Genomic DNA, 230,686 nt, shown 5'->3' on the forward strand with positions numbered 1-230,686 from the left:
GTCCGCAACTGCAGCCGCCTGGGCCGGAGCGCAAATCCGCCCGGTCTGCCGCGCCCCACGTGGTGGTGGCGCCGCCGGCGCTGACGACCCGGTCAGCCGCGGGCCCGGCGCACGACGATCACCACCGTCAGCACCCCCACCCCGGCCAGGGTCAGGGCCACCGCCGGTTTGGTGACGAACCCGATCAGCCGCGCTTTCAGATCGTCGGCGAGCCGCTGCGGGTTGGCGCGTTCGGCGAGTGCGTCGACCGTCGCCGCGAGCCGATCGCGCGCTTCATCGATCTCCTTCTTGATGGCTTCGGGATCTCGATCCGCCACTGTCACCCTCCATGCCGTCCACGTCGCGGTGTGGTGCGCTTCCCCGGCATGGTGCCGAGACGCGATCCTGCCGAACTACCCTAGATCAGCCGGTGCCCGCCGGAGGCATCGGTCGGACGAGAAGGGATTCTCCGTGGCCCAGACCCAGCGCCTCGAGGTCGGCGATCCAGCGCCCCCGTTCAGCCTGCCCGACGCCGACGGAAACACCGTGTCACTGGCCGACTATCGCGGCCGCAAGCTCATCGTCTACTTCTACCCGGCCGCATCCACACCCGGCTGCACCAAGCAGGCCTGCGATTTCCGGGACAATCTCGCCGAACTCAACGAGGCGGGGCTGGACGTGGTCGGTATCTCGCCGGACAAACCGGAGAAACTGGCGAAGTTCCGCGACGCCCAGGGGCTGACGTTCCCGCTGCTGTCCGATCCCGATCGCGAGGTGCTCACCGCGTGGGGCGCCTTCGGGGAGAAGAAGATGTACGGCAAGACCGTGCAGGGGGTGATCCGGTCGACGTTCGTCGTCGACGAGGACGGCAAGATCGCCCTGGCCCAGTACAACGTGCGGGCCACCGGCCACGTCGCCAAACTACGGCGCGACCTGGGGGTCTAACCGCCCAGGCGGGCCAACAGCAGCGCCTCGGCGGTCGCGGCCCGCTGCAGCACCCCGAGGTGCAGACTCTCGTTCACGCTGTGTGCCTGGGTGCCGGGGTCTTCCACCCCGGTCACCAGGATGGTCGCGTCCGGGAACGCCGCGGCGAACTCGGCGATGAACGGGATCGAGCCACCCATCCCCATGTCGACCGGTTCGCGGCCCCAGGCCTCCCGGAAGGCCGCGCGGGCGGCGTCGTAGACCGGACCGTCGGCGTCGATCGCGTACGGCTCCCCGATCTCGCCGGGGGTGACCGTGACATGGGCACCCCACGGCGTGTGCTCGTGCAGATGCCGGGTCAACGCGTCGAGGTGGGCGCGGGCGTCCCCGCCGGGCGCCACCCGCATGCTGATCTTGGCGCGGGCCCGCGGGATCAGGGTGTTGGAGGCGGCGGCGATCGGGGTGGTGTCGATGCCGATGACGGTGATCGCCGGTTTGGCCCAGAGGCGTTGCGCCACAGTCCCGGTCCCGATCTGTCGCACCCCGTCGAGCAGCCCGGCCTCGGCACGCACCCAGTCCGGGCCCCGGTCGACGTCGGCGACGGTTGCCTCGTGCAGCCCGGCGACCGCGACGTTGCCGTCATCGTCGTGCAGGCTGGCCAGCAGGCGCACCAGCACACTCAGTGCATCGGGCACCACTCCACCCCACAGCCCGGAGTGCAGCCCGTGGTCGAGGGTGGCGACTTCGACGACACAGTCGACCAATCCGCGCAGCGAGACGGTCAACGCGGGCACCTCGGTGCTCCAGTTGTCCGAGTCGGCGATGATGATGACGTCGGCGGCCAGCGCGTCGCGGTGCGCGGCGAGCAACCGCCCCAGCGACGGTGAGCCGGACTCCTCCTCACCCTCGACGAAGACCGTCACACCGACCGGCGGGTTTCCGCCGAACGCCCGGAACGCCGCCAGATGCGTTGCGATGCCGGCCTTGTCGTCCGCGGTGCCGCGACCGTAAAGGCGGCCGTCGCGTTCGGTGGGTTCGAACGGCGGGGACAGCCACTGGCCCGGATCGCCCTCGGGTTGCACGTCGTGGTGGGCGTAGAGCAGCACCGTCGGCGCACCGGGCGGCGCCGGATGGCGGGCGATCACCGCCGGGGCGCCGCCTTCGCTGACGATCCGCACCTCGTCGAACCCGGCCTCACGCAGCAGCCTCGCCACCGCGTCGGCGCTGCGGCGCACCTCGTCGCGGCGGGCCGGGTCGGCCCACACCGATTGGATGCGCACCAGGTCCTCCAGATCCCGACGGACCGACGGCAGCAGGTCCCGGACGCGTTCGGCGATGTCGCTCATGCCGATGAGGCTAGTCACTCCGCCTCGGCGTCGCGGCGCTCCTCCTGCAGGCGTTCCTTGCTGCGCAGCAGCCGCAACATCGTCACCAGCCCGAGCCCGCCGGCGACATTGCCGACCACGGTGTAGCCGAACCACCGCAGCCAGTCCAGGTAGCCGAACGGGGCGTCGCCGGCGATGAGCGCGCCGAAGATGAGCAGCGAATCGAGGATGGAGTGGAACATCTGCAACCCGGCCAGCAGAAAGCCGCCGGCGACCGCGGCGGCGATCTTGCCGATCATCGCGTCGGTGCCGTGCTGCATCCGGGTCATCAGCGTGATCACCATGCCGCCGAGCAGTGCCAGGCACATCGTCTCCGCCGACAGCGGGGCGGTGGCGTAGTGCGCGGCCGACTCGGTGGTCTGGGCGTGCAACCTCGGAAACGCGGTCATGATCAGCCACATCAACACCCAGCCGCCGACCAGGTTGGCCGCCAGCGTTCCGCCCCACAGCTTCATCAGCTGCGCGACGCTGGCCCGTTTGGCGGCGACCGTGGTGACGGGGATCAGGAAGCCCTCGGTGAACAGCTCGCTGCGGCCCAGCAGCAGCGCCAGGAAACCGATGGAGAACGCCAGGCCGGCGAGCAGGTGGTTGTGGGTGACGTGCAGCACGGCCAGGTAGGCCAGCACGCCGACGGCGATCTCGGTGCCGCCGAAGAACCCGGTGACGAGCACCTCCCGCCAGCGGCGGTGCAGCCGTTGGGTGCCCTCGTCGACCATGCGGCGGAACGCCTCCTCGAGGGCGTCCTCGATGGGGCTGTCGGAGTCGCCGAGGTCACGCTGGCTGGTATCGCTCACCGCGGTCGGATACCCGCGAGCGTGCGCGAAATGCACACATTCTCGGCAGCGAGTGCGGCTACGGCGCCTCGAGCACGGCGACGGCGGCGGCGGTGTCACCGTCATGTGTCAGCGACAGATGGATGGTGACGTCGGCGAGGTGCTCGGCGATCGCGCCGCTCAACCGCACCCGCGGACGGCCCCACATGTCGGTGACGATCTCGATGTCGCGGTGAATCCCCTCCGGCAGTACCGGGCGCTGGGCGAACCGCGATCCGGACCACGCCTTGATCACGGCCTCCTTGGCCGCCCAGCGGGCCGCGAGATGCCGCGCCGCCGACGAACTCTTGTCCGCGGCGTCGCGGCGCTCCCCCGGCGTGAACGTCTGCGCGAAGGTGGTTCCCGGCTGATCGACCTGCTCGGCGAAGTCGGAGATGGAGACCAGGTCGATCCCCACTCCGACTACCGCCATGTGCCGAAGGCCATCTCAGGCCCCAACGTCGCCGCCGAGGACGTACACCCCGTCTTCGCCGAGCCGGGCGTCGGTGCTCAGCAGCATCGCCGCCTCCTGCCGCTTCTCCGGCACATCCTGGTCGAAGCGCCGGCCCGACGGCTTCTCGTACATCGGCGGGCCGCCGGCGATCGCCGAGGCCAGCCGCCGCTGACCGGCCAGCAGCCGCTGTTCGGCCCGCTTCGTGTAGGCCTCCCGCTCCTCGGGGCTCAGCGCCGCGAGGAACGCCTGCGGATGCACCAGCGCGATCAACCCGGACACGTGGCCGAACCCGAGGCTGGTGACCAGACCCGCCTTGAGCGGGAACTTCTCACCCAGCCGCAGCGTCTCGCGCGGCCACACGAAGTGCTCGGAGCCGGCCAGCTCGTCGTCGACGCAGTCCAGGCTGCGGTTCGGCGGGACCACCCCGTCACGCAGGATCTGGCACAGACCCATCAGCTGGAAGACCGCCGCACCGCCCTTGGCGTGGCCGGTCAGCGTCTTCTGGCTGACGACGAACATCGGGTTGCCCGGTGACCGGCCGAGCGAATCGGCCAACCGCTCATGCAGTTCGGTCTCGTTCGGGTCGTTGGCCAGCGTCGAGGTGTCGTGCTTGGACACCACCGCGATGTCGTCGGGGCCCACGCCGAGCCTGGCCAGCGACCTGGCCAGCGCCGAATCCCTGCCGCCGCGGCCGGCGCCGAGCGCGCCGAGCCCGGGAGCCGGGATCGAGGTGTGCACCCCGTCGCCGAAGCTCTGCGCGTAGGCCACCACGGCCAGCACCGGCAGCCCCATCTTGAGCGCGAGGTCGCCGCGGGCCAACAGGATGGTGCCGCCGCCCTGAGCCTCGACGAAGCCCAGCCGGCGCCGGTCGTTGGCGCGGGAGAACTTCGAGTCGCTGATGCCCTTGGCCCGCATCATCGCGGTCTCGGCGGTGGCCGCCATGTCACCGAACCCGATGATGGCCTCCAGAGTCAGATCGTCGAAGCCGCCGGTGACGACCAGTTCGGCCTTGCCGAGCCGGATCTTGTCGACACCCTCCTCGACCGACACCGCCGCGGTGGCACACGCCGCCACCGGGTGGATCATCGCGCCGTAGCTGCCGATGTAGGACTGCACCACGTGGGCCGCCACGACGTTGGGCAGCACCTCCTGCAGGATGTCGTTCGGTTTGTTCCGGCCCAGCAGGTTGCCGTGATACATGGTCTGCATCGACGTCATCCCGCCCATACCGGTGCCCTGGGTGCTGGCCACCTGGGTGGGATGTACCCACCGCATCAGCTCGGCGGGGGTGAAGCCGGCCGACAGGAACGCGTCGACGGTCGCGACGATGTTCCACAGCGCCACCCGGTCGATCGAGTTGGCCATGTCCTGGCTGATGCCCCACACCGTCGGATCCCAGCCGGTGGGGATCTGCGCCCCCACCGTCCGCGACAGCTTCGTCTTGCGCGGAACCCGGATCTCGGTGCCCGCCTTGCGGGTCACCTGCCAGTCGGTGGAATCCGGCACCGGGCGGATCACCGTGTGCTCGGGATCGAACTCCACGAAGGCGCGGGCGTCGGCCTCGCTGGACACCACGAACGTGAAGTCCTTGTCCAGGAACACGCTGACCAGCAACGGCGACGCGTGATCCGGGTCGATCGCCCCGTCGTCGACGAACTCCCGGATGCCGCAACGCTCCACGACCGCGTCGTGATAGCGCTCGACCAGTTCCTCCTCCGGCACCAGCTCACCGGTTTCGGTGTCGTACCAACCGGGCTGGGGATCGTTCTCCCACGTGATCATGCCGGTCGTCCACGCCAACTCGAGCACACCGGCCGCCGACAGCTCGTTGTCGACCTCCATCTCGTAGCGGGTGCGCGACGAGCCGTACGGGCCGAGTTCGGCACCGCCGACGATGACGACCATGTCGGCCGGGTCGATGTCGAGGTCGGCCCATTGCGGGGCCGGCGCCGGGACGGGCACCCGCGGCGGCGACGGCAGCGCGGCGATGGTGGCCGCGGCCGGTTCCTCGTCGTCCTGCTGCGTCGACGCCGCATGCTCCTCGCGGGCCTTGGCGGCCAACTCGGCCATGTCGATGTCGATGTCGCCGAGTCCGCCGGTGAAGTCGGCCTCGATCGGCTCCCGGGCCGCGGCGGCCTTGGCCTCGGCATCGCACAGCGACAGCAGCTTCGACGCCATCTCGCTGGTGGTGTAGGTGGTCAGACCGGCCGCCTCCACCGCGTCGACGATCGCGTCGTTGTGGCCCATCAGCCCGGTGCCCTTGGTCCAGCCGATCAGCGCGTGCGCCAGGCTGACCCGCTGCGCCCACGACGACTCGGCCTTCCACCGCGTCACCACCGCATCCAGGGCGGCCTTGGCCTCGCCGTAGGCGCCGTCCCCGCCGAACATGCCGCGGTTGGGCGAACCCGGCAGCACCACGTGCAGCCGCGATGCGATGTCGCGTTCGGCGCCGATCGTGGCCAGGCCGGTGATCAGCCGCTCCACCGCCCACAGCAGGACCTTCATCTCCATCTCGGCGCGCGATCCGGCCTCGGACATGTCCCCGGCGACCCGCGGTGCGGCGAACGGGAACAGCAGCGTCGGCGTCTGCGCATCCTTGAGGTGAATCGATTGCGGCCCGAGGTTCTCCACCTGCTCCGAACCGATCCACTCGACCAGCGCGTCGATGTCGGAGTAGGAGGCCATGTTGGCCGGGACCACCCACAGCTTGGCGTCGAACCGGGCATTGTCGCGGTACAGCGACTTGTAGAACTCCAGCCGGTCGTCGTCGAGCCGCGACGTGGTCGCGATGACCGTCGCACCACCGTCGAGCAGCTGTGCCACCACCGCCGCGGCGATGGATCCCTTCGAGGCGCCGGTGACCACCGCGACCTCGTCGCTGTAACGGCCCGAGCCGGGATTCTCCGCGCCGGCGGCGATCCGCCCGAACAGCGACGCGTGCACGTTGCGGCCGGCGGCCAGCGCCTTGCCCTGCCACCAGTTGGCCTGGGTGGCGACGACGTGGCCGGTGCCTTCGAACCGTTCGGCCAGCCGCGGCCAGTCCGCGTCGATGTCGTCCTCGTCGGCCAGCCAGATCTTGACCAGATCCTCGCGGGCGCTGGCCCACCGGTCGTCGAGCAGCACCGCCTTGCGGGCGTCGAACGCCGGCGCCACCAGCCGCGGCCAGTCCGAGCCGAGTTCGGCGGTCACCAGGTCGATCAGCTCACTGTCGGTGGCCTGCTCCGGCACGCTGACCGTGTCGTCGAAGCCGAGCTGGTTGAGCACCAGCCGCGCCGCCGAGGCGAGCACACCGTCGCGGCCGGTCACCTGCTCGGCGAACTCGCCGAGCGCGGCCGAATCCACCATGCCGCCACCGGCCCCGCCGGACGACGGCAGCGAGACGGCCACACCGTGCCGTGCGGCCACGGCGCCGACCGCGGCGTCGATGACCTTGTCCACCGCCGCGGCGTCCGCCAACGCACCGTCGTGCAGACCGCCGAGGTCACCGCCCCGGACGCTGGAGCCCTCGCGGGTGCCCAGCGCCACCTCGACGGTGACGTGCTTGGCCCAGCCCTCGCCCAGTTCCCAGGTCTTGGCGACCCGTTCGGCGATGTAGGCCGGCCGCTTTCCGGACGGGCCGAGCACCGTGCGCAGCTGATCGTTGATCGCGTCGGACAGCACCGGGCCGAACGGCTTGTAGGTGCGGGCCAGCTTGGTGACCTGCCCCTTGAGCGAACCGAGATCCGCCTCGGCGGCGCCGTCGATCGCCCCGAGGTTCAGCTCGGAGCCCAGATCCACCAGCAGCTGGTTGCGCCGTGAGGACGCGCCGTCGGTGATGGACTCGATGGAGTCCAGCGGCTCGATCTGATCCAGCCGCATCTTCGCCGACAACGCGATCAGCGCCATGGTGGCGTCCGCGGCGTCGAACGGGATGTCGTCGGGGCGCGGGGCGCCGGGCGCCGCAGTCGGCGCCGGGGCCGCGGGGGCCGCCTCCACGGCGGCGGGTGCGGTCGCCGCGGCGGACTCCGCCGGGGCCGATCCGGTCGCGGTGTCGGCCGGTTCCTCGTCGACCGGCTCCGGATCGGTGTCGGTGGCGAACAGCACCGCCGCGTCCCGCTCGGCGTTCAGCACCTCGACCTTGCTGTGGTTGTACTCGGGCAGCTTGAGGGTGTTGGCCGCCAGACCGGCCACCGTCGGCGCCGACTTCACGCCGATCTCGACGAACCGCTCCACCCCGAGACCGCCGGCGGCCTCCTCGGTGAACAGCAGGTCCTGCGTCTCGATCCAGCGGACCGGGCTGGCGAACTGCCAGGCCAGCAACTCGATGACGATCTTGCGGCACAGCTCGCGCGGCCGCTCGTTGCGCCAGGTGTCGTAGTCGGCGAGGACCTCGTCGAGCGGCTCGGCCGGAACCAGGTCGCGAATCTCCTGGATGAAGTCGCGGTCCAGGCTGAACGGGCGCGGCACCAGGTTCGGGATGTAGCGCCCGATGATCAGCTCCGGATCCTTGTCACGCGGCATGACCCGCTCCAGCGAGCGGCGGAAGTCGTCGACCCCGACCCGCAGCACCGAGGAGTGGAACGGCACGTCGATGCCGGGCACCAGGATGAACGACCGCTTGCCGCCGGTGATCTGGCGGCGCCGCTCGATCTCCTCCTCCAGCGCCTGCAGTCCGGCCACCGTGCCGGCGACCGCGTACTGCGAGCCACGCAGGTTGAAGTTGACGATCTCCAGGAATTCACCTGTGCGTTCGGAGATCTCGGCGACGAAGTCCTTGACGTCAGCGTCGTCGAGGTCGATCTGCGACGGCCGGATGGCGGCCAGCCGGTAGTTGGACCGGCCCTGCTCGTCCCGCGGCACGATGTCGTGCATCTTGCTGCCGCGGTGGAACACCACCTCCAGCAGCGCCTCGAGTTCGTACACGCCGCTGACGCACGCCAGCGCGGTGTACTCACCGACGGAGTGGCCGCAGGCGATGGCGTCCTCGACGAAGGCGCCCTGTTCGCGCATCTCGGCGACCTGTGCGGCCGCCACGGTCGCCATGGCGACCTGGGTGAACTGGGTCAGGTACAGCACACCGTCCGGATGGTGATAGTGCACCCCGGACGCCACCAGCGACGTCGGGTTGTCGCGCACCACGTGCAGCACCGAGAAGCCCAGGGTCTCCCGGGTGAACTTGTCCGCGGAGTCCCACACCTTGCGGGCGGCCTTGGACCGGGCACGGACCTCCATGCCCATGCCCTTGTGCTGGATGCCCTGGCCGGGGAACGCGTAGACGGTCTTGGGCGCGGCCAGCCGGGCGGTCGCCGACATCTTCAGGTCGGAGCCGACGCGGGCGGCGACCTCCAGAACCTCTGCGCCCTGGTCGATTCCGACCCGGTCGACCCGGATCTCGATCTCGTCGCCGGGCTTGACCATGCCGAGGAAGCGCGCGGTCCAGCCGATCAGCCGGGCGGGCGGAACGGCGCTGCCGTCGGTGGCGGTGACGACGTGCTGCGCCGCGGCCGACAGCCACATCCCATGCACGATCGGAGATTCCAGACCGGCCAGCAGCGCGGCGGCACGGTCGGTGTGGATCGGGTTGTGGTCGCCGGAGACCACCGCGAACGGACGCATGTCGACCGGCGCGGTGAGCGTGACGTCACGGCGCCGCCGCCGCGGTGTGTCGGTGGCGTTCTCCGAGACCGCCCCGCCGGCCCGCGGCGGATCGTTGAGTTCGGCGGATCCGGTGCGGCCGCGGATCGCGAACCGCTCGAAGAGGGTGGCGATCACTGTGCCGTCGGCGTCGGTCACCACGACCGAGATCGGCACCACCCGGCCGACCTCGGTGTCGAAGGCGGTGGAAGCCTTTGCCGTCACGGTGAATTCGGCGGGCTGCTTCGGCAGCGGCGCCAGCAGGTGGGCGGCGTGGTCGAGGTGGACCAGGCTCAGCAGACCCTCGATGACCGGGAATCCGGCTTCGGTGACCGCCGAGCCGATCGCCGCGAACACCGCCGGCCAGCACTGGCCGACCAGCGCGTCGGGCACGGTGGTCAGCGTCGGGGCCAGCGGGGCGCCGAACGTCGCCGTGACACCGGTGTGGTCGGCGACCAGATCGGGGTCCCAGGTCGCGGTGATCGTCGCGGTGCCGTCGTCGACCGGGGGTAGATCGGCCGGGCCACCTGGGCTCTTGACGCCGGCGGCGATCGCGAGCACCGCCCGCATGGCGGCGGCCGCATCCTCGGTGGACACCACCGGGGCGCCGCCGTCGCGGACCACCTCGGTGAGCGTGAACCGGATGTCGATCCAGGTGCCCGACAGCGGAACGCTCAGCACCACGTGCTGGTCGTCGACGACCTCCAACCGAGCACCGGTGGAGGGGTGGGTGGCCGAACGGTTCTCGTTGACCTGCCAGTCGGCCGGTCCGGCGATGCGGTGCACCGGGTTGGTGGCGATGCGGCCGGCCCACAACACGTCGGGCGCATCCAGCAGCACGGCCAGCGGCCCGGTGACGTCGGAGCGGAGCCGACGCCGGGAGGTCACCGGCTGCGGCTGGGCGCCGGCGTTCAGTAGTTCGTCGACGGCGGCCTTCTCGAAGCGGTCGAGCAGTTCACCCACCGGTTCGTCGACCCGGGTGATGCCGGCCACCGCGGCCGTGCCCGGGATGATGCAGACCTGGTCGGCGTCGTAGCGGGCGTCGTGGGCCTGCCACAGCGAGTCGCTGCGCCACCAGCGTCGCACGTCCTGGTCGATGACCGGGACGAAGTTCACCGGTTTGCCCGGGGTCTTGCACAGCTGGATGAAGAACGGCACGTCGGCCGGATGCAGCTGCACCGTCTCGGCGTCCGGGTAACGCTGCAGCAGCGCGTTGATCGCCTCGTCGGGATTCTCCAGCAGATGTTCACCGATGGCCGGGTCGAACAGCGTCTCGATGGGGCCGTGGTCCTGCGGGTGCAGCCGGGCCTCGGCCCGCTTGAGCATCTGCTCGAACCGGTCCCGCCAGGTGATGTCCAGCCAGGGCGTGTCCGGTGACAACGAGTCGGCGGTGCTGTCGCCGTCGCCGATGGTCAGCTCGACGTAGCGACGCAACCACTGCAGATAGGTCATCTCGCCGACATCGCCGAAGTACGGCTTGGCCGTCTTGGCCATCGCCTCGATGATCTCGTCGCGGCGCGCGGCCACCGCCTCGGCGTCACCGGCCACCTCGTCGAGCAGGCGGCCGCAGCGGGAGGCGGAGTTGTCGATCTCGTGGATGTCGGCACCGAGCTGGCTGCGCCCGGAGGCCATACCGTTCACGGCCTTCCCGGCGCCCACCCACTGATCGGTGCCGGTGGTCTCCACCAGCAGCTTCTTGACCTGCGGGGAGGTGGTGGCCTCCTTGGTGGCCATCGCCGCGGTGCCGACCAGGATGCCGTCGACGGGCATCCGTGGGAACCCGTGCGCCTCGGCCCACCGGCCGGACAAATATTCGGCCGCCCGCTCCGGGGTGCCGATGCCACCGCCGACACAGACGGTGATGTTGGGCCGCGACCTCAGCTCGGAGTAGGTGGCCAGCAGCAGGTCGTCGAGGTCCTCCCAGGAGTGGTGGCCACCGGCGCGGCCGCCCTCGATGTGGGCGATCACCGGTTTGGTGGGCACCTCGGCGGCGATCCGGATGACCGAGCGGATCTGCTCCACGGTGCCCGGCTTGAACACGACGTGGCTGATCCCGATGCCGTTGAGCTCGTCGATCAGATCGACGGCCTCTTCGAGTTCCGGAATGCCCGCCGAGATCACCACACCGTCGATCGGGGCACCGGACTGGCGGGCCTTCTGCACCAGGCGCTTGCCGCCGAGCTGCAGTTTCCACAGATACGGGTCGAGGAACAGCGAGTTGAACTGGATGGCCCGGCCCGGCTCGAGCAGCGTGGTCAGCTCCTCGATGCGGTCGGCGAAGATCTGCTCGGTGACCTGCCCGCCACCGGCCAGCTCGGCCCAGTGGCCGGCGTTGGCCGCCGCGGCGACGATCTCGGCGTCCACGGTCGTCGGGGTCATTCCGGCGAGCAGGATCGGTGACCGACCGGTCAGCCGGGTGAACTTGGTCTCGAGCTTGACCGAGCCGTCCGGCAGCTGCACCACCTCGGGCGCATAGCTGGACCACGGCCGGGCCACCTCGGGCACCGCCCCGGCGGTGAACAGGTTGCGCTGGCCGCCGCGGGTGGCCGCCGGAACGATGCCCACCCCCAGGCCGCGGATCACCGGGGCGGTGAGCCGGGTCAGGATGTCGCCGGGGCCCAGGTCCAGAATCCAGCGGGCACCGGCCTCGTGCAGTTCGGTGACCTCCTCGACCCAGTCGACCTGGCGGACCAGGATGGCCTCGGTCATCTCCCGGGCCAGCTCCACGTCGAGCCCGGCGGCCTCGGCCCACCGGCCGACGATGTCGATGCCGTCGGCCAGCCGCGGGCTGTGGAAGCCGACCTCGACCTGGACCGGGTCGAAGACCGGCGCGAACACCGCACCGCCGCGCAGCTTGTTCTTCCGTTCGGCTTCTTCCTTCTCGGCGATCTGCCGGCAGTACAGCTCGAACCGGGACAGCTGTTCGGGCGTTCCGGTGATGACCACCGACCGGCGGCCGTTGCGGATGGACAGCACCGGCGGGAGCACGGTCCGGACGTCGGAGGAGAACTCTTCGAGCAGCTCGTAGATCCGTTCGGGATCGGCGTTGGTGACCGACACCATCGGCGGGCGGTCGCCGAGCACGGTGATGCCGCGGCGACGGGCCACCAGCGTGCCGGCCGCTCCGATCAACTGCGCCATGGCCAGCAGTTCGACGTCCCGGGCGCCGCGGGCGGCCAGCGCCTCGGCGGCGAGCACACCCTGCGAATGTCCGGCCACCGCGACCGGCGGGATGGCGACCAGGTCCATGCCTTGCCGGGCCAATGCGCGCATGGCCGCGATCTGGGTCAGCAGCACACCGGGAACCGAGACGGCGGCCGAGGTGAGCTGTTTGGCGGTGGGCACCTGCTCTTCGGCGGCCAGCGCCCGTGCCCACTGCATCGGCTGGAAGCCCATCGGCCGCACCACCACGAGTTCGGAGGCGACGGGTTCCAGCAGCATGTCCGCCTCACCGGCGAGTGTGGCGAGTTCCGTCTCGATGCCGGCCGAGGACACCAGCTCTTCGAGGGTCTCCAGCCAGGCACTGCCCTGGCCTCCGAAGGCAACGGCGTACGGCTCTCCGGCGGTCAGACGATCGACCAGGGCCTGGGCGGGCTGGGCGTGGGGCCCGTCATCCCAGGTGGACACCCGGTCGTGTTCATAGATCGTCACTGGTGGTCTACTCCCTCGACGCTGCTCTTGACTCTCGGCTCTATGTCTCGGCTCTGTACTCGGGGGCGCACGCGGAGCTGCGGCTCGCGTGGTGGTCCACCCGCGTCGGCGGCCTGCGCGCACGTCGAGTGCGGGACCGCCTGCGATTCCTCATCGAATCCAGCCGGTGGCGGTCCGTCCGGACCGGATCCCATCCAGGTCCGATTCGGGTCCGGTTCCGGTCCCGGCCAGCCCTCCGGCGCACTTCAGCCGTAGTAAGAGTCTCATAAGAACGACACCGGATTTTCGGCCCAAAATGGTTACTGCTGAGTCTACGAGCGGGTAACCGTGTGTTGGGTAACACCACCGCAGGGCACATTTTTCGACTCCTGCGACAAACGTGCTGCATGCAGGCGGTTACGGTCGAGTAGGGACAACTGCGCAGATCACAGCGCGATTGTTATCAAATCGTTATCTATGATTTTTGACACGGACGGGTGTCAAGTTCGCCTTTACCCCCGGCGCGCCGACCCGGCCGGAAAACGGCCAGACACGGTATGGCGAACTAAAAAAGTTTGCTGGAAAATATTACCGATCGGTAAGGTCGATGGCTACTTTTCAGTAAGTTATTTCCTACTTTCAAGTAGGTTCTGTCCCACTGCCCGAATTCTGCTTTCGAATACGCCCAGGAAGTGTCGCGGCGACATCGATCACGGACGCGGCCGAGACACCGGCAGCCGGGCGGACACCTCGTCGAGGTAACGGCTCACCACCCTGCCGACCAGCCTCCGATAGTCCGCCAACACCCGCTCGACCCGGCTCGCCCCCGGTGCCACCGTGGCCCCGCCGTTGCGGCCGGCATCGACCGTTGCGGCGGGTGCGGCGCCGGCGGCAGCGGCCAACCGGTCGACGCCTTCCCGGACCGCCTCGAACACCCGCAACAGAACGTGCACATAGCCGAGGTGGGATACCGGGGAGTGCCGGACCACATCGGCGAGCACCGGATCGGTGAGCACGATCCCTTCCCGCCGGCCGTCCTGCACCCGCCGGGCCAGGCCGTACTCGACGAGCCGGTGGGCCTCGGCGCCCATCGGATCGAGGTCCAGAATCGCGGCAGCAGCGTCTTGAGAGGCGAGTCGGGGCGACTCGAGGACACTGCGATCCAGTTCGAGCACGTCCGCGAGGTCCTTGCCCTCACGCACCGCCGCGAAGAACTCCGCGATGTGGACGGAGTTGAAGCCGCGGCGAAGCAGACGGTCGATCATCCGCAACTGAGCGAGGTGGGCGTCGTTGTAGAACGCCGAGCGCCCCTGCCGTCGCGGCGCGCCGAGCAACCCGCGCTCGCGGTAGGCGCGGATGTTGCGGGGGCTCACTCCGGAGATCTCGGCCAGCTCCTCAAGCCGGTACTCGGTCAACGCAACACTCCTCGAGCCCCCGTGGGGCCGAGCGAACGCAACGCGCGGGACCGCATGAGGACCACTGTAGCCACCGGCATCATGCCGAGCGAATATTCGTCGAATTACCGAATCCGGCCCAGATCACCGATTCCGGCGGCTGCCATCTGCGGCGATTCCGATGAACTCAACAGAGACCGTACGCGCTCCTGCAGATTCAGCCAACGCACCACCGGGCATCCGGGCACGCCGGTGTGCCCCCGGTCGCGCCCACGTTGCGTAACGCTGTGGCGGCTCCAGCGCCGGAATACCGCCACAGCGTTACGCAGATCACGTGATCGGCCCGCCCGTGATCACCACGTCGGCGGATCCGTACCGGGCGAGTTGGAGTTGAGCCCACCGGGTACGCGACGATGAACCCCGGACGCCGCGCCCGAACCGCGGCCGGTGACGACGACGAAAGGTTGGCAGTGCGTCCCTGGATCGTCTGGGCGACCGGACTGCTCGCCTACATCGTCGCGGTGCTGGACCGCACCACGCTGGGGGTGTCCGGCCTCGCGGCGGCCGACCGGTTCAACGCCGCCCCCGCCGCGCTGTCGACGTTCGTCGTGCTGCAGGTGATCGTCTACGCGCTGGCGCAGGTTCCGGCGGGGCTGCTCCTCGACCGGTTCGGGTCCAAGGCGCTGATCGTGGCCGGCGCGGCGGTGATGGCGACCGGTCAGCTCATCCTCGCCTTCACCGAATCGCTGACGCTGGCGATCCTCGCCCGCGCGATCGTCGGCCTCGGCGATGCGGTGACCTTCATCTCGGTGCTACGCCTGGTGCCGCACTGGTTCCGGCCGCGTCAGGTGCCGTTGGTCACCCAGTTGACCGGGATCTGCGGACAACTCGGTCAGGTCCTGTCGGCGGTGCTGTTCCTGGCCCTGCTCACCGCCCGGGGCTGGACCCCCGCCTATCTGTCGGTGGTGGCACTGGGCGTGCTGACCATCGCGCTGACGCTGGCGCTGGTGCAGAACACCCCCGACGGCCGCGCGGCGCCCGCCACCATGGGAACGGTCCGTGAGATCGCGGCGAGCCTCAAGACGGTGTGGCTGCGGGCGGGCACCCGGCTCGGGTTCTTCACCCACATGGGCACCCAGTTCTCCGTGACGGTCTTCGCGTTGATGTGGGGTGTGCCCTATCTGACCGTCGGCCAGGGGCTGTCGACCCAGATGGCCGGTGCGATGCTCACCCTGTCGGTGGCGGTCGCCATCGTCGCCGGCGTGTTGATCGGGATCTTCACCGGCCGTCATCCGCACCGGCGGTCCCGGCTGGTGTTGGCGATCATCGCCAGTAACGCGGCGGCCTGGACGGCCGTGCTCGCGCTCCCCGACCGCGCGCCGTTATGGCTGCTCATCACGTTGATCGTGGTGATCTCGGTGGGCGGCCCGGGCTCGATGGTCGGATTCGACTTCGCCCGCACGTTCAATCCGAGCGCGACCCTGGGAACCGCCCAGGGCATGGTCAACATGGGCGGCTTCCTGGCCTCGCTGCTCGTGATGCAGGCGATGGGCCAGATCCTCGACGCCGCCGGCGGGTACTCGTTCGACTCGTTCCGGCTGGCGTGGACCGTCCAGTACGTGGTGTGGGTGGTCGCAGCGGTGGGCATCCTCATCACCCGCAAGAAGGCACGACGCCAGATGGCGCTCGAACAGGAGCGCATGCTGCTGGAGAGCTTCGAGCCCGGTCCCCGACGCCACACCGGACCCGACCGGACGAACCGGCCCCACGGCTGATCCGGACCTCCCTATCGAGGCGCCGGCGCCCGGACGGTGCGCCCGTACGTCAGCGGCTGCGCGCCGACTCGCGGCGGTTGGCCTTCTTGATCGCCGACACCAGCTCGCTCTTGTTCATCGTCGACCGGCCCCGGATGTCGAGCCGGCGGGCCACCTGCACCAGATGCTTCTTGGTCGCGTTGGCGTTGACGCCCTCGGCGGAAGCGCCCCTGGGGTTCGGTCCACCGCTCTGCGCGCGGCGATCCGACGGACCCTTCTTCGACTTGGGCTCCCAGTGGTCGCCCACCTTCTCGAAACTGTGCTTGAGGGCGCTGTAGGCGACCCGGTGGGCCCGCTCCCCCTCGCCGTACTCCTTGACGGCCGCGTCGTGCGCCTTGGCGAAAGTGCGCTGCGCCTTGGCATCGGACTTCTGCAACGTGCTGGGCAGCTCGCTCTTCTTGGCGCTGCCGCTCTTGGTGGTCTTCGGCATCGTGTCCTCGCTCCGTCTCGACAACCACAAGGGTCGATCGAAAAGGGCTACCCGAACACCCGGGCGCCAAACCCGCGCGGCAGACCGCGGCGCCCCCGGCTCCCCGACGGGCCGGATCCCGCTCACGCTAGCGTGAGTTCATGTCCGCAGCAGTCGGTGTGGTTCTCGCCGCCGGGATGGGCACCCGTGTCGGCGCCGACGGCAACAAGGCATATCTGCCGTTGGCCGGCCGCAGCATGGTGAGCTGGTCGGTGGCCGCGGTGGCGGCCGCACCGTCGATCGACCGCACCGTGCTGGTGTTCCGCCGTGGCGAGCGGGATGTGGCCGAACGCACCATCGCCGAGGAGTTGCCCGGTACCGCAGTCGAATTCGTCGAAGGGGGCGATTCACGGCACGGCTCGGAGTCCAACGCGCTGCGGCACCTGTCCGGCGACATCGAGGCCGGGGCGGTGGATGTGGTGGCGGTTCACGATGCGGCCCGCCCGCTGGCCGGGGCGGACCTGGTGGACGCCGCGGTGACGGTCGCCCGCAGGCACGGTGGCGCGGTGCCCGCGTTGGCGGCTCCCGACGTGCTGCGCGTCGACCCGTCCGGGACCGCCGAGTATCTGGCCCCACAGCTCCCGGACGGTGCCGGGGTGGTGCGGGTGCAGACACCGCAGGCCTTCCGGGCGCTACCGCTGCTGCAGGCCTACCGTGCGGCCGAACGCACCGGGTTCGAGGGCACCGACACCTCGTCCTGTGTCGAACGCTTCACCGAGTTGGACATCCGCACCTTCCCCGGCGCCGAACACAATCTGAAGGTGACATTCCCGGCGGACCTCGACATCGCCGACCGGCTGCTGCGCGCGCGGGTCAGATCCGTCCCGCGCGGGCGGTGATGACCGCCTCGACGAGAGATGCGGCGTCCGGCAGCCGCACCACGAATCCGTCCGGGTCGCCGTCGACGAGGGTCAGGGTCAGGCCGACCCGCTGAGCCTCGAGGAGTTCATCGGCTGCCGAATCGGCCCCGTCCAGCAACTGCGCCAGCCGGTCGACCGGGAAGCCGCGCGGGTGCTGGGCGGTGCGCAAGGTGGCGCGATCGAGCGTGGCGGTGATCGACCCGCTCGCGTCGACGGTCTTGGCGCTGTCGGTGAACGGCAGGGCGGGGATCACCGCCTCGGCTCCGTCGGCCAGTGCCGCGCGCACCCGCCGGACGACCGCCGGCGGGGTCAACGGTCGCCGGCAGTCGTGGACCAGCACGTGGTGCGGCGGTGTGGAGCGGTTGCGCACGGCGTCCAGACCGGCGTGCAGACAGTCCAGCCGTCGGCCCGCACCGTCGACGGACACCACCTCGGTGCCCGCCACACCGGACAAGGCGGCACGGGCCTCGTCGGCCAGCGCGGCGGCCACCGCGACCAGCACCACGTCGGCTCCCGCCTCCTCGGCGAGCATCCGCACCGCTCGGACCAGCGCCGGCATCCCGGCCAACGGCGTGAACACGTCGGTCCGGGGCACCGTGGCGGCCAGCGGGACGATCGCGGCGTACGTCATCGCCGGTCACGGTAGCCGTGGGCCGAAACAGCGGTCAGACCGGGTCGAACGCTTCGATCAGCCAGCGGCCGTCGACCTTCTTCAGACCCACCTTGACACTGCTCGCCGCGAACGCGCCGTCGGGGTTCTCCTTGCTGGTGGTCATCTGGTTGAGGAACACCAGCACCACCGCGGAATCCGGGTGGATCTCCGAGATCGCGGCCTTCACCACGTTCGCGGAGGTGGAGACCTGCTTCTCCATCGCCGCCGGGGTCACCACCGTGTCGGTGAACTCGGTGTAGTAGTCGAGGAACTCGCCGGTCAGGTGTTCCTTGGCGGCCGCGAAGTCCTCCTGCAGGGTCTCGGGAGCGTAGGACAGCAGCGCGATCGTGCCCTCGGTGGCGGCATCGACGGCGACCTGCGCCGCGTCGGTGTTGGTCTGCACATCGAGGCGGTACTGGAACTTCCACAGCGATGCGGTGACCGCCGCGGCCGCCACCAGGGCGACGATCAGCAGGATCAGCCCGGATGGCTCCTTGAGCACCGCACGCCACGCGGTCCGGTCCCTCCCGTTGTCCCCGGGGGTGTCCGGTGCGGCGGCCACCGCTTCATCGGCGACCCCGACGGCGACCCCGCCGGCTTTCTCGGTGGTGTCGGCGGTGTGCTTCACTTCGTCGGTCACGGTACGAACTCGACTTTCGACATCTTGAGCTGGCCGTCGTCTCGGGTGACGCTGACGAACAGCCGCCATGATCGTGGATCCTGGTTCGCGCCGGCCTCGTTGGTGATGCTCGACGTCGCCGCGACCAGCACCTCGGCGGAGTCCTCGGTCATCGATTGCACGGCGGTGGCGTTCACCGAGACATCGGTGATCACCTTCGATTCCTTCGCCACCGTGGCGAAGTCCTCGGCCGCGCTCTCGAACTCCTCCCGGAACTCGCCGGTGGAGTTGTCGATGATCCGTTGCACGTCTTCTTCGGCGCGGTTGAAGTCCAGCGACATCAGGGACACGATCCCCTGCCGGGCGGCCGCCGCGAACTCCGCGGCACGCTGCTTCTCGGCCTCGACCTGCTGGTGGTACCAGACCATGTATCCGCTGGCCGCCAGCAACAGGCAGATCGCCACGATGGCCGCGGCACGGGCCACGATCCCCCACCGCAGCCGGAACCGGCGGCGGGCCCCGGCGGCCGGGGTGGTGTCTGAGGAATCCGGGGCCGCCAGCTCGATCGGCGGAGCCTCGACCGCAGCCGAACCGCTCTCCTCGGGCGGGCCGGATTCACCCCCGTCGGCCCCGGTTCCGTCGGCCCCGGTTTTGTCGGCTCCGGATCCGGCGGCGCGATCGGCCGTCATCGCGCGGGCCGCCTCCCGGCGCAGTCGGGCCGCTTCCGCACGGGCGCGAGCGGCAGCGGCGGCGGCTTCGGCAGCGGCGGCCTCGGCCTCCGCCTGCTCCGCGAGCGCCAGCGCCTCCTCGGGATCTATGCCCTGATCTTCCTCATCAGCCAGGGCAGACGGGGTCGCAGAGCCCGCGCCCTCGGCATCGTCGTTCGATGCCCTCGACGCCGGGGACGGCTTGCCGAATGCCATACGACCTCCTGTCATTCAGCACGATGCTTAATTGAGAATGATGTTATTAGTTTTCGATATCGCGGCGACGATACCCGATCGACAGGTAACCAAAAAGACCATGCTGCCTGCGAAAACGCTGTTTACATACAGTTTGGGTCAGCGCAGCTGCTCTTTGACCACCTTGCCGGTGGCGTTCAACGGTAACGCGTCGCGGAATTCCACGTGACGCGGCACCTTGTAACCGGCCATGCGCTGCCGGCTCCATTCGATGATGTCCTCGGCCGATACGGTGGGCCCGTCGGCACGCCGGGCCGAGGCATCGAGCACGATGAAGGCCTTGCCCACCTGGCCGAGCCGTTCGTCGGGCACCCCGATGACGGCCGCCTGCGCGACGGCCGGATGCTCCATCAGGAAGCCCTCGATCTCGGCCGGATAGGCGTTGAACCCGCCGACGATGAACATGTCCTTCTTGCGGCCGACGATGCGCAGCCGACCGGTGTCGTCGAAGCTGCCGAGGTCGCCGGTGTGCAGCCAGCCGTCCGGATCGATGGCCTGTGCGGTGCCCGCCGGGTCGTCGAGGTAACCCTGCATGACGCCGTATCCGCGTACCAGCACCTCGCCGTCGGCGGCGATGCGCACCTCCACGTCTTCGCAGGGCAGGCCCGCGGTGGTGGCCACCTGTTCCGGGGTGTCGCCGGGCCGCGACAGCGTGACATTGCCGGCCTCGGTGAGGCCGTATCCGGTCATCAGGCTCCGGAACGGAAGCTCGTCGCGGATCCGCCGGATCAGTTCGACCGGGATGTCGGCCGCCCCGGTGACCGCGGCCCGCAGGGTCGCCAGCTTGTCCTTGTCACGGACCGCCAACAGCGAGTGGTACAGCGTCGGCGGCCCGGGCAGCATCGTGATCCGCTCCCGCTCGACCAGGTCCACCACCTGCTCGGCGTCGAACACCGCCACCGGCACCATGGTCGCCCCGCGCAGGAACGAGGCGATCAGCCCGGCCTTGAGCCCGAAGGTGTGGAAGTACGGGTTGATCATCAGATAGCGGTCGCCTTCGCGCAGATCCGCCAGTGTCGCCCACTCCTCGTACATCCGCAGACTCTGCAGATGGTTCATCATCGCGCCTTTGGGGCGCCCGGTGGTGCCCGAGGTGAAGATGATGTCGGAGATGTCGGTGCCGGCGATGTCGTCACGCTCGAATGGCGCACCGCCGGAGAGGAAGTCGGATTTGATGTCGATCACCGGTGGGCCGCCGGCGAGGTCGGTGTCCGACAGCGTGTAATCCTGGCTCAGGAAGTCCTTCTGCACCAGGACCGCCCGGGCGTTGCTGCGGCCGATGATGTCGGCGGCCTCGTCGGGCCGGAACCGGGTGTTGACCGGAACCAGCACACCGCCGGCGGTGAGCAGTCCGAACGCGGCGATGATCCACTCAGCGGAGTTGGGCGCCCAGATCGCGGCCCGGTCCCCCTTGCCGATGCCGAGATCTCTGAAAGCGCCTGCAGCGCAACGGATCCGGTGCACAACCTCGGTGAAGGTGAGGCGCAGCGGACCGTCGACGACCGCTTCCGCGTCGCCGAAGCGGTCCGCTGCGCTCAGGACCATCTCAGGGATGGTCCGCCAGGTGTCGCGGGGACTCACACCGTGACGAGACGGCTGAGGTTGCCGCCCATGATCTTGGCCTGGTCCTCCAGGGAGAGGTGCTCCAGCGCGGTGACGTAGTGGGTCGGTTCGGCCAGCCCCTCCGGATGCGGCCAGTCCGAACCGTAGAGCACCTGGTCCACACCGACCAGGTTGATCAGCTCGTCGATGCCCTCCTCGTAGAACGGGCTGACGTAGATGCGGTTCTTGATCTCTTCGATCGGGTTGCCCAGGAACGCCTCCGGCGCCTTCTTGTACACCTCCGCCATCGAATCCAGCAGCGGGAACATCCACTTGGAGCCGGCCTCGACGATGCCGACCTTCAGCTTCGGGTGCCGGAACAGCGCGCCGTGGATCACCCAGGACGCCACCGCATCCTGAATCGGCCGCCACTCGTTGAGGATCGCCATGGCGTTGGTCTGGAACGGCAGCATCTCCTGCTGCGAGCCGTCCCACTCGGAGGTGTAGCGCGAGTAGCCGCTGTCCGACGAGTGCATACCGACGAACACGTCGTACTCCACGACCCGCTCCCAGAACGGGTCGAACTCGGGCAGCGCGAACGACCGCGGCCCGCGGAAACCGGGCACCGGAGCGGGACGGATGAGGATGGCGCGGGCACCGCGCTTGACGCACCACTCCAGTTCCTCGATGGCCTTCTCGACGATCGGCAGGGTGATCACCGGGGTGGTGAAGATGCGGTTCTTGTAGTTGAAGCCCCACACCTCGTCGAGCCACTGGTTGAGCGCATGGATCAGCACGTGGATCGCCACCGGATCGTCGCGCAGCCGCTCCTCGATCAGGCTGGCCAGCGTCGGGAACATCAGGGTGCGGTCGACACCGAGTTCGTCCATCAGCTCCAGGCGCGGACCGGGTTCGAAGAACGCCGGGATCGACCGCATCGGCTCACCGAACAGCTCGCGCTTGCTCTTACCCTCCGGATTGCCGAACTTGAAGTACTCCTCCCAGGCACCCGGCCGGGCGACCACCTCGAAGGTCGGGTTCGGGATGTAGTTGGAGATCTGACCCCGGATCGCGATCTTGGTCCGCCCGTTGACCTGGACGTACTGGACGACGTCCTTGTAGTCCTTGGGCAGGTACTTCGTCATCGCCTCCGGCGGCTCATAGAGGTGGTTGTCGGCGTCGAACAGCGGGAACGGCAGCTCGACCCGGTGCGACAGTTGCCCCATGGAACACTCCTTTTCTTTTCACGAGAATCCTATTCTCATTGCTGCGCGGCTGCAATCTCCGCGATGCTCTGCCGAACCCGGTACTTCTGCACCTTGCCGCTGGCGGTGCGCGGATAGTCGCTGACCTCGTGCAACTCCTCCGGCCACTTCTGGCGGGCCACCCCGGTCCGTTCGAAGTGGTCCCGCACCTCGTCCAGCGTGGGCATGGCGTGGCCGGGTTTGACCCGTACCACGGCGGCGGTGCGTTCGCCGAGGCGCGGATCGGGCGCGGCGACCACGACGGCCTCGGCGACGGCGGGCATGCCGAGCAGCACCTCCTCCACCTCCAGCGCGCTGATGTTCTCGCCGCCGCGGATGATCAGGTCGGCCTTGCGGTCGGTGATGGTCAGGTAGCCGTCGTCGTCGAGCACACCGATGTCGCCGGTGTGGTACCAGCCGTCGTCATCGAAGGCCCGGGCGGTCAACGCGTCGTCGGTGTAACCCAGGCAGAGGTCCGGTCCGCGGGAGAGGATCTCACCGTCCTCGGCGATGCGGATCTCCACGCCGGGGCGAGGATTGCCGTCGGTGTAGAGCCGTTTCTCCTCCGGCGCAGCCGGCCCCGAGCCGGTGATCGACGGATGTTCGGTGCTGCCGTAGGACCGGAACACGAACATGCCCAGCTCGGCCAACCGCCGGGTGACCGTCGTCGGCACCGTCGATCCGCCGAGTCCGACCGTCTTGAACCGGGCCAGATGTTCGGGAGTGCAGTCGGGGTGGTCCAGCAGGCTGGTCACGAAATACGGCGGCCCGCCACCGATGGAGATGTCCTCGGCCTCCATCAGCCGAAGCACCCTGCCCGGATCCCAGACGTCGGCGAGATCGATCGGCGCGCCTTCGAGAACCGGGATCAGAAACGCCCCCACCATGCCGATGAAGTGGCCGACCGGTGTGGCGGTCAGCTGCCGTCCCCGGTCCGGTGGGTAGTTCGCCAGCAGCTGCCGGGTCTCGAAGGTGAGGGTCTGATGGCTGTGGATCACCCCCTTGGGATCCCGGGTGGTGCCGGAGGTGAACGCGATCAGCGCCGGCCCGGCCGGATCGGTGGCGAGCGTGCCGGTCATCGGCTCGTCGGCCACCAAATCGTCGAAACCGTGTTGGCCGACCACCCCGACGATCGGCACGTCCGCGCACAGATCGGGCTGATACCGCATCCGCCCGAACTCGGCGGCGGTGATGAAGACCTTCGGCCGGGCGGTGCGGAGGATGTGGCCGAGTTCCTTGCGGCCGTAGAAGTGCACGACGGGAACCACCACCGCGCCCAGAAACGCCGAGGCCCAGAACGTCATCGCGGCCTCGACCCAGTTCGGGAGCTGGAACGCGATGACGTCGCCCGGCCCGACACCCCGTGCGCGCAACCCGGCGGCCAACCGGCGCGCCCGCTCCTCCACGTCGGCGAAGGTGCCGGTGTACGGCCGCACATCCGAGTGCACGCGGAACCCGGCGTCGGGGGCGGCCCGCAGCCCCTCGGCGAGTAGATCGCCGAGCGATTCCTGCGTCCACCAGCCGTTCTCTTCGTAGCGTCGCCTCAGCTCCGCCGGGATGGATCGCATGAAGAACGCAGCACCTCCGCACCAACTCGTCGAATGCTGGTGATGCTATTCTCCGACCGCGAGAATGCCAATACCGGCAGCAGAGAACGCCTGATGGGGAGAACGCCTGATGGGGAGAACGCTCTGATGGTCGACCTTGAACTCACCGACGGGCTGGCCGTCATCACCATCGACCGGCCACAGGCCCGCAACGCGATCGCGCCGGCGACCATGGAGCAGCTGGAGAAGGCGCTGGACTCGCTCGCCGGCAACCCGGACGCGCAGGCGCTGGTGATCAGGGGTGCCGGCGACCGGGCGTTCGTGTCGGGTGGCGATCTCAAGGAATTGGCCGCCCTGCGCACCGAACTCGAGGCGTCGGCGATGGCGTGGCGGATGCGCTCGATCTGCGATCGGCTGGCCCGCTTTCCCGGTCCGGTGATCGCCGCACTCAACGGGCATGCGCTCGGCGGCGGGGCCGAGGTGGCGGTGGCCGCCGACATCCGGATCGCAGCCGACGACATCCGGATCGGTTTCAATCAGGTGGCCCTGGCGATCATGCCGGCGTGGGGCGGCGCCGAACGGCTGGCGGAACTGGTCGGCAGGAGCAAAGCGCTGCTGCTGGCGGGCACCGGGACCGTCCTCACCGCCGCCGAGGCCGAACGGGTCGGCCTGGTGGACAAGGTCGTTCCGCGGGCCTCCTTCGACACCGAGTGGCGCGCCATCGCCCGGTCGCTGGCGACGCGGCCGGCCGCGGAGATCAAGCGGGTGATCGGCGGCGTGCCCACCACTGAAGCGGTGACAGCCTTTGCGCGGCTGTGGGTTTCCGACGAGCACTGGCAGGCCGCCGACAGCCTGATGAACCGGACGAAGTAGCCGTCGGGTTCAGCCCCGGCTCCCGGATCGCCCGATCGGATCGGCGACCACACAACCGATCTGCCGGATCGGCCCGGGAAGTACCGTCACTGCGCGCGCAGTTGCGCGGCCAGGTCCCCACCGGTGAGCAGCCGCGCGGTCGTGGACACCCGGCGCCGGATCCGCCACCCGTCGCCGGTGCGTACCAGCTCATCGTCGTAGTGACCGACCGCGTCGATCCAGTTCTCCCCGTCGTCCGGGCGCAGCATCAGCACCGCGTGCACATACGAGCGCGCGGTGGCCCGGTCGCCGTCGACGTCGATGACGACGTTGCCCATGCGGTGGTAGGTCGGTCCCATCGGTCCGTGCACCTGCGCCATCACCTCGGTGAAGGCGTCCGGATCGGTGAAGGTGCCGAGTTGGTGGTAGTCGACGTCGATCCGGTCGGTCCAGCAGCTGCGGAACAGCGTCCAGTCCTTCTGGTCGATACCCGTTGCGTAGCGGATCAATACGTCGGCGATCTGCGCCCTGTCGGAGTCCACCTGTCGCACGGTAACCGCCGCGGCGGATCCCGTCGAGACCACCACCGGCCGTGCAACAGGTTCTCCCTAGACGAGAACGTCGTTTCCGGATATTGTCACCGGCGACGCCACCGTGCTCGTCCGCCGGGGCCCGGCCGACGGGGCCCGGCCGGCGGGGTGAACGCGGTGGTGCAGACGCCTGGATGAACGAAGGACGGTTGATGGCGAGAGCGCTGGCCCCCGAGATTTCCACCTGGCCCGAGGAGAACCCCCAGCTGATCGGCAGTCGATGCGGATCATGTTCGGCCGTGACGTTCCCGCGCCAGGACCGCTGCCCGAAGTGCAGTGCGGCCGAGATGAGCGAGCTCCTGCTGCCGAGGGAGGGCACCCTGGTGGCCTGGACCACCCAGGGATTCCCGCCCGGACCGCCCTATGCGGGTCCGACCGGCGACGACTTCGTGCCGTTCGGCGTCGGTCTCGTCCAACTCGGCGACACCGTGCGGGTGGAGGGCAGGCTGACCGAGAACGACCCGGCCGAACTCGAATTCGGGATGCCCGTCGAGTTGACGATGGTGCCGCTCACCACCGATGAGAACGGCGAGGACATCATGACGTTCGCATTCCGGCCGACCGGACGCACCGAGGAGGGCACCACCGCATGAGCAACGAGAACTCCGTCGCGATCATCGGGGTGGGCCTGCACCCGTTCGGCCGGTTCGACAAGACCGCCATGGAGATGGGCGCCGAGGCCATCGCCGCCGCACTCGCCGACGCCGGCCTGGAATGGAAGGACATCCAGTTCGGCTACGGCGGCAGCTATGAGATCTCCAACCCGGACGCGGTCACCCGCCTGGTCGGTCTCACCGGTATCACGTTCACCAACGTGTTCAATGCCTGCGCCACCGCGGCCAGCGCCATCCAGGAGACGGCCGACACCATCCGGTTGGGCAAGTACGACATCGGCATCGCGATCGGGATGGACAAGCACCCCCGCGGCGCGTTCACCGACGACCCGGCCAAACTCGCGCTCCCCCAGTGGTACGCGCAGAACGGCCAGTTCGTCACCACCAAGTTCTTCGGCATGAAGGCGAACCGGTACCTGCACGATCACGGCATCTCCCAGGAGACGCTGGCCCGGGTCGCGAACAAGAACTTCCGCAACGGATCATTGAACCCGAATGCGTTCCGCCGCAAGGAGATCTCGGTCGAGGACATCCTGAACTCGCCGGTGTTGAACTATCCGCTGACCCAGTACATGTTCTGCGCCCCCGACGAGGGTGCTGCGGCGGTGATCATGTGCCGTGGCGACATCGCTCACCGCTTCACCGACAAGCCGGTGTACGTGCGGGCCAGCGAGATCCGCACCCGCCGCTACGGCGCCTACGAGGTGCATGCCACCTCGGCGCCCCTGGAGGAGGATGTGGCGCCGACGGTGTACGCCGCGCGCGCCGCCTACGAGGCCGCCGGAATCGGCCCGGAGGATGTCGACATCGCGCAGTTGCAGGACACCGACGCCGGCGCCGAGGTGATCCACATGGCCGAGACCGGGTTGTGCGCCGACGGTGAGCAGGAGAAGCTGCTGGCCGAGGGCGCCACCGAGATCGGCGGGTCGCTGCCGATCAACACCGACGGCGGCCTGATCGCCAACGGCGAGCCGATCGGGGCGTCGGGTCTGCGCCAAGTGCACGAATTGGTGCGGCAGCTGCGGGGTGAGGCCGGGGAGCGCCAGGTGCCGAACAATCCGCGGGTGGGCCTCGCGCAGGTCTACGGGGCTCCCGGGACCGCGTCGGCCACGATCCTGTCGCTGTAGACCCCGGCGGTGGATTCGAACACCGCGGGACTCAGGCCGAAGCGACCGAGTCCGGGTCCGACGCGGGCAACGGCTCACCCTCCAGCCGGCGCAGCCAGTCCTCGCAGAACTCGAGGATCTCCTTGTGCCCCACAGACATCCCGATCGCCTTCTCCATCACCAGCATTCGGGACACGGCGGCTGCGAACACCGCCCACACCACCGGGGGCACGTCGGAGGCGTCGATGCCGTACCGCTCCAGGATCGCGGCGATCGCGTCGCGTTCCTTCTCCCGGAACCGTTCGGCGTAGCGGGCCATCTCGGCCCGCAGCGCCGGCCGGTGGTTGGCCAGCCCCATGAGTTCCATGGTCAACCTGGTCCCGGCCGGGTCGGTGCCGAACCGCCACAGCGCCCACAACGGCTGCGGTGAGGCGAACGCCTCCTCCTGTGCGCGCAGTCCCTCCTCGGCCCGGCGGCGGAACACCTCCAGAAACAGGTCGTCCATGGTCCGGAAGTAGTAATGGACCAGCTGTGGCTTCAAACCGGCCTTTTCCGCGACCCGGCGCGACGTCACCGCGACGTAGCCCTCCTCGAGCATCAACCGCTCTGCGGCGTCGAGCAGAACGCCGCGGTTCTTCGCGTCGGGCGTACCGATCCGCCGACCCGATGCCATACCGAATCCACCTCTTCGTCACTGGTCTGGATACACCACGGTGATGGTAAGCGCCGCACCGCAGACCGTTCTTGACCCCGACTCTAGCTCCGTGCTAAGCAAGTGCTCAGCAGATTGCCCAAACGTACGGCGATCCAGGGCCCCCCGGTTCCGCGTCCCGCCCGGGAGAAAGCGACAATCATGACCACTGATTTCGATTCCATCGACTACTTCACCGATCCCTCGCTGGTTCCCGATCCGCATCCGTATTTCGACCACATGCGGTCCAAATGCCCGATCGCCCGGGAGCCGCATCACGGCGTCATCGCGGTGACCGGCTGGGAGGAAGCCAACGACGTGTACCGCGATTCGGAGAACCTCTCCTCGTGCATCGCGGTGATGGGGCCGTTCACGCCGCTGCCGTTCCAGCCCGAGGGTGACGACATCACCGAGCAGATCGCCCGGCACCGGACCCAGATCCCCATGTACGAGCACATGGTGACGATGGATCCGCCGGAGCACACCAACGCCCGGTCGATCCTGGCCCGCCTGCTGACCCCCAAGCGGCTCAAGGAGAACGAGGACTTCATGTGGCGTCTGGCCGACCGCCACATCGACGAGTTCATCGCCGACGGCAAGTGCGAGTTCCTGGCCGCCTATGCCAAGCCGTTCTCATTGCTGGTGGTAGCCGACCTGCTCGGCGTGCCGGAGGAGGACCACGACGCGTTCCGGGAGGCGTTCGGTGCGGAGCGGCCGGGCACCCGGATCGGTTCGCTGGACCACGAGACGATCGCCACCAACCCCCTGGAGTGGGCCGACGACAAGTTCACCCAGTACATCGAGGATCGGCGGCGCGAGCCGCGCGACGACGTGCTGACCGCGATCGCCACGGCGAAGTACCCGGACGGCTCGACGCCGGAGGTGATCGACGTGGTCCGCACCGCCACCTTCCTGTTCGCCGCCGGGCAGGAGACCACCGCCAAACTGCTCGGCGCAGCGCTGCAGATCCTCGGCGACCGGCCCGACATCCAGCAGACCCTGCGCGAGGACCGCAGCCGCATCCCGGTGTTCATCGAGGAGTGTCTGCGGATGGAGAGCCCGGTCAAGACGGTCTTCCGGATGGTGCGCAAGTCGACCACCGTCGGTGACCTCGACGCCCCGGCCGGCACCACGGTCATGGTGGCCCCCGGTGCCGCCAACCGGGACCCGCGCCGGTTCGAGAACCCGCACGAGTTCGACATCGACCGCAAGAACGTGCGTGAGCACCTGGCGTTCAGCCGCGGCATCCACTCCTGCCCCGGCGCGCCGCTGGCCCGGGTCGAGGGCCGGGTGTCCATCGAGCGCCTCCTGGATCGGTTGGCCGACATCGAGATCGACGCCGACAAACACGGCGGACCGGGTGAGCGCAACTACACCTACGAGCCGACGTTCATCCTGCGTGGGCTGACGGAACTGAACATCACGTTCAAGCCGATCGGCTGAGTCGGCCGAACGGGCCGGACGCGGGGCTCTCAGTTCCGGGCGAGGGTCTGGTCCGCAATCACCGGGACGGGCATTCCGGGCCGCCCATTCGGCCCTTTCCCCGCGAACGGAATTGTTATTCTTTGGCGCGAACAGCGATCCGGGTACTCGAGACCGATGTTCTCGATCGACTTTCGACACAGCCGGCGAAACGGCGGCCGGTCCGCACAGTGGAGGAACATGTGAAGTCGGTGGTGTTGTGCGCCGCCCTCATGGTGGCGGCGCTCATCGCGCCGCCACCGGCATCGGCTGCGATGCCGTTCGGCAATTATCTGCTGCACATGCCCGACCGCCGGGATTTCCACACCTACATCTGGGTGCTCAACGCGCCGTGCCGTAATCCGGACAACTCCAAACGCACCGACTGTGTGGAGGTGTGGACGGAGCCCCAGCCGATCGCCAAGGCGATCTACGGCCACACCCAGGCCTGGCTCGCCGACGGCCGCTACACCATGGTGCTGGATGATCCGTTCGGATTGCGCTGTGGGGACATCTATTACGGGCCCACCATCCCGACGCACGATGTGTACACCTGGGACGCCGAGACGTTGGCCGGCGAGTTGGTGTCATCATTCGAGGTGGGATGCGACGGCGCACCGGGCGGCCAGCACGTCTACCCGTTCTTCCTGACCAGGATGTGAGATGAAGACTTCCGCGACCTGCCTCGCTGTGCTGTCCCTCGGACTGGCGTCGGTGGCATCGGCAGCGCCTGCGGCGGCCGAGGAGCCCGTCCTGCACCACGTCCGGTACACCGTGACCGCCGACGCGCCGTTCCACGCCCGGATCTACTACCGCGAGCGCGAACCCGCGGTGTTCTCCGACTACAGCCACAACCCGTACATCTTCAGCCCGAAGGCGGAGGCCACCGTCGGGCCGGATCAGCCATGGGTGTTCGAGACCCATCTGGCCGATCCCGCGATGTGGGCGATGGTGGTCGTGCAGAGTGGTGAGGCTCCGAATCTGGAGCCGCCGGGCTTCAACTGCGAGCTCGCGGTGGATGGTGTGGTGGTGAAACGGCACAGCGGACCGAAGGGCGCGCTGTGCTCGATCCGTAACTGGTGACGCCCGGATCAGGCGTCACCGCGGCGCCAGCGGTTCTCGCCGTTCATCGACACACACGCCAGGAACAGACCGTCCGGCGCCTGGGCCACCATGTTCTCCTCGCCGGTGCAGTCGCTGTGCAGATCGCGGATGCCGGCCATCGGCGGTGACCGGAACCAACGCGGCTCATACCGCCGCGGCGAACCGCAGAACACCAGCCTGCCCTCCCGGATCGAGGGGCCCGCGACCGCGGTTCCGAACACGTAATAGGTCGTGTTCTCGCAATAGGACCCGAGCACCACATTGGGGGTGATACCCGGCACGCAATACGGGTCGTTGCAGGTTTGGGGTTCGGCACCGGCCTGAGGTGCGGTCAACAACCCGGCAGCGATCATCGCAGCTGCGGCTATCCCGGTCAGACGCACGGCATCACTCTTCCATACCCGGAAACGGAATTCTCTATTTTGGCAAGCATATCTCCCATCAATCAATAGCGGTGCGCCGCAACTGATATTCTCCGGACTGGATATCCGGTCTCCCACAGCGGAGGAGTTCTTTCATGTCGGTCAACAGCATCAGAACCGGTGCTGCGGTCATCGCGGCCACGGCCACCCTGGGATTGACCTTCGCCGGACCCGCCACGGCCGATTCCGAGGAGTGGGGCATCAACGGCACGTTCGCCGTGTCCTCCAACGGCGAATTCGCCAGGGTCAACGAGCGTTATCAGAACCAGCCCGGTGAGCGCGCCACCTGGACGATCGAGACCGAGTGCATCGCCCCGAACGAATGTGCGGGCACCGTCACCAGCGATGAGGGCTGGAGCGCCCCGATCTACACCACCAACGGACTGTGGTACGTCAAGCGGGTGGTCCCCGAATGGCGGTTCTGCGCCGACGGTCAGCCCGTCGAGGGGCTGCGCGTCTACAAGATCTATCCGGTCGGCTTCGACGGACACTACAAGATGGGCTCAGACGAATTCGCCGGGGAGAACCAGACTCTGGGCGCCAGCGGATCCTGTGGCCGCAACCAGTGGCCGCAGATCAGGATGCCGTTCTACATGAAGAAGATCTGAACCGCCGCCTCCCCGACATACCTCCGTGACACAGCTCGGCCCGGGCATCTCCGCCCGGGGCCGACTGTCGTTCGAGGTTTTCCCGATCAGGTCGGCATCAGCTCCTGCCACGACTTCGGGGTGCTGCTCAAATCGGACTGGCGATACAGCCGCCCGTCGCTCGCCATGTACTCACCGGTCCGCGGGTTGTACCGGGCGAACGCGACGGTCGGTCCGCCGTCTCGCGCACTGCTCGACGAACTCGGCGAGATCACCGTCCCCGACCCGGGTCCCGGCACCGGGACGGCACCGGGCGGCAGGTGCAGATCGTCGGGGTTCACCCCCGGCGGTACCGGCACCTCGGTGGCCGACGGAAGCTGCGCCGGCGGCGCCGGAACGATGTCCGGTTCGGTCACCTGGGCCGGCCCGGGCGGACTCACCGGCGGTTCGGTGTACAACGGCTGTCCGGGCAGCAGTGCACCCGGCCCGGTCCCGGCGAAGTTCGGCGGGGGTGACGGCGCCTGCGGGATACGCGGCGGCGGTGCGGTCACGCCCGGCGGCAGCGGGGTGCCCTCCACCGGGCCGAATGTGTTGTCGTCCAGTCTGGCCCGCGCGTCGATCGGCACCCCCTGCGACACCAGGTTCGGGTCGAACGGGTACGGGCCGAGCGCATGCTGGCGTGTCGCCACCGGCTTGTAACCCTCGGGGTCGTTGCACAACTCCACGGTCGGCGCACGCTTACCCGGGTGTTCCATACAGGGGTAGTTGCGGGCGCCCCGCACCGCGACCGGAGAGTCCTGCGGCAACTTGCAGTACAACCCCTCCGGGGTGTCGACCACGGTGGTGTCGGCCGGGCTGCGCCATGCCGACGGTGGCAGGAAGCCCACCGTGCAGGCCGCGGGATCGCCCAGCCCCAAGGAGAACTCGCCGTTCGGCAGGCCGTTCGGGCTGGTGGTCGGCGCGTAGGTCTGAATCTGCGCGACGAAGGGCGGCACCAGCACCAGCAACTGCTCGATCGACGGGTTGTAGGACACCCCGATCTTGCCGAACGTGGTCATGTTCGCCAGCAGCACCGGCAGGGTGGGCCTGGCTTGTTCGAGCAGTTGCGCTGTCTCCTGCGCGAATCCGGGCCCCTCCCGCAGCACGGTGCGGATCTGTGGGTCGTTCTTGTCCAGTTGGTCGGTGATTCCGGCCAGGCTCGCCGCCCAGACCCGGATCGAGTCGGTGGTCTGTGCCTGGGCGTCGAGGAACGGCTCCGCATCCTCGGCCAGCAGGCGGGTCTGATCGGCGACCGCGTTGGCGTCGCGGGTCACCGTCGCCGACGAGTCCAGCAACGAACCGAACTCGTATCCGGTGTCGTTGAACGCCTCGAACGACTCGTCGAGCAGCCGGCTCAGGCTGTCCTTCGGGATGGTGTTCACCAGGGTGCTGAGCTGTTCCAGCATCGGCCCGACGGCCTGCGGCACCGACGTGTCCGAGCGGGGGATCACCGATCCGTTCTCCAGGTACGGCGGGGAATCGGTGCGCGGCAACAGTTCGATGTACTGCTCGCCGACCGCGGACATGCTGCGCACCTCGGCGCGCAGATCGGCAGGGATCTTCGCCGACCCGACAAGTGACATCGTCGCCTCGACGCCGTCGTCGGTGAGGGTCACCGACTGCACCTTGCCGACCTGGGTGCCGCGGTAGGTGACGTTGCTGAACCGGTACAGCCCACCGGCCTCCGGCAATTCGATCTTCACCGTCATCCGGCCGATCCCCAGCAGCATCGGGACCTGCATGTAGGCGAACACCATCACCGAGACCCCCACGATCGCGGCGATCGTGAAGAGGATCAGCTGGGTTCGGATGAACCGGGTCAGCATCAGCCACCACCTCCGGAGCTGGGAGCGGTCTCAGGCGACGGCGGTTGCGCCGGATGTCCCGCGAATATCGGGGTCGAGCCGTCCGGTGCCGGCGGCGTGGGCCGGACGGTGACCGGCCCGCCCGGGAAATTCACCACTGCCGGAGGCGCGGCCGGCAGCAACGGCCCGACGTCCTCGGTGATCGGCGGCAGCGGCAACGCCTCCTGTTCGGCCGTCGCCGCCTGCGGTGGTTCGGGCGGCACCGCTGGCGGGAACACCTCGTCTCCGAGTGGCGGCACGAACTGTGGCGGCGGCGGGTCGACACCCAATCGGAGCGGATCGTAGGTGTATTGCAGATACTGCGGGTCCCCCGGCGCCGGCACCAGTTGGGCGCCCTCCTGAGCCCACCGGGTGCCGAGGAACAGGGTGCGCTTCAACCGCGGAATGGTGAAGTCCACGATCGCGAAGAGGTTGTAGTAGTCGCCGCGGATCGCGCGGTCGATGAAGTTCTGCGTGAACGGGAAGTGCACCGCGAATTCGAGGACGCTGTTGAGGCTGGGACCCACATCGGCGAGCGCTTTCAGTGCGGGTTCCAGGTTCTCGAGGTTGCGCACCAAATCCGCCTGGGAATCGTTGACGAAGCGGGTCGTGGTGTCGCTGAAGGTGCCGAGCCGCTCCAGCGCGGCGGTCAGCCGTGGCCGTTCCCGGACCAGAACCTCGATGGCCGGTGGGACCCGCTCCAACGCGCGGGTGATGTCGTCCCGTTCCCCGGCGAACCTCGCGGCCAGCCGGTTCAGCGACTCGATCGAGGACACGATGTTGTCCCGCTGGGCGTCCAGCGTGCCGACGAACGTGTCCAGCCGGTTCAGCAGATCCCGGATCTGCTGTTCCCGGCCGTTGAGCGCTCCGCTCATGTTGTGGATCACGTCGCCGATCTGGCCGAGCCCGCCGCCGTTGACCACCGCGGCGAGTGAGGCCAGGGTCTGTTCGGTTGTCGGATAGGTCGACGAATCATCAAGCCGGATCACCGATCCCGGCGCCAACCGGCCCTGGGGCCGCTCCCCGGGCGGCGGGTCCAGCGCGAGGTGCATCGAACCCAGCAGGCTGGTCTGGCCGACGCTGGCGACGGCGTTGGCCGGTACCTCGACGCCGGGCTCCACCGAGATCTCGACCTTGGCGTGCCAGTCCTGCACCGTCATGCTCCGCACGCTGCCCACCACCACATCGCCGATCATCACCGGCGAATTCGGTTCCAGCGTCGCGACGTTCTCGATCTCGACGGTGTATGTCTCGGCACCCGGTCCGCGGCCCACCGCACCGGGCAGCGGCAGGGAGTTCACGCCCTGGAATCCGCACCCACTCACGGTCAGCGCGACACAGGCACCCACGGCCACGACTCCGCGCATCATCGTTGTGTGCCTCTTGAGTCTCATGCCGGCGGTGTCCCTTCTGCCGGTGCCGGCGCCTCGGCCGGCAGCGGCGGCCCGTCGGGCGCCGGTCCGTGCGGTGTGCCCGCCGGGTTGAGCATGCCCTGCAGCGTCGACCGCACATTGGGTGGCACCACCGGAGGTGCGCCCGGCAGCATCTGCTGCGCGCCCGGGGGCGGCGTTCCGGGCGGCCGCCCGGTGAACGGCGGCGGACCCGGAGGGACGCCTTCGTAGGCCGACACGGTCGGCGGCAGTTCGGGTTCGAACTCCAGGTTGGCCCCGCCGCCGGGCGCGAGTCTGGGTTCGGAGTAGATGATGTTCTCCGGCTTCGCCGAGGGCATCAGGAACGGGTCGATGCCGATCGGCAGATAGTTGAAGTTCAGCAGCCGCAGCCCCGGCCCCAGGTACTGGGCGCACAGCTTCGCGGTCTCCGGCGCGGTGGTGTTCTCGATCGCACCGATGGCGCCGCAGATGAACTGGACGGGATCGGAGAAGTTGTTGAGCACGAACTGTCCCACCGGGCTTCCGGTGTCGGGGTTGTAGATGTTGTAGGCGTTGGCCAGCGCGTTGGGGGCGATGTGCAACACGTTCTCGATCTCGAGCTTGTTGTCGAGCAGGTTGCGGGTGACGTTGGCCAGCCGCTCCAGCTGTTCGGAGGTCTGGTCACGGCTGCCCGCCACGAACCGCTGGACCTCGCCCACCGCCACGGAGAGGTTCTGCAACGCCGCGTCGAGATCGGTTCGGCTGCCGTTGATCACGCTGGTCAGTGTCGCCAGCCGGTTCTGGAACACCATCACCTGCTCATTGCTGTCGCGCAGCGTGGTGACGAACGTCTGCAGATTCCTGATGATGTCGACGACGTTCCCGCTGCCCTCGGCGAGAACCCGGGCCACCCCGGAGAGTTGGGTGATGGTCTCCCGGAGCTTGGCTCCGTTGCCCTCCATCGCGTCGGCGGCGGTTTCGATGAACCGGGACACCGACGTGTCGTCGACACCGCGCTGCGGCCCGAGGTCGGTGGCCAACCGCATGAGTTGTTCCTTGACCTCGTCCCACTCCACCGGCACGGCGGTGCGGTCCAGGTCGATGACCGCGTTGTCGGGCAGGGTCGGCCCGCCCTCGCTGGAGCGGTACGCCGGGGTCAACTGCACGTAGCGGGCCGCCACCAGATTGGGCGCCACGATCACGGCTTTGACGTCGGCCGGGATGGGCACGTCCCGGTCCACCTTCAGCACCATCCGGGTGTGGGTGCCCTCGGGGGTGATCGAGTCGATGGATCCGACCGCCACCCCGGACACCCGCACCTCGTCGCCCGGGTAGATACCGGTCGCCGAGGTGAAGATCGCCTCGAAGGTACGCGGCGCGTACACCACCTGCCGGAGCAGGAGCCCACCTCCCGCCACCAGCAGCACAACGAATCCCACCGCCAGCCAGGTGGTCAGCCGCCTGCGCGTCATCAGCGGGTACCTCCGGGAATTGCGTTGTACGGCAGGGGAAGTTCGGCGCGCGGACCGACGGTGTCGGGTGGTTGACCGGCGTTGGTGCCGCGGCGGAAGCCGAAGGCGTAGTCCAGGAACGGCTGCAGGATCTGCGCCGGGTTGAGGTTCGGGACGAACGCGTTGTAGTACGGACCGTTCGCCAGCGTCTCACCCTGGGCCAGGATGAATTTCTTCAGGTTCGGCAGGATCTTCGCGATGTTGTCCCGGTTGCGTTCGAGCATCTCCATCACCGAGTTCAGCCGCTCCAGGGTGGGCGCGAGTTCGGCCTCGTTGTCGGCGACCAGCGCGGTGAGTTCCTGCGCCACTGCCGACGTGTTCGCCAGCAGGGTGACGATGGCCTCCCGGCGCTCGTTGAGCACCGCCAGCAGATCATTGGCGTTGAGGATCAACGTGTTCAATTGCTGGCTGCGCTCTGCCAGCACCTTGGTCACCTCGCCGGCGCTGGCCAGCAGGCCGGCCAGATTCTCGTTGCGGTCGTTGAGCGAACGCGACAGCCGGCTGAGACCGTCGAACGTCGGGCCGAGGCGTGGCGCGATCTGATCGATGGTCGCCGACAGCGTGTCGAGCGCCTGGTTCAGCGCGGCGGTGTCGGTACCGGCGGTGTTGGTGGCCAGATCGCCCACCGCATCGGTCAGCGAGTAGGGCGACGACGTGCGGGATGTCGGGATGACATCGGTGCCGCGCAGCGGTTCACTGCCGTAGGACTCCAGCGTGATCACCCGCTCCCCCAGCAACGAACCGGTGCGGATGTGCGCGGTGGTCTGCGCCCCGAGTTGGTGTTTTCCGGCCACGGTGAAGGTGACCAGCGCATCCCCGTCGTGCAGAGTGACCTCGTTGACCGTGCCGACCTTGATCCCGGAGATCGTGACGTCGTTGCCGACGGTGATCCCGCCGGCTTCGCTGAACAACGCCTGGTACCGGATCGAGGTGGCCCACTGGATGATCCGTTCCGGCTGCAGACCGATGGTGATGACGAGCACGATGAGCACGAAGCCGATGAAACCCGCGCGCATCAAGTTGGTTTCACGATATTTGCGCATCAGGGCTCAGCACACCTTCCGCCTTCTTGTTTGACCATGGGGAACACCGCGGTCCGGCCCTCGAGGTCGGTCACCCGGAAGGAGATTCCGCAGATGTAGTACATGATCCAGCTGCCGTACGAGCCGAGCCGGGCCAGCTTCCGGTAGTTCTCCGGACCGCGCTGCAGGGCCCGGTCGAAGACGATCTGGTGGTCGGCCAGCAGCGGCGCCAACCGGTTGAGTTCGTTGACGGTGCGGTCCAGCGGCGGCCGGGCCTGGGACAGCAGGTCCGCCATGGACGCGGTGCCCTGATCGAGGGCGGTGATCGCGGTGCCGATCGGATCGCGGTCCTCGGCCAGACCGCTGACCAGTTGCTCCAGTTGGTCGATCGCGCCGGAGAACTTGTCTCCGTCCTTCTCCAGGGTGTCCACCACCGCCCGGAGATTGTCGATCAGCTGCTGGATGGCCTGGCTGCTGTCGGCGAGGCTGGTCGAGAACGACGACGTTTTGCTCATCAACGAGTCGAGCGTGTCGCCCTGCCCCTGGAAGATCTGCACCAGTGCCGAGGTCAAGGCGTTCACGTCCTGGGGGTTCAGCCCGTTGATCACCGGCCGCAGGCCGCCGAGGAGCAGATCCAGATCCAGCGCCGGGGCGGTCCGCTCCTTGGGAATCCGCGAACCGGCCGGCAGCAGCCGGGTCGACCCGGGTTCGTCCAGCAGTTCCAGATAGCGGTCGCCGGTGAGGTTGAGGTACCGGACCGCGGCCCGGGTGCCTTCGGTCAGCTGAATGCCGCGATCCGCGTCGAAGTCGACCAGCACGGTCTTGTCGGGTTGCAACGCGACGCCCCGCACGGTGCCGACCCGCACGCCGGCCACCCGCACCGAGTCTCCCGACTCCAGCCGTGACGCGTCCTCGAAGACCGCCGAGTAGCGGGAGGTGGCACCCCCGCGGTACTGGCTGAAGGTCATGAACAAGAACGCGGTGAGTGTCGTCATCACCGTGACGAACACCCCGAATTTGACGATGGTGCGGGTCATCCGGGCTGTCCGATCTGCGCGGTGTTGCGCGGTGGTCCGTCCAGCGGGCCGAACAGCAACTGTTTGAGCCCGTCGGAGTTCAGCACGATCCCCTGGTTGCCGTACTGCCAGGGATTGGCGTTCACATCGGTGACCAGATACTTCGACCGGTTACCGAACCCGATGAACGGCAGGCCCATACAGTGCGGACCGCCCTTGGCGCCCACCTTGGGCAGGTTCGACGGATAGCGGTACCGGTCGATCCCCAGTGTGAACGCCACATTGACCAGGACGCCCGGGTCCATCAGCGGGGGTTGGTTCATGACGTATTCCATGCCCAGCAGCGAGCAGTTGATCGCCGGTGCGTACTCGTTGAGCAGATTTGTGGTGGGAACGAGCAGTTCCAGCACCTCACTGAAGGCCTCCCGGTTGCCGCCCAGCACGTCGTTGCCGACATCGGCCAGCCCGATGGCGCTCACCAGGAAGGCGTCGAGGTTGTCCTGCTCGTCGACGATACCGTCGCTGAGCGTAATCGAATTCTGCATGGTGCGAAGCAGATTGGGAGCGGCGTCGGCATAGGCCGCCGAAACCTGCGCGCTCAGTTCCAGATCGCGGCTGAAGGCGGGCAGGCTCGGTTCCAGCCGGGCCAGCAGGGCCTCGAAATCGGTCAGGGTCTGACCGAACTGTTCCCCCCGTCCGGAGAAGGCCGAGGCGATCGCGCCCAGGGTCTCGTTCAGTTTCACCGGGTCGATGTGATCCAGCACGTCGACCAGCTGCTGGAAGATGGTGTTGATCTCGATCATGACGTGATCGCCGCGCAACACCTGCCCGGGCTGCAGTCGCTCCGCCGACGGTTCCGGCGGCATCGTCAACTGCACGGATTTCGCCCCGAACACGGTCGTGGAGGCGATGTCGGCGATGACGTTCTTCGGGATCAGGTGCAGCTGCGACGGGTCCATCGCCAGATGCAGCACCGCGGTGCCGTCCGGGCGGTTCTCGATCCGGTCCACCTGGCCGACCTGGACGCCGCGCATCTTGACCTTGGCGTCCGGGTTCATCACCAGACCGGCCCGCTCGGCGATCACGGTCACCGGCACGGACTTGCGGAAACTGCCCTGGAACAGGCCGATGGCCACCGCGATGATCAGCCCGATCACCACGACGGTCGCCAGTCCGGCCAGCGGGCGTGCGTAACTGCGTGACATCTCGTTTCGACCCCTACCCCGACAGGTTGAAGTTGCCGTTGGAGCCGTACACCGACAGTGAGACCAGCAGGGTCACCGACACCACCACGATCAGCGAGGTGCGCACCGCGTTGCCCACGGCCACCCCGACCCCCGACGGCCCGCCGGTGGCGAAGTAACCGAAGTAGGTGTGGATCAACAGGATGGTGATCGCCATCAGGACCGCCTGCAGAAACGACCACAGCAGGTCGATCGGGTTCAGGAAGGTGTCGAAGTAGTGCGCGTAGAGCCCGCTGGACTGGCCGAACAACACCACCGTGGTGAACTGGCTGGCCACGAACGACAGGATCACCGCGATGGAGTACAGCGGGGTGATGGCCAGCATCCCGGCCACGATGCGGGTCGACACCAGATACGGAATCGGCGGGATTCCCATCGATTCCAGCGCGTCGACCTCCTCGTTGATGCGCATCGCCCCGAGCTGGGCGGTCACCCCGGCCCCGAAGGTGGCGGCCAGGCCGATGCCGGCCACCACGGGCGCGGCGATGCGCACGTTGATGAACGCCGACAGGAACCCGGTCAACGCCTCGATGCCGATGTCGCCCAGCGAGGAATAGCCCTGCACCGCGAGGGTGCCGCCGGCGGCCAGCGTCAGGAACCCGACGATCACCACGGTGCCGCCGATCATCGCCAGGGTCCCCGCCCCCATGGAGATCTCGGCGATCAGCCGGATGATCTCGGTGCGGAACCGCATCGCGGCGTAGGGCGCGCCGGCCAGCGCCCGGCCGTAGAACAGGGTGTGGTCCCCGATCCGGCCCATCAGCGAGACCGGCCGCTCGATCTGGCGGGCCAACCGCGGATAGGTCGCGCGCAGCGTCTGAATGGTCCCCATGTCCCCGCCTAGCCTGTGGTCAACCGGATACCGATGGCGGTCACCACCACATTGATGACGAACAGCGCCATGAACGCGTACACCACGGTCTCGTTGACCGCGTTACCCACTGCCTTGGCGCCGCCCCCGGAGATCGTCAGACCCCGGTAACAGGCCACCAGCCCGGCGATCAAGCCGAACAATGCCGCCTTGACACACGAGATGACCACTTCGGGCACGCCGGTCAGCAGCGTGATACCGGCGGCGAACGCGCCCGGATTCACATCCTGGACGAACACCGAGAACGTGTAACCGCCGATGATCCCGATGATCACGACCAGGCTGTTGAGCAGCAGTGCCACCAGCCCGGACGCCAGCATCCTGGGGGTCACCAACCGCTGCACCGGGTTGATGCCCAACACCTCCATCGCGTCGATCTCCTCGCGGATGGTCCGCGAGCCGAGGTCCGCACACATCGCGGTGGCGCCCGCACCGGCCACGATCAGCACCGTGACCATCGGGCCCACCTGGGTGACGGCGCCGAACGCCGCGCCGGCTCCGGACAGATCGGCAGCGCCCAGCTCCCGCAGCAGGATGTTGAGGGTGAAGCTCACCAACACCGTGAACGGGATGGCCACCAGCAACGTCGGCGCCAGCGACACCCGCGCGATGAACCAGGACTGCTCCAGGAACTCGCGGCCCTGAAACGGCCGCCGGAACACGAACTTCAGCGCGTCCAGCGACATCGCGAACAAACCGCCGATGGCCTGCATCGGCTTGCTGCCGCGGCTCAACACCACACCGGGTGTCCACCGCTCCGGTCCCTCAATCGCCATCGGTGCCCGGTCCCTCCAGGATTGTCACAGCCGCCACCGCGGTCGGCCCGCCGATGTTGTGGGCCAACCCGATTCGCGCACCGTCGACCTGGTTGGCAGCCTCGCCCCGCAGCTGGCCGAACAGTTCGACGCACTGTGCGACCCCGGTTGCGCCCGGAGGATGACCCTTGGCTTTGAGCCCACCGCTGGGATTGACCGGCAGACTGCCCCCCACGCTGGTCACCTCCGCTTCGACGAGCTTGTGGGCTCCGAACCGTTCGACGAAGCCCAAGTCTTCATAACTGATCAATTCGATACCGGTGAAGAAATCGTGAACTTCGGCGACGTCGATGTCGGCGGGGGTCAGGCCCGCCATCGCGAACGCCTGCCGGGCCGCTCGGACCGTGGCCGGGAAGGTTGTCATATCGGTCTTGTGCTGATGCATCACCGAATCCAGGCCGAGCCCGACTCCGCGGATCCACACCGGACGGTTGGTGAACCGGTCCACCACGTCCTCGGCCGCCAGGATCAACGCCGCGGCCCCGTCGCTCTGGGGGGCGCAGTCGTACAGACCGAACGGCGTCACCACGATGGGTGCCGACAACGCCTGCTCCAGCGTGATCTCGAACCGGAGCCGGGCCTTGGGGTTGCTCACCCCGTGGCGGTGATTCTTGACCGCCACCATGGCCAGATGCTCGCGGGTGGCCGGCGACTCGTGCAGATAACGCCGCAGGTGCAGGGCGAACCCGGCCGGCGACACCAGGCCCAGCGGATAGTCCCAGGCCATGTCGCGGGCCATCGCCTCCCATTCCCACAGCATGTCCTTGGAGGTGGTGTCCCGCAGTTTGTCGGCGCCCATCACCAGCGCGACGTCATAGGCTCCGGAGGCCACCGCGAACACGGCGTTGCGGACCGCGTCATTGCCGGTGGCGCAGGAGTTCTCGACCCGGGTCACCGGCAGCTCCGGCAACCCCAGGCTGTCGGCCAGGATGCCGGACGGGAAACCGTCGGCGGTGCCCATGCAGCCGAACCAGGCGGCCTGCAGATCCGCCTTGGCGATTCCCTTGTCGACGCTGGCCGCGCACTCGGCGAACGCCATCGGCAACAGGTCCTTGATCCCGAGTGCGAAGTGTTCGCGGAACGCGGTCATCCCCGCACCCACGACGGCGACCTTCCTCATCGTGGAGTCCTCACCGCAGACTCCCCACCGACGGTGTTCACGCGGCGCTCCGCACGGCCGCCCGCGCCGGTTCGAACGCGTAGTAGTAGTCCGGCACCCCGGACCGCACCGCGACCCGCCGCAGGGTCAGCCGCCCCCGGTCGCCGATCTGCACCGTGCCGGGTTCGGCGCCGGTGGTCCGCACCAGGGCCCGCACATCCACCCCGTCGAGCTGCACGATCACCAGGGAGTACGGCGTGCGCAGGCCCGGCACCGGCATGTGCACGGTGGCCTCGGTGTAGACCGTGCCGGTGCGCGGCAGCGGCACCAGCTCATAGCCGGTGGCCAGTGCACCGTCGTCGCCGACATGGAACCGGGGCGGGAAGTCCAGGTGGTCCTCCCCGAACCGACCGTCAGTGAATCTGCCTGCCTCCCAACGAGTCTTCGCTTCAAATGCACGTTCGTAGGCGGCCAGCGAGATCGGGATGTCGGCGTCGGCGACGTACGTGAGCTCCGGCAACGGGCGGGCCGGCGGTTCCCGGCGTTGGATCAGCGCGACGCCCCCGCTCACCGTCATCCCGGACAGGCTGGCCTGCTCGGCGGCGACCAGTGGGCCGCTGACCCCCTGCTCGGCGAGGCCGGCCAGCGCGAACACGCTGGAACTGGCGCCCACCGTGGGCAGCTGCGGCGGGTTGCCACGGCACAGCTGCACGGCGCGATCGTGATCGACTCCCGCGATCGCCACCGGGATGTCCAGCCAGGCCGCCTCCAGGGACGCGATCAGCCCACGTTCGTGCAACAGCCGGGGATCGCCGTAATCGTGCACCACTCCCCCGGCATTGCGCACCCGCACCGGCAGGCTGCGGGCCAGCCGCGCGGCGGTGCGAACCTGTAGTCCGCGTTCGGCGGTGATCAGCGCGGCCGCACCGGCGGGTTCCAGGTCCACCCCGATGACCAGGGTGCGGGGCCGGGCGGAGCTGACGGCGTCCAGCGTCGCCGGTGCTCCGCCGAGCCGTTCGTCGACCTCGAGTTCGGGATCGAGCCCCAGCCCGGCCAGCAGCACCGCCGCATTGCTGCTCTCCAGCAACGGGAAGTCGCGTGTCACCATCACGACGCGCTCGACCGGGGCACCCGATTCCAGGGCGGCACGGCCGGCCTCGACCGCGAGGGTGACGGCGTCCTCGTCGTCACCCGGCACCCGGCACAGCGGGTCACCCCAGCACGGCAGGTACGTGCCGATCGACGCGACGTACGGCATATTCCGGCCTCTCCGTTGCTCCGCTCCCGCTAGGTGACCGCGCCGACGGTCTTCAGCTCGATGATGCGGTCCCAGTCCAGGCCGAGCTCGGTCAGGATCTCGTCGGTCTGCTCGGCGAAACCCGGAGCGGGCCCGGTGCTCGGCGCGGTGACGTCGAACTGTACCGGGTTGGCGACCAGCTCCATTTCGCCAGCCCTGATGAGGTATTCGTTGGCCCGGATCTGGGAATCCTGTGCCGCCTGCAGGGTGTCCTGGACCGGTGCCCACGGCCCGGCCAGGGTGGCGAACCGCTCACTCCACTCCGCCAGGGTGCGCTTGGACATCGCCTCGGTGAGGATCTTCGTCGCCACCTCGGTGTTCTCGGCGATCGCCTCCGCGGTGGCGAACCGCGGGTCGTCGATCAACTCGTCGAGATCCATGTGCCGGCACACGTCCGCCCAGAACTTGGTGGGCTGCATCATCACGAACGAGATGTAGCGGTCGTCCGCGGTCGGATACAGGCCCACCAGCGGATTGATTGGGGAGCCGTGCACGCCGGGCGGGAAGGCCTCCAGCCGCTCGCCGAGGTGATTGGTCAGCGCCACGGTGTGGCCGAGCGACCACAGCCCGCTGCCCAGCAGGGACACGTCCACGATCGACGGTTCACCGGTGCGCTCCCGCTTCAGCAGTGCCGCGGCGATTCCGCCGGCGAGGTTGGTGCCGGAGATGGTGTCGCCGTAGGCGGGACCGGGCGGGCCGATCATACCGGGCATGTCGGGCGGGGTGATGGTGCGCGCGGTGCCGGCGCGGCACCAGAACGCGGTCATGTCGTAGCCGCCCTTGACCGCCTCTTCGCCGCGCGGGCCCAGGGCGCTGCCGCGGGCGTAGATGATCTTCGGATTGACCGCCCGGATGTCGTCGACATCGATCTTGAACTTCTGCCGGTGACCGGGCAGGAAGCTGGTGAGGAAAACATCGGAGCGACGGGCCAATTCGAGCAGCACCTCGCGGCCTTCGGGCACCGACATGTCCAGGCCGATGCTGCGTTTGCCCCGGTTGGCGTGTTCGATGTTGGGGTTCGGATCGCCCTCCACCCGCAGCAGACCGGTCTGGCGCAGCCCGCGCTGCGGGTCTCCGGTCACCGCGTGTTCGACCTTGATGACGTCGGCGCCCCATTCGCCGAGCACCGCGCCCGCCGACGGCACGAAGCCGTACATCGCGACTTCCAGAACCCGGATTCCTTCCAGCGGCCTCATGCCGGCACCTCCGTGAGCACCCTGGCGAACGTCTTGCTCTCGAGGAACTCCTCGAGCCCCGCAACTCCCATTTCCCTGCCTATACCGGATTGTTTGTAGCCGCCGAACGGAACGTCGGGGCTGAAGTAGTTGCCGCCGTTGATCGAGAACGTGCCGGTGCGGATCCGGCGGGCCACCGCGATCGCGCGCTCCTCGCTGCCGAAGACCGCGCCGGACAACCCGTAGATCGAGTTGTTGGCGATGCGCACCGCATCGTCGTCATCGTCGTAGGCGATCACGGCCAGCACCGGACCGAACACCTCCTCCTGCGCGATCTCGCTGTCCGGATCGACGCCGGTCAGCAGGGTCGGCTGGTAGAAGAAGCCCGGGTCGACCTTCTGCCCGCCGGTGACCAGGGTCGCGCCGGCGGCCACCGCCCGCTGCACCATCCCGTGCACCTTGTCGCGTTGTTTCTCGCTGATCAGCGGGCCCATGTAGGTCTGCGGGTCGGTGGGATCGCCGTACTTCACCAGGCCGAAGTTGTTCTTGACCAGTACGACGATCTCGTCATGGTGCGTCCGCGGCACCAGCAGCCGCGAGGTCAGCGCACACCCCTGGCCGGCGTGGGTGACCATCGAGAACGCCGTGAACAACGCCGCCATGGTGAAGTCGGCGTCGTCGAGGACGATGGCCGCGGATTTGCCGCCCAGTTCGAGGAACACCTTCTTGAGCGTCTCGCTGGCCGCGGCCATGATCCGCCGTCCGGTCTGGGTGGATCCGGTGAACGTCACCATGTCGACATCCGGACTCGTGGTCAGCGCGGCGCCCACGTCCGGGTCGGCCCCGCTCAGCACGTTCACCACCCCGGCCGGGATGTCGGTGTGCTCGGCGATCAGCTCGCCGAGCGCCAGGGTGACCAGCGGGGTGTCCGGGGCGCCCTTGAGCACCACCGTGCAGCCGGCCGCCAGCGCCGGTCCGAGTTTGGCCAGCGCCAGCTGGTTCGGATAGTTGTAGGCGATGATCGCGGCCACCACCCCGGCGGCTTCCTTCTCCACCCACCGGTGGTGCTGCATACCGCGGATCTCGGCGTTGCCGAGGTCCTCGGTCATCGGGTAGCGCCGCAACAGGTCGGCGTAGTACCGCACGATCGCGATCGGCTGATCGAGTTGCGCACCCGCGCACAGTGCGGGGGTGGCGCCGACCTCGGCGACGGTCAGATCGGCGAGTTCGTCACGGTGCTCGACCAACGCGCGGTGCAACTGGTCAAGACAGCGGATCCGCAGTTCGACGTTCGTCGCCCAGTCGGTGGTGTCGAACGCCCGCCGCGCCGCGGCCACCGCGGCCTGCGCCTCTGCGACGGTGGCGTCGGGCGCATACCCGAGAACCTGTCCGGTGGCCGGATTCAGAGAGGGAAACGTCCGCGCGGTCGTCAGCAGTTGGCCATCGATGAGTAACCGTCTGTCGACGTGCTGTCCGGCGCCGTTGGACCGCTGCTCCTCACCCGGGAGGGTCGACGTTTCCCGCATCATCCTCCTCGCTGTGATGGAAACTTCATTCTCGTTAGGGGCGAATCATACATTCGCGATCCGAGAACTCAAGGAAAGGCTAGATTGGCTAGTCATAGGGCATGGGCGATAGATCCACACCCTAGGCGGAGGGTCGTCGAGATGTCCCCCGATCTTGCAGAACGATCACATCTGAGAGTACGGTTCTCATATTCGAAAGGAAGATTCTTGATACTCGTTGCGGACGGGTGCGACAGCATGGTTCACGTCCCCGAGGGGCCAGGAGGCTGGTAGTTGAAGAACGCCGTGGTGACCGGGGGAGGTTCGGGGATCGGTCAGGCCGTGGCGGCGCGCCTGCGCGCCGACGGCTATCACGTCGCCACCATCGATCTGAAGCCGGGCGACGACGAGTTCAGCCATGCCGCGGACGTCACCGACCGGGCTCAGGTGGATGCGGCGTTCGACGCCATCCGCACCCAGCTCGGTCCGGTGACCATCCTGGTGAACGCCGCCGGCCTGGACCTGTTCCGGCGGTTCACCGACATCTCCTTCGAGGACTGGGAACGCGTCATCAACGTCAACCTGCACGGGGTGTTCCACTGCATCCAGGCGGTTCTGCCCGACATGATCGAGGCGGGCTGGGGTCGCATCGTCAACATCTCGTCGTCGAGCACCCATTCCGGCGCTCCGTACATGGCGCCCTACGTCGCGGCCAAGTCCGGGGTCAACGGCCTGACCAAGACGCTGGCACTGGAATACGGCCCCGCCGGGATCACGGTCAATGCGGTGCCGCCGGGATTCATCGACACGCCGATGCTGCGGGCGGCCGCCGCCAAGGGCTACCTCGGCGACATCGACAAGACCATCGAGGCAACGCCGGTGCGGCGCATGGGCAAACCCGAGGACATCGCCGCGGCGTGCGCATTCCTGATCTCCGAGGAGGCCGGCTACATCACCGGACAGATCTTGGGTGTCAACGGCGGTCGCAACACCTGACCGGCACCGACACGGCCAACCACTCCGAATGAAAGGGACAAGCTGTGGGACGCGTTGAGGGCAAAGTCGCATTCATCACCGGTGCCGCACGGGGCCAGGGCCGCAGCCATGCGGTCCGCCTCGCCGAAGAGGGTGCCGACATCATCGCGGTGGACATCTGCGCCGACATCGAGACGATCGGCTATTCGATGGCCAAGCCGGAGGATCTCGAGGAGACGGCGAAACTGGTCGAGAAGACCGGACGTGGCGTCTACACCGCCCAGGCCGATGTGCGCAACGCCGATCAGTTGCGGACCGCCCTGGAAGGCGGGCTCAAGGAGTTCGGCAAGGTCGACATCGTCGTGGCGCAGGCCGGCGTCGCGGGGATGAAAGGTCAACCGCCGCTGCAGGCTTGGACCGACGTGATGAACACCAACCTGGTCGGCACCATGAACGCGATCCAGGTGGCCCTGCCGCATCTCAAGGAGGGCGCGTCGATCATCGCGACCGCCTCGGCGGCGGCGTTGATGGACGCCCACCAGAAGCCCAACCCCGGCGCCGATCCGGGCGGGATGGCGTATATGAGCTCGAAGCGGTTGCTGGCCCAGTACGTGCACGACCTGGCCACCGAGCTCGCGGTCCGCGGGATCCGCGCCAACGTCATCCATCCGACCAACTGCAACACCGACATGCTGCAGAGCGAACCGATGTACCGGTCGTTCCGCCCCGATCTGGAGAACCCGACCCGCGCCGACGCCGAACCGGTGTTCGGTGTGCAGCAGGCGATGCGGGTGCCCTACGTCGAACCGGAGGACATCAGCAACGCGGTGTTGTGGTTGGCCTCCGAGGAGGCCCGGTATGTCACCGGCATGCAGTTGCGGGTGGACGCCGGCGGCTACCTCAAGTGGTACGACTACCACGTCTGAACCCCTGCCACCCAGGACAGTACGCGGAGATCGCCGGATTCGAGAGGGGAAATTCATGAAGGTCAGGGTCGATTCGGAACGGTGCCAGGGCCATACACTGTGCGCAATGATCGCGCCGGAATCCTTCGAGCTCAGTGACATCGACGGCACGTCGTCACCGGTTTCCGAGGTGGTTCCTCCCGAACATGAGGACGCCGTCCGCGAGGCCGCCCAATCGTGCCCCGAACAGGCCATTTTCATCGAATCCGATGCGACAGCCGAGAGACCACGGGAGACCACACCTTGAGTGTCGACGACATCATCACCGACGCCGAGCGCAAGAAACATCGCTATCACTTCGATCGGCACACACCGGAATACCGGCTGCAGTTCGAGAAGATCACCGAGGAGATGCACGCCAAGTGCCCGATGGCGTGGACGGACACCTACGGTGGTCACTGGGTCGCCGCCGACAGCAAGCATGTCTTCGAATTGGCGCGCTGTCCGGTGGTTTCCAACCATCATGACATCACCGGCGAGACCCCCTTCCAGGGCATCACGATTCCGAAAGCCAGCCGCGCCACCGTCGTGCGGGGCGGCATCCTGGAGATGGACGAGCCGGAGCACAGCATCTACCGTGGTGCGCTGAACCCGTACCTGTCGCCGGCGGCGATCAAGCGGTGGGAGCCGTTCGTCCACGAGATCACCCGTGCCGCCATCGACGAGAAGATCGAATCCGGTGAGATCGACTTCGTCGAGGATCTGGCGAACGTGGTGCCGGCGGTGTTCACACTGGCGATGATGGGCATCGAGCTGAAGAAGTGGAAGGTCTACAGCGAGCCCACCCACGCCTCGGTGTACACCCCCGAGCACGCACCGGAGCGGGAGAAGGTCAACGAGATGCACCGCGAGATGGGCATCGACTTGATCAACAACATGATGGAGATCCGGGAGAACCCCCGCCCGGGCCTGGTCAACGCCCTGCTGCAGTTGCGGATCGACGGGGAACCGGCCCCCGACATGGAGATCCTCGGGAACCTGGGGCTGATCATCGGTGGCGGGTTCGACACCACCACCGCGCTCACCGCGCACGCCCTGGAGTGGCTCGGCGAGCATCCCGACGAGCGGGAACGGCTCAGCCGGGAACGCGACACCCTGCTCAATCCGGCCACCGAGGAGTTCCTCCGGTTCTTCACCCCCGCCCCCGGCGACGGTCGCACGTTCGCCGAGGACGTGGAGGTGCTGGGCACCCAGTTCAAGAAGTATGAACGGCTGTGGTTGTCCTGGGCGATGGCCAACCGCGACCCGGCGGTGTTCGAGCGGCCGAACGAGATCATTCTCGACCGTAAGGGCAACCGGCACTTCAGTTTCGGTATCGGTGTGCACCGCTGCGTCGGCTCCAACGTGGCGCGCACGGTGTTCAAGTCGATGCTGACCGCGGTGCTCGACCGGATGCCGGACTACGTGTGCGATCCGGAGGGCACCATGCACTACGACACCATCGGTGTCATCCAGGGGATGCGGCATCTGCCGGCGAAGTTCACGCCAGGCAAGCCGTTGGGCCCGAAGTTGGACGAAACCCTGGACCGGTTACAGCAGATCTGCGACGAGCAGGAACTGGCCCGCCCGATCACCGAACGCAAGGAGCCCGCGGTCATCACCTGGTGATGCCTCCGACAGCGACCCCCTCGACGCCCGGACATCGTGGGCCTCGAGGGGTTTCGCTTTTCCGGCGTCATCGGCCGTATCCGGGTGTGTGGGTGTGTGCAGCGGTGGATTCGGCTGTGCGGTCACTGCGTCGGTTGTGCAGTCACCGCGTCGGTTGTGCTGTCACTGTGCGAAAACGGCCCAAAACGCCTACCCACCACACCCTCACAACCGCAACCGCACACTCACGACGGCGGCCGCACACTCACATCGGCGGCCGCACCATCGACACCCCGCAAAGGCGAAAGGGCAACCACCGCCTCGGCGGTGCCGTCAGCTCCTCGGCTGTGCAACCACTGCGTCGGCTGTACACCCACCGAGTCGGAAGTGCCGTCACTGCCCGAAAACGGCCCAAAACGCCCACCCACCACACACTCACATCAGCAGCCGCACACTCACATCAGCAGCCGCACACTCACATCAGCAGTCGCACACTCACATCAGCAGCCGCACGCTCACCGGGAGAAACGCACACTCACCGCGGCGGCGTCAGCGTCGCGGCAGGCCGAGCACCTGCTGGGCGATGATGTTGCGCTGAATCTCCGAGGTTCCGCCGGCGATCGTGCCCGAGAAGCTGCGCGCGAACCGCTCGAACCAGCTCGCGAAGTAGTGGTCGAGGTTCATGTGCGCATACGGCCCGGTCGTCGACGGATGAATCAGCCCGTCGGATCCTGCTGCGGTCAAAGCCATCTCGGCAGCCCGCAACTCGGCTTCGGAGCCCAGCAGTTTGGCCACCGACACCGACGCGGTGTCCATCTCGCCGCGGGCCGCCTTGGCCAGCCCGACCGAGCCGATCAGCCGCAACGCCTGGTAGTCCATGATCGCGGTGGCGTACTGATCGCGCTCCAACGGGGTGCGCGGTGTGAAGTCGGCGATGATGTTGTCGATGCGGTCGGCGAACCCGAGCCACATCATGGTGCGCTCATGTCCCAGCGACCCGTTGGCCACCTTCCAGCCGCCGTTGAGCGGACCGACGAGATTCTCCGCCGGCACCCGCACGTCGGTGAAGAACACCTCGTTGAAGTCCTTGTTCTCCGGCCCGCAGATGTCGGCGAACGGCCGGCACACCACCCCGGGCAGATCGGTGGGGATGATCAGCACGCTGATGCCCTTGTGCTTGGGCGCGTCCGGATCGGTGCGCACGAACGTGAGCAGGAAGTCCGCGTCGTGGGCGCCCGAGGTCCACACCTTCTGGCCGTTGACGACGAAGTGGTCCCCGTCGTCGCCGGAGACGAACTCAGCCCGGGTACGCAGCGACGCCAGGTCCGATCCGGCGCTGGGCTCACTCATCCCCAGCGATGCGGTCATCTCGGCCTTCAGCACCGGCACCGCCCAGCGGTGCTTCTGCTCATCGCTGCCGAACGACAGCAACGACGCCGCGATGATGTTCACACCCTGCGGATTGAAGCTGTGGTAGATACGCCGCTTGCACAGTTCCTCGAGGTGCACGTACTGCTGCAACACCGTGGCATTGCGACCGCCGAACTCCGGCGGCTGGGCCGGCAGCAGCCACCCGTTGTCGAACAGCAGCCGTTGCCAGTCCCGGGCCCACTGCGGCATGTGCGACACCGAACGGGGCCGCTCCAGGGTCTGCGCCTCGTCCGGCAGATTGGCCTCCAGGAACGCGATGAACTCGGCCCGGAACTCTTCGACGTCGGCATCAAAGGTCAGTTGCATCAGAAGGTCCTGTACTCCTCGGCGATCACCGCGCGGTGTTCGGCCGCCCCGCCGAGCATGAGCTCGCCGGCCTTGGCCCGCTTCAGCGCGAATTGAAGGTCGTTCTCCCAGGTGAATCCCATGGCACCGAACATCTGCAGACCGTGCCGGAACACCAGTGACTGGCACTCCCCGGCCGACGCCTTGGCCATGGCCGCGGCCAGCCGGCGGCGCGGATCGTCAACCGAGATCGTCAGCGCCGCGAAGTAGGACAGCGCCCGGGCCCGCTCGATCGCCACGTGCATGTCGGCGGCCTTGTGCTGGATCGCCTGGAACGAGCCGATCGGAACGCCGAACTGGTGGCGCTGCTTGACGTGCTCGAGCGCCAGGTCCAGCACCCGCTGGCAGGCGCCGACCATCGTCATGGCCATCCCGGTCAGCGCCACGTGGCGGGCCTTCTCCGGATCGGTGGCCAGCCGCCGGGTGTCGGGCACCTGCACCCCGGTGAACGAGACGTCGGTGATGTGCAGAACCGGGTCGAACGCCTGACTGCGGCGCACGGTCGCCACCCCGGCGTCGACGAGGAACACCCCCGCCGAGGTCACCACCGCCAACTGCTCGGCCCGGTCGGCGTCGAGCACGTGGCGGGCGGTGCCGTCGAGGATCCAGCCGGTGTCGTCACGGTGTGCCGAGATGCCGCCGTACACCGCCGCGCCGGCGCGGTGCGGATCGAACCGCTCGCCCACCAGCGGGGCGAACTGCGTCATGGTGGCCAGGAACGGCGTCGGATCGGTGGCCCGGCCGAGTTCTTCGACCACGATGGCCAGTTCCACCGCGTTCTCCGGGTCGGTCAGCTCGGTCCACCCCTGATCGACGAAGGACTTCCACAGTGGTCCGGGATCCACTCCGTCCTCGACGATGCTGCGGATCAGCGAGGCCGGGCACTGCTTGGCCACCGCATCACGCACGGTTTCCTGCCACAACCGTTGATCAGCATCGAACTCAAGTAGCATCCGGCGTCTCCTGCTCGGCTATCAGGTCGGTAGGAGAATAACATTCTCACACTCGGCCGTACCGGTTCTCCCCCGTCGGCTACCGATTTTCGCCAAACCCGCATGGCGGACCTGATCTGCGCAGATGATCGCGGGTGTCGGGCCGATCCGGAATCTGAGAACTATGTTCTTGCTATCGAAGAACAACGATCTACACTGACCTGTGGGACCGGTATCGAACGCCGGTAAATCGGAGGACGGTCGAGGTGATTGAACTCAGTGACGGGACCCGGACCCCCGTCATCGACGCCAGCGTGCACATCTTCTGCAAGTCGAACAAGGATCTGCGCGGCACTTTCCTGCGTGAGCCGTTCAAGAGCCGCGGCTTCCCCGACTACGAGATGGACTGGTACGGCGCCCCCGGCGGCGAGTACGCCAAGGGCACCGAGGGACCCGACCGGCAGTACCCGGGCAGCGATCCCGACGTCGTGGCCCAGCACCTGTTCGAACAGCGTGGCGTCGACATCGCGGTGCTGCATCCGATGACCCGCGGCATCATGCCGGACCGTCACCTCGGCACCGCCCTGGCGGCCGCGCACAACGAGATGCTGGTGACACGGTGGCTGGACCACCCCGAGTTCGGTGACCGGTTCCGCGGCACCATCCGGGTCAACCCGGACGACATCGCCGGGTCGCTGCGGGAGATCGAGAAGTACAAGGACCATCCCCGGGTGGTCCAGCTCGGCATCCCGCTGCAGTCCCGCGAGCTGTACGGCAAACCGCAGTTCTGGCCGTTGTGGGAAGCCGCCGTCGCGGCGAACCTTCCGGTCGCGGTGCACATCGAGGTGGGCGCCGGCATCGCGGCCTCCCCGACGCCGTCCGGCAACACCCGGACCTATGAGCAGTACGTCGGGTTCATGGCGCTGAACTACCTGTACCACCTGATGAACATGATCGCCGAGGGGGTATTCGAGAGAATGCCCACGCTGAAGTTCGTCTGGGCGGACGGCGCCGCCGACCTGCTGACCCCGTTCATCTGGCGGATGGACTGCTTCGGCCGGCCACACCTCGAGCAGACTCCGTGGGCGCCACGGATGCCCAGCGACTACCTGCCCGGCCACGTGTACTTCGTCCAGGGCTTCCTCGACGGCCCGGGCGATGTCGATTTCGCCGGCGAGTGGTTCGGGTTCACCGGCAAGGAGAACATGGTGATGTTCGGCTCGAGCTACCCGCATTGGCAGCTCAACGAATTGACGATTCCCGGCACGTTCAGCGCCGAGCAGCGCGACAAGCTGTGCTGGCGGAACGCCGCCGAGCTCTACAACATCGAAAGTTCCGCCATTCCGTCCGCGGCGTTGGCAAAGTAGAGGGTGAGACGAGGGAGAATCCGATGACGGTCACAACCAATCCCCGGGTGCCGGCCACCGAACGAACCGCGATCCGGTGCGTCGACTCCGATGTCCATCCCACTCCCCGGCGCGGTGAACTGCTCCCCTACATCCCCGAGCCGTGGCGCAGCAAGTACTTCCTCACCCGCAAGGTGGGCGAGCAGATCTACTACGACGCCCCCGACTACGCGCACTCGTATGCGATGCGGGTCGACGCCTTCCCACCGGACGGCGAATTCGCGTGCAGCGACCCTGACCTGGCGTTCAGGCAGCTGATCATGGAGGCGGGCGCCGACATCGCGATCCTGGAGCCGGCCGCCTACCCGGCCCGCACCCCGGAAACCCAGCACGCCATGGCCGTGGCGCTCAACGACTGGCAGGCCAACCACTGGCTGGACAGCCACAACAACTGGCATCAGCGGTGGCGCGGATCGATCTGCCTGGCCATCGAGGCGCCGGAGGACAGCGTGCGGGAGATCGAGCGCTGGGCCGGCCATCCGTACATGGCGCAGATCCTGATCAAGGCCGAGCCGCGGCCGTCGTGGGGCGACCCGAAGTACGACCCGATCTGGGCGGCGGCCGCCAAACACGACATCACGGTGAGCTGCCATCTGTCCCGCAGCCACCACGAGGAGCTGCCCATGCCGCCGGTCGGCATGCCCAGCTACAACCACGACTTCATGGTCACCTACTCGCTGCTGGCCGTGAACCAGGTGATGAGCCTGATCTTCGACGGTGTCTTCGACCGCTTCCCCAACCTGCGGGTGGTGTTCGTCGAGCACGCCTTCACCTGGATCCTGCCGCTGATGTGGCGGATGGACGCGATCTACGAGGCCCGCAAGTCCTGGCTGGAGATCAAGCGCAAGCCGAGCGAATACGTCAAGGACCACATCAAGTTCACCACCCAGCCGCTGGACTACCCCGAGGACAAGACCGAGCTGACCCGGGCGCTGGAGTGGATGGAGTGCGAGAAGATCCTGCTGTTCTCCTCGGATTACCCGCACTGGACGTTCGATGATCCGCGGTGGCTGGTCAAGCACCTGCCCGAGCACGCCCGCGAAGCGGTGATGTTCCGCAACGGCATCGAAACCTACAAGCTGCCGGAGACGGTGCCGGCGCTCGAAGGCCAGACCCGGGTGTTCTGACATGACAGCAGAGCAGAGATCGGCACCCCAACAGAACACGCCCCGGGAGAGCACCCGGCAGAGCCCCGGCCAGAACGGTTCGCAGCCGAAGCGGCTGGCGCAGGGACGGGAGCACGTCGTCGCCAAGGTCGACGAAATCCCGCCCGGCACACACAAACTCGTGCCGATTGGTCGGCACGGAGTCGGCGTCTACAACGTCAACGGCACGTTCTACGCCATCGCGAACTACTGCCCGCACGAGGGCGGGCCGCTGTGCTCGGGACGTCCCCGCGGCCGGACCATCGTCGACGACAGCGTGCCCGGCAACGCGGTGATGGTGCGCGACATGGAGTTCATCTACTGCCCGTGGCACCAGTGGGGTTTCGAACTCGCCACCGGAACGACCGCGGTCAAACCCGAGTGGAGCATTCGCACATATCCGGTCCGGGTCGTCGGCGACGAGGTCCTCGTCACCGCGTGACAGCAGGAAAGAGTCAGGTGGCAACTACCACGCGCAATCAGACCGTCGAAGTCAACGGCGGCAATGTCGTCTACGAGATCCTCGGTGACCGAGGTGATTTCATCGTTCTGACACCGGGTGGCCGGTTCAGCAAGGACATTCCGGGGCTGCGCCCACTGGCCGAGGCGCTGGTGGACGGTGGCTACCGGGTGCTGCTGTGGGACCGGCCCAACTGCGGCGCCTCGGATGTGCAGTTCTACGGCGAGAGCGAATCACACATGCGCGCCGAGACACTGTACGGCCTGTTGCGGGCGCTGGACATCGGGCCGTGCCACATCGCCGGCGGATCCGGCGGCGCCCGTGACTCGATGCTGTTCACCATGCTCTACCCGGACATGGTCACCAGGCTGGTGGTGTGGAACATCGTCGGCGGCGTGTACGGCAGTTTCGTGCTCGGCGGTCACTATGTGGTGCCGAGCATCCTGGCGGTGCGCGGACTTGGCATCAAGGGCCTGTTGAGCGTGCCGGAGTGGCGTGAACGCATCGACGCGAACCCTGCCAACGAGCAGCGCTTCCTGGCACTGGACGCCGACGAGTTCCTCAAGGTGATGCGTCGGTGGCTCAACGCCTACGTACCGAAGCCCGGCCAGACCATTCCCGGTGTGGTCGACGAGATGTTCGAGAACATCACCGTGCCCACCCTGATCATCCGCGGCGGTGAGAACGACTGGGACCACCCCAAGCGCACCTCCCTGGAGGTGCACTGCCTGATCAAGGGTTCGACCCTGATCGACCCGCCCTGGCCGGAGGACGCCTGGGAACGGGCCGGCGAGAAGATGGCCCAGAGCGGGGGCAAGAACTTCTGTCTGTTCGACACCTGGGTCCAGGCGGCTCCCCCGATCCTGGAGTTTCTGGACAGCTGATGCGCGAATCAGATTGTGCGGATGTGCACCTCACAGTTGAGCGAGGCTTCCAGCGCGGTGTGGATCCGGCTCTCCGGCACCCGCTGCAGATCGGTCTTGCGCAGCGTCACCTCGACGATGTCCCAGCCTTCGGTGCCCGGCCGGCGGACGACCTCGCCGGTCAGGCCGAATCCGGCCAGGACCCCGTGCGCGTCGTCGTCGGTGCCACGGCTGATGTAGGTGAGCACGCCGGGCACCGGGTTGGTGCCGAAAACCTTGGCGCACAACGTGACCGCGGTGCGCTGCAACTCCTCGGGGTCGGACCCGGTCATCAGCAGCTCCACCTCGCGACGCCGCGCCGGCATCGCAGGCAGGTTGTTGTCCACCACCTCGACGCCCATTTCGTCGACAAGTCCGCGGAGCGCGGCCATGCCGTCGCGTAACCGGTCCGCGCTGAGCTCGCCGTGGGGGTCGACCTTGACACGTACCACCGCCGTTCTCATGCCCGCAAGCCTAACCGTGCCGCACCCCGGCATGAACCGGTCCGGGTTCGAAGGAGTGGAAGGGCAGCCATGAAAAGCACCGCTGCGCCAGTCGATCTCACCGTCGCAGCCTGGCCGGGAATCACACCTCGGCTGCTCGGCGCCGGCGCTGAGGACGGCGCCGCCTACGCCGCGGCCGGCGGTTACCGGCCGCTGACCGACGCCCCGGCGCTGCTGGAACAGACCGAGCTGAGCGGTCTATCGGGTCGGGGCGGCGCGGCGTTTCCGCTCGCCACCAAACTGCGCAGCGTCGCCGACAACGGCCGCCGCCGCGCGACCGCGCCGGTGGTGGTCGCCAACGGTGAGGAGGGCGAACCGGCGTCGGTGAAAGACCGTTGGCTGCTGCGTAACCGGCCTCATCTGGTGCTCGACGGTCTGCGGCTCGCGGCCCGGGTCGTCGGCGCCGACCGGGGCTATGTGTACGTCTCCGATCCGCGGGCCGCCGCTGCGGTCGAGTCGGCACTGGCCGAGGCACCGGCGGACTCGTTCGACGGGCTGCGGGTGACGCCGGCGATCGTGGACCCGGGGTACGTCGCCGGTGAGGAGACCGCCGCGGTGCGGATGCTCAACGGCGGCCCGGCCAAGCCGACGGACAAGCCACCCCGGCCGTTCGAGCAGGGGGTGGATGGGCGGCCGACCCTGGTGAGCAACGTGGAGACACTGGCGAACCTGGTGTATGTGCACCGGCATGGAGCGGAGGCCTTCCGGTCGCTCGGCACCCCGATGTCACCGGGCACCTTCCTGGCCACCGTCACCGGTGCCGGGCGGCCGCCGGCGCTCTATGAGCTCCCCTACGGCATCGCGTTCACCGATCTGCTCGCCCACCATGGCGTGCCCGCCGAGTCGGTGCGCGGGGTGCTGATGGGCGGGTATTTCGCGGGGCTGCTGAACACCGATGTGCTCGACGCCACCCTCGACCACGAATCCATCCGCCGGCTCGGCAGCGGGCTGGGCTGCGGCGCGATCTCCATCCTCACCGATGACTGCCCGGTGGCGGTGGCCGCGGCGGTCATGGACTACTTCGACCGGGAGAACGCCGGACAGTGCGGATCGTGTTTCAACGGCACCGCCGCGATGGCCGCGGTGACCGGCGCCCTGCGCGACGGGGTCGCCACCGACGAGGATCTGGCCCGGCTGGAACGGTGGTCGGTGGTGCTGCGGGGTCGCGGCGCCTGCGGCACCCTCGACGGGGCCACCAACATCGCCGCCAGCCTGTTGCGGCACTTCCCGCAGGTGGTGGCGCGCCATCTGGACAACTCCTGTGAGACATGCCGGCCCGGCCCGTTCCGGGCGCAGCGACCCTACGAGGTGGAGGCGGTGACCGAATCATGAGTGGTGGGATGCGGATTCGTCTCGACCGCACGATCTGCGACGGCTTCGGTGTCTGCGCCAAACACGCGCCGGGGTACTTCTCGCTCGACGACTGGGGTTACGCCTCGTTGATCGGTGACGGCACGGTGCCCGAGCAGGACCGCGACGCCGTCATGCGGGCACTGCTCGACTGCCCCGTCCACGCCATCATCAAGATCGCCGACAACCGGCCGGAGGAACCGCCGGCGTCGCCCGCCTCGGCGCCGGAGAACGAGACCGTCGGGGGGCTGCGGTGACCCGGCCCCTGCCCCAGTTAACGTTCGACAACGAGTTCTTCTGGACGGCCGGCGCCGACGGACAACTGAAGATCCTCGGCTGCCGGGACTGCGACGCGCTCATCCATCCGCCGCAACCTGTCTGCCGGTACTGCCGCGGCCACAACCTCGCGCCGCGTGTGGTGTCCGGCCAGGGCATCCTGACCGGATTCACCGTCAATCACCGGTTCGGGTTCCCGGATCTCCCGCCGCCCTACGTGGTGGCCCAGGTCGCCGTCGCCGAGGATCCGCGGGTCCGGTTGACCACCAACATCGTCGAATGCGATCCGGACGAGCTGACGCTCGGTCAGCGGGTCGAGGTGCTCTTCGAGAAGATCGAGGACGTCTGGCTGCCGATGTTCCGTCCGACCGGGCAAACCGAGCCGGCCGACCTGCCCGCCGACGAGATCGCACCCACCGATTTCGCCAAACACGTGCGGCCGATGCTCACCCCGGACAAGTTCGAGGACCGGGCGGCCATCACCGGTATCGGCGCCTCCCGGATCGGCCGGCGGCTCATGGTCCCGCCGCTGTCGCTGACCATCGAGGCGTGTGAGGCCGCCGTCGCCGACGCCGGGCTGACCTTCGACGACATCGACGGGCTGTCCACCTACCCGGGCATCGACACCGCCGGGATGGGCGAGGGCGGGGTCACCGCGTTGGAAGGCGCGCTGGGTCTGCGTCCCACCTGGATAAACGGCGGTATGGACACCTTCGGTCCGGGCGGGTCGGTGATCGCGGCGATGATGGCCGTCGCCACCGGGCTGGCCCGCCATGTGCTGTGCTTCCGCACCCTGTGGGAGGCGTCGTTCAACCAGTTGATGAAGGAGGGCCGGCTGGCGCCCCCGATGGGCGCCCGGACCACCAGCTGGCAGATGCCGTTCGGCGCCACGTCCGCGGCGCACACGTTGGCGCTCAACGCACAACGGCACTTCCACCGGTACGGCACCACCCGCGAGACGTTGGGCTGGATCGCTTTGAACCAGCGCGCGAACGCCGCACTCAACCCGACCGCGGTGTACCGCGATCCGCTGACCATGGACGACTACCTCAACGCCCGGCCGATCACCACGCCGTTCGGCCTGTACGACTGCGATGTGCCGTGTGACGGCGCGGTGGCGGTCATCGTGTCGGCGGTCGACGCGGCCCGAGACCTGCGCAAGCCTCCCGTGCTGGTGGAGGCGGTCGGAACCCAGATCATCGAGCGCACCGACTGGGACCAGACCACCCTCACCCACGAGCCGCAGGTGCTGGGCCAGTCGGCTCACCTGTGGAGCCGCACCTCGCTGCGCCCCGAGGACGTCGACGTCGCGCAACTGTATGACGGATTCACGTTCAACTGTCTGTCGTGGATCGAGGCGCTCGGGTTCTGCGGGATCGGTGAGGCCAAGGACTTCCTCGACGGCGGCCGCAACATCGCCCGGGACGGGGTGCTGCCGCTGAACACCCACGGCGGGCAGCTGTCGCACGGCCGCACCCACGGTATGGGGCTGATACACGAGGCGGTCAGCCAGTTGCGGGGCGAAGCCGGTGAGCGGCAGGTCCCCGACGCCCGGGTGGCGGTCGCCAGCAGCGGCGGCCTGACCCCGAGCGGCGTGCTGCTGTTGCGGACGGACTCATGACCGACGGACCCGTGGCGGCTGCCGCACCGCGCTCCCGGCCACCCCGGCCCCGGGTCGTGCTCGTCGACGGGGTGCCGATGTCGGGGCTGCTGAGCGAGGCCGCCGACCCGCGAGCCGTGGTCGTGGCGCTGCACGGCGGCGGCACCACCTCGGCCTATTTCGACTGCCCCGGTCATCCCGAGCTGTCGCTGCTGCGGCTTGCCGCCGCGGCCGGGTTCACCGCGGTGGCGCTCGACCGGCCCGGGTACGGGGCGTCGGCGCCGTACCCGGACGCGATGCGACACCCCGACCAGCGGGTGTCTCTGGTCTACGGCGCGGTGGACACGATGCTCGGCGACCGCCCGACCGGCCACGGGGTCTTCGTGCTGGCGCACTCCAACGGTTGTGAACTCGCAGTGCGGTTGGCCGCCGCGGAACGGGGCGGTGAACTGCTCGGCATGGCCCTGGCCGGCACCGGCCTGCGGTACGAGCCCGCCGCCGCCGAGATCCTCAAGGCGGCGAGCCCGACGAACCGCCCGGTGGGTCTGCGGGAGCTGCTGTGGGAACCCGCGGCGGTGTATCCGCCGGAGGTTCTCGCCGAACTGCCCAGCGCCGCGTCCGGGGCCCCGTACGAAGCGGCCCTGGTGGCCGGCTGGCCGCGCCGCGACTTCCGGGAACTGGCGCCGCAGGTCCGGATCCCGGTGTTGTTCAGCCGCGCCGAGCACGAACGGGTCTGGCAGTCCGGCCCGGAGGCGATGGCGGAGATCGCCGCGCTGTTCGCCGCCAGTCCCCGGGTGGTCACCGACGAGATCCTGGGCGCCGGGCACAATCTCAGCCTCGGCTGGACCGCCGCGGCGTACCACCTCAGGGTCTTGTCGTTTGTCGCAGAATGCGTCGCCGCGCGTCAGCGCGGCCGCACCGGAATGGAAGTGGAGGCGGGTTGATGCGCGTTGGCTTCATCGGTCTGGGCAGCCAGGGCGGCCCCATGGCCCGGCGGATCGCCGAGAACGGTTACGAGACCACCCTGTGGGCGCGCCGGGCCGCCACGCTCGAACCGTTCGCCGACACCCCGGCCAAGACGGCGGGCTCGCCGGCCGAACTCGGCGCCGCCAGCGACCTGGTCTGCCTGTGCGTGGTCGGCGACGACGATGTGCGTGAGGTGCTCTACGGCGATACCGGGGTGCTGGCCGGTCTGGCACCCGGCGGTGTCGTGGCGATCCACAGCACGGTGCACCCGGACACCTGCCGGGAGATCTCGGAAAAGGCTGCGGCCCAGCAGGTCTCGGTCATCGACGCACCGGTCAGCGGCGGTGGTCCGGCCGTCGAGGAGGGCAAGCTGCTGGTGATGGTCGGCGGGGACGAGGAGGTCGTCGAGCGGTGCCGACCGGTGTTCGCCAGCTATGCCGATCCGATCGTGCATCTCGGACCGCTCGGCAGCGGGCAGGTCACCAAGATCCTCAACAACCTGTTGTTCACCGCCAACCTCGGTAGTGCCCTGAGCACCCTGGAACTCGGTGAGTCGCTGGGCATTCCGCGGGTGAAACTGGCCGAGGTGCTCAACGGCGGTTCGGCGACCAGCAAGGCGCTGGGCAGCATCTCGGTGTTCGGCGGCACCGTCGAGGGTCTGGCGCCGATCGCCGGGGCCCTGCTGCAGAAGGACGTTCGCCATGCCGCGAACATCGCGGCGTCGGCGTCGGTGCCCGAGGGGACGGTGTTCACCGTGGCCGACACCGCCCTGACGGCGATGGGTCACGCCCGGCGATGAAGGTCGGTTTCGTCGGCGCCGGCCGGATGGGCGCCCCGATGGTGCGCCGACTCGTCGAGGCCGGCCACGAGGTCCGCGCACTGGGCCGCACCCCGGACAAGCGCGCTGCGGTCGAGGAGCTCGGTGCCACCGCGGTCACCGGCCTCGCGCAGACCGGCGCCGACGCCGGCGCGGTGGTGATCTGTGTGTTCTCCGACAATCAGGTGCGGCAGGTGTGTCTGGAGAGCGATCTGCTCGCGAACATGCCACAGGGTTCGGTGCTGGTCGTGCACACCACCGGCAGCCCGCGCACCGCCGAGGCGGTGGCCGCCGCGGCGGAACCGCACGGTGTCGCGGTGCTCGACGCCCCGGTCAGCGGCGGCCCGTACGAGATCGCCGCCGGCACGCTGACGTTGTTCGTCGGTGGGGATGAGGCGACGGTGTCGGCGGCGGAACCGGTGCTGCGCAGTTACGGCGATCCGGTGCTGCACGTCGGGCCGCTCGGCTCCGGCCAGAAGGTCAAATTGGTGAACAACACGCTGTTCGCCGCCCAGATCGGGCTGGTGGCCGAGGGGGTCCGGCTCGGCAACCGGCTGGGTGTGGACGAATCGACGCTGTTGACGGCGCTGCCGCACGGAAGCGCCACCAGCCGCGCGCTCGACCTGTGCGCCCGGGCAGGGTCGGCGAGCGCGTTCATCGCCGGCGTCGCGGAGTTCGTCGGCAAGGACGTCGCGGTCGTCCGCAAGATCGTGGCCGAACTGGGTGGCAGCCTGCAGCTGTTGGACGATGTCGTCTCGGCCGGGGTGCCGGAAAGCCCGTAGGGCACATGCAATCGACACCTGTCGATACGACGAATTCCGCCGGATTCGCCGTATCTTGGAAGCATAACTGTTAGCGTTACAGTTCGGCAGGCTTCCGTAACGTGACCGGCCGTCCGTTCGCCGCGCAGGAGGATCCATGACCAGGCCCCGGGTGAAGTTCGATCCCTTCTCGGAGGAGTTCTTCAACGATCCGTTCGGCATCTACAAACGGATGCGGGACGAGGCGCCGATCTACTACGACGAGGACGAGGACTTCTACGCGCTGTCCCGGCATGCCGATGTCGCCGCCGCGCTGAAGGACCACGAGACGTTCTCCTCGTCGCGCGGGTGCGACCTGGCGATGGTGCGCTCCGAGGAGCGGCCGCAGAAGTCCATCATCTTCATGGACCCGCCCGAGCACCGGCACATGCGCAGCCTGCTCAACAAGGCGTTCACCCCGCGGGCGATCCAGTCCCAGCGCGACACCGTGATCGAACTGGTGCGCAAGTACCTCGGTGCGGTGAAGTCCGACGAGTTCGATGTGGTCCAGGACTTCTCCGGACCGTTCCCGGTCGAGGTCATCACCCGGATGGCCGGCGTCCCCGAGGAATACCGTCAGCAGGTGCGGCACTGGATCGACACCAGCCTGCACCGCGAGCCCGGTCAGATCGAGGCCACCGAGGCGGGCATGCAGGCCAACATCGACACCGCGATGTTCTACTACGACCTGGTGCAGAAACGCCGGCAGGAACCGCAAGACGACATGATCAGCCGGCTCATCGCCGCGGAGATCCCGGATGAGGACGGCGGCATGCGCCGGCTCGACGACATCGAGATCTGCGGTTTCGCAACACTTCTCGGCGGGGCCGGCGCGGAGACGGTGACCAAGTTGATCGGCACCGCGGTGGTGAACTTCGCCCGGTTCCCCGACCAGTGGCAGAAGCTGCTCGATGATCGCAGCAAGATCCCCGCCGCGGTGGAGGAACTGCTGCGCTATGAGGGTCCGGTGCAGTACAACGTGCGCTACACGCTCAAGGAGGCGCACGTGCCCAGCGGCACCATCCCGGCCGGCAAGCCGGTGTTCCTGCTGAAGGCCTCGGCCAACCGCGACGAACGGGCCTGGACCGATGCCGACAGGTTCGACATCGACCGTGATCGCACCGAGTCGCCGAACCTGGCTCTCGGCTACGGCATCCACAGCTGTCTCGGCGCCGCGCTGGCCCGGTTGGAGAGTACGATCGCACTCGAGCACCTGCTCGATTTCATGCCTCGGTACGAGGTGAAGTGGGACGGTCTGCGGCGGGTGACGATGCAGAACGTGGGCGGTTACTCCCATGTCCCGGTGAAGGTGTTGCGATGACGAAGAAGGTCGAGGTCGATTTCGGGCTGTGCGAGGCCAACGGTGTCTGCATGGGCATCATCCCGGAGGTCTTCCAGCTCGACGATCAGGATTACCTGCACGTACTGCAGGATGAGGTGACCCCGGAGAACGAGGAACAGATTCGCGAGGCGGTGCGGCAGTGTCCGCGCCAGGCCATCTCGATTCGGGAGTGACCCGCACCGCGGGAGGGAGACCGCTCCCCTGCCGCGGTCGCCCCTGCCGCGGTCGCCCCCGACGCGGTTGTCCCTGACACCGTCGGTGTTGGCGATCGGCCGCGAGAACGGCCGGCCCCCTCATCGTCGGGAGCCAGCCGCGCTGCGTCTCACACCCCGTGCAGAATGGCGCCGTTGCAATCCGCGGCGGCCTGACGGAGTTTGGCGGCGGCCTGATACTCGTCGGAGTAGTACCAGGCCTTGGCCGCCTCCTCGGACTCGAACTCCAGCAGCACCGTCTGGGTACCGTGCCAGGTCCCCTCGATCACCTCGGCCTTCTGGTCGAACGCCAGCACTTTGGCGTTAGCCATCGTCGGGCCGGCCAGCTTGCCGTACTCGGCCATGCCGGCCGGATCCTTCACGTCCTCGGTGATGACGATGTATGCCTTGGCCATTCACACTCCTCTTGAATCAGTCGATTTCCCGGATCGCACGTTCAGGGCAGTGCTCGATCGCCTCGCGCGCCGCGGATTCCAGCTCCGGCGGCACCTCTTCGAGTTTTGCGACCGACCAACCGTCGTCGGTCAGTTCGAACACCTCGGGGCACAGGGTGAGGCACATGCCGTGCCCGGCGCAGCGATCCTCGTCGACCGTGACCTTCATCGTGCACCACCGGAAACGCCGTCGAACTCCAGATGCAACTCGGTGAGGCCGCGCAGGATGTAGGTGGGAATGTAGGAGTACCTGCGATTCTCCGGCGGGCCGTGGTGCGCCTCGCTGATCCGGATGTCGCTGGTGCGGTCCAGGAGACGTTCCAGGCCGACGCGGGTCTCGGCGCGGGCCAGCGGAGCGCCCGGGCAACTGTGGATGCCCCGGCCGAATGCCAGATGCTGACGGGCGTTCTTGCGGTCGGGGTCGAACTCGTCGGGGTTCTCGAACCGCCGGGGGTCGCGGTTGGCCGCCCCGTTGATCACCATGACCGTGCAGCCGGCCCCCAGCGGCTGACCGCCCACGGTGGTGGGCACCCGGGACAACCGGAAGTCACCCTTGACCGGGCTCTCGATCCGCAGGCACTCCTCGATGAAGTTGGGCAGCAGGCTGCGGTCCGCGCGGACCCGCTCCTGGATGTCGGGGCGGTCGCCGAGCACCTTCAGCGCGGTGGACAGCAGCCGCACCGTGGTCTCCTGACCGGCCGAGAACACATTCGTCGCCACCCGCACCACATCGCCGACCTCGGGTGTGGTGCCGCCCGGGAACGTCGCGGTGGCCAGACCGGTGAGCACGTCGTCCCGCGGGTTGCGGCGGCGGTCCTCGACGTACTCGGCGAACACGTCGTAGAGGTACTCCAGCGGGGTCTTGGCCAGCGTCTTGTCGGCATTGCCCAGCCCGCTGCCGTGAGTTCCGCGGGCCAGCCGCTCCAGCAACTCCGGGCGGTCCTCCTCGGGCACGCCGAGTAGGTCGGCGATGACCCGCAGCGTGAACGGGCCGGCAAAGCCGTTGATGAACTCGCCGTGGCCGGGCGCGAGGAAGTCGTCGAGGATGTCGTCGGCGATCTGCCACATCGCGTCCTCGTTCTCCTTGAGACGCTTCGGCGTGATCAGCCGCATCAGCAGGGCACGGTGATTGGTGTGGGTCGGCGGATCCAGTGTGGGCAGCTGATCGCTGAACGGAATCTCGTCACGGTGCTCGTTGATCAGCTCGGTGATGTCCTCGTTCTCCTTGCCCTCCAACGACACCGGGAATCCCGGAAACGGGCCGGTCACCGAGATGCACGAGGAGAACGACTCGGCATCGTTGTAGACGTCCACGGCTTCCTGCCAACCGGTCACCATGGTGACGCCGTAGAACTTCTCCCGCGTCACCGGACACTTGTCGCGGAGCGCCGCATAGAACGGGTACGGATCGTCGGTGAGCCGATCGTCCCGGAAGAAGTCGACTGCGGTGATGTCCTCCGCCATGGTTACTCCGTTCATCGATAACCGATAACCGCCGCGAGAACGTGGTTCTCTCTCAGTGGTTATTAGATTTCCATACCTGGTCTGCGTCGTCAACGAGGGGGGTCGTTCCGCGGTGTCAGGCGTGTTCGGGTTCGACGCCGAAAGTGTTCACCGCGACGGCCAACAGTGCGTAACAGCCGACGGTGAACACCAGATCCATGCGCCCGCGGTCGTCGAAGTGCCGGCCGAGGGCCCGCCAGGTCCCCTCGGATATCTCGTGGTCCCGGGCGAGTTCGTCGGCGGCGCGGACCACCAGCTGATCCGGTTCGTCGGCCATCCGGCCATTGCGGATCCCCACGATCTCGGCTGGTGTCAACCCGGCCCGCTGGGCCAGCGGAATGTGGTGCTCCCACAGGTATTCGCAGTCGCGAAGCAACACCACCCGCAGCACCGCCACCTCCCGGGTGCGCGTCGAGAGCGTCGAATCGCGCAGCAGGTAGGCGTTGAACTCGAGATAGGCGCGGGTCAGCGCGGGGTGGCGCACCAGCGTCGCCAGCACGTTGCCCGCGTCGCGCGGGTTGGCTCGGTCCGGGGCCAGCAGCGGTGCCAGCGACCGCCGCACCTCGTCGGTCCACTCCTCGGCCGGCAGCGGGGAAAGGCGGGTCACTGGATCGGCTCGTCGCCGAGCACGGTGGTGCGCAACATCTCCCGCGGCGAGTCCTCGGGATAGGGGGCGGCGCGGTGGAGCACGCCGCGGTTGTCCCAGATCACGGTGTCGCCGACGGACCACCGGTGGCGGTAGACCCGGTCCTCGGTGGTGGCGCGGTCGAGCAGGTCGGCGAGCAACGCGCGGCCCTCGTCGAGGTCCATCCCGACGACGTAGTCCGCCGACGCGCCGAGCACCAGCGACTTGCGGCCGTTTCGGTGCGTCCACACCAGCGGGTGCTCGTGGGTGGGCCGGGCCCGCCAGCGCGCCAGCTGCTCGGGGGTCGGGTCCGGGGTGACCCGGCGCTGCGACGCCTCCAGCGAGTGCACCACACGCAGTGTCTCGACGTGACGCTTCTCCTCCTCGCTCAAGGCCTCGTAGGCGCCGTAGGAGCTGGCGAACTCGGTCTCGCCGCCCCGATCGGCGACCTGCACCGCCGACAGCACGGTGGCCTTCTGCGGATACTCGTCCCCGGTCGGGGTGCAACCGTCGATGTGCCAGTCGAAGGTGGCGCGCAGGTACGCCGCCGACGAGTTCTTCGACTTGTCGAGGGTGACCGGGTAGATCCCGGCGACGGGGTGGTGTCCGTCCGACGAATGGTCCACCTCACCGAGATGCCGGCAGAACTTCACCTGGGTCTGCGGGTCGATGCGCAGCCCCCGGAACACCAGCACACCGTGCTCCTCGAGCGCGTCCAGCACGGCGGCGCCGAGGGCCGCGTCGGCCGCCAGCTCGTCGGCGGTCGTCCCGGTCACCTCCGCCCCGACCGATGCGGTGAGTCTGTTGATGGTCAGCCGGCTCATCTCTCTCGTCTTCTCGTCACGGCACCGGTGCGCTGACGCGGTGCATCTCGGCGTCGGCGGAGTCGACGGGCTTCTGCGTGCCGAAGATCTCGACGGCCATGGACACCATCACCATCGAGTAGATCATGTGCAGCAGGTTCAGCACGTCCTCCGGCAGATCGTCCAGCGGATACTTGTCGCAATAGTCGATCGCCTCCTCGAACCGGGGCGAGAACGCGTCGTAGAACTCCCGCAGCTGGGCCATCGGGGTGTTCAGCCTCGTCTCCCACCGCTCCGGTTCGGTTGCCAGGCACCACTTCTCGGCGAACCGTTCGTACTCGGCGAATGCGCTCGGTAACCGGGCCATGCTCACACCCCCACCGCGGTGCGTTCGGACTGGTATTCCTCGACCCAGTCGACCACCACCTTGTGCAGGTGGCGGACCAGGATCTCCTGGTCGCTGAGCGGGAACTCGTCGACGATCGGTTCGTCCAGACCGTATTCCAGCGCGGCCTGGGTGCCGCCCAGCATGCCGGCGTCCTGCAGCGCGAACTCCTTGAGCACCACCGACGCCACCTCGTGTTCGATGCGTTCGCGTACCGTGCGTGCCGGGTGGAACGCGGTGTACGCCTCGAATCTGTGGGTGTTGTACGACGTCGGCCAGTACTGGTACAGCAGATACCAGCCGTGGTAGATGAGGATCTCCAGGTTCGGGAAGATCTGGAAGTTCGTGATCCCCCACGGTTCGATGCCGCCGGGATTCAGCCCTGCCGAGAAATGCGTCTTTGGGGTGCGCCACGGTCCGACGAGCCCGCTGCGGGTGGCGCGTTCGACCGGATACATGTACTCGGGCGGCATCAGCCAGCGGCGGGTGCCGGCGGTGGACACCAGCCGGTGTGGGCCGTCGATCTGGAAGTGTCCGCATTCGAACGTCGCATTGGGTTGCCGCACCGCACTGGGCACCTGCTGGGAGTGCAGGGACGGCACGTGGTAATACTCCTGGAACGCGTCGGCGAAGATCTTCCAGTTGCTGTTGTTGTGCGCCTCGAACTCGTAGCGTTCGGTCATCAGCCCGAACGGGTAGTCGTCGAGCGCGGTGATCATCGGGCCGAGGAACTCCCGCAGGCTCCACTTCGGCTCCGGGTCGAAGTTGATGAAGATGAACCCGTTCCACACATCGCAGTTCACCGGCTTCAACCCGTACCGGGCGGTGTCGAGGTCGAAGAACTCCGACTCCTGCTGCACGAACGTCAGATCGCCTTTGAGGTCGTAACGCCAGCCGTGGTACTTGCAGGTGAACTGCCGGCAGGCGCCCTTGACCTCCTCGTGGGGATAGTCGTTCCACACCAGCTTGTTCCCGCGATGCCGGCAGATGTTGTAGAAGGCGCGGATCTGCTCGTCCCTGCCCCTGACCACGATCACCGAGGTCTTGGCGACGTCGATGTTCTTGGTGAGGTAGCTACCGGCGCGCGGCAGTTCCTCCACCCGGCCGACGTGCAGCCAGGCCCGCTTGAACACGGCCTCCCGTTCGAGTTCGTAGAACTCCGGCGAGGTCGAGTCGCGGAACGAGACCGGTCCGGTCCCGAGTTCGGGATAGTGCTCGGTCCAACTGCCCTCGGCCGGTTTCGGCCACTTCTTCATGTGAACCTCCCAGTTCGCTCAGACTCTCGCTCAGACCGGTGGTGAGACGTCACAGCACCGAACCTCCGTTGACTCCCAGAACCTGACCGGTGATGAATCCCGCCGCCTCCGAGCACAGGAATCCGACGGCGGCGGCGATGTCGTCCCCGGTGCCGAGGTGACCGACCGGGATGCTCGCGGCCATCTGTTCGTTGGGTGGCAGATGACCGGCGGCCTGCGATCGATGTTGCATGGGCGTCTCGATGCCCGACGGCGGAATGTTGTTGACGGTGATGCCGAGGGGCCCGTACTCCCGCGCGAGCGACTTGGTCAGGGAGATCAGCGCACCTTTGGCGGCGGCGTAGTGGGCCATCTTCGGCGAGCCGCGCTGCGCGGACGACGACGAGATCATCACGATCCGGCCCCAGCCCGCCGCCACCATGTCGGGGATCGCCACCTGACAGCAGTGGAAGGTGCCGGTGAGGTTCACATCGATGAGCCGCTGCCAGGCCTGCCGGCTGATCTCGGTGAACGGGGCGAAGTCCACCAGACCCGCGCTCGTGACCAGGATGTGCACCGGCCCCAGTTCGGTCCGCACCTCGGCGAACGCATCCTCGACGGCGCGGCGGTCGCTGACGTCCGCGGTGACCGCGAGCGCCGTCACCCCGCCAGCCCGCAACTCCTCGGCGACCCGTTGCGCCGCTTCACCGTTGGCGTCGAGCACCGCCACCCGGTGGCCGCGCCGGCCGAGCTCATGGCAGGTGGCCTCCCCCATGCCGGAGGCGCCGCCGGTGACCACCGCCACCCGGGCCGGCGAACTACTTTCCATCAGACGCCACTTTCTACTCGTATCTCACGTGCACGCTGCGACTGGTGGGCAGCGCCTGGCAGGTGAGCACCCACCCCTCGGCCACTTCGTCCCCGTCGAGCGCATCATTGTTGAGCATCCGGGCACTACCGGCGACCAGACGGGCCATACACGTTCCGCAGGAACCGGTTTCACACGACGACGGGGCCCGCAGCCCGGCGATGCGGGCGGTCTGCAGCAGCGTGTTGCCGGACCGATACGGCGCCGTGGTGGTCTTACGGTCCAGTTCGATGATCACCTCTTCGGTCTGTTCACCGGCCTGGATCGCGGCGCCGGACGCGGGTGTCAGCTCGAACCGTTCGAGGTGAAGGCGGTCGCGGGGCACCCCCCGGTTCACGAGCGTCTGCTCGACGGTGTCCATGAACGGCCCGGGACCGCAGATGTAGAAGTCGGCACCGTCACCACCCACGGCCTCGGCGAACGCCTCGACCGCGGCGGGTCGGACCACCCCGGACTCGTCATCGAAGTGGTGGACGATCGACAACCGCCGCGGATGCGCGGCGACGAGCTCTTCGAGCGCGGCGCCGAAGATCACCGAGTCACGACTCCGGTTGGCGTAGAACAGCTTCACCCGCCGGTCGGTGGTGGCGAGGGCGTATTCGATCAGCGAGTAGACCGGGGTGATCCCGCTGCCGCCGGCGAACGCGACCACGTCGCGGTCGGCCGCGCCGAGCACGAAGCGACCGTCCGGGGGTGACGCGTAGATCTCCACACCGGCTGCCGCGGTGTCGTTGAGGTAGTTCGACACCAGGCCGCCCGGATCGCGTTTGACGGTGATCTGCAGATCCGACCCGTTGTGCGGCGATGACGACATCGAGTAGCACCGCCGGTGCCGGCCTCCGGCGATCTCGACCTGCAGGGTGAGGAACTGCCCGGCCCGGTAGCGGAAACGGTCGGAGCACTCGGGCGGCACATCGAGCACCAGGGACACCGCGTCCCGGGTCTCCCGCACCACCCGTTTGATGCGCAAGGGCGCGAATCCGACGGTCTCTTCCGACATCCGGGCCACAGTATCAAGTACTTGCGATTGGGCACAAGGGTCCGGATCCGCGCCGGATCGGATTCGGCAGCCGCCGGCGACTCAGTCCGTGATGTGATCGTCGGCCAGCGTGTGCCCGGTGCCCTTCTCGACCACCCGGGCCAGCAGATCGCGCAGGGTGCGCTGCTCCTCGGGGGTCAGCACGCCGAACACCGCCTCGTGCGCGGCGATCGCATCGCCGACCACCGCCTTGGCGACGCTGCGGCCTTCCCGGGTCAGGTACACCTTCAGGATCCGGGCGTGCTGCGGGTCGGGCCTGCGTTCGATGAGCCCGCGCTGCTCCAGCGACTTCAGTGCCAGCTGCACGCCCTGCGGGGTGATCAGCAGCCGGCGCGCCAACTCGGCGCCGGACAGTCCCGGTTCGTTGCTGAGCTGGCGCAGCACACCGATCTGTGCGGTGCTGACACCGTGCTTGCTCACCGCGTCGTTGACCGCCGTGAGTGAGAAATACCAGGCCTGTTTGAGGTGCCAGAGCAGGTTGTCACCGAACTCCATGGCGAGGTCGTCGGCCACTGCTCTCACCCCCGGTCTCGTCGGTCGACTCCGTCGTGCCGGTAGACCGCGCCGTCCTTCATCACGAACCGGACGTCGAGCGTGGCCGCGATATCCCGGGACGGGTCCCCCGGCACCGCGATGATATCCGCGCGGTATCCGGGAGCCAGCCGGCCGAGTTCGTCACCGGCCTCGATCAGTTCGGCACTGGTGACGGTCGCGGCGCGGATGGCCTGCATCGGGGTCATCCCCCGGTCGACCAGCGCGCAGAGTTCCCTGGCGTTCTCGCCGTGCGGTATCGCCGGCGCGTCCGTGCCGCAGGCGATCCGCACCCCCGCCGCGATCGCCTTGGGCAGCATCGACCGGGCCCGCGGAAAGACCTCCTCGGCCTTCTTCCGCAACTCCGGTGCGATGCGGTCGACGGCCATCGCCTCGGTGAGGTAGGTGGTCGACACCAGGAACGTCCCGGTGTCGGCCATCATCTGCAGCGTCTCGTCACTGGCGAGGAAGCCGTGCTCGACGCAGTCGATGCCGGCGCGGATGCAGGCCCGAATCGCACTGTCCCCCACCGCGTGCGCGGCCACCCGAACGCCCGCCCGGTGGGCCTCGTCGGCGATCGCGGACAGCTCCTCGTCGGAGAACTGCTGAGCTCCCGGTGCGGTGCTGTGCGACATCACCCCGCCCGAGGCCGACACCTTGATCAGCTTGGCGCCGTGCCGGATCTGATAGCGCACACAGGCCCGGACGTCGTCGACGCCGTTGGCGATGCCCTCCGCCACCGACAGCGGCATGATCCCGGGGGCGAGCCGCTGGAAGACGGTGGGGTCGAGGTGCCCGCCGTACGGGGTGACGGCATGTCCGGCCGGATAGATCCGCGGCCCGTCGTGCCAACCCTGGTCGATCGCGCGCTGCAACGCGACGTCGAGCAGATAGCCGCCGGTCTTGACCATCAGACCGAGGTTGCGCACCGTGGTGAACCCGGCCCGCAGCGTGGTGCGGGCGTTGACCGCCGCGCGCAGGGTGCGGTACACCGGATCGTCCTGCACACCGTGCATCGGGCTGGGCAACCCGGACGGACCCCCGGGCCCGCCGATGAGCAGGTTGAGCTCCATGTCCATCAGCCCGGGCAACAGCGTGACGTCGCCGAGGTCCAACTCGACCGCCGGATCACGCGGTGACTCAACCGGGTTCACCGCCGAGATGCGATCCCCGTCCACGACCACCACGGCGGGTGAACACACCTCACCGGCCGCCACATCGACCCACCGCGCGGCCCGCAGGACGGTCGTCGCGGTCACGGCACCGGTTCAGCCACGCAGTCCAGCGTGGAGGCGCCGGAGTCCGGGATCCGGGGTTGTTTCCAGCATTCGACCGGGAACGACACCGTGATCATCGAGTACAACAGATGCATCAGGTTGAGCACGTCCTCGGGCAGATCGTCGAGGGCGAACTTGTCGCAGTAGGCCAGGGCCTCCTCGGCCCGCGCGATGATCGCGTCGTAGAACTCCTGCATCTCCTGCATCGAGCTGCCCAGCCGCTTGGCGTACCGTTGCGGCTCGGTGGGCAGGATCCAGTCCGAGAAGCGTTCCAGATCGGCGAATTCCGGAGGAAGTTTGGCGGTCATCGGCCGGCCACCCCCGCTGCCGTCCCTGTGCTCTCCCGTTCATACCGGTCGATCCAGTCGGCGGTCTCCTTGTGCAGGTGGCGGATGAGCACCTCCTGATCGCACAGCACGAAGTCGTCGAGCACCCCCGATTCGATCATCGACTGGGTGGCCTCCAGTGTGTTGGCGTCCTGCAGGCCGTACTCCTTGAACGATGCCGCGGCCAGTTCCTGGGCCACCCGCTCGCGCGGGGTGCGCGCCGCCGGGAAGTACAGATTGCCCTCGAAGACGTGCGTGTTGTAGGACGTCGGCCAGTAGTGGTAGGTCAGATACCACCCCTGACCCCAGAACAGGATCACGAAATTGGGGAACAGCTGGAACGAGTCCAGCCCCCACGGATCGCACCGCGCCGGGTTGAGCCCCTTGGGCATCTCGCCCAGATCCGGTTTGTCCCAGGGACCGAACAGCCCGCTGCGGCAGATGTCCTCGATCGGCTTGCGCATCTCCTCCGACATCTCCCAGGCGCGCACACCGGAGGTGCTGACCAGCCGGTGCGGCCCGTCGATGCGGTAGTGCGGCGCCTCGAAACCGGCTTCGGCCGCGGCCTTCGAGTAGGCGGTCGGTGACTGGTTCGCGTGCAGCACCGGTGCGTGATAGAACTCCTGGAACGCATCCATGTAGAGCTTCCAGTTGGCCTTCACCTCTGAGCGGTAGGTGAACCGTGAGGTCATCCGGTCGAACGGATAGCCCTCCAGACCGGTGATCATCGGGCCGAGGAATTCCCGCAGCGACTGCTCCGGTTGCTCGGCGAAGTTGACGAAGATGAAGCCCTCCCACACATCGCAGTGCACCGGCACCAGTCCGTACCGGCTCTTGTGGAGGTCGAAGAACTCCTCCTCCTGCTGGACGAAGGTCAGGTTGCCGTCCAGGTCATACCGCCAGGCGTGGTACTTGCAGGTGAACTGCCGACACACCCCGCTGGTCTCCTCGAGCGGCATGTCGTTCCAGACCAGCTTGTTCCCGCGGTGACGGCAGATGTTGTGGAAGGCCTTGATCTCACCGGATCCCGTGCGCACCACGATGATCGAGGTGTTGACGACCTTGATTTCCTTGGTGAAGTAGCTGCCCTTGCGCGGAAGACGTTCCACCCGGCCGACATTCAACCAGGCACGTTTGAAGATCGCGTGCCGTTCCTTCTGGTAGATCTCGGGGTCGGTGCAGTCTCGGTAGGAAACCGGAGCAGTGCCCAGTTCGGGATGGTGTTCGGTCCAACTTCCCTCGGGCGGTTTGGGAAAACGAGCCATTCCTGGATTTCCTGTTCCTGTCTGATCCTGCCCGGTCGTGTCCGGTCCTGCCCGGTCTTGTCAAACCCTCCCGGCGGCGACCGTGCCGGGCACGGTAGGGCCGACGGTATATGCTTGAGGTCGTAACCGCAAGTAGTTGATATTGGTGGTCCGCACCTGGATCATCGAGTATTCGAGGGGGTCGGACCGGTGCATCCCGAGGAGCTGTTCATCGGTGGCGAGTGGGCAACGCCGAGCAGCGCACAGCGCATCGAGGTGATCTCACCGCACACCGAGGAACCCGTCGCCGCGGTGGCGGCCGCCTGCCCCGATGATGTCGACCGGGCGGTCGCCGCGGCGCGGGCGGCGTTCGACACCGGACCGTGGCCGCGGATGGATCCGGCCGAACGCGTCGCGGTGATCCGAGGGCTGGCGGAACGCTACGGCGAGCGGCGATCCGAGCTCGCCGAGCTCATCACCGCGCAGATCGGCGCACCGATCAGCTTCGCCCAGCGCGCCCAGGTCGGGCTGCCGTGGACGATGATGTCGGCCTTCTGCACCCTGGCCGAGAACCATCCGTGGCAGCAGACCCGGGCCGGGATGTACGGGGCCGATGTGCACGTGCGACGGGAGCCGGTGGGGGTGGTGGCGGCGATCGTGCCGTGGAACATGCCGCAGTTCCTGATCGTCACCAAGCTGATTCCGGCGCTGCTCGCCGGGTGCACCGTCGTGCTCAAGCCGGCGCCCGAATCCCCCTTGGACGCACTGCTGCTGGCCGAGCTGATCGCCGATTCCGGCATCCCGTCCGGGGTGGTGAACGTGCTGCCGGGTCCGGCCGGGGTCGGCGAACGGCTGGTACGCCACCCCGGGGTGGACAAGGTGTCGTTCACCGGCTCGACCGCCGCCGGCCGCGCGGTCGCCGCCGCCGCGGCCGCCGGACTCAAACGGGTGAGCCTCGAACTGGGCGGCAAGTCGGCCGCGGTGGTGCTGTCGGATGCCGATCCGGCGGCCGTCGCCACCGCGGTGCGTTCGGCCAGCCTGAGCAACAGCGGACAGATCTGCAATGCCCTCACCCGCATCCTGATGCCGGCCGGCCGGGCCGCCGAGTTCACCGACGCGCTGGCCGCCGAGATGGAAAGCCTGGTGATCGGCGATCCCACCGACGCGGAGACCCAGATCGGCCCCTTGGTGGCGCGGCGGCAGCAGGAACGGGTTCGCGGCTACATCGAGGCGGGCTGCGCCGAGGGCGCCCGGCTGGTCACCGGCGGCCCCGGACTCCCCGCCGGTGTCGACAGGGGGTGGTACGTGCAGCCCACCCTGTTCGCCGATGCGGACAACTCCATGCGCATCGCGCGCGAGGAGATCTTCGGCCCGGTGCTGACCGTGATCCCCTACCCCGACGAGGATGCGGCCGTGGCGATCGCCAACGACTCCGACTACGGGTTGGCCGGCTCGGTGTTCACCGCCGACACCGAACGCGGGCTGGCGATCGCCGCACGCATCCGCACCGGCACCTTCGGGGTCAACCAGGGCTACACCATGGACCCGTTCGCCCCGTTCGGCGGTGTCAAGGGCAGCGGATACGGCCGCGAGCTCGGACCCGAGGGCATCGACGCCTACACCGACGTCAAGTCGATCTCGGTCGCCCCGGCTTCGACCACCTAGTGTCGATCCGGCGGTCAGCCCAGTTTGATGGCGGAGACGTACATCTCGACGACCGGACGGTCGGCGGGCCCCCGGGCGCGGCCGCTGCCGACGCGCATCCACTTCACCGACGGACAGAACCCGGGCGCCGCGGTGGGTGTCGGCGGAGCGCTGCACCCGGAATGGGACGTCTTCAAGGGCCGCTACCGGGCCGAGTGGTGCCGGGTCATCGATCATCCCCTCACGACGAGCGCGGACATCTCGGCAGCGGCTGTTCGCCAGGAACCCGTTCTCCGGCAACGGCTGATCCGGATCGGATTGGGGCCGAAGATCTTGCGCCGCCGGCCCGACGGCGACGCACTCGATGTCGAGTCCCTGGTCGACCTGGCGGTCGATCTGCGTAGCGGCGGCTCGACGCCGGAGCTGATCTACAACGAACGCCGCAAGGTCGCCCGCGACCTTGGCGTGCTGATCCTGCTCGACGCGTCGGGGTCGTCGACCGACGCCGATCCGGACGGGATGGCCGTGCACGAGCACCAGCGTCTGGCCGCCGCCACGCTGGCAGCGACCCTCGAAGAACTCGGTGACCGGGTCGCCGTCTACGGTTTCCGTTCCCGCGGCAGACATGCCGTGCACCCGCCCGCCATCAAGACCTTCGACCAGCGTTTCAACGCGCTCAGCCGGGCCCGGCTGAATCAGCTCCGACCGGACGGATACACCCGCCTGGGCGCCGCCATCCGCGGCGCGGGCGAGATTCTCAAGGCCGAGGCCGACGTCCACCGGGCACTGACCGGGTTACGCTTGGACGGTATTGCCTGCCTGTGCCTTTCGCTGGGTTCCGGAACCAGCGCGGACGCGCTCGAACGCGTCTTCGGCGCCGCCGGTCATGCCGGCGCCGCGACGCTGACCGAATTTGAGTCCGCGGATGGTCGAGTTGTTCATGGCGTCGCTGCGTGAGCTCGCCGCGCCGCGACCGAGGGCGGTCTGACGGGCGCCGGCGATATGTCTGCGCTTCGGGACCTCCCGAATGCCACGTTGCCGAGGAGGTTCACATGCGGATCGGGTTGATGGTCGGTTCGGACAAGGAGCGGTCCCGTGCCGACCGGCTGACCGGTCTGCTGGACGACGGGCGGGCCGCCGAAGCCGACGGGTTCGCGTCGTTCTGGATGCCACAGGTGCCCGGATATCTCGACGCGTTGACCGCGGTCGCGCTGCTCGGTCAACGCACCAAGCGGATCGAGATCGGCACCGCGGTGGTGCCGGTCCAGACCCGCCATCCGCTGATCATGGCGCAGCAGGCGCTGACCACCCAGGCCGCCTGCAACGGCCGGTTCACCCTGGGTCTGGGGCCGTCGCACCACTGGATCATCGCCGATCAGCTCGGCCTGCCCTACGACCGACCGGCCGCGCTGATGCGCGACTACCTCGACGTGCTCATCGCGGCATTCGCCGGCCCCGGCGCCGTGGCCGTCACCAACGACAGCTTCCGGGTGTGCAGCCCCATCGACGTCACCGACGCCACGGGCCCACCGGTGCTGATCGCCGCGCTCGGTCCGACGATGTTGCGGATCGCCGGAGAGCGCACCGGCGGCACGATCCTCTGGATGGCCGACGAGAGGGCGATCGGCGAGTACGTCGTCCCGCGCATCACGGCAGCGGCGGAGCGGGCCGGACGCCACGGCATTCGCGTGGTGGCCGGGGTGCCGGTCGCGCTGTGCGCCGACCGCGACGTGGACGCCGCCCGGGCATACGCCAGTGAGGTGCTCGGCCACGCCGACGTCTCCCCCAATTACGTCCGACTGCTCGAGCACGGCGACGCGGCCGATGTCGGCGACACCATGGCCGCCGGTGACGAGGCCGCGGTGCGGGCACGGTTGCGCCGCTACCGCGACGCCGGGGTCACCGACCTGGCGGTCCGGGTGGTGCCGCTCGGCACCGATGCCGGCCGGCGAGCCGCCTCCCGCCGCCGCACCCAGGAGTTCGTCGTCTCACTCGTCGACGAGCTCTCCTAGTCGGACATCCATCATGTGACCACTGAACACGTGTCACTCCGGGTGGTTCAGAAGCGCGGAAAAGGTATTTCGCAGCTCCCGTTTGAGGATCTTTCCGCTGGGATTCTTAGGGAGGGTTTCGACGATGAACACATGCTTCGGTGTCTGAAACCCCGCCAAACGTCCCGAGCAGTGGGCGGCCACCGTCTCCTCGTCGAGCGTCGCCCCCTGGCGTGGGACCACCGCAGCGCACACAGCCTCAATCCATTTCGGATGTGGCACCCCGAAGACAGCGACTTCCGCGACACCAGGGTGTTGGTAGATCACCTCTTCGACCTCACGACTGGCGACGTTCTCGCCACCGGTTTTTATCATGTCCTTCTTCCGGTCGACCACGGTCAGGCATCCGTCGTCATCGAAGAATCCGAGATCTCCCGAGTGGAACCACCCGTCGCGGAATGCTTCCACAGTCTTGAGATCATCGCGCCAATAACCGAGGGTCAGGTGTGGGCTCCGGTGAACGATCTCCCCCACGGTTCCCGGCGGCACCGAGGACCCCGCCTCATCGACGACGGCCGTTTCGACGTTCAGGGCGGGATATCCGGCCGATCCCGCCTTCGACTCCTGTTCCTCCGGGCCGAGAATTGTTGCTACCGGGGACATCTCAGTCTGACCGTATAGATTCCACAACCGTAGTTCCGGTAGTCTGGTTCGGATTTCGTTCAGCACCTCGATGGGCATACTGGACGCCCCGTAGTAGCCCTTGCGCAATGAGGTCAGGTCGAAGTCGCTGAACCGTGGGCTTCGCAGCAGTGAGATCCATACGGTCGGCGGCGCGAAGAACTTGGTGACTCCGTGTCTTTCGATGGCGGTCAGAATGGCAACTGGATCGGGTTTCGGCAGGACGACGCTTGTTGCGCCGAGGTAGATGTCCGGACCGAGGAAGCAATCGAGTTGCGCGCAGTGGTAGAGCGGCATGGTGTGAAGGTCGATGTCCTCAGCGCACATCTCACCGCCGACGATGACGCTCAGATATGAGTGCACCAGCGAGCGACTGCTCAGCAGAACTCCCTTCGGCCGGGACTCGGTTCCGGAGGTGTACATGATTCTGATGGGCTCGTCGTCGGCCACCGCGACTTGCGGAGCGGCGCCTGCGGTCAGAGACCAGTCGTCGAAGTTCTCCCATGAATCTCCAGCCACGCCAGACGAATCGCCGATGACGGCGCGTGCATGTACTGTCCGTTCGATCTGCGCGAGGGCAGCCTGCGCGGTACCGCAGAATTCTTCTCCGGCGATGATTCCATCGGCCTGGCTGTGTTCGAGAATGTAGGCGACTTCTTCCGCAGTCAGCATGAAGTTGATCGGTACGAGCAGAACACCACAGCGAGCGGCCGCGTATGCGGCGACCACAAACTGCCAGTTGTTCCGGGACAGGATCGCCAGGCGGCCCCCTTTGTGGAGCCCGCGCTCATCTAACGCAGCAGCCACGTGGTCAACCAATCCGTCCAGTTTGTCAAAGGTCAATGCGGTGTCGGGGGTGACCAGAGCCGTCTTGTCCGGAAATCGGGTCGCGCTACGACGCAGCAGGTCTGCCAAACCGTGGCTCCGGGCGGTGGAGACGGTGTCCGGGGTGACCATCAGTAACCTCTCTCGTGGCTTCGACGCATGGACTGGTGTCGACAGATCCGGCTCATTTCTCGCCTTCCGGCGCGCCGACGTCACTTTCCGGCGGGATCAGCATTTCCTGCCAGGTCTGCTTACGTCCGCCGGCGGTCAGGTCGGTCCGGGTGTGGAGTTGGCCGTCGGGAGCGATGTAGTTTCCGGTTTCCGGGTTGTATTCGACGACGGACAGCGGTGGCCGCTCCGCCTCCGCGCTGATGCGCGACGCCGCGGCGCTCGGGTTCTTCCACGGCTGCGGGACGGACTGGCCGGACAGGGTGCCGTTCGGGTCGCCCTTCCAGTTGAAGCCGTCGTTGAGTGGTACGTACTGCTCGCCGCTCTCGCACATCTCCCAGGTCGGCGCACGTTTCCCGGGAACCGTTGCGCACGGGATGTTGCGGGCACCGCGCACCGAGCCCGGTGTCGAGTTCTGCGGTATCCGGCAGTAGAGGTGCCCTGCCGGGGGCACGGGGTGGTCGACCATCGCAGGACCACGGCGTTGTTCGGGCGGTAGGTAGCCGGTGACACATGGTTGCGGCAGGTTGAGATTGAGGTTGAAACTCAGGTATGCGCCCCTGTACTTCGGAGGGAGGTGCCGGTTGGCGATACCGGTTCCCTGAGCCTGCTGGACCAGTTGCGGCACCAGGACGAGGAGCTGTTCGATGTTCGGTTGGTAGTCCAGTGCCACCTGCGCCACGGTCACCAGGTTGGCCAGCAGCACAGGCATGGTGGGCCGTACTCGTTCGAACAGCTGCCCTACCTCATCGGCCGCGCCCGGCCCGCGCTCGAGGATGCCGGCGACGGCGACGTCGCCGACCCGAAGCTCGGTGGTGATCGTGCGCAGGCTCGCTGCCCACGCCTGGATCGAGTCGGCGCTGTCGACCTGGGTGTCGAGGATCGCCGGTCCGTGGTCGATCAGGGTCGTGAGCTCGGGCAGTCTCGCCTGGGCGTCGATGGCCAGCGACGTCGAGGCCTCGACGAATCTCGCGAGCTCCGGTCCGAGACCGCCCACCGCCGCGTAACTCTCGTCCACCACGGTTCTCAGGTCTTCTCGGGGGATCGCCTGCAGTCCGCGGTTCGTGGCTGCGGTGAGCTGGTTGATGTCCGGCGGCACACGGACCCGGTCCACGGGAACGACGTCCCCATCGGCGAGCGGGCGCGCATCCCCGGTCAGCGGTGTGAGTGCGATGTACTGCTCGCCGAGGGCCGTCACGCTGTGCACCGATGCAGTCACGTCAGAGGGTATCTCGATGTCGTCCCGCAGTGACAGCACGGCGGCCACACCGGTTTCGGTCAGTCTGACGTCGACGATCCGTCCGATCTTGGTGCCTTGATAGGTGACGTTGCCGCTCGGATAGGTCCCCCCGGCCCGCGGCAGCTCGACGGTGACGGTGTAGCGTCCGATACCCAGCAGGGCGGGCAGTTCGACATACCCGAAGGTCATCACCGAGCCTGCGATGGCCGTCACGATCGATATGATGACCAGCTGGATCTTCACGCGTGTGGTCAGGTGCATATCATGGCCCCTGGTCGAATCGATACGGAGCGACAAGCGGATTGGTCGCGGTGTACGGGCTGGGTGTCTGGCCGATGGTTCGTCCCCACTGCAGTTCCAGCTCGGTCAGGTCACCCTCCCACCGGGTTCCGGTGAAGAACGACGTGTCGATCCGGCTCAGCGTGAGGTCGATGATCCAGGTCAAGTTGGCGTAGTCCCCGCGAAACCAGTTCTCCACGGTCTCTTTCGGCCACGGGAAGGTAGCCAGCAGGCTCAACGACCGGGTGAGTGCGGGGCCCGCGTCGGCGAGCGACTTCAGTACCGCAACGAGATTGCGCAGTTCGGTCGCCAGCGACTCCTTGCTGTGTTCGACGGTATCGGCGGTCAGGGAACTGAACTCACCGAAGCGCACCAGTGCCTCGGCGAGTGTTTCGCGTCGGTCCCGTAGCACCGCGAGGGCGTCCGGCACGGTCTGCAGTGCCCGGTCGAGCACCGGCCTCTGCTCAGCGACCTGGGAGACCAGGTTGTCGAGACTTTCGGTGGCCGCGATGATGTCGTCGGTCTGGGTGTCGACTGCTGCGATGAACCGGTCAAGCTCACCGATGAGATCGCGCAGATCGCGCTCACGTCCCGCGAACGCAGTGCGCAACGCGGTGGTGATGTCCTGGACCCTACCGACGCCACCGCCGTTGAGTAAAAGCGACAGCGCCGCCAGGGTTCGTTCGGTGGTCGGATAGGTTGCGCCCTGCTCCAGCGGTACCATCGACCCCTCCCGCAGTCGACCCTGTGGCGCGGCGTCGGTGGGTGGCGCCAGTTCGATATGAGTGGAGCCGAACAAGCTGGTCTGCCCCACTTTGGCGGTGGCGTTGGCGGGTAACTCGACATCGCCGTTGAGCCTCATGGTGACAAGGGCATGCCAGCCTTGGCGTTCGATCCTCGTCACCGTGCCGACGTTGACGTCGCCCACCCGAACACGGGCGTTCTGTTGCACCGTGGTCACGTCGGGTATCTGCGCTGTGACGGTGAACGCGCCGGGTCCGCCGCCCTCGGTGCCGGGCATGGGAAGGGAGTTCAGTCCGCGCCATTGACAACCCGTCAACAACACGACCACGGCCGCTGCGCCGGCCAGCGCCGACGCACACGTGGGCACTCTCACCGTCCGCCCTCCTCGGGAACGAGCAGACCCTTCAACCCGGTGGCGGGGTCGGTCGATACGGGGGGCCGCTCCGCAGGCAGCCGGACGTGGCCGGGACGCAACCGATCCTCGCTGTAGGTGATCTCATTCGGCCGCGCCTCGGCTCCCACGAACGGGTTCAGCCCGAGCGGGAGGAAGTTGTATCGCCGGTTCTTCACGATCGGCGCGAGATACTGCACGCACAGCTTGGCGGCGTGCTCGGCACCGAGCCGGGAAGCGGCCTGAACTGCACTGCAGATGAGGTCGATCGGGTTGGCGAAATTGTTCAGAGCCAGCGCGCCGGTCAGGGTCGCCTGGGCAGGTTGGTAGGCGTTGGCCAGGTTGGCGGCCCCGTTCGGTGCGACATGCAGGGACTGCTTGATGTCGGGCAGGCTTTCGACGACCGCATCGGTCACAGAAGCGAGTTTGTCGACCGTGGTACCGAGTGTCTCCCGGTGATCGACAACGAATGTCGTCACATCATCGATTGCGGTGTTGAGGTCCTCGACGGCGCGGCTCACCTCGCTCGGGCCGTTGGCCAACAGCGCGGTGGTTGCCGCGAAGTTGTGGTTGAGCTGTGCGAGCAACTCCCTGCTGGACGTCAAAGCCGACACGAGCGTGGACAGGTTCTTCACCGTGGCGAACAGATCGTCGCTGTGGTCACCGAGCGCGGCGAACGCCTCCGACATCTGAATGAGCGCCTCGCGCAGGTTCATTCCCTCACCGCGCAGATTGTCCGCAGCGGTCTGAATGAACGCACCCAGGGTGCTCACCCCATCGGAATAGGTAGGTTGCATTGCTTCAGTGAGCTTTTCGAGTTGCTGACGCAGACCGTCCCACTCCACCGGAACCGCGGTGCGTTCATTGGGGATCTCTGCGTGGTTCGCGATCCGGGGACCGCCGCGGTACACGGGGGTGAGCTGTATCGCACGTGCAGTCACCAGTTGCGGTGCCACGATCACCGCCTTGACGTCGGCCGGGATCGGGTACTTGTCATGAACCCAGAAGGAGATCCGGGCACCGTCGGGTCGCGGTTCGATGCGTTCGATCTCGCCGACCCGCACCCCGAGGATGCGCACCTCATCGCCCGCATAGATACCGTTGCTGTTGTCGAAGTATGCCACCAGGCGGGTCTTCCGGGCCGATTCCCACATCGACCCACCCACCGCGGCGATACCACCCAGCAGTGACGCGATCAGGACAACCGCCAGTCCGAATGTGAATGTGCGCGAGCGGGTCATTGCGACTCCCCATCGATCTCCGGTGTGTCCGGCTCACCCGCCGAAACCTCGTTCGGTGCGGGCACGAACACGGGTTCGCGGACCGGGACGGGCGGTATCGCCGCCGGAGGCCCGGGTGGTGGCCCGCCCGGCGGCGGGGCCGGGAGCGGTTCGCGATACGGATACCGCGGATCGCCGGGATTCCCGGTGATCGCATCGGGCAGCGTGAGACGGGGCCCACCACCCTGCCCGGTGCGCGGGTACGGCACCGGAGCCGCCGGGGTCCCCGGTTGCCCCACTTGGGGGTCGTTGAGCTGGCTCGGCAGGAGCACGTTCGGATCCAGCCCCAGATCGGAGAACGCCGCGTCGATGAATGGTTGGACGAACTGTCCTGGCAGCAGGTTGGCGACATATGAGTTGAAGAACGGGCCCGAGCTCACCGCCTCGCCGAGCCGGGTGTGATAGCCCTGCGCCAGATGGAGAGCATCCTGCACCTGTTCCTTACGGTTCTCCACGATGGTCAGCACGCCGTTGAGCTTTTCCAGCGCCGGGCTCAGCGTGTCGTGGTTTTCGGAGATGAATCCCGATACCTGCTGCGCGAGCGCGGAGATGTTGGCCGAGAGTTGGTCGAGTGCCGCGCTCTCGGTCCGCAACTGCACCAGCAGGGCGTTGGAGTCACGGACCAGCGCGGCGATCTGTTGGCTTCGCTCGCCGAGCACCCCGGTCGCCTTCCTGGCGTTTTCCAACAGCTGACGCAGCTGCTGATCCCGGCGGCCGAGGGACTCCGAGAACCGGGTCACGCCTCTCACAGCGGCCTGTACCTCGGCGGGGGTGTTCTCGAATGTCTCCGCCAGCGTCGCCAGCGACTCCGAGACGCCGGCGGTGTCCAGCCCGGCGATGGTGGACGCGAGATCACCCAGAGCATCGGGCAGTTCATAGGGCGAAACTGTCCGTTCCACAGGGATCGATGCGCTCAACCTGCCCTCACCGCGGGAAGTGATGTCGAGAATCTTCGCACCCAGCAGGCTCTTGGTCTTGATTGCGGCTTCGCTGAGTTCTCCGAGGCGGATGTTCGGGCGCACTCTGAACTCCACCCGCACATGAGGTCCATCCAGCTCAACCGCGGACACCTTGCCGACCCGCATTCCGGACACCTGGACGGCGGCGCCGGCACGCAGGCCGCCGGATTCGGCGAAGTACGCGCTGTACCGGGTATCCGAGGAGACCACCGGGAGATTGTCGTACTGCAATGCGCCGGCGATGATGATGGTGCCGACGCCGATACCGACGGCGCCCATCACTCGCTTGTTGCGTTCGGCGAAGGGTTTCATCTCGGTGCACACCGTCCCGAGGACTGTCCGGCGACCTGCACGTAAACCGGCTGTCCGCCTTTTCCATTGATCTTGAGCAGGATGTCGCACAGATAGAAGCTGAAGTAGTTGCCGTACAACCCCTGGCGCGCCAGAATCCGATATGTGTCCGGCAGGGTGTTGAGTAACTCATCGAAGTATTCGTGATCGGTGATCACGATCGCCGCGGCGCGGTCGGTCTCGGCCACCACTCGCTGTGCCGGCTCCCTGATTCGTTCGAAAAGATCGGCGACCGTATCCGCGGCGGCATTGGTGGCGGCAACCGCATCGCTGATCTCGAACTTGCGAGCCTCGAGTGCGCCGACCAACTCCGAAAGCGATGCCACAGCCTTGTCGAACTGCTGATGCTGATCACCCAGCGAGCCCAGCACGACGTTGAGGTTCGTGATCACCTGCCCGATGAGTTCATCGCGATCCGCCAGTGCCGAGGTCACCGTGGCAATCTCGGCCAACAGTGACTTCACGGTCGTACCCTGTCCTTGGAAGGCGGCGATCAACTGCCCGGACAGCGCATTTACCTGATCGGGATCCAGCGCGCGGAACAGCGGCCTGAACCCGCCGATCAGGGCATCTAGATCCAATGCAGGCAAGGTGTTCTCACGACCAATGGTCTCACCCGGCTCGAGTCGGCTGGTGTCCCCGACCCCCTCCTCCAGAGCCAGATACCTTCCACCGATGAGATCGGCCCAGCGGACAGCCGCACGGGTGCCACGTGTGAGGACGGTGCCGTCATCAGTGGAGAACTCCACCACCACAGTCGAGTCCGGTTGCATCAACAGCCTCTTGACCTTTCCGACCTCCACCCCGGCGATGCGGACGAAGTCTCCTTCCTCCAGGCCGGTGACATCGGCGAACTCAGCGCGGTAGACCTGCTCCCGTTGAAACCGCAACTCCGCGAAGATCACTATCATCGCTACGACGGCGACGCTGCATACGGTCAGGAAGATCGACAGGCGCCAGATCGCACCACCGAAGTTGTCTCTCACGCGATTCCTTACGGTTGGCCCGATTGAGTTCGCGGCGTGGGTTCATCTGTCGTCGGCTCCGGTGGACTCGACTGCCCGACTGGTGGTGCAGGCACCGGCGCGGCTACCGGACCATGGGGTATCGACGGCGACGGTCCGGGTGCGGGTGGCCCCTCGCCGAGCACGTACGGATGTTCAGGTACCGCACGGGTGGCGGGAAAGAAGTTGATGAACCAGGGATGGCCGATGCCGGGGTTGGTCCGGATATCAGTGCCCGAACCGAATCCGGTGTCGGTCACCAGCTTCCGGACAGGAAAGTTCTGCTCGACATCAGGCAGCGAGCCGCATCCCGGCTTACCGCCGGGACCGCCCTTGGCGTTGTGGATCGGCAGGTGTTCCGGATATCGGTACGGGTCGTCACCGAACAACAGTGTCGTATCGGCGACCAGGGTCCGGCCGTTGCCACCCAACGCATCGTAACCGCCCTTGTCCAGATAGAGCTTTGCCCCGACGAGCAGGCAGGTGTAGACGGGGTCGTACTTCAGCAGCAGATCGGTCGTGGGCCTTGCCTCGTTCACCGCGGTGACGAAGTCGTCCCTGGTCGAACCGAGCAGTTCCGTGCCGATGTTCGCCATCCCGATCGTGCTGAGCAGCAACGCATCCAGCTGAGAAGAGCGTGCCTCGACGGTGTCGGCGGTGGTGGCTGCCGCATCGAGGATCGCGAGAATGTCCTCCGCGGCCATGCCGTAGGCGTCGGTGAAGCCCTTGAAGGAGCGCCAGCCCTGCGCCATGCTGTCGATACGGACGTTCAGTTGCCGTAGCGTCTCGGAGACGGCCGTGGTGGCTTGACCGATGCTCTCCCCCCTACCGCGTACACCGTCGGCGAGCGCGGACAGCGTCGCATTGAGCTTGGCTACATCGATCTGATCCAGCACCGCGACCAGGTTCTGAAAGACGGTGTTCACCTCGGTCGCCACATTGCGTGAGTGCACCGTCATCCCGGCCGCCAGCCGCGCCTGACTCGGAGCCGGTGGCGGAATGAGCTCCACATACTTCGCCCCGAACGCGGTGGTGGCCTTGATCTCGGCTTCCACGTTCGACGGGATGAAACTCAGCTTGTCCGGGAAGATCTCGAGCTCGAGCCGCACCGGCGCGGCGCCGCCCTCGATCGCGCCGACCCGGCCGACGTCGACTCCCCTCATCCGCACCTTCGCGCCCTTCTCCAACACCAGGCCGGTGCGGTCGGCGGTCAGGGACACCGGGACGTACCGACGAAACGTTCCCGCGAACAGGGTTGAACAGACGAAAACCATTCCCGCGACGACGGTGATCATGATCGCCGCCCACCAACCCAATGGGAGAGTGCGTTCCCCGTAACGCAGTCCGGGCATTCTCATCCTGCCATCTGGAAACTTCCGGACTGGCCGTATATGGCCAGCGACACGAACACGACGACAAAGGAGGCACTGATCAGCGAGGTGCGCACCGCGCGACCCACCGCATCCCCCACACCGGCCGGGCCGCCCGAGGCGTGGTAGCCGTAGTAGGTGTGCACCAGCATGATGACCACTGCCATGGTGAGGGCCAGGAAGAACGACCAGATGACGTCGGTGGGACGCAGGAACGTCTCGAAGTAGTGGTCGTAGACCCCGGTCGACTGCCCGTAGATCGTCGTGGTGCCGAACCGCGCGGCCCCGAATGCCATGATCACCGCGACGCAGTACAACGGGATCACCACCAACACGCCGGCGACTACCCGACTCGACGCCAGGTAGGCGATCGACCGAATCCCCATCACCTCCAGGGCATCGATCTCCTCACTGATCCTCATCGCACCCAGCTGCGCCGTCGCTCCGGCCCCGATGGTGGCCGCCAGTGCGATACCGGCGGTCAGCGGCGCAATGTTGCGGACGTTCAGATACGCCGATAGGAATCCGGTGAGCGCCTCCACCCCGATGTCGGCGAATTGGTTGTAGCCCTGCACCGCGATCAGCACTCCGGTGGACATGGTGAGGAAACCGACGACAGCGACGGTGCCACCGATCATCGCCAGCGCCCCGGTGCCCAGGCTCATCTGAGCGATAAGCCGTACCACCTCGGCCTTGTAGTGCACCAGGGCACCGCCCGTGGAACGCAGCGTGGCGAAGTAGAACTGCGCTTGTTCGCCCACGTGCCGCCATTCGGATGCCAACGCGGACAGCGGGCGTCGCAATCGAGGATGCAGCCTGCTCGGCATTTCGGCGGTCATAACGTAATCCGAACCCCGACGGCTGTGGCGATGATGTTGATGAAGAACAGCGCCATGAATGAGTACACAACCGTTTCGTTGACCGCGTTGCCTACGCCGGCCGGTCCGCCGCCGACGAAGATGCCCTTGTAGCAGGCGATCAACCCGGCGGCCAGACCGAACAGCATGGCCTTGGCCAGACCGATGAACACGTCGGCGGCACCGGTTACCAGCGTCAGGCCCGCCACGAAAGCACCCGGCGTCACATCCTGTACGAAGACCGAGAAGCCGAAGGCTCCCGACAGGCCGACGAGCACGACCAGCGACGACAGCATCAGCGCGACCATCATGGCCGCCAGCACCCGAGGCACCACGAGCGCCTGAATCGGATCGATCCCCAATACACGCAGGGCGTCGAGTTCCTCGCGAATCGTGCGAGCACCCAGGTCGGCACACATCGCCGTCGCCCCCGCACCCGCCACCACCAGCGCTGTCACGACCGGCCCGAGCTGGGTCACTGTGCCGAAAGCCGCACCGGTTCCTGAGAAGTCAGCAGCACCGAACTCGACCAGCAACACATTGATCGTGAACACGAACAGCACCGTGTACGGGATCGACAGCATCAGCGTCGGAAGAATCGAGACCCGGGCGACGAACCACGACTGCAGCAGAAACTCTCGCCAGGCAAACGGACGTCGCCCCATCGCCACCAGGGTGTCGAGCACCATGGCGAAGAACTCCCCCGCGGTGTCGACCGGCTTTGTCACCGCTGTCACGGCAGGCAAGGCAACTCCTCCCTATGAGTTCCTTCGAACATCTGGCCGCGCACCCATACATCCCGGGCGACCACCCACGACTCCCGTCAGCTGTTCGCCTGGGCGGGCGTGTTCGCCACGTTGTCGTGGAACGTCACGCCTAGTTGATCCATGAGCCCCTGCGGGACCGCGAGCTTCCATCCCCCGACAGCAGCGACCCGCTCCGCTAGACGGGAGTGGGCTGCCTCGATCGCCGCGACGCCGCGCCGCTCCACGGCAGCTGGAAGTCTGCCGTCCTGTACGACGGTGCGCCCGGCCACCAGGACGCGGTCGATGTCGCGAGTGGTGGCCTGGAGCACGATCGAGTCGATGTCGTCGATGACCGGCCGCATGTGCAGCCGGTCATGCCGCAGCAGCAGGAGGTCGGCCGACTTGCCGACATCGATGGAGCCGCATACCGACTCCAGACCGAGAGCACGGGCGCCGGCCAGCGTGGCAGCATGCAGGATCTGGCGGGTGGTGACCGGCAGCGGTTCGGCGACCGCGGTCAGACCGGATTCCTCGAGCGTCGGCTGCAGTGCGTCGCCGCGTTCATGTTGCATGAGGACCCGCATGGCGGTGAACATGTCGCCACTGTTGTTCGACACGATGTCGATGCCGATTCCGGCAGTCACCCCGGTCGCCAGTGCGCGCCGGAACACGGGCCGACCGCACCCCATCTGGAGCTCCGTGTCCGGGGTGCTGGAGACGGCACAGCCGGCATCACGCAACAACGCGAGTTCATGGTCCGAACACCGGTTGGCGTGGGAGTGGATCTGACCGGCCCGCAGCAGTCCGGCACGGTGATACAACTCCACATCGTGGAATTCCGGGCGGGTCCATACGCAGTTGGTGTGCATGGTCACCGGCACGGCGAGATCCTCGGCGGTCTGCAGTTCCCGCTGGGTCTCGGTGAACGGTTGCATGCCGAGTTCGGTGAGGGCCACCCCCATCCGGACCAGCCCGTCATCGGTCGGAAAGAACGTGCTGCGCACTCGGCGTGCATCGTCGAGACGGTGCTGCGGCGTGGTGAACACCGGATCGGCCTGCGGTGATGGATAAAAGCCGTAACACCACAAGGCCCGTACCCCGCTGTCGAGCAGTCCACGGACGGCAGCGTCGGAATGGTCGGGCGAGTTGGTGATGTGGGAGTGGTCGATGGTGGTGGTCACCCCGTTGACGAGCGCATCCAGTCCGCCGGCATATTGACCGCCATAGACGTCGTCGGGATCGTGCAGGCCGGCGAAATGGCTGCGAATACACCAGAAGTAGTCCTTCAGATTCCAGTTCGCCGTCAGTCCGCGCATGGTGGTCTGCCACAAGTGGCGATGCGTGTCGACGAAACCCGGCAGGACCCAACGGCCGGTCGCGTCGATGATCTCGGCATCGACACCGGCCAGATCGGATTCGATCGCGGTGACGCGTCCGTCCTCGATGAGCAGATCCGCTGCGCGCACGTGTGCGGTCAGCGGGTCCCCCGCGAGCACCCGGCCGCCCCTTATGACCGTTCGCTGTGTTGCCATCGCCGTCACTACCTTCCTTCTCCCATGCCGCCACCGCTTCCGTTGCTGCGCAGCAGGTGTTTACGGATCTTCCCCACCGAAGTACGGGGCAGGTCGTCGACGAACTCGATGTGGTCGGGCACCTTTCCGCGTGCCAGCCGCTCGGCGCAGAAGTCGATGAGTTGCTGAGCGGTGAGACCGCAGCCGTCGGGGGTGCGGCGCACGACGTAGGCCGTGATCGCCTCGTCGCGCACCGGGTCGGGCACACCGACCACCGCGGATTCGTAGACCGCGGGGTGTTCATTGATCACCCTCTCCACCTCGGCGGCCGCGACGTTCTCCCCGGAGCGCTTGATCATGTCCTTGGCCCGGTCGTGGAAGACCACGAAGCCGTCGGGGCGCCGCGTCACGATGTCGCCGGTGTGCAGCCAGCCGTCAACGATGGCGGCCGCCGTGGCGGCCGGATCATCGAGATAACCGGCCGTGAGCGTGATACCGGGTTCGCCGCCGACCAGCAGGTGGCCGGTCTGCCCCGGGGGAACGTCCACCCCGTGGTCGTCGACGATGCGCACCCGGTTGGGCTCGCTCGGCAGGCCCACCGTCATGTTGTCGCGCGGGCCGTAGAGCGGGTTCATCAGGGGCGGGGCGATGGTCTCGGTCATGCCGTACAGCTGCAGCAGCGGACAGTCGAACCGTTCCTCGAATCGCCGCAACTGTTCGGCTGTCAGGTTCTGAGCGAACAGCGTGACCCGCAACCGGTTGTCCCGGTCGGCGTCGCAACCCTCGTGCGCCAGAATCATTCTCACCGGGGCAGCGAACAAGCTCGCCAGAGTGGCCTGGTACCGGCGAACTTGAGCCGGCCACATCGACGCCGAGAACCGCGGCGCCACCACCACCGACGCACCACTGACCAACGCCGACATCACGCCGTAGTACTGGGCGTTGGCGTGAAACAGCGGGAGCACGAGCATCCAGCGATCGTCGGGGCGTATTCGCAGCTGTCCCGCCACGACATGCCCGGCGGCCAGGTAGTTGGCATGGGTGACCACCACCCCTTTGGGTCGGCTGGTGGTCCCGGAGGTGTAGAGCACAGCCAGCGGGTCATGCGGGCGCACCGGTGGGTGACCGGGAACGGGGCCACCGGCAATACCTTCGAATCCCCTGTCGCACACCGCAATCAAGGACGGGTCGTACGGCCACACCTCGTGCACCAGCTGGTGTCGATCATGATCACAAACCGCGGCCACACACCGGGCATGACGCAAGCAGTAGGACAGCTCCTCGCCGGTGCTGTGCGGGTTGATCGGAACCATCACCGCGCCGATCCGGGCCGCGGCGAACCAGCACGCGAAGAATTCGACACGGTTGCCGAGCACCACCGCGAACCGGTCCCCACGGGACACACCCAGACCGCTGAGCAGCGCAGCGCCCGCGGTACCCAGCTCGACCGCGTCGCTGAAGGTCAGCGTAGTGCCCCCGGAGGTCTCGTCAAAGATCAAGAACGGTGCGTGCGGGGTGGATTCGGCCCAGTACGTAAGCATCGACCAGACGGTGTGGCCACCGGAGACTGGCAGCGTCGTCATGGTCATCAGCGGGCTCCGCGTTTGGCGTGCCATTCGGCCTGCATGGTCAGCAGGGTGATCACCCCGAGTTGCGGTGTGTCCGGATCCAGTTCGCGGTATCGCTGATAGACGTTGACGACGACACGTTCGGCGTCCAGCCAGTTCGCGTATGGTCCGAGGTCGATGGTGTCGGCGGCCTCGATGAACGACAATCCACGCCGGTGGGCATCGTCGGCTTGTTCGGTGATGTACTCGAAATAGTCACGGACCGCGTGGATTCCTTCTGGACCGGTGATCGGTCCGTGACCCGGTACCACGGTGGGGGCGTCGAGGGCGAGCATGGTGTCGCAGGCGGCGATCCAATTGGCGATCGGTCCGCCCCAGACAATCGGCGTGCAGCCGATGAACAGCAGGTCGCCGCCGAACAGCACCCCGGCATCCGGGATGTGGATGACGGTGTCCGCCGCGGTGTGCGCCGGGCCCAAGTTGAGGAGCGTCACCTGCCGGCCGCCCACCTCGAGATCCAGCCGCTTGTCGAAGGTGTGATCCGCGTTGCGGATCGTGATACCACTGAAGTCGAAGTGCCCGAAACGATCTCGCGCATAGGTGGTGGCGATCGGCCCGAGGTCGCCAGTCTGGGCCAATGCCAGCATCGACGGAGCCATCTCGTGATCGATCTCGTCCTTGGTCTCCTTGGCGGCGATGATCCGGACCGAGGGGTCGAGCAACTGATTACCGTGAGTGTGGTCGCCGTTGCAGTGGGTGATCACCATGTCGGTGATCGGTGCCCGCTGAGTGATCGACTGCATCGCGTCGAGCATTTCGCGGGTCAGCGTCAAGTCGAAGAGTGTGTCGACCAGCAGCGAGGCACCCTCACCGGCCACCAAACCGGCGTTGCTCCATCCGTACCCGCCGTCGGGCAGTGTCCAGGCCCAGACGTTCTCGCCGACCTGATGCAGTCCGCGCCGGTACGGCACCTTGGCGGGTGCGGGGTTGACCCGCGCCGGCGCCGGCGCGGCATCGGGGTTGGGGCGCGGCGGAAGGAGCGTGGGGGCAGGTCGGTGGCGGACTGTCTGGCGGGTCTCACCCAGACCTTGCACCTGCAGCGTGACCTCGTCACCGTCGCTGAGCCAGCCACGGAACCCGGCCAGGTCGGTCATGTCGAGGTGTTCGACCAGCGTGCAGGTGGGAACGGTGCCGGAACCGAAGACCTCACCGGGATGGAGGAATACGCCGCGTGATGCGTAGGAGATGACCTCGGCGAATGTCCAGTCCATCGCCGCGGTGGAACCTGATCCGATCACCTCACCGTTGACCAGCGCGGTGACCGTCAGATCGAGGCGACCGTCAGTGCGGAACTCGTCTAGTTCATCAGGTGTGACCAGGTACGGGCCCAGGGTGATCCCGCTGTCCTTGCCCTTGGCTTGGCCGATGCCCAGTTGGCTCTCCAGGCTCTGCAAGTCGCGGGCCGACCAGTCGTTGAAGATCGTGTAGCCGATGATCGCCTGCTCTGCCTCGGCTACGGTGAGGTCCGCGCCACCGGTACCGATCACCGCGGCTATCTCGAGTTCGAAGTCCTGCCAGGCACTTCCGGGTGCGGTGGGGACGTCGTCATAGGGACCGAACACGGCGCTCGGGTTTGCGAAGTAGAACGCCGGAATCCGATACCAGGCGTCCTTGAGGACCCGTCCACCGCCCAACGCCTCCTGGCAGTTGCGCATGTGATCCAGAAAGCACAGGCAGTCCCGGATCGCCGGAGGACGCGGGATCGGCGCCCGCAGCACCACATCCGACAGCGGCACCACCTCAGACGGGTCACGTAACGCCCGCTCCCCCGCGTCGCGCAGCCCGTCGGCCCCGAGGGCCACGAGGTCTATCAGCTCCGTTCCGGGCGGCATCGCGTGAATGGTCTCGTCGACAACTACGCCTGCCCGGTCACCATCGCCGGTTCGGTAAGTCACCCACCGCATATCGGTCCTCTCCTGCCCGTCTCTGTGTTCGTCAGCATAGAGACTGCTAGCTGGCATGTAAAGGGTTAGTGGTTCAATAGAGAGATCACCGGCAGATAGAATGCTCACCAACACAGTCAGGAGGACGGGGGACGATGGCGAGCCGACGGGCACAGATCAGTGAGGAGAGCCGGCGGCTGCTCATTGCCGCGGCCACCGAGCTGTTCGCCGAGCAGGGCTTTCGTCGGACCACATTCGCCGACATCGCCGAACGTTCGGGAATCAGCCGCGGTTCCATTCCATGGCACTTCGGCAACAAGGACGGTCTGCTGCGGGCGGTCATCGAGGACTTCATCGCCGGCGTGATCGAGTTGGACGCGTCAGAGCAGACCCTGAGCGAAGGTCTGGACCGCATCCGTGACTACGTGCGTCGGCCGACGACCCGGTTGCTGATCACGTTGGTGGCCGAGGCCGTCGAACCCGATTCCCCCGTCCACGCGTTCTACGCCCAGCTCCACGACACTCTACGCAAGTGGTTGAGCGACTGGATCGACGACAAAGACATCCCACCCGGGGTGTCGCGGGAGAATTTCGTGACCGTGTTGATCGGAGCTGTCATCGGAGTCCACCAGCAGTGGCGAGTCGCCCCACACCACGTGGACCTCGACGCCTGCTTCGCGGCCCTCAAACAACTCGCCTCCGGCGACTGATCCGTTCCAGTCCCACCCAGGGCGGGTGGTGCTTAATCAGTCGGACACACCCTGGCAGACCTCCGCTGATTAGACAGACGTCAACTATTCCGATCGCTCAATATCGCTGTTACAGTGCGGTAATGCCGAGGCATACGGCGGTGTCCCGCGCTGACGGTGGTCAACGCCGCGCGTCCTATCAGCGTGCCCGGTCGCGCGAGACGAAACGGGCGCTGGTGCAGGCGGCGATGGCCCTGTGGCGCACCAACGGATACGCCAACACCACGGTGGCCGACATCTGCCGGGCAGCCGGGGTGTCGCGGGCGCTGTTCTACTTCTACTTCCCGGCCAAGGAGGACATCCTCTTCGAGGTGGGCCTGCTCTCCACCCAGGCCGCCCGGCGCCGGATCCGGTCCCTGCTACGGGGCGACTACGACGTCGACAGCGTCATAGCAGCGGCGCTGCGCAGCCTGGAACGGTCCATGGCGCGCAACCCACGCGAGTTGATCGTGCAGACGATCCTGGAGGGCTACCGGCACGAACACCGCATCCTGGCCGGCGAGGAGGACCCCGCCACCGGGGCCGACATGTTCGGCGAACTGTTCACCCGGGCTCAGCAGGACGGCAAACTGGCCGCGGGCATCGACGTCGACCACCTGTCCAGGGTGGCCCAGATGCTGGTGAGCGAGGGCGTACGGCACTGGGCTGCCGGGGGTTTCGGAGACCGGTCGTTCACCGAGGTCGTCGCCGGCGACATCGCGGCACTGATCGACGGATACAACCTGCGGCTGCGCCGGTGACGGTCGTCGCATGAGAGGAGCGCGAGATGGCATGGGATTTCGAGACCGACCCGGAGTACCAGAAGGTTTTGGACTGGGCCGACGAGTTCGTCCGCACCGAGGTGGAACCGCTCGACCTGGCGTTTCCGCATCAGCAGTTCGTTCCGCTCGAGGGCACACGCCGAGAGGCGATCGAGCCGCTCAAACAGGAGGTCCGCCGACGCGGGCTGTGGGCCACCCACCTGGGTCCCGAACTCGGCGGGCAGGGTTACGGACAGCTGAAACTGGCGCTGCTCAACGAGATCCTGGGCCGCTCGCAGTGGGCGCCGGTGGTGTTCGGCTGCCAGGCGCCCGACACCGGCAACGCCGAGATCATCGCCCACTACGGCACCGAGGAACAGCAGAAGCGCTACCTGCAGCCGTTGCTCGACGGTGAGCTGTTCTCCTGCTACTCGATGACCGAACCGCACGCCGGCGCCGATCCCACACTGTTCAAGACGACCGCGGTGCGCGACGGTGCCGGACCGGACGCGGACTGGGTGATCAACGGCTGGAAGTTCTTCTCCTCCAACGCCACCACCGCGTCGTTCCTGATCGTGATGGCCGTGACGAACCCGGATGTCAGTGCCTATCAGGGCATGTCGATGTTCCTGGTGCCCACCGACACCCCGGGCGTGAAGATCGAACGCAGTATCGGTTTGTACGGGGATCCGCCGGGAACGGGATCGCACGCGCTGATCCACTACGACAACGTGCGGGTGCCCGCCGATGCGCTGCTCGGCGGTGAAGGTCAGGCCTTCGCGATCGCCCAGACCCGCCTCGGCGGTGGCCGTATCCACCACGCGATGCGCACCATCGGGCTGGCCCGCAAGGCGCTGGACATGATGTGCGAACGCGCGCTCAGCCGCCAGACCCAGGGCAGCCGGCTGTCGGACAAACAGTTCGTTCAGGGCTATATCGCCGACTCCTACGCGCAACTGCTGCAGTTCCGGTTGATGGTGCTCTACACCGCGTGGGAGATCGACAAGTACAACGACTACAAGAAGGTGCGCAAGGACATCGCCGCGGTGAAGGCAACCATGCCCACCGTGCTGCACGACATCGCCTGGCGCGCCATGCAGGTGCACGGGGCGCTCGGGGTGACCGACGAGATGCCGTTCATGGGCATGATCACCGGCGCGGCGGTGATGGGGCTGGCCGACGGCCCGACCGAGGTGCACAAGGCGACGGTCGCCAAGCAGGTGCTGCGCGACTACCGGCCCAGCGACGACGTCTGGCCGTCGGAGTGGATTCCGCGTAAACGCGAAGCCGCCCTGGCCAAATACGCCGAGTATCTCGAGCATGAGGTGGGCAACCTGTGACCGAGCATCGGATCGACATCGTCCGGCTGACCGCCTGGATGGACGAGGCGGCGCTGCCCGGCAAGGGCGAACCGCTGGAGGCCGACTTCCTGTCCGGCGGAACCCAGAACGTCATCTACCGGATCCGCCGCGGCGAACACGTCTGTGTGCTGCGTATGCCGCCGCCGGACGCTCCGGCCGACCGCGACAAGGGCATCCTGCGGGAGTGGCGGATCATCGAGGCCCTCGACGGCACCGATGTGCCGCACACCGCCGCGGTGGCGGTGTGCGAGGATTCCGCCGTTCTGGGCCGGCCGTTCTACCTGATGGGCCACGTCGACGGCTGGTCGCCGATGGACCTGCTCGACCGGCGCTGGCCGGCACCCTTCGACACCGACCTGCAGGCCCGCGCCGGCTTGGCATATCAGCTCGCCGAGGGAATCGCGCTGCTGGCGAAGGTGGACTGGAAGGCCAGAGGATTACACGATCTCGGCCGCCCCGACGGTTTCCACGAACGCCAGGTGGACCGGTGGACCGGCTTCTTCGAACGGATCAAGGGGCGCGAGTTGGAGGGCATGGACGTGGCCACCGAGTGGCTGCGCACCCGTCGCCCCCGCGACTACATCCCCGGCCTGATGCACGGCGACTATCAGTTCGCCAACGTGATGTACCACCACGGCGCCCCGGCCCGGCTGGCCGCGATCGTGGACTGGGAGATGGGCACCGTGGGTGACCCCAAGCTCGACCTGGGCTGGATGGTGCAGAGCTGGCCGGAGGACACCGCCGATCCCCAACCCTCGGAGATGGGTTATGTCGACATGCGGGGGATGCCGTCGCGGGACGATGTCGTCGCGCACTACGCCGAGGTGTCCGGCCGGCAGGTCGACGATCTGGACTACTACGTGATCCTGGCCAAGTGGAAACTCGCCATCGTGCTGGAGCAGGGCTTCCAGCGGGCCGGTGACAACCCGAGGCTGCAGGCCTACGGCCCGGTCATCACCGAGTTGATGGCCTCGGCGGCCGAACTGGCCGAGTCCACCGATTACCGATGAGGGCCGCGGTCTGCACGGCCCACGGTCCGCCGGAGGTCGTGTGCATCGAGGAGCGCCCGGCGCCGGGCCTGCTGCCCGGGCAGGTGCGGGTGCGGGTGGCCGCCGCCGGGGTCAACTTCCCCGATGTGTTGCTCATCGCGGGCCGCTATCAGCTGCCGGTGCCACCGCCGTTCGTGCCGGGCAGCGAGTTCGCCGGGGTGATCGTCGAGACCTGCGGTGACACCGGAGGATTCGCCGTCGGCGATCCGGTCACCGGCACGGTGCTGCACGGCGCCTTCGCCACCGAGGTCGCGGTGCCGGCCGCCGGCCTGACCCGGGTGCCCGACGGGGTGCCGTTGCGCACCGCCGCCGCGTTCGGGGTGGCCCACCGCACCGCCTACCACGCGCTGCGGTCCATGGCCCGGCTCACCGCCGGTCAGGAGTTGATCGTGTTGGGCGCCGGCAGCGGCGTCGGCCTGGCGGCCGTGCAGTTGGGGGTGGCCCTCGGCGCGCAGGTGACCGCGGTGGCGTCCACCGCCGAGAAACTCGCGGTGGCCGGCGCCCACGGTGCCGGGCGCCGGATCTGTCACCGCGACACGGATCTGCGCGCCGCGTTGCGCGAGGTGTTACCCGGTGGTGCGGATGCGGTCATCGACCCGGTCGGCGGTGACCTGTCCGAACCGGCACTGCGCTCGCTGCGGCGGGGCGGCCGGTTCGTCACCGTCGGCTATGCGTCCGGGGTCATCCCCCGTATCCCGCTCAACCTGGTGCTGGTCAAGGGGGTGCACATCCTCGGTTTCCAGTTTCAGGATGTCGCACCCGAGGAATTCACGCGGAACGAAGACGAATTGGGCGGGTTTCTGGTGAGCGGCCGGGCCCGCCCCCACATCGGCGCGGTGTTTCCGCTCTCCGAGGCGGCGGCGGCGTTACGTCACGTCGCCGACGGTCGCGCCGTCGGCAAGGTGGTCATCGATCTGACCGACTGACCGTCGACGTCTCAGCTGGCCGGGATGAGATCGGACACCATCGGCAGCCGCGTCATGACGCCGCTGCGGAAGGTCTCGGTGCCGGTGACGAAATCCGCCTCCAGATCATTGGCGGCAGCCAACGCCTGCGCCTTGAAGGCCCTTGCCGCCGCGCTCAACTGGTGTTGGACCGCACCGATTCCGTCGCTGAGTTCGGCGGGCCACCGATCGCCCCACAGCGTCACCTCGGTGTGGCCCTGCTCCAGCGCGCCGAGCACGCCCCGGCGCACCCGGGGGTCCCGGTCGAACAGGTCCGCGGCCACCGCGACGGTCTGCGGATGCGGGCGGCCCTCCCAGCTGGCCAGCACGTCCTCGAGCGGCAGCGTGGCCACCCCGAGGATCTGCAACGGCCGGATGTCGGCGCGATCCTCGGTCAGGACCGTCACGTCCCAGCCGGCCATCACCCGGTCGACGATCCAGCCGCCGGCATTGCGGACCACATCGACCACATCGTGCGCCACGACGTCGAGGCGGTACCTCATGTCGGGTTCGGCGGCGCGAAGTCCCGCTCGAGCATTTCGGCGTACCCCTTGAACACCTCGGCCACTGGTATCGAAGGGTCGAGTAACCATGACGTCTCCATTCCGTTGACGAAGGCGATGATCTCCACGGCCTTGGTGGCCGCGTCGAAATCTGAGCGATAGCGGCCGGATTCCTGCCCCCGGCGGATCAGATCCGCGACGATGTCGATCGCCGCGCGTTGCCGCGCCAGCATCCGGTCGTGCAGCGGCGCCTCCGGTTGGATGTTCTCCACCAGCAACACCGTGAAGGTGCCGACGAGATGCGGTGCGCGGTCGAACCGCTCGGCCACCCGGGCGATCTCGGCGATCAGATCGCCGGACCGGTCGGCGTGCGCGTCGTCGTCGGCGTCGCGGGCGTCCAGCACCGCGTTGAGCAGAGCCTCCTTCGACTCGAAGTGGTGCAGCAGTCCGGCCGGGCTCACCCCGGCCTCCTTGGCGATCTGAGCCAACGAGGTGTTGCGCCACCCGTTGCGTGCCAGCAACCGTTCGGCCACCGCGAGAATGCGCTGCCGACGATCCTCGCCCTTGGCGAGCAGCGTCTCGTACGGCCGGGTCTGGGTCACTGAACTCCCTGGTTCATCCAACTGACTGAACACACAGTAGGTTGGTTTGCGCCCTGTGACAAGGGTCTCAGCGAAGAAATTTCCGGACGCCCCTCACATCGGGGGTGAAGCGCCGGTCAGGCGGCGGTCACAGGCCCAGCGATTTGGCGATGATCACCTTCATCACCTCGCTGGTGCCGGCGTAGATCCGCGCGACGCGGGCGTCGGTGTACAGCCGCGCGATCGGGTACTCCATCATGTAGCCGTAACCGCCGAACAGCTGCAGGCAGCGGTCCACCACCCGGGCCTGCATCTCGGTGCAGAACAACTTCACCCGGGCCGCGTCCGCGCCGGACAACTGCCCGTCGACGAGGTCGAGCACCGCGCGGTCGAGCATGGCCTGGGCCGCCTCCACCTCCGCCGAACAGGCCGCGAGTTCGAACTTGGTGTTCTGGAACGATGCGACCGGGGTGCCGAACGCCTTGCGGCTCTTGACATATTCGATCGTCGTGTCGATCGCCGACCGGGCCTGGGCCACCGAGCCGACCGCCACCGTCATACGTTCCTGGGCCAGGTTGTGGCCGAGGTAGCTGAACGCCTCCCCCTCCTCCCCCAGCCGGTTGGCCACCGGCACCCGGACGTCGGTGAACGACAGCTCGGCGGTGTCCTGGACCTTGCAGCCCATCTTCTCCAGTTCCCGGCCCCGGGTGAATCCGGGCATCCCGTCCTCGACGACGAGCAGGGTCAGCCCGCGCCGGCGGTTGTCCGGGTCGGTGGAGGTGCGGGCCACCACGATCACCAGGTCAGCCTGGATACCGCCGGTGATGAACGTCTTGGCGCCGTTGAGGATGTAGTCGTCGCCGTCCCGCACCGCGGTGGTGCGCACCCCGGCCAGATCGGAGCCGGTGCCGGGCTCGGTCATCGCGATCGCGGTCAGCAGCTTGCCCGCGGCCAGACCCGGGAACCACCGGGCGCGCTGTTCCTCATCGGCGTAGTGTAGGAAGTACGGCAGGATCACGTCGAGCTGGGTGCGCACCGTCGACAACGTCACCAGCGCCCGCGCCGCCTCCTCCTGCAGCACCACGTTGTAGCGGTAGTCGACGATGCCCGCGCCGCCGTACTGCTCCGGGATCGCCATGCCGAGCATCCCCAACGACCCCATCAGCTCGAACGCCTCGCGGGGCATCCGTCCGGCCTTCTCCCAGTCCGGGTAGTTCGGGACGACTTCCTTCTCGATGAAGTCGCGGGCCAGTTCCCGGAACGCCTCGTGGTCGTCGGTGAAGACTTCACGGCGCACGGCGCCTCCTTTTCCAGCGTGAGTTGTCAGGCGAGGAGTTCGACCACGGTGGCGTTGGCGGTGCCGCCACCCTCGCACATGGTCTGCAGACCGTACCGAATTCCGTTGGCGCGCATGTGATGCACCATGCGGGTCATCAGCACGGCCCCGGAGGCGCCCAGCGGATGGCCGAGCGCGATCGCACCACCCAGCGGATTGAGTTTCGCGGGGTCGGCCCCGGTTTCGGCCTGCCAGGCCAGCGGCACCGGGGCGAAGGCCTCGTTGACCTCGAACACGCCGATGTCGTCGATGTTCAGGCCGGTCTTGCGCAACACCTTCTCGGTGGCCGGGATCGGCCCGGTGAGCATCAGCACCGGGTCGGCGCCGGTGACCGCGCCGGCGCGATACCGCACGATCGGCGTGAGACCGAGAGTGACCGCGGTTTCGGCGGTCATCACCAGCAGGGCGGCAGCGCCGTCGGAGATCTGTGACGAGTTGCCGGCGTGGATGACGCCGTTCTCGGTGAACGCGGGTTTGAGGGTCGCCAGCTTCTCCACGGTGGTGCCGCGGCGGATTCCCTCGTCCTCGGTCACCACCGCGTCGTCGGTGAACACCGGGACGATCTGATCCTTGAAGGCTCCGCTACTCTGCGCAGCGGCCGCACGCTCGTGGGACTGCGCGGAGTACTCGTCGAGCCGGGTGCGGGAGAGATTCCACCGCTCAGCGATCAGCTCGGCGGAGATGCCCTGGTTGAACCCGAAGTTGTCGTAGCGTTCGAGCACTTTGGGCCCGTAGGGCATACCGGTGGCGCGGGCCGCGCCCAGCGGTACCCGGCTCATCACCTCCACCCCGCCGGCGACCACGACATCCTGTTGTCCCGACATCACCGCGTGCACTGCGAAGTCCAGCGCCTGCTGGCTGGATCCGCAGGCCCGGTTGACCGTGGTGCCGGGGATGGTCTCCGGCCAGCCGGCCGCCAGCACCGCATACCGGCCGATGTTGCTGGACTGGTCGCCGACCTGCGAGACACACCCCCAGATGACGTCGTCGATCAGCTCCGGGTCGATCCCGGCGCGCTCGACCAGTTCGCTGAGCACCACCGCGGACAGGTCGGCCGCGTGCACATCGGCCAGGGCGCCGTTGCGTTTGCCGACCGCGGTGCGCACCGCTTCGACGATCACTGTCTCACGCATGGGATCTCCGTTCCTCACAGCCGGGGCCGGTGCCCGTCCGGCCGACGCTGATTCCTCATACCGAAGCTGGTTTGTCGAGCTGGTCTCAAGCTAGTTGTAGGCCGGACCGATCGCGCCCTGTTCGCGCAGCGCGGCGATCTCGTCGTCGGTCATGCCCAGCAGGCCACTGAGCACCGCGTCGGTGTGCTGGCCCAGACCGGGCACCGGGCCCATCGGTTGTTCGAAGCCCTCGATCACCGGGGGTGGGCGCAACGCCGTGATCTGACCGTTCGGGGTGTCGACGGGCCGCCACCGGTCGCGGGCGCTCAGGTGCGGGTGGGCGACCACCTCGCTGGGCAGGTTGTAGCGCGAGTTGCCGATTCCGGCGTCGTCGGCGGTCTTCTGGATGTGGGCGAGATCGTGCCGGGCGCACCACGCGGCGATCGCCTCGTTGAGGACGTCGCGGTGGCGCACCCGATCGGAGTTGGTGGCATACGCCGGATCGTCGGCCAGGTCGGGCCGCTCGATGATGTCGCGGGCCAACCGTTGCCACTCCCGGTCGTTGGTGGTGCCCAGCACCACGGTCTGCCCGTCGCGGGTGCGGAACGCCCCGTAGGGGGCGACGGCCGGCGAGCTCATGCCGAGCGGTTGCTGGTCGACGCCGGAGTGCTGGGTGTAGGTCAGCTGATACCCCATGATGTCGGTCATCGTGTCGAACAGGCTGACCGCGACGGCCGGCACCGGTCCGGGGGTCGCCCGGTCGCGGCGGTCCCGTCCGTAGAGCAATGCCATGACCGACAGTGCGGCGTACAGGCCGGTCGAGATGTCGGCCACCGGCGGACCGGGTTTGGCGGGCATGCCCGGATATCCGGTGACCGCGCACGCCCCGGATTCGGCCTGGATCAACAGGTCGTAGGCGCGTTTGTGGGAGATCGGCCCGCCGGCGCCGTATCCGTCGATCTGCACCGGCAGCACCCGGGGGTGGGAGGTCTTGAGGTCGTCGGCGGCCAGACCCATCCGGGCCAGCGCGCCCGGGGCCAGGTTCGACACCAACACGTCCGCCTCGTCGAGCAGCCGGTGCAACACGGCCATGCCCGCCTCGGACTTGAGATTGAGCGTGACCGATTCCTTGCCGCGGTTGGCCCACACGAAGTGCGCTGCCTGCCCCTTGACGACGTCGTCGTAATGGCGGGCGAAATCGCCGCCGTCGGGATTCTCCACCTTGATCACCCGGGCTCCGAAGTCGGCCAGCACCCGGGTGCACATCGGCGCGGACACCGCCTGCTCGAGCGCAACCACCGTGATGCCGGCCAGCGGAGCGGGATCGGCGTGTTCTGATTCAGCCATCGCGGGCCATCATCACATCCGCACGGCCGATCATCACATCACCATGCCACCGTCGACCGGCAGCACCTGGCCGGTGATGTACGACGCCGCATCGGAGGCCATGAACACGAACGCCCCGGCTATCTCGGCCGGCTCGGCCCACCGCTTCAGCGGGATGCGGTTCATCATGTTCGCGGCGAACTTCTCGTTGGTCCGGATGGTCTCGGTCATCGGGGTCGCGGCGAGCGGCGCCAACGCGTTGACCATGATGTTCTTCCCGGCGAGTTCACGCGCCAACGACTTGGTGAACCCGATGATGCCGGCCTTGGCCGCCGAGTAGTTCACCTGCCCCAGCGTTCCGGTGAGGCCGGCCGCGGAGGTGACGTTGACGATGCGGCCGGTGCCGTCGGTCGGGATGTGCGGCAGTGCCGCCTGGGTCACGTTGAACGCGCCCATCACGTGGATGTCGAACAGCATCCGGAACGACTCCGGGGTGGTCTTGGGGAACATCGCCGGCGCGGTCACGCCCGCGTTGTTGATCACGATGTGCAGCTCACCGTCGGCCAGCGCGGCCGCCTGGTGGGCGGCCGCCTCCGCCGCGGCGCGGTCGGTGACGTCCAGCGCGGCCGGTTGCGCCGTCGCCCCCGTCGCGGTGATACGGTCGGCGACCGCGGCCGCGGCGTCCTTGTCGACGTCGGTGACGAGCACGGCCGCTCCGGCATCGGCGAGCGCCTCGGCGACGGCCGAGCCGATACCGCCGGCGGCGCCGGTGACCAGTGCCGAACGTCCGCTCAGATCGAAGTAGCTGGGCATCGAGAACTCCTGGATTTCAACAACTCCGGGACGCCGGGAACGCCGGGCCCGCCGTCCCCGGATCAGTAGCTTCGGGGCAGGCCGAGGACGTGCGACCCGAGGTAGTTCAGAATCATCTCCTGGCTCACCGGGGCGATCTTCATCAGCCGCGATTCCCGGAAGAAACGGGAGATGCTGTACTCCTCGGAGTACCCCATGCCGCCGTGGGTCTGCAGGGCGCGGTCGGCCGCGGCGAACCCCGCGTCGGCGCACAGGTATTTGGCCATGTTGGCTTCCCGGCCACAGGGTTTGCCGTTGTCATAGAGCCAGGTCGCCTTGCGCAGCACCAGTTCGGCGGCGTCGAGGCGGGCCAGCGAGTCGGCCAGCGGGAACTGGATGCCCTGATTCATCCCGATCGGGCGGTCGAACACATGCCGTTCGTTGGCGTATTTGACCGCCCGGTCCAGTGCGACCCGGCCGATGCCGAGCGCCTCGGCGGCGATCAGCATCCGCTCGGGGTTCAGCCCGTGCAGGATGTAGGAGAAGCCCTTGCCCTCCTCACCGATCCGGTCCTCCACCGGAACCCGGAGATCGTCGATGAACAGTTCGTTGGATCCGACGGCGTTTCGGCCCATCTTCTTGATCGGCCGGATGTCGACGTGGTCCCGGTCGAGATCGGTGAGAAACAGCGACAACCCGTCGGTCTTCTTGGTGCCTGGTCTTTCGGCGGCGTCAAGAGGCTCGGTGCGGGCCAGCAGCAGGATCTTCTCGGACTCCATCGCCTTGGAGATCCACACCTTGCGTCCGTTGACGACGTAGTGGTCGCCCTCGCGCCGGGCGAAGGTGGTGATCCGTGTGGTGTCCAGGCCGGCGCCCGGTTCGGTGACGCCGAAACAGACGTGCAGCGAGCCGTCGACGATGCGGGGCAGGGTGGCCGCCTTCATCTCGTCGGAGCCGAACAGCACCACCGGCTGCATGCCGAAGATGGACAGGTGGATCGAGCTCGCGGCGTTCATCCCGCCGCCCGAGCGGGCCACCTCCTCGGCCAGGATGGTGGCCTCGGTGATGCCCAGACCGTGTCCGCCGTACTCCTCGGGGATGGTCATGCCGAGCCATCCGCCGCCGGCGATCGCGTCGTAGAACTCCTGCGGGAACTCGTGATTGAGATCCTTCTCCATCCAATAGGTGTCGTCGAACTTCGCGGCCAGCTCCCGCACCGAGGCGCGGATGAGTTCCTGATCCTCGGTCAGCTCGAAGTGCATACCGCCCGACACGTGTGTTTCTCCCTCTTGATCTCGGATGGAGCGACTCTCGATCGTCCGCTCGGGTTGTGTGGCACCGGTTGAGGCCCCACCGGGTGGCCCAGCCGCCGCGGCGCACCGACTCCCGCCGGCGCGCCCCGCCGTCCGTGGGTCAGTCCTTGACGCCGGTGACCGCCTTCGCATTCGCCTGGAAGTCGGCGAAGCTCGCGCCGGTCTTGTCCTTCTTGCTGAGTGCGCGGATGGAGACGTCGTGGCCTTCGGCGGCTTTGCGTAGGGCTCCGACGGTGGCTTTGTCGCGGGGGATGTGGGTGAAGGGGTCGAAGGAGTACCAGCGCATGGCGTTTTCGTGGGTGATCTTGTTGATCTCGTCGTCGGGGACGTTGTTGGCGGTCAGCACCTCCCACAGTTCCTCCGGCGCGCCGGGCCACATCGAGTCCGAGTGCGGGTAGTCGGCTTCCCAGCAGATGTTGTCGATGCCGATGCGGTGGCGTAGTTGCACCCCCACCGGATCGGAGATGAAACAGGTCAAGAAGTGCTCCCGGAACACCTCGCTGGGCAGTTTGCCGCCGAAGTCCTGATGGGTCCAGGTCGAATGCATGTCATAGGTGCGGTCCACCCGTTCCAGAAAATACGGGATCCAGCCGGTGCCGCCCTCACTGAGCGCGATCTTCAGATCCGGATACTTCTTGATCGGCGCCGACCACAACAGATCGGCGGCGGCCTGCACGATGTTCATCGGCTGCAGGGTGATCATCACATCCATCGGCGCGTCCGGGGCGGTGATCGCCAACTTGCCCGACGAACCGATGTGCACGTTGAGCACCATGTCGGTGTCACACAACGCCTCCCACATCGGCTTCCAATAGTCCAGATCGTGAAAACTCGGATACCCCATCGCCGCCGGATTCTCGGTGAACGTCAACGCGTGCACCCCCTTGGCGGCGACCCGGCGGATCTCATCGGCACACAACTGCGGATCCCAGATCACCGGCAACGCCATCGGGATGAACCGGCCCGGATACGCCCCGCACCACTCCTCGATATGCCAATCGTTGTACGCCCGCACCAACGCCAACGAGAACTCACTGTCCTCGGTGACGAACAACCGCCCCGCAAACCCCGGAAACGACGGAAAACAGATCGACGCCAAAATCCCCCCGGCGTTCATGTCCTTGACCCGCTCATCGACCTGCCAACACCCCGGCCGGATCTCATCGAGCCCCTGCGGCTCCAGCCCGTACTCCTCCTTGGGCCGGCCCGCCACCGCATTGAGCGCCACATTCGGGATCACCACATCCCGAAACTGCCAGGTATCCGAACCATCCGGGTTGTGCACCAACCGCGGCGCATCATCGAGATACTTCCTCGGCAGATGATTGCGGAACATATCCGGCGGCTCAACCGTGTGATCATCCACGCTGATCAAGATCATGTCGTCCTTCTGCACAGCGGCACCTCCCTGATCCCCGACAGCTCCGTCCGGGCGTGTTCTCGATCTTTGAAAACTATCTTCTCATCCGATGAGAATCAACGTTTGACCCTTGCCTCGACCCTCGTCCGGCACCGAGCTCGCCCGCTCGGCGCCCTCGCGGCCACCTCGGCATTGACCTTCGCGGCAAAAGGTGGAAATGTATTAGTCGCAAATGAGAACGTGATTCTCGTCAGCGAGAGGAGGCTGGTCGTGCGGCTGGCGCCGTTACCGGCGGAGCAATGGGATGACGAGGTGCTCAGCGCGCTCGCCGTCATGCTTCCCGAGGAACGCCGTAATCCCGACGGTGCGGGCACCGCGTTGTCCACGCTGGTGCGTCATCCCCGGCTGACCAAGGCGTTCCTGCGGTTCAGCAATCACCTGTTGTTCCGCTCGACCCTGCCGCCGCGGCTGCGGGAGCTCGCCGTGCTGCGGGTGGCGCACCGCCGCAGCTGCGATTACGAGTGGGCGCATCACGTCTTCATCGGCAAGGCCGAGGGCCTCACCGACGACGACATCGCGGGCGTCCAGCGCGGTGCCGTCGACGACCCGTTCGACCAGGCGGTGCTCGACGCGGTCGACGAACTCGAGGAGCATTACCGGATCTCCGACGCGACGTGGGCGACCCTTGGCGCCCGCCTCGACGAGCGGCAACTGATGGATCTGGTTTTCACAGTCGGCTGCTATGGCCTGATGGCCATGGCCTACAACACTTTCGGCATCACGCCCGAGACAGGGAGGTAGAAGGGTGGCACATTTTCCCAAGCCCGCCGTCGGTAGCTGGACCGAGAACTGGCCCGAGCTGGGCACAGCACCGGTCGATTACACCGACTCGATCGACCCGGAGCAGTGGAAACTCGAACAGCAGGCCATCTTCCGCAGGCTGTGGCTGCACGTCGGCCGGGTGGAGCGGCTACCGAAGGCCGGCAGCTACTTCACCCGGGAGATGCCCTCGGTCGGCGCCGGAACCTCGATCATCGTCAACCGGGACAAGGACGGCACGATCCGCGCGTTCTACAACCTGTGCCGCCACCGCGGCAACAAACTGGTGTGGAACGACTATCCCGGCGAGGAGGTCTCGGGGACCTGTCGGCAGTTCACCTGCAAGTACCACGGTTGGCGCTATGCGCTCAACGGTGACCTGACCTTCATCCAGCAGGAAGACGAGTTCTTCGACGTCGACAAGGCCGACTACGGCCTCAAGCCGATCCGGTGCGAGGTGTGGGAGGGCTTCATCTTCGTCAACTTCGACGACGACGCCGAACCGCTGGAGGACTACCTCGGCGAGTTCGGCCAGAACCTGAAGGGCTATCCCTTCCACGAGATGACCGAGGTGTACAGCTACCGCGCGGAGGTCAACGCGAACTGGAAGCTGTTCATCGACGCGTTCACCGAGTTCTACCACGCGCCGGTGCTGCACAATAAGCAGGCGGTCAAGGAGGAGGCCGAGAAGCTCGCCAAATACGGCTACGAGGCCCTGCACTACGACATCAAGGGCCCGCACTCGATGATCTCTTCGTGGGGCGGGATGGCCCCGCCCAAGGATCCGAGCATGGTCAAGCCGATCGAGCGGATCCTCAACAGCGGGTTGTTCGGCCCGTGGGACCGCCCCGACATCAAGGGCATCGCCCCCGACGAACTGCCGCCGGCGATCAACCCGTCCCGGCAACCGTTCTGGGGTCAGGACAGCTTCGAGTTCTTCCCGAACTTCACGCTGCTGATCTGGGCTCCGGGGTGGTATCTCACCTACAACTACTGGCCCACCGACGTCACCAAGCACATCTTCGAGGCGTCGCTGTACTTCGTGCCGCCGAAGACCACCCGCCAGCGGTTGGCCCAGGAACTGGCCGCGGTGACGTTCAAGGAGTACGCGTTGCAGGACGCGAACACGCTGGAGGCCACCCAGACCCAGATCGGCACCCGCGCGGTGACCGAGTTCCCGCTGTGCGACCAGGAGGTGCTGTTGCGCCACCTGCACCACACCGCGCATCAGTACGTCGACAAGTACAAGGAAGAACTCGCCCAGAAGGCCCAGCAGACCAACGGGTCGAAGAAGGAAGGCGCCAGGAGCACCGCACATGTCTGACACCAGAGAACCCATGCTGCCCGACGAATTCGCCGATCTGGAGAAGTTCAGCGATTGGTGTCTGGCCACCGAGCCGGAACGCTACGCCAAGCGGCTGGCCTCCAGCATGGCCGAGATGCAGGAGTTCTACGACGCGGGTATGGCCAGGCTCGAGGACATCATGGAGTACCTCGACTCCCGGTTCCCGCTGCACCAGATGCCGCCGAAGGCGAAGAACCTGATGCACCTCGCCCAGTCGGTGGTGATGGTCAGCTTCCCGATCGAGGTGTGGAAGCAGCCGCGGGTACTCGACAGCGGCGCCACCTGGCTGGAGATCGTCCAGGAGCCGGTGGTCTGAGCGTGCTGACGCTGCGAGCGGCGGGCCTGCTGGACGTCGACGCCGGCGAGATCGTCCGGCCGGGGCTGGTCCGCATCGTGGACGACCGCATCGTCGGCGTCGGCGGCCCCGAGGGGGGTCACGTGATCGATCTGGGCGACGCGATCCTGTTGCCCGGGTTGATGGACATGGAGGTCAACCTGCTGATGGGCGGCCGGGGGGAGACCCCCGGCCTCTCCCAGGTTCAGGACGATCCGGCGACCCGGGTGCTGCGCGCGGTCGGCAATGCGCGCCGCACGCTGCGGGCCGGGTTCACCACCGTGCGCAACCTCGGACTGTTCGTCAAGACCGGGGGGTATCTGCTCGACGTCGCGCTCGGCAAGGCGATCGACGCGGGCTGGATCGAGGGGCCGCGGGTGGTGCCCGCCGGGCACGCGATCACCCCGACCGGCGGGCACCTCGACCCGACCATGTTCGCGGCGTTCATGCCCGGCGCGCTCGAACTGACCGTCGAGGAGGGCATCGCCAACGGCGTCGACGAGATCCGCAAGGCGGTGCGCTACCAGATCAAGCACGGCGCCCAGGTGATCAAGGTGTGCTGTTCGGGCGGTGTCATGTCGCTCACCGGAGAGGCCGGAGCACAACACTATTCGGACGAGGAACTGCGGGCGATCGTCGACGAGGCGCACCGCCGCGGGCTCAAGGTGGCCGCGCACACGCACGGCGCGGAAGCGGTGAAGCACGCGATCGAGTGCGGCATCGACTGCATCGAGCACGGGTTCCTGATGGACGACGAGGCCATCAAGATGCTCGTCGACAACGACCGGTTCCTGGTGTCGACACGACGGCTGGCCGAGTACATGGACGTCTCCAAGGCGCCGCCGGAATTGCAGGCCAAGGCCGCCGAGATGTTCCCCAGGGCGCGCACGTCGATCAAGGCCGCGTTCGAGGCCGGCGCGAAGATCGCCGTCGGCACCGACGCTCCGGCGATCCCGCACGGCCGCAACGCCGAGGAACTGGTAACCCTGGTCCAGTGGGGTCTGCCGCCCGCCGCGGTGCTGCGCGCCGCCACGGTGACCGCCGCGGACCTGATCGGCCGGTCCGACCTGGGCCGCATCGCCGAGGGATGTCTCGCCGACATCGTCGCGGTACCGGGCGACCCGCTGGCCGATATCGGCGTTACACGAGAAGTCAATTTTGTAATGAAGGGCGGTGAGGTCTTCCGACATGACGCGAACTGACGATCTCGTCGAGATCCAGCAGCTCCTGGCCAAGTACGCGGTCACCATCACCCAGGGCGACATCGACGGGCTGATCTCGGTGTTCACCCCCGACGGCAGCTACAGTGCGTTCGGGTCGACCTACACCCTGGCCCGGTTCCCCGAACTCGTCGCGGCCGCCCCCAAAGGCCTGTTCATGACGGGCGAGTCGCTGGTGACGTTCGACGCCGACGACCCGGACAAGGCGTCCGGCACCCAACCCCTGTGCTTCATCGAGCATTCCACGCACGACATGCGCATCGGCTACTACAACGACACCTACGTCCGCACCGCGGACGGCTGGCGGCTGCGCACCCGCGCCATGACATTCATCCGGCGCAGCGGCGCGCACGACTCCGGCCGCCCCCACGCGATCGGCCGGCCGGAGGCCGGATGAGCGTCGACTTCTCCAGTCCCGCCGAGTTCCGCACCGCCCTGGTGGCCTGGCTCGACGAGCGACGCGAGTCGGGCGAATTGACCCCGCCCACCGGCGAGCCGACGCTGGAGGACACCATGCGGCAGTTCGCCCGGGTGCTGCGGATGCTCTACGACGCCGGCTGGAGCCGCTACGGCTGGCCCGAGCGGGCCGGCGGTCTCGGCGGTCCCGACATCCTGCGCGCGATCGTCGGCGAGGAGGTGGTGGGCCGCCGGCTGGCCGAGCCCGGACCGTACTCGATGCTGGAGGTGCTGGCGCCGACGATGATCGACTACGCGCCACCGGAACTGGCCGCCGAGATGGTGCCGAAACTGCTCAGCGGCGAGGAGCAGTGGTGCCAGGGCTTCTCCGAACCGGGCGCGGGCAGCGACCTGGCGTCGCTGAGCACCCGTGCGGTGCGCGACGGCGACCGGTGGATCATCAACGGCCAGAAGGTCTGGACCAGTTTCGCCCAGTATTCGCACCGGTGCATCCTGCTCACCCGCACCGGTGACGCGAACACGCCCAACCACCAGGCGATCTCGGCGTTCTTCATCGACCTCGACACCCCGGGCATCACCGTGCGCCCGCTGCGCACCATGCACGGTGTCGACGAGTTCTGCGAGGTCTACTTCGACGACGTGGCGGTCGACGACAGCCGGATGCTGGGCCGTCCGGGAGACGGCTGGCAACTCGCGATGGATCTGCTGCCCTATGAACGCTCCACCTGCTTCTGGCAGCGCATCGCCTACCTGTACTCGCGGCTCGACGCGTTGATCGAGGAGGTCAAGCGGGTCGGTCAGGCCGTCGACGCCGATCTCGGCGAGGCCTACCTGGCGCTGCACACCCTGCGCTGCCGGTCCCGGGAAACCCAGCACCGGCTGGCCGACGGCCACAAGCTGGGGCCGGACACCTCCGTCGACAAGGTGTTGCTGGCCGGCGCCGAGCAGCTGTTCTACGACACCGCCCGCAATCTGCTGCCCGGGGTCATCGAACTGGAGGGCACCGACTGGCGTCCGGAGTTCCTGTACTCGCGCGCCGCCACCATCTACGGCGGCACCGCGGAGGTGCAGCGCAACATCATCGCCCGGCGGCTGCTGGACCTCGGAAAGGAGTGAGCGTGCCGGACATCTCGGGTCGATCCGACCTCGACGCCGAATCCCTCGAACTGCTCGAAGACGGGTTGCGCAAGACGATGCTGTCGGCGTCCGGCGCCGAGCTGGACGCCGCCCTGGGTGAGCTCGGATGGGCGCAGATGCTCGAGGACATGCCGGACACCGCGATCCCGCTGGTGTTCCGGTTACTCGGGGAAACCGGTTCGCACGCTTCGGTGCTCAACGACATCGTGCTGGAGACGATCGGCGCGCTGCCCGGCGGCACTCCCCCGCTGCCGTACGCCGGCGGCACCTGGGTGGTGTGGGAACGCACCCCCACCACCGAGGGCAGCCTCGGCGGGTTGCCGCTGCGACGGGTGCCCGACGGCGAGAGCATGCGGCTCGGCGAGGCGCGCAAGGCGGTCGGCTGGTGGCTGGTGGGCTCGGCGCGGGCCATGTTGACCCTGGCGCGGCAGCATGCGCTGGACCGCGTCCAGTTCGGCAAGCCGATCGCCTCGTTCCAGGCGGTGCGGCACCGGCTGGCCGAGACGCTGGTGGCGATCGAGGGCGCCGAGGCGGCGCTGCGGCTGCCCGGCACCCAGAGCCCCGATCTGACCGCCATGTTGGCCAAGGCGGCCGCCGGGAAGGCGGCGCTCACCGCGGCCCGGAACTGCCAGCAGGTGCTGGGCGGGATCGGTTTCACCGCCGAGCACGATCTGCACCGGCATGTGCAACGGGTGCTGGTGCTCGACGGATTGCTGGGCAGCGCAAGGGAACTCACCCTCCGGGTCGGCGCGGGTCTGCGGGCCAGGGGTTCGGCGCCCCGGCTGGCCTACCTGTAGCCCGCAAGTCCGACAGTCCGGGCGCTCAACCGGCGGCCGGGTCGTCCGGGCCCGCCGGTTCGGCCAGTTCGGTCGGTTCGGCACGCCCGCGCAGCAGCGCCGAACCACGTCCGACCCATCGGGTGTGTTCCTCGGGCTGCGCGGCCGCCAGGGCGGCTCCGGACGCGAGCACCCGTGTCGCAACGTGTTTGGCGCGGTCGGCCAGCCGGGACGCCTCGTTCACCGGATCACCGATCACCGTGTACTCGTAGCGGTGCTCGCCGCCGATGGTGCCGGCGAACACCCGGCCACAGCTCACCCCGATCCCGAAATCCAGACCGGGCAGGTCGCGGAGCCGGGACGCCAACCGGCGCGCGGTGCGCAGCGCCGCCGCGGCCGGATCGTCGATCCGCAGCGGGGCCCCGAACACCGCCAGCACCGCATCGCCCTGGAACTTGTTGACCAGACCGGCCCCGTCCTCCACCGCGGTCACCACGATCTGGAAGAAATCGTTGAGGATCCGCGCCACGTCCTCGGGTGGCCGGGACGCCGCCAGCGTGGTGGACCCGACCAGGTCCACGAACAGCACGCCGACCTCGCGCACGTCGCCACGCAACGCCTCGCCGTGTTCCACGGCCTCGCGGGCCACATCGGTGCCGACGTAACGGCCGAACAGGTCACGCAGCCGTTCCCGTTCGGCCAATCCGGCCACCATGCTGTTGAAACCCGCCTGCAGCCGCCCGATCTCGGACGGCTCGTAGACGTCGACCGCTGCCGGGCGCCCGCGTTCCACCTCCCGCATGGCCAGCACCACCTCGTGCACCGGATCCGAGATCGACCGCGCCACCAGCACGGCCGCCGAGATCCCCAGCACCACCGAGACGCCCATCATGACCAGGATCGGCCGTTCGATCGGGGCGGACGCCTGCAGGAACCAGCCCCGTGAGCGGGCCAGCACGATCGTCACCACCCCCAGCGCGGGCAGCACGCTGAACAGGATCCAGACGTAGAGCAGCCGGCCGAGCGGCCCGGGCAGCTGAATCCTCGCGGTGGAGTTCGTCATCGCCGCCGCGATGATCGGGCGCAGGGTCCTGGTGGTGATCAGATAACCGATGCACGCCGTGGTCATCGCGCCGAACAGGATGGCGCCGCCGATCACGAACGCGACGCCACCGGGAGCCTGCAGGTTGAGCACCATGAACACGGTGCCGCTGACGATCCAGACCGCGAATTCGATGCCGGTCTGGCGCAACGGGATCCGCAGGGCGGCGCGTTGCTGCTCGGGGGTCGGTCCGGCCCCGCCGGCGAACCATCGGAAGGTGGGCCGCATGGTCAGGATTCCGACCGCCGAGTCGACCGCCGCCGACAGCACGACCAGCACCACGAAGGCGATCAGGTTCTCGCGGGTGAGCAGCCGGCGCACATCGCCGACGGTGTTGTCGGCGAGCACCACGATCACCGCCAGCACCGCGGCCGCGGCGGTGAGGTGCGCCGCGGTCAGCCGGGCGGCGTAGGTGACCCCGATCCGGTTGGCCCCGACCTGATCAGCCCTGGCCCGCCGCGCACCGGTCACCTCTGCACGCTACTTGATGTTGGCCTTCATCTCCTCGATGTCGACCAGCACCGGCCATCCGCTCACCGACATCGCGTTGCCGTGTCCGGTCTGGTGGATGTCGAACACCGACTGGATCGCGGCGTAGAAACCCTGGACGTCGAGGGTCTGATTGACCGCCCGCTTGGCCTGCCGCAGGGCGAACGGAGGCATCTTGGCGATCTCGCCGGCCAGCGCCCGGGTCTCCGCGTCCAGCCGGTCCCGGGGCACGACGCGATTCACCATGCCGGTCTGCGCGACCTCCTCGGCGGTCATCGCCCGCCCGGTGAACAGGATCTCCTTCGCTTTCCGGGGCCCCAGCTCCCAGGTGTGACCGTGATATTCGACACCCCCGATGCCCATCAGAACGACCGGATCGGAGAACAGCGCGTCCTCCGCGGCGATGATCAGGTCGCACGGCCAACACAGCAGCAAACCCCCGCTGATGCACCGGCCCTGGACCGCCGCGATGGACGGCTTCGGCACGTTGCGCCAGCGCAGGCTGTATTCGAGGTAGCGCCGACTCTCGTGGGCGTAGATGAACTCCAGGGTCAGCTTGTCGGGCACCGGCCCGCCGCCCCGCAGGTCGTGGCCGGCCGAGAAGTGCTTGCCGTTGGCGCGCAGAACGATCACCGAGACGTCGTTGTCCTCGGCGGCACGGGTCCACGCGGCGTCGAGCTCATCGAGCAGTTCGGGGTTCTGCGCGTTGGCCGCCTCCGGCCGGTTCAGCGTGATGGTCGCGATGCGGTCGCTGACGTCATAGTCGATGTACATCTCGGTCCTCTGCTCGGGTCGGCTCGGCCGGCGCCACGACGGGGCCACAACCGGGCGGGCTCACCGCGGTGATGTGGCGTTGCAGCGGCGAGAGCGAGCAAAATCGACGAAGAACTTCTGTATTCACTGGAATGAGAATAGTATTCTCGCCATGAGAAAGTTACAATCTCTGACACGATGGCCGCGAGGGGGTCTAGCAGCGCGATGCACAGACAATCTCCGGTACAGTCGTCTCATGCTCTTTCCACCGGCCCGTCATCTGAGCGAAAGGTGACCACTCCCAGCGAGGAGCCGGCCTGGAAGCAGCGTGCGGTCGAGCGCTCCATCAAGACGGCGAAGCTGCGGGCCGCCCAGCGCGTCCAGCGGTTCCTCGACGCCGCGCAGGCCATCATCATCGAGAAGGGCAGCACGGACTTCACCGTGCAGGAGGTCGTCGACCGGTCCCGTCAGTCGCTGCGCAGCTTCTACCTGCAGTTCGACGGGAAGCATGAGCTCCTGCTCGCCCTGTTCGAGGATGCGCTGAGCCGGTCGGCCGACCAGATCCGGGCCGCCACCGCCGGTAAGACCGATCCGCTGGAACGCCTCAAGACGGCCATCGAGTTGCTGTTCGAGTCGTCCCGGCCCGACCCGAACGCCAAACGGCCGCTGTTCACCGACTTCGCGCCCCGCCTGCTGGTCTCCCACCCCGAGGAGGTCAAGGTCGCGCACGCCCCGCTGCTCGCGCTGCTGACCGAGCTGATGGAGGAGGCGGCCGCCGCCGGCAAGCTGCGCGAGGGCATCAACCCGAAGCGGATGGCGGCGATGACCATGCAGACCGTGATGTTCGTGGCGCAGTCCAGCGGCGGGACCGGGGACGGCACCGTGCACCCCATCACCGCCGACGAGGTGTGGGACTTCGTCGCGCACGGTTTCGCCGCCGACGACTGAGCGGACCCCCTGCCGGATTCCCGGGCACCGAAACCGATCGGTGCCTCACCCCCGTGCGAGAACGCCGTTCTCATGTGGAGAGAGCTCTTGAGGCTCCGGTGCGCTCCGCCCCCGGGGCGAACCGCTGACATGACTTCGGTTATCCCCACCGCGCCCGGTGAACCCGGCGCCGGGGCCGAAAACCGTTCCGGCGCAGGCGCTTCATCGGCGGCGTCCGGGCCGAACTGGGCGAACACCGATTAAGCGGACCGTATAACCGACCGAGACCCGAACCGTCATTGACACGGCGAGGCACCGATGAAAGAGTGCTGAGCAGCTGCACAGCATTTGTGTTGGAAATGGCGTTTTCGCGAAAGGCGATCCCGTGACCGTCAGTGCCCCCAACGACGTCCATTACGACCCGTACGACGTCGAGCTCAACGCCGATCCGTATCCGATGTTCAAACGGATCCGGGAAGAGGCTCCGCTCTACTACAACCCGACACACGACTTCTACGCGCTCAGCCGGTTCGACGATGTCAACTCCGCCATCCTCGACCACGAGACGTTCAGCTCGGCGCGGGGTGCGGTGCTCGAGATCATCAAGTCCGGCATGGAGATTCCGCCCGGCACGCTGATCTTCGAAGACCCGCCCATCCACAACATCCACCGCAAGCTGCTGTCCCGGATGTTCACCCCGCGCAAGATCGCCGCGCTGGAACCCCGGATCCGCGAGTTCACCGCCCGGTGTCTGGACCCCCTGGTCGGCACCGGACGTTTCGATTTCGTGCAGGATCTCGGCGAGCAGATGCCGATGCGGGTGATCGGGATGCTGCTGGGCATTCCCGAAGAGGATCAGCGTCACGTCGTCGACCACGGTGAGGCCACCATCCGCACCGAGCGCGGCGGGAAGATGAGCGGCCTGGCCACCGGCGAGGTGTTCGCCGAGTACATCGACTACCGGGCCAAGCATCCGTCCGACGACATCATGACCGAACTCATGAACGCCGAGTTCGAGGACGAGACCGGGACCGTGCGCAAGCTCGGCCGCGAGGAACTGCTGCTGTATCTGACCGTGATCGCCACAGCCGGCAGCGAGACCACCACCCGGCTCATCGGCTGGACCGGAAAACTGTTGTCCGAACACCCCGATCAACGCGCCGAACTGGTGGCCGACCGGTCGCTGCTGCCGCAGGCGATCGAAGAGATCCTGCGGTTCGAGCCTCCGGCTCCGCACATGTGCCGCTACGTGACCCGCGATGTCGAGTACTACGGCCAGACCGTTCCGGCGGGCTCCGCCATGATGCTGCTGGTCGGCGCCGCCAACCGTGACCATCGCCGCTTCCCCCCGGACGGCGATGTCTTCGACATCCACCGGGAACCGCGCCAGCACCTGAGTTTCGGTGTGGGGGCGCACTTCTGCCTCGGCAACGCGCTGGCCCGGCTGGAGGGCCGGGTGGCCCTGGACGAGATCCTCAACCGGTTCCCGGAGTGGGAGGTCGACATGTCCAAGGCCGAACTCTCCCCCACGTCGACCGTGCGGGGCTGGGAGACGATGCCGGCAACCATTCCCTAGAACCGCCGCAACCAATCACTGAATCGAGGATCACATGGCAGGACGACTCGAAGGCAAGGTCGCATTCATCACCGGGGCCGCCCGGGGCCAGGGCCGCGCCCACGCGGTGCGGATGGCCCAGGAGGGCGCCGACATCATCGCGGTCGACATCTGCAGACAGATCGACAGCGTGCAGATTCCGCTGGCCAGCCCGGAGGATCTGGCCGAGACCGCCGACCTGGTGAAAGGCCTCAACCGCCGGATCTACACCGCCGAGGTCGACGTCCGGGATTTCGACGCCCTGAAGGCGGCCGTCGACACCGGTGTCGAGCAGCTCGGCCGGCTCGACATCATCGTCGCCAACGCCGGCATCGGCAACGGCGGTGAGACGCTGGACAAGACCAGCGAAGGCGACTGGACCGACATGATCGACGTCAACCTCGCCGGGGTGTGGAAGACGGTCAAGGCCGGGGTACCGCATATCCTCGCCGGCGGCCGCGGCGGGTCGATCATCCTCACCAGCTCCGTCGGCGGGCTGAAGGCCTACCCGCACACCGGCCACTACGTCGCCGCCAAGCACGGGGTGGTCGGGCTGATGCGCACCTTCGCGGTCGAGTTGGGACAGCACAACATCCGCGTGAACTCGGTGCACCCGACCAATGTGAACACCCCGCTGTTCATGAACGAGCCGACGATGAAGCTGTTCCGCCCCGACCTGGAGAATCCGGGCCCCGAGGACCTCAAGGTCGTCGCGCAGATGATGCACACCCTGCCGATCGGCTGGGTGGAACCGGAGGACATCGCCAACGCGGTGTTGTTCCTGGCCTCCGACGAGGCCCGCTACATCACCGGCGTGACGCTCCCGGTCGACGGCGGCAGCTGCCTGAAATGAGTGCGCGGGATCGCTAGCGGACCGGACCGGGGCCGAGCGTGGGCGCCCCGGTGCGGGGGTGGTGGTACCAACCGCCGGCGGCCTGGGTTCCGCCGTCGACGTGCAGCGTCTGACCGGTGATGTAACTCGACATCTCGGACGCCAGGAACACCGCTGCGCCGGCGATCTCGTCGACGTGACCGGGCCGGCCCAGCGGGATGGCGTGGCCGACCTCGGGGGGTATCCCGTCGGGCGACATCCGTTGCAGGCCCTCGGTCACCGCGATGTCGGGCGCGATCGCGTTGACCCGGATGCGGTGGGGTGCGAGCTCGAAGGCCGCGGTGCGGGTGTAGTTGATCACGCCGGCCTTGGCCGCCGCGTAGGCCGCGTATCCGGGCGCGGCGCGCGCCCCCTCGATCGAGGTGATGTTGACGATGCTGCCGGGCTGCCCGGCGGCGACCAATTGCCGGCCCACCTGCTGGGTGCACAGCAGCACATGCCGAAGATTGGCCCGATACAGCGCATCCCAACCGTTCTCGCTGGTCTCCAGCAGCGGTGAGGAGAACGTGCCGCCGGCGTTGTTCACCAGGATCGTGGGCGAGCCGAGCTGCTCGGTCGTCTGCCGCAGCGCCGCCGACACCGCGGCGCTGTCCCGGACGTCGGTGACGATGCCCAGGGCGCCGATCTCCTCGGCGGTGCGGGCACAGCTGTCCGGATCACGTTCCCAGATCGCGACCCGGGCGCCGAATGCGGCGAAACCGGCCGCGATGCCCCGCCCCAGACCCGCTCCTCCACCGGTGACCACGGCGACCCGGTCGGTGAGCAGAATGTCCGCCGGCGCGATCGTCAACTGTCCCTCCTGCCGCTACCCTGATTGGGCCCGGGCCTGCAACTCGGTGCGCAGAATCTTGCCGGTGCTGCCGCGCGGCAACTCGTCGAGCACCGAGATCGACCGGGGCACTTTGTAATTGGCCAAGTTGTCGCGAACGTGCTGTTTGAGTCCGTCCGGTGTGGCGCCCGCGCCGTCGCGGAGCACGACGAACGCGGCGAGCCGCTGACCGAACTGTTCGTCGTCCACTCCGATCACCGTGGCCTCGGCCACGTCGGGATGCCGGGCCAGAACCTGCTCCACCTCGATCGGGTAGACGTTCTCGCCACCGGACACGATCATCTCGTCATCGCGGCCCACCACGAACAACCGCCCGTCCTCGTCAAGGCGACCCAGGTCTCCCGACGCCATGAAACCCTCGTGGAAGTCCTTGGTGGTGCCGGAGGTGTAGCCGTCGAACAGGGTGTTGCTGCGGACGAAGATCTGGCCGACCTCTCCGGTCGGGACCGGCCGCAACGCATCGTCGAGGATGCGGATCTCGGTGCCGTCGGCGGGTTTTCCGGCGGTGCTGGGGGCGGCCCGCAGATCGGCCGGGGTGGCGGTGGCGATCATGCCCGCCTCGGTGGCGTTGTAGTTGTTGTAGATGACGTCGCCGAACCGGTCCATGAAGTCGAGGACCACATCGGGCCGCATCCGCGACCCGGAGGCGGTGACGAACCGCAGGCTGCGTCCGCTGTAGCGGTCCCGCACATCCGCAGGCAGCTCCATGATGCGGTCCAGCATCACCGGCACCACCACCAGACCGGTGGCCCGGTACCGATCGACGAGTTGCAGCGTGGCCTCCGGATCGAACCTGCGGCGCGTGACGATCGTGCACGCCAGCAGCGCCGAGAACAGCAGCTGTGAATACCCCCAGGCGTGAAACATCGGCGCGGCGATCACCGTGGTCTGTTCGGCGCGCCACGGCACCCGGCCGAGGATGGCCGCCAGTTCCCCGGCGCCGCCACTGCTGGCCGCCCGTGCGCCTTTGGGGGTTCCGGTGGTGCCCGACGTCAGCAGGATGATCCTGCTGCCCTCGTCCCCGGCGGCGGGTTTCGCGGGCCGCCGGCCCCGGTGCTCGGCGACCAGATCGGCCACGGTGGGGTGCGGGAGCGCCGGGCCCGAAGCTGGCTCGTCGACCCAGGCCAGGATGCGGGTGGCGGTGGGCCGGTCGGCCAGCGCCCGGTCCACGATGTCGGTGAACTCCTCGTCGTAGACGATCGTGTCGACGCCTTCGCGGTCCACCACCTCGGCCAGCGCCGGGCCGGCGAACGAGGTGTTGAGCAGCAGCACGGTGGCGCCGATCCGGTCGGCGGCGACCAGAGCCTCGATGAAGCCGCGGTGGTTGCGGCACATGATGCCGATCGCGCCCCGGCCCTTCCCACCGTCCTTCCCCTGGCCCGCCGCCCGGTCCTGCAGGGCGGCTGCCAGCGCATTGCACTCGTCGTCGAGTTCGCGCCACGTCAGCTCGCCGATCTCGTCGACCAGCCCGATCCGGTCCCCGCAGCGCTGCGCGGCCACCGCGAACCCCACGGTCACCGACACCCCGGTGCGCCGCACCGCGGCCGTCATCCGCAGATACTTGTCCGGGCGCAGCGGGGCGATCAGCCCGGCCCGGGTGAGCGTGCGCAGCGTGTCGATCGTCTTGGCCATCGACTCAGCCTAGAACCGGGAACCGGCGTTCGGCGGCGAGCCGGTCCAAAGCGCGTTGCATCACCGCCCGCACATACGCGTCGACCTCGCCGACATCGGGGTCCACACCGAACCGGGTGGGGATGTCGATCGAGTCCAGCATCTCGGTCCCGACCTTGGACGGCAACGGCAGGTTCGCCGGCAGCACCGTGGTCAGCCCGAACGGCAGCCCGAACGTCAACGGCAGGATCTTCATCCGGACCCGGTCCAGTCCGATCAGCCTGGCCAACCGGTTCCCCCGCAGAGCGGCCGCGGCGTTCGCCCGGGAGGCGCCGATCACCCCGGCCCGGCGCAGCCAGTTGCCGACGTTGCCGAGGAACACGCCGTAGTGCGCCAGAGTGTAGACCGGTCGGCGGTACCCGAAACGCCGGTAGATCGCCGACGCCAGGATCGGCACATCCATGGTGAACATGCCGCCGGAATGGTTGCCGACCAACAGGGCGCTGCCGGGCGGCATCCCGTCCAGACCGCGGACCTCGGCCCGGAAGTACCGCTTCATCAGCGGATGGAGGATTCCGACCAGCCGTTCGGTGAACACCGGATCCCGCTGCCCCACCTCGCCGCGGCCGGCCCGGTTCCCGCCCATCGTTCCCCCTGTCCGCGAATTTGTGCGGACCCTGTGCGATCGACTGCGCCCGCTCCCGGTGAACGTCTGTGGATACCCGGCGCGCGGCCCCGATGTCACCTGGCCGGTGCGGTTCCGATGACGCCTTCGGCCTCCAGTTCGGCGATCTCGGCGTCGGTCAGCCCCAGCGAGCCGAGCACCTCGTGGTTGTGCTGGCCGAGCAACGGGGCGGGATGCCGGTGGAACCGGTCGGGTCCCTTCGCCAACCGCATCGGCACACTGCTGTGCCGGGCGGGCTCGTTGACCGGATGGCCGACCACCTCGAAGAATCCGCGGTGCCGCAGCTGCGGTAGTTCGGTCTGCCGGTGCGGTTGCATCACCTTGGCCACCGGCACACCGGCGTTCCACAGTGTGTCCACGATCTGATCGCCGCTGCGTTCGGCACACCAGGCCGCCAGCTGTTCGTCGATGTGATCGTGCTGGGCGCGCCGGCCGGCGGCGGTGCTCAACGACGGGTCGGCAGCCCACGGCGGATCCCCCAGCGCGTGTCGCAGCCCCGCCCACTGCTCGTCGGTGGTCACCGCGATGGCCACCCAGCTGTCCAGCCGGCCGAACTCGTCGATCTCGTTGGTGCGGTACAGGTTCTGTGGCGCGGCGGCCGGGCCGCGGTTGCCGGCACGTTGCAGCAGTGCGCCGTAGGCGCTGTACTCGATGACCTGTTCGGCGGCGATGTTCAGCGCGGCGTCCACCATCGCCGCCTCCACCAGCACGCCCTGACCGGTGCGGCGCCGATGTTCCAGCGCAAGCAGCAACCCGTTGAGGGCGTGGATGCCGGCGTTCGGATCGCCCACCGAGTACGGCTCGTAGGGGTTGCGGTCCGGGTAGCCGGTCAGCCAGCTCACCCCGGCGGCCGCCTCGATCACATAGGCGAACGCCGGATTGTCCCGCCAGGGCCCGTCCAGGCCGAAGCCGGGCATACGCAGCATGACGGCGTCCGGCCGAAGCCGCTGCACGGCATCGAAATCCAGGCCGATCTGCTCGATGACCCGGGGCGTGAAGTTCTCCACCAGCACGTCGCAGGTCTGCACCAGTCGGCCGAGCAACTCCCGGCCCCGCCGACTCTGCAGATCCAGCGTGATGCCCTTCTTGTTGGTGTTCAGCCCGGAGAAGATCGGCGACCGCTCCCACCACTGCTCGACGGTCACCGGGATCCCCGCGATGAGCCGGGTGCCGTCCGGATGCCGGGTGGACTCCACATGGATGACCTCGGCGCCCAGCAGCGCCAGCAGATGGGTGCAACTCGGTCCGGCCCAGAAGGTGGTGAGGTCGAGCACGCGCAGACCCTCGAAAGGCAGCGCGGTGTCGCCCGTTCTTGCGTCCACGGTCGTTGATCGGGTGCGTCGACGACCCTGAGCGCATTCTTCGCGGTAGTGCTCGGTGTGCTCGCCCAGAAGCGGCGCGGGGTCGGGCCCGGCCAGCAGCGGCGGGGTCATCCGGTACGGCGGGCCGGGCTGGCGGAATCCGTCCCGGGGGTTGGTCACGAACGATCCGCGGGCCTGGAAGTGGTCCAGGCTTTCGACATTGGCGCCGTTGGCGACCGGGGCGTTCGGGATGCGGAACGCGGTCGCCAGGTCGCGGATCTCGTCGACGGTCTGCTCGGCGACCCAGGCGTACAGCTCGTCGGCGTGCAGATTGGCCTGTTCGGTGATGGTCAGCTCGGATTCCTCGTCGATCCATTCGACGTGGCCGGTCATCGCGCATAGGTCGAACCACTGCTGCGCGGTGCCGCAGCCGATGTCGACCAGACCGTCCTTGGCCCGCGCGATCCCGGGCACGGTGAGCCGGCGGGCGTCCCGCCACGGCCGGCCCAGCATCTCGAAATACGTGACCGGATAGTAGGTCAGTCCGAGGATGCTGGTCTCCAGCATCGACAGGTCGATGAGTTCGCCGCGGCCGCGGAACGCGAGCGTGACGGCGCTGGCGTAGGCGCCGGCGAGGTACTCGCCGACCTGACCGCCGACGTAGACCGGCGCCCGGTCCGGTGAGCCGCGGCCGAGCCCGACGATCCCACCGGACCAGGCCTGCAGGGTGAACTCGGTGGCCGGGGCCTGCGCCCACGGCCCGTCCAGGCCGAACGGCGTGATCGCGGTGACGGTCGCCCGGGGATGGGCGCGGTGGATCTCGGCCGGCGGCAACGACTCTGCCAGTTTGCTGCCGCGCGACCAGATCACCGCATCGGCGCCGGACAGCAGCTCGTCGACGAAGTCGCGGTCGTCCGGCCCGGCGACGACGCTGCGCTTGCCGCCGGCGAGGAAGCTGAACAGCGCTCCGCCGGCCCGCCGGTCCACCTCCGCGCCGGCATCTGATTCAGCGCCCGCGCTGGAAGCCGACCAGGACCGCATCGGATCACCTTGCGGCGGCTCCACTTTGATGACCTCGGCGCCGCCGTCGGCGAGCAGCTTGGTGCAGTACGCCCCGGCGATCCCGGTGGACAGGTCCACCACCACATACCCGTCCAACGGGCGGGCAGGATCCACGAGGGCTCACTCCTTCGCGCGGTTCGACTTGCTGAGCCGGAATTCGGGCGGGAACCTCATGTCGTTGTCGTTGACGGCGTCGGCCAGCCCGCTGTCGATGGCCTCGTGCATGTCGAGGTCGTCGGTGTCGTCGTTGACCGCACCGCTGCCCATCGACTCGAAGAAGGCGCTGAGCAGGCTGCCCATGTACTCGCCCTGATGCTGCTTGAACACCTCGAAGAAGATCTTCTGCTGAAACACGGTGTCCACCGGGCGGTTACGGGCGCATGCCCGAGCGTACTTGTCCACCTCGGCCTCGAGCTGATCCCGCGGCACCACCTTGTTGAGGAAATTGCAGTCGTACATCTCCGCGGCGGTGAACGGTCGCCCGGTGAACACCATCTCGGAGAACTTCCGCAGCCCCATCATCTGCACCCAGGTCCACATCCGGGGACCCCAGCCGTAATAGCGGAACGACGGGTGCCCGAACAGCGCGTCGTCGCTGCTGATCACCAGATCGGCGTCGGCGCACTGGTAGAAGTGCCAGCCGTAGCAGTACCCCTTGGCCTCGACGATGCTGATCTTCTTGAGCTCCTGCAGCGGACGGTTGCCGGCCTGCGAATTGGCGTACCAGGCGCTGATCGTGGCGCCGTTGCGGAAGGTGCCCTTCGGTGGGTAGGTGACCTCACCGACCCCGTCGTCCTCCAACCGCAGCTCGGCCAACCGCAGCGCCGGATTGTCGTTGCCCTCCATGAACTCCGGCAGATCCGCGCCGCTGCCGAGGTTGTCGCCGACCCCGCGGATCACCACCACCTTGACGTCGTTGTCCACGGTGGCCGCGCGCAGCAGGTCGGCGTAGCGCAACCGGGCCGCCGACGTCGGCGCGTTGAGGAACTCGGGTCGGTTGAACGTGATGGTGGCGATCTTGGTCCTGGGATCCTTGTCGTAGAGGATGATCTCCTCCGGAGCCGGACGGTCAGCCATGAGCCGCTCCCACACCCGTGCCGACCTTTCCGAACGACGGGCTTGCGGTGAGGATCTCCGGACCGGTGTCGGTGATCAGCACCGTGTCCCGGTGCAGCACCGCACCGACGCCCTGCTCCCACACGTAACCGGTGACCGCCAGCACCACCCCGGCCTCGAGCCGCTCCTGCTCGGCCGTCTTCGCCAGCCGCGGCGTCACGACCGGCGGATCGAACCCGAGCCCGAGCCCGTGGGCGACCGGCATGGGCGGCAGGGGCTCCCCCGCGGCCTCGTAGGCCGCGAACAGCCCGCTGGTCGCCGCCCCCGGCCGGCAGGCGCCGATCAGCCGTTCCCACAACGTGTCCGACCGCTCATACAGCTTGCGGACGGCCGAATCGTCTCCGTCACCCACCGGCCAGGTGCGCCCCACCTCCCCGACGTAACCGTCGGCGAGCACCCCGGCGGCGAAGGTCACCAGATCCCCTTCCTGCACCCGGCCGTCGGTGCGGGCCCGCCGCCAGGGATGCTCACGGGAGGTCACCCAGGCGACGTCCTGGGTGGCCGGGGTGCTGACCCCGCCGGCCGCCTCGGCCTCCAGCATGATCCCGGCCAGCGTCTTCTCGGTCACTCCCGGACGCAGCTCGGCGACCGCCGCGGCGACGGCCTGTTCGGCGACCCGCAACGCCGCGCCCAGGGTGCGGACCTCCTCGACAGTCTTGACCCGGCGAGCGGCCCGCATCGCCGGTTCGGCGTCGACGAGCTCGGCGTTCGGGAAGGCCATCGGCAGCAGTTGCGCGAATGACGGGGTCAGCGCGTCCGTTCCGACGCGACGGGCGGTGTCCGCGCCGGCGATGCCCCGTAACACCCCGATCAGCGTCATCGGATTCCAGGCCAGCCCGTAGAGGTGGTCGTGCCCGATCTCCTCGGGGATGCCCTCGTCCCAGGTGCTGTTGAGGTGGATCTCACCGGACCGCAGCATCGCGCACACCGGGCCGAAGGGCCGGGTGCCGGCCACCCACAGTTGCGGCGCGCCGGTGACATAGCGGACATTCGCCTGCCGGCCCAGCACCAGGATGTCCAGATCGTGTTCGGCCATCTGGGCCAGCGCCCGGTTGCGGCGGGCGTGGCGCAATGCCCGGTCGTCGGGCAGGATTTCGGTGCTCATCTCGGCCTATCTCCCCACCCCGTACGGGTCGTAGGGGTAATCGGTCAACTGGGTGTAGCCGTCCTCGGTGACGACGATGATCTCCTCGCTGCGGTAGCCCCCGGTGCCGTCCTCCCACACCACCGGTTCCAGCACCAGAAGCATGCCGGCGGGGAAGACGAAGTTGTCGTCGAACTCCTCACCGAGATCGGTGCCGATCATCGGCATCTCCGCGGCGTTGGTGCCGATCCCGTGGCCGAGGTAGAAGTGCGGCAACCACGGCTTGACCCCGCCGTTGGCAGCGATGGCCGCCCGGGCCAGATCACCGGACGTGGCCCCCGCCCTGGTGACTTTCAGCACCGCGTCGAGGATCTCCCGCCACTTGAAGAACTGGTCGTGCTGGCGGTCGGTCAGATCTTCGCCGACCACCCAGGTCCGGCCGAAGTCCGAGCAGTAGCCGCCGTAGGAGATGCTGACATCGGTCCACAGCACGTCACCGGCGGACAGTTCGCGTTCGGTGGTCAGCAACGGCAGGGCGAGGTCGCCGTGTGTGGTCCACATGCCCTCCGCCCTGGTCGACGGCATCACCTGCCAGATGGCCTCGAGCATGTTGGTGGTGGCGCCGAGTTCGAAGGCCCGCCGCACGAACTGTCCGGACAGGTCGATCTGGCGCACCCCCGGCGCCAGCGACCTCTGGACGTCGACGACCGCCTCCTCGGTGATCCGGCAGGCCCGCCGGACACAGGCGATCTGATCCGGGGTCTTGACCAGTTTGGCGGTGCTCACCACCGGGCCGGCGTCCTGCGGCGGGGTCGCGAACAGCCGGTCGTGGGCCCGCCTCATCGCACCGGTCAGCTCGTCCACCGCGACCACCGCGCCGGGTGTGATCAGTCCGGACAGGATGCGGCCGAATTCCTCGACGCCCTCATCGAATTCCAGATACAGCGGCGGATGCACATGGTCGGCGGGCACCTCGGTGTCGAAGGCCGACCCCTCCCGGAACGGCAGGAACAGGTGCGGGTGCTCGTCGTCGGCCAACACCACCGCCACCGGGCGTTCGACATGGGACAGTCCGGCGTCGAGGAACGGCCAGCTCGCCCCGGTCGCATAGACCACGTTGCCGTTGTTGAGCAACACCAGCGCGTCGACGCCCTTGTCCTTCATCGTCTCCCGCAGGCGGGCGCCGACCTCGGCGTACATCCGGCCGCGGTCGGGTTCGTCCGGGATTCGCAGCCCGGTGTCGGCGGTGTCCAGAGATGTGGTCATTCGGCGATACCCAGGAATCGTTGGATGTTGGTGCTGACGATCTTGACGGCGTTCTCCGGCCCGACCGCCTGCACCACGGCGGCCAGCGACTTCTCGGAGTACCCGTAGGTGGACTCGTTGTGCGGATAGTCACTGGACCAGAACACGTTGTCGACGCCGATCCGGTCGATCAGTTCGAGCCCGAGCGGGTCCACCATGAACGACGCGCTCATGTGGTTGTCCCAGTAGTGCCGGATGTCGTGCTGCAGTTCGTGGTTGAACATGTGCCGGTAGGACGCCAGCAGGTGTTCGGCATCCTGCAGCGCGGTGGGCACCCAGGCGATACCGCCCTCGAACCAGCCGATCCTCAGACCGGGATGGCGGTCGAGGATTCCGGAGAAGACGTACTTGGAGAACTGCTCGCGGAACGAGTCGACGTTGACCATCATCCCGACCACCACGCTGTTGTGCTCACACGGCGTTTTCGGCGGGGTCTCCCCGATGTGGTGGGTGACGGGCAGGCCGGCCTCCTCGATCTCGTCCCAGACCGGGTCCATGGCGCGGCTGCCGTAGTCGTAGATGTTGCCGTCGTCGTCCTTGCCTGGGTTCAGCGGCAGCAGGAACGTCTTGAGCCCCAGCGATTTCAGTTGCTCGAGGGTGCTGCGGGTGCCCTTGGGGTCCCACCAGTTGATCAGCCCGACACCGTAGAAGTGTCCATTGGAGCGGTCCTGCAGATCGGCGATGTGCTCGTTGTAGATCCGGAACACCCGTTCGCGCAGCGCCTTGTCCGGGTAGTGGAACAACGCCAGCACCGCGTTGGGGAAGGCCAGTTCCCTGGTGATCCCGTCCTCGGCGAGTTCTTGCACCCGGGCCTCGATGTTGTTGGTCGCAGCACCGGCCAGATCGTCGTACTGCATCAGGACGCGGCCGAAATCGCCTCCGACCCAGGACTTTCCCTTCATCCCGACCATATAGGCGCCGTCCTCGTACCAGATCCGCGGTGCGGCGCCCTTGAGGTCGTCGGGGAAGCGTTCGTAGAAGATGTCCTCGGCCACCGAGATGTGGTTGTCGGCGGAGAACACCTCGGTCCCGGCGGGCAGGCCGAGCTCGGTGACGTCGCGTGGGGCGCGGCCACGCCGGTTCTTGGGGGCGCCGTACCCTTCGGCCGGGTACACCAGGGTGGGGGTGGACATCACGGGAACTCCAATCGGGCTGTAGCGGAGAGGATCACCAGGTCACCGGCAGCTCGTAGACCCCGTAGGCGAGCCGGTCGTGCTTGAACGGGATCTCGTCGATCGTGGTGGCCAGCTTCAACGTCGGGATGCGCCGCAGCAGCGTCGGGAACACGATCTGCAGTTCGGCGCGCGCGAGCTGCATGCCGACGCACTGGTGCCGACCGTAGCCGAAACCGAGCTGCGGCGCGTCCGAACGCTGCAGATCCAGCCGGTCGGGCTCGGGGAAGGTGGCCGGATCCCAGTTCGCCGGCGCGAGATCGAGGATGATGCCCTCCCCGGCGCGGATGGTCTCCCCGGCGATCTCGATGTCCTCGACGGCGACGCGGCGCTGTCCGTTCTGGATGATCGACAGGTACCGCATCAGTTCCTCGATGGCGGTGGCGATCGCCTTGGGATCCTCGGCGCTGCGCAGGAAGTCGGCCTGTTCCGGATGCTCCAGCAGTGCCAGCACACCCAGCCCGATCATGTTCGCGGTGGTCTCGTGGCCGGCGATCAAAAGCCCGGTGCCCAGCTGGGCGGCCTCCTTGACGTCGATCTCGCCGGCCTTCACCCGCTCGGCCAGATCCGACACCGCATCCTCGGCCGGATTCTGCATCTTGGCCTCGACGAGCTTGATCAGATACTGCGACAGGCTCATCCCCTTGGACATGTTGTCCTCGGCCTTGGCGTACCGGTCCAGACCCCTGTTGGCGTGTTCCTGGAAGAACTCGGCGTCCTCATAAGGCACCCCGAGCATCTCGCTGATCACCAGCGACGGCACCGGCAGCGCCAGGGCGGTGACCAGGTCGGCCGGCTTCGGCCCGGCCAGGATCTTGTCGATGTGGTCGTCGGTGATCTTCTGGATCGCCGGCCGCAGTCCCTCGACGCGCTTGAAGGTGAACGGCTTGGACAGCATCCGGCGGAACTTGGTGTGCTCCTCGGCGTCGGTGGTGAACACCGAGCGGGGACGCTTGTAGATGGTGGACCGCATCATCTCGTTCCAGTGCGGGAACCCGGGCCTGCGGTCGTCCACGCTGACCCGCGAGTCCGCGAACAGCGCGCGCGCCGTCTCGTACCCGGTGACCAGCCACGGGGTGCTGCCGTCCCAGATCCGCACCCGCGACAGCGGTTTGGCCGCGGCCAGTTCCATCACCCCCGGGGGCGGGGCGAACGGGCACCGGCCGTCCCGCTCCATCGGGTACTCCGGGATGGCCGCGGTGGCGTCGGCGTCGGTTCCGGTCAACGTGTCGGACACATTCACTCCTCGATCTGGATGGCCTGCGCCGGACAGGCCGCCGCGGCGTTTCGGACGTTCTGGTACAGCTCGGGCGCGGGATCGTCGTTCAGCAGCACGACGACACCGTCCTCGTCGCGCTGGTCGAACACCTCCGCGGCGTTGAGCACGCACTGGCCCGACGACACGCACTTGTCTTGATCAACAACGATTCTCATCCTGGGCCGCTTTCTCGACGCAGCTTCTGTTCCGGGTGGTTCTCATTGGGGCGGCTCCGTGACCGGGGCCCGCCACAGGCCGACGATCGCGTCGATGAGCCCGTTGCCGACGGCCTGCCAGGAGGCCCGTGGTACCGGGTCCCCCTCGGCGAAGGCGCGCTCGAAATCCGCGCAGGTGTGCATCAACAGGTTGCGCGCCATGATGTTGCGTTCGACGACCACGGCGGCGGGCAGGTCGGGCAGGCAGCGGGTGATGCCCTCGACGACGCGCACCAGCGCCGGGGAGGCCAACGCGTCCTTGACCACGATCTTCTGATACGCGGGATCGGCCAGCGCCTGTGCGGCGAACCGGGCGTACCAGGTGGGGTTGCCGAGTTGGTGCAGATGTTCGGTCAGCGAGCACACCAGGCAGGCCACCCAGTCGCGCAGGTCGGTGGAGTCTCCGGTCTCGGCCACCATCTTCTCCAGCAGCCGTTCGATCTCCACCCGGTGCTTCTGCTCGATGGCCCGGACCAGATCGGTCTTGGTGCCGAAGTGATAGCCCACCGCGGCGTTGTTGCCCTGGCCGGCGGCCTCGCTGACCTGCCGGTTGGACACCGCGAACATGCCGCGTTCGGCGTACAACCGTTCGGCCGCCTTGAGAATCGCCTCCTGCGTACTGCTGGCCCGGTCGGCCCGTACGGTCCTGGCTGCGGTCACCCCTTCAGTGAACTGCACCACACCGATTAAGTCAAGCGATTGATTTAACTTTACCGGCGATGTCGCCCGCCCCTGGTGTGGTACATCTGCGGAATGGATCGAAACTGTTGTGCAGAACGTTGATCCGGTCGCGGTTCACCGACCAGTCCGGCGTCCGCATCCACTACCTCGAGCACGACCTTGAGGTGGCCGGAGCGGACACCGGTGGCCCGGTCGGGACGTCGGAGGCACCCGTCGTGTTCGTGCCCGGGATGACCGACACGGCGGAGGACTACGCCGAGGTGCTGCCGTTGTTCGGCCGCCGCGCGGTGGTACCGGATCTGCGGGGGCACGGCCGCAGCGAGGCCCCGCCGCCCGGCTCCAGCCTGATCGACCACGACCTGACGGCCCTGTGCGGCGACGTCGGCGCGGTGATCGACGCCGTCACCGCCGGGCCGGTCCACCTGGTGACGTTCTCGCGGGGCACCTCGGCGGCGATCGCCTGGGCGCTGCGGTATCCGGATCGGGTGCGGTCGCTGGCCATCGGGGATTACGCACCGGAGGAACGGGTGGTGCCCGACGATGCGGTGCGGCACCTGCTGAACGGCCGCTGGCGGGGCACCCCGGTGCGCGAGCGTCTCGATGTGCCCGCAGCGCGGCAGATGTTCCGGGCGGCCCGCAACCGCTCGTTCTGGGAGGCGCTCGCCCGGATGCGACTGCCGTTGCTCGTGGTGCGCAGCCACCACAGCGCGCTCATCGACGACCAACGGTGGGCCCGGTACCACCGGACGTTCCCGACCGCACGGCTCATCGAGTTCCCCGACTCCCCGCACGACATCTTCCGCCCGGACCGGGGCAGGTTCCCGCGGTTGGTGCGCGATCACGCCGACCGGGCCGATCGCGCGTATCACTCATTCGGCGTGGGACTTACGGGCGATGACCTTCCCGGCCACGGTGCCGCCGTCGATCGGTAGCACGGTGCCGGTGACATACCGGGACCGGTCACCGGCGAAATACAGCGCCGCCTCGGCGACGTCCTCGACGGTGCCCTCCCGCTTGAGCGGCCGGTCGTCGCGCATCTGCTGACGGATCCTGGCCTCGAAGCGTTCCAGCCGTTCGAGATCGGCCCCGGTCGCCGATTTACGCACGATCGCGGTGCGGATGTTCCCGGGTGCCAGCGCGTTCACCCGGATCTCGTGGTGTGCCAACTCGATCGCCGCGGACTTGGTGAACTGGATGACCGCGGCCTTGGACGCCCGGTAGGTCTGCACACCGCCACCGGCCTGGATGCCGCCGATCGAGGTCAGGTTGATGATCGATCCGCCACCGTGTTCGGCCATGTGCCGGGCGGCGTCGCGGGTTCCGGCCATCACGGCCCGCACGTTGATCCGCATGACCCGGTCGAAATCCGCCAGGTCGTCGTCGAGGAGACTGCGGTGCATGGTGCCGGAGATCCCGGCGTTGTTGACCATGACGTGCAATCCGCCGAACCGCTCGACCGCGGTGGACACCAGCCCGCTGACCTGGTCGAGGTCGGCCACATCGGCCTCGACGAACTCCGCGTCGGCACCGAGTTCGGCGGCCAGTTTCGCGCCGTTCCCGGTGTCCACGTCGCCGATCAGCACCTTGGCGCCCTCGGCGACGAACCGGCGGGCCAGTCCGGCGCCGAGACCCGCTGCGCCGCCGGTGACCACGGCAACCTTGCCGGCCAATTCCCCTGCCCGTTCCGTCACCTCGTCGCCACCTCTCGGTCCCGTGTGTTCACCGTGGTCAGGAAGTCCAGCAGCAGTTCGTTGACCGCCGCGGGTTGTTCGATCTGCGGGCAGTGTCCGGCGTCGGCGATCACCGCCGACCGGGCGTCGGGGATCTGCGCCGCGATGTCGGCCGCCCACCCCGGCGGCAACAGTTTGTCGCCGGCGCCCTCCACGATGAGCGTCGGCACGCCGATCCGGTGATAGGCCCGCGCTGCCGACGGCGCTGCGGGCGGCTCCAGGCCGGGACGCCGAAACCGTGCTGCCGCCAACGTCTCCCACGCGCCGGGCAGAATGCTGGACTCGTACCGTCGCCGCACGTAGGCGTCGTCGGCCGGAAAGGCCGGGTCGAAGAACAGGGCGGTGACGATCCTGCGCATGGCGGGCTCGGTGGCGTCGTAGTCGTACAGCGCCGCCATGTGTTCGTTGCGCTGGATCTCGCCGCCGCCGCAGATCGCGACCAGGCTGCGCATCGGCAGCCGCGGCGCCGGCGAGGTGGCGTCGACCAGGAGGTTGATCGCGCCCATCGAGTTCCCGACGAAGTGCGCGGATTCGATTCCGAGCAGCGCGCAGAGCCGGGCGATGTGCCGGATCCGCATCCCGCGTCCGTCGACGAAGTCGATGACCTTGGCCGAATGGCCGAAGCCGAGCATGTCCGGTGCGATCACCCGGTAGTACCCGGCGAGCGCGTCGATGTTGCGCTCCCAGCCCAGTTCCGCGCTGGCGCCGAACTCGCCGCCGTGCAGCAGCACCAGGGGATCACCACTGCCCGCTTCCAGGTAGCTGGTGGCGAGCCCGTCCACGACGATGGTTCTGCGGTCGAATGTCACCTGAGCTCCTGCTATCGGGTCTCGTGGCAGCCGGCCCGGGCGCGGGCGAACGTGAGCACCTGACCGGCCAGCAGTTCGAGCTGATCGCGCACCGACTCATCGATCAGTTCACCGGCGGCGTCCCAGATCTGATCCGCAGAGTTGATGGCCACCCCCAGCGGTGTCGGCCAGGCCCGCAGGGCGTGGCCGATGACCCGCAGCTGACCGAGCGTGCTGACCGCCGCCTGCCAGCCGTACGCGCAGCTGATGCACCCCCACGGGGTGTTGTCCAGATAGACCCGCGGGTCCTCGCGCAGATCCTCGATGTAGTCCAGGGCGTTCTTCACCAGCCCCGAGATCGCCCCGTGGTAGCCGGGCGAACCGACGATCACCGCGTCGGCGCTGCGCAACGCGCCCACCAGCGCCAGTGCCTTCGGGGTGCGCTCCAGCGAGTGCGGCGCGTACATCGGCAGGTCGAGGTCGGGTCCGGCGAACAGCCGGCTGCGCCCACCCTGCCGCTCCACCGAGCCCAGGCAGTACCGCAGCGCCCGCTCGGTCGACGAATCGGATCGCAGCGTGCCACCCAGACCGACCACCAGCGGTCCGCTTCCCGCCGCGGCGCCGGCATCCGCCGATGAAGGTCCTGCTGTCATATCGTCCTCATTTGATCGCGATCGGGTTCACCGGGGACCCGACCGCGCCGATCACCCGCAACGGCGGGGCGATCAGCTGGAATTCGTACACGCCGTCCGCCGCGCAGTCGGCCGCCAGGTCGGTGAGATCCCAGTATTCACCGAGCATCAGACCCATGTCCCGCAGACACAGCATGTGCATGGGCAGGAACGTGCCCTCCACCCCGTTGGCCGGGTCGGGGTCCTCCACCATCAGGTTGTCGGCCGCCACCGCGGCGACCTCGTGCTCATGCAGCCAGATCGCACACCGCCAATGCAGTCCGGAGCCCGGTTCGGCGCCGTCGCCGGTGCTCAGGAACCTGGTCCACCATCCGGTGTGCACCACGACGATGTCACCGCTGCGGATCGTCACCCCCTGGGCGGCGGCGACCTCGTCCAGCTCCTCGGGCGTCACCGGCTGCCCGGGCTCGAGGAACACCTCGGCCCCGCGGTGGCGGACCACGTCCAGCAGCACTCCGCGCGACGTGATGCCCTTGTGGTCCACCTTGTCGATACCGCAGTGGAACGCGCCGAAACTGGTCACCGATCCGGCCGGGAACCCGTTGTAGAGCTGATCGTCGTAGTAGACGTGGGACAGGGCATCCCACTGCGTCGCGGCCTGCAGCGGCATGACGATCATGTCGTCGTTGAACCGGAAGGGGTTGTCGACGAAGAACTCCGACACCTGGTGGGCCACCGAGTTCCGCAGCCACTGCGGACCGTACTGCGCCAGGGTGTTGATGTCACCGCCGTCGACGGTCATCACGTGCACCGGGTTCTGCCGGAACTGGAAGGCGCCCTGTGGTCCGGCCGAGCCGAAGTCCCCGCCCAGCGCGAACACCTTGCCCTGTCTGACCAGACCGGCGGCCTCGGTGACCTTCTCGGCGGTGATGAAGTTCAAGGTGCCGAGCTCGTCGTCGGTTCCCCACCGTCCCCAGTTGCGCACCTGATCGGCGACGCGGCGAAACTCGGTCATGCTGGCCGTGGACATCGGCTTCACTCCTGCAGGCTGTTGGCGACACGGTCGGCGATGATGCCGCCGTCGACCCAGATGACTTGTCCGGTGATGTAACTGGCGGCGGCGCTGTTGAGGAACACCAGCACCGCAGCCTGTTCGGCCGGATCCGACATCCGGCCCAGCGGGTTGACGAAACCGTCGAGATAATCCTGGCCGTAGGCGCTGCGCAACTGGTCCAGGATCGGCGTATCGGTCACGCCGGGTCCGGTGCAGTTGATCCGGATCCCGTTCGCGCCGAGCGGTCCCGCACGTTGCATGGTGTAGAGGATCAGCGCCTCCTTGGCCAGCCGATAGCCGCCGTCGGCGAGCGCCTCGGGGTGCCGCCGGCACCAGTCGAGGCCTTCGGCGAAGGTGGTGGTGGCGAGCAGGCCGGCGGTGGTCCGCCGGTTCTCCAGGTAGCCCGACGCCGCCAGCGAGGAGACGCTGGCGATCGCCGACCCGGCCGGCATGGCCGGCAACAGCCCTTCGGTGAGCTGCCGGGTGCCGAGGAAGTTGATCGTGGCCACCCGCAGCGGATCCCCGATGCCCGACGACACCCCGGCCACGTTGAACAACGCATCCACCGGGCCGCCGACGGCGGCCACCGCCCGGTCGATGGAGTCCGGGTCGGCCAGATCGAGTTCACCGAACTCCAGCCGGGATCCGGCGTCTGCTGCCGGCGGGCACAGGTCCAGTCCGACCACCTGCGCCCCGAGGCCGCTCACCTGGCGCACGACATGGGCGCCGATGCCCGATCCGCAACCGGTCACCACCACCCGGCGACCGTCGTAACGGCACAGTTCGGCCAGTGTGCCCGCCGGCCGTCCGTCTGCGGTCAGCTCGCCTGCTCCTTGGCCTTCTTGGCGGCCTGCACGCGGCCCTCGTTGATCTCGGCCATGGCCTCGGGGATCTCGCTGGCGGTGAACTTGCCGCCACGGCCGGTCGGCAGCCCGCCGAAGGAATAGGTCTCGTCGAATTCGGGTGCCTCCGAGGGCTTCCGGCGGGCCTCGACTTTCTCCAGCACCGGTTCGAGTCGTTTGGCCTTCTCCACCTGCGCCTTCTCCTCCCGTTCGATGAACTCCGGCAGGATCTCGCGGCCCATGATCTCGATCGACTCCATGGTGCCCTCGTGGCTGCGCGGGTTGAGCAGCAGGATGATCTCGTCCACCCCGCTCTCCTCGTAGCCGCGCAGGAACTCCCGCACGGTCTCCGGGGAACCGATGGCGCCGCGGCCGGGGCCGTAGGCCAGCGTCGGATCCTCCTTGACCGCCTGCTCGTAGAGCTCCCAGACGCCGGTGCGGCCGGGGGTGTGCATGCCGGTCATGTAGTAGTGCATGATGCCGAACGAGAAGAAGCCGCCGCCGATGCCGAGCCGCTTGAGCGCCTCCTCATCGGTCTTGGCGACCATCATCGACAGGTCGCCGCCGATCGCGAGGATGTTGGGGTTGACGGCCGGGGTGACCGGTGAGCCCTTCTCCTCGAACTCCTTGTAATAGCCGTCGACGCGCTCCTTGAGCGGTCCGGGACCGGTGTAGGCGAAGCTCAACGCGCCGATCGCCTTCTGGGCGGCCATCTGGACCGAGGACGGCCGGGTGCAGGCCACCCAGACCGGCGGGTGCGGCTTCTGCAGCGGCTTGGGAATCACGTTGCGGGCGGGCATCTCGACATGCTCGCCCTTGAAACCGGAGAACGGTTCCTCGATCATGCACCGGATCGAGACCTCGAGGGCCTCCTCCCACATGGTGCGCTTGTCGGCGGGGTCGATGTTGAACCCGCCGAGCTCGGCGACCGAGGAACCCTCACCGGTGCCGAACTCCACCCGGCCGTTCGACAGGTGGTCCAGGGTGGCCACCCGTTCGGCGATCCGGGCCGGATGGTTGATCGGCGGCGGCAGGTGCATCACGCCGAAGCCCAGCCGGATGTTCTCGGTACGCTGGCTGGCCGCGGCCAGGAACATCTCCGGTGCGGTGGAGTGACAGTACTCCTCGAGGAAGTGGTGCTCGGTCAGCCAGACCGACGAGAAGCCTGCCTTGTCGGCGGCCTCCACCTCGTCCAGGCCGTCCTGGAACAGTTTGTGTTCGTCGTCCTCCGACCACGGCCGCGGCAGCGGGAATTCGTAGAACAGCGAGATCTTCATTCTCTACCTCCTGGAAGCTCGTTCAGCTGACGTTGGACTTGCTGGTTGACGGTCGGGTCGGGCTCGACGTGGTGGCGGGCGCCGCCCGTTCGGCGATGTGTCTGGCGGCCACATAGCCGAACGTCATCGCGGGGCCGATGGTGGCGCCGGCCCCGGCGTAGCTGCGGCCCATCACCGCAGCCGAGTTGTTGCCCACCGCGTACAGACCCGGCACCACGCTGTCGTCGACGCGCAGCACCCGCGCGTGCTCGTCGGTGCGCAGACCGCCCGAGGTGCCGAGGTCGCCCAGGATGATCTGGAACGCGTAGTACGGCGGCCTGCCCAGCGGGTGCAGGTTGGGGTTCGGCAACGTCGGGTCGCCGTAGTAGTTGTCGTAGGCGCTGTCGCCGCGGTTGAAGTCGTCGTCGTGGCCCTTGGCGGCCAGCATGTTGAACCGTTCCGCGGTGGCGCGCAACTGATCCGCGGGGACGTTGATCTTGGCGGCGAGCTCCTCCCAGCTGTGTCCTTCGTGAACCACGCCGGACTCCAACCACTCCCGGGGAACCTTGCGGCCGGTGGGCACCGGAGCGAACGGGATCTTGGGAATCGGCAGGTGTCCGGCCACCACGTACCGGCGGAACGACCGGATGTCGGTGATCAACCAGCACGGAATGTGTTGTGCGGTGCCGTTCTCGCCGTGGCTGTCGCGGTACGCCCGCTCCCCCTCGATCATCGCGTGGGCGAAGTCCATGTAGGGGGCGGCTTCGTTGATGAACCGCCTGCCCGCGCCGTTGACGATGAACTGGGACGGCATCATCCGCTCGTTGAGCATGAACTGCAGCCGTCCGTCCGGCCAGCAGATCGCCGGGAACCACCAGGCCTCGTCCAGCAGTTCGGTGGCGCCGCCGACCTTCTCCCCGGCCCGGATGCCGTCCCCGGTGGCGGCCGGGTTGCCGAAACTCCAGTCCTTCTCCAGCAGCGGCAGATGCTCGCGGCGCCGGTCCATGTCGTGGTCGAATCCGCCCGCGGCCAGGATCACCCCGTGGCGGGCCCGGATCCGCACCGCGCGGCCGTCCTTCTCCACGACGGCGCCGACGACCGCACCGTCGGCGTCGGTGATGAGCTCGGTCATCGGTGCGTTCAGCCACAGCGGGACGCCCTGTTGCCTCATCGCGAGCCGCAGCCGCGCCGCCAGCGACTGACCGATCGCGGCCATCCGGTCCCCGAACACCCGGGCCCGGAACATCCGCCAGATCAGTTTCACCAGCACCGCCTTGCCGCGCCAGTTCTGCCGAACCTGGTAGAACAACCGCAGATCCTTGGGTGCGAACCAGATTCCCCTGGGGGCCAGAGCCAGCGGTTGCAGCAGACGGGCCTCCTCGTCGCCGAGCCTGCGCAGATCGATCGCCGGCACGTTGATGGTGCTGCCCAGCGGCGAGCCGCCGGGAAGCTCCGGATAGTAGTCGGCGTAGCCGGGCTTCCAGACGAATTCGCACCACGGGCTGAGCTGTTCGAGGAACTCCATCATCTTCGGCGCCTCGTCCACGTAGGTGCGCAGCCGGGCGTCGCTGACCAGTCCGCCGGTGATCTGCCGCAGGTATTCGAAGACGTCGTCAGGGTCGGGCGAGTAGCCCTCCCGGCGCTGGGCGGGTGCGCCGGGCACCCAGATCCCACCACCGGACAACGCCGTCGATCCGCCGAACTGCGGCGACTTCTCGACCAGCAGGGTGTCCAGCCCGGCGGCGTCGGCGGTCAGCGCGGCGGTCATTCCGCCGCCGCCCGATCCGACGACGAGGACGTCCACCGTCTGGTCGTGGGTGTCGACAGTCATGAGGGGACCCCTGTCCGTTCGCGGGTGTCGTCCGGCACCGCCGTGCGGACGGCGAACCCGGCGATCAGTTCGGGCGCCGCCCGATAGAAGTGGTGGCCGGTGCGGTAGTCACCCTGGGTGGCCAGCGCCGAGAACGCCGCCACCCAGGTGCGGATCTCGTGCGCCGAGTTCCCGGCCTCGGCGGTGATCGACTCGTTGGTCCAACCGTCGAGTTCGGCGAGCCGGTTCTGGTCGAAGATGTCGAGCAGGCGCCGGTCCCAGTCCGGGTTGAGCGGTTGCAGCCCGCCCTCGCCGCGGGCGAACGACTCCGCGGCGGCGATCACCGCGGACTGCCGCGCCATACGTTGCTCGGGGGTCATCGGCCTGCCCTCGACGATGCGTTCGAGCGCGGCCGGCGGGGCGGTGGCCAGGGTGGGCACCGGGGGATCGTGCGACAGACCGCCGGATCCGATCACCAGCACCCGTTCGTCCAGCCCGGCGAGGAATTCGCCGACCGCCCGCCCCAGCGCGCGGGACCGGTGCAGCGGGCCCAGCGGAGTGGCCACCGAGTTGATGAAGATCGGGATCACCGGCCGGGCAGCGGCGTCGCCGAACAGGATCTGCAGCGGTTGCACTGTCCCGTGGTCCACTTCGATCCCGGCCGAGATCGCGACGTCGACGCCGGCGTCCAGCACCGCCTCGGCGCACCGGGAGGCGAGGTCGGCCGGAACGTCCAACGGTCCGGCGTGGCTGCCGTAGTCGCCGACCCCGCTCGCCGCGGTGCTGATACAGAACGGCGGCATCAACCGGTAGAAGAACCCGTTGTAGTGGTCCGGGGCGAAGATGACGACGAGCTCCGGGTCGTAGGCGGTGACGAAGTCCCGGGCCCGGCCCAGCGCCGCCGCGATGTCGTCAAGTACTTCGGGTGGCGGTCCCGGAAGGTTCAGCAGCGGACTGTGCGACATGCAGCACAGGGCTAGCGGCACCGTTACCTCCTCCCTGGGTCAGACACATCACCTCGGACAACGCGGCGCTCGTCTCCGGCGCCCGCTGGGCGATGCAGGCCGCGGCGATGCAGCGGTCCGGCCGCAGGAACAACACCGAGTCGGTGTGCACGTCGAACCAGCCCTTGAGCGCGCCGGTGCGGTCCCCGACCACCACCACGTCGGGATCGTCGTGGCCCGGCCAGTGCAGCTGGGTTATCGGACGAGCTTCGACGAAGGTGGCCCCCAACGATTTCCAGTGGCTGAACGCGTCCTCGCCGAGCACCGCACGCAGGTTGTTGCTCCAGCACAGCACCGCGAAGCCGGGCCCCAGCACGTCATCGAGCAGAACGTTCTCCGCATCCCGGGTGTCGACCCGCGGCTGGATGAACAACGTCCCGGTGGGCGACGACTTCGATCGGGGCCCACCGTGATACACCGCTCCCTGCAGGTACCGCGGCATGGGTTTGAACCGCATCTCCAGCACATAGCGCTTCAGCGTCGGCACCACCGATGCGGCGTGGATGAGACGATCACGCAGTGCGGCAACCCGCCGGTTCGTCGGCGAGATCACCCGGCCCACCATCGTCGACAGGTCGATCATCGCCCGGGCGTGTTCACGCCGTTCGAGGTCGTAGGTGTCCAGCAGGGCGTCGTGGGCGTGACCGTTGACCACCGCCGCCAGCTTCCAGCCCAGATTCGCCGCGTCGCGGATGCCGCTGTTGTACCCCTGTCCCTGCCAGACGGGCATGAGATGGGCTGCGTCGCCGGCCAGCAGCAGCCGGCCCTTGCGGAACGACCCGGCGATACGGGAGTGGTGGGTGTACACCCGGTACCGGATCATGTCGACCCGCTCCGGATACGGGATGCGCCGGCCGAGCATCCTGCGCACGAACGCCGGATCGTCGACCTCGGCGTCGGTCTCGTGCGGGTGGATCATGAACTCGAACCGGCGGATGCCGTGCGCGATCGAGATCGACACGTACGGACGGGCGGGGTCGGCGCCGACCTCGCTGTTCGGATGTCCCAGCGGGTCGTTGGCGACGTCGACGACCAACCAGCGGGTCGACGAGGTGGTGCCGTCGAAACTCACCCCCATCAACCTGCGGGTGGTGCTGCGCCCACCGTCGCACCCCACCACATAGGAGGCCCGGACCGGGGGATGCCCGTCGGCGAATTCGACGGTGACCCCGTCCTCCCCGGCGTCGGATGCCTCGACGCAGTTCTGCATCCGGTGACCGAACCGCACCTCGACGTGGTCGAATCGGTCCAGCCCGGCGTACAACTCGGCGTCGACCATCGGCTGCACGAACCCGTTGCGTTTGGGCCACCCGAATCGGGCGTCGGGCGGGGCCATCTCGGCGAGCAGCCGCCGTTTGGCGTCGAAGAACCGCAGGATCTGATTCGGCACGGTGTGCGGCAGGATGCGGTCGACGAGACCGATGCTCTGGAAGGTCCGCAACGCCTCGTCGTCGAGACCGACACCGCGGGGATAGTCGATGAGGGTGTCGCGCTCCTCCACCACCAGAGTGCGGACGCCTTGCAGGCCGAGGATGTTCGCCAGCGTCAGACCGGACGGTCCGGCACCGACGATTACGACGTCCACCCGTTCGGTCATGACCGGCCCAGCAGGAAGTCGATGTGCAACCGGTTGAAGGTCGCCGGATCCTCGTATTGCGGCCAGTGCCCGCAGCCGGGCATCACCTCGAACCGCGCACCCGGGATCATCGAGGCGATCCGCTTGCCCTCGTCGACGTCGGCGGTCGGGTCGTCACTGGTCCACACCACCAGGGTGGGAGCGGTGATCGCACCGTACTCCTCGGGGCCCAGGAGATTACGGGCCCTGATCTCCGGATCCTGCAGGGCCATGATGTTCCGCATCGCGTCGACGAACCCCGGCTGGCGGTAGATCTTCTGCCGGCTGGCGACGATGTCGTCGTAGCCTTTGGACTTGTCGGCCATCAGCCATGTGATCCGCGCCTGCACGGTGTCCCAGCTCGGGTTCTCCGCGGCGGCCATCGACAGTGTGATGATCCGCTTCATGACCTCGGGATCGGCCTGGGATCCGCCGGCGGTGTTGAGCACCAGCCGGTCCAGGCGGTCGGGACGGTCGATGGCGAAGCGTGAGGCGACCCAGCCGCCCAGCGACTCCCCGCTGATGTGCGCGCGGTCGGCGCCGATGGCGTCCAGCACGGCGGCCAGGTGCTCGACGTAGTGCCGGACCTCCAGTGGGTGGCCGGGCTTGTCGGTGTACCCGTGTCCCAGCATGTCGATCGACCAGGTGGAGAAGTGTTCGGCGTGCGCCTCCAGGTTCCGCACATACGCCTCGGCGTGACCGCCGGAGCCGTGCAGGAAGATCAGCACCGGCTTGTCGGCCTCACCGGCGTGCAGGTACCGGGTCCGCACCCCACCCGCGTCGAGATAGCCCTGGGTGAAGGCGACCCCCTGCAGATCGCTCCACACACTCTCGTGGTCGGTACTGGCCCCTGCCAAGGGCTCCCGTGTCATCCGTCCAGATCTCCTCTGTGTGAGCGGCCACCTGCGGCGGAAATGATGTTCTCATATTCTGCGAGTGATATGTGCTAAATTCGCACACATATGTGCACTATCCTTAGAGGATCACTCTCACGATGACGTCTGTCAAGGGCCGCGGCGCCCCCGCCGAGCGGCCGGCCGCGGTGTCGCAGACGCTGGCCCGCGGGCTGAGTGCGCTGCAGGCCGTGGCCGGCGCGCCCGACGGTCTGACGGTGCAGCAGGTGGCCGACGAGGTCGGGGTGCACCGCACCATCGCGTACCGGTTGCTCGGCACGCTCAGTCAGTTCCGGTACGTGATCAGGGGGGACGATGGCCGGTACCGGCCCGCGGCCGCGCTGGCACTGCTGGGCGCCGCGTTCGACAACAATCTGCGGCAGTACAGCGTGCCGGTGCTGCGGGCGTTGGCCGACGAAGTCGGCACCACGGTGTCGCTTTTGGTGGCAGAGGGTGATCAGCAGGTCGCCATCGCGGTGATCGTGCCGACCCAGGTCTTCTACCAGCTGTCCTTCCACGAGGGCAGCCGGTATCCGATCGACCGCGGCGCGGCCGGGATCGCGTTGCTGGCCAGCATGCCGCCGCGACCCGGCGAACGGGACCTGGTGCGTCAGACCCGTGAACAGGGTTGGGTGATCACCCACGGCGAGATCGAGCCGGACACGTACGGTTTGGCGGTGCCCGTGCGCCGGCGGCCGCACGCGCCGGCGACCTGCATCAATCTCATCTCGCACCGCGAGGACGTGGTGCGACGCGGTAAGGACGCCGTGGTCCGGGCCGCACAGGAACTATCCGCGATCCTCAACTGAGGGTCGACCAGCCGAAAGGATGCTCTGGTGACCGAGTGGGACCGGGAGACCGATGTCATCGTGCTGGGCACCGGCGGCGCCGGGCTGACCGCCGCACTGACCGCGGTGGTCGACGGCGCGGCAGTGGAGGTGTTCGAGAAGGCCCCGACCGTCGGTGGCACCACCGCGGTGTCCGGCGGGATCGCCTGGATCCCGGCACACGACCGCGCCTCCGACGAGCTGACGGTCGAGGATGCGATGGCGTATCTGCGGGCGCAGTCACTGGGATACATGGACGACGACCTGGTGGAGACCTTCGTCCGCACCGGACCCCAGATGCTCGACTTCGTCGAGCGGCACAGCGAGCTGAGATTCGAGGTGGCCGAAGGGTTTCCCGACTACAAGCCCGAACTGCCCGGCGGCCGCCCCGGGGGCGGGCGTTCGCTGCACGCCGCGCCCTACGACCTGGGCCGGCTGGGCGGCTGGCGGGAGAAGATCACGTCGTTCCCACCCGATTTCAGCAATGTCGGTATCGACGCCGAGACACGGGCCCGCATCCACGCCGCGGTCGAGGACACCGACGGGGACTACTGCGTCGCCGGCACCGCGCTGATCGCCGGACTGTTGGACGCCCTGCTGCGGGCCGGTGTGGCACCACACACCAACGCCCGGGCGCTGGAGTTGATCGGCGACGCCGGACGGATTCGCGGCGTGCGGATCAGCCGGGGCGACAGCGGGGTCGACCAGGAGATGCTGGTCGGCGCCCGCCGCGGCGTGGTGCTCGCCACCGGCGGCTTCGAATGGGACAGCCGGCTGGTGGAGGCGTATCTGCGCGGCCCGATGCGCGGCGCGGTGTCGCCACCGAACAACACCGGGGACGGTCTGCGCATGGCGATGGCGCACGGCGCGGATCTGGCCAACATGGGTGAGGCCTGGTGGGTGCCGATCGTGCAGATCCCGGGCGACACCTTCGGCGGGCAGCCGCGCAGCCGCTCGGTGCGGCTGGAGCGCACCCGCCCGCGCAGCATCATCGTCAACCGCTTCGGGCGGCGGTTCGTCAACGAGGCCGGTGAGTACAACTCGATGGCCGGCGCGTTCCAGTACCTCGATCCCCGCGACGGCTACGTGAACGACCCGGCGTGGATCGTGTTCGACGCCGGACACCTCGAACGCTACGGATTCCTCGGGGTCGCCCCCGGCGAACCGGTGCCGGACTGGTTCAACGCCTCCGACGATCTGGCCGAACTGGCCACCAGGACCGGGATCGACCCGGACGGTCTGCAGCGCACCGTGGACGCCTGGAACAAGAACGTCGCCGATGGTGTGGACCCAGATTTCGGCCGTGGCTCCAGCGCCTACGACGGCTACTGGGGCGACACCGGCGCCCCCACCCCGGCCGCCCGGACCCTGGGCCCGCTCGACGCCGCGCCGTACTTCGCGGTGCCGGTGCGCATCGGCGCGATGGGCACCAAGGGCGGTCCGCGCACCGACCGGGACGGCCGGGTGCTCCATGTCAGCGGCGCACCGATCGTCGGGCTCTACGCCGCCGGCAACGCGATGGCCGGCGTCACCGGTAAGGCCTATGGTGGCGCCGGTGGAACCCTGGGCCCGGCCCTGGTTTTCGGCTTCCGGGCCGGTCACCACGCCGCCACCGGCGGATCGGTCGACTGATCCGCGGCGGGTGTACGCGACGCCGCCGGCCGGCGGGCGAAGTCCGGCGTGCGTTCCGAGAACGGCCCTCCGGTGAGGACGAACCCGGCGAGCTTGCGCGGCAGCGCACTTCGGCCGATCCGCGACATCAGCCGCCCCGGGCGCGGCGCAGCGTCGGCGGCCGGGGCCGCCAGGAGCTCCCGGAGCCGCCGGTGCATGAGCTGCTGCACCGTCTGGGTGAGGACGGTGGGGAGCGCTCGCCGAACCTGTACCCGGGCCAGGTGCCGGGTGGACAACGTGCCCTCGCGCAGGGGGCCCGCGATGATCCGGGCAGCCGCCACGGCGTCGGCGATCGCGAGGTTCACCCCGATCCCGCCGGCCGGCGACATCGCGTGCGCCGCGTCGCCGATGAACAGGATGCCGTCGCTGAACCATCGGCGCAGCCGATTCAGTCGCACATCAAGCAGTTTGACGTCGTCAAGGGATTCGAGCTCGGCGACCCGGCCGGCCAGGGCGGGAACCAGTTCCGCCACGTCGCGACGCAGCGCCTCGATGCCTCGTGCCCGCAGTTCGGCATCGCGGCCTTTGGGGATCAGATAGCCGATCTGGTAGTAGTCACCCCGGTCGACCATCGCACACCGGTGCCCGATGTGGGAGACCCCGGAGAGTTCGGCGGGGTCGTCGGGACAGCGGGGCAACCGGAACCACCACACGTCCATCGGGACATCGAAGGTGCGCAGCCGCAGATCCAGCGCGCTGCGCAACGCCGACCAGCGTCCGTCACAGGCAACCGTCAAGGCGGCGGGCATCTCCCGGATCGCACCGTCGGGCCCGCGGTACCGGACCCCGGTGACGGCCCCTCGGTCCCGGATCGGGCCGACCACCTCGGTACCGCGCAACAGCCGGAAGGACGGCTCGCGTGCGGCCGCGTCCGCCAGCGTCTCCAGAAAGTCCCATTGCGGCACCACCCCGACGAACGGCCGGCCGGTGCGCACGCCGTCGACGGTGTCGAGCGGGTGCAGGAACGGTTCCAACTGCTCGGACAACCCGAGATCCGACATCAGCCTGCGGGTGCTTCGGTGCACGGTGTCGCCGCGGAAGTCGCGCAGGAAATCGGCATGCTTCTCCATCACGGTCACCGCGATCCCGGCGCGCGCGAGTAACAACCCGAGCACCATCCCGGCCGGTCCGCCCCCGGCGATGACGCATGTCGCCTGCGGGGCGTCGAGGTGGTCTGTCGTTTCGTTCACGGTGCTGTGCAGTTCCTTTCGGTCCATGCGCGGGCTCAGTTCGGCTCGGCCGGCCGGTGGGCCCGGTCGGTGGGTGACGACGGTTCTGTCGGGTCGCCCGGTGTGATCTCGGCGTGCGGGACGGATCCCCGGGTGCGGCTGATTCGACCGGCGCCGCCCAGCACCCGGATACCCGCAGCGGACGGGGCCGTGGCCGCCGACATCGACGCCGGCTGCTGATGTTCGTGGCGGTGGCCGTGAAGACCGTCCTTCTGTCCGCGTCGCCGCCGGATCGGCGCCGATTCGCGTGCGGCCGCCGCCGCTGCTGCGCTTCCGGCCGGCTCCACAATCGAGGCCGCCCTCCTCGCTCCCGCGCTTCGGCGTGCGACGCCGGGAGCGGGCTGCGCGGCGATCAGATACGGAGGTCCGGATGTGCCGACCGGCGGTGCGGAATGCGGAGCGGGCGGCACGGAATGACCGGCGGGAGGCGGGGAACCCGCACCGCCCGGAGCCGTCCCGGTGGTCGGCGCCGCCGACCCGGTCGGCGCAGGTGGCGCGCTCGAGCCGGAGGGCAGCGACGGTCCCCCGGCCGGTACCGGGGCGGCCGACGCGCCGCCGTCGGCTGCGGGAACCGCGGTCAGGCCGGCCAGCCCCGCCAAACCGCTCAGGCCCGCCCACACGCCGGCGAGACCGCCCAACGCGGCGACGGCCACCGGGAGCAACGCGGGCATCAGCGGCACCAGCTGGGCCAGCATCCCCGAGACCGCGACGGTCGTGTGGACGACACCGGTGAACAGGAGGTAGACGAGGACGGGAAACAGGTAGGCGGGGTTGGAGAGGCCCATCAGCAGAAAGCTCATGATGGTGGCCATCGGCGGGCCGTCGCCGGTGGCGCCCGGCAGCAGCGGTGCGAGCAGGGTGCCCAGGAGCCCGTCGGGCAGCGCGTCGGCGAAACCCGGCGGGAACAGCGGCGCGAACAGCCGATCGATCAATTCGTTGATCTCGTCGAGCAGGGTCCGCGACTCCGCGGCCCTGAGTTCGGCGGTGACGTGCGCCCCGGTGATCGCCGCGGTCGCGGATTCACCCGTTCCCGCACCCAGGATCGGCGGCGGGGCGACGGTGCGCGGTGTCGCGCTCACCGCCGCAGAGGCGACGGCCTCGTAGGTCGCCATGGTGGTGGCGGCCTGGATCCACATCCGGGCGTAGTCGGCCTCGTTCACCGCGATCGGAATCGTGTTGACGCCGAAGAAGTTGGTGGCGACCAGGGCCGCGTGGGTGGTCCGGTTCGCGGTCAGTTCGGCCATGGTCGGCATGGCCGCCAGGGCCGAGGCGTGGGCCGCGGCGGCGGCCTCGAGCTGGGCACCGGCCGCGGCGGCGGCCGCCGCGGTGTCGGTGAGCCAGAACAGATAGGGCCCGTGCGCCGCGGCATACGCGTCTGCGCCGACGCCCTCCCACGCCGTGGCGCAGGTCTGGCTCACCACGGCGGCCAACTCGACGGCCGCGGCCCGATACTCGTCGCTCAACATGCGCCAGGCATCGGCCGCAGCGGACAGCGCACCCGGGCCGGGGCCGGTGCGCAGCAGCGTCGAATGAACCTCGGGCGGCAGCGCCATCCATATCGGAGCGGGCCCTATCGGAGCGGGCATCGGCCGGCCTCCCTCGCCAGTCGTGGATCGGTGCGGCGGCCACGTTAATGGAAATGATTTTCACTTTCAATAGCGATGGCGAGGTCGATGACCCACGACGACGAGAGGTGGAGACGAACTCAGGGCACCGCGGGGCCTCGATTCATCCGCGAAGCGACGCCCCTCGGTTCTCGGCACCGGCAGCCACCCGCGGACGGCCGATCCGAGCCCCGGTGGCGCCGGCGGGCCGCCCACCTGCGGGCGGTCGACCGATCAGACGCGCGGTCAGTCCGGCCGCGTGAACAGCTGTGCGGCAGCGGAATACGGATCCCGGCGGCCGTCGGCCACCTGTTCGGCCAGGCGATCCAGGTCGGGGTGGTTGCGCAGCTGCGTCTGGGCCAGCGAGAGGATCTGGGTGCGGGCACGAGCGCGGCGCCGGTCGGCGGTGTCGGTGTCGGCACGCGGGTGACCGTCGATGGCGGCGATCAGCTCGGGCAGCCCTTCCCCTTGCACCGCAACGAGTTTGAGCACCGGCAGGTGGGTCTCCATCCGCAGGTCCCGCGCGGTCTGATCGGCCCCGTCCCGGTCGGCCTTGTTCACCACCACCAGATCGGCGACCTCGAGCAGGCCGGCCTTGGCCGCCTGCACCGCGTCACCCGCGCCGGGGTTGACAATCACCACGGTCGGATCGGCGATCGCGGCGATCTCGATCTCGGACTGACCCACCCCGACGCTCTCCAGCACGACCAGGTCGAAATCCAGTGCCGCCAGCAGTCTGATGGCGGCAGGCACCGCCGCGGCCAGGCCGCCGAGATGTCCGCGGGTGGCGACCGACCGGATCAACACGTCCGGATCGTTGATGTGGGCGGCCATCCGGATCCGGTCGCCGAGCAACGCCCCGCCGCTGTAGGGCGAGGACGGATCGACGGCCAGCACCGCGACCCGCCGGCCCCGCTCCCGGTAGGCCCCCACCAGGGCCCCCACCGTCGTCGACTTGCCCGCCCCGGGCGGTCCGGTGATCCCGATGACCCGGGGTGGCGCCGTCTCGCCCAGCGCGGCGAGCACCTCGTCCCGACGCGGCCCCTCCACCAGGCTCAGCAACCGTCCGGCGGCGCGGATCGACCCGCTGCGCGCCGCCGTGACGAGCTCGTGGATGTTCATCACTGCGCAGCTTACGGAGCGGGCACCTCGATCACCGTCGCCGAGCCCATTCCGCCGCCCGCACACATCGCGGCCACACCGACACCTCCCCCGCGCCTGCGCAATTCGTGTACCAGGGTCACCAGCATGCGCGCACCGGTCGCCGCCACCGGGTGGCCGAGCGAGCAACCGCTGCCGTTGGGATTGACCCGGTCCGGATCCAGGTCGAGCAGTTTGACGGTCGCCACGCACATCGACGCGAACGCCTCGTTGATCTCGAACAGGTCCACATCGGCCAGTGACATCCGGGCCTTCGCCAGCGCTTTCGGTATGGCCTCGACCGGGGCCAGCCCGGTGGCCGCCGGATCGACCCCGACCGACGTCCACGACTTGATGACGGCCAGCACCGGCAGGCCGAGCCGATCGCTGGCGATCGTCAGGACCGCCGCACCGTCGTTGGCGCCGCACGCGTTTCCCGCGGTGATCGAGAACCCCTCGATCTCGGGGTGCAGCGGCTTGAGTGCGGCCAGTTTCTCCAGGGTGGTGTCGCGGCGCGGATGCTCGTCGGTGTCGAACAGGCCGTGTGGGGTATCGATCGGCACGATCTCGTTCTTGAACCGGCCCTCGTCGATGGCCGCGATCGCCTTGCGGTGCGATCCCAGCGCCCATTCGTCCATCTCCTGCCGGCTCACCCCGGCCTGCACCGCGGCGTTCCAGCCGACGGTGATCGACATGTCCATGTTCGGGGCGTCGGCGCGGTCCGGATGGGTGGGCGGAAACCACGGCACCCAGTCGCCCTCGTGGCCCCCGCCGCTCGGGCCTCCACCCTGTCGGCGGACGAACCGGGGCGAGGTGGACGCCGAGTTCACCCCGCCGGCGATGACGAGGTGATCCATTCCGGCGCGCACCCCGGCCGCGGCGGTCTGCACCGCCCCCTGCCCGGCCGCGCAGTGCCGGTTGATCGCCAGCCCCGGCACCGCGGTCAGCCCGGCCGTGATCGCCGCGTGCCGGGCGATGACACCGCCGCCGTAGAGCCCCTCGCCGAGGATGACGTCGTCGATCGGGCCCGGCACGTCGCCGAGGTCCGCCACCGCCGCTCCCACCACATGCTCGGCGAGTCGGTAGCCGTCGGTGTCCCGCAGGGTGCCCTTCCCGGCGGTGCCGATCGGGGTGCGCAACGCGGAGACGATGACCGCTTCAGGCATGGATGTACTCCCTCTCCGAACCGAGTGAGAATGATATTCTCTCGTGTCGAGAGTATCGGTTGCACGAAGGGGAAACCACATGCAGATCGCCGGAAGCGCGGCCCTCGTCGTCGGTGGCGCCGGGGGGCTCGGTGAAGCCACGGTGCGCCGCCTGCACGCCGCCGGTGCGAAAGTGGTCGTGGCCGACCTCGCCGACGAACGGGGCGGCGAGCTCGAGAAGGAGCTGGGTGTGCGGTACGTCCGCACCGACGCCACCTCCGAGCAGGACGTGCTGGCGGCCATCGCCGAAGCCGAATCCCTGGGCCCGCTTCGCATCTCGGTGGACACCCACGGCGGTCCGGCCGGCGGCGGGCGGCTGGTCGGCAAGGACGGCTCCCCGCTCGGCCTGGAGGCGTTCGAGACGACGATCAAGTACTACCTGACCGCGGTGTTCAACATCATGCGGCTGACCGCCGCGGCGATCGGCCGCACCGAACCGCTCGAGGAGGGCGGCCGCGGCGTCATCGTCAACACCGCCTCGATCGCGGGGTATGAGGGTCAGATCGGGCAGCTCCCCTACGCCGCCGCCAAGGGCGGGGTGATCGGGATGACGCTCAACGCCGCTCGCGACCTGTCCCCGCTGGGCATCCGCGTCGTCACCATCGCGCCGGGCACCATCAACACCCCGGCCTACGGTCAGCACGCCGATCAACTCGAGGCGTACTGGGGTCCGCAGGTGCCGTTCCCCAAGCGGATGGGCCGGTCCACCGAATACGCCCAGCTCGCCCAGAGCATCATCGAGAACGACTACCTCAACGGCGAGATCATCCGCCTCGACGGGGCGCTGCGCTTCCCGCCCAAGTGAGCATTCCGAGGGATTTCGGCGTGCGTACGGTCGCTCACCGACCGTACGCACGCCGAAATCGCAGTCAGTTCCTGCGGGCGTTGAGGCCGGCGACGATGTTGCGGAAGTCCTCGGTCTCGAAGGACTGGGCTTCGGCGGTGTTGCCGTAGTCCAGGGTGGCCATCACGGCCCTCTCCATGTGGATGTTCAGCAGCCGCTTGGTCGCCTCGAGCGCCTGCCGGGGCATCCTGCTCATCTTCCGGGCCGCCGCGACCGCATCGGCGACCGGATCCTCCGACAGATGATTGGCCAGCCCCAACTCCACCGCGCGCTGCGCCGGGATCCGGGCCCCGGTCAGCGCGTACTCCTTGGCCAACAGCAGGCTGATGTGCAGCGGCCAGGTGATCGGTCCGCCGTCGGCGGCCACCAGCCCGACCTGGACATGCGGGTCGGCCAGATAGGCGTCCGGGGCGATGTAGACGATGTCGCTCAATGCCACCAGGCTGCAACCCAATCCGACGGCCGGCCCGTTCACCGCGGCCACCACCGGAACCCGGCACCGGGTCATGCCGAGCACGATCTCCCGGCCGTGCTGCAACGTCTTGGCCCGCAATCGCGGATCCTCACCGAGTTCGGCGAGGTAGGCGTAATCCCCGCCGGCGGAGAAGGCCCGGCCGGCGCCGGTGAGGACCGCCGCGCGGGCGTCATAGTCCTCGCTGAGCCGGTCCCACAGCTTCGCCAGACCCTCGTGCAGCGGGTCGTTGACGGCGTTGAGCGCATCGGGCCGGTTCAGCGTGATGATCCGGATATCACCGTCGGCTCGGACGTCGATTTCCGGTGGCATGTCATACATTCGGTGTCCTCCGCTCTTCGCGCAAGCGCTCATCGCATTGTCAGCCCCAGGATTCGGCCGGCGATGATGTTCTTCTGGATCTGCGAGGTGCCGCCCATCACGCTCTGCGCCCGGCTGTAGAGGTAGGCGGCCAGCATTTCGGGGTCCCGGGTCCCGCTGACGGCCAGCGCCGCATGCCCCACCGACTGCTCGGTCCAGGTCATCAGCAACTTGTCCAGCGATCCCTGCGGACCGTGCTGGATGCCGTCGAGTTGTTCGGAGAGCCGGCGGCGCACATGCAGGCGCAGCATCTCGGCCTCCACCGCCGCCCACACCAGTTCCTCCGGTGGACGGCCCTCGACCCGGTCCGCCATCTGCCGCACCAGCTTTCCGTACCGCGCCGAGTAGCCCAGGGTGGACGGTTCGCGTTCGTGGCTCACCACGGTCATGGCCAGCTTCCAGCCCTCGCCGGGTTCACCGACCATCTGGTCCGCCGGCGCGACCGCACCGTCGAACGTCACCTGTCCGAATTCGGTGGTGACACCGTTGATCATCTTCAGCGGCCGCTGCTGGACCCCGGGTTGGTGCATGTCGACGATGAACGCCGAGATGCCCTTGTGCTTGGGGACGTTCTTGTCGGTGCGGGCCAGCACCAGACACCAGTCGGCCACGTCGGAGTAACTGGTCCAGATCTTGTGGCCGTTGATGACCCAGTGGTCACCCTCGCGGGTCGCGGTGGTGGTCAGCGACGCCAGGTCGGAACCCGCTCCGGGCTCGGAGAAGCCCTGGCACCAGCGCTCGGTGCCGTTGATCATCCCCGGCAGGAAGCGCTGTTGCAGTTCCTCGCTGCCGTGGTGACCGAGGCCGACGACCAGATAGCCCAGGCTGGGCCGCGGCGGTGCACCCGCCCGGGCCAGCTCCTCGTCGACGATGACGTCGTACACCGGCGGCAGGTCCTGCCCGCCGTACTCCTTCGGCCATGAGGTGCCGAAGAAGCCGGCCTGATACAGCGCCTGATGCCACTCGCCCTGTTTGGCCCAGTAGTCGTCCCCGGACGCGGTGAAGGCGGCGGCGTTGTCGGCCAACCAGTTCCGCAACCGTTGGCGGAACGCCGCTTCGTCGGGTGAATCACGAAAATCCAAGGTCGATGTCCTCCAGCTTGACGGGCCACAGATCGGTGGATGTCAGCACGCGGCGCAGGAACACATGCGCCAGGCACTCCCAGGTGTTGCCGATTCCGCCGTGCACCTGGATCGCCGTCTCGCAGACGGTGCGGGCGGCGCGGGCGCAGTAGATCTTGGCGTAGCGCCCGGCCCGCACCGCCTCGTCGGCGGGTAGTTCGTCGACCGCCCACGCGGCGTGGCGCAGCACGCTGATCGACCCCTCGATCAGCGCCAGCCCCTCGGCCAACATGTGCGCGACCGCCTGATAGGAGCCGATCGGCGCGCCGTACTGTTCCCGCACCTTGGCGTAGTCCACCGCCAGCGCGTGCGCGCCGCGCGCGGCGCCCAGAATGTCGGCCGAGGTCACCGCCAGGGCGAGTGCGTACCACCGCTGCCGGTCCTCGGCGGCGGCCTCGGCCAGTTCCGCCGGGGCCTCGATCACACCGGCCTTGCTGCCGGTGAGATCCACGTCGACACCGATCGATTCGGGTCCGGCCACCGGGGCGGCCGGTTCCCGGCCCACGATGCGGCGGACCTCGTCGTTGAGCACCGGGCCGATGAACGGGACGTCGACCAGCCCACGGGCGAACTCCTCGGCGACGATCGCGACCTCCACCCCGGAGGCGCCGTCGGACCGCAGCACCCGCCATCCGGTCGACTCGACGGTTTTCTCCAGCCGGGCGATCCGGCCCTCGTCGTCCAGTTCGTGGACCGAACCCGGCCCCAGTTCATCGGCCAGTCTGGCCGCGGCTTCCCGCAGCTGTTGCTGCTCAGCCGTCAGACGGACATCCATGCCGCTCCTTCAGCACTCGGCGCAATACCTTCCCGGACGGCAGCCGGGGTATCTCGGGGACGAACACCACCCGGCTCGGCCGCTTGTACGACGCCAGCCGCTCGCCGACCAGGGCGAGCAGTTCGTCGGCGGACACCTCGCCGCGCCGGGTGACCGCGGCGACCAACGCCTCGCCGTCGGGTGACGGCACCCCGAACACCGCGCAGTCGTCGACCGCGGGGTGTTCGTGCAGCACCGCCTCGACCTCGGCCGGGGCCACCTGGAAACCCCGCACCTTGACCATGTCCTTGGCCCGGTCGGTGAGCCGCAGCCAGCCGTCGGTGTCGAGGTAGCCGACGTCGCCGGTGCGGTACCAGCCTTCGACGAAGGCGCCGGGTTGATCGGGCAGGTAGCCGGCCATCACCGATGCCGACCGGGCCTGCACCTCGCCTTCCTCGCCGGGACCGACCGGGGCGCCGGTGTCCAGCGACACGATCCGCACCTGCACCCCGGGGACGGGCCGACCCACGGTGTCGAGGCGGCCGCCCTGCAACGGATTGCAGGCGATCACCGGCAGTTCGGTGGTGCCGTAGGCGGCGATCCAGCCCACCCCGGTGCGGGCGGTGACCGCATCGGCGACGCTCTGGGTCACCGGCGTCGCGCACCACATGATGTAGCGCAGCGACGACAGGTCGTAGGACTCCAGACCCGGGTGGCCGGCCAGCGCCAGCGCGATCGGGGCGACGGCCATCTCGATGGTGATCCGGTCCGCCTGGATGTGATGCAGCATCCGGTCGATGTCGAACCGGCGGTGCAACCGGATCCAGGTCCCGGTGTCGAGGGCCATCACGATGTTGAGCAGGCCGAGGATGTGCGACGGCGGCGTCATGATCTGCATGCGGTCCGCCGCGGTGAGGCCCAGCGCGTCCCGCCAGTGCCGCACCGCGGTGCGCAACGCCCCGTGGGTGTGACGCACCGCCTTCGGCATGCCCGTGGTGCCCGAACTGAACACGAACAGCGCGTCGGCGTCCTCCGGCGGCACCGGCCGGCCCGCTCCGTCCGGGTCTGCCGTCACCGGTTCGTCGAGGTGCAGCATCGGCATCAGGTCGGCGAGCACCGGATGGTCGCCGACGGCGTGCGACGGCGTGGTCAGAGCCAGCGCATGGTCGACCTCGGCGCGTTTCCATGCCGGGCTGAGCAGCACCGCCGCAGCGCCCAGCGACCAGATCGCCCGCAGCGCGACGACGAACTCCGGCCGGTTGGACGACATGATGGCCACCCGCGACCCCGGGCACACCCCGCGCGCCGCCAGCGCGGCGGCCGTTCCGCCGGTCAACGCGTCCAGCTCGGCGGCGCTGTAGGCGCGGTCCTCGAAGGTGAGCGCGACCCGGTCAGCCATCGACGTCCTCACCGAACACCGTCGCCTGATCCTCCCGGTCGCCCTTCTGCACCCGCGGTTTGAGAACACACTATCATTTCAGGAGAATAGTATTCTCCTAGCAACAGAACCGACATTTTGGAGGGGCCCGCATGACGGCAGAACCGTTGCCGCCGCCCGCCGACGACGCCGGCGGTGAGGTGACGATCGTTTGCAACGGCCAGACGGCCTCGGTACCCCGGATGTCCGACGAAACCCTGCTGGAGAGTGCCCGGCGGGCCGGGCTGGCACCGCCGTTCTCCTGCGAAGCCGGAAACTGCGGCACCTGCATGGCCAGACTCACCGCGGGCAGCGCCACCATGCGCGTCAACGACGCCCTCGAAGAGGACGAGGTTGCCGAGGGATACGTGCTCACCTGTCAAGCGATTCCCGATACACCGTCGGTGACGGTCTGTTACGACGACTGACGGGTCGCCCGCCGGTCCAGGGCGGGCGGTGGTAGATAGTCCGGTTCGTACCCGGTCACCTGGATCGGACTGCGCACCAACCGGAATTCGCCGGCGGTGACGACCGCCTCCGGGGTGTCGGCCAACGCCTCGGGCAGCGTGCGCACCGCGGCGGCCGGGATACCGAGTGGCCGCAGCCGTTTCTCCCACCCCAGGGCGGTGTCGGCCGCCAGCGCTCCGGTGACGACGTCGAGCACCTCGCTGCGGCGGGCGGCCCGCTCGGCCATGGTGGGGAATCCGTCGATACCGGCCTCGGCCGCGAACGTACGCCAGAACCCGTCATGGGTGATGAACAGTGCCAGATAACCGTCGGCAGTGGGAAACAGCTGTGCGGGAACGTAATACGAATGGGCCCCGTAGGGCAGCCGACGCGGCTCGACCCCGTCGTTGAGCCATGCCGAGGCGCGGTAGTTCAACTGGGAAAGCATCACGTCGCGCAGCGACACATCGACCTGACCGCCGCGGCCGGACACGATCATGGCCAACAGGCCCAGCGCCGCGGTGAGCCCGGTGGAGTTGTCCGCCGACGAGTAGCCGGGCAGGGTGGGTGGTCCGTCGGGATCCCCGGTCAGCGCGGCGATCCCGGTGGCGGCCTGGATCACGTAGTCGAACGCCGGATCGTCGCCGCCGTCCAGCCCGTACCCGGTGAGCGCCACACAGACGATGCGCTCATTGTGACGGCGCAGCGCCTCGTAGGTCAGCCCCAGCCGGCGGATCACCGAGGGCTTCATGTTGACCAGCAGCGCATGCGATTGGGCGACCAGCGCACCGAGTTCGGCCTGACCTTCAGCGGAGGTGAGGTCCAGACACACGCTGCGCTTGTTGCGGTTGAGGCTGGCGAAGTAGCTGTCACCGACCTGCCGGGAGATCTCCCCGTCGGGAGGTTCGATCTTGATGACCTCGGCCCCGAGGTCGGCCAGCATCATGGTGGCGTACGGTCCGGCCAGCATGGTGCCGACCTCCAGGATGCGGATACCCGCCAGTGGCGCAGTCGAATTCGTCATCGTGGTACTCGGCTCTTCGCGCAAGCGCTCATCGTGGTACTCGGCTCTTCGCGCAAGCGCTCATCGTGGTACTCGGCTCTTCGCGCAAGCGCTCATCGCAGATCGGCGGCGAGCTGCGCGATCACTTCACGGGTGCGGTACTTCGAGGCGACCAGCTCGTCGCGGGTCTCCCCGATCGGCAACAGCCGCACCGACAGGTCGGTCACGCCGGCGTCGGCGAACCGGCGGAACCGGGCCATGATCGCCTCCTCATCCCCCGCCGCGCACAGATCGCCGACGTCGCGGGCGTCGCCGCGTTCCAGCAACCGCTGATAGTTCGGCGACACCTCGGCCTCGCCCAGGATGCGGTTCGCCCGCTCCTTGGCGACCTCGATCTCGGAATTCGCGCACAGGCACACCGGGATACCGGCGATGATGCGCGGCGCCGGCCGGCCCGCGTTGTCGGCGGCCTTGGTGATCCGCGGTGCGATGTGTTCGCCGATCGCGCGTTCGTCGGCCATCCACAGCACCGTGCCGTCGGCCAGTTCACCGGCGATCTGCAGCATCACCGGTCCGAGCGCGGCCACCAGCACCGGCATCGGCGTGTCGTCGGTGCCGAGCACCGTCGGGTTGTGCACGGTGAAGCTGTCGTTCTCCACGTCGACCGGACCCGGGCCGGCGATCGCGGCGTTGAGCACCTCCAGGTAGTCCCGGGTGTAGGCGGCCGGACGCTCGTACGGAATGCCCAGCATGTCGCGGATGATCCAGTGGTGCGACGGGCCGACCCCCAGCGCCAGCCGGCCGCCGCTGCCGGCATGGACCGACAGCGCCTGGCGGGCCAGCGCGATCGGATGCTGCGCCTGCAGCGGAACCACCGCGGTACCCAGCTCGATCCGGTCGGTCCGGGTGGCCATCAACGCCACCATGGTCAGTGCGTCGAAATCGTTGGGTACCTGCGGCATCCACGCGGTGTCGAACCCGGCGGACTCGGCCCACTCGATGTCCTCGAGGAACTTGCGGACCTTGCGGGCCATGTCGCCGCGCTCGGCCCCGATCATCACTCCGACGCGCATATCAGCCTTTCACCTTCACATTCCATTGCGCCGGGCGAAATCCACGGCGAACACCAGGCCACGGCGGTCACACGTCCGCGGCAGCACCGGTCAGCTTCCGGACCTCGGTCACCAGAACGTCCAGCGGCGTACCCGTCGGAAACACCGCAGCCGCACCCACTTCCTGCAGTTTCGGCACGTCCTGCTGCGGAATCGTGCCACCGACGACCACCGCGATGTCACCGGCGTCGGCGGCCCGTAACGCCTCCACTGTCCGCCTGGTCAGGGCCAGGTGGGCACCGGAGAGGATGGACAACCCCACCAGCGCGACGTCCTCCTGCAACGCGATCGAGACGATGTCCTCGATCCGCTGCCGAATCCCGGTGTAGATCACCTCGAAACCGGCGTCCCGCAGAGTCCGGGCGACGATCTTCGCGCCGCGATCGTGGCCGTCCAGACCGGGCTTGGCCACCAGAACGCGGATCGGGCTGTCCGGCGCGCCCACTCAGAACACCACCGGTTGTTGGAACTCGCCCCACACCTTCTTCAGTGCAGTCACCATCTCTCCCACCGTGCAGTAGGCATTGGCACAGTCGATCAGTTTGGGCATCAGATTCTCGGTGCCCTCGGCCGCCCGCGACAGTTCGGCCAGCGCGGCCTGCACCGCGCCGGCGTCGCGCTCCGCCTTGACCTTGGTCAGCCGCTTCAGCTGCAGATCACGACCCTCCGCGTCGAGTTCGTAGGTCGAGATCTGCGGCGGCGGCTCGTCGGAGACGAACCGGTTGACACCGACGACAGGCCGCTCCCCGGACTCGATCTCCCGGTGGACCCGGTACGCCTCATCGGCGATCAGGCCCTGCAGATACCCGTCCTCGATGGCGCGCACCATGCCGCCGTGCGCCTCGAGGTCCGCCATGATCTCGATGATCTTCTCCTCGGTGGCGTCGGTGAGCGCCTCGACGAAGTACGAGCCGCCGAGCGGGTCGGCCACCTTGGCCACCCCGGTCTCGTACGCCAGGATCTGCTGGGTGCGCAGCGCCATCGTCGCCGACTCCTCGCTGGGCAGCGCGAACGGCTCGTCCCAGGCGGCGGTGAACATCGACTGCACACCGCCGAGCACCGATGCCAGCGCCTCATAGGCCACCCGGATCAGGTTGTTCTGCGCCTGCGGTGCGTACAGCGAGGCGCCGCCGGACACACACCCGAACCGGAACATCGCGGCCTTGTCGGTCTCGGCGCCGTAGCGTTCCCGCACGATCGTCGCCCAGCGGCGGCGGCCGGCCCGGTACTTGGCGATCTCCTCGAAGAAGTCGCCGTGGGTGTAGAAGAAGAACGAGATCTGCGGTGCGAACTGGTCGATGGTCATCCGGCCGCGCTCGATGACGGTGTCGCAGTAGGTGACCCCGTCAGCCAGGGTGAAGGCCATCTCCTGCACGGCGTTGGCGCCGGCGTCGCGGAAGTGCGCCCCCGCCACCGAGATCGCGTTGAACTTCGGCACCTCTTCCGCACAGAACTCGATGGTGTCGGCGATCAGCCGCAGCGACGGTTCCGGCGGCCAGATCCAGGTGCCGCGCGACGCGTACTCCTTGAGGATGTCGTTCTGGATGGTGCCGGTCAGCTTGGCACGCGGCACCCCGGTCTTCTCCGCGGCGGCGACATAGAAGGCCAGCAGGATGGCCGCGGTGCCGTTGATGGTGAAGCTGGTGCTGATCTTGTCCAGCGGAATCCCGTCGAACAGGATCTCGGCGTCGGCCAGGGTGTCTACCGCCACGCCGACCCGCCCCACTTCTTCGCCGTACTCGGGGTCGTCGGAGTCGTATCCACACTGTGTGGGCAGGTCGAGCGCCACCGACAGGCCGGTGCCGCCCTGCTCCAGCAGGTACCGGTAGCGGCGGTTGGACTCCTCAGCCGTGCCGAAGCCCGAGTACTGCCGGAAGGTCCACAGCTTGCCGCGGTAGCCGCTCGCGAAGTTGCCGCGGGTGAAGGGATAGGTGCCCGGCGGTGGCGGCTCGTGTGGGCGATCGTCGGGCCCGTACACCGGCTGCAGCGGGATGCCGGAGGAGGTCTGCACTGGGTCGCTCATCACCCGATAACGTACTTCCAAAAAATGAGAATGCCAATACCGTTGTTCGTAAACGGCCACGTCCGGCCCCCGCGCCGACCGGCCCCCCGGCGACCACCCGGTCCCGCGGCATCCGGTCAGGTGGACCGGGGTGACGCCGAGGACGACGACATGCGAGTATGTCGCTTGCAGAAAATGAGAACGTCAATACCATCGGTCCCGGACCTAGGAGTGCAATGTGAGTAGCGCCGACGCATCGTTCACCGACCGGACCATGGTCATCTCCGGGGCCAGCAGGGGCATCGGGCTGGCCATCGCGGTCGGCGCCGCCCGCCGGGGCGCGAACGTGGTGCTCCTGGCCAAGACCGCCGAACCGCACCCCAAACTGGCCGGCACCGTACACACCGCGGTGGCCGAGATCGAGGCCGCGGGCGGCAAGGCCGTCCCGGTTGTCGGCGATGTCCGCAGGGAAGAGGACGTGCAACGCGCGGTGGACACCGCGGTGGAGCACTTCGGCGGGGTGGACATCTGCGTCAACAACGCCAGCGCGATCGCCACCGAACCGACCGAGCAGCTGTCGGCGAAGAAGTTCGATCTGATGCAGCAGATCAACATCCGCGGCACCTTCCTGCTCACCAGAGCCTGTCTGCCGCATCTGCGCAAATCGGCGGCCGGGCACGTGCTGACCATCTCTCCGCCGCTGAACATGAACCCGCACTGGCTCGGCGCACATCCGTCCTACACGTTGTCCAAGTACGGGATGACGCTGCTGTCGCTGGGCTGGGCCAACGAGTACACCGCCGAGCGCGGCGGCGCGCACATCGGCTTCTCGTGTCTGTGGCCGCAGACCTATATCGCCACCGCGGCGGTGACCAATCTCGCCGACGGGCAGGACCTGGTGAAGCGCTCCCGCAGCCCGGAGATCATGGCCGATGCGGCCGTCGAGATCCTGTCCCGCCCGCCGGCCGAGGTGAACGGCAACTGCTACATCGACGCCGATGTCCTCACCGCGGCCGGGATCACCGACTTGACCCGTTACGGCGGGGGCGATGACCCGATCATTGATATCTTCGTTGACCTATCATGAGCATCTCACTGCTGCTGGAGATGGCAGCTTCCAGCAATCCCGACCGCATCGCCGTCGTCTCGGACCAGACCCGGCTCACCGCAGCCGAATTGAGCGAACTGGCCGACCGGGCCGCCGGCGTGATCGCCGGCTCCGGGGTCCGTCACGTGGCCTACGTGGGCACCGGTGGCCATCTGTTGCCACTGCTGCTGTTCGGATCGGCCCGGGCGAACGTTCCCGTCACCCCGCTGAACTACCGGTTGTCCGCCGAGGGTCTGCGCGAGCTGATCGACCGGCTGCCCGATCCGCTGGTGATCACCGATCCGGAATACCGCGAGGTCGTCGGCGACGCCGGTGAGAAGGTGCTGACCTCCGACGAGTTCGTCACGGCCGCCCGCGCCGGCGAGCCCGCGGCCGAGTTCGCCGATCCCGACGACGTCGCGGTGGTGTTGTTCACCTCCGGGACGACGTCGCGGCCGAAGGCGGTCGAGCTCACCCACAACAATCTGACCAGCTATGTCACCGGCACCGTCGAATTCGATTCGGCGGCAACCGAGGACGCCGCACTGATCTGCGTGCCGCCGTATCACATCGCCGGCGTCGGAGCGGCCATGTCCAATCTGTACGCCGGCCGGAAGATGGTCTACCTGCGGCACTTCGACGCACGGGACTGGGTCCGGCTGGTCCGCGAGGAGAAGGTGACCACGGCGACGGTGGTGCCGACCATGTTGGACCGCATCGTCACCGTGCTGCAGACCGACGGGGGCGATCTCCCGACGCTGCGCAATCTGGCCTACGGCGGCTCGAAGGTGGCGCTGCCGTTGGTGCGCACGGCGCTGGAACTGCTGCCGAACGTCGGGTTCGTCAACGCCTACGGGTTGACCGAGACCAGTTCCACGATCGCGGTGCTGGGTCCCGAGGATCACCGGGAGGCGCTGGCGGCCACCGACCCGGCGGTCGCGCGCCGACTCGGCTCGGTGGGCCGCCCGGTGCCGGGTGTCGAGGTGCAGATCCGCGCCGAGGACGGCACCGTCCTGGGTCCGGGTGAGACCGGTGAACTGTTCGTGCGCGGCGAGCAGGTATCCGGCCGGTACGCCGAGATCGGCTCGGTGCTCGACGCCGAGGGCTGGTTCCCCACCAAGGATGTCGCGATGCTCGACGAGGACGGCTACCTGTTCATCGGCGGCCGTTCCGACGACACCATCATCCGCGGCGGGGAGAACATCGCGCCGGCCGAGATCGAGAATGTGCTCGTCGAACATCCCCAGGTCCGGGAGGCCGTCGTGGTGGGGCCGGAGGATCCGCAGTGGGGCCAGATCCTCGTCGCGGTCGTGGTGCCGGCCGAGGGCGAGACCCCGGACCCCGAGGAGTTGCGCGCCCATGTGCGCAAACACCTCCGCGGCTCGCGCACCCCGGACAAAGTGGTCTTCCGCACCGAATTGCCCGTCAACGCGCTCGGCAAGGTGTTGCGCCGTCAACTTGTCGACGAACTTCAAACGAAGGAGCCCGCATGATCAAGAACGGCACTCGGCTGCAGAGCCAGGTATGCGACACCCAGGTGATCGTCGTCCGGTCCAGCGAAAGCCTCGACGACCTGCGCGCCGGTGGAGCGCCGATGATCCCGTTGGACGCCGCGAAATCCGGTGAGTACACGCTGGATCCGGCGCTGGCGGACGGCAACCAGATGGGCAAGCGGTATGTCGACGACACCGGCGCCGAGGTGCTGGTCACCAAGGCCGGCGCCGGCACCCTGACGATCGGCGACACGCCGCTGTCGCTCAAAGAGGCCAAACCGCTGCCCGCCAGCGACTGACCCCGACCACACCCGAACATGTCCGCCGAGGCGGCCACCCCGACGTCCCGGGTGACGCCGCGCCGCGTCGCGGTGGCCAGCTTCATCGGCACCACGGTCGAGTTCTACGACTTCCTGATCTACGGCACCGCGGCGGCGCTGGTCTTCCCGAAGCTGTTCTTCCCCACCGCCTCCCCGGCGTCCGGCGTGCTGCTGTCGTTCGCCACGTTCGGGGTGGGGTTCTTCGCCCGCCCGTTGGGCGGCATCGTGTTCGGCCACTTCGGTGACCGACTCGGCCGCAAACGGATGTTGGTGTATTCGCTTGTCGGGATGGGCGTTGCGACCGTGTTGATCGGGCTGCTGCCCACCTACGCCCAGATCGGGATGGCCGCGCCGGCCCTGCTCACCCTGCTGCGGCTGGCCCAGGGGTTCGCCATGGGCGGCGAGTGGGGTGGCGCCACACTGATGGCGGTCGAGCACGCCTCGGCCGACCGCAAGGGGTTCTACGGCGCTTTCCCGCAGATGGGCGCCCCGGCCGGCACCGCGACCGCCACCCTGGCCTTCTTCGCCGTCTCCCGACTGCCGGACGGACAGTTCCTGTCCTGGGGATGGCGGCTGCCATTCCTGCTCAGCGCGGTGCTGATCGGGATCGGTCTGGCGGTCCGGCTGACGCTGACCGAGAGCCCGGATTTCGCTGCGGTGCAGGCACGTTCGGCGGTCCACCGGATGCCGATCGCGGAGGCGTTCCGCCGGCACCGGCGGCAGATCCTGTTGGTGGCCGGGGCGTACCTGTCCCAGGGTGTGTTCGCCTACATCTGTGTCGCCTACCTGGTGTCCTACGGCACGTCGGTCGCCGGGATCGACCGGACCGCGACGCTGTTCGGGGTCTCGGTGGCGGCGGTGCTGGCCGTGGTGATGTATCCGCTGTTCGGCTCGCTGTCTGACACTTTCGGGCGCAAACCGCTGTTCCTGGCCGGGGTGATCGCGATGGGTGTGTCGATCGGCCCCGCGTTCGCACTGATCGACACCGGGCGACCGGCGCTGTTCCTGGTCGCCCTGGTGCTCGTGTTCGGACTTGCGATGGCGCCGGCGGCCGGGGTGACCGGTGCCCTGTTCGCCATGACGTTCGACGCCGACGTGCGCTACAGCGGGGTGTCGATCGGCTACACGCTGTCCCAGGTGCTGGGATCAGCCTTCGCACCGACCATCGCGGCGGCCCTGTACGCCGCCACGGAGTCCAGCGGCTCGATCGTCGCGTACCTGATCGGCGTCTCGGTCATCTCCGCGGTCTCGGTGTGTCTGCTGCCCGGCGGGTGGGGCCGGACCGGCGACCAGCCGGCGACCGAGGTCCCCGCGTCCGTCCGGCCGATGGTTTCCGGGCCCGACTGACCCCGTCTCCGCGCGCGTTTCACCTCCCGGCACCCCGGGTAAGGAGATGCCAGTGCCCACACCGGGCAAGGTGAACCGTGGAGGTGAGATGTCTGTCGTTTCCGGCGACGTGACCATGGGGCTGAACGCCACTGTAGAAAAGCTGATCCGTAAGGCGCGCGCCAGCGGCGCGGACACCTGCGCGGTCCTGACCGAGCTGACCCGCTCGGCGGTCGGCGACTGGCCGTCGATCCAGCACGCCGGGATCACCGTGGTCGAGGACGGCGACGTGGTGCGCTCGATCGCCGCGACCGACGGTCACGTGCTGGTGGTCGACAACATCGCGCGGCGGCTCTCGACCGGACCGGGCATCGATGCGGCGCTCGACGAGGATTCCTACCGGATCGACGATCTGCGCGCCGATTCCCGCTGGCCGCTGTTCGCGGACAAGGTCGCCGCCAGCACACCGATCCGCTCGGTGATCGCGATCCCCGTCGGAAATCCCATCCGGAATCCCATCCGGAATCCCATCGCCTCAGCCGGCACGGTCCGGGCGGCGTTGAGCCTCTACTCCGATCTGCCCGGCGCCTTCGATGACGAGGTGGAGGCGGTCGCCGCGACCTATGCCGAGCACATCGGCCGTGTCCTGACGGCCCGCCGCGGCCGGCGCCGCGCCCCGGTCTCGGGCAGCGCCCGGGCGCAGGGATCTGTTCGCGGGCAGGACGCGATCGAAACGAGCAAAGCGCAGCTGATGAAACACTTCGGGGTGGATCCGGCGGCAGCACTCACGGTGCTGCTCCGGCTGTCGAGGGAGTGCAACCGGTCCCTCGAGGACGTCGCCCGGTTGTTGGTCGGTCCCCGCCCGGTGGCCGAGCCCCCGTCCCAGGCGACGGCGACGGCGACGCCGGACCACGCCGGTGGCCGTCCTCCCGTGTGGGCCGAGGGCGCCGCATAACCCGGTTCATCCCCGAAACCCCGGACGCCGCGGGCAAACATGGTGTTGGATTCGGGACGTGGCGGTATTCAGCCGGGCGCGAACCATTCCGGCCGGAACGGAGCGAATCTGGGAGCTGCTCGGCGACGTGGGCGCACTCAGTTCCTGGGCCCGCCTGGTCGACCACTCCTGTGTGCTGACCACGGGTCCGCACGGCGACCTCATCGGCACCACCCGGCGAGTGCAGATCGGCCGGACCACGCTGGTGGAACGGATCACCGAGTTCGATCCGCCCCGGGCGCTGAGCTATCAGATCTGCGGTCTGCCGCCGCAACTGGGCAACGTCGTCAACCGGTGGGTCCTGTCCCCCACCGCCGGCGGCACCGTCGTCACTCTCACCACCACCGTCGAGTCCGGACCGGGTGTGCTGCGGCGGGCCGCCGCTGCGCTCGCGGCCCGGATGCCGGCCCGCCGATCCGCCGTGCTGCTCGACGATCTGGCGGACCGAATCACCGAGGAGTGCCATGTCTGACCGGTCCCGGCCTGATTCCGGTGGGCGTCCCGACATCGTCATCGTGATGACCGACGAGGAACGCGCGATCCCGCCGTACGAGTCCGACGATCTGCTCGCCTGGCGTGACCAGACGCTCGCGGGCCGCCGCTGGTTCGACGAGCACGGCGTCACCTTCACCCGGCACTACACCGGTTCGCTGGCCTGTGTGCCCAGTCGGCCGACCATCTTCACCGGGCACTACCCGGATCTGCACGGAGTCACCCAGACCGACGGGCTGGGCAAGAGCCACGACGACTCCCGGATGCGCTGGCTGCGCCGCGGCGAGGTGCCGACGCTGGGGCACTGGTTCCGCGCCGCCGGTTACGACACCCACTACGACGGCAAGTGGCACATCTCGCATGCCGACCTCACCGACCCGCGCACCGGCCGTCCGCTGGCGACCAACGACGACGACGGTGTCGTCGATCCGGCCGCGGTGCAACGCTACCTCGACGCCGATCCGCTCGACCCGTTCGGATTCTCCGGGTGGGTGGGCCCGGAACCGCACGGCGCCGGACTGGCCAACAGTGGACTGCGCCGCGATCCGCTGATCGCCGACCGGGTGGTGGCCTGGCTGCGGGACCGCTACGAACGCCGGCGCGCCGGTGATCCCGACGCGCTGCGCCCGTTCCTGTTGGTGGCCAGCTTCGTCAACCCGCACGACATCGTGTTGTTCCCGACCTGGGCGCGGCGCAGCCCGCTCTCCCCCGGTCCACTCGATCCGCCACCGGTTCCCCCGGCTCCCACCGCCGACGAGGACCTGTCCGACAAGCCGGCGGCGCACATCGCGTTCCGTGAGGCGTACTACTCCGGTTACGGACCGGCCTGGTTCGTCCAACGCACCTATGAGCGCAATGCGCAGCGCTACCGCGACCTGTATTACCGGTTGCACGCCGAGGTGGACGGTCCGATCGACCGGGTGCGGCGTGCGGTCACCGCGGGATCGCACAACGCGGTGCTGGTGCGCACCTCCGACCACGGTGAGCTGCTCGGCGCCCACGGCGGATTGCATCAGAAATGGTTCAACCTCTACGACGAGGCCACCAGGGTTCCGTTCGTCATCGCCAGGATCGGTGATCGTGCGACCGAGGCGCGCACCGTGACGGCGCCCACCTCACATGTCGATCTGGTCCCCACCCTGTTGGGTGCGGCCGGGGTCGACGTCGACGCAGCGGCCGCCCGCCTCGCCGAATCGTTCACCGAAGTCCACCCGCTGCCGGGACGTGATCTGATGCCGGTCGTCGACGGCGCGCCCGCCGACGAGAACCGCGCGGTGTACCTGATGACGCGGGACAGCGTACTCGACGGCGACACCGGCGCATCCGGTCTGGCCCGGCAGTTGAACCTCACCGCGAATCCGCCCGGGCCCTTGCGGATCCGGGTTCCGGCCCACGTCGCCTCGAACTTCGAGGGTCTGGTGGTGTGCGTCGAGGAGGCCACCGCCGCGGGCGGCGCCGGCCACCTGTGGAAGCTGGTGCGCACCTTCGACGATCCGGCGACCTGGACCGAGCCCGGGGTGCGGCACCTCGCCGCCGATGGGCTGGGCGGACCGGCGTACCGCACCGACCCGCTCGACGATCAGTGGGAGCTCTACGACCTGACCGTCGATCCGATCGAAGCGGTCAACAGGTGGGACGACCCGGGGCTCGACGAGCTCCGCCGGCATCTGCGCGCCCAGCTGAAGCAGGCACGCACCGTGTCGGTGCCGGAGCGCAACGAGCCTTGGCCGTACGTGCGCCGTCAGGCCCGCTGACCGGCCGGTACCTGCGCCGTGTGGTGCGGGCGGGGGGACTTGAACCCCCACGTCCGAAGACAATGGAACCTAAATCCATCGCGTCTGCCAATTCCGCCACGCCCGCAGCGCTCGCGATCGTACCGCCACTTCGCACGCAGGTTGTCGGTGGCAGCCGATACGCTGCGCTTCTGACGCCCTTCGAATCCGAGACGCCCTTCGAATCCACGACACCGAAGCGTCGCAGCACACGGTGATCGGTCGCGACCACTTCTCCCACCGGTGTGCGTCCACCGCACAGCCACCGCGGCCCGGCTCGACGGGTTCATCGGACCGAAGGCCTGACACTCGATGAGGGGCGTCGCGGTACCGTGGAGGCGTGTCCACTACGCGTCGTAGGAGACCGGCGTTGATCCTGTTGGTGATCACCGCCGCCGCGGGCTGCCTGGCACTGGCCTGGTGGCAGTGGACCCGCTTCGAATCCGCCTCGGGTGATTTCCAGAATCTCGGCTACGCGCTGCAGTGGCCGCTGTTCGCCGGATTCTGTGTGTACGCGTACTTCAAGTTCGTCCGGTACGAGGAGTCACCACCCGAACCGAAGCGAGACACCCCGACCGAGCTGCCCGCCGGTCTGCTGCCGGAGCGTCCCCAACCGGCCACCCCGGCCGACGACGCCGACGATGATCCGACGTTGCGGGAGTACAACGCGTACCTCGCTCAACTCGCCGCCCAACTCGCCGATTCCGACAAGCAGGACAGGACCAGTACATGAGCGCCCCCGACACACCGGCCCCCATCACCGCACCGATCGAGACCATCCGCAAGGCCCTACTGGGTTACCGGATCATGGCCTGGGCCACCGGTCTGTGGTTGATCGCGCTGTGCTACGAGATGGTGATGAAGTACGGCTACGGCGTCGAGGGGCTGAACTGGATCGCCGTCGTCCACGGCTGGGTGTACTTCGTCTATCTGCTGTTCACGGCAAACCTGGCGGTGAAGGTGCGCTGGCCGATCGCCAAGACCATCGGGGTGTTGCTGGCCGGCACCATCCCGCTGGTGGGTCTGATCGTCGAGCACTTCCAGACCCGCGACCTCAAGGCCCGCTTCGACATCTGAGCGGCCGCGCCCGGGCCGGCGGCCGCTACCGGCCGGCGGACGTCACCGCCTCGACCGGCGCCGCCGGTGCGTCGTCGGCGACCTTCGAACGCGGAATCGCCAGCGCGATCAACGCGGCCAGCCCCGCCGCGCCCGCCGCGATCAACAGCGCGGCGACCAACGCCGGACGCGTCGGCACCTCGTGGCCGGCGATGGTCGTCGTCATCGCACCGATCACCGCGCCGATCACCGCACTGGACAGCGACGTGCCCAGCGACCGGGCCAGCTGGTTGATGCCGTTGGCCGCCGCGGTCTCCGACACCGGGACCGCGGCGATGATCAATGTCGGCATCGACGCGAACGCGAAGCCGACCCCGACACTGGCCACCACCCCGAACAGGCTGACCTGCCAGGGCGCGCCCAGCAGCTGGGTGCCGGCGACGTAGGCGCCGCAGATGACGGTGCAGCCGACGCAGAGCGTGAACTTCGGCCCGAGCCGCGCCATCACCCGGGCAGCGATCGGCGCGGTCACCATCATCGCCAACCCACCGGGCGCCATCCACAGCCCGGCCTCCAGCATGGACAGGCCGAGCCCGTATCCGGTCGAGGTGGGCAGTTCCAGGATCTGCGGGCCGACCAGTGACAGCGCGAACATCGCGAACCCGACCGAGACCGACGCCAGGTTCGTGGTCAGCACCGGCAGCCGGGCGGTGGTGCGCAGATCCACGATCGGCGACGGCGAGCGCAGCTCCCACCATCCGAACAGCACGAAGATCACCGCCGACGCGGAGAACATGGCCAGCGTCGTCGCGCTCGTCCAGCCCCAGCCGGCCCCCTTCGAGATGCCCAGCAGCAGGGTGATCAGCCCGGCCGCCAGCCCGAGCGCCCCGACCGGGTCGAACCGGTCCCGGGCCACCGGCGGCACGTGCGGCACCAGCGTGGTGAACACCACCATCGCCGTGAGACCCAGCGCGGCCGAGAACCAGAACAGCATGTGCCAGTCGAAGTTCTGCGCGATGAACGCCGACAACGGCAGTCCGAGCGCCCCACCCACACCCAGCGAGGAGCTCATCATCGCCATCGCCGACCCCACCCGGTCGGGCGGCACGCACGCGCGCATGACGCTGATGCCCAGCGGGATGATCGGCAGCCCGAACCCCTGCAGACCGCGCCCGAGCACCAGTGGGAGCAGCGACGTGGAGGTCGCCGCGATGAGCGAGCCGACCGTGAGCAGCGCCGCGCACGCGATCAGCAGCCGCTTCGGGCCGTACATGTCGCCGAGCCGGCCGAACATCGGGGTCGCGACGCAGGCGGTCATCAAGGTGGCGGTGATGACCCACGAGGCGTTGGTGGGGCTGGTGTTCAGCAGCCGCGGCAGCTCCGGCATCAGCGGAATGACCAAAGTCTGCATCAACGACACGCAGATGCCGGCCGCCGACAGGGCAGCGATGAGGAGTCCGGGCCGGCGCACGACCGGCAGCTTACCCCTTAGATTGCCTATATAAAATTTTTCGTCCGGGTGAATCAGCTCACCAGCCTGCGCAGCGCGGGAACCAGCTGCGCCAACGCGCGGCCGCGGTGCGAGGCGGCGTCCTTCTCGGCGGGCGACAATTCGGCGGCCGTGCGGGTCTCCCCCGCCGGGATGAACACCGGGTCGTACCCGAAGCCGCCGTCCCCGCGCGGCTGCCGGGCGATGCGGCCCGGCCACACCCCCCGCACCACCACGTGGTCCTCGTCGCCGGGACCGTACACCAGCGCACACGCCGACACGAACGCCGCACCGCGCCGCCCGTCGGGCACATCGGCCAGTTGGGCGAGCAGCAGATCGGTGTTGGCCCGGTCCCGGGTCGCCGCGTCGCCTGCGGTCGCCGACCACCGCGCCGACAGCACCCCGGGCATCCCGTTGAGGGCGTCGACCTCCAACCCGGAATCGTCGGCGACGGTGGGCAGTCCGGTGGCGCGGAACGCGTCGCGGGCCTTCGCCAGCGCGTTCTCCTCGAAGGTGGCGCCGGTCTCGGGCGCGTCCTCGAACGGCGGCACATCGTCGAGGGACAGCAGGCTGAGCCCGGTGAGCCCGGCCGCGTCCAGCACCCGGTGCAGTTCGGCCAGCTTCTTACGGTTGCGGGTGGCCACCAGGAGCCGGGTCATCGATCAGCTTCCGAACGCCTTCTTCGGCGGCGACGTCGGCGCCGGCAGCACCCCGGGGTACGGCAGTTCGAGGGCCTCGCGCTGCACGGCAAACAGCTGATCGCATGCCGCCAGCGCGGCATCGAGCATCTTGTCCAGCGTCGAGCGCGGGAACGTCGCGCCCTCCCCGGTGCCCTGGACCTCCACCAGCGTGCCGGTGTCGGTGGCCACGACGTTCATGTCCACCTCGGCGCGGGCGTCCTCCGAGTACGGCAGGTCCACCCGGACCCGGCCGTCGACCACGCCGACGCTGATCGCCGCGATCGCACAGGACAGCGGCCACGGGTCGGACAGTTTCTCGGCGGCCGCCAGGTAGGTCACCGCATCGGCCAGGGCGACATAGGCGCCGGTGATCGCCGCGGTGCGGGTGCCGCCGTCGGCCTGCAGCACATCGCAGTCGATCGCGATCGTGTTCTCGCCCAAGGCGTTCAAGTCGATACAGGCGCGCAGCGACCGGCCGATCAACCGGCTGATCTCCTGGGTGCGGCCACCCAGCCGGCCCTTCACCGACTCCCGGTCGGAGCGTTCGTGGGTGGCCGCCGGCAGCATCGCGTATTCGGCGGTCAGCCATCCCTGTCCGGAACCCTTGCGCCACCGCGGCACACCTTCGAGCACACTGGCCGTACACAGCACCCGGGTGTGCCCGAACTCCACCAGCACCGAACCGGCGGGGTGTGAGGTGTAACCACGGGTGATGACCACCGGCCTCAGCTCATCGTCGAGCCGGCCGTCTTCTCGTCTGGACACGGAGCCAACCCTAATGGTTCGAGCCGGATCGGTTCGAGTCCGAGCGGCTCGGACCTACCGGCCGGAACGCCGCCGGTCCGGGTGGGCGCTGACCTCGAAGGTCTCGCCGGCCTGCACGGCATGCACGGGGCCGTCGAACTCCGCCTTGGCTTCGCTGGTGACCTCCTCGCGGCAGGTCCACGGCGGGATGTGGGTCAGCAACAGTTCCTTCACCCCGGCCTTGGCCGCGATCTGACCGGCCTCGGTCCCGGACAGGTGCAGTCCGGGCGGCCGGTCCGGCGCATGCGTCCAGGACGCCTCGCACAGGAACACATCGGCATCGCGCGCCAGCTCGACCACCGCGTCACAGGCGCCGGTGTCTCCGCTGTAGACCAGCGTGGCACCGGACGGATCGGTGATCCGCATCCCGTATGACTCGATCGGGTGGCAGACCAACCGGGGCGTCACGGTCAGCTCGCCGATGCGGACCGGACGGTTGTCCACCCAGTTGCGGACCTCGAAGACATCGGAGAAATCGTCGATCTCCCCGCCCTCGGGAGAGGACGCCGCACCCAACCGCGCCCAGGTGTTGGCCGGGCCGTACATCAGGCCGCGTTCCTTGGGCGGCACCGGGTGGTAGCGCCGCCACACGAACAGGCCCGGCAGATCCAGGCAGTGGTCGGCGTGCAGATGCGACAGCAGCACATGCACCGCACTGGGGTCGGCATGACGTTGCAGGGCACCCAACACGCCGCCACCGAAGTCCAGGACCAACGGCGGGGTGTTCGGCGCGGTCAACAGATAACCGGAGGCTGGCGAATCGGGTCCGACAACGCTGCCGGAGCATCCCAGGACGGTGATTCGCACGCACACTAGCTTGCCATGTCCGGTATCGCGGTGACGAAGACATGGGCGCTTTACGCGACGAACATCATCGGCGCCCGGGGACGTGATGTGCGACCGGCCGGACCCCGTCGAGTGTCGGCCCGAGGAAACGGGCCGCCAACGTGGTGAAACCTTCCGGATCCCCGGTGGCCTCGAACACCCGCCGCGGAGGTCCCGCGTCATGGGGGCGCAGCAGATCCCGCTCGGTGAGTACCCGCAGCAATTCCTTGGCGGTCTCCTCGGCGCTGGACACCAGGGTCACGTGGTCGCCCATCGCCAGCTGGATCAGCCCGGACAGCATCGGGTAGTGCGTGCAGCCGAGCACCAGCGTGTCCACCCCGGCCCGCTGCAGGGGCTCCAGATAGCCCTCGGCCAGCCCCAGAACCTGGCGGCCGCTGGTGATCCCGCGCTCGACGAAATCGACGAACCGGGGACAGGCCACCCCGAAGATCTCGGTGTCGCGGGCGGCGGCGAACGCATCCTGATAGGCCCCGGAGGCGATGGTGGCCGCGGTGCCGATCACGCCGATCCGCCCGTTGCGGGTGGTGGCGACCGCACGCCGCACCGCCGGCAGGATGACCTCCACGACCGGCACCGGCGCGTACCGTTCCCGGGCGTCGCGCAAACACGCCGCCGAGGCCGAGTTGCACGCGATCACCAGGGCCTTCACCCCGCGCTCGACCAGATCGTCGCCGATGGCCAACGCGTGCGCCCGGATCTCCGGCAAGGTGAGCGGCCCGTATGGACCGTTGCCGGTGTCGCCGATGTAGATGATCGATTCGTCGGGCAGCTGGTCGATGATGGCGCGGGCGACCGTGAGACCACCGACCCCGGAGTCGAAGATGCCGACCGGGGCGAACGCGTCGCCGCTCATCGGGTTAGCCGCGGCGGCTGGACCGGGCGCCGCAGCGCCCGCGCCCTCCGCTCCGGTCCGGACAGTACGTAGGCGGCGATCACACCGGCGATCGCCCCGCACAGGTGGCCCTGCCAGGACACCCCGAATGTGCCCGGCAGCACGCCCAGCAGGATGCTGCCGTAGATCAGCAGCACCATGATCCCGACGGTGATCTGCCAGACCTTGCGGGTGAAGAACCCGAACACGATGAGGAAGGTCAGCCACCCGAAGATCAGCCCGGAGGCGCCGATGTGCACCGTCGAGACCCCGGCCGGCGCCCCGAGATCACCGATCAGCCAGGTTCCGAGGCCACCGAGGATCCAGATGATCGCGGTGGCGAAGATGAACCGGGACATACCGGCCAAGGTCATCAGGAAACCCAGCACCAGCGCGGGGCCGGTGTTGGCCATCAGATGTTCCCAGCCGCCGTGCAGCAGCGGCGCCAACAGCACACCGGTCAGCCCGTCGGTGTCCAGCGGCCGGATCCCGTTCTGGTCCAACTGGTTTCCGGTCACCGCATCGTAGGCTTCGATGACGTAGAGCAGCGCCACGAAGGTCAGGATGGTCAGGCCACCGGTCACCCACGGGGGACGTTTGCGGGACGGCTGCGACGACGGTCCCGGACGCGCCGGATACCCCCCGCCTGTCATGCCCATAGCTGCCCTTCCAGCGCGTCTTCGGCCTCATCCAGGCTACCGGTGTAGGCACCGGTGGACAGATACTTCCACCCGGCGTCGGCCACCACGAACGCGATGTCGGCACGTTGCTGCGCCGTGACCGCCTTCGCCGCCATCGCCAGCGCGGCGTGCAGCACCGCGCCGGTCGAGATCCCGGCGAAGATGCCCTCGGTCTGCACCAGCTCGCGGGTGCGGCGGATCGCGTCGAACGAGCCGACCGAGTAGCGGGTGGTCAGCACGTCCGGGTCGTAGAGCTCCGGGATGAAGCCCTCGTCGATGTTGCGCAGCGCGTACACCCCTTCGCCGTAGCGGGGTTCGGCCGCGACGATCTGCACGCCGGGGACGCGTTCGCGCAGGAACCGCCCGGTGCCCATCAGGGTTCCGGTGGTGCCCAGACCGGCCACGAAATGGGTGATCTCGGGCAGGTCGGCCAGCAGTTCCGGGCCGGTGCCGTCATGGTGCGCAGCGGCGTTGGCGGGGTTGCCGTACTGATACAGCATCACCCACGACGGGTTCTGCGCGGCCAGTTCCTTGGCCCGGGCGACGGCGGTGTTCGAGCCGCCCTCGGCCGGTGAGTAGATGATCTCGGCGCCGAACAGTTCCAGCAGTTGGCGACGTTCCACCGAGGTGTTCTCCGGCATCACGCAGATCAACCGGTAGCCCTTGAGCCGGGCGGCCATCGCCAGCGAGATGCCGGTGTTGCCGCTGGTGGGCTCGAGGATCGTCGCCCCGGGCGACAGCAGGCCCTGCCGTTCGGCGTCCTCGATCATCCGCAGCGCGGCCCGGTCCTTGATCGATCCGGTCGGGTTGCGGTCCTCCAGCTTGGCCCACAACCGCACGTGCGGTTCGCCGTCCCAGCGGGGCGACAGCCGCTGCAGCCCGACCAGCGGGGTGTTGCCGAGCGATTCGAGCAGCGAGTTGTAGCGGGTCACGAACGTCTAGCCACCCGCGACGGCCGGCAGGATCGTCACCGAGTCGCCGTCGGAGATCTCGGTGTCCAGGCCGCCGGAGAACCGGACGTCCTCGTCGTTCACGTAGATGTTGACGAAGCGGTGCAGCCTGCCCGGGGAGGACGGGTCGACCAACCGCTCGGCGATCCCGGAGTAGTTGGCCTCGAGATCGTCGATCACCTCCTTGAGCGTGCTCCCCTCGGCGGAGACCCGCTTCTCGCCTCCGGTGTGCACGCGCAGGATGGTCGGAATCGACACGGTGACGGTCATCGCTACGCCTTTCCGTACTGCTCGACGATATTGACGGGTTCTTCGGTGACCACCCCGTCCACGATGCGGTAGCTGCGCAGCTCGTGGCGGTCCGGGTCACGGGTGGACACCAACAGGTAGTGCGCGTCCGGTTCGGACGCCAGGTCGATGTCGGTGCGGCTGGGGTAGGCCTCGGTGGCCGTGTGGGAGTGGTAGATGACGATCGGGGCCTCTCCGTTGTCCTCCATCTGCCGCCACACCTTGAGCTGTTCCATCGAGTCGAAGCGGTAGAAGGTGGGCGACCGTTCGGCGTTGAGCATCGGAATGTGCCGCTCCGGACGATCGGAACCCTCCGGACCGGCCAGCACCCCGCAGGCTTCGTCGGGATGGTCGGCGCGCGCATGGGCCACCACCGCGTCGACGAGATCCCTACGAATCACCAGCACTGCGCGCGCTCCTCTGCTCCATCCGCCTGCCCCGGATCGTCGGTCGGGGATCGGGTCACCCCAGCGCTCCGGGCAACATGTCCCGGTACGCGGGTATTCCGGCCACCGGTTCGGCGGCCAGCACCCCGGCCAGCACGGCCCGGGCCAGACAGTCCGCCGCGGCGGCCCCGACCTCGGTGATCAGCGCCAGCTCCGGCGACATAGCGATCGGGGTGTCGGGCCGCGGCGGCACCTCGACCGCCCCGGTGGCCAGTGCGAAAACCGTATCCCCGTCCAGCGGGGTGTGGGCCGGCCGGATCGCCCGGGCCAGCCCGTCCTGCGCGGCGACCGCGACCCGGCGGCAGCCCGCCGGGCTGAGCGCGGCGTCGGTGGCCACCGCGGCAAGGGTGGTGTTCAACGGGCTCTTCTCGGCGTCCAGCGCGGCGAACCGGGCGATCTCGTCGGCCGGCGGCGGGTGCAACCCGAACTCGGCGATCAGATCGGCCTGCCAGGGCAGCCCGGTGTGCGGGTCGACGACGTTGCCCGCCGCGTTCACCACGGCCAGCGCGCCGACGGTGACGGTCGTGTTCCCCGCGTCGGTGCTGCACTCCACCGTCGTGGACGCCGTGCCGATGCCGCCTTTGAGCACGCCGGCGCGTGCGCCGACCCCGGCGCCGACGGTGCCGATGGTGACGTCGCGACGGGCACTCCGCGCGGCCGCGTAGCCGAAGCCGGCGTCGGGTCGGCACTGCCAGCCGCCGACCGGCAGGTCGAAGATCACCGCACCCGGCACGATCGGCACCACCCCGCCGTTCATCGCCACCCCGCGGTTCTGCTCCTCCAGATACCGCATCACCCCGTCGGCGGCGGCCAGGCCGTAGGCACTGCCGCCACTCAGCAGGACGGCGTCGACGTGGCGCACCGAATTGGCCGGATCGAGCAGGTCGGTCTCCCGGGTGCCGGGTGCGCCGCCGCGCGCGTCCACCGCGCCGACGGTTCCGGGCGGGGTGAGGATCACGGTGGTGCCGGTCGCCCAACCGGAACCCATCGTGGCGTCGTCGTCCAGCCGGGAATGGTGGCCCACCAGGATCCCCGGCACATCGGTGATCGAACCGGTGGCCGGGATCATCGGCCGGGCCTGTCGAGAAGCCCGAGCACCAGATACTCCTGCAGGACGGTCAACCACTGGTAGACGTCGTGGTGTCCGGCGAGCGGGTGGTCGTCGGGCAGCCGTTCCGGCCCCTCCGGGCCCACCCCGAGCATGGTGCCCAGCGCCAGCCTGATGTCGTTGACCGCCGCCGCCCACGCCTCGGCCTCGGCCTCGCTGAGGTCGACCTTGCCACCGCGTTCCGGCAGGGTCTGCAACAGTTGTTCGGCCGATTGCCGCTTGGCGTCGAGGATCTGCGGTTCGTGCAGGCTGCGCAGCGCGCTGTTGAGGCTCTCCACGTCCTGGGCCGAACCGGCGTCGGCGGAGTCCGGGTCATCGCCCGGCGGCCGGTGGAAGTCCGGCAACAACCGCTGCAGGGTGGCGTCGGGAGGCGGTGTGGTGTGGCCGGTCCGCATCCCGGTCAGCTGCGCAAGTTCGTCTCGGGGAGCGGAGGATTCCCGCTCCTCGAGCATCGCCAACAGCGATGTCGTCAGGTTGCGCAGCAGTGTCGCTTCATGGCTTTCCAGGGCCGAGCGGAACCTCGGCCCGGAGGCGGTCTGCACCCGTTTCCACAACCGCACGACGTCAGCGGTCCTGTTGCATGGTCGCCCACAGACCGGCGGCATGCAGTCGGGACACGTCGGCCTCCATCGCTTCCCTGCTGCCGGACGACACCACCGCCTTGCCCTCGTGGTGGACCTGCAGCATCAGCTTGGTGGCGTGAGCTTCGCTGTAGCCGAACAGTTTCTGGAACACGTAGGTCACATAGGTCATCAGGTTGACCGGATCGTCCCACACGATGGTCACCCACGGGACGTCCGTGGCCTCCACCGGTGAGACGTCGGAGTCCTCGCGTGTTCCCGGTCGGGTCCCCGCTGGAGTAACCATGCCCACCAGAATAGCGAGCCGGGTTTGCGCGCCGGAGGACCGAGCCGGGTCGGCGAACCGGGTTCGCCGCCGAAAAACCGTTACGGTTGCGGTGTGACCGTCGCGCTGCTGACCGACAAGTACGAGTTCACCATGCTCGCGGCCGCGTTGCGGGGCGGCACCGCGCACCGGCGGACCACTTTCGAGGTGTTTGCCCGGCGGTTACCGGAGGGACGTCGCTACGGCGTGGTCGCCGGCACCGGGCGGTTCGTGGCGGCGTTGACCCGGTTCACGTTCGACGACGCCACATTGGATGTGCTGTCGGCCGACCTGGACGACGACACCCTGAACTTCCTGTCCGATTACCGGTTCCGCGGCGACGTCGACGGCTATGCAGAGGGCGAGCTCTACTTCCCGGGCTCCCCGATCCTGGCGGTGCACGGCACCTTCGCCGAGTGCGTCCTGCTCGAGACGCTGGCACTGTCGATCCTCAACCACGACACCGCGGTCGCCTCGGCGGCCGCCCGGATGGTCACCGCCGCCCAGGGCCGCACCCTGATCGAGATGGGGTCGCGCCGCACCCACGAGGAGGCCGCGGTGGCCGCCGCCCGGGCCGCCTACCTGGCCGGGTTCGACGGCTCATCCAATGTCGAGGCGTACCGCCGCTACGGGGTGCCGGTGCTGGGCACCAGCGCGCACGCCTTCACCCTGTTGCACACCACCGACGGAACGTCCTTCGCCGACGGAGAGAAGGCTGCGTTCCGTGCGCAGGTCGACACGCTGGGTGTGGGAACCACCCTGCTGGTCGACACGTTCGACATCGCCGAGGGGGTCGCCCACGCGGTCGAGGTGGCCGGCACCGATCTCGGCGCGGTGCGCATCGACTCCGGCGATCTGGGGGTGCTGGCCCGGCAGGTGCGCGATCAGCTCGACCGGTTGGGCGCCACCAGGACCAAGATCGTCGTGTCCGGCGATCTCGACGAGTTCGCCATCGCCGCGCTGCGCGCCGAACCGGTGGACAGCTACGGGGTGGGCACATCGGTGGTGACCGGGTCCGGGGCCCCGGCCGCGGGCCTGGTGTACAAGCTCGTCGAGGTGGACGGCATCCCGGTGGAGAAACGCAGCACCCACAAGATGTCGCGGGGCGGCCGTAAACAGGCGCTGCGGCTGATGAAACCCACCGGAACCATGGTCGAGGAGGTGGTCCACCCGTACGGTCGGCCGCCGGAGATCCCGGCGGGCCTGCACGCCCGGCCGCTGACGGTGCAGTTGGTGCGCGACGGTGAGCCGGTCGCCGATCTCGGCCTGCCGGCGGCCCGGGAACGCGTCGCCGCCGGACTCCGTAGCCTGCCGTGGGACGGGTTGAAGTTGTCGCGCGGTGAGCCCACGATCCCGACCCGGATGATCCCGCCGGCCCCGTCCGGCCAGAACCGGTAGGAGGAGCCACGCCCGCCGCAGATGTCACCGACGTCACCGAACTGTTGGCCAAGGCGGTCGCCGCGGTAGGTGGCACCGAACGCCCCGGTCAGGTGGAGATGGCCCGGGCCGTCGCACGCGCCTTCACCACCGGCGAGCATCTGGCCGTGCAGGCCGGCACCGGCACCGGCAAGTCGTTGGCCTATCTGGTGCCCGCGATCGCCAAGGCCGTGGAAACCGACGAGCCGGTGGTGGTGTCCACCGCCACCATCGCGTTGCAGCGTCAGCTCGTGGACCGCGACCTGCCCCGGGTGGTCGATGCGCTGGCCGGATCGTTACCGCGCCGGCCCACCTTCGCCTTGCTGAAGGGCCGCGGAAACTACCTGTGCCTGAACAAGATCCACAACGGATCCGGCACCATCGGCGCGGGGGAGGCCGAGGCCACCGAGCAGGCGGTGGCGGAGTTGTTCGATCCGGCGCCGGTCACCGCGCTGGGCCGTGACGTCCGGCGTCTCACCGAATGGTCGTCGCAGACCTCGACCGGTGACCGCGACGAACTCCGCCCCGGGGTGCCGGACCGGTCCTGGGCGCAGGTCAGCGTGTCGGCGCGGGAGTGCATCGGGGTGGCCCGCTGCCCGTACGGAACCGACTGTTTCGCGGAGCGGGCCCGTGAGGTCGCGGGCCGTGCCGACATCGTCGTCACCAATCACGCGCTGCTGGCGATCGACGCCATCTCCGACGCCGCGGTGCTGCCCGAACATCATCTGCTGGTCGTCGACGAGGCCCACGAACTGGTCGACCGGGTCACCTCGGTGGCCACCGCCGAACTGTCCGCGACGGCGATGGCGGTCGCGCACCGCCGGTCAGCCCGGCTGGTGTCGCCCGAACTGGCCGAACGGTTCGAGGCCGCCACCACCACGACGGCGTCGGTGCTGCACGACACCCCGCCCGGGCGCATCGACCACCTCGACGACGAGACCGCCACCCATCTGACCGCGCTTCGCGACGCCGCGCACGCGGTCCGCGCGGCGATCGACACCGCCCCCGGCGATCCGAAGGCGGCGTCCGCACGCGCGGAGGCGGTCACCGCGGTCGGCGAGGTGGCCGACACCGCCGCGCGGATCCTGGACGCGTTCGTGCCGGCAATCCGCGACCGCACCGAGGTGGTGTGGCTGGAGGCCGGTGGCTCGGGGCCCGGGGACACCGCCAACACCCGCGCGGTGCTGCGGGTGGCTCCGCTGTCGGTGTCCGGGCTGCTGCGCACCCGGGTGTTCGAACACTCCACGGCCGTGTTGACGTCGGCGACCCTGGCGCTGGGCGGCAGATTCGACGCGATGGCCCGGGCCTGGGGGCTGGCCACCGACGACGAACAGGTGCGGTGGCGCGGACTCGACGTCGGATCGCCGTTCGAACACGCCAAGTCGGGCATCCTCTACGTCGCCGCGCATCTGCCGCCGCCGGGACGGCCCGGCGCCGCCGACGACAATTCGGCGGGCCGCTCCCCTGCCACCGCGCCGGCCACCGCGCCCGAACAGCTCACCGAGATCGCGGAGTTGATCACCGCGGCGGGTGGCCGCACGCTGGGCCTGTTCTCGTCCATGCGCGCCGCCCAGACCGCCGCGGAGGAGATGCGCAGACGATTGTCCACCCCGGTCCTGTGCCAGGGCGAGGACACCACCTCGGCGCTGGTGCAGCGCTTCGCCGACGATCCACCGACCTCGCTGTTCGGCACGTTGTCGCTGTGGCAGGGTGTCGACGTGCCGGGGCCGTCGCTGTCGCTGGTGATCATCGACCGCATCCCGTTCCCGCGTCCGGACGATCCGCTGTTGACCGCGCGCCAGCGGGCGATCGCGGCCCGCGGCGGCAACGGTTTCATGGCGGTCGCGGCCAACCATGCGGCGCTGCTGCTGGCACAGGGCACCGGCCGATTGTTGCGCCGCGGCGATGACCGCGGTGTGGTGGCGGTGCTGGACTCCCGGATGGCCACCGCCCGCTACGGCGGATACCTGCGCGCGTCGCTGCCGCCGTTCTGGACCACCACCGACCCGACGACGGTGCGCCGCGCGCTGGAACGGTTGGCGGCGAGCCGGTGAACCCGGCGATCCGGCGGCCGGTGCCGCCACTGTTCACTATCCTGAGAACGAATCTCGCAGGTCGGCCGGTGGCCACCTGACCGGCTGATCCGGAGGATGCGGGCATGACGCGACGGCGCCGGCTCGCCGCTTTCTCGACCACCCCGGCGCTACTGGCGGTTCTGGTGGTCGTTCTGCTGGTGTCCGGGTGCGCCCGTGTGGTGCGCGGTTCGGCGGTATCGGTGTTCGCCGATCCGTTCCGGGTGGCGGGCATGCCCGCGGTCGACGGTCCCAGCGGTCTGCGCCCGGACGCCGACGCGCCGACCCGCACCGTCCGCGCCACCGACGGCGGTCCGATCGATCAGCTCGCCGCCAGCGCGGTCAGTGACGTCGAAGACTATTGGGACACCGCCTACCTCGACACCTTCGGGGAGCGGTTCACCCCGGTCCGGGGCCTGGTGTCGTGGGACGCCGCGGAACTGTTCGAGGTGTTCTGCTCGATGGACACCCATGGTCTGGAGAACGCCGCCTTCTGCTTTCCCGAACGCACCATCGGCTGGGACCGCGGCCAGATGCTGCCCAGGCTGCGCCGGGCCAACGGCGATATGGCCGTGGTGATGGTGTTGGCCCACGAATACGGCCACTGGGTGTCCCGTCAGGCCGGCCTCACCAGCCGGAGATCCCCGATCCTGGTGGCCGAACAGCAGGCGGACTGCTTCGCCGGCACATATCTGCGCTGGGTGGCCGAGGGCAATTCGCGGCGGTTCACGCTCAGCACCGCCGACGGGCTCAACGATGTGCTGGCCGCGGTGGTCGCGGTGCGCGACCCGGTGCTCACCGAAGGTGACTGGCGGGCCGGCCTCAACGAGCACGGTTCGGCGTTCGAACGGCTATCGGCCTTCCAGTTCGGCTTCACCAACGGCCCGTCGGCCTGCGCGGCGATCGACATGCCCGAGATCAAGCAGCGCCGGGGGGAACTGCCGGTGTTGCTGCCGGAGAACCAGACCGGTGAACTGCCGGTCACCGAGCGGTCGGTGCGTACCCTGCTCGACGCGCTGACGATCGTGTTCCGACCGGCGGCGCCGCCCCGGTTGACCCTGGCCGCGGCGGAGGCCGAGAGCTGTCCGGATGCCCGGCCGAGCCCGCCGGCGTCGTACTGTCCGGCCACCAACGTCATCGCCGTCGATCTCGACGGGTTGGCGGCCCTGGGCGCCCAGTCCGACACCACCGACGGCCTGGCGTCCGGGGACAACACCGCGTACTCGGTGCTCGCGTCGCGGTTCGTGCTGGCGCTTCAGCGTGAGCACGGGGGCGTCGCGCTCAACGACGCGAAGGCCGCGCTGCGCACCGCCTGTCTGACCGGGGTCGCCACCACGAAGTTGTCCGCCGGGGTGGTCACCTCCGACGGCACCAGCATCTCGCTGACCGCCGGCGACCTCGACGAGGCGGTGTCGGGCATGCTCACCAACGGGCTCGTGGCCAGCGATGTGCACGGCGAAACGGTGCCCTCTGGGTTCTCCCGGATCGACGCCTACCGGCTGGGGGTTCTCGGTGATGCGAGCCGCTGCTATCAGCGGTTCGGCTAGCTAGATCTTCTTGGTGACGCCATACCAGGCCAGCACCGCCTCCGACTGGTCGGTGGCCCGGGTCAGATAGGCGTAGGACCGGATGAAGGACTCCCCGACGCAGCCGTCGATCTTGACCCGGAAGCCCTTGACCATCACCCACGGATCGGCGCCCTTGAACGGCTTCTTGCTCACCGGGACGATGTTGACGAATCCCGGTTTGAGGCCGACGGTGACCGCACCGCCCAGCGACGGGCCGATGCCGGCGTTGGCGCCGAAGATCGGCAAGCCGTCCGGGGCGACGATGTCGGTGGCGATCAGCCCGAGCGACGGGTTGAGTCCGGCGCTGCCGCTCAGCGACACACCCTGCGAGGTGCTCATGTCGATGCCGCAGCCGATCTCGTAGCCGACCTCGAGCACCCCTTCCGGGGTCTCGTCGGAGCCCTCCGGCCCGGTGATCGACCCGACGAACGTCGCCCCCACCTCGTATTCACGCGACGACAATGCGGTGGTCAGCGGCTGGATCGGGATCTGGGTCTCGTCCTTGGCCCAGACCGTCAGCACCCAGCCGTCCGGGGTGGTGACCGTCGCCGGCGGCGTGGAGTCCACCGCGGCCGGGTCCGCCGGTTCCGCGTCGGGAGCCCCTTCTGGAGCCCCTTCTTCTGGGGCCCCTTCTTCGTGCGCGGGGCCGTCCTCGGGCGGCGCCGGTTCGGCTTCGGCCGCCGGCGCCGGCGGGGTGTCGGGCTCGGCGGACACCGGTGCGGCGAACACGCACGCGGCAAGACACCCGGCCATCACGGCGACCGCTCTACGCTGCACAGCCCAGCCTTTCTGCAGACCTGCCCGAAACTTACCTGGTCTACATAGTTACCGGACGTGGGGCGGACCCGACCAGAGGGGCTGCCTTCGGGCGCGTCCGCGGACCGGACCGTCACGCCCAGGCGATCAGACCCAGTTCGTTCGGACCGGCCAACAACGGGTGGTGCGGCAGCACCCGCACCGTGTAGCCGACCGCGCCGGCCACCGGCAGCGGCGCCGTCGTCGAGAAGATCTGGGTGCCGTCGTGGTTGGTGCCGGTGTGCGTCATCGACACGATCACCGGGTCGATCAGCTGGTCGGAGGCGTCGACCCGGCCCAGCGCGGCCTGCACCGTCACCTCGTCGGGACGCAGCCCGGCCAACTGCACGGTCGCCGTCAGGGTGAGTTCCGAGCCCAGCAGCGGGGTGTCGGGCAGACCCAGGCTGTCCACCTCGACGATGGCGACCTTGGGCCAGGCCTCCTGCACCCGCTGGCGATAGGCGGCCAGCTCGCGGGCGGCGCCGAACGGCAGCCCGTCGACCTGCTCGGCGGTGCGCCGCCCCGACCGTGCGGCGGGCGCGTAGTACTTCTCGGTGTACTCGCGCACCATCCGCGACGCGAGCACCTTCGGTCCCAGGACCTGCAGCGTGTGCCGCACCATCTCCACCCAGCGGGTGGGAATGCCGTGTTCGTCGCGCTCGTAGAACTTGGGGACAACCGAATTCTGCAGGATGTCGTAGAGCGCCGCGGCTTCGAGGTCATCGCGACGCTCTTCGTCGACCACCCCGTCGGCGGTCGGGATCTCCCAGCCGTTCTCGCCGTCGTACCACTCATCCCACCAGCCGTCGCGGATGGACAGGTTCAGCCCGCCGTTGAGCGCGCTCTTCATCCCGGAGGTGCCGCACGCCTCCAGCGGACGCAGCGGATTGTTCAGCCACACATCGCAACCCCAGTACAGCTGGCGGGCCATCGACATGTCGTAGTCGGGCAGGAACGCGATCCGGTGCCGGACCTCGGGGCGGTCGGCGAATCGGACGATCTGCTGGATCAACGCCTTCCCGGCCTCGTCGGCCGGATGCGATTTGCCCGCCACGATCAGCTGGACCGGACGTTCCTCGTCGAGCAGCAGTTCCTCGAGCCGGTCGGGATCCCGCAGCATCAGGGTGAGCCGCTTGTAGGTCGGGACCCGGCGGGCGAAGCCCACCGTCAACACCTCGGGATCGAATGCGGTTGCGATCCAGCCCAACTCGGCTTCGGTCGCACCACGCTCCAGCCATGCCCGGCGTAGCCGGACCCGCACATCGGAGATCAGCCGTTTGCGCAGCTCCGAACGGATCCACCAGATGTGGCCGGGGTCGACGTGCTGCAGCCGCTGCCACACCCCCGGTTCATTCGGCGGATCGCTGCCGAGCAGCTTGCGGCCCAGCTGAATCCACTCCGGTGCGGCCCAGGTGGGGGCGTGCACACCGTTGGTGATCGACCCGATGGGCACTTCCTGCGGGTCGAAACCCGGCCACAGGTCGTTGAACATCCTGCGGCTGACCTGCCCGTGCAGCAGCGACACCCCGTTGGCGCGCTGGGCCAGCCGCAGCCCCATGTGCGCCATGTTGAAGGTGGCCGGGTCGGCCTCGGCGCCCAGCGCGAGGATCCGCTCCATGGGGACGCCGGGCAGCAGCGACGACTCGGCCAACGGCCCCCCGTCGGCGCCGAAGTACCGCCGCACCATCTCCAACGGGAAACGGTCGATTCCCGCCGGCACCGGGGTGTGGGTGGTGAACACGGTGCTGGCCCGGACCATCGTCAGCGCGGTGTCGAAGTCCAGGTGGGCCTCGGTCATGAACTCGCGGATGCGTTCGATGCCCAGGAAACCGGCGTGGCCCTCGTTCATGTGGAACACCTCGGGCTGCGGCAACCCCTCGAGGGCGGTGAACGCCCGCACCGCGCGCACGCCGCCGATCCCGGCCAGGATCTCCTGTTTGATGCGGTGTTCCTGATCACCGCCGTAGAGCCGGTCGGTCACGCTGCGCAGGTCGTGGTCGTTCTCGGGGATGTCGGAGTCGAGCAGCAGCAGCGGGACCCGGCCGACCTGCGCGACCCACACCCGCGCCCGCAGGATCGCGTGCGGCAGGGTGACCTCGATCAGCACCGGGGCGCCGGACTTGTCGGTGAGCAGTCGCAGCGGCAGCCCCTGCGGGTCGATCGACGGATAGCTCTCCCGCTGCCAGCCGTCCGGGGACAGCGACTGCCGGAAGTAGCCGGACCGGTAGTACAGCCCGACCCCGATCAGCGGCAGCCCGTCGTCGGACGCCGATTTGAGGTGGTCACCGGCCAGGATGCCGAGGCCGCCGGAATAGTTCGGCAACACCTCGGCGACGCCGAACTCCATCGAGAAGTAGGCGATGCCGGTCGGCAGCTCCGCACCCTCGGCGAGTTGTTGCTGGTACCACAGCGGCCGGCTGAGGTAGTCGTCGAGGTCGGCGGCCACCTCGTCGAGCCGGCGGACGAACTCCTCGTCCTCGGCGAGTTCGTCGAGCCGTTGCGGGCTGATCTCGCCCAGCAGCGCCACCGGATCGCAGCCGACGCGCCGCCACAGCTCCTCGTCGACGGCGGCGAACAGGTCCTGCGTCGGTTTGTCCCAGGACCACCGCAGATTCACCGACAGCCGTTCGAGTGCGGCGAGCCGCTTCGGCAGATGGGCTCGGACGGTGAACCGACGGAGGGCTTTCACGGGACTAAACCTTACTGACTCCGCGCCCCCGTGCAGATCGCAAGCAGATCGCTTCTCATCACGTCACCGTCATCGGAGTGGGTTCGACACTACGGTTGGGTATAAGTCCGGCAGAACTCGAAGGAGCGAACGCGAATGTGCACGGGCGTGGGCGCGTGTGATGCGAAGGGAGCGGGTGGGTGGCCGGTCGGATCGTGATCGACGACGTCCAGCCGGTCGTCTCCAACGGCCGTTATCCGGCCAAGGCCGTCGTCGGCGAGGTGGTCCCGGTGGCCGCCACGGTATGGCGGGAGGGCCACGACGCGGTGGCCGCCACCCTGGTGGTCCGCTATCACGGCACCACGTACCCCGACCTCGCCGATCCGCCGCCCGGGGTGCCCGGCGCCGACCGCACCGCGGTACCGATCGGGGACGTGATGACCCCGGCAGCACCGGTCAAACCGCAACGGTTGCCGATGTCGCCGGGGCACACGCCCGACGTCTTTCACGGACACTTCACCCCGGACCGGGTCGGCCTGTGGACCTACCGGGTGGACGGTTGGGGCGATCCGATCGCGAGCTGGCGGCACAACGTCACCGCCAAACTCGACGCCGGTCAGGGTGAATCCGAGCTGAACAACGATCTGCTGGTCGGCGCCCGGTTGCTGGAGCGCGCCGCCACCGGGGTGCCCCGCGAGCTACGGGAGGCGTTGTTGGAGGCGGCGGCCGCGCTCCGCGCGCCCGGTGACCCGTTCACCCGGGCGGGGGCGGCACTGTCCGCGGAGGTCAGCGATCTGCTGGCCGAGTATCCGCTGCGCGAGTTCGTCACCCGCGGTGAACAGTACGGCGTCTGGGTGGACCGTCCGGAGGCGCGGTTCAGTTCCTGGTACGAGATGTTCCCACGCTCCACCGGCGGGTGGGACGCCGAAGGCAGACCGGTGCACGGCACGTTCGCCACCGCCGCCGAGGCGCTGCCCCGTATCGCCCGGATGGGGTTCGACGTGGTGTACCTGCCGCCGATCCACCCGATCGGGAAGGTGCACCGCAAGGGCCGCAACAACTCGGTCACCGCGGCACCCGGTGACGTCGGCTCGCCGTGGGCGATCGGCAGCGACGAGGGCGGCCACGACGCCGTGCACCCGCAGTTGGGCACCATCGAGGATTTCGACGAGTTCGTAGCCTCTGCACGGGATCTCGGGCTGGAGGTCGCGCTCGACCTGGCGTTGCAGTGCGCACCGGACCATCCGTGGGCCCGGGAGCATCCGGAATGGTTCACCGTGCTGCCCGACGGCAGCATCGCCTATGCGGAGAACCCGCCCAAGAAGTATCAGGACATCTACCCGCTGAACTTCGACAACGACCCGGCCGGGATCTATCAGGAAGTGCTGCGGGTGGTACGCTTCTGGATCTCGCACGGCGTCAACATCTTCCGCGTCGACAATCCGCACACCAAGCCGCCGAACTTCTGGGCCTGGCTGATCGGACAGATCAAGAACGAGAACCCGGACGTGTTGTTCCTGTCCGAGGCGTTCACCCGCCCGGCGCGGCTGTACGGCCTGGCCAAGCTCGGCTTCACCCAGTCCTACACCTATTTCACGTGGCGCACCTCGAAGTGGGAGCTCACCGAGTTCGGTCAGGAGATCGCCGCCAAGGCCGACATCGCCCGGCCGAATCTGTTCGTCAACACCCCCGACATCCTGCATGAGAGCCTGCAGCACGGCGGGCCGGGGATGTTCGCGATCCGCGCCGTGCTCGCCGCGACGATGGGTCCGGCGTGGGGGGTGTACTCCGGATACGAACTGTTCGAGAATCAGCCGGTCCGCCCGGGCAGCGAGGAGTACCTGAACTCCGAGAAGTACGAGCTGCGGCCACGGGACTTCGAGTCGGCGTTGGCCCGGGGAGAGTCGCTGGAGCCGTTTCTGACCCGGCTCAACGAGATTCGACGGCTGCACCCGGCACTGCGGGAGTTGCGGACGATCCGGTTCCACCACGTCGACAACGACGCGCTGCTCGCCTACAGCAAGTTCGACCCGGGCACCGGTGACACCGTTCTGGTGGTGGTGACGCTCAACCCGTTCGGCGCCGAGGAGGCCACGCTGTGGCTGGACATGCCGGAGCTGGGGATGGAGCCGTACGACCGGTTCTGGGTGCGCGACGAGATCACCGGTGAGGAATACCAATGGGGACAAGCCAACTACGTCCGCCTCGATCCGGCCAAGGCGGTGGCGCACGTGCTGAACATGCCCCTGATCCCGGCGGACAAACGACTGCAACTGCTGCGCAGGGAGTGAGAAGGCCATGACGCGTACGAATCGGGTGACCAGCCCCCATCTGCGGCCGGATCCGGCCGAGCTGGGCCGATTGCTGGCCGGCGAACACCACAATCCGCACTCGATCCTGGGCGCGCACGAATACGGTGACCACACCGTGCTGCGGGCCTACCGGCCGCATGCCCAGTCGGTGGTGGCCCTGGTGGGGTCGGACCGATACCCGCTGGAGCATCTGGAATCCGGCCTGTTCGCCGTCGCCCTGCCGTTCACCGGCCTGATGGACTACCGGCTGGAGATCACCTACCCGCATTCGGGCACCCACGTCGTCGCCGATGCCTACCGGTTCCTGCCCACCCTGGGCGAGTTGGATCTGCATCTGTTCAACGAGGGCCGCCACGAGCGGCTGTGGGAGATCCTCGGCGCGCATCCGCGGACGTTCCGCACCGCCGACGGCGAGGTGTCCGGGGTGTCGTTCGCCGTGTGGGCGCCGAACGCCAAGGGCGTCAGCCTGATCGGTGACTTCAACGGGTGGAGCGGCACCGACGCGCCGATGCGGGTGCTCGGCTCCTCCGGGGTGTGGGAGGTGTTCTGGCCGGACTTCCCGGTCGGCGGGCTGTACAAGTTCCGGATCCACGGCGCCGACGGTTCGGTGACCGACCGCGCCGATCCGATGGCCTTCGCCACCGAGGTGCCGCCGAACACCGCGTCGCGGGTCACCCGCAGCGAGTACACCTGGTCCGACGATGACTGGATGGCACGGCGGGCGCTTCGCAATCCGGTGTTCGAACCGATGAGCACCTACGAGGTGCATCTGATGTCGTGGCGGCCGGGGCTGTCCTATCGCGAGTTGGCCACCGAGCTCACCGAGTACGTGGTGGAGCAGGGTTTCACCCACGTCGAACTGCTGCCGGTCGCCGAGCATCCGTTCGGCGGATCGTGGGGATATCAGGTCACGTCGTACTACGCGCCGACGTCCCGGCTGGGCACCCCCGACGACTTCCGGTTCCTGGTGGACTCGCTGCATCAGGCCGGCATCGGCGTGATCATCGACTGGGTGCCGGCGCACTTCCCCAAGGACGCCTGGGCACTGGGACGGTTCGACGGCACCGCGCTCTACGAACACGCCGACCCCCGTCGCGGTGAGCAACTCGATTGGGGCACTTATGTCTTCGATTTCGGGCGCCCCGAGGTACGCAACTTCCTGGTCGCCAACGCGCTGTACTGGCTGCAGGAGTTCCACATCGACGGCCTGCGGGTGGACGCGGTGGCGTCGATGCTGTACCTGGATTACTCGCGACCAGAGGGCGGCTGGACGCCCAATGTGCACGGCGGCCGGGAGAATCTCGAGGCGGTGCAGTTCCTGCAGGAGATGAACGCCACCGTGCACAAGGTCGCTCCGGGCATCGTCACGATCGCCGAGGAGTCGACGTCCTGGCCCGGGGTCACCCGCCCCACCAATCTCGGCGGGCTCGGGTTCTCCATGAAGTGGAACATGGGGTGGATGAACGACACCCTCGAGTACATGCGGCGTGATCCGATCTACCGCAGCTACCACCACCACGAGATGACGTTCTCGATGCTGTATGCCTTCAGCGAGAACTATGTGCTGCCGATCAGCCACGACGAGGTGGTCCACGGCAAGGGCACGTTGTGGACGCGGATGCCCGGCGACGACCACGCCAAGGCCGCGGGCCTGCGCAGCCTGCTGGCCTATCAGTGGGCACATCCCGGTAAACAGTTGCTGTTCATGGGCCAGGAGTTCGGCCAGCGCGCCGAGTGGTCCGAGGAACGCGGGGTGGACTGGTTCCAGCTCGACGAGGACGGTTTCTCCTCCGGTATCGCCCAGCTCGTTCGCGACATCAACCGGATCTACCAGAGCCGGCGGGCGCTGTGGTCCCGCGATTCGAGCCATGAGGGCTATTCGTGGATCGACGCCAACGACTCGGCGAACAACGTGCTGAGCTTCCTGCGCTTCGGTGACGACGGCTCGATGCTGGCGTGTGTGTTCAACTTCTCCGGCACCGAGCACACCCATTACCGGCTCGGGCTGCCCCATGCCGGGACGTGGCGGGAGATCCTCAACACCGACGCGACCGTCTACCGCGGCGCCGGCATCGGAAACTACGGCGCGGTGGAGGCCACTGACGAGCCCTGGCACGGCCGGCCCGCGTCGGCGGTGATGGTGCTACCGCCGCTGTCCGCGCTCTGGTTCGAGCCCGCCGGCTGATCGCTGATCGGCGACGGTCGGCTGCGGGCCTGCGGCTGGGGGCCGTGCGGCTGGGGCTGCCCGCTCGAGTGTGCATGTTCGCCGCGCTCGTCGAGTGTGGAGTCGCAGCTTTGGGTGTGTAGTCGGCGCACTGCGGGTGCACTCGCCGCATCGGCTGTGCCACCAGCGCTTTCACCGTGCGCGTGCCGCGGCGAAACGGCCGAAAACGCACAGCAGCGTTACACCCACCTCACCACACGCACACCCACCACCGCCACCGCACACTCACCGCGGCCACCGCACGGCGGGCCCGAGGCGTGGCCGCCCGTGCACCCACTGCATCGACCGTGCACTCGCCGCATCGGCTGTGCCACCAGCGCTTTCACCGTGCGCGCGCCGCGGCGAAACGGCCGAAAACGCACAGCAGCGTTACACCCACCTCACCACACGCACACCCACCACCGCCACCGCACACTCACCGCGGCCACCGCACGGCGGGCCCGAGGCGTGGCCGCCCGAGTCAGTAGAGCGCGCTGGCCAGATTGCGACGGGCGGTGAGCACCTGGGGATCGCTCGGATCGAACAGCTCGAACAGCTCGACCAGCCGGCTGCGGACCTTGGCGCGGTCATCGCCGGAGGTGCGTTTGACCAGATCGATCAATCGGTCGAACGCGGCGGTGACCTGCTGCTGCAGGATCTCCACGTCGGCTGCGGCGAAGGCGGCGTCGATGTCGTCCGGGGCGGCATCGGCGGTCGCGATCGCATCCGGGCTGTGCTTGGTGGCACGCTGCAGGAATTCGATCTGGCGTACCGCGCCCTTGGCTTCCGGATGGTTCGGCCGGGTCTCCAGAATCGCCTTGTAGCTCTTCAGGGCGCCGTCGAAGTCACCGGCGTCCAATTGGGCGCGGGCCTGCGCCACCTCCGGATCGACCTGTTCGGCCTGTTCCTCACCGGGTGGTCCGCTGAGCTTGCCCGCGGTCGCGTTGAGCAGCGAGTCGATCCACCGGCGCAGCTGATCGGCCGGCTGCACACCCTGGAAACTCGAGATCGGCTGGCCACCTGCGAGGGCCACCACCGTGGGCACCGCCTGCACGCCGAACATCTGGGCCACCCGCGGTGTGGTGTCGACGTTGACCGTGGCGAACGCCCACTTCCCGCCGTCTTCGGAGGCCAGGGTGCCCAGCGTGTTGCCGAGCTGGACGCTGGCGTCGCTGCGCGGCGTCCACAACAACACCACGACCGGCACCTGGGTCGACCGGACGAGAACTTCGGCTTCCAGATTCGTTTCGGTGACCTCGACCCCGCCCGGTGGAGCCGAACCGGTGCCCTCCTGGTTGGCGGCGGACCGTTGCTTGAGCGCTGAGAGGTCGACGGCACCGGCCAGTGCGGGGCCGATGGAAGGTCCGGGACGAGTCACGCCTTCAAGTTTGTCACGCCGATCCGGTCATCGGGCGGGAGACCTCCGAAACGTCCGCGGCCGCGGATGCGGTCCCGGCTGCGACACCCTGCGCGGCGACCGGTTTACGGTCCAGTTTGGCGGTCTGATCGGCCCATATGAGAAAAATCACAGTCGCGAGCGGCAGCACACTCGCCAGCAACGCCAACACGGCCGTCCCCGCGGTCCACCGGTAGGTGTAGGCGGCGGCCCCGGCCGCCACCAGAAACGCCACGAACAACGCCCCGTGGATCGGGCCGAAGATCTGCACGCCGATCTCGGTACCGGGGCTGGTCAGGTACTTGAAGTACATCCCGATGAGCAGCCCCACCCAACTCGTGGCCTCCAACATGGCCACCAGACGGAACCAGCCGGCGACGGACCGCCGCCGGACAGCCTTCGGCAGATCGGATGCGCGTGTCATGGCCGTCATTGTGCCCCACGCCGGAGCGACCTACTACACGGCGTCGTTGATAGCGCTCGGCGCTGCCCACGCCGACTGTGGCGGACGGTCGGACGACCCGCTATCCCGCCCGCAGCACCAGCGCATCGCCCTGGCCACCGGCGCCGCACAGAGCCGCGACCGCGTAGCCCGAACCACGCCGGGACAGCTCCAGCGCCGCGTGCAGCGTGATACGCGCACCGGACGCCCCGATCGGGTGGCCGATGGCGATGGCGCCGCCGTTGATGTTGACGATGTCGGGGTTGACGCCGAGTTCCTGGGTGGAGGCGAGCGCCACCGCGGCGAACGCCTCGTTGATCTCCACGATGTCGAGCTGGTCGACGGTGATGCCCTCCCGGGCGATCGCCTTCTTGATCGCGTTCGCCGGCTGGGACTGCAGCGACGAGTCGGGGCCGGCCACCACACCGTGCGCGCCGATCTCACAGAGCCAGGTCAAGCCCATTTCCTGGGCCTTCTTCTTGCTCATCACCACGACCGCGGCCGCCCCGTCGGAGATCTGCGACGCCGAACCGGCGGTGATGGTGCCGTCTTTGCGGAACGCCGGCTTGAGCCCGGCCAGCGATTCGAGGGTGGTGTTGGCCCGGATGCCCTCGTCCTCGAGGAACTCGATCGGGTCGCCCTTGCGCTGCGGGATCTGGACCGGAACGACCTCGTCGGCGAAGACGCCGTCCTTCCACGCCGCGGCGGCCTTCTGGTGCGACCGGACCGCGAACTCGTCCTGCTGCTCGCGGGTGAACTTGTCGATGTCGTTGCGCTGTTCGGTCAGCGCGCCCATCGGCTGATCGGTGAACACGTCGTGCAGACCGTCATAGGCCATGTGGTCGAGCACGGTGACGTCGCCGTACTTGTATCCGGACCGGCTGTCCATCAGCAGGTGCGGCGCCCTGCTCATCGACTCCTGGCCGCCGGCGACCACCACGTCGAACTCCCCGGCGCGGATCAGCTGGTCGGCCAGGGCGATCGAGTCGATACCGGACAGACACATCTTGTTGATGCTCAGCGCCGGCACGTCCCACGGGATGCCGGCCGCCACCGCCGACTGCCGGGCGGGCATCTGACCGGCGCCCGCGGTGAGCACCTGGCCCATGATCACGTACTCGACGGCGGAGGCCGGCACCTTGGCCTTCTCCAGGGCGCCCTTGATGGCGATCGCGCCGAGATCGGTGGCCGCGAAGTCCTTGAGAGAACCCATCAACTTGCCCACGGGCGTGCGGGCGCCAGCAACGATCACAGACGTCGTCATGTGAACCTCCCCATCGGGTTTTGATCGGTTCTGCAGCGGTTATACGGCCTACCGATTAAACGAAACAGTTCCTGTTAGGTTACCTTGGCGTTATGACCACTGATCAGGTTGATGCCCGGCCGCTGCTGCCCACAGCGTTGGTGACCGCCGTCGATCATGTCGGCATCGCGGTCGCGGATCTGGACGCGGCGATCAAGTGGTATCACGACAATCTGGGCATGATCGTGCTGCACGAAGAGGTCAACGAGGAGCAGGGCGTGCGGGAGGCGATGCTCTCCGTGCGCGGCGCCCCGGTCGGCAGCACCCAGATCCAGTTGATGGCCCCGCTGGGCCCGGATTCGACCATCGCCAAGTTCCTCGACAAGCGCGGCCCCGGCCTGCAGCAGTTGGCGTACCGCGTTCGCGATATCGAGGCGATCAGCGAGGGCCTGCGGGAACAGGGCATCCGGTTGCTCTACGACGAGCCTCGTCGCGGCACCGCCAACTCCCGCATCAACTTCATCCACCCGAAGGATGCCGGTGGCGTCCTGATCGAGTTGGTGGAGCCGGCCCCCAACGGGTCCGATCACTGAGCGGGCCCCGAACACTCTGAACCGACCCGCTTCTCACCACCATTTCCGGGTGGGCTTGCGGGTGTCGCGGTGCTCCCAGCACGCCGTGTGCCAGTGTCGGCGCTCCTCGACCGCCCACTCCCCCATCTCTGCCGGCCACACCACAAGATGTGGTGTGCCGGAACGGATTTCATGGTCACAGCCGGGACAGCGGTAGATCTTGGTGGCGCGCGCCGCGGGTACCGGACGCACGTGGTAGTCGTATCCGTCCGGCCCGGTTTCGATCCGGGCGGGCTGCGGCAGCGGCGGTGGCGTGCGCCGGCGGCGGGGTGTATTCCGACGCCTGGCCATACCGATCAGTCTACGGCCGTCAGAACAGCCGGTATTCGTCGCTGTCCATTCCCCGCATCTTGTCGTAATCGAGTGTGACACAGCGGATTCCGCGATCCTCAGCCAGGGTGCGGGCCTGCGGTTTGATCTGCTGGGCGGCGAAGATCCCGCTGACCGGCGCGAGCAGACTGTCCCGGTTGAGCAGGTCGAGATACCGGGTCAGCTGCTCGACGCCGTCGATCTCGCCGCGCCGTTTGATCTCCACCGCGACGGTCCCCCCGTTCCCGTCGCGGCACAGCAGATCCACCGGGCCGATGGCGGTCATGTACTCGCGGCGCACCAACGTGTAGCCCGGTCCGAGCAGTTCGACGTGCTCGGCGAGCAGCTCCTGCAGATGCGCCTCGACCCCGTCCTTGACCAGGCCGGGATCGACGCCGAGATCGTGGGTGGAATCGTGGTCGATGTTCTCCACGGTGATGCGCAGCTGCTCACCGGCCTTGTTCTCCACCACCCACACCGGGACCTCACCGTCGTTGTGTTCGGTGAGCCAGCACGGAGGACTCATCCAGTTCAGCGGCTTGTAGGCACGGTCGTCGGCATGCACGCTGACCGAACCGTCGGCCTTGAACAACAGCAGCCGCCGCGCGGACGGCAGGTGGGCGGTCAACCGGCCGACATAGTCGACCGTGCACTGGGCGATGACGAGGCGCACGCGAACAACCATAGGTGTTTGAGCCGCGGCAAATTAGGCTGACGCCACGATGACCCCGAACAACCGCCTCGCCCGCCGCCTCGGCCACCTCCTGGAGACGCTGACCCGCCAGAGCGGTCGGCTGTCCGGCGCCAACGAATACGGTTCCTGGCTGCTGGGTCGGGTGTCCGAGAGCCAGCGCCGGCGTCGGCTGCGTATCCAGACCATCCTCACCACGTTCATCGTGGGCGCGAACGTGGTCGGCATCGCCGTCGCGGTGACGTTGGTGTCGTTCGTGTTCCCGGTGCCCAGCATCTTCTCCGATGCGCCGGCGTGGCTGACCTTCGGGGTGTCACCGGCCCTGGTCGGTGTCGCGCTGGTGGTGGGAACCACCTGGATCACCCGAGGGATCGTGCGGAATCTGCGGTGGGCCATCGAGGAGCGCCCGCCGAGCCGTACCGACCAGCGCAACACCTTCCTGGCGCCCTGGCGGGTGGCCCGCGCACATCTGGTGCTGTGGGGCGCCGGCACGGCGGTGTTGACGACCCTCTACGGGCTCGTCGATCCGGCGTTCATCCCCCGGTACCTGTTCACGGTGAGTTTCGCCGGGATCGTGGTCGCCACCATCTGCTACCTGTTCACCGAGTTCGCCCTGCGGCCGGTGGCCGCCCAGGCTCTGGAGGCCGGGCCGCCGCCGCGCCGGCTGGCACACGGCATCATGGGCCGCACCATGACGGTGTGGCTGCTCGGTTCCGGAGTGCCGCTGCTGGGCATCATGATCGCCGCGGCGGTCAGCCTCACCCAACGGCACCTGTCTCTCGTGCAGTTCACCATCGCCACCATGGTGCTGGCCGCGGTGGCGCTGGTGTTCGGGTTCGTGCTGATGTGGCTGGTCTCCTGGCTGACGGCGACGCCGGTGCGGGTGGTGCGCGAGGCGCTCAAGCAGGTCGAGAACGGCAATCTGGACTGCAACGTGGTCGTCTTCGACGGCACCGAACTCGGCGAGCTGCAACGGGGCTTCAACGCGATGGTGGACGGGCTGCGAGAACGCGAGCGGGTCCGCGATCTGTTCGGCCGCCACGTCGGACGGGAGGTGGCCCGTGCCGCGGAAGAGCAGCAGCTCGAACTCGGCGGTGAGGAACGGCATGTCGCGGTGATCTTCGTCGACATCGTCGGGTCCACACAGCTGGTCACCACCCGGCCCGCCGCCGAGGTGGTGTCACTGCTCAACCGGTTCTTCGCCGTCATCGTCGAAGAGGTGGACCGGCATCGCGGGCTGGTCAACAAATTCGAGGGCGATGCGACGCTGGCGATCTTCGGCGCCCCCAACCGGCTCGACAACCCCGAGGACGCGGCACTGGCCGCAGCCCGGGCGATCGCCGCGCGGCTGCGCACCGAGGTGCCGGAGGTCAGGGCGGGCATCGGCGTGGCCTCGGGTCAGGTGGTGGCCGGCAATGTCGGAGCGCGAGAACGGTTCGAGTACACCGTGATCGGGGAACCGGTCAACGAAGGCGCACGGTTGTGTGAGCTGGCCAAGACCAAACCCGGCCTGCTGGTGGCCTCGGCGGACGCGGTGGCGAACGCCGGCGAACAGGAACGCGCGCACTGGGTGCTCGGTGAGACGGTGACGCTACGCGGCCACAATCAGCCGACCCGGTTGGCGCTGCCGGCCTGAATCTCGACGTGGTCGCGCGCGGCGGCGATCGCGTCTTCGACGGTGCCGAACACCACCGCACCGGCGCTGCGGCCGTCGGTGGGTATCACCCGGCGGTCCGGGTCGACGACGTAGCCCTCCTTGCCGACCGCGGTGAGCGATTCCCGCATCCCGGCAAGCATCGCGCGGGCGGTGTCGTTGATGTCGTCCACCTTCGACACCTCCAGAATCGCGACATCCACGTCGGCCCGGTCGTTTTCGACGGTGCGCAGGGTCTGCTCGGCGCCGGCGAACAACAGGTCGCCGTGCAGTTCGTACACCCGCACGCGAGGGGCGACATCCCGGGTGGCCCGGATGATCGAGCGGGACTCCCGGGTCACCGACAGGAAGTGCAGACCGAGCCGCGCCGACAGGGTTCGGCACACCCGCCCGCCGCGGACGCTGTTGCCGTTCTCGTCGAGCAGCGGTGAATACACGCCGATCCCCAGCTGACCCGGCAGCACGGCCAGAATCCCGCCGCCCACACCGCTTTTGGCCGGCATCCCGACCGACGTCACCCAATCCCCGGTGGTGTCGTACATCCCGCAGGTCATCATCACGCTGAGGGTGCGCTGCACGGCCGCGGCGGACGTGACCCGTCGGCCGGTGGCCGGGTGCACCCCGCCGCGGGCCAGCGTCGACGCCATCTCGGCCAGATCGCGGCTGGTGACGCGGATCGCGCACTGTCTCACATAGACATCGAGGACGTCATCGGGATCGTCGTCGAGCACACCGAAACTCTGCAGCATGTAGGCGATCGCCCGGTTACGGCTGTTGCTGGCCTTCTCCGAGCGGTACACGTCCTCGTCGACGTCGAGCGGCCGGCCCGCGCAGGCCGAGTAGAAATCGAGGATCTGCGCGAATCGCTCCTGCGGGTCGGCGGCCGGGATGAGCGACACCGCGGCGATGGCGCCGGCGTTGATCATCGGGTTCTTCGGGGTCTTGGTGCGGTCGTCGACGCTGATCTCGTTGAACGGTTCACCGGACGGCTCGACCCCGATCTTGCGGTCGACCGCGTCGTGGCCGATCCGGTCGAGGGCCAGCGCGTAGGTGAACGGCTTGGAGATCGACTGGATGGTGAATTGCGTTCTGGCATCACCGGATTCGTAGGCAAAGCCATCGGTCAACTCGAGCGCCAGACCGAATTTCGACGGATCGACGCGGGTGAGTTCGGGGATGTAGTCGGCCAGCGCGCCGTCGGTGACGTCGGCATGCTCGGCGAGGATCTCGTCGAGGTAGCGCTGCACCAATTCCGCCACGAGAGCGAGTCTACGTCGCGGTGCGGCCACCGCGACCGCTGGCGATGTCGGATTTCCGCTAGTCATGGTGGCTGGCGCGTGTCAGTGTTGAGGCGTGCACGACGACTTCGACCGCTGCTACCGGGCTGTGCAGTCAAGGGACGCCCGGTTCGACGGCTGGTTCGTCACCGCCGTGCTGACCACGGGGATCTACTGTCGGCCGAGTTGCCCGGCCCGCACTCCGCTGCCCCGCAACGTGCGGTTCCATCCGACCGCCGCCGCCGCGCAGGCCGCCGGATTCCGGCCCTGTAAACGCTGCCGACCCGATGCGTCACCCGGTTCTCCGGAGTGGAACGTGCGCGGTGACGTGGTGGCACGGGCGATGCGGTTGATCGCGGACGGCACCGTGGACCGTGACGGGGTGACCGGCCTGGCGGCCCGCCTGGGCTACACCACCCGGCAACTCGAACGCATTCTGCAGGCCGAGGTCGGCGCCGGGCCGTTGGCATTGGCACGGTCGCAGCGCACTCAGACGGCACGGATCCTCATCGAAACCACCGACCTGGCGTTCGGTGAGGTGGCGTTCGCTGCCGGGTTCTCCAGCATCCGGCAGTTCAACGACACCGTCCGCGCCGTGTTCGACATGACCCCGACAGGTCTGCGCGCCAGGGCCCGGTCGCGGCGGCACGGCGCTCCGGGCTTGCCGGGCACGTTGAGCCTGCGGCTTCCGACGCGAACGCCGTTCGCCCATGACGGAGTGTTCGGCCATCTCGGCGCCGGCACGGTGCCCGGCATCGAGGAGGTCCGCCACGGCGCCTACCGCCGTACCCTGCGGCTGCCGTGGGGCTGGGGGATCGTGGCGCTCACGCCGCAACCCGACCATGTCCGGTGTCAGCTCACGCTGACCGACTTCCGTGACCTCGCCTCGGCGATCGCCCGGTGCCGGCGCCTGCTCGATCTCGACGCCGATCCCGAAGCGGTGATCCAGCATCTCAGGACGGATCCGCACCTGAGCGCACTGGTCGCCAAGGCGCCGGGCCAACGCATTCCGCGGACAGTTGACGGGGCCGAACTGGCCATCCGGGTGCTGCTGGGGCAGCAGGTGTCGGTGAAGGCCGCGCGTACCCATGTTCGGCGGCTCGTCACCGCCTACGGCGAGCCGATCGAGGATCCGGGCGGCGATCTGACTCACCTGTTCCCGAGCGTCACCGGGCTCGCTGATGTCCTACCGGAGCATCTCGCGCTGCCCACCGCACGGGCGCACAGTTTCAGCCGGTTGGTCCAGGCGATCGCCGCCGGGGATGTCGAACTGGGGCCGGGGGCCGATTGGGAGCGGACCCGGCACCGGTTGCTCGCCCTGCCCGGTGTCGGTCCGTGGACGGCCGAGATGATCGCGATGCGCGGATTGGGAGACCCGGATGCGTTTCCGGTCGACGATCTCGGGCTTCGTAGAGCCGCACAACAGCTCGGAATGCGCGGTTCGGTACGTGCGTTGACCGATCACAGCATCCGCTGGCGGCCCTGGCGGTCCTACGTCACCCAGCATCTCTGGACCGCTCTCGACCACGCCGTCAACGAATGGCCCCCAGCAGGGCCGATGAAGGAGGCATCATGACCCCGATGCGGTATCGGATGATCGACAGCCCGATCGGCCCGCTCACCCTGGCCGGCCGCGACGACCGGTTGGCGTTTCTGCACATGGTCGATCAGACGTATGAACCGAGCCGGAACGGATGGGTGTCCGACGAGTCGGCGTTTCCCGATGCGGTCCGGCAGCTCGGCGAGTACTTCGATGGTGCTCGCACCGAATTCGATTTGAAGCTGAATCTGCGGGGGACGGACTTTCAGCGCCGTGTCTGGAAAGCGCTGATGACAATTCCCTACGGTGAGACCCGATCGTACGGTGAAATAGCCCGACAGATCGGATCACCCACCGCATTCCGGGCGGTGGGGTTGGCCAACGGTCGCAACCCGATTGCGATCATCGTCCCCTGCCATCGGGTCATCGGGAGCAACGGCACGCTGACCGGGTACGGGGGCGGTCTGGAACGTAAGCAGGCACTGCTGGATCTCGAGAGATCGAAGATGGCGCCGGCCCTTTTCTGACACTCGCATCGGAGTTGAGACGAGCCTGCCCGGCCGGCCGTCGGGGAATGACACAAAATGAAATGACCCAGAAATGGCTGTGCCCCCCAACTTTCGTTGGGGGGCACAGCGCTAATGTGTGTTCGGCGGTGTCCTACTTTTCCGCCCGTTCGGGGCAGTATCATCGGCGCTGGCAGGCTTAGCTTCCGGGTTCGGAATGGGACCGGGCGTTTCCCTGCCGCTATGGACCGCCGTAACTCTATTCAGCCGTCGCTCTATTCATAAGTCGTCGGTGCCCCTTGGTTTGTTTTTGGTGGTGGGGTGTGATGGTTCGATGTGTTTGTGGGTGTGGTTGCGAGTTGTGGTGTGTTGTAAGTTTTCGGCCGGTTAGTGCCAGTTCCCTACGCCCATTACTGGGTGTGCAGGTCTGGCCTATCAATCCCGTGTTCTGCGGGGGGCCTTATCCCTCCTAGAGGGTGAGAAGCCTGGTCTTGGAAAAGGTTTCCCGCTTAGATGCTTTCAGCGGTTATCCTGTCCGAACGTGGCTATCCAGCGGTGCCCCTGGCGGGACAACTGGTGCACCAGAGGTTCGTCCGTCCCGGTCCTCTCGTACTAGGGACAGGCTTCCTCAAGCTTCTGACGCGCGCGGCGGATAGAGACCGAACTGTCTCACGACGTTCTAAACCCAGCTCGCGTGCCGCTTTAATGGGCGAACAGCCCAACCCTTGGGACCTACTCCAGCCCCAGGATGCGACGAGCCGACATCGAGGTGCCAAACCATCCCGTCGATATGGACTCTTGGGGAAGATCAGCCTGTTATCCCCGGGGTACCTTTTATCCGTTGAGCGACACCCCTTCCACTCAGAGGTGCCGGATCACTAGTCCCGACTTTCGTCCCTGCTTGACATGTTCGTCTCGCAGTCAAGCTCCCTTGTGCACTTACACTCAACACCTGATTGCCATCCAGGCTGAGGGAACCTTTGGGCGCCTCCGTTACCTTTTAGGAGGCAACCGCCCCAGTTAAACTACCCGCCAGGCACTGTCCCTGAACCCGATTCAGGGTTCGAGGTTAGAGGCCCAATACGGCCAGAGTGGTATTTCAACGACGACTCCACCCGAACTGGCGTCCGAGCTTCACAGTCTCCCACCTATCCTACACAAGCCGCACCGAGCACCAATACCAAGTTGTAGTAAAGGTCCCGGGGTCTTTTCGTCCTGCCGCGCGTAACGAGCATCTTTACTCGTAGTGCAATTTCGCCGAGTCTATGGTTGAGACAGCTGAGAAGTCGTTACGCCATTCGTGCAGGTCGGAACTTACCCGACAAGGAATTTCGCTACCTTAGGATGGTTATAGTTACCACCGCCGTTTACTGGGGCTTAAATTCTCCGCTTCACCCCCCGAAAGGGGTTAACGGGTCCTCTTAACCTTCCAGCACCGGGCAGGCGTCAGTCCGTATACATCGTCTTGCGACTTCGCACGGACCTGTGTTTTTAGTAAACAGTCGCTTCTCACTGGTTTGTGCCACCCCCAACCGCTCCCACCGCAAAGGTGTTCACCGTCGGAGGTCCCCCTTCTCCCGAAGTTACGGGGGCATTTTGCCGAGTTCCTTAACCATAGTTCACTCGTACGCCTCGGTATTCTCTACCTGACCACCTGTGTCGGTTTGGGGTACGGGCCGTGTGTGTGCTCGCTAGAGGCTTTTCTCGGCAGCATAGGATCACCGAATTCGCCTCACTCGGCTATGCATCACCTCTCAGGATTCACGCCAGACGGATTTGCCTATCTGACTCCCTACAGGCTTGCCCCAGTATCACCACTGACTGGTACGGCTACCTTCCTGCGTCACCCCATCGCTTGACTACTACCACCGAAGGTCCCGCGCAGCCCCCCACCGCCATCACCCGAAGGATCCGGTCAGCGAGGTTTTGGGCGGTTAGTACCGGTGATTCGTCAGGGGCGCCCACACACGGGTACGGGAATATCAACCCGTTGTCCATCGACTACGCCTGTCGGCCTCGCCTTAGGTCCCGACTCACCCTGGGCGGACTGGCCTGGCCCAGGAACCCTTGGTCTTCCGGCGGGCAAGGTTCTCACTTGCCTTATCGCTACTCATGCCTGCATTCTCACTCCCACACCCTCCACCACGAGGTCACCCTGTGGCTTCACCGGATGCAGGACGCTCCCCTACCCAACCACACCCACAACGGGCACGGCTGCCGCGGCTTCGGCGGTGTGCTTGAGCCCCGCTACATTATCGGCGCACAATCACTTGACCAGTGAGCTATTACGCACTCTTTCAAGGGTGGCTGCTTCTAAGCCAACCTCCTGGTTGTCTTCGCGACTGCACATCCTTTTCCACTTAGCACACACTTCGGGGCCTTAGCCGGCGATCTGGGCTGTTTCCCTCTCGACGCACGGAGCTTATCCCCCGCCGTCTCACTGCCGCACTACACCTTGCCGGCATTCGGAGTTTGGCTGACGTCAGTAACCTGTGAGGGCCCATCGGCCATCCAGTAGCTCTACCTCCAGCAAGAACAATGCGACGCTGCACCTAAATGCATTTCGGGGAGAACCAGCTATCACGGAGTTTGATTGGCCTTTCACCCCTACCCACAGCTCATCCCCTCAGTCTTCAACCTAAGTGGGTTCGGGCCTCCACGCGGTCTTACCCGCGCTTCACCCTGGCCATGGGTAGATCACCCCGCTTCGGGTCCACAACACGCCACTACACCAACCCCTACGGATTGGATACGCCCTATTCAGACTCGCTTTCGCTACGGCTCCCCCACCACGGGTTAACCTCGCGACATGTCAGTGACTCGCAGGCTCATTCTTCAAAAGGCACGCCATCACCCCACACCCGACAAGGGCAGAGGCTCTGACGGATTGTCAGCGCACGGTTTCAGGTACTCTTTCACTCCCCTCCCGGGGTACTTTTCACCATTCCCTCACGGTACTCATCCGCTATCGGTCACTGGGAAGTATTCAGGCTTACCGGGTGGTCCCGGCAGATTCACAGCGGATTCCACGGGCCCGCTGCTACTCGGGAAACGATCCAAGGTAGGTGCCGGGTTTTCGCGTACCGGGCTCTCACCGTCTACGGCAGACCATCCCAGGCCACTTCCGCTAACCACAACACTTGATCACTACCCTCCGGGCAGGTAGACCCGGACGAACCGCTCCCACAACCCCGCACACACAACCCCTACCCGGTATCACATGCATGCGGTTTAGCCTCATCCGCGTTCGCTCGCCACTACTAACGGAATCACGGTTGTTTTCTCTTCCTGCGGGTACTGAGATGTTTCACTTCCCCGCGTTCCCCCCCAACGCCTATACATTCAGCGCTGGGTGACGCGACATCACTCGCGCCGGGTTTCCCCATTCGGAAATCCTCGGATCCACGCTCGGTTGACAGCTCCCCGAGGCATATCGCAGCCTCCCACGTCCTTCATCGGCTCCCAGTGCCAAGGCATCCACCATGCGCCCTAACACACTTACAACACCATGAGCACAAAACAAAGAAATTGCACATCCCACACACAAACCCGAAACCCCCACAAACCAGGGGCACCAGGCTCGCGCGTGCTAGATGCTCGCAACCACTATCCACAAATCAAACACCACACCCCACCACCAAAGACGGGGCGACAACACAGGCGTGTTGCCTCAAAGCCCAATAGTGTGTCCGGCGATCCCGCCACCCCCAAAAAACACCCGTTTCACAGGGATGAACACGTTTGTTGCGCACCCAGCCGGCGCCACTACAGCAACCGACTCCACACGGCACACACCCCCACCAACCGGGGATGTTTCTCGTGGTGCTCCTTAGAAAGGAGGTGATCCAGCCGCACCTTCCGGTACGGCTACCTTGTTACGACTTCGTCCCAATCGCCGATCCCACCTTCGACGGCTCCCTCCCCAGACGGGGTTAGGCCACCGGCTTCGGGTGTTACCGACTTTCATGACGTGACGGGCGGTGTGTACAAGGCCCGGGAACGTATTCACCGCAGCGTTGCTGATCTGCGATTACTAGCGACTCCGACTTCACGGGGTCGAGTTGCAGACCCCGATCCGAACTGAGACCGGCTTTGCAGGGATTCGCTCCACCTCACGGCTTCGCAGCCCTTTGTACCGGCCATTGTAGCATGTGTGAAGCCCTGGACATAAGGGGCATGATGACTTGACGTCATCCCCACCTTCCTCCGAGTTGACCCCGGCAGTCTCTCACGAGTCCCCGGCATTACCCGCTGGCAACATGAGACAAGGGTTGCGCTCGTTGCGGGACTTAACCCAACATCTCACGACACGAGCTGACGACAGCCATGCACCACCTGCACACAGGCCACAAGGGAACCGACATCTCTGCCGGCGTCCTGTGCATGTCAAACCCAGGTAAGGTTCTTCGCGTTGCATCGAATTAATCCACATGCTCCGCCGCTTGTGCGGGCCCCCGTCAATTCCTTTGAGTTTTAGCCTTGCGGCCGTACTCCCCAGGCGGGGTACTTAATGCGTTAGCTACGGCACGGATCCTCAGGAAAGAACCCACACCTAGTACCCACCGTTTACGGCGTGGACTACCAGGGTATCTAATCCTGTTCGCTCCCCACGCTTTCGCTCCTCAGCGTCAGTTACTGCCCAGAGACCCGCCTTCGCCACCGGTGTTCCTCCTGATATCTGCGCATTCCACCGCTACACCAGGAATTCCAGTCTCCCCTGCAGTACTCTAGTCTGCCCGTATCGCCCGCACGCCCACAGTTAAGCTGTGAGTTTTCACGGACAACGCGACAAACCACCTACGAGCTCTTTACGCCCAGTAATTCCGGACAACGCTCGGACCCTACGTATTACCGCGGCTGCTGGCACGTAGTTGGCCGGTCCTTCTTCTGTGCCTACCGTCACTTCCGCTTCGTCGGCACTGAAAGAGGTTTACAACCCGAAGGCCGTCATCCCTCACGCGGCGTCGCTGCATCAGGCTTGCGCCCATTGTGCAATATTCCCCACTGCTGCCTCCCGTAGGAGTCTGGGCCGTATCTCAGTCCCAGTGTGGCCGGTCACCCTCTCAGGCCGGCTACCCGTCGTCGCCTTGGTAGGCCATCACCCCACCAACAAGCTGATAGGCCGCGGGCTCATCCCACACCGCTACAAACGCTTTCCCCCACCAGGCCATGCGACCAGCAGGGTGTATTCGGTATTAGACCCAGTTTCCCAGGCTTATCCCAAAGTGCAGGGCAGATCACCCACGTGTTACTCACCCGTTCGCCACTCGAGCACCCCCGAAGGGGCCTTTCCGTTCGACTTGCATGTGTTAAGCACGCCGCCAGCGTTCGTCCTGAGCCAGGATCAAACTCTCCAAACAAAAACTGTCCAGAAAATCACTGGCAAAACAAACCACACCCCCAAACGGGAAAAACAGGGTGCGGCAAAAACAAAAACAACAAACAAAAACCACCAAACACACTATTGAGTTCTCAAACAACACACCCGCTGAGCGGGCAACCCTGCCAGGGTACTACGACTCGGTCAGGGATGGCAATCCACGCCCTCCGGCTCTTTCGGCCGGGGCCGTGGTGCATCGCCAATACTACGCGGTCCTCCGCAGAACCCCAAATCGGGGTCCGGCCGGATGCAACGCTGCAGGTCAGAGCGCTATTCCGGCCCGGGGCGGGTCAGCTGATGCGCTCGATCTCCGCCCCCAGGCTCTTGAGGTTCTCGACGAACCTCGGATAGCCGCGGTCGATGTGGAAGACGTCGTGCACCTCGGTGTCGCCGTCGGCCACCAGCCCGGCGAGCACCAGCCCGGCGCCGGCCCGGATGTCCGACGACCAGACCGGCGCACTGGACAGCTGGGGCAGGCCGCGCACCACGGCGTGGTGGCCGTCGGTGCGGGCGTCGGCGCCGAGCCGGACCATCTCCTCGACGAACCGGAACCGGGCCTCGAAGACGTTCTCGGTGATCATCGAGGTGCCGTCGGCGATCGAGGCCAGGGCGATGGCCATCGGCTGCAGGTCCGTCGGGAATCCCGGGAACGGCAGCGTCGCGACGTTCACCGCCTTCGGCCGCTCGTACTGCACCACCCGGAAGCCGTTGTCGTGCTGGGTGACGGTGGCGCCGGCGTCGTGCAGTTTGTGCAGGACCAGCTGAAGATGTTGGGGGTCCACCCCGGTCACCGAGATGTCACCGCGGGTCATCGCCGCCGCGATCCCCCAGGTGGCCGCCACGATGCGGTCGCCGATCACCCGGTGTTCGGTGGGATAGAGGCGATCCACGCCGGTGATCGTCATCGTCGGGGTGCCGGCCCCGGAGATCTGGGCGCCCATCTCGTTGAGCATCGTGCACAGATCCACCACGTCGGGCTCACGGGCGGCGTTGTGGATCGTGGTCGTCCCCTCGGCCAGGACGGCCGCCATGAGGATGTTCTCGGTGGCCCCCACCGACGGGAACTCCAGCTGGATCTCCGCGCCGCGCAGGTGGTCGGCCTCGGCGACCACGCAGCCGTGTTCGATGTTGCAGCGGGCGCCCAGCTGCCGTAGCCCGGCCTGATGCATGTCCAGCGGCCGCGAGCCAATCGCATCGCCGCCCGGCAGTGCCACCCGCGCCCGTTTACACCGTCCGACCAGCGGTCCGAGCACACAGACCGAGGCGCGGAACTGTCGTACCGCGGCGAAGTCGGCATCGTATTTGAGTTCATCGGGCGACGTGATCCGCACCGTCTCACCGTCGAGCTCCACGGTGGCGCCCAGCCCGCGCAACACCTCGGCCATCAACGGGACATCGAGGATGTCCGGGCAGTTGGTGATGGTGCTGGTGCCTTCCGCCAACAGGGCGGCGGCCATCAGCTTCAAGACGCTGTTTTTGGCTCCCCCGACAGCAACTTCGCCGGACAACCGGTTGCCACCGGTCACCACGAACCGCTCGCTCACGCGGTCAGTGTAGTCAGCGGCCGGGGCCGGTGTCAGTTTCCGCTCCGGTCTGCGGCCCGGCCTCAACCGGTACGGTTTTCCCATGGCCGTACATCTGACCCGCATCTACACCCGCACCGGCGACGACGGAACGACCGGTTTGAGCGACTTCAGCCGAGTCCCCAAGAACGACGCCCGGCTGGTCGCCTACGCCGACTGCGACGAGACCAACGCGGCCATCGGAACCGCGCTCGCGCTCGGCGACCCCGAGCCGCCTTTGCGCGACGTGCTACGCCAGATCCAGAACGACCTGTTCGACGCCGGGGCGGATCTGTCCACACCCGTCGTCGAGAACCCCGAACACCCCCCGCTGCGGATCACCCAGGCCTACATCGATCGGCTCGAAACCTGGTGCGACGAGTTCAATGAGTCGCTGCCGGCACTGAATTCGTTCGTGTTGCCCGGTGGCACGCCGTTGTCCGCGCTGTTGCACGTCGCCCGCACGGTGGCCCGGCGGGCCGAACGCTCCGCCTGGCGGGCGGTCGAGATCCACGGTGACGCAGTCAGTGTGCTCCCGGCGAAGTACCTCAACCGGCTGTCGGATCTGCTGTTCATCCTGTCCCGGATAGCCAACCCCGACGGTGATGTGTTGTGGCAACCCGGCGGTGACCGTTAGTCCCAGAGCCGATGGTTTCGAGCGGGTTCGGCGCCGTTCAGAGCGAGCGGCGCCGAGCCCGCGGTGACGGACGCGATTCCAGCCAGGACAGGAAGGCCGTCAGCGCACCGCGGTCCAGCGCCACCTCGTATCCCTGTCGGCGATCCGCACTGGTGTCGCGCAGTTCCAGTACCACGGTCTCGTCGTTCATGATGTCGAACTCGTCACCCCGGGGACTGCGGCGCGCCACGATCTCCAGGCCCCGCCGGCTCAACCGGCGGTCCGGCCACCAGCGCAGGCTGGACAGCCGGTAGAACCCTGCCTCCCCACCCCGGTAACGCAGCACCCCGTGCCGCCAGCCCTGTCCACCGACGGCGGGGACATCGCGCAGAATCGCCGCGGTGCCCCCGACCTGTCGGAGCTTCCACAGCCGGTAGCTCAGCGCGATGACCACGAGCAGCAGGACGCCGACGAGCGTGACCATGACGACCATGGACCCGCTCATCGGCACCCGCTAGTCGAGTTGGCCCAGTGCGCGCAGCCGGGCCCGGCCGCGCGCCGCGGTCGCCGGATCATCCGACTCGGCGTCGCGCTTGGCCGCGTCCGCGTCGATCTCGTGATCGAACTCCGCGGATTCGGCCAGGATGATGACGCCTTCCTCGGTGATCGAGATGAAGCCGCCGTCGACCGCGATCCGCAGATCGTCCTCGCCTTCGCGTTCGACCCGCACCATTGCGTCGTCGACCAGCTGCGCCACCAGCGGCGTATGCCGCGGCAGCACACCGATCTCGCCGGCGGTGGTGCGGGTGAACACGAAAGTGCCCTTCCCGGACCAGATCTTGCGTTCGACGGCGACGATATCGACGTCCATGTCAACAGCCATGCGACACCGCCTCCCGCGGACGAGTGAGCCTACTCATTGGTGTTGGCGGCATCCTTCTGCGCATCCGCCGGCACTGGGGCGCCGTCGCCGGAGGTGTCCTCCATCTTGGCGCCGAGGCTCTCGGCCTTACGCTGCAGATCCTCCAGACCACCGATGAGGAAGAACGCCTGCTCGGGCAGATGGTCGAAATCGCCCTTGGTGAGCCGGTCGAACGCCTCGATGGTCTCCTTGAGCGGCACGGTCGAACCCGGCTGCCCGGTGAACTGCTCGGCGGCCATCATGTTCTGGCTCAGGAACCGCTCGATACGCCGCGCCCGGTTCACCAGCTGCTTGTCCTCCTCCGACAGCTCGTCGATACCGAGGATCGCGATGATGTCCTGGAGGTCCTTGTAGCGCTGCAGGATCCGGATGACTTCCTGCGCGACGCGGTAGTGCTCGTCGCCGACCACGCTCGGGTCGAGAATGGTCGAGCTGGACGCCAGCGGGTCCACCGCCGGGAAGATGCCCTTGGAGAACACCGCACGGCTCAGCTCCGTGGTCGCGTCCAGGTGCGCGAACGTCGTCGCCGGCGCCGGGTCGGTGTAGTCGTCGGCGGGCACGTACACGGCCTGCATCGAGGTGATCGACCGACCCCGAGTCGAGGTGATGCGCTCCTGCAGCTCGCCCATCTCGTCGGCCAGCGTCGGCTGGTAACCCACCGCCGAGGGCATCCGGCCCAGCAGGGTGGACACCTCCGAACCGGCCTGGGTGAACCGGAAGATGTTGTCGATGAACAGCAGCACGTCCTGGCCCTGCTCGTCGCGGAAGTACTCGGCCATGGTCAGGGCCGACAGCGCGACGCGCATACGGGTGCCCGGCGGCTCGTCCATCTGCCCGAACACCAGCGCGGTGTCCTTGAGCACGTCGGCCTCGCCGAGCTCGACCCACAGGTCGTTACCCTCACGGGTGCGCTCACCCACACCGGCGAACACCGAGGTACCACCGAAGTTGCGGGCGATGCGGTTGATCATCTCCTGGATCAGCACGGTCTTGCCCACGCCGGCGCCGCCGAACAGGGCGATCTTGCCGCCCCGCACGTACGGGGTGAGCAGGTCGACGACCTTCAGGCCGGTCTCGAGCATCTCGGTCTTCGGCTCGAGGTCGGAGAACGCCGGCGGCTTGCGGTGAATCGACCAGTGCTCGAAGTCCTTGCCGTACCCGGGCTGGTCGAGGCAGTCACCGAGGGCGTTGAACACATGGCCCTTCACACCGTCGCCCACCGGCACCGAGATGGACCGGCCGGTATCGCGGACGTCGACACCACGCACCAGGCCGTCGGTCGGCTGCATGGAGATGCAGCGCACCATGTTGTCGCCGAGGTGCTGCGCCACCTCCAGCGTCAGCGTCTTCGCGAGGTCACCGAACGTGATGTCGGCGTGCAGCGCGTTGAACAGGTCCGGTACGGACCCGCGGGGGAACTCGACGTCGACGACCGGACCGGTGACGCGCACCACCCGGCCGGTGGTCTCCTTGCTGGTCTCTTTTTCAGCCGTAGCGGTCATTCTTCTCTTCGCTTTCTGATGGGGCTTATCGGCCGGCGGCCTCGGCGAGCGCATTGGCACCGCCGACGATCTCGCTGATTTCCTGGGTGATTTGGGCCTGCCGTTCCCGGTTGGCCATGAGCGTCAGCGACCGGATGAGGTCGTCGGCGTTGTCGCTGGCCGACTTCATCGCCCGGCGCCGGGACGCCGACTCCGATGCCGCCGCCTCCAGCAGCGCCGCGTAGATGCGGGTCGCGATGTAACGCGGCAGCAGCGTGTGGAACAACGTCTCGGCATCGGGTTCGAACTCGAACAGGGTGTGCGGGCCCTCGTCGACCTCGTCCCCGACGTACTCCACCACCATCGGCGCGATCCGGCGGGCCTCGGCGACCTGCGACATCATCGACCGGAACTCGGTGTACACGATGTGCAGTTCGTCGACGCCGAGGATGTTGTCCGCACCCGGGTCATCGCCGGTGTCGTCGGCGCCGGCCATGAACGCGTCCACCAGGGTGGTGGCGATCGCCTGGGCGTTCTCGTACTCCGGCCGCTCGGAGAAACCGGTCCACGAACCGGTGATCTCCCAGTTGCGGAAGGTGAAGTAGTTGAACGCCTTACGGCCGACGATGTAGAGGACCGGTTGCTTGCCCTCCTCTCGCAGCAACGCGAAGAGCTCCTCGGCGCGGCGCAGCACGTTGGCGTTGTACGCACCGCACAGCCCGCGGTCCGAGGTCACCACCAGCACGCCGGCCCGCCTGGGGTTCTCCCGCTCGACGAGCAGGGGATGGTCCAGCGCGCTGGCGCTGGCCAGGTTGGTCAGCATGTTGGTGATCTCCGCAGCGTACGGCCGCGCCGCCTCCACCCGGGCCTGTGCCTTCGCGATACGCGATGTCGCGATCAGCTCCTGGGCCTTGGTGATCTTCTTGATGGACCCCGCGGACCGGATCCGTCCGCGAAGTTCACGCAGTGTGGCTCCCATGGTCTAGCGACTCACTTCTTCTTCGGTGGCGGGGGCTTGCGGACCTGCACCGATTCCTTTTCCAGGTCGGCCTCGTCCATCGCTTCGACGCCCTCGTCGGGAATGACCGATTCACCGCTGGTCGTCGAGAAACCCTTCTTGAACTCGTTGACGACGTTCACGAGCTTCTCGGCGGTCTCGTCGGAGAGCTTCTTGCTGTCCCGGATGTCGGTCAGGATCTCCTGGTGCGAGGCCTTGACGTGCTCGAGGAACTCCGCCTCGAATCGCTGGACGTCCTCGATCGGCACCGAGTCCAGGTGCCCCTTGGTTCCCAGGAAGATCGCGACCACCTGGTCCTCGACCGGCATAGGGCTGTTCTGCGGCTGCTTGAGCACCTCGACCAGCCGGGCACCGCGATCCAGCTGCGCCTTCGACGTGGCGTCCAGGTCCGAGGCGAACGCCGCGAACGCCTCCAGTTCGCGGTACTGGGACAGATCCAGTCGCAGCGAGCCGGCCACGTCCTTCATGGCCTTGATCTGGGCGGCGCCACCGACGCGGGACACCGACACACCGACGTTGATGGCCGGCCGCACGCCCTGGTTGAACAGGTCGGTCTCCAGGAAGCACTGGCCGTCGGTGATCGAGATGACGTTGGTCGGGATGTAGGCCGAGATGTCGTTGGCCTTGGTCTCGATGACCGGGAGACCGGTCAGCGAGCCGCCGCCGAGGTCGTCGGACAGCTTGGCGCACCGCTCCAGCAGCCGGGAGTGCAGGTAGAACACATCGCCCGGGTAGGCCTCACGTCCGGGCGGGCGGCGCAGCAGCAGCGAGATCGCGCGGTAGGCCTCGGCCTGCTTGGTGAGGTCGTCGAACACGATCAGCACGTGCTTGCCGTCGTACATCCAGTGCTGCGCGATGGCCGAACCGGTGTAGGGCGCGAGCCACTTGAAGCCGGCCGAATCGGAGGCCGGGGCCGCGACGATTGTGGTGTAGTCCATCGCGCCGCCCTCTTCGAGGGTCTGCCGCACGCTGGCGATCGTGGTGCCCTTCTGGCCGATGGCCACGTACACGCAGCGGACCTGCTGCTTGGAGTCGCCGGTCTCCCAGTTCGCCCGCTGGTTGAGGATGGTGTCGACGCAGACGGCGGTCTTACCGGTCTTGCGGTCACCGATGATCAGCTGACGCTGGCCGCGGCCGATCGGGGTCATCGAGTCGATGGCCTTGATGCCGGTCTGCAGCGGCTCGAACACGCTCTGCCGCTGGACCACGGACGGGGCCTGCAGTTCCAGCGCGCGCCGCCCGGTGGTCTCGATGTCACCCTTGCCGTCGATCGGCTGACCGAGCGGGTTGACGACCCGGCCCAGGTATCCGTCGCCGACCGGCACCGAGAGCACCTCGCCGGTGCGGCGGACCTGCTGGCCCTGCTCGATCTTCTCGAAGTCACCGAGGATGACCGCACCGATTTCGTTCTCGTCGAGGTTCAGCGCGACACCCAGCACTCCACCGGGGAACTCGAGCAGCTCCTGCGCCATCACCGAGGGCAGGCCCTCGACGTGGGCGATGCCGTCGCCGGCGTCGACGACGGTGCCGGTCTCCTCGCGTTCGGTGGCGGACTCGAACGAGGCGACGTAGTCCTCGATTGCCCCCTGGATGTCAGCAGCCGAGATTGTCAAGTCTGCCATGGCTTTTCGCTTCCTACCTTCGTGGTTCTGTTGGGGTCTAGGGGCTAATCCGGCAGCTGGGTTTCCGCTGCGGCCAGCCGGGTTGACAGCGATCCGTCGATCACTTCGTCACCGACCGCGATCGTCAGGCCACCGAGCACGGACGGGTCGACGTGCAACTGGATCGACACCGGGTGGCTGTAGATGCGGCTCAGCAGTTCCGCGAGCCGGTTTCGTTGTGCGTCGCTCAGATCGGCCGCCGCGGTGACATGCGCGACGATCTCGCCGCGACGGGCCACCGCCAGCTCGGCCAGCTCCTTGACCGCGGCGTCGGCCCGCCGCTCACCCAGGGATTCCACCGTCTGGGTCAGCAGTGCCAGCGCCACCGGATGCACCCGGCCCTCGATCACCTTGTTCAGCAGGGCGACCCGGCCGTCGAGCGGTTTGGTGCGATCGCTGATCAGCGAGTTCAGCTGCGGCTCGGCATCGAGGATCCGACCGAAGCGGAAGAGCTGCTCTTCGACCTCGTCGGCGGCGTTCTCCCGGTCGGCGCGGGCCAGCAGCGCCAGCCGCGCGATGTGCTGCACGGCCTCGATCAGATCCGCCTCGGCCGACCAGCGGTGGGATACACCGGATTTCAGGATGTCGAGGGAAGCGTCGCCGATCTTGCCGGAGAACACCGATTCCAGCAGCCTGACCTTGGCCGCGGGATCGTCGGCGGGCTCGGCCAGATACTTGGTCAACATCCCTTCGCGGCGCAGCAGCTTGGCGACACCGTTGAGTTCATCGGCCAATCGGGTCAACGCGTCGGCGTCCAGTCCACCGGTGCGCTGTTCGAACTCGTCGATCATCGCGTTGGTGGCGTCGCGGCTGGCCGCACGCAGGTTCGCGGTCACCGGGTTCTCGATCACCGCGTCCGACGGCGCCATCGCATCCAGTTCGTCGAGGAACCGGTCCACGGTGGCGGACTGGGCGTTGGAGTCGGAGACGTGTTGGCGAACCAATTCGCCGGCGCGGCGGACCGATTCGGTGCCGAGATGCTGACGCAGCTCACGGACGAGCTGCTGGCGCAGCAGCTCCACCTGCGCCGCGCCCTGCACCTTGACCCGCTCGACCTCGGCGTCGGCCTGAGCGCGCAGCTGCTCGGCGATCTTCTCGGCGTCGCGGCGCGCTTCCGCCTTGATCCGCTCCGCTTCCGCGTTGGCCTCTTCCAGCGCCCGGGCGTGCGCGATGTCGGCCTCCGCGACCTTCTTGGCCGCGGCGGCGCTCTCCTCGAGCTGCTGACGCACCAGTTCCTGCTGCGTCTGCATCATCCGGCGCACCAACGGAACGACCCACTTGACGATCGCGAAGACGATGAGTCCGAAACCGACAAGCTGACCGATGAATGTATCCATGCAGTTACCGTCCCTGCCCCGTGGTCGCCGACGTGCGGCCACCGACGTCGATGCCCAATACTCGGCCGGCGAGCTTGGTCGACAGCGCTTCGACCGACGCCTCCAGTTCGGCGCGGGTCGCTTCACCCTGTCGGGACAGCTCCTCGCTCGCCGTCTTCAACGTCGCTGCCGCTTCTTCACTGGCCCGGGACCGCATGTCCTCCAGAACGGCGCGACCCTGGTTGCGGGCCTCGTCCCGGGTGGCCGATGCCTCGCGGCGGGCGGCGTCCAGCACCCGGCGGGTATCGGCTTCGGTGGCGGCGGCGAGTTCGGCAGACTTCCGGTTGTCCTCGGCTGTCTTCTGGACCATCGCCTCCCGCTCACGCAGCACCTTGTTGATCGGGGGCACCACCCATTTGGTGATGACGCCCAGCACGATCAAGAAGATGAGCAGCGTGAAGAAGAAGGTCCCGTTGGGCAGCAGAAAGTTCTGGGTTCCCCCGTCTTCCTGTGCCACGAGAACGGCAGCGCTCATTTCAGCCATCGCAGCCGATTAACCAACCGGGGTGGCGAAGACGAACAGCGCCATGAACGCCAGGTTGATGAAGTACATGGCCTCCACCAGACCGACGGTGATGAAGAACGGGACGAAAAGCCGGCCCTGCGCCTCGGGCTGGCGTGCCACGCCGTCGATCAGGGCCGCGCCGGCGAGACCGTCACCGATGGCAGCGCCGGTGGCGGCACCGCCGAGGAGCAGCCCACCGCCGATCAGCGCGCCGGCAGCGATCATGGGATCCATTCATATCCTCCTTGCTAGCTGGTAGCCGTCCTACCAGGTCTTGGGTCGAGCGGGTTTCTCGAGTCGAGGTCCTTGAGGTCGGTCCTAGGGTGTCGGGTCGTGTTCTTCCAGTTCCATTGCCTGACCGAAGTACAGGATCGTCAGCAGCGCGAAGATGAACGCCTGGATGGCACCGATGAACAGTTCGAAGCCCTTCCACAACGCGTTCGGCGCCCACATCACGTAGGCCGGGAACATCGCGATCAGTCCGACCATGATGCCGCCGGCCATCACGTTGCCGAAGAGTCGCAGACCCAGCGAGACCGGCTTGGCGAGCTCCTCGACGATGTTGATCGGCATCAGGAAGGCGACATGGCCCTTGAGCACCGCCTTGGGGTGGCCCAGCACGCCGCGGCGCCAGATGCCGGCCAGGTGGTAACAGATGAACACGAACAGGGCCAGCGACAGCGCGAAGTTGATGTCAGCGGCCGGCGCCTTGAGCACCTCGTGCACGTCGCCGTTGGCGTCGCGGTACTGCCACGGGAACACCGCCAGCCAGTTCGCGATCAGGATGAAGGTGAACAGGGTGACGGCCAGCGGCAGGACGAACGGGGCGATCCGCATGCCGATCGAGGACTCGATCTGGTTGCGCATCTGGGTGGTGATCGCCTCCCAGAACAGCTGCACGCCGCTCGGCACACCAGTCGAGGTCACCTTCGCGCGCAGGATGAAGGCCAACACGATCACGATCACCGCGGCGATCGCGGTCGACAGCAACGTGTCGGTGTTGACCGTCATGCCGAACCATTCGGCGGTCTCGTGTTTGCCGACTTCGAGCGCGAGGATGGTCTCAGTCATCGCCGGCTGCCCTCCCTTCCATGGACCCGGCGGCGGCGCCGCTGCGGAGCGCCTTCAACACCGGCAACGTCGTCGTCAACACCAGCAGCAGCTGAAACAGAGCAAGTCCGAACAACACACCCAAGCCAGCCGGGCGCACCAGGAACGCGATGGCCAACGCGATCACCGACAGCACCGCGAGACGGCCCATCGAGTTGACCGCCATCTGCCGTTTGAGCGGGTGGGCCTGCGCGGTGATCCGCAGCGCGGCGCGCTTGACCAGCAGGGCGTTCCCCAAGCCCATCGCGAGGCCCAGCAGGAACAGCAGACCGAACAGCAGCGAGCCGAGATAGACGGAGACGGCGAGCACGACGGCGCCGAGCACCGCGCAGATGATCGCCAGTCGCACCGGCCGAAAGGCCACCGACGGCAACACCAATGGCGCGTCAGGCGCTGGTGTCGTCACTAGTTCACCTCGATCCCGCGGGTATCCGGAAATTGGCGGATGACCTCGGTTGTTTCGCGCGTAGCCTGACGAGCGTATCGGAGCGCTTCAGGCTCGCTGAAATCACCCAAGGGGTTAGCTCCCTGTTCATCAGTCACAGTCGGTCGATTCGGTCCGAACCGGATGACGGGATCGTCGCCCGGTAGGCCGGAGGCCGGCAACCCGCGAGATTTCTCGGGTTCTGCGCAAGACACTAACACGCATGGTAGGACGCCCTTAACGGGGCCTACTACTTCGAGTCGTACATCTGCTCGTAGTCGTTCGATCCGCGCCGCAACAGCGGGATCAGGGTCACCACCAGGGCGACGACGATCGCCGCCAGCATCACCGCTCCGGTGTGCTTCGGGTCGAAGAAGATGGTGCTGGCCGCGCCCAGCGCGACGATCCCGACCCACAGATAGATGAGCAGCACGACCCGGCGGTGGGAATGGCCGATCTGCAGCAATCGGTGGTGGATGTGCATCTTGTCCGGGCTGAACGGGCTGCGCCCGGCGCGGGTTCGCCGCACGATGGCCAGCAACATGTCCAGGGCGGGTACCAGCACCACGGCGATCACCAGCAGGAACGGCGACAGCAGCGCGAACACGTCGCGGGCGCCGTAGGCGCTCTGCGAGATCGGGCCGGCGGCGGTGGTGGACGCGGCGGCGAGCATCAGCCCGATCAGCATGGACCCGGAGTCGCCCATGAAGATCTTGGCCCGGTGGAAGTTGTGCGGCAGGAATCCCAGGCATGCGCCGGCCAGCACCACCGAGATGACGGCGGGCGGATAGAACAACACGTCGCCGCCGTGGTCGCGCAGCAGGCCGATGGAGAAGATGCAGATCGCCGACGCGGTGATCAGGCCGAGGCCGGCGGCCAGTCCGTCCAGCCCGTCGACGAAGTTCATCGCGTTGACCACCGCCACCGTCAGGGCCAGGGTGAGCAGGATCGACGACACCTGATCGAGCACGATGGTGCCCACCCCGCCGATCGGGATGTAGAGCACGCTCCAGGCCACGCCCATCGTGACCAGCACGCTGGCCGCGGTGATCTGTCCGGCGAACTTGGTCAGCGCGTCGAGGCCCCAGCGGTCGTCGATGAGCCCGATCGCCATGATCAGCCCGCCCGCGACGACCACCGCCGGCATTCCCGAGGAGTACACGAAACCCCTTGTCAGGGCCGGTAATTGGGAGGCCAGCAGCACCGCGGCGGCCACCCCGATGTACATTGCCAGCCCGCCCATCCGCGGGGTCGGCCGGACGTGCACATCGCGTTCCCGCGGGTAGGCCACCGCACCGAGCCGTATCGCCAGCACCCGGACCCACCCGGTGGCGAAGTAGGTGATGATCGTCGCGGTCAGCCCGACCAGGGCCAGTTCGCGCAGCGGAACGCCGGCACCCCGTTCGGACAGGGCCAGGATGCTGTCTGTGGCGGTCACCACCGCTGAACCGTACTGCACGAGGCTGAGCTCATCCTGGGATCATCCTGGCTGATTCGACTGCGATCCGACGAGCGTGGCGGGATCCACGCCGAGCACGTCGGCCACCGCCTCGGCGGTCACCGGCCCGGCCCGCAGGATGCGCGGGTGCGGACCGGTCAGATCGACGATCGTCGATGCGGCCTGACCCGGTGACGGCCCGCCGTCGAGGTAGACCTCGACCCGCGCCCCGAGCTGGTTGCGGGCCTCGGCGGCGGTGACCGCGGGCGGCTGCCCGGAGATGTTGGCGCTGGAGACGGCCAGCGGGCCCACCTCGCGCAGCACCTCGATGGCCACCGGATGCAGCGGCATCCGCAGCATCACCGTGCCGTGGGCGTCGCCGAGATCCCAGTGCAGCGACGGCGCCTGCTGGACCACCAGGCTCAACGCACCGGGCCAGAACGCGCGGATCAGCTCGCGGGCGGCCTCCGACACCGTGTACACCAAACCCTCGATGGTGTGCCAGGATCCGACCAGGACGGGTACCGGCATGTCCCGTCCGCGGCCCTTGGCCTCCAGCAGCGCCGCGACCGCGGCGCTGTCGAACGCGTCGGCGGCGAGTCCGTAGACGGTGTCGGTCGGCATCACGACCAGCCGGCCGCCCTTGAGTGCGCTCACCGCCGACGTGATGCCGATCTTGCGTTGATCGGGGTCGGCGCAGTCGAACACCTCGCTCATCGCGTCAGCCCTTCCTGGTGGCCGGAATCCTGATGACCGCGCCCGAGCCGGGTGGCGGTGACGAACCGGGGCCGGCCGGCCAGATCGCGCCGGGCGACGACGTCGACGAATCGTCCGGTGCCGGTGAAGGCCGTGACGGTCTCGGCCGATGTGGTGTCGTCGTGTTCGATCGCGCACCGCCCGCCGGGCCGCAGCAGCACGCCCGCGCGGTCGACGATCGCGGTGATGACCGCCATCCCGTCCGGTCCGCCGAACAACGCGTCCGGCGGGTCATGGCGGGCGACTTCGGGTTCCAGCCCGCTTTCGGCCGGAACCGACGGGGCCGGGATGTAGGGCGGGTTCGCGACGATCAGATCGACCTGCCCGGCCAGCCCGGCCAGCAGCTCGGGCGCGGTGACGTCGGTCCGAAGCACCTCGATCCCGGTGCCGGCGGTGTTGCGCCGGGCATACTCCAACGCCGCGTCGGAGATGTCGACGGCGATGATGCGGGCGTCCGGGCGGTGGTGGTGCAGCGCCAGCGCCAGCGCGCCGGAACCGGTGCACAGATCGGCGATCACCGGTCTCGGGCCGAGGTCGGGGAGGGCGTGCCGCACCGCCCAGTCCAGCAGTGCCTCGGTCTCCGGCCGAGGGATGAACACGCCGGGGCCGACGCTGAGCGTCACCGGACCGAAGGCGGCGGACCCGGTCAGGTGTTGCAGCGGGACGCGCCGTGCCCGCGCCGCCACCAGTTCGCGGTAGCGGGCGAGGAAGGACGCATCGTCCGGGCCGTCGAGCAGCAGCAGCCGTCCACGGTCGACACCGGCGGCGTGTGCCGCCAGCTCGAGGGCGTCGGCGCGTGGTGAGTTCACACCCGCCGCGGTGAGTTCTCGGGCGGCGGCGTCGATCACCTGGCGCAGCCCGGTCATGTCGTCTGTTGTAGCCGACTCTGTCTGTCGGCGGCGATCAGCGCCTCGACCAGGGGTTCGAGGTCACCGTCGAGCACCTGGTCGAGGTTGTGCGCCTTGTAGCCGATGCGGTGGTCGGTGATCCGGTTCTCCGGGAAGTTGTAGGTGCGGATCCGTTCGCTGCGGTCCACGGTGCGGATCTGGCTGGCCCGGTCGGCGGAGGCCTCGGCCAGGGCCTGTTCCTCGGCCAGCGCCTTCAGCCGGGCGGCGAGGACCTGCATCGCCCGGATCTTGTTCTGCAGCTGGGACCGCTCGTTCTGACACGTCACGACGATGCCGGTGGGCAGGTGGGTGATCCGCACCGCCGAGTCGGTGGTGTTGACGCCCTGACCGCCCTTGCCGGACGACCGGAAGACGTCGATGCGCAGATCCGATTCGGCGATCTGCACCTCTTCGACCTCTTCGGGTTCCGGGTAGACCAGCACGCCGGCCGCCGAGGTGTGCACCCGTCCCTGCGATTCGGTGACCGGCACCCGCTGCACGCGGTGCACGCCGCCTTCGAACTTCAGCCGCGACCACACCCCGTCGGCGCTGTCGCCCCTGGACGCGATCGAAAGCGTGACGTCTTTGTATCCGCCCAGGTCGGAGTGGGTTTCGTCGAGGATGGTGACCGACCAGCCGCGGCGTTCGGCGTAGCGCATGTACATCCGGGCCAGGTCGGCCGCGAACAGCGCCGATTCCTCGCCGCCCTCCCCCGACTTCACCTCGAGCACCACGTCGTCGGCGTCGTGCGGATCCCGCGGCGCCAGCAGATCGGTCAGCTGGCTCTCCAGCTCGTCGACCTTGGCGGTGAGTTCCCGGACCTCCTCGGCGAACGACGAGTCGTCCGCGGCGAGCTCTCGGGCCGCCTCTAGATCACCCCGGGCGGCCTCGAGTTTGCGGTACGTCGCGACGATCGGCGCCAGCTGCGCGAACCTACGGCCCGCCCGACGCGCCTTGGCGGCGTCGGCGTGCAGCTCAGGGTCGGCGAGTTGACGTTCGAGGTCGCCGTGTTCGGCCAGCACGGCCTCGATCCGCGCGGGAGCGCTCTGCGTCATCCCTGCTCCTTCCACCGATCCGCCGTCCCCGCACCGCCTCGAACGCCCGCCGAACGCGAAGCGACGCCCGGCCTGCGCTGACCAGCGACAGAGCGGGCGTCGTTCCGGAAGCTACTTGTCGGTCTTGTTCTCGGTCTTGGCGTTCTCGTTGGAGTTGCCCTTGTTGTTCCGCTTGCCGTAGCGCCGCTCGAACCGTGCGACCCGGCCACCGCTGTCCAGGATCTTCTGCTTGCCGGTGTAGAACGGGTGGCACTGCGAGCAGACCTCCACGACGATCTGCCCGCTGGTTTTGGTGCTGCGGGTCTTGAAGCTGTTGCCGCAGCCACACAGCACGGTGGTTTCGACGTAGTCAGGGTGAATACCCGATTTCATGATGTCCTCTTCGATCGTGGTGCCGGGTCGCCAGTTCAGGCCGCTCGCGCGCCTGCGGTGAGACGTGAACCGGAACCGAGGTGTCCGACGGTCCATTATGCCAGTTCGACCGCCGACCCTGAAAAACAGCACATGACCGGCGACTATTCCCCGCTGGGAGGCGGTCCGCCCGCCGCGCACCCGTGTTTCTCCCCGCGTTCTCCCCGCTCGCCGGGCGATCACCGGCGGTTCCCACATTCTGAGAAAGCCGTCGGCGGCAGGTGTCGCGGCGTCGGCCGACGGGTAGCTGATAGGTGCGGCGTTGCGGTCGATCTCCGTTCCGGCCCGATGCCCCAGCGGATACGAAAAGGAGTGACGCGCGATGAAACTGAAGAGGATTCTCACCAAGGGCGCCCTCGCTGCCGGTACCGGTATCGCCGCGATCGGCTTGAGTGCAGGCGTTGCTGGAGCGCAGCCTGTGGATGTCGATGTGCCGACGCCGCCGCCCATCCCGGCGCCGCCGGCCATCCCGGCACCCCCGGATGTGAACGTGAACGTGCCGCCGCCGCCGGCGGTTCCGGCGCCGCCGGCCATCCCGGCACCCCCGGATGTGAACGTGAACGTGCCGCCGCCGCCGGCGGTTCCGGCGCCGCCGGCCATCCCGGCACCCCCGGACGTGAACGTGAACGTGCCACCGCCCCCGGCCATCCCGGCACCGCCGGCCATTCCGGCACCGCCCGCCGTCAACATCGGGTGAGCGGTCACCGACAGCACTGCGAAGCCCCGTCGCTGAACGTCAGCGGCGGGGTTCTCGTTTCACTCGTCCGACTCGGCGTAGACGTGGTATTGGGCGCCGTCCCGCCGCCACAGCACCCGGCCGTCGGGAGCGGTGCCGCGGGCGATCAACTCCCGTTTGAGCACCTTGTTCGTCGCGGTGACCGGCAGATCGTCGGCCACCCACACGTACCGCGGCCAGGCCTTGGGTGACAGGTCCGTCTGGGCTGCCAGGAAGTCGGCGAACTGCCGTGGGGTGAGTTCGTCCTGCAGCACCACCGCGGCCATCACCTGGTCGCCGACGAGCTCGTCGGGTACCGGGTACACCGCGGCCCGGTTGATCGCCGGCAGCCGCAGCAGGATGCGTTCGATGGGCGCCGCGGTGAGGTTCTCACCGTCGACCCGCATCCAGTCGGCGGTGCGCCCGGCCAGGTAGATCCACCCGTCGGCGTCGCGGTAGGCCAGATCCCCGGACCAGTACATGCCGTGCCGCATCCGTTCGTCGGTGGCCTGCGGATCGTTGTAGTAGCCGCGGAACAGCCCGGCGCCTGCGGTGTTGACCAGTTCGCCGATGGCCTCGTCCGGGTTGATCAGCGCGCCGTTGGCGTCGAACCTGGCGACGGAGCACTCCTGCAACGTTTCCGGGTTGTAGATGGCGACGCCCGGGAAACCCTTGCCCACCGATCCGGGAGGGCAGTCGTCGGGGCGGGTGATGATCACGGCGATCTCGGTGGAGCCGAAACCGTCCCACACGGTGCAGCCGAATCGGCGGCTGAACGCCTCGATGTCGCGGTCGGTGGCCTCGTTACCGAACGCGATCCGCAACGGATTGTCGTGGTCGTCGGGCTTCTCGGGGGTGGCCAGGATGTAGGCCAGCGGCTTGCCGACGTAGTTCATGTAGGTGGCACCGTACCGGCGGATGTCGTGCAGGAACCGGGACGCCGAGAACGTCGCGGGCGCCATCGCGGCGCCGGCGCCCACAGCGACGCTCCAGCCGGCGTAGACGGCGTTGGAGTGGAACAGCGGCATGGCCAGGTAGCAGGTGTCGGCACTGCCCAGCTGATACCTGTCGACCAGGGCGGTCCCGGAGAACAACACGGTCGAGTGCGGCACCTGGACAGCCTTCGGTTCGCCGCTGGTGCCCGACGTGAAGATCATCATGAATGTGTCGTCGGGCGTGACCTCGCGGTGCGGGGTCAGTTCCGGCGCCGCCGCCAGCAGCCGCGCCCACTCCGTCGTGGAGGTGTCGAACACGGTGACACCGGGCAGCTCGAGACCGTCGAGCAGGTGGCGGTGTTCGGCGTCGGTGATCAGGATCTGGGCGTCCACCCGCTCGACGTCGCGGGCCAGCGCCGCACCGCGCCGGGTGGTGTTGATTCCGCACAGCACATAGCCGCCGAGCGCGGCGCCCGCGAGCGCGGTGAGCATGTCCGGGGTGTTGCCGAGCAAGACCGCGATATGGGGCGGCCGGTTCGGGTCGGCGGCGGCGAGCAGCGCCGCGGCCTGCCGGGCCGCGTCGGCCACATGTTCGCGCCAGGTGATCCGGCGATCGTCGTACTTGATCGCGATGGTGTCCTGAGCAGCACGTTCTCGAAGCAACTGCTGCAGGGTGTCGGCCATGCTGAGACCATCCGTCCGGGGCGGAAACAGGTTCGTGGATGTTGTCTACCAGGTTCCGCCCCGGCACACGCCCGGAATCAGCCGCGAATCAAGATCACATCCGGGCGCGGACCGGATCGCCCATGCGGTGCGGGGCGGTCCGCAGCGTCTGCGATCGGCTCGTCGAGACCGCCAAGATCCGCCTGCGCGCCAACGGAATCTGCACATAACCCCGCGCCACCGTCCGCGCGGGACCCGCTCCACCGGATCGCACGGGGTGACCGCAGGAGGCCGACAGGGCCCGTCAGTCGTTGTCGGCGCCCGGCGTGTTCTTCGAGACCTGCACCAGGAACTCGTAGTTGTTCTTGGTCTTGCGCAGCTGGCTGAGCAACAGGTCGATGGCCTGATGGCTGTCCAGACCACTGAGTACGCGGCGCAGCTTGTGCACGATCGCGAACTCGTCGGGCGACATCAGCAGCTCGTCCTTGCGGGTGCCGGACGGGTTGACGTCGACGGCCGGGAACACCCGCCGCTCGGCGATCTTGCGGTCCAGCTTGAGCTCGGCGTTGCCGGTGCCCTTGAACTCCTCGAAGATCACCGTGTCACCGGTCGAGCCGGTCTCCACCATCGCGGTGGCGATGATCGTCAACGAGCCGCCCTCTTCGATGTTGCGGGCCGCGCCGAGGAACCGCTTGGGCGGGTACAGCGCGGTCGAGTCGACACCACCGGACAGGATGCGGCCCGAGGCGGGCGAGGCGTTGTTGTACGCCCGGCCCAGGCGGGTGATCGAGTCCAGCAGCACGACGACGTCCTTGCCCTGCTCCACCAGCCGCTTGGCCCGTTCGATGGCGAGCTCGGCGACCGTGGTGTGGTCGGACGGCGGGCGGTCGAAGGTCGAGGCGATGACCTCGCCCTTGACCGAGCGCTGCATGTCGGTGACCTCTTCCGGCCGCTCATCGACCAGCACCACCATCAGGTGGCACTCGGGGTTGTTGCGGGCGATCGCATTGGCGATGTCCTGCAGGACCGTGGTCTTACCGGCCTTCGGCGGCGACACGATCAGCGCGCGCTGCCCCTTGCCGATCGGCATGATCAGGTCGATGACTCGGGTGGTCAGCTTCTCCGGCGTGGTCTCCAGCCGCAGCCGCTGGTTCGGATACAGCGGTGTGAGTTTGCTGAATTCGGGACGCTTCTTGGCGTCCTCGACCGGTCCCCCGTTGACGGTGTCGATACGCACCAGCGGATTGAACTTCTGCCGGGAGTTCTGGCCGCCGCCTTCACCCTCCTTCGGCACCCGGACCGCGCCGGTGATGTGGTCACCGCGGCGCAACCCGTTCTTCCGCACCATGTTCATCGACACGTAGACGTCGTTCGGGCCGGGCAGATACCCCGAGGTGCGCACGAACGCGTAGTTGTCGAGCACGTCGAGGATGCCCGCGACGGGCTGCAGCACGTCGTCTTCGCGCACCTCGGTCTCACCGCCGCCGTCGCCGCGCTCGCCGCGCCGGCGCCGGTCACGGAACCGCCGGCCGCGCCGGCCCTGCCGGCCGTCACCGTCGTCGTCGCCGGATGCGCCCTGGCCCTGCTGCTGGCCCTGATCCTTCTGGGCCTGCTGGCCCTGCTGGGCCTGCTGGGCCTGCTGATCCTTCGGCTGGGCCTGCTGCCCCGGCTGATTGGACTGCTGGTCGGCCTGCTGCTGGTCGGCCTGCTGCGAACGCCCACCCTCGGATTTGCTGTCCGGCTTGGCGTCGGAGCCGGCGGCCTTCGTCTCGGCCTTCCGGTCAGCGGCCGGCGCATCGGGCGCACCGGACCCGGTCGCCGGCGCGGACGCCGCCGGGATCTCGGATTCGGCCTTCTTCCCGCCGTCCTCAACGGTCTTGTCCGGCTGAACGGGCAGCTCCTGCTGGGCCGGCGCATCGGCCACAGCGGTGGCCCCGCCCGGGGCGCCAGCGCTGCGGCTGGCGCCACGACGCTCACGCCGCGGCCGGCTCTGCGCCTTGCCGCCGGACGGATCGTCGGCGGCGTCGTTGTGGGCCGCACCCGAAGACTGTTTGCTCTGATGCTCCTGGATGGCGGCGACCAGCTCGCCCTTACGCATGCCGGAGGCGCCCTCGACGCCGATCTCGCGGGCCAGCGCCCGAAGCTGCGTCAGCAGCATCGAGGACAACGACGCGGACTTGTTGGTGATGGTCGACGCGTCGGCGGCCGGGGCAGAGCCGGCCCCGGAACCGGCCCCCGACTGGGCCTGAGCCGCTTTGGGAACGTCCGAGGTCACGCCGTTGGGCAGCTCGGTTGCGCCGCTGCCGCCATCGGCCGTGATGAGGTCCGTATCGGTCACGGATTTCCTTTCTTTCCCCCGCTGATGGCTGATGCAGGGGTTCGGCGCACTCAGCCGAAACGCTGAATGCGGAGGTCCCACCATCGCCTCTGCAACGGTGATCGCTGGAGGTCCACCGATACATGCGGCGAACCGTCATCCACGAGAAGAATTGGTGGTCGTCCTAGTGTCGGCGCAGTACAGACGCTGCGATTGCTGGACGAAAGCGAGAATAACGCGCATCCGAGCTGGAAGCAAGAATCCCGCTACGTGCGTGTGAGCGAATTGACCCCGCGGGATGTGACCCACCGCACACCCGAATCGTTGGAATTCAGCTGCGGACGGCCACACCCGAGGACCATCGCACCCCGTCGCCCACCTTCATCTCACGGATGGTGAACCCGTTGGCGGTGCCGTATTCCACCGCTTCCTGCGGTAGCTCCGGCTGACAGCTGAGCGCGAGGACGGTCGGACCGGCCCCGGACAGCACCGCTGCAATGCCACAACGGCGGAGCAGGCGCAGGTATTCCGCCGACGCCGGCATCGCCGCGGCCCGCTGCGGCTGGTGCAGCACGTCCTCGGTGGCATCCATCAGCAGATCGGGCCGGCTGGTGAGGGCGACCACCAGCAGCGCGGCCCGGCTCACGTTGAACCGCGCGTCGGTGTGGTCGACCCGATCCGGCAGCAACACCCGGGTTTCAGCGGTCGACGACCGCTGTTCGGGAATGGCCGAGAACAGGTGGATGTCGCGGTGCAGCGGCAGCGTCACCGCGGCGTAGCGCGGCGACGGACCGGACCAGTCGGTCCACGACACCACCATCCCGCCCAGCACGGCCGCGGCCGCGTTGTCCGGATGCCCCTCGAACTCAGACGCCAGCTGCACCAGCTGAGCCTCGGTCAGCGGAGTTGAACCCACTTGCGCGACAAGGCCGTTGACCGCAGCCAAGCCGCCGACCACCGCGGCTGCCGAGGATCCGAGCCCGCGCGAGTGCGGAATCTCGTTGCGGCAGTGCACCCGCAGCCCGGGCACGTTGAACCCGGCCGCCTGCAGGCCGGTGTGGATCGCGCGCACGACCAGATGCGATGCGTCCAGTGGGACCTGGTCGGCCCCCTCCCCCTCGACCTCGACGGTGAGGCCGGATTGCGTTGTTTCGACGATGATTTCGTCGTAGGCGTTCAACGCCAAACCGAAACTGTCGAAGCCGGGTCCCAGGTTCGCACTGGACGCGGCCACCACCGAGGTGGCCGTCAAACCCGGCGGCAGCGTCGCGGCCATCGACCGTCTGCCCTGATCCTCGCGTGCGTCCAAGACCACTCCGCTAGTCCAGACCCAGCTGCTCGACGACCGCGACCGGATCGACCGGAACCGGTGTGACGGTGGGCATGTCGCGCAGCGCGGTGTCCGGATCCTTCAGCCCGTTACCGGTCACCGTGCACACGACCGTCGAACCGCGGGCCACCCAGCCGTCCTCGACCGCCTTGAACAGCCCCGCGATGCTGGCCGCCGACGCCGGTTCGACGAACACCCCTTCGGCGCTGGCCACCTGGTGGTAGGCCGCCAGGATCTCCTCGTCGGTCGCCGCCAGGAACCGGCCGCCGGACTGGTCCCGGGCCTCGACGGCCGACGACCACGACGCCGGCGACCCGATCCGGATGGCCGTGGCGATGGTCTCCGGGTCCCGCACCGGGGCGCCGTGGACCAGCGGCGCCGCGCCGGCGGCCTGGGTGCCCAACATCCGGGGCAGCCGGTCGGTCAGGCCGTCGCGGTGATACTCGGTGTAGCCCTTCCAGTACGCGGTGATGTTGCCGGCGTTGCCGACCGGCAGGGCGTGCACATCAGGTGCGGTGCCCAACACGTCGACGATCTCGAACGCCGCGGTCTTCTGGCCCTCGATGCGGTACTTGTTGACCGAGTTGACCAGTGAGATGGTGGGGAAATCGGCGGTGAGCTTGCGGGCCAGCTCCAGACAGTCGTCGAAGTTGCCGTCGATCTGGATGATCTTGGCGCCGTGCATGACCGCCTGCGCCAACTTGCCCATGGCGATCTTGCCCTGCGGGACGAGCACCGCACAGGTGATCCCGGCCCGCGCCGCATAGGCGGCGGCCGACGCCGAGGTGTTCCCGGTCGACGCGCACAGCACCGCCTTCTGACCGCGCGCGACCGCCTCGGTGACCGCCACCGTCATCCCACGGTCCTTGAACGACCCGGTCGGGTTGAGGCCCTCCACCTTCAAATACACCGTGCAGCCGAGAAGTTCGGACAACCGCGGTGCGGGGACGAGCGGGGTGCCACCCTCGTGCAGGGTGATCGGCGTCCAGCCCGGCCCAACCGGCAACCGGCTCCGGTAGGCCTCGATCAATCCCGGCCAGGCCCGGTGCACCGGGGTGTCAGCGGCGCTCAATCGCCGGCTCCTTCCATCCGCAGCACGCTGGCCACGTTATATACCGAGTCGAGGTCACCCAACGCCTCGATGGTCTCACTGAGCGCCGCATCGGTGGCACTGTGGGTCAGCACGGCGATCCGCGCGCCGATCCGCTCGCCGCCCTCGTCGATGACGCCCTCCTGCCGCACCTCGGCGATGCTGACCTCGCGTTTGGCGAATTCGGCGGCCACCGAGGCCAACACACCCGGCTTGTCGCTGACGAACAGGCTGACGTAGTAGCGCGTCGCGATCACCCCGATCGGCGCGACAGGCAGCTTCGCGTACTTGGACTCGCGCGGGCCGCGCCCGCCCAGCACCCGGTTGCGGGCGGCCATCACCAGATCGCCCAGCACCGCCGACGCGGTCGGCGCCCCGCCGGCGCCCTGACCGTAGAACATCAGCCGGCCGGCCGCCTCGGCCTCGACCACCACGGCGTTGAACGCACCGTTGACGGCGGCCAGCGGATGGTCCAGCGGCACCAGGGCCGGGTAGACGCGGGCGGACACCCGTTCCTGTCCGTCGTCGCCGGTGAACCGCTCGCAGATGGCCAGCAGCTTGATGGTGCAGCCCAGCGCACGCGCCGACTCGAAGTCCGCGGGGGTCACCTTGGTGATGCCCTCGCGGTAGACGTCGTCGGCGGTCACCCGGGTGTGGAAGGCGATCGACGCCAGGATGGCGGCCTTCGCCGCGGCGTCGTAGCCCTCGACGTCGGCGGTCGGGTCGGCCTCGGCGTAGCCGAGCGCGCTGGCCTCGGCGAGCGCCGTGTCGTAGTCGGCGCCGGTGCTGGCCATCTCGGACAGGATGTAGTTGGTGGTGCCGTTGACGATGCCCGCCACCCGCTGCACGGTGTCGCCGGCCAGCGACTGGGTCAACGGGCGGATCACCGGGATGGCGCCTGCCACCGAGGCCTCGAAGTACAGGTCGACGTGCGCGTTCTCGGCGGCCTGGGCGAGTTCGCCGGTGGACTGCGCCATCAGCGCCTTGTTGGCGGTGACCACCGACTTGCCCTGTTCGAGGGCGGTCAGGATGGCCTTGCGCGCCGGCTCGACCGGCCCCATGAGCTCGACGACGATGTCGACGTCGTCGCGCGACACCAGTTCCTCGATGTTGTCGGTGAGCAACTCGACGGGCACACCGCGGTCCGCCGAGACCCGGCGGACACCGATCCCCCGCAGTTCCAGCGGCGCGCCGATCCGGGCGGCCAGGTCGGTGGCGCTCTCGTTGATGATGCGCACCACCTCGCTTCCCACATTGCCCAGTCCCAGCACCGCGACACCGACCGGCTTTCGGCGGGTACTCATGGTCACCTCACTTCCAAGCTCAACAGATCGTCGACGGTTTCCCGGCGCAGGATCAGCCGCGCCCGTCCGTCCCGTACCACCACCACCGCGGGTCGGCCGATGAGGTTGTACCGGCTCGACATCGAATAGCAGTAGGCGCCAGTCGCGGCGACGCCGATCAGGTCCCCCGGCTGCACATCGCCCGGAACCCACACGTCGCGCACGACGATATCGCCGCTCTCGCAATGCTTTCCGACGATCCTGCCGAGTGCGGGCTCGGCGTCGGTGCGCCGTGAGACCAGCCGGGCGTCGTACTGGGCGCCGTACAACGCGGTGCGGATGTTGTCGCTCATGCCACCGTCGACACTGACATAGCGGCGGTATGCCGTCGGGCTGATCGCCACGTCCTTGACGGTCCCGACCCGGTAGAGCGTGATGGTGCCGGGTCCGGCGATGGCGCGGCCGGGTTCCACCACCAGCCGCGGGGTCGGCAGACCGACGGCGGCCGATTCGCTGCGCACGATGGCCTTCAGCTTCGCGGCGAGCTCCTCGACCGGCGGCGGATCATCATCGGGCAGATACGAGATGCCCAGGCCCCCGCCGAGGTCGACGGTGGAGATCTGCGCCGTCTTCTCCACCCCGAATTCCTCGACGACGTCGTGCAACAGGCCGATCACCCGGTGCGCGGCCAGTTCGAAGCCGGCGACGTCGAAGATCTGCGAACCGATGTGGCTGTGCAGCCCGACCAGGCGCAGGTTGTCGGTGGCGAACACGCGGCGCACCGCCGCCATGGCAGCACCGCTGGCCAGCGACAGCCCGAACTTCTGGTCTTCGTGTGCCGTCGAGATGAATTCGTGGGTGTGCGCTTCGACGCCGACGGTCACCCGCACCAGCACGTCCTGCACCTTGCCCGCGGCGGCGGCGATCCGGTCCAGGCGCTCGATCTCGATCATCGAGTCCAGCACCACGTGGCCGACTCCGGCCTCGACCGCCGTGGTCAGCTCCTCCACCGATTTGTTGTTGCCGTGCAGGGTGATTCGTTCCGCGGGGAAGCCGGCGTGCAGGGCGACGGCCAACTCGCCGCCGCTGGCGACGTCGAGGCACAGCCCCTCTTCGTCGATCCAGCGGGCGATCTCGGTGCACAGGAAGGCCTTCGCCGCGTAGTGCACGTTCTCGCCGCCACCGAACGCCGCGGCCATCTCACGGCACCGGGACCGGAAGTCGTCCTCGTCGATGACGAACGTCGGGGTGCCGTATTCGTCGGCGATGTCGGTGACCCGCACACCGGCGATCGACACCACTCCGTCGGATTCACGAACGGTGTTGCGCGGCCAGACATTCGGCGCC

Annotated in this window: 208 protein-coding genes, 1 tRNA gene, 3 rRNA genes and 1 pseudogene (1 of these 213 running past the window's edge); 68 read left to right on the forward strand and 145 right to left on the reverse strand. The window is 68.0% G+C overall.

The features are described 5' to 3' along the window. Window positions 1-92: 92 nt before the first annotated feature. Window positions 93-317, reverse strand: a complete 225-nt coding sequence (locus tag CKW28_RS14770; protein WP_003927027.1) for a DUF3618 domain-containing protein — start codon at window positions 315-317, stop codon at window positions 93-95. A 133-nt stretch (window positions 318-450) separates the two neighbouring features. Here CKW28_RS14770 and bcp point away from each other — a divergent pair, with 133 nt between their 5' ends. Further along, a complete protein-coding gene (gene bcp / locus CKW28_RS14775; RefSeq protein ID WP_003927028.1) occupies window positions 451-924 on the forward strand; it encodes a thioredoxin-dependent thiol peroxidase in 474 nt (157 codons plus the stop codon). Here the strand turns inward: bcp and CKW28_RS14780 are convergent. The 5 genes from CKW28_RS14780 to CKW28_RS23930 form a co-directional block, all read right to left on the reverse strand. Then, on the reverse strand, window positions 921-2,249 hold the full coding sequence (locus tag CKW28_RS14780) for a dipeptidase (protein WP_003927029.1): 1,329 nt from the start codon (window positions 2,247-2,249) through the stop codon (window positions 921-923). The two genes, bcp and CKW28_RS14780, sit on opposite strands and share 4 nt — an antisense overlap. Before the next feature lie 14 nt (window positions 2,250-2,263). After that, window positions 2,264-3,082 (reverse strand): formate/nitrite transporter family protein, encoded by an 819-nt coding sequence (locus CKW28_RS14785; protein ID WP_003927030.1) that lies wholly within the window; start codon window positions 3,080-3,082, stop codon window positions 2,264-2,266. Between the two features lie 58 nt (window positions 3,083-3,140). After that, window positions 3,141-3,533, reverse strand: coding sequence for a holo-ACP synthase AcpS (gene acpS, locus CKW28_RS14790; protein ID WP_003927031.1), 393 nt, complete (start codon window positions 3,531-3,533; stop codon window positions 3,141-3,143). Window positions 3,534-3,548: 15 nt separating this feature from the next. After that, window positions 3,549-12,818 (reverse strand): type I polyketide synthase, encoded by a 9,270-nt coding sequence (locus CKW28_RS14795; protein WP_003927032.1) that lies wholly within the window; start codon window positions 12,816-12,818, stop codon window positions 3,549-3,551. A 689-nt stretch (window positions 12,819-13,507) separates the two neighbouring features. Next, on the reverse strand, window positions 13,508-14,212 hold the full coding sequence (locus CKW28_RS23930) for a MerR family transcriptional regulator (protein WP_003927033.1): 705 nt from the start codon (window positions 14,210-14,212) through the stop codon (window positions 13,508-13,510). Window positions 14,213-14,661: 449 nt separating this feature from the next. On the opposite strand from CKW28_RS23930, the gene CKW28_RS14805 reads away from it, so the two are divergent. Further along, window positions 14,662-15,966 carry an MFS transporter gene (locus tag CKW28_RS14805; protein ID WP_050812063.1) on the forward strand — a complete coding sequence of 435 codons (1,305 nt, stop codon included), beginning with the start codon at window positions 14,662-14,664 and terminating at the stop codon, window positions 15,964-15,966. A 49-nt stretch (window positions 15,967-16,015) separates the two neighbouring features. On the opposite strand, the gene CKW28_RS14810 is transcribed toward CKW28_RS14805, so the two are convergent. Continuing rightward, window positions 16,016-16,435: a ChaB family protein gene (locus tag CKW28_RS14810; protein WP_003927035.1), complete on the reverse strand. Its 420-nt coding sequence runs from the start codon at window positions 16,433-16,435 to the stop codon at window positions 16,016-16,018. 140 nt (window positions 16,436-16,575) lie between these two features. On the opposite strand from CKW28_RS14810, the gene CKW28_RS14815 reads away from it, so the two are divergent. Next, window positions 16,576-17,313 carry an IspD/TarI family cytidylyltransferase gene (locus CKW28_RS14815; protein WP_003927036.1) on the forward strand — a complete coding sequence of 246 codons (738 nt, stop codon included), beginning with the start codon at window positions 16,576-16,578 and terminating at the stop codon, window positions 17,311-17,313. On the opposite strand, the gene CKW28_RS14820 is transcribed toward CKW28_RS14815, so the two are convergent. The 6 genes from CKW28_RS14820 to CKW28_RS14845 form a co-directional block, all read right to left on the reverse strand. Then, window positions 17,288-17,965, reverse strand: a complete 678-nt coding sequence (locus CKW28_RS14820) for a 2-C-methyl-D-erythritol 4-phosphate cytidylyltransferase (protein WP_003927037.1) — start codon at window positions 17,963-17,965, stop codon at window positions 17,288-17,290. The two genes, CKW28_RS14815 and CKW28_RS14820, sit on opposite strands and share 26 nt — an antisense overlap. 34 nt (window positions 17,966-17,999) lie before the next feature. Further along, window positions 18,000-18,626 (reverse strand): Rv1363c family protein, encoded by a 627-nt coding sequence (locus CKW28_RS14825; RefSeq protein ID WP_003927038.1) that lies wholly within the window; start codon window positions 18,624-18,626, stop codon window positions 18,000-18,002. Beyond that, complete coding sequence (locus CKW28_RS14830) at window positions 18,623-19,528, reverse strand: Rv1363c family protein (protein WP_003927039.1); 906 nt, start codon at window positions 19,526-19,528, stop codon at window positions 18,623-18,625. The genes CKW28_RS14825 and CKW28_RS14830 overlap by 4 nt, the downstream gene beginning before the upstream one ends. A gap of 138 nt (window positions 19,529-19,666) precedes the next feature. Beyond that, window positions 19,667-21,148, reverse strand: coding sequence for a FadD3 family acyl-CoA ligase (locus CKW28_RS14835; RefSeq protein WP_003927040.1), 1,482 nt, complete (start codon window positions 21,146-21,148; stop codon window positions 19,667-19,669). Beyond that, window positions 21,145-22,335 carry an amidohydrolase family protein gene (locus CKW28_RS14840; protein WP_003927041.1) on the reverse strand — a complete coding sequence of 397 codons (1,191 nt, stop codon included), beginning with the start codon at window positions 22,333-22,335 and terminating at the stop codon, window positions 21,145-21,147. The genes CKW28_RS14835 and CKW28_RS14840 overlap by 4 nt, the downstream gene beginning before the upstream one ends. Before the next feature lie 35 nt (window positions 22,336-22,370). Then, entirely contained in the window at window positions 22,371-23,921 is a 1,551-nt protein-coding gene (locus CKW28_RS14845) for an AMP-binding protein (RefSeq protein ID WP_003927042.1), read from the reverse strand. A 126-nt stretch (window positions 23,922-24,047) separates the two neighbouring features. Here CKW28_RS14845 and CKW28_RS14850 point away from each other — a divergent pair, with 126 nt between their 5' ends. Then, entirely contained in the window at window positions 24,048-24,773 is a 726-nt protein-coding gene (locus CKW28_RS14850) for an enoyl-CoA hydratase/isomerase family protein (RefSeq protein WP_003927043.1), read from the forward strand. Window positions 24,774-24,859: 86 nt separating this feature from the next. Here the strand turns inward: CKW28_RS14850 and CKW28_RS14855 are convergent, their stop codons facing one another. Continuing rightward, the gene (locus tag CKW28_RS14855; RefSeq protein ID WP_040547879.1) at window positions 24,860-25,294 is read right to left on the reverse strand and encodes a nuclear transport factor 2 family protein; all 435 of its coding nucleotides are present in this window, start codon (window positions 25,292-25,294) and stop codon (window positions 24,860-24,862) included. A gap of 200 nt (window positions 25,295-25,494) precedes the next feature. On the opposite strand from CKW28_RS14855, the gene CKW28_RS14860 reads away from it, so the two are divergent. Then, a complete protein-coding gene (locus CKW28_RS14860) occupies window positions 25,495-25,935 on the forward strand; it encodes a Zn-ribbon domain-containing OB-fold protein (protein WP_040547882.1) in 441 nt (146 codons plus the stop codon). Then, a complete protein-coding gene (locus CKW28_RS14865; RefSeq protein ID WP_003927046.1) occupies window positions 25,932-27,083 on the forward strand; it encodes a thiolase family protein in 1,152 nt (383 codons plus the stop codon). The genes CKW28_RS14860 and CKW28_RS14865 overlap by 4 nt, the downstream gene beginning before the upstream one ends. 31 nt (window positions 27,084-27,114) lie before the next feature. Here the strand turns inward: CKW28_RS14865 and CKW28_RS14870 are convergent, their stop codons facing one another. Then, window positions 27,115-27,735, reverse strand: coding sequence for a TetR/AcrR family transcriptional regulator (locus CKW28_RS14870; RefSeq protein WP_003927047.1), 621 nt, complete (start codon window positions 27,733-27,735; stop codon window positions 27,115-27,117). 180 nt (window positions 27,736-27,915) lie between these two features. On the opposite strand from CKW28_RS14870, the gene CKW28_RS14875 reads away from it, so the two are divergent. The 3 genes from CKW28_RS14875 (at window position 27,916) to CKW28_RS14885 (ending at window position 30,297) form a co-directional block, all read left to right on the forward strand. After that, window positions 27,916-29,196 (forward strand): cytochrome P450, encoded by a 1,281-nt coding sequence (locus CKW28_RS14875; protein ID WP_003927048.1) that lies wholly within the window; start codon window positions 27,916-27,918, stop codon window positions 29,194-29,196. Between the two features lie 221 nt (window positions 29,197-29,417). Continuing rightward, the gene (locus CKW28_RS14880) at window positions 29,418-29,876 is read left to right on the forward strand and encodes a hypothetical protein (RefSeq protein WP_040547885.1); all 459 of its coding nucleotides are present in this window, start codon (window positions 29,418-29,420) and stop codon (window positions 29,874-29,876) included. A 1-nt stretch (window position 29,877) separates the two neighbouring features. After that, the gene (locus CKW28_RS14885) at window positions 29,878-30,297 is read left to right on the forward strand and encodes an Rv2576c family protein (RefSeq protein WP_040547376.1); all 420 of its coding nucleotides are present in this window, start codon (window positions 29,878-29,880) and stop codon (window positions 30,295-30,297) included. An 8-nt stretch (window positions 30,298-30,305) separates the two neighbouring features. On the opposite strand, the gene CKW28_RS14890 is transcribed toward CKW28_RS14885, so the two are convergent. Then, the gene (locus CKW28_RS14890) at window positions 30,306-30,671 is read right to left on the reverse strand and encodes a hypothetical protein (protein WP_003927051.1); all 366 of its coding nucleotides are present in this window, start codon (window positions 30,669-30,671) and stop codon (window positions 30,306-30,308) included. Window positions 30,672-30,835: 164 nt separating this feature from the next. Here CKW28_RS14890 and CKW28_RS14895 point away from each other — a divergent pair, with 164 nt between their 5' ends. After that, the gene (locus CKW28_RS14895; RefSeq protein ID WP_003927052.1) at window positions 30,836-31,348 is read left to right on the forward strand and encodes an Rv2253/PknI dimerization domain-containing protein; all 513 of its coding nucleotides are present in this window, start codon (window positions 30,836-30,838) and stop codon (window positions 31,346-31,348) included. An 86-nt stretch (window positions 31,349-31,434) separates the two neighbouring features. Here CKW28_RS14895 and CKW28_RS14900 read toward each other — a convergent pair whose 3' ends face one another. From CKW28_RS14900 to CKW28_RS14955, 12 genes are read right to left on the reverse strand one after another with little or no spacing between them, the layout of a single operon-like run. Then, window positions 31,435-33,192 (reverse strand): MCE family protein, encoded by a 1,758-nt coding sequence (locus CKW28_RS14900; protein ID WP_003927053.1) that lies wholly within the window; start codon window positions 33,190-33,192, stop codon window positions 31,435-31,437. Then, the gene (locus CKW28_RS14905; RefSeq protein WP_435405795.1) at window positions 33,192-34,577 is read right to left on the reverse strand and encodes an MCE family protein; all 1,386 of its coding nucleotides are present in this window, start codon (window positions 34,575-34,577) and stop codon (window positions 33,192-33,194) included. The genes CKW28_RS14900 and CKW28_RS14905 overlap by 1 nt, the downstream gene beginning before the upstream one ends. Window positions 34,578-34,600: 23 nt before the next feature. Then, complete coding sequence (locus CKW28_RS14910) at window positions 34,601-36,052, reverse strand: MCE family protein (protein WP_003927055.1); 1,452 nt, start codon at window positions 36,050-36,052, stop codon at window positions 34,601-34,603. After that, on the reverse strand, window positions 36,052-37,134 hold the full coding sequence (locus CKW28_RS14915; RefSeq protein WP_003927056.1) for an MCE family protein: 1,083 nt from the start codon (window positions 37,132-37,134) through the stop codon (window positions 36,052-36,054). Before CKW28_RS14915 ends, CKW28_RS14910 begins: the two co-directional genes overlap by 1 nt. Beyond that, complete coding sequence (locus CKW28_RS14920) at window positions 37,134-38,150, reverse strand: MCE family protein (RefSeq protein WP_003927057.1); 1,017 nt, start codon at window positions 38,148-38,150, stop codon at window positions 37,134-37,136. Before CKW28_RS14920 ends, CKW28_RS14915 begins: the two co-directional genes overlap by 1 nt. After that, entirely contained in the window at window positions 38,147-39,334 is a 1,188-nt protein-coding gene (locus CKW28_RS14925) for an MCE family protein (RefSeq protein ID WP_003927058.1), read from the reverse strand. Before CKW28_RS14925 ends, CKW28_RS14920 begins: the two co-directional genes overlap by 4 nt. A gap of 13 nt (window positions 39,335-39,347) precedes the next feature. After that, entirely contained in the window at window positions 39,348-40,205 is an 858-nt protein-coding gene (locus tag CKW28_RS14930) for an MlaE family ABC transporter permease (protein ID WP_003927059.1), read from the reverse strand. An 8-nt stretch (window positions 40,206-40,213) separates the two neighbouring features. Continuing rightward, window positions 40,214-41,020, reverse strand: a complete 807-nt coding sequence (locus CKW28_RS14935) for an MlaE family ABC transporter permease (protein ID WP_003927060.1) — start codon at window positions 41,018-41,020, stop codon at window positions 40,214-40,216. Beyond that, a complete protein-coding gene (locus CKW28_RS14940) occupies window positions 41,010-42,179 on the reverse strand; it encodes a thiolase C-terminal domain-containing protein (RefSeq protein ID WP_040547381.1) in 1,170 nt (389 codons plus the stop codon). Before CKW28_RS14940 ends, CKW28_RS14935 begins: the two co-directional genes overlap by 11 nt. A 37-nt stretch (window positions 42,180-42,216) precedes the next feature. After that, window positions 42,217-43,416: an OB-fold domain-containing protein gene (locus CKW28_RS14945; RefSeq protein WP_003927062.1), complete on the reverse strand. Its 1,200-nt coding sequence runs from the start codon at window positions 43,414-43,416 to the stop codon at window positions 42,217-42,219. Window positions 43,417-43,445: 29 nt separating this feature from the next. Further along, entirely contained in the window at window positions 43,446-44,651 is a 1,206-nt protein-coding gene (locus CKW28_RS14950) for a CaiB/BaiF CoA transferase family protein (protein ID WP_003927063.1), read from the reverse strand. Then, window positions 44,648-46,156, reverse strand: a complete 1,509-nt coding sequence (locus tag CKW28_RS14955) for an aldehyde dehydrogenase family protein (RefSeq protein ID WP_040547891.1) — start codon at window positions 46,154-46,156, stop codon at window positions 44,648-44,650. Before CKW28_RS14955 ends, CKW28_RS14950 begins: the two co-directional genes overlap by 4 nt. Window positions 46,157-46,429: 273 nt before the next feature. On the opposite strand from CKW28_RS14955, the gene CKW28_RS14960 reads away from it, so the two are divergent. Genes CKW28_RS14960 through CKW28_RS14975 form a run of 4 tightly spaced genes read left to right on the forward strand, consistent with a single transcriptional unit; the run spans window position 46,430 to window position 49,683 of the window. Continuing rightward, window positions 46,430-47,131 carry an SDR family NAD(P)-dependent oxidoreductase gene (locus CKW28_RS14960; protein ID WP_003927065.1) on the forward strand — a complete coding sequence of 234 codons (702 nt, stop codon included), beginning with the start codon at window positions 46,430-46,432 and terminating at the stop codon, window positions 47,129-47,131. A gap of 44 nt (window positions 47,132-47,175) precedes the next feature. Continuing rightward, complete coding sequence (locus tag CKW28_RS14965; RefSeq protein WP_003927066.1) at window positions 47,176-48,036, forward strand: mycofactocin-coupled SDR family oxidoreductase; 861 nt, start codon at window positions 47,176-47,178, stop codon at window positions 48,034-48,036. A 55-nt stretch (window positions 48,037-48,091) separates the two neighbouring features. After that, window positions 48,092-48,322, forward strand: a complete 231-nt coding sequence (locus tag CKW28_RS14970) for a ferredoxin (protein WP_040547384.1) — start codon at window positions 48,092-48,094, stop codon at window positions 48,320-48,322. Then, window positions 48,319-49,683: a cytochrome P450 gene (locus CKW28_RS14975; RefSeq protein WP_003927068.1), complete on the forward strand. Its 1,365-nt coding sequence runs from the start codon at window positions 48,319-48,321 to the stop codon at window positions 49,681-49,683. The genes CKW28_RS14970 and CKW28_RS14975 overlap by 4 nt, the downstream gene beginning before the upstream one ends. A 528-nt stretch (window positions 49,684-50,211) precedes the next feature. On the opposite strand, the gene CKW28_RS14980 is transcribed toward CKW28_RS14975, so the two are convergent. Further along, a complete protein-coding gene (locus CKW28_RS14980) occupies window positions 50,212-51,399 on the reverse strand; it encodes an acyl-CoA dehydrogenase family protein (protein ID WP_003927069.1) in 1,188 nt (395 codons plus the stop codon). Further along, window positions 51,399-52,391, reverse strand: a complete 993-nt coding sequence (locus tag CKW28_RS14985; protein WP_003927070.1) for an acyl-CoA dehydrogenase family protein — start codon at window positions 52,389-52,391, stop codon at window positions 51,399-51,401. Before CKW28_RS14985 ends, CKW28_RS14980 begins: the two co-directional genes overlap by 1 nt. A 245-nt stretch (window positions 52,392-52,636) precedes the next feature. Between CKW28_RS14985 and CKW28_RS14990 the strand changes: the two genes are divergently transcribed. Genes CKW28_RS14990 through CKW28_RS15005 form a run of 4 tightly spaced genes read left to right on the forward strand, consistent with a single transcriptional unit; the run spans window position 52,637 to window position 56,265 of the window. Continuing rightward, window positions 52,637-53,737: an amidohydrolase family protein gene (locus CKW28_RS14990; protein ID WP_003927071.1), complete on the forward strand. Its 1,101-nt coding sequence runs from the start codon at window positions 52,637-52,639 to the stop codon at window positions 53,735-53,737. A 23-nt stretch (window positions 53,738-53,760) separates the two neighbouring features. Further along, window positions 53,761-54,903 carry an amidohydrolase family protein gene (locus CKW28_RS14995; RefSeq protein WP_003927072.1) on the forward strand — a complete coding sequence of 381 codons (1,143 nt, stop codon included), beginning with the start codon at window positions 53,761-53,763 and terminating at the stop codon, window positions 54,901-54,903. 1 nt (window position 54,904) lies between these two features. Then, on the forward strand, window positions 54,905-55,363 hold the full coding sequence (locus CKW28_RS15000) for a Rieske (2Fe-2S) protein (protein WP_003927073.1): 459 nt from the start codon (window positions 54,905-54,907) through the stop codon (window positions 55,361-55,363). 17 nt (window positions 55,364-55,380) lie between these two features. Next, window positions 55,381-56,265: an alpha/beta fold hydrolase gene (locus CKW28_RS15005; RefSeq protein WP_003927074.1), complete on the forward strand. Its 885-nt coding sequence runs from the start codon at window positions 55,381-55,383 to the stop codon at window positions 56,263-56,265. A gap of 8 nt (window positions 56,266-56,273) precedes the next feature. On the opposite strand, the gene CKW28_RS15010 is transcribed toward CKW28_RS15005, so the two are convergent. Then, window positions 56,274-56,747, reverse strand: a complete 474-nt coding sequence (locus CKW28_RS15010; RefSeq protein WP_003927075.1) for a hypothetical protein — start codon at window positions 56,745-56,747, stop codon at window positions 56,274-56,276. 69 nt (window positions 56,748-56,816) lie between these two features. Here CKW28_RS15010 and CKW28_RS15015 point away from each other — a divergent pair, with 69 nt between their 5' ends. The 8 genes from CKW28_RS15015 to CKW28_RS15050 all read left to right on the forward strand — a co-directional run bounded on the left by CKW28_RS15015 (window position 56,817) and on the right by CKW28_RS15050 (window position 64,110). Next, window positions 56,817-58,118, forward strand: coding sequence for an NADH-ubiquinone oxidoreductase-F iron-sulfur binding region domain-containing protein (locus CKW28_RS15015; protein ID WP_003927076.1), 1,302 nt, complete (start codon window positions 56,817-56,819; stop codon window positions 58,116-58,118). A gap of 8 nt (window positions 58,119-58,126) precedes the next feature. Further along, a complete protein-coding gene (locus CKW28_RS15020) occupies window positions 58,127-58,393 on the forward strand; it encodes a ferredoxin (protein ID WP_003927077.1) in 267 nt (88 codons plus the stop codon). Next, a complete protein-coding gene (locus CKW28_RS15025; RefSeq protein WP_003927078.1) occupies window positions 58,390-60,033 on the forward strand; it encodes a thiolase C-terminal domain-containing protein in 1,644 nt (547 codons plus the stop codon). Before CKW28_RS15020 ends, CKW28_RS15025 begins: the two co-directional genes overlap by 4 nt. Continuing rightward, on the forward strand, window positions 60,030-60,956 hold the full coding sequence (locus CKW28_RS15030; protein ID WP_003927079.1) for an alpha/beta fold hydrolase: 927 nt from the start codon (window positions 60,030-60,032) through the stop codon (window positions 60,954-60,956). Before CKW28_RS15025 ends, CKW28_RS15030 begins: the two co-directional genes overlap by 4 nt. Next, window positions 60,956-61,777: an NAD(P)-dependent oxidoreductase gene (locus CKW28_RS15035; protein WP_003927080.1), complete on the forward strand. Its 822-nt coding sequence runs from the start codon at window positions 60,956-60,958 to the stop codon at window positions 61,775-61,777. The genes CKW28_RS15030 and CKW28_RS15035 overlap by 1 nt, the downstream gene beginning before the upstream one ends. Further along, window positions 61,774-62,577 (forward strand): NAD(P)-dependent oxidoreductase, encoded by an 804-nt coding sequence (locus CKW28_RS15040; protein WP_003927081.1) that lies wholly within the window; start codon window positions 61,774-61,776, stop codon window positions 62,575-62,577. Before CKW28_RS15035 ends, CKW28_RS15040 begins: the two co-directional genes overlap by 4 nt. A gap of 136 nt (window positions 62,578-62,713) precedes the next feature. Further along, window positions 62,714-63,916 (forward strand): cytochrome P450, encoded by a 1,203-nt coding sequence (locus CKW28_RS15045; RefSeq protein WP_003927082.1) that lies wholly within the window; start codon window positions 62,714-62,716, stop codon window positions 63,914-63,916. Then, window positions 63,913-64,110 (forward strand): ferredoxin, encoded by a 198-nt coding sequence (locus CKW28_RS15050; RefSeq protein ID WP_003927083.1) that lies wholly within the window; start codon window positions 63,913-63,915, stop codon window positions 64,108-64,110. Before CKW28_RS15045 ends, CKW28_RS15050 begins: the two co-directional genes overlap by 4 nt. A gap of 149 nt (window positions 64,111-64,259) precedes the next feature. On the opposite strand, the gene CKW28_RS15055 is transcribed toward CKW28_RS15050, so the two are convergent. The 13 genes from CKW28_RS15055 to CKW28_RS15115 form a co-directional block, all read right to left on the reverse strand. After that, the gene (locus tag CKW28_RS15055) at window positions 64,260-64,544 is read right to left on the reverse strand and encodes a DUF1330 domain-containing protein (protein ID WP_003927084.1); all 285 of its coding nucleotides are present in this window, start codon (window positions 64,542-64,544) and stop codon (window positions 64,260-64,262) included. 16 nt (window positions 64,545-64,560) lie between these two features. Beyond that, window positions 64,561-64,752, reverse strand: a complete 192-nt coding sequence (locus CKW28_RS15060) for a ferredoxin (protein ID WP_003927085.1) — start codon at window positions 64,750-64,752, stop codon at window positions 64,561-64,563. After that, window positions 64,749-66,047: a cytochrome P450 gene (locus tag CKW28_RS15065; protein WP_003927086.1), complete on the reverse strand. Its 1,299-nt coding sequence runs from the start codon at window positions 66,045-66,047 to the stop codon at window positions 64,749-64,751. The genes CKW28_RS15060 and CKW28_RS15065 overlap by 4 nt, the downstream gene beginning before the upstream one ends. Window positions 66,048-66,162: 115 nt before the next feature. Next, the gene (locus tag CKW28_RS15070; RefSeq protein WP_003927087.1) at window positions 66,163-66,693 is read right to left on the reverse strand and encodes a carboxymuconolactone decarboxylase family protein; all 531 of its coding nucleotides are present in this window, start codon (window positions 66,691-66,693) and stop codon (window positions 66,163-66,165) included. Beyond that, window positions 66,690-67,535, reverse strand: a complete 846-nt coding sequence (locus tag CKW28_RS15075; protein WP_003927088.1) for a TauD/TfdA dioxygenase family protein — start codon at window positions 67,533-67,535, stop codon at window positions 66,690-66,692. Before CKW28_RS15075 ends, CKW28_RS15070 begins: the two co-directional genes overlap by 4 nt. Window positions 67,536-67,551: 16 nt before the next feature. After that, the gene (locus CKW28_RS15080) at window positions 67,552-67,881 is read right to left on the reverse strand and encodes a hypothetical protein (RefSeq protein ID WP_040547388.1); all 330 of its coding nucleotides are present in this window, start codon (window positions 67,879-67,881) and stop codon (window positions 67,552-67,554) included. Window positions 67,882-67,883: 2 nt separating this feature from the next. Then, a complete protein-coding gene (locus tag CKW28_RS15085) occupies window positions 67,884-69,155 on the reverse strand; it encodes an aromatic ring-hydroxylating oxygenase subunit alpha (protein WP_003927090.1) in 1,272 nt (423 codons plus the stop codon). Window positions 69,156-69,204: 49 nt separating this feature from the next. Next, window positions 69,205-69,963 (reverse strand): SDR family NAD(P)-dependent oxidoreductase, encoded by a 759-nt coding sequence (locus tag CKW28_RS15090; protein WP_040547390.1) that lies wholly within the window; start codon window positions 69,961-69,963, stop codon window positions 69,205-69,207. Window positions 69,964-69,976: 13 nt separating this feature from the next. Further along, complete coding sequence (locus CKW28_RS15095; protein WP_003927092.1) at window positions 69,977-71,002, reverse strand: ferredoxin--NADP reductase; 1,026 nt, start codon at window positions 71,000-71,002, stop codon at window positions 69,977-69,979. Window positions 71,003-71,083: 81 nt separating this feature from the next. Next, the gene (locus tag CKW28_RS15100; RefSeq protein ID WP_003927093.1) at window positions 71,084-71,536 is read right to left on the reverse strand and encodes a MarR family winged helix-turn-helix transcriptional regulator; all 453 of its coding nucleotides are present in this window, start codon (window positions 71,534-71,536) and stop codon (window positions 71,084-71,086) included. Window positions 71,537-71,559: 23 nt separating this feature from the next. After that, a complete protein-coding gene (locus CKW28_RS15105) occupies window positions 71,560-72,831 on the reverse strand; it encodes a metal-dependent hydrolase family protein (RefSeq protein ID WP_003927094.1) in 1,272 nt (423 codons plus the stop codon). Next, window positions 72,828-73,157: a hypothetical protein gene (locus tag CKW28_RS15110; protein ID WP_003927095.1), complete on the reverse strand. Its 330-nt coding sequence runs from the start codon at window positions 73,155-73,157 to the stop codon at window positions 72,828-72,830. The genes CKW28_RS15105 and CKW28_RS15110 overlap by 4 nt, the downstream gene beginning before the upstream one ends. Continuing rightward, on the reverse strand, window positions 73,154-74,440 hold the full coding sequence (locus tag CKW28_RS15115) for an aromatic ring-hydroxylating oxygenase subunit alpha (protein WP_003927096.1): 1,287 nt from the start codon (window positions 74,438-74,440) through the stop codon (window positions 73,154-73,156). The genes CKW28_RS15110 and CKW28_RS15115 overlap by 4 nt, the downstream gene beginning before the upstream one ends. A 189-nt stretch (window positions 74,441-74,629) precedes the next feature. On the opposite strand from CKW28_RS15115, the gene CKW28_RS15120 reads away from it, so the two are divergent. From CKW28_RS15120 to CKW28_RS15130, 3 genes and pseudogenes are all read left to right on the forward strand, one after another. Then, window positions 74,630-76,084, forward strand: a complete 1,455-nt coding sequence (locus tag CKW28_RS15120; RefSeq protein WP_003927097.1) for an aldehyde dehydrogenase — start codon at window positions 74,630-74,632, stop codon at window positions 76,082-76,084. 57 nt (window positions 76,085-76,141) lie between these two features. Beyond that, window positions 76,142-77,051, forward strand: a pseudogene (locus CKW28_RS15125) (VWA domain-containing protein); the annotation flags it as partial. Window positions 77,052-77,115: 64 nt separating this feature from the next. Then, a complete protein-coding gene (locus CKW28_RS15130) occupies window positions 77,116-78,075 on the forward strand; it encodes a TIGR03564 family F420-dependent LLM class oxidoreductase (protein ID WP_003927099.1) in 960 nt (319 codons plus the stop codon). Between the two features lie 33 nt (window positions 78,076-78,108). On the opposite strand, the gene CKW28_RS15135 is transcribed toward CKW28_RS15130, so the two are convergent. From CKW28_RS15135 to CKW28_RS15190, 12 genes are all read right to left on the reverse strand, one after another. Continuing rightward, window positions 78,109-79,692 carry a fatty acyl-CoA synthetase gene (locus CKW28_RS15135; RefSeq protein WP_003927100.1) on the reverse strand — a complete coding sequence of 528 codons (1,584 nt, stop codon included), beginning with the start codon at window positions 79,690-79,692 and terminating at the stop codon, window positions 78,109-78,111. Between the two features lie 52 nt (window positions 79,693-79,744). Beyond that, window positions 79,745-81,229: an MCE family protein gene (locus CKW28_RS15140; RefSeq protein ID WP_003927101.1), complete on the reverse strand. Its 1,485-nt coding sequence runs from the start codon at window positions 81,227-81,229 to the stop codon at window positions 79,745-79,747. A 1-nt stretch (window position 81,230) separates the two neighbouring features. Beyond that, window positions 81,231-82,364 carry an MCE family protein gene (locus tag CKW28_RS15145; protein ID WP_040547392.1) on the reverse strand — a complete coding sequence of 378 codons (1,134 nt, stop codon included), beginning with the start codon at window positions 82,362-82,364 and terminating at the stop codon, window positions 81,231-81,233. Further along, window positions 82,361-83,623 carry an MCE family protein gene (locus CKW28_RS15150; protein ID WP_003927103.1) on the reverse strand — a complete coding sequence of 421 codons (1,263 nt, stop codon included), beginning with the start codon at window positions 83,621-83,623 and terminating at the stop codon, window positions 82,361-82,363. The genes CKW28_RS15145 and CKW28_RS15150 overlap by 4 nt, the downstream gene beginning before the upstream one ends. Continuing rightward, the gene (locus tag CKW28_RS15155) at window positions 83,620-84,933 is read right to left on the reverse strand and encodes an MCE family protein (protein ID WP_040547896.1); all 1,314 of its coding nucleotides are present in this window, start codon (window positions 84,931-84,933) and stop codon (window positions 83,620-83,622) included. Before CKW28_RS15155 ends, CKW28_RS15150 begins: the two co-directional genes overlap by 4 nt. Continuing rightward, on the reverse strand, window positions 84,930-85,958 hold the full coding sequence (locus CKW28_RS15160) for an MCE family protein (RefSeq protein ID WP_040547394.1): 1,029 nt from the start codon (window positions 85,956-85,958) through the stop codon (window positions 84,930-84,932). The genes CKW28_RS15155 and CKW28_RS15160 overlap by 4 nt, the downstream gene beginning before the upstream one ends. Before the next feature lie 8 nt (window positions 85,959-85,966). Continuing rightward, the gene (locus tag CKW28_RS15165) at window positions 85,967-87,328 is read right to left on the reverse strand and encodes an MCE family protein (protein WP_040547396.1); all 1,362 of its coding nucleotides are present in this window, start codon (window positions 87,326-87,328) and stop codon (window positions 85,967-85,969) included. A 2-nt stretch (window positions 87,329-87,330) separates the two neighbouring features. Continuing rightward, a complete protein-coding gene (locus CKW28_RS15170; protein ID WP_040547397.1) occupies window positions 87,331-88,185 on the reverse strand; it encodes an ABC transporter permease in 855 nt (284 codons plus the stop codon). Continuing rightward, the gene (locus CKW28_RS15175) at window positions 88,182-88,892 is read right to left on the reverse strand and encodes an MlaE family ABC transporter permease (RefSeq protein ID WP_050812064.1); all 711 of its coding nucleotides are present in this window, start codon (window positions 88,890-88,892) and stop codon (window positions 88,182-88,184) included. Before CKW28_RS15175 ends, CKW28_RS15170 begins: the two co-directional genes overlap by 4 nt. Window positions 88,893-89,026: 134 nt before the next feature. Next, a complete protein-coding gene (locus CKW28_RS15180; RefSeq protein WP_131588064.1) occupies window positions 89,027-90,481 on the reverse strand; it encodes an amidohydrolase family protein in 1,455 nt (484 codons plus the stop codon). 8 nt (window positions 90,482-90,489) lie between these two features. Continuing rightward, entirely contained in the window at window positions 90,490-92,043 is a 1,554-nt protein-coding gene (locus tag CKW28_RS15185) for an AMP-binding protein (protein ID WP_003927110.1), read from the reverse strand. Window positions 92,044-92,048: 5 nt separating this feature from the next. Then, window positions 92,049-93,992, reverse strand: a complete 1,944-nt coding sequence (locus CKW28_RS15190; protein WP_003927111.1) for a fumarylacetoacetate hydrolase family protein — start codon at window positions 93,990-93,992, stop codon at window positions 92,049-92,051. Window positions 93,993-94,126: 134 nt separating this feature from the next. On the opposite strand from CKW28_RS15190, the gene CKW28_RS15195 reads away from it, so the two are divergent. From CKW28_RS15195 to CKW28_RS15215, 5 genes are all read left to right on the forward strand, one after another. Continuing rightward, window positions 94,127-94,681, forward strand: a complete 555-nt coding sequence (locus CKW28_RS15195) for a TetR/AcrR family transcriptional regulator (RefSeq protein ID WP_003927112.1) — start codon at window positions 94,127-94,129, stop codon at window positions 94,679-94,681. Between the two features lie 122 nt (window positions 94,682-94,803). Next, window positions 94,804-95,460, forward strand: a complete 657-nt coding sequence (locus CKW28_RS15200) for a TetR/AcrR family transcriptional regulator (protein WP_197700594.1) — start codon at window positions 94,804-94,806, stop codon at window positions 95,458-95,460. Window positions 95,461-95,486: 26 nt separating this feature from the next. Further along, the gene (locus tag CKW28_RS15205) at window positions 95,487-96,800 is read left to right on the forward strand and encodes an acyl-CoA dehydrogenase family protein (RefSeq protein ID WP_003927114.1); all 1,314 of its coding nucleotides are present in this window, start codon (window positions 95,487-95,489) and stop codon (window positions 96,798-96,800) included. Between the two features lie 38 nt (window positions 96,801-96,838). Next, on the forward strand, window positions 96,839-97,831 hold the full coding sequence (locus CKW28_RS15210; protein WP_234784938.1) for a phosphotransferase family protein: 993 nt from the start codon (window positions 96,839-96,841) through the stop codon (window positions 97,829-97,831). Then, complete coding sequence (locus CKW28_RS15215; RefSeq protein ID WP_003927116.1) at window positions 97,828-98,796, forward strand: NADPH:quinone oxidoreductase family protein; 969 nt, start codon at window positions 97,828-97,830, stop codon at window positions 98,794-98,796. Before CKW28_RS15210 ends, CKW28_RS15215 begins: the two co-directional genes overlap by 4 nt. An 11-nt stretch (window positions 98,797-98,807) precedes the next feature. On the opposite strand, the gene CKW28_RS15220 is transcribed toward CKW28_RS15215, so the two are convergent. The 8 genes from CKW28_RS15220 to CKW28_RS15255 form a co-directional block, all read right to left on the reverse strand. After that, window positions 98,808-99,317, reverse strand: a complete 510-nt coding sequence (locus CKW28_RS15220) for a hypothetical protein (RefSeq protein ID WP_003927117.1) — start codon at window positions 99,315-99,317, stop codon at window positions 98,808-98,810. Next, window positions 99,314-99,919, reverse strand: coding sequence for a TetR/AcrR family transcriptional regulator (locus tag CKW28_RS15225; protein ID WP_003927118.1), 606 nt, complete (start codon window positions 99,917-99,919; stop codon window positions 99,314-99,316). The genes CKW28_RS15220 and CKW28_RS15225 overlap by 4 nt, the downstream gene beginning before the upstream one ends. A 127-nt stretch (window positions 99,920-100,046) precedes the next feature. Then, the gene (locus CKW28_RS15230) at window positions 100,047-101,195 is read right to left on the reverse strand and encodes an acyl-CoA dehydrogenase family protein (RefSeq protein WP_003927119.1); all 1,149 of its coding nucleotides are present in this window, start codon (window positions 101,193-101,195) and stop codon (window positions 100,047-100,049) included. Window positions 101,196-101,221: 26 nt separating this feature from the next. Next, entirely contained in the window at window positions 101,222-102,367 is a 1,146-nt protein-coding gene (locus tag CKW28_RS15235) for a thiolase family protein (RefSeq protein ID WP_003927120.1), read from the reverse strand. Window positions 102,368-102,457: 90 nt separating this feature from the next. Then, window positions 102,458-103,693, reverse strand: a complete 1,236-nt coding sequence (locus tag CKW28_RS15240; RefSeq protein ID WP_003927121.1) for a CaiB/BaiF CoA transferase family protein — start codon at window positions 103,691-103,693, stop codon at window positions 102,458-102,460. 33 nt (window positions 103,694-103,726) lie between these two features. Further along, window positions 103,727-104,485: an SDR family NAD(P)-dependent oxidoreductase gene (locus CKW28_RS15245; RefSeq protein ID WP_003927122.1), complete on the reverse strand. Its 759-nt coding sequence runs from the start codon at window positions 104,483-104,485 to the stop codon at window positions 103,727-103,729. A gap of 62 nt (window positions 104,486-104,547) precedes the next feature. Then, window positions 104,548-105,726, reverse strand: a complete 1,179-nt coding sequence (locus tag CKW28_RS15250) for an acyl-CoA dehydrogenase family protein (protein ID WP_061252239.1) — start codon at window positions 105,724-105,726, stop codon at window positions 104,548-104,550. A 151-nt stretch (window positions 105,727-105,877) separates the two neighbouring features. After that, on the reverse strand, window positions 105,878-107,173 hold the full coding sequence (locus CKW28_RS15255) for an amidohydrolase family protein (RefSeq protein WP_095176453.1): 1,296 nt from the start codon (window positions 107,171-107,173) through the stop codon (window positions 105,878-105,880). A 234-nt stretch (window positions 107,174-107,407) separates the two neighbouring features. Here CKW28_RS15255 and CKW28_RS15260 point away from each other — a divergent pair, with 234 nt between their 5' ends. From CKW28_RS15260 to CKW28_RS15290, 7 genes are all read left to right on the forward strand, one after another. Then, complete coding sequence (locus tag CKW28_RS15260; protein ID WP_003926147.1) at window positions 107,408-107,938, forward strand: carboxymuconolactone decarboxylase family protein; 531 nt, start codon at window positions 107,408-107,410, stop codon at window positions 107,936-107,938. Between the two features lie 4 nt (window positions 107,939-107,942). Then, window positions 107,943-109,280, forward strand: a complete 1,338-nt coding sequence (locus CKW28_RS15265) for an SRPBCC family protein (protein WP_003926146.1) — start codon at window positions 107,943-107,945, stop codon at window positions 109,278-109,280. Further along, window positions 109,273-109,617, forward strand: a complete 345-nt coding sequence (locus tag CKW28_RS15270; RefSeq protein ID WP_040547126.1) for a hypothetical protein — start codon at window positions 109,273-109,275, stop codon at window positions 109,615-109,617. The genes CKW28_RS15265 and CKW28_RS15270 overlap by 8 nt, the downstream gene beginning before the upstream one ends. 2 nt (window positions 109,618-109,619) lie before the next feature. Then, window positions 109,620-110,837 carry a metal-dependent hydrolase family protein gene (locus tag CKW28_RS15275; RefSeq protein WP_003926144.1) on the forward strand — a complete coding sequence of 406 codons (1,218 nt, stop codon included), beginning with the start codon at window positions 109,620-109,622 and terminating at the stop codon, window positions 110,835-110,837. Next, window positions 110,824-111,252, forward strand: coding sequence for a nuclear transport factor 2 family protein (locus tag CKW28_RS15280; protein WP_003926143.1), 429 nt, complete (start codon window positions 110,824-110,826; stop codon window positions 111,250-111,252). Before CKW28_RS15275 ends, CKW28_RS15280 begins: the two co-directional genes overlap by 14 nt. After that, window positions 111,249-112,388 (forward strand): acyl-CoA dehydrogenase family protein, encoded by a 1,140-nt coding sequence (locus tag CKW28_RS15285; protein WP_003926142.1) that lies wholly within the window; start codon window positions 111,249-111,251, stop codon window positions 112,386-112,388. The genes CKW28_RS15280 and CKW28_RS15285 overlap by 4 nt, the downstream gene beginning before the upstream one ends. 77 nt (window positions 112,389-112,465) lie before the next feature. Then, window positions 112,466-113,206 carry an acyl-CoA dehydrogenase family protein gene (locus CKW28_RS15290; protein WP_085975160.1) on the forward strand — a complete coding sequence of 247 codons (741 nt, stop codon included), beginning with the start codon at window positions 112,466-112,468 and terminating at the stop codon, window positions 113,204-113,206. 25 nt (window positions 113,207-113,231) lie between these two features. On the opposite strand, the gene CKW28_RS15295 is transcribed toward CKW28_RS15290, so the two are convergent. Together CKW28_RS15295 and CKW28_RS15300 are read right to left on the reverse strand one after the other, a co-directional pair. Further along, on the reverse strand, window positions 113,232-114,758 hold the full coding sequence (locus CKW28_RS15295; RefSeq protein ID WP_003926140.1) for an adenylate/guanylate cyclase domain-containing protein: 1,527 nt from the start codon (window positions 114,756-114,758) through the stop codon (window positions 113,232-113,234). 9 nt (window positions 114,759-114,767) lie between these two features. After that, entirely contained in the window at window positions 114,768-115,550 is a 783-nt protein-coding gene (locus CKW28_RS15300; protein ID WP_003926139.1) for an enoyl-CoA hydratase, read from the reverse strand. Between the two features lie 204 nt (window positions 115,551-115,754). Here CKW28_RS15300 and CKW28_RS15305 point away from each other — a divergent pair, with 204 nt between their 5' ends. The 3 genes from CKW28_RS15305 (at window position 115,755) to CKW28_RS15315 (ending at window position 118,903) form a co-directional block, all read left to right on the forward strand. Then, on the forward strand, window positions 115,755-116,477 hold the full coding sequence (locus CKW28_RS15305) for a TetR/AcrR family transcriptional regulator (RefSeq protein ID WP_081475523.1): 723 nt from the start codon (window positions 115,755-115,757) through the stop codon (window positions 116,475-116,477). Between the two features lie 364 nt (window positions 116,478-116,841). Then, window positions 116,842-118,032, forward strand: coding sequence for a cytochrome P450 (locus tag CKW28_RS15310; RefSeq protein WP_003926137.1), 1,191 nt, complete (start codon window positions 116,842-116,844; stop codon window positions 118,030-118,032). Window positions 118,033-118,066: 34 nt separating this feature from the next. Then, window positions 118,067-118,903 (forward strand): mycofactocin-coupled SDR family oxidoreductase, encoded by an 837-nt coding sequence (locus CKW28_RS15315; protein WP_003926136.1) that lies wholly within the window; start codon window positions 118,067-118,069, stop codon window positions 118,901-118,903. A 13-nt stretch (window positions 118,904-118,916) separates the two neighbouring features. On the opposite strand, the gene CKW28_RS15320 is transcribed toward CKW28_RS15315, so the two are convergent. From CKW28_RS15320 to CKW28_RS15370, 11 genes are all read right to left on the reverse strand, one after another. Further along, window positions 118,917-119,732 carry an SDR family NAD(P)-dependent oxidoreductase gene (locus tag CKW28_RS15320; protein ID WP_003926135.1) on the reverse strand — a complete coding sequence of 272 codons (816 nt, stop codon included), beginning with the start codon at window positions 119,730-119,732 and terminating at the stop codon, window positions 118,917-118,919. Between the two features lie 15 nt (window positions 119,733-119,747). Then, on the reverse strand, window positions 119,748-121,403 hold the full coding sequence (gene fadD12 / locus CKW28_RS15325; RefSeq protein WP_003926134.1) for an acyl-CoA ligase FadD12: 1,656 nt from the start codon (window positions 121,401-121,403) through the stop codon (window positions 119,748-119,750). A gap of 4 nt (window positions 121,404-121,407) precedes the next feature. After that, window positions 121,408-122,028: a 1-acyl-sn-glycerol-3-phosphate acyltransferase gene (locus CKW28_RS15330; RefSeq protein WP_003926133.1), complete on the reverse strand. Its 621-nt coding sequence runs from the start codon at window positions 122,026-122,028 to the stop codon at window positions 121,408-121,410. Window positions 122,029-122,123: 95 nt separating this feature from the next. After that, window positions 122,124-124,544 carry a CaiB/BaiF CoA transferase family protein gene (locus CKW28_RS15335; RefSeq protein ID WP_003926132.1) on the reverse strand — a complete coding sequence of 807 codons (2,421 nt, stop codon included), beginning with the start codon at window positions 124,542-124,544 and terminating at the stop codon, window positions 122,124-122,126. A gap of 6 nt (window positions 124,545-124,550) precedes the next feature. Next, window positions 124,551-125,507 carry an enoyl-CoA hydratase/isomerase family protein gene (locus CKW28_RS15340; RefSeq protein ID WP_040547608.1) on the reverse strand — a complete coding sequence of 319 codons (957 nt, stop codon included), beginning with the start codon at window positions 125,505-125,507 and terminating at the stop codon, window positions 124,551-124,553. Beyond that, window positions 125,500-126,651 carry a M24 family metallopeptidase gene (locus tag CKW28_RS15345; protein WP_003926130.1) on the reverse strand — a complete coding sequence of 384 codons (1,152 nt, stop codon included), beginning with the start codon at window positions 126,649-126,651 and terminating at the stop codon, window positions 125,500-125,502. The genes CKW28_RS15340 and CKW28_RS15345 overlap by 8 nt, the downstream gene beginning before the upstream one ends. 6 nt (window positions 126,652-126,657) lie before the next feature. Beyond that, entirely contained in the window at window positions 126,658-127,896 is a 1,239-nt protein-coding gene (locus tag CKW28_RS15350) for a M24 family metallopeptidase (protein WP_003926129.1), read from the reverse strand. Then, on the reverse strand, window positions 127,893-129,068 hold the full coding sequence (locus tag CKW28_RS15355; protein ID WP_003926128.1) for an amidohydrolase family protein: 1,176 nt from the start codon (window positions 129,066-129,068) through the stop codon (window positions 127,893-127,895). Before CKW28_RS15355 ends, CKW28_RS15350 begins: the two co-directional genes overlap by 4 nt. Window positions 129,069-129,102: 34 nt before the next feature. Continuing rightward, window positions 129,103-130,344 carry a cytochrome P450 gene (locus CKW28_RS15360; RefSeq protein ID WP_040547606.1) on the reverse strand — a complete coding sequence of 414 codons (1,242 nt, stop codon included), beginning with the start codon at window positions 130,342-130,344 and terminating at the stop codon, window positions 129,103-129,105. Between the two features lie 2 nt (window positions 130,345-130,346). Further along, entirely contained in the window at window positions 130,347-130,541 is a 195-nt protein-coding gene (locus CKW28_RS15365) for a ferredoxin (RefSeq protein ID WP_040547123.1), read from the reverse strand. Between the two features lie 42 nt (window positions 130,542-130,583). Continuing rightward, window positions 130,584-131,261, reverse strand: coding sequence for a TetR/AcrR family transcriptional regulator (locus CKW28_RS15370; protein WP_003926125.1), 678 nt, complete (start codon window positions 131,259-131,261; stop codon window positions 130,584-130,586). An 86-nt stretch (window positions 131,262-131,347) separates the two neighbouring features. Here CKW28_RS15370 and CKW28_RS15375 point away from each other — a divergent pair, with 86 nt between their 5' ends. Then, window positions 131,348-132,193, forward strand: a complete 846-nt coding sequence (locus CKW28_RS15375) for an alpha/beta fold hydrolase (RefSeq protein ID WP_435405805.1) — start codon at window positions 131,348-131,350, stop codon at window positions 132,191-132,193. On the opposite strand, the gene CKW28_RS15380 is transcribed toward CKW28_RS15375, so the two are convergent. Genes CKW28_RS15380 through CKW28_RS15425 form a run of 10 tightly spaced genes read right to left on the reverse strand, consistent with a single transcriptional unit; the run spans window position 132,131 to window position 142,864 of the window. Continuing rightward, on the reverse strand, window positions 132,131-132,952 hold the full coding sequence (locus CKW28_RS15380) for an SDR family NAD(P)-dependent oxidoreductase (RefSeq protein ID WP_003926123.1): 822 nt from the start codon (window positions 132,950-132,952) through the stop codon (window positions 132,131-132,133). The two genes, CKW28_RS15375 and CKW28_RS15380, sit on opposite strands and share 63 nt — an antisense overlap. Beyond that, window positions 132,949-133,800 (reverse strand): alpha/beta fold hydrolase, encoded by an 852-nt coding sequence (locus CKW28_RS15385; protein WP_003926122.1) that lies wholly within the window; start codon window positions 133,798-133,800, stop codon window positions 132,949-132,951. Before CKW28_RS15385 ends, CKW28_RS15380 begins: the two co-directional genes overlap by 4 nt. A gap of 11 nt (window positions 133,801-133,811) precedes the next feature. Further along, entirely contained in the window at window positions 133,812-134,432 is a 621-nt protein-coding gene (locus CKW28_RS15390) for an NADPH-dependent FMN reductase (RefSeq protein WP_050811983.1), read from the reverse strand. Window positions 134,433-134,439: 7 nt separating this feature from the next. Then, window positions 134,440-135,426, reverse strand: coding sequence for a cyclase family protein (locus CKW28_RS15395; RefSeq protein ID WP_040547600.1), 987 nt, complete (start codon window positions 135,424-135,426; stop codon window positions 134,440-134,442). A 20-nt stretch (window positions 135,427-135,446) separates the two neighbouring features. After that, a complete protein-coding gene (locus CKW28_RS15400; protein ID WP_040547120.1) occupies window positions 135,447-136,256 on the reverse strand; it encodes a coniferyl-alcohol dehydrogenase in 810 nt (269 codons plus the stop codon). A gap of 26 nt (window positions 136,257-136,282) precedes the next feature. Further along, on the reverse strand, window positions 136,283-137,584 hold the full coding sequence (locus tag CKW28_RS15405) for an LLM class flavin-dependent oxidoreductase (protein WP_003926118.1): 1,302 nt from the start codon (window positions 137,582-137,584) through the stop codon (window positions 136,283-136,285). Window positions 137,585-137,606: 22 nt separating this feature from the next. Then, a complete protein-coding gene (locus tag CKW28_RS15410; protein ID WP_003926117.1) occupies window positions 137,607-139,394 on the reverse strand; it encodes an FAD-binding protein in 1,788 nt (595 codons plus the stop codon). Further along, entirely contained in the window at window positions 139,391-140,338 is a 948-nt protein-coding gene (locus CKW28_RS15415; RefSeq protein WP_003926116.1) for a 3-carboxyethylcatechol 2,3-dioxygenase, read from the reverse strand. The genes CKW28_RS15410 and CKW28_RS15415 overlap by 4 nt, the downstream gene beginning before the upstream one ends. Continuing rightward, window positions 140,286-141,974 carry a bifunctional 3-(3-hydroxy-phenyl)propionate/3-hydroxycinnamic acid hydroxylase gene (locus CKW28_RS15420; protein ID WP_003926115.1) on the reverse strand — a complete coding sequence of 563 codons (1,689 nt, stop codon included), beginning with the start codon at window positions 141,972-141,974 and terminating at the stop codon, window positions 140,286-140,288. The genes CKW28_RS15415 and CKW28_RS15420 overlap by 53 nt, the downstream gene beginning before the upstream one ends. Then, the gene (locus tag CKW28_RS15425) at window positions 141,971-142,864 is read right to left on the reverse strand and encodes an alpha/beta fold hydrolase (protein ID WP_040547118.1); all 894 of its coding nucleotides are present in this window, start codon (window positions 142,862-142,864) and stop codon (window positions 141,971-141,973) included. Before CKW28_RS15425 ends, CKW28_RS15420 begins: the two co-directional genes overlap by 4 nt. A 122-nt stretch (window positions 142,865-142,986) precedes the next feature. On the opposite strand from CKW28_RS15425, the gene CKW28_RS15430 reads away from it, so the two are divergent. After that, a complete protein-coding gene (locus CKW28_RS15430; protein ID WP_003926113.1) occupies window positions 142,987-143,694 on the forward strand; it encodes an IclR family transcriptional regulator in 708 nt (235 codons plus the stop codon). 27 nt (window positions 143,695-143,721) lie between these two features. Next, window positions 143,722-145,344 carry an FAD-dependent oxidoreductase gene (locus CKW28_RS15435; RefSeq protein ID WP_003926112.1) on the forward strand — a complete coding sequence of 541 codons (1,623 nt, stop codon included), beginning with the start codon at window positions 143,722-143,724 and terminating at the stop codon, window positions 145,342-145,344. Here the strand turns inward: CKW28_RS15435 and CKW28_RS15440 are convergent. From CKW28_RS15440 to CKW28_RS15455, 4 genes are all read right to left on the reverse strand, one after another. Further along, window positions 145,311-146,600 carry an FAD-dependent oxidoreductase gene (locus CKW28_RS15440; RefSeq protein ID WP_003926111.1) on the reverse strand — a complete coding sequence of 430 codons (1,290 nt, stop codon included), beginning with the start codon at window positions 146,598-146,600 and terminating at the stop codon, window positions 145,311-145,313. The two genes, CKW28_RS15435 and CKW28_RS15440, sit on opposite strands and share 34 nt — an antisense overlap. Window positions 146,601-146,608: 8 nt before the next feature. Then, on the reverse strand, window positions 146,609-148,198 hold the full coding sequence (locus CKW28_RS15445; protein ID WP_081475520.1) for a PPE family protein: 1,590 nt from the start codon (window positions 148,196-148,198) through the stop codon (window positions 146,609-146,611). A gap of 264 nt (window positions 148,199-148,462) precedes the next feature. Continuing rightward, window positions 148,463-149,338, reverse strand: coding sequence for a methylmalonyl Co-A mutase-associated GTPase MeaB (gene meaB / locus CKW28_RS15450; RefSeq protein WP_003926109.1), 876 nt, complete (start codon window positions 149,336-149,338; stop codon window positions 148,463-148,465). Between the two features lie 11 nt (window positions 149,339-149,349). After that, window positions 149,350-150,522, reverse strand: coding sequence for a thiolase family protein (locus CKW28_RS15455; RefSeq protein WP_003926108.1), 1,173 nt, complete (start codon window positions 150,520-150,522; stop codon window positions 149,350-149,352). A 79-nt stretch (window positions 150,523-150,601) separates the two neighbouring features. Between CKW28_RS15455 and CKW28_RS15460 the strand changes: the two genes are divergently transcribed. Next, complete coding sequence (locus tag CKW28_RS15460) at window positions 150,602-151,366, forward strand: SDR family NAD(P)-dependent oxidoreductase (RefSeq protein WP_003926107.1); 765 nt, start codon at window positions 150,602-150,604, stop codon at window positions 151,364-151,366. 64 nt (window positions 151,367-151,430) lie between these two features. On the opposite strand, the gene CKW28_RS15465 is transcribed toward CKW28_RS15460, so the two are convergent. The 4 genes from CKW28_RS15465 to CKW28_RS15480 are packed head-to-tail and all read right to left on the reverse strand — an operon-like array spanning window position 151,431 to window position 155,511. Then, window positions 151,431-152,198, reverse strand: a complete 768-nt coding sequence (locus CKW28_RS15465; protein ID WP_003926106.1) for an enoyl-CoA hydratase/isomerase family protein — start codon at window positions 152,196-152,198, stop codon at window positions 151,431-151,433. A 29-nt stretch (window positions 152,199-152,227) separates the two neighbouring features. Next, window positions 152,228-153,319 carry an acyl-CoA dehydrogenase family protein gene (locus CKW28_RS15470; RefSeq protein WP_003926105.1) on the reverse strand — a complete coding sequence of 364 codons (1,092 nt, stop codon included), beginning with the start codon at window positions 153,317-153,319 and terminating at the stop codon, window positions 152,228-152,230. After that, the gene (locus CKW28_RS15475; protein WP_040547595.1) at window positions 153,306-154,133 is read right to left on the reverse strand and encodes an acyl-CoA dehydrogenase family protein; all 828 of its coding nucleotides are present in this window, start codon (window positions 154,131-154,133) and stop codon (window positions 153,306-153,308) included. Before CKW28_RS15475 ends, CKW28_RS15470 begins: the two co-directional genes overlap by 14 nt. After that, window positions 154,111-155,511 carry a class I adenylate-forming enzyme family protein gene (locus CKW28_RS15480; RefSeq protein WP_003926103.1) on the reverse strand — a complete coding sequence of 467 codons (1,401 nt, stop codon included), beginning with the start codon at window positions 155,509-155,511 and terminating at the stop codon, window positions 154,111-154,113. Before CKW28_RS15480 ends, CKW28_RS15475 begins: the two co-directional genes overlap by 23 nt. A 131-nt stretch (window positions 155,512-155,642) precedes the next feature. On the opposite strand from CKW28_RS15480, the gene CKW28_RS15485 reads away from it, so the two are divergent. Further along, complete coding sequence (locus tag CKW28_RS15485; RefSeq protein WP_003926102.1) at window positions 155,643-155,957, forward strand: 2Fe-2S iron-sulfur cluster-binding protein; 315 nt, start codon at window positions 155,643-155,645, stop codon at window positions 155,955-155,957. Here the strand turns inward: CKW28_RS15485 and CKW28_RS15490 are convergent. From CKW28_RS15490 to CKW28_RS15505, 4 genes are all read right to left on the reverse strand, one after another. After that, window positions 155,945-157,000: a CaiB/BaiF CoA transferase family protein gene (locus tag CKW28_RS15490; protein ID WP_003926101.1), complete on the reverse strand. Its 1,056-nt coding sequence runs from the start codon at window positions 156,998-157,000 to the stop codon at window positions 155,945-155,947. The two genes, CKW28_RS15485 and CKW28_RS15490, sit on opposite strands and share 13 nt — an antisense overlap. A gap of 92 nt (window positions 157,001-157,092) precedes the next feature. Further along, a complete protein-coding gene (locus tag CKW28_RS15495; protein WP_003926100.1) occupies window positions 157,093-158,052 on the reverse strand; it encodes an LLM class F420-dependent oxidoreductase in 960 nt (319 codons plus the stop codon). Window positions 158,053-158,119: 67 nt separating this feature from the next. Further along, window positions 158,120-158,536, reverse strand: coding sequence for a cobalamin B12-binding domain-containing protein (locus tag CKW28_RS15500; RefSeq protein ID WP_003926099.1), 417 nt, complete (start codon window positions 158,534-158,536; stop codon window positions 158,120-158,122). Next, a complete protein-coding gene (locus CKW28_RS15505) occupies window positions 158,537-160,114 on the reverse strand; it encodes a methylmalonyl-CoA mutase family protein (protein ID WP_040547115.1) in 1,578 nt (525 codons plus the stop codon). A 217-nt stretch (window positions 160,115-160,331) separates the two neighbouring features. Between CKW28_RS15505 and CKW28_RS15510 the strand changes: the two genes are divergently transcribed. From CKW28_RS15510 to CKW28_RS15540, 7 genes are all read left to right on the forward strand, one after another. Beyond that, window positions 160,332-161,180: an SDR family oxidoreductase gene (locus CKW28_RS15510; protein WP_003926097.1), complete on the forward strand. Its 849-nt coding sequence runs from the start codon at window positions 160,332-160,334 to the stop codon at window positions 161,178-161,180. Further along, window positions 161,177-162,673: a class I adenylate-forming enzyme family protein gene (locus tag CKW28_RS15515; protein WP_003926096.1), complete on the forward strand. Its 1,497-nt coding sequence runs from the start codon at window positions 161,177-161,179 to the stop codon at window positions 162,671-162,673. Before CKW28_RS15510 ends, CKW28_RS15515 begins: the two co-directional genes overlap by 4 nt. Beyond that, the gene (locus CKW28_RS15520; RefSeq protein ID WP_003926095.1) at window positions 162,670-162,972 is read left to right on the forward strand and encodes a hypothetical protein; all 303 of its coding nucleotides are present in this window, start codon (window positions 162,670-162,672) and stop codon (window positions 162,970-162,972) included. The genes CKW28_RS15515 and CKW28_RS15520 overlap by 4 nt, the downstream gene beginning before the upstream one ends. A gap of 18 nt (window positions 162,973-162,990) precedes the next feature. Then, a complete protein-coding gene (locus CKW28_RS15525; RefSeq protein ID WP_003926094.1) occupies window positions 162,991-164,340 on the forward strand; it encodes an MFS transporter in 1,350 nt (449 codons plus the stop codon). A gap of 88 nt (window positions 164,341-164,428) precedes the next feature. Further along, window positions 164,429-165,274 (forward strand): GAF and ANTAR domain-containing protein, encoded by an 846-nt coding sequence (locus CKW28_RS15530; protein ID WP_131588048.1) that lies wholly within the window; start codon window positions 164,429-164,431, stop codon window positions 165,272-165,274. A 58-nt stretch (window positions 165,275-165,332) separates the two neighbouring features. After that, window positions 165,333-165,785: an SRPBCC family protein gene (locus tag CKW28_RS15535; RefSeq protein ID WP_003926092.1), complete on the forward strand. Its 453-nt coding sequence runs from the start codon at window positions 165,333-165,335 to the stop codon at window positions 165,783-165,785. Beyond that, the gene (locus tag CKW28_RS15540; RefSeq protein ID WP_040547111.1) at window positions 165,778-167,559 is read left to right on the forward strand and encodes a sulfatase-like hydrolase/transferase; all 1,782 of its coding nucleotides are present in this window, start codon (window positions 165,778-165,780) and stop codon (window positions 167,557-167,559) included. Before CKW28_RS15535 ends, CKW28_RS15540 begins: the two co-directional genes overlap by 8 nt. A 21-nt stretch (window positions 167,560-167,580) precedes the next feature. Here the strand turns inward: CKW28_RS15540 and CKW28_RS15545 are convergent. Next, window positions 167,581-167,665: transfer RNA gene (locus tag CKW28_RS15545), tRNA-Leu, on the reverse strand. Between the two features lie 252 nt (window positions 167,666-167,917). Between CKW28_RS15545 and CKW28_RS15550 the strand changes: the two genes are divergently transcribed. Both CKW28_RS15550 and CKW28_RS15555 read left to right on the forward strand, forming a co-directional pair. Then, window positions 167,918-168,310: a hypothetical protein gene (locus tag CKW28_RS15550; protein ID WP_040547109.1), complete on the forward strand. Its 393-nt coding sequence runs from the start codon at window positions 167,918-167,920 to the stop codon at window positions 168,308-168,310. Further along, entirely contained in the window at window positions 168,307-168,654 is a 348-nt protein-coding gene (locus CKW28_RS15555) for a DUF3817 domain-containing protein (protein WP_003926089.1), read from the forward strand. The genes CKW28_RS15550 and CKW28_RS15555 overlap by 4 nt, the downstream gene beginning before the upstream one ends. Before the next feature lie 25 nt (window positions 168,655-168,679). Here the strand turns inward: CKW28_RS15555 and CKW28_RS15560 are convergent, their stop codons facing one another. From CKW28_RS15560 to clpS, 12 genes are read right to left on the reverse strand one after another with little or no spacing between them, the layout of a single operon-like run. Continuing rightward, window positions 168,680-170,104, reverse strand: coding sequence for an MFS transporter (locus CKW28_RS15560; RefSeq protein WP_003926088.1), 1,425 nt, complete (start codon window positions 170,102-170,104; stop codon window positions 168,680-168,682). Window positions 170,105-170,157: 53 nt separating this feature from the next. Then, on the reverse strand, window positions 170,158-170,781 hold the full coding sequence (rdgB, locus tag CKW28_RS15565; RefSeq protein WP_003926087.1) for an RdgB/HAM1 family non-canonical purine NTP pyrophosphatase: 624 nt from the start codon (window positions 170,779-170,781) through the stop codon (window positions 170,158-170,160). 3 nt (window positions 170,782-170,784) lie between these two features. Further along, a complete protein-coding gene (gene rph, locus CKW28_RS15570; protein ID WP_003926086.1) occupies window positions 170,785-171,567 on the reverse strand; it encodes a ribonuclease PH in 783 nt (260 codons plus the stop codon). A 54-nt stretch (window positions 171,568-171,621) separates the two neighbouring features. Then, entirely contained in the window at window positions 171,622-172,419 is a 798-nt protein-coding gene (locus CKW28_RS15575) for a cyclic nucleotide-degrading phosphodiesterase (protein WP_040547107.1), read from the reverse strand. Between the two features lie 58 nt (window positions 172,420-172,477). Continuing rightward, on the reverse strand, window positions 172,478-173,305 hold the full coding sequence (gene murI / locus CKW28_RS15580) for a glutamate racemase (protein ID WP_003926084.1): 828 nt from the start codon (window positions 173,303-173,305) through the stop codon (window positions 172,478-172,480). After that, on the reverse strand, window positions 173,302-173,982 hold the full coding sequence (locus CKW28_RS15585; protein ID WP_003926083.1) for a rhomboid family intramembrane serine protease: 681 nt from the start codon (window positions 173,980-173,982) through the stop codon (window positions 173,302-173,304). Before CKW28_RS15585 ends, murI begins: the two co-directional genes overlap by 4 nt. Further along, complete coding sequence (locus tag CKW28_RS15590) at window positions 173,973-174,935, reverse strand: cysteine synthase (RefSeq protein ID WP_003926082.1); 963 nt, start codon at window positions 174,933-174,935, stop codon at window positions 173,973-173,975. Before CKW28_RS15590 ends, CKW28_RS15585 begins: the two co-directional genes overlap by 10 nt. A 6-nt stretch (window positions 174,936-174,941) precedes the next feature. Continuing rightward, window positions 174,942-175,223 (reverse strand): MoaD/ThiS family protein, encoded by a 282-nt coding sequence (locus tag CKW28_RS15595; protein ID WP_003926081.1) that lies wholly within the window; start codon window positions 175,221-175,223, stop codon window positions 174,942-174,944. Between the two features lie 2 nt (window positions 175,224-175,225). After that, complete coding sequence (locus CKW28_RS15600) at window positions 175,226-175,699, reverse strand: M67 family metallopeptidase (protein WP_435405806.1); 474 nt, start codon at window positions 175,697-175,699, stop codon at window positions 175,226-175,228. Between the two features lie 4 nt (window positions 175,700-175,703). Next, on the reverse strand, window positions 175,704-176,756 hold the full coding sequence (locus CKW28_RS15605) for a P1 family peptidase (protein ID WP_003926079.1): 1,053 nt from the start codon (window positions 176,754-176,756) through the stop codon (window positions 175,704-175,706). Next, a complete protein-coding gene (gene aosR, locus CKW28_RS15610; RefSeq protein WP_003926078.1) occupies window positions 176,753-177,355 on the reverse strand; it encodes an oxidative stress transcriptional regulator AosR in 603 nt (200 codons plus the stop codon). The genes CKW28_RS15605 and aosR overlap by 4 nt, the downstream gene beginning before the upstream one ends. 4 nt (window positions 177,356-177,359) lie before the next feature. Then, window positions 177,360-177,662, reverse strand: a complete 303-nt coding sequence (gene clpS / locus CKW28_RS15615) for an ATP-dependent Clp protease adapter ClpS (RefSeq protein ID WP_040547105.1) — start codon at window positions 177,660-177,662, stop codon at window positions 177,360-177,362. Between the two features lie 93 nt (window positions 177,663-177,755). On the opposite strand from clpS, the gene CKW28_RS15620 reads away from it, so the two are divergent. The 3 genes from CKW28_RS15620 (at window position 177,756) to CKW28_RS15630 (ending at window position 182,715) form a co-directional block, all read left to right on the forward strand. Beyond that, window positions 177,756-179,078 (forward strand): nicotinate phosphoribosyltransferase, encoded by a 1,323-nt coding sequence (locus CKW28_RS15620; protein ID WP_003926076.1) that lies wholly within the window; start codon window positions 177,756-177,758, stop codon window positions 179,076-179,078. A 44-nt stretch (window positions 179,079-179,122) separates the two neighbouring features. After that, a complete protein-coding gene (locus tag CKW28_RS15625) occupies window positions 179,123-181,150 on the forward strand; it encodes an ATP-dependent DNA helicase (protein ID WP_003926075.1) in 2,028 nt (675 codons plus the stop codon). A gap of 104 nt (window positions 181,151-181,254) precedes the next feature. Continuing rightward, the gene (locus CKW28_RS15630) at window positions 181,255-182,715 is read left to right on the forward strand and encodes a neutral zinc metallopeptidase (protein WP_003926074.1); all 1,461 of its coding nucleotides are present in this window, start codon (window positions 181,255-181,257) and stop codon (window positions 182,713-182,715) included. Here the strand turns inward: CKW28_RS15630 and CKW28_RS15635 are convergent, their stop codons facing one another. Further along, complete coding sequence (locus CKW28_RS15635) at window positions 182,716-183,489, reverse strand: MspA family porin (RefSeq protein WP_050811982.1); 774 nt, start codon at window positions 183,487-183,489, stop codon at window positions 182,716-182,718. 136 nt (window positions 183,490-183,625) lie between these two features. Further along, window positions 183,626-186,220 carry an alpha-glucan family phosphorylase gene (glgP, locus tag CKW28_RS15640; RefSeq protein ID WP_003926072.1) on the reverse strand — a complete coding sequence of 865 codons (2,595 nt, stop codon included), beginning with the start codon at window positions 186,218-186,220 and terminating at the stop codon, window positions 183,626-183,628. A gap of 179 nt (window positions 186,221-186,399) precedes the next feature. On the opposite strand from glgP, the gene CKW28_RS15645 reads away from it, so the two are divergent. Further along, complete coding sequence (locus CKW28_RS15645; RefSeq protein WP_003926071.1) at window positions 186,400-188,490, forward strand: alpha-1,4-glucan--maltose-1-phosphate maltosyltransferase; 2,091 nt, start codon at window positions 186,400-186,402, stop codon at window positions 188,488-188,490. A gap of 7 nt (window positions 188,491-188,497) precedes the next feature. Next, on the forward strand, window positions 188,498-190,696 hold the full coding sequence (gene glgB, locus CKW28_RS15650; RefSeq protein WP_003926070.1) for a 1,4-alpha-glucan branching protein GlgB: 2,199 nt from the start codon (window positions 188,498-188,500) through the stop codon (window positions 190,694-190,696). A 499-nt stretch (window positions 190,697-191,195) separates the two neighbouring features. Here glgB and CKW28_RS15655 read toward each other — a convergent pair whose 3' ends face one another. From CKW28_RS15655 to CKW28_RS15665, 3 genes are all read right to left on the reverse strand, one after another. Beyond that, window positions 191,196-192,092: a tetratricopeptide repeat protein gene (locus tag CKW28_RS15655; protein ID WP_003926069.1), complete on the reverse strand. Its 897-nt coding sequence runs from the start codon at window positions 192,090-192,092 to the stop codon at window positions 191,196-191,198. 13 nt (window positions 192,093-192,105) lie between these two features. Further along, on the reverse strand, window positions 192,106-192,543 hold the full coding sequence (locus tag CKW28_RS15660) for a DUF3817 domain-containing protein (RefSeq protein ID WP_050811981.1): 438 nt from the start codon (window positions 192,541-192,543) through the stop codon (window positions 192,106-192,108). Between the two features lie 91 nt (window positions 192,544-192,634). Continuing rightward, window positions 192,635-193,816 (reverse strand): acetyl-CoA C-acetyltransferase, encoded by a 1,182-nt coding sequence (locus CKW28_RS15665; RefSeq protein WP_003926067.1) that lies wholly within the window; start codon window positions 193,814-193,816, stop codon window positions 192,635-192,637. 92 nt (window positions 193,817-193,908) lie between these two features. On the opposite strand from CKW28_RS15665, the gene mce reads away from it, so the two are divergent. Continuing rightward, window positions 193,909-194,388 carry a methylmalonyl-CoA epimerase gene (gene mce / locus CKW28_RS15670; RefSeq protein ID WP_003926066.1) on the forward strand — a complete coding sequence of 160 codons (480 nt, stop codon included), beginning with the start codon at window positions 193,909-193,911 and terminating at the stop codon, window positions 194,386-194,388. Window positions 194,389-194,421: 33 nt separating this feature from the next. On the opposite strand, the gene CKW28_RS15675 is transcribed toward mce, so the two are convergent. Further along, a complete protein-coding gene (locus CKW28_RS15675) occupies window positions 194,422-194,718 on the reverse strand; it encodes an Rv1322 family protein (protein WP_081475518.1) in 297 nt (98 codons plus the stop codon). A gap of 19 nt (window positions 194,719-194,737) precedes the next feature. Next, on the reverse strand, window positions 194,738-195,409 hold the full coding sequence (gene nucS, locus CKW28_RS15680; protein WP_003926065.1) for an endonuclease NucS: 672 nt from the start codon (window positions 195,407-195,409) through the stop codon (window positions 194,738-194,740). 49 nt (window positions 195,410-195,458) lie between these two features. On the opposite strand from nucS, the gene CKW28_RS15685 reads away from it, so the two are divergent. Next, the gene (locus CKW28_RS15685) at window positions 195,459-197,063 is read left to right on the forward strand and encodes an adenylate/guanylate cyclase domain-containing protein (RefSeq protein ID WP_003926064.1); all 1,605 of its coding nucleotides are present in this window, start codon (window positions 195,459-195,461) and stop codon (window positions 197,061-197,063) included. Here CKW28_RS15685 and glsA read toward each other — a convergent pair. After that, the gene (gene glsA, locus CKW28_RS15690; RefSeq protein ID WP_003926063.1) at window positions 197,033-198,340 is read right to left on the reverse strand and encodes a glutaminase A; all 1,308 of its coding nucleotides are present in this window, start codon (window positions 198,338-198,340) and stop codon (window positions 197,033-197,035) included. The genes CKW28_RS15685 and glsA overlap by 31 nt on opposite strands. 94 nt (window positions 198,341-198,434) lie before the next feature. On the opposite strand from glsA, the gene CKW28_RS15695 reads away from it, so the two are divergent. Next, window positions 198,435-199,934: a DNA-3-methyladenine glycosylase 2 family protein gene (locus CKW28_RS15695; RefSeq protein WP_003926062.1), complete on the forward strand. Its 1,500-nt coding sequence runs from the start codon at window positions 198,435-198,437 to the stop codon at window positions 199,932-199,934. Beyond that, window positions 199,931-200,425 carry a methylated-DNA--[protein]-cysteine S-methyltransferase gene (locus CKW28_RS15700; protein WP_003926061.1) on the forward strand — a complete coding sequence of 165 codons (495 nt, stop codon included), beginning with the start codon at window positions 199,931-199,933 and terminating at the stop codon, window positions 200,423-200,425. The genes CKW28_RS15695 and CKW28_RS15700 overlap by 4 nt, the downstream gene beginning before the upstream one ends. A gap of 120 nt (window positions 200,426-200,545) precedes the next feature. Here CKW28_RS15700 and rrf read toward each other — a convergent pair. From rrf to murA, 4 genes are all read right to left on the reverse strand, one after another. Then, window positions 200,546-200,660: ribosomal RNA gene (gene rrf / locus CKW28_RS15705) — 5S ribosomal RNA — on the reverse strand. Window positions 200,661-200,771: 111 nt separating this feature from the next. Then, a 23S ribosomal RNA gene (locus tag CKW28_RS15710) occupies window positions 200,772-203,908 on the reverse strand. Between the two features lie 329 nt (window positions 203,909-204,237). After that, window positions 204,238-205,764: ribosomal RNA gene (locus tag CKW28_RS15715) — 16S ribosomal RNA — on the reverse strand. Together the 16S, 23S and 5S rRNA genes form the textbook arrangement of a ribosomal RNA operon. Window positions 205,765-206,074: 310 nt before the next feature. After that, on the reverse strand, window positions 206,075-207,328 hold the full coding sequence (murA, locus tag CKW28_RS15720) for a UDP-N-acetylglucosamine 1-carboxyvinyltransferase (protein WP_003925495.1): 1,254 nt from the start codon (window positions 207,326-207,328) through the stop codon (window positions 206,075-206,077). Between the two features lie 82 nt (window positions 207,329-207,410). On the opposite strand from murA, the gene CKW28_RS15725 reads away from it, so the two are divergent. Further along, window positions 207,411-207,983 (forward strand): cob(I)yrinic acid a,c-diamide adenosyltransferase, encoded by a 573-nt coding sequence (locus CKW28_RS15725; protein WP_003925496.1) that lies wholly within the window; start codon window positions 207,411-207,413, stop codon window positions 207,981-207,983. Between the two features lie 37 nt (window positions 207,984-208,020). Here CKW28_RS15725 and CKW28_RS15730 read toward each other — a convergent pair whose 3' ends face one another. From CKW28_RS15730 to lysA, 21 genes are all read right to left on the reverse strand, one after another. After that, window positions 208,021-208,467: a DUF2550 domain-containing protein gene (locus tag CKW28_RS15730; protein ID WP_081475489.1), complete on the reverse strand. Its 447-nt coding sequence runs from the start codon at window positions 208,465-208,467 to the stop codon at window positions 208,021-208,023. A 9-nt stretch (window positions 208,468-208,476) separates the two neighbouring features. Further along, complete coding sequence (locus CKW28_RS15735; RefSeq protein WP_040546725.1) at window positions 208,477-208,845, reverse strand: F0F1 ATP synthase subunit epsilon; 369 nt, start codon at window positions 208,843-208,845, stop codon at window positions 208,477-208,479. A gap of 29 nt (window positions 208,846-208,874) precedes the next feature. Further along, complete coding sequence (gene atpD, locus CKW28_RS15740) at window positions 208,875-210,386, reverse strand: F0F1 ATP synthase subunit beta (RefSeq protein WP_003925499.1); 1,512 nt, start codon at window positions 210,384-210,386, stop codon at window positions 208,875-208,877. A 25-nt stretch (window positions 210,387-210,411) separates the two neighbouring features. Next, complete coding sequence (locus tag CKW28_RS15745) at window positions 210,412-211,344, reverse strand: F0F1 ATP synthase subunit gamma (RefSeq protein WP_003925500.1); 933 nt, start codon at window positions 211,342-211,344, stop codon at window positions 210,412-210,414. Between the two features lie 11 nt (window positions 211,345-211,355). Beyond that, on the reverse strand, window positions 211,356-213,005 hold the full coding sequence (gene atpA / locus CKW28_RS15750; protein ID WP_003925501.1) for a F0F1 ATP synthase subunit alpha: 1,650 nt from the start codon (window positions 213,003-213,005) through the stop codon (window positions 211,356-211,358). Between the two features lie 44 nt (window positions 213,006-213,049). Next, on the reverse strand, window positions 213,050-214,381 hold the full coding sequence (locus CKW28_RS15755; protein ID WP_003925502.1) for a F0F1 ATP synthase subunit B/delta: 1,332 nt from the start codon (window positions 214,379-214,381) through the stop codon (window positions 213,050-213,052). A gap of 4 nt (window positions 214,382-214,385) precedes the next feature. Further along, window positions 214,386-214,904: a F0F1 ATP synthase subunit B gene (locus tag CKW28_RS15760; protein WP_040546727.1), complete on the reverse strand. Its 519-nt coding sequence runs from the start codon at window positions 214,902-214,904 to the stop codon at window positions 214,386-214,388. 9 nt (window positions 214,905-214,913) lie between these two features. Next, window positions 214,914-215,159, reverse strand: a complete 246-nt coding sequence (locus CKW28_RS15765) for a F0F1 ATP synthase subunit C (RefSeq protein ID WP_003925504.1) — start codon at window positions 215,157-215,159, stop codon at window positions 214,914-214,916. 84 nt (window positions 215,160-215,243) lie between these two features. Beyond that, window positions 215,244-215,996 (reverse strand): F0F1 ATP synthase subunit A, encoded by a 753-nt coding sequence (gene atpB, locus CKW28_RS15770; protein WP_003925505.1) that lies wholly within the window; start codon window positions 215,994-215,996, stop codon window positions 215,244-215,246. Then, the gene (locus CKW28_RS15775) at window positions 215,989-216,441 is read right to left on the reverse strand and encodes a hypothetical protein (RefSeq protein WP_040546729.1); all 453 of its coding nucleotides are present in this window, start codon (window positions 216,439-216,441) and stop codon (window positions 215,989-215,991) included. Before CKW28_RS15775 ends, atpB begins: the two co-directional genes overlap by 8 nt. 268 nt (window positions 216,442-216,709) lie before the next feature. After that, window positions 216,710-217,918, reverse strand: a complete 1,209-nt coding sequence (locus tag CKW28_RS15785; protein WP_003925508.1) for a glycosyltransferase family 4 protein — start codon at window positions 217,916-217,918, stop codon at window positions 216,710-216,712. A 21-nt stretch (window positions 217,919-217,939) separates the two neighbouring features. Continuing rightward, window positions 217,940-218,614: an L-threonylcarbamoyladenylate synthase gene (locus CKW28_RS15790; RefSeq protein ID WP_003925509.1), complete on the reverse strand. Its 675-nt coding sequence runs from the start codon at window positions 218,612-218,614 to the stop codon at window positions 217,940-217,942. Further along, entirely contained in the window at window positions 218,611-219,519 is a 909-nt protein-coding gene (prmC, locus tag CKW28_RS15795) for a peptide chain release factor N(5)-glutamine methyltransferase (RefSeq protein WP_003925510.1), read from the reverse strand. The genes CKW28_RS15790 and prmC overlap by 4 nt, the downstream gene beginning before the upstream one ends. Beyond that, window positions 219,516-220,595, reverse strand: a complete 1,080-nt coding sequence (prfA, locus tag CKW28_RS15800) for a peptide chain release factor 1 (RefSeq protein WP_003925511.1) — start codon at window positions 220,593-220,595, stop codon at window positions 219,516-219,518. Before prfA ends, prmC begins: the two co-directional genes overlap by 4 nt. 111 nt (window positions 220,596-220,706) lie before the next feature. After that, on the reverse strand, window positions 220,707-220,967 hold the full coding sequence (gene rpmE / locus CKW28_RS15805; RefSeq protein WP_003925512.1) for a 50S ribosomal protein L31: 261 nt from the start codon (window positions 220,965-220,967) through the stop codon (window positions 220,707-220,709). Window positions 220,968-221,762: 795 nt separating this feature from the next. Then, window positions 221,763-223,340, reverse strand: coding sequence for a fatty-acid--CoA ligase FadD1 (gene fadD1, locus CKW28_RS15815; RefSeq protein ID WP_003925514.1), 1,578 nt, complete (start codon window positions 223,338-223,340; stop codon window positions 221,763-221,765). 283 nt (window positions 223,341-223,623) lie between these two features. Further along, complete coding sequence (rho, locus tag CKW28_RS15820; RefSeq protein WP_003925515.1) at window positions 223,624-225,657, reverse strand: transcription termination factor Rho; 2,034 nt, start codon at window positions 225,655-225,657, stop codon at window positions 223,624-223,626. Between the two features lie 310 nt (window positions 225,658-225,967). Beyond that, window positions 225,968-226,912 (reverse strand): homoserine kinase, encoded by a 945-nt coding sequence (thrB, locus tag CKW28_RS15825; protein ID WP_003925516.1) that lies wholly within the window; start codon window positions 226,910-226,912, stop codon window positions 225,968-225,970. Window positions 226,913-226,955: 43 nt separating this feature from the next. Beyond that, entirely contained in the window at window positions 226,956-228,038 is a 1,083-nt protein-coding gene (gene thrC, locus CKW28_RS15830) for a threonine synthase (RefSeq protein ID WP_003925517.1), read from the reverse strand. Continuing rightward, the gene (locus tag CKW28_RS15835) at window positions 228,035-229,360 is read right to left on the reverse strand and encodes a homoserine dehydrogenase (protein ID WP_003925518.1); all 1,326 of its coding nucleotides are present in this window, start codon (window positions 229,358-229,360) and stop codon (window positions 228,035-228,037) included. Before CKW28_RS15835 ends, thrC begins: the two co-directional genes overlap by 4 nt. 2 nt (window positions 229,361-229,362) lie before the next feature. Continuing rightward, on the reverse strand, window positions 229,363-230,686 hold the 3' portion of the coding sequence (gene lysA / locus CKW28_RS15840; RefSeq protein ID WP_003925519.1) for a diaminopimelate decarboxylase. It continues 95 nt past the right edge of the window; the window shows 1,324 of its 1,419 coding nt (coding positions 96-1,419); the start codon falls outside the window, past its right edge; the stop codon is at window positions 229,363-229,365.

The organism is Mycolicibacterium thermoresistibile, assembly GCF_900187065.1.
In the GTDB taxonomy this organism is placed as follows: Bacteria; Actinomycetota; Actinomycetes; order Mycobacteriales; family Mycobacteriaceae; genus Mycobacterium; species Mycobacterium thermoresistibile.

Bases quoted from the DNA above. Each gene is read 5' to 3' on its own strand.
- thrB (WP_003925516.1), bottom strand. From the start codon at position 226,912: ATGGCCGCGACGCTGCCGCCGGGTTTGACGGCCACCTCGGTGGTGGCC.
- CKW28_RS15250 (WP_061252239.1), bottom strand. From the start codon at position 105,726: ATGCACTTCGAGCTGACCGAGGATCAGGAACTCATCCGCGCCTCGGTG.
- CKW28_RS14870 (WP_003927047.1), bottom strand. From the start codon at position 27,735: ATGGCATCGGGTCGGCGGATCGGTACGCCCGACGCGAAGAACCGCGGC.
- CKW28_RS15050 (WP_003927083.1), top strand. From the start codon at position 63,913: ATGACGAAGAAGGTCGAGGTCGATTTCGGGCTGTGCGAGGCCAACGGT.
- CKW28_RS15390 (WP_050811983.1), bottom strand. From the start codon at position 134,432: ATGACAGCAGGACCTTCATCGGCGGATGCCGGCGCCGCGGCGGGAAGC.
- CKW28_RS14860 (WP_040547882.1), top strand. From the start codon at position 25,495: ATGGCGAGAGCGCTGGCCCCCGAGATTTCCACCTGGCCCGAGGAGAAC.
- CKW28_RS15505 (WP_040547115.1), bottom strand. From the start codon at position 160,114: ATGAGCGACCCAGTGCAGACCTCCTCCGGCATCCCGCTGCAGCCGGTG.
- CKW28_RS15190 (WP_003927111.1), bottom strand. From the start codon at position 93,992: ATGCGGTGGGTGACTTACCGAACCGGCGATGGTGACCGGGCAGGCGTA.
- CKW28_RS15445 (WP_081475520.1), bottom strand. From the start codon at position 148,198: ATGCCCGCTCCGATAGGGCCCGCTCCGATATGGATGGCGCTGCCGCCC.
- clpS (WP_040547105.1), bottom strand. From the start codon at position 177,662: ATGGTTACTCCAGCGGGGACCCGACCGGGAACACGCGAGGACTCCGAC.
- CKW28_RS15315 (WP_003926136.1), top strand. From the start codon at position 118,067: ATGGCAGGACGACTCGAAGGCAAGGTCGCATTCATCACCGGGGCCGCC.
- CKW28_RS14935 (WP_003927060.1), bottom strand. From the start codon at position 41,020: ATGGCGATTGAGGGACCGGAGCGGTGGACACCCGGTGTGGTGTTGAGC.
- CKW28_RS15240 (WP_003927121.1), bottom strand. From the start codon at position 103,693: ATGGCTGAATCAGAACACGCCGATCCCGCTCCGCTGGCCGGCATCACG.
- CKW28_RS14950 (WP_003927063.1), bottom strand. From the start codon at position 44,651: ATGAGGCCGCTGGAAGGAATCCGGGTTCTGGAAGTCGCGATGTACGGC.
- CKW28_RS15635 (WP_050811982.1), bottom strand. From the start codon at position 183,489: ATGGCCGGGTGTCTTGCCGCGTGCGTGTTCGCCGCACCGGTGTCCGCC.
- CKW28_RS15040 (WP_003927081.1), top strand. From the start codon at position 61,774: ATGAAGGTCGGTTTCGTCGGCGCCGGCCGGATGGGCGCCCCGATGGTG.
- CKW28_RS15020 (WP_003927077.1), top strand. From the start codon at position 58,127: ATGCGGATTCGTCTCGACCGCACGATCTGCGACGGCTTCGGTGTCTGC.
- CKW28_RS15080 (WP_040547388.1), bottom strand. From the start codon at position 67,881: ATGGCCCGGTTACCGAGCGCATTCGCCGAGTACGAACGGTTCGCCGAG.
- CKW28_RS15330 (WP_003926133.1), bottom strand. From the start codon at position 122,028: ATGGGCGGGAACCGGGCCGGCCGCGGCGAGGTGGGGCAGCGGGATCCG.
- CKW28_RS15455 (WP_003926108.1), bottom strand. From the start codon at position 150,522: ATGCCTGAAGCGGTCATCGTCTCCGCGTTGCGCACCCCGATCGGCACC.
- CKW28_RS14830 (WP_003927039.1), bottom strand. From the start codon at position 19,528: ATGGCATTCGGCAAGCCGTCCCCGGCGTCGAGGGCATCGAACGACGAT.
- CKW28_RS14930 (WP_003927059.1), bottom strand. From the start codon at position 40,205: ATGGGGACCATTCAGACGCTGCGCGCGACCTATCCGCGGTTGGCCCGC.
- murI (WP_003926084.1), bottom strand. From the start codon at position 173,305: ATGAGCGGCGACGCGTTCGCCCCGGTCGGCATCTTCGACTCCGGGGTC.
- CKW28_RS14925 (WP_003927058.1), bottom strand. From the start codon at position 39,334: ATGTCACGCAGTTACGCACGCCCGCTGGCCGGACTGGCGACCGTCGTG.
- CKW28_RS15175 (WP_050812064.1), bottom strand. From the start codon at position 88,892: ATGGTGCTCGACACCCTGGTGGCGATGGGGCGACGTCCGTTTGCCTGG.
- CKW28_RS15340 (WP_040547608.1), bottom strand. From the start codon at position 125,507: ATGGCTGACCGTCCGGCTCCGGAGGAGATCATCCTCTACGACAAGGAT.
- CKW28_RS15200 (WP_197700594.1), top strand. From the start codon at position 94,804: ATGCCGAGGCATACGGCGGTGTCCCGCGCTGACGGTGGTCAACGCCGC.
- CKW28_RS15280 (WP_003926143.1), top strand. From the start codon at position 110,824: ATGACGCGAACTGACGATCTCGTCGAGATCCAGCAGCTCCTGGCCAAG.
- CKW28_RS15035 (WP_003927080.1), top strand. From the start codon at position 60,956: ATGCGCGTTGGCTTCATCGGTCTGGGCAGCCAGGGCGGCCCCATGGCC.
- CKW28_RS15195 (WP_003927112.1), top strand. From the start codon at position 94,127: ATGGCGAGCCGACGGGCACAGATCAGTGAGGAGAGCCGGCGGCTGCTC.
- CKW28_RS15595 (WP_003926081.1), bottom strand. From the start codon at position 175,223: ATGACCGTCACCGTGTCGATTCCGACCATCCTGCGCGTGCACACCGGA.
- CKW28_RS15010 (WP_003927075.1), bottom strand. From the start codon at position 56,747: ATGAGAACGGCGGTGGTACGTGTCAAGGTCGACCCCCACGGCGAGCTC.
- CKW28_RS15735 (WP_040546725.1), bottom strand. From the start codon at position 208,845: ATGGCTGTTGACATGGACGTCGATATCGTCGCCGTCGAACGCAAGATC.
- CKW28_RS14980 (WP_003927069.1), bottom strand. From the start codon at position 51,399: ATGCAACTGACCTTTGATGCCGACGTCGAAGAGTTCCGGGCCGAGTTC.
- CKW28_RS14815 (WP_003927036.1), top strand. From the start codon at position 16,576: ATGTCCGCAGCAGTCGGTGTGGTTCTCGCCGCCGGGATGGGCACCCGT.
- CKW28_RS15765 (WP_003925504.1), bottom strand. From the start codon at position 215,159: ATGGATCCCATGATCGCTGCCGGCGCGCTGATCGGCGGTGGGCTGCTC.
- CKW28_RS15665 (WP_003926067.1), bottom strand. From the start codon at position 193,816: ATGACGACGTCTGTGATCGTTGCTGGCGCCCGCACGCCCGTGGGCAAG.
- CKW28_RS14995 (WP_003927072.1), top strand. From the start codon at position 53,761: ATGACGGTCACAACCAATCCCCGGGTGCCGGCCACCGAACGAACCGCG.
- CKW28_RS15480 (WP_003926103.1), bottom strand. From the start codon at position 155,511: ATGGCTGACCGGGTCGCGCTCACCTTCGAGGACCGCGCCTACAGCGCC.
- CKW28_RS15140 (WP_003927101.1), bottom strand. From the start codon at position 81,229: ATGCACCTGACCACACGCGTGAAGATCCAGCTGGTCATCATATCGATC.
- glgB (WP_003926070.1), top strand. From the start codon at position 188,498: ATGACGCGTACGAATCGGGTGACCAGCCCCCATCTGCGGCCGGATCCG.
- CKW28_RS15585 (WP_003926083.1), bottom strand. From the start codon at position 173,982: ATGGGCATGACAGGCGGGGGGTATCCGGCGCGTCCGGGACCGTCGTCG.
- CKW28_RS14810 (WP_003927035.1), bottom strand. From the start codon at position 16,435: ATGCCGAAGACCACCAAGAGCGGCAGCGCCAAGAAGAGCGAGCTGCCC.
- CKW28_RS15045 (WP_003927082.1), top strand. From the start codon at position 62,714: ATGACCAGGCCCCGGGTGAAGTTCGATCCCTTCTCGGAGGAGTTCTTC.
- CKW28_RS15410 (WP_003926117.1), bottom strand. From the start codon at position 139,394: ATGACTGTCGACACCCACGACCAGACGGTGGACGTCCTCGTCGTCGGA.
- CKW28_RS15605 (WP_003926079.1), bottom strand. From the start codon at position 176,756: ATGATCCCGGCCACCGGTTCGATCACCGATGTGCCGGGGATCCTGGTG.
- CKW28_RS15000 (WP_003927073.1), top strand. From the start codon at position 54,905: ATGACAGCAGAGCAGAGATCGGCACCCCAACAGAACACGCCCCGGGAG.
- CKW28_RS15185 (WP_003927110.1), bottom strand. From the start codon at position 92,043: ATGACGACGCTGCCAGTCTCCGGTGGCCACACCGTCTGGTCGATGCTT.
- CKW28_RS15430 (WP_003926113.1), top strand. From the start codon at position 142,987: ATGACGTCTGTCAAGGGCCGCGGCGCCCCCGCCGAGCGGCCGGCCGCG.
- CKW28_RS14920 (WP_003927057.1), bottom strand. From the start codon at position 38,150: ATGACCCGCACCATCGTCAAATTCGGGGTGTTCGTCACGGTGATGACG.
- CKW28_RS14985 (WP_003927070.1), bottom strand. From the start codon at position 52,391: ATGCTACTTGAGTTCGATGCTGATCAACGGTTGTGGCAGGAAACCGTG.
- CKW28_RS14955 (WP_040547891.1), bottom strand. From the start codon at position 46,156: ATGCGGGAAACGTCGACCCTCCCGGGTGAGGAGCAGCGGTCCAACGGC.
- CKW28_RS15415 (WP_003926116.1), bottom strand. From the start codon at position 140,338: ATGTCGCACAGTCCGCTGCTGAACCTTCCGGGACCGCCACCCGAAGTA.
- CKW28_RS15660 (WP_050811981.1), bottom strand. From the start codon at position 192,543: ATGACGGCCATGACACGCGCATCCGATCTGCCGAAGGCTGTCCGGCGG.
- CKW28_RS15245 (WP_003927122.1), bottom strand. From the start codon at position 104,485: ATGCCCAGCTACTTCGATCTGAGCGGACGTTCGGCACTGGTCACCGGC.
- CKW28_RS15300 (WP_003926139.1), bottom strand. From the start codon at position 115,550: ATGTACATCGACTATGACGTCAGCGACCGCATCGCGACCATCACGCTG.
- CKW28_RS15135 (WP_003927100.1), bottom strand. From the start codon at position 79,692: ATGGTCACCCCGGACACCGTCTCCACCGCCCGGAGCCACGGTTTGGCA.
- CKW28_RS15060 (WP_003927085.1), bottom strand. From the start codon at position 64,752: ATGAAGGTCACGGTCGACGAGGATCGCTGCGCCGGGCACGGCATGTGC.
- CKW28_RS15305 (WP_081475523.1), top strand. From the start codon at position 115,755: ATGCACAGACAATCTCCGGTACAGTCGTCTCATGCTCTTTCCACCGGC.
- CKW28_RS15090 (WP_040547390.1), bottom strand. From the start codon at position 69,963: ATGGAAAGTAGTTCGCCGGCCCGGGTGGCGGTGGTCACCGGCGGCGCC.
- fadD12 (WP_003926134.1), bottom strand. From the start codon at position 121,403: ATGGCCAAGACGATCGACACGCTGCGCACGCTCACCCGGGCCGGGCTG.
- CKW28_RS15095 (WP_003927092.1), bottom strand. From the start codon at position 71,002: ATGTCGGAAGAGACCGTCGGATTCGCGCCCTTGCGCATCAAACGGGTG.
- CKW28_RS15425 (WP_040547118.1), bottom strand. From the start codon at position 142,864: ATGACACGGGAGCCCTTGGCAGGGGCCAGTACCGACCACGAGAGTGTG.
- CKW28_RS15755 (WP_003925502.1), bottom strand. From the start codon at position 214,381: ATGGATACATTCATCGGTCAGCTTGTCGGTTTCGGACTCATCGTCTTC.
- CKW28_RS15075 (WP_003927088.1), bottom strand. From the start codon at position 67,535: ATGAGCCGGCTGACCATCAACAGACTCACCGCATCGGTCGGGGCGGAG.
- CKW28_RS15115 (WP_003927096.1), bottom strand. From the start codon at position 74,440: ATGGCTCGTTTTCCCAAACCGCCCGAGGGAAGTTGGACCGAACACCAT.
- meaB (WP_003926109.1), bottom strand. From the start codon at position 149,338: ATGAACATCCACGAGCTCGTCACGGCGGCGCGCAGCGGGTCGATCCGC.
- atpD (WP_003925499.1), bottom strand. From the start codon at position 210,386: ATGACCGCTACGGCTGAAAAAGAGACCAGCAAGGAGACCACCGGCCGG.
- CKW28_RS15555 (WP_003926089.1), top strand. From the start codon at position 168,307: ATGAGCGCCCCCGACACACCGGCCCCCATCACCGCACCGATCGAGACC.
- CKW28_RS14845 (WP_003927042.1), bottom strand. From the start codon at position 23,921: ATGCGATCCATCCCGGCGGAGCTGAGGCGACGCTACGAAGAGAACGGC.
- CKW28_RS15465 (WP_003926106.1), bottom strand. From the start codon at position 152,198: ATGTATGACATGCCACCGGAAATCGACGTCCGAGCCGACGGTGATATC.
- CKW28_RS15835 (WP_003925518.1), bottom strand. From the start codon at position 229,360: ATGAGTACCCGCCGAAAGCCGGTCGGTGTCGCGGTGCTGGGACTGGGC.
- CKW28_RS15110 (WP_003927095.1), bottom strand. From the start codon at position 73,157: ATGACCGCCAAACTTCCTCCGGAATTCGCCGATCTGGAACGCTTCTCG.
- CKW28_RS15520 (WP_003926095.1), top strand. From the start codon at position 162,670: ATGATCAAGAACGGCACTCGGCTGCAGAGCCAGGTATGCGACACCCAG.
- CKW28_RS14940 (WP_040547381.1), bottom strand. From the start codon at position 42,179: ATGAGGAAGGTCGCCGTCGTGGGTGCGGGGATGACCGCGTTCCGCGAA.
- CKW28_RS14840 (WP_003927041.1), bottom strand. From the start codon at position 22,335: ATGGGGCAACTGTCGCACCGGGTCGAGCTGCCGTTCCCGCTGTTCGAC.
- CKW28_RS15345 (WP_003926130.1), bottom strand. From the start codon at position 126,651: ATGAGCACCGAAATCCTGCCCGACGACCGGGCATTGCGCCACGCCCGC.
- CKW28_RS15395 (WP_040547600.1), bottom strand. From the start codon at position 135,426: ATGACCGAGTTTCGCCGCGTCGCCGATCAGGTGCGCAACTGGGGACGG.
- CKW28_RS15130 (WP_003927099.1), top strand. From the start codon at position 77,116: ATGCGGATCGGGTTGATGGTCGGTTCGGACAAGGAGCGGTCCCGTGCC.
- CKW28_RS15700 (WP_003926061.1), top strand. From the start codon at position 199,931: ATGACCCCGATGCGGTATCGGATGATCGACAGCCCGATCGGCCCGCTC.
- CKW28_RS14890 (WP_003927051.1), bottom strand. From the start codon at position 30,671: ATGATCGCTGCCGGGTTGTTGACCGCACCTCAGGCCGGTGCCGAACCC.
- CKW28_RS15440 (WP_003926111.1), bottom strand. From the start codon at position 146,600: ATGGACCGAAAGGAACTGCACAGCACCGTGAACGAAACGACAGACCAC.
- CKW28_RS14910 (WP_003927055.1), bottom strand. From the start codon at position 36,052: ATGACGCGCAGGCGGCTGACCACCTGGCTGGCGGTGGGATTCGTTGTG.
- CKW28_RS15055 (WP_003927084.1), bottom strand. From the start codon at position 64,544: ATGGCCAAGGCATACATCGTCATCACCGAGGACGTGAAGGATCCGGCC.
- atpB (WP_003925505.1), bottom strand. From the start codon at position 215,996: ATGACTGAGACCATCCTCGCGCTCGAAGTCGGCAAACACGAGACCGCC.
- CKW28_RS15155 (WP_040547896.1), bottom strand. From the start codon at position 84,933: ATGAAACCCTTCGCCGAACGCAACAAGCGAGTGATGGGCGCCGTCGGT.
- CKW28_RS15745 (WP_003925500.1), bottom strand. From the start codon at position 211,344: ATGGGAGCCACACTGCGTGAACTTCGCGGACGGATCCGGTCCGCGGGG.
- CKW28_RS15515 (WP_003926096.1), top strand. From the start codon at position 161,177: ATGAGCATCTCACTGCTGCTGGAGATGGCAGCTTCCAGCAATCCCGAC.
- CKW28_RS15485 (WP_003926102.1), top strand. From the start codon at position 155,643: ATGACGGCAGAACCGTTGCCGCCGCCCGCCGACGACGCCGGCGGTGAG.
- mce (WP_003926066.1), top strand. From the start codon at position 193,909: ATGACCACTGATCAGGTTGATGCCCGGCCGCTGCTGCCCACAGCGTTG.
- CKW28_RS15730 (WP_081475489.1), bottom strand. From the start codon at position 208,467: ATGAGCGGGTCCATGGTCGTCATGGTCACGCTCGTCGGCGTCCTGCTG.
- CKW28_RS15205 (WP_003927114.1), top strand. From the start codon at position 95,487: ATGGCATGGGATTTCGAGACCGACCCGGAGTACCAGAAGGTTTTGGAC.
- CKW28_RS15420 (WP_003926115.1), bottom strand. From the start codon at position 141,974: ATGACCGAACGGGTGGACGTCGTAATCGTCGGTGCCGGACCGTCCGGT.
- CKW28_RS14895 (WP_003927052.1), top strand. From the start codon at position 30,836: ATGTCGGTCAACAGCATCAGAACCGGTGCTGCGGTCATCGCGGCCACG.
- CKW28_RS15100 (WP_003927093.1), bottom strand. From the start codon at position 71,536: ATGGAGTTCGGTGACAACCTGCTCTGGCACCTCAAACAGGCCTGGTAT.
- CKW28_RS14780 (WP_003927029.1), bottom strand. From the start codon at position 2,249: ATGAGCGACATCGCCGAACGCGTCCGGGACCTGCTGCCGTCGGTCCGT.
- CKW28_RS15725 (WP_003925496.1), top strand. From the start codon at position 207,411: ATGGCCGTACATCTGACCCGCATCTACACCCGCACCGGCGACGACGGA.
- CKW28_RS15685 (WP_003926064.1), top strand. From the start codon at position 195,459: ATGACCCCGAACAACCGCCTCGCCCGCCGCCTCGGCCACCTCCTGGAG.
- CKW28_RS15630 (WP_003926074.1), top strand. From the start codon at position 181,255: ATGACGCGACGGCGCCGGCTCGCCGCTTTCTCGACCACCCCGGCGCTA.
- CKW28_RS14915 (WP_003927056.1), bottom strand. From the start codon at position 37,134: ATGCGCAAATATCGTGAAACCAACTTGATGCGCGCGGGTTTCATCGGC.
- CKW28_RS14875 (WP_003927048.1), top strand. From the start codon at position 27,916: ATGACCACTGATTTCGATTCCATCGACTACTTCACCGATCCCTCGCTG.
- CKW28_RS15790 (WP_003925509.1), bottom strand. From the start codon at position 218,614: ATGAGCGAGGTGTTCGACTGCGCCGACCCCGATCAACGCAAGATCGGC.
- CKW28_RS15270 (WP_040547126.1), top strand. From the start codon at position 109,273: ATGTCTGACACCAGAGAACCCATGCTGCCCGACGAATTCGCCGATCTG.
- CKW28_RS15675 (WP_081475518.1), bottom strand. From the start codon at position 194,718: ATGGCCAGGCGTCGGAATACACCCCGCCGCCGGCGCACGCCACCGCCG.
- CKW28_RS15490 (WP_003926101.1), bottom strand. From the start codon at position 157,000: ATGACGAATTCGACTGCGCCACTGGCGGGTATCCGCATCCTGGAGGTC.
- CKW28_RS15180 (WP_131588064.1), bottom strand. From the start codon at position 90,481: ATGGCAACACAGCGAACGGTCATAAGGGGCGGCCGGGTGCTCGCGGGG.
- CKW28_RS14970 (WP_040547384.1), top strand. From the start codon at position 48,092: ATGAAGGTCAGGGTCGATTCGGAACGGTGCCAGGGCCATACACTGTGC.
- CKW28_RS15170 (WP_040547397.1), bottom strand. From the start codon at position 88,185: ATGACCGCCGAAATGCCGAGCAGGCTGCATCCTCGATTGCGACGCCCG.
- CKW28_RS14945 (WP_003927062.1), bottom strand. From the start codon at position 43,416: ATGCCGTACGTCGCGTCGATCGGCACGTACCTGCCGTGCTGGGGTGAC.
- CKW28_RS15530 (WP_131588048.1), top strand. From the start codon at position 164,429: ATGTCTGTCGTTTCCGGCGACGTGACCATGGGGCTGAACGCCACTGTA.
- CKW28_RS15495 (WP_003926100.1), bottom strand. From the start codon at position 158,052: ATGCGCGTCGGAGTGATGATCGGGGCCGAGCGCGGCGACATGGCCCGC.
- CKW28_RS15365 (WP_040547123.1), bottom strand. From the start codon at position 130,541: ATGAGAATCGTTGTTGATCAAGACAAGTGCGTGTCGTCGGGCCAGTGC.
- CKW28_RS15405 (WP_003926118.1), bottom strand. From the start codon at position 137,584: ATGAAGATCTCGCTGTTCTACGAATTCCCGCTGCCGCGGCCGTGGTCG.
- CKW28_RS14905 (WP_435405795.1), bottom strand. From the start codon at position 34,577: ATGCGCGGAGTCGTGGCCGTGGGTGCCTGTGTCGCGCTGACCGTGAGT.
- fadD1 (WP_003925514.1), bottom strand. From the start codon at position 223,340: ATGGCCGACACCCTGCAGCAGTTGCTTCGAGAACGTGCTGCTCAGGAC.
- rpmE (WP_003925512.1), bottom strand. From the start codon at position 220,967: ATGAAATCGGGTATTCACCCTGACTACGTCGAAACCACCGTGCTGTGT.
- CKW28_RS15210 (WP_234784938.1), top strand. From the start codon at position 96,839: ATGGACGAGGCGGCGCTGCCCGGCAAGGGCGAACCGCTGGAGGCCGAC.
- CKW28_RS14865 (WP_003927046.1), top strand. From the start codon at position 25,932: ATGAGCAACGAGAACTCCGTCGCGATCATCGGGGTGGGCCTGCACCCG.
- CKW28_RS15150 (WP_003927103.1), bottom strand. From the start codon at position 83,623: ATGACCCGCTCGCGCACATTCACATTCGGACTGGCGGTTGTCCTGATC.
- CKW28_RS14850 (WP_003927043.1), top strand. From the start codon at position 24,048: ATGGTCGACCTTGAACTCACCGACGGGCTGGCCGTCATCACCATCGAC.
- CKW28_RS15015 (WP_003927076.1), top strand. From the start codon at position 56,817: ATGAAAAGCACCGCTGCGCCAGTCGATCTCACCGTCGCAGCCTGGCCG.
- CKW28_RS15355 (WP_003926128.1), bottom strand. From the start codon at position 129,068: ATGTCCACCCCCACCCTGGTGTACCCGGCCGAAGGGTACGGCGCCCCC.
- CKW28_RS14820 (WP_003927037.1), bottom strand. From the start codon at position 17,965: ATGACGTACGCCGCGATCGTCCCGCTGGCCGCCACGGTGCCCCGGACC.
- CKW28_RS15475 (WP_040547595.1), bottom strand. From the start codon at position 154,133: ATGGATGTCCGTCTGACGGCTGAGCAGCAACAGCTGCGGGAAGCCGCG.
- CKW28_RS14900 (WP_003927053.1), bottom strand. From the start codon at position 33,192: ATGCTGACCCGGTTCATCCGAACCCAGCTGATCCTCTTCACGATCGCC.
- prmC (WP_003925510.1), bottom strand. From the start codon at position 219,519: ATGACCGGGCTGCGCCAGGTGATCGACGCCGCCGCCCGAGAACTCACC.
- atpA (WP_003925501.1), bottom strand. From the start codon at position 213,005: ATGGCAGACTTGACAATCTCGGCTGCTGACATCCAGGGGGCAATCGAG.
- CKW28_RS15165 (WP_040547396.1), bottom strand. From the start codon at position 87,328: ATGCCCGGACTGCGTTACGGGGAACGCACTCTCCCATTGGGTTGGTGG.
- CKW28_RS15350 (WP_003926129.1), bottom strand. From the start codon at position 127,896: ATGACCACATCTCTGGACACCGCCGACACCGGGCTGCGAATCCCGGAC.
- CKW28_RS15525 (WP_003926094.1), top strand. From the start codon at position 162,991: ATGTCCGCCGAGGCGGCCACCCCGACGTCCCGGGTGACGCCGCGCCGC.
- acpS (WP_003927031.1), bottom strand. From the start codon at position 3,533: ATGGCGGTAGTCGGAGTGGGGATCGACCTGGTCTCCATCTCCGACTTC.
- CKW28_RS15220 (WP_003927117.1), bottom strand. From the start codon at position 99,317: ATGAGGTACCGCCTCGACGTCGTGGCGCACGATGTGGTCGATGTGGTC.
- CKW28_RS15085 (WP_003927090.1), bottom strand. From the start codon at position 69,155: ATGAAGAAGTGGCCGAAACCGGCCGAGGGCAGTTGGACCGAGCACTAT.
- CKW28_RS15460 (WP_003926107.1), top strand. From the start codon at position 150,602: ATGCAGATCGCCGGAAGCGCGGCCCTCGTCGTCGGTGGCGCCGGGGGG.
- rdgB (WP_003926087.1), bottom strand. From the start codon at position 170,781: ATGACCCGGCTCCTGGTGGCCACCCGCAACCGTAAGAAGCTGGCCGAA.
- CKW28_RS15290 (WP_085975160.1), top strand. From the start codon at position 112,466: ATGCTGTCGGCGTCCGGCGCCGAGCTGGACGCCGCCCTGGGTGAGCTC.
- CKW28_RS14885 (WP_040547376.1), top strand. From the start codon at position 29,878: ATGAAGACTTCCGCGACCTGCCTCGCTGTGCTGTCCCTCGGACTGGCG.
- prfA (WP_003925511.1), bottom strand. From the start codon at position 220,595: ATGACGCAGAGCGCTCCCGCGCGGATCGAGGCCGTGCTGGCCGAACAC.
- CKW28_RS15065 (WP_003927086.1), bottom strand. From the start codon at position 66,047: ATGGCGGAGGACATCACCGCAGTCGACTTCTTCCGGGACGATCGGCTC.
- CKW28_RS15235 (WP_003927120.1), bottom strand. From the start codon at position 102,367: ATGCGTGAGACAGTGATCGTCGAAGCGGTGCGCACCGCGGTCGGCAAA.
- CKW28_RS15285 (WP_003926142.1), top strand. From the start codon at position 111,249: ATGAGCGTCGACTTCTCCAGTCCCGCCGAGTTCCGCACCGCCCTGGTG.
- CKW28_RS15215 (WP_003927116.1), top strand. From the start codon at position 97,828: ATGAGGGCCGCGGTCTGCACGGCCCACGGTCCGCCGGAGGTCGTGTGC.
- CKW28_RS15030 (WP_003927079.1), top strand. From the start codon at position 60,030: ATGACCGACGGACCCGTGGCGGCTGCCGCACCGCGCTCCCGGCCACCC.
- CKW28_RS15540 (WP_040547111.1), top strand. From the start codon at position 165,778: ATGTCTGACCGGTCCCGGCCTGATTCCGGTGGGCGTCCCGACATCGTC.
- CKW28_RS15760 (WP_040546727.1), bottom strand. From the start codon at position 214,904: ATGGCTGAAATGAGCGCTGCCGTTCTCGTGGCACAGGAAGACGGGGGA.